The organism is Rhodococcus sp. BH5 (assembly GCF_027583855.1).
Lineage (GTDB): Bacteria > Actinomycetota > Actinomycetes > Mycobacteriales > Mycobacteriaceae > Rhodococcus_F > Rhodococcus_F qingshengii.
Genome location: NZ_JAJHVW010000001.1, coordinates 514,971 through 745,656, shown reverse-complemented (window position 1 = coordinate 745,656; position 230,686 = coordinate 514,971). Strand labels below are relative to the sequence as shown.

Sequence of the window (230,686 nt, the reverse complement as noted above, 5' to 3'; positions counted from 1 at the left end):
TCCGTACGCCGACATCCCGACCATGTCCAGGGCTTCGGCCACGCGAGGGCCGATCTCCGACCGCGGCACGCGATGGGCTCGGAGTCCGAAGGCTACGTTTTCGGATACACGCATGTGCGGGAAGAGAGCGTACGACTGGACGACGACGCCGATACCGCGTTGTGCGGGAGGCAGATTGGTGATGTCTCGGGTGCCGAGCTTGACGGAACCGGACGTGGGGCGGACAAATCCCGCGAGGGCCTTCAGGGCGGTCGACTTGCCGGATCCACTGGACCCCAGCAGTGCCACAGTTTCACCGGGTGCCACTCGCAGATTGAAATCGACGAGTGCATGGGTTGCGGTCTTCCCGCGGCCGTAGGCGACGTTGACGCGATCGAAGGTGATGGCCGGAGCAGAATGTTCGATCGCTCCGTGAACACCGACGGTCTCGGGGAGCGTCCGCCCTAGTCTGGTTCTTGCCATGATCAGCTCCCGGTGGCTTTCTGGTATGCGGCGATGTCGGCGTCGAGCGAGCTAAGGACGTCGTTCCAGTTCGGGGTCCACACGTTGACGCCCTGCAGAACTCCGGAAGGCGTGTTCTTGTCGGTGGATTCACCGGCAGCGCTTCGGACGTCCTCGCGGACCGATACGCCGAGTGCATCGGTGGCGACGGTCTTCTGGGATTCTTCGGAGAGCAGGAACTCCATCAACTTCTTGGCTTGTTCGCTGCTCGGTGCGCTCTTGGCGAGGCCCATCACGTAGGGCAGTGCAATGGTGGTGCGAGTGCCGTCGGCTCCAGCGGGGAAGAAGATGTCGAACTTCGATCCGTCGTCGGCGATGGAGGCGAGGTTCATCTGGACGTCACCGTTGGCGACCAGCAGCTCTCCGTTACTGACCTTGGGCTGGAGCTTTCCGGTGGAAGACGAGGGTCCGACGTTGTTGGCCTGGAGCTTTCCGAGGTAGTCGAGTGCTCCTTCCTTACCCATCAGGTGCTGGAGCAGCAAGAGCACCGCGGTGCCGTCGCCGGCCTGGCCGGGCGTGGAGTACTGCAACTTGCCCTTGAACTGGTCAGTGAGCAGATCGTCCCAAGATTGTGGGGCGGGTGATGCAGTCGGATTGGCGATGAACGAGAGGTAATTCTCGACGACGGGCACGTACTTGCCGGCGTCGTCCTTCTCGTCGGCAGGAACGGCGGAGGTGTCGATTCCGCTGGGCTCGAGCAGACCTTGGGCGTCGGCCTTCTGGATGAACGGGGGCAGCGTGATGATCACGTCTGCCTGTGGGTTGGACTGCTCCTTTTCGACGCGGGAGACGACCTCGCCGGATCCGGCTTCCACGAGGTTGACGGCGATACCGGTCTGCGCGGTGAAGGCGTCGAATCTTCCCTTGTACCAACCGGACAGACCGTCGGCGCTGTAGACGGTGACGGTCTCGGTGTCTGATCCGGCAGCAGTGCCGGTGCCACCGCAGGCAGTGGTGAACGAAAGGACGGACACGGCGAGAGCGGCCGCAGCGATGCTCGGGCGTAGACGCATGACGATTCCTTTTTCGGAGGTGAGATCAGGAGTGGGTGAGGAGTTCGGCGAACTCCGTCACGGACGGGACGATGTGGGTGGCTCCGGCGTCGCGAAGCTGTTGCTCGTCGTGTGCGCCGGTCAGAGTTCCGGCGACGACGGATGCGCCGGAACGAATGCCGCTGAGCACGTCGTTGGACGTGTCGCCGAGTACGGCGATCTGGTGGACGTCGTCGATCGAAAGTTTGAGCAGGGCAGTCAGAATCAGGTCGGGGTACGGTCGACCGCGACCGGCCTCGGCGGGGGAGAGGGTGAGATCGGCGAGGGTTTTCCAGCCGAGCGCGACGAGGAGTTTGTCCTGGGTCGATCGGCTGAACCCGGTGGTCAAGGCAACTTTGATGCCGGCCTCGCGCAAAGTGGTGATGGCTTTCTCGGCGCCGGGGATCGGTTCGGCCAGGCCCTGGTCGATGAGGGAGTCGTACGTGGTTTCGAAGGCGGCGTTCGCGGCCTGGGCGCGGTCTTCGTCACCGAAGATCGCCCGGAACACGACGATCTTCGACTGGCCCATCGTGTCGAGGACGTACTGGCGAGCGGCGTCGGCTTCCGGGCCTTCGGCGGGCAGTCCGCCGGCTTCAGCGGCGGCAGCGAAGGCGCGAAGAACCAGTCCGTCGTCGGCGACGGTGGTGCCGGCCATGTCGAGAACGGCAAGGGTGATCGGAGACATGAGAAGTCTTTCTTGTCGGAGAGATTCAGAGACCGAGCTGGTCGGCGGTTTGTTCCGCCAGTGCCGGGCCGAGCGTCATACCGCGGCCACCGGGGCCGGCAACCACCCAGACGTTGTCGGCGGCTTGTGCGCGGTGAACAAGTTGTGAGGGGTCGATGCACTGGCTGTAGACGCCCGCCCAACGCTTGACGATTGGCGGAAGATCGCGTCCCAGAAGTGTTTCCACGACTCCGGACAGATGGCGATAGGGCGCCTCGTCGACATCGAAGTCGAAGGGTTCCTCGTATTCGTGGGTGTCGCCGATGGTCAGCCCGCCGTGCAAGCGCTGCACGCACAGGAGTTGCATGCGGTGCTCCTCGGCAGTCGGTTCCTGCGGCTGTACTGTACGGAGGTGATCGAGGGCAGATCCGGCGAAACCCGGGTAGTAGCGGAAGCTGTCACCGTCAGCGATTGCGGTGGTGAGCTTTTCGCCGAGGGGGGCGCTCTGCATCATCTGCAGGCGCACACGGCGCAATGGGAGATCGCCGGCGAGATCGCGAGCAAATCCGCCGAGTGTTGCTCCGGGGCAGACGATCACGAGATCGGCGTCGAAGCTGCGACCGTGGTCGTCGCGGATGTGTGCGCCGGAGGTGGTCGTCGTGATCTCGCGGGCTTCCGTTCCGGCGTGGAAGGTGTAACGGCCGGTGGATTCGAGGTAAGAACGGATGGCGGGGAGCGCTTGCCGTGACTCGACAGCGGCGTCCAGCGTGCAGTGCAGTCCGCCGAGAAACTTGCCCCGGAGCGCGGGGTTGACGACGCGAACGGCGTCGGGATCCAGAAGCGCGAACCCTCGGTTGTCGGCGTCCGGCCGAGAGAACGCTTCCTGCGCGACCGCGACCTCCTCCTCGGTGCGCATGAGGGTGATGGAGCCGGCTGGGCGGTATCCGACGCCGGGGACACGGGCGGCAAGGTCTGCCCACAGTTCGCGCGAGCGCAGCGCAGCTTCGAGTTCGTGCGGGGCTCGCCCGGATACCCAGACGAGGCCGAAGTTCCGTACCGTGGCACCGCGGGCTTCGGGCTCACGTTCGAGATGGATGACGTCGTGTCCCCGACGGATTGCCTCGTCGGCGTGCGCCGTTCCGAGGATCCCTCCGCCCACAATCAAAATTCGCATGTAGAAATAGTGACGTTTGGTCTAGACCAATAGGGGGAATCGAGACGAACTCCAGGTTAACAATTGGTATAGACCGAATTCTTGTACGCTTGCGCCATGAATCAGCAGACGTCCACCGGGCCGGGGACCTCGAGCGTCGTGATCGAACCGGAGTTGAAGTACTACCGGGTGCGCACCGAGATCGAGACCATTCTCAGTGGGCTCGAGGAGGGCGACGCAGTCCCGTCCGAGCGGGAATTGGCGGCGCGGTTCACAGTCGCTCGCGAGACGGTCCGTCAAGCGCTTCGTGATCTTCTTGTCGAAGGGCGAATCGAGCGGCGGGGGCGGGGCACTGTCGTCGCGAGTCCGAAGTTGGTTCAGCCGCTATCGATTCGTTCCTATACCGAAGGTGCTCTGAGCGCTGGGCGAGTACCCAGTCGTAAGGTTGTGACCTTCGAACGAATGTCGGCCGACGACGGTCTCGCCACGGAATTGGGTATCGAACCAGGTGACAGCGTCGTTCATCTCGAGCGTGTTCTCTTCGCCGACGGAGAGAAGATCGGACTCGAATCAACGTTCCTGCCGGACAGCAGGTTCGGTGAGATGCTCGACGCTTTCGATGCGACGACGTCGCTGTACGCGGCTATCCGTTCCATCGGCGTGGTCTTTGCCTCCGCAACCGAACGGATCGAGACGGTGCTCGCTTCACCGCGGGAGGCAACCCTCGTCGAGTCCACCACCTCGATGCCGATGCTTCTATTGCACCGGACGTCTGTCGACCCGGACGGTGTGCCGATCGAGCGCGTTCGTTCGCTCTACCGCGGCGACCGTATTGCCTTCTTGACGACTCTTCGCGAGTAGGAGGGGCGTCGAGGGGGTCTGCTGTTACCGGGAACGATAGGCACTCCCAGGCCCGTGGAATCTGTTCTGTACTGGACTCCATCAAACGGGAGGACAGTGAACATGGGTGACAAGAAGGTCTGGTTCGTAACCGGCGCAGGCCGGGGGATGGGAGTCGATATTGCTCAGGCGGCTCTTGCCGCCGGGCACGCGGTGGTGGCAACGGGGCGTGATGCGGACCGTGTTTCTGCAGCGATCGGTGCGCATGACGACCTGTTGGTGGTTGCCTTGGACATCACCGACGATCAAGCCGCATATGCTGCGGTGGACACGGCAGTTGCACGATTTGGTGGAATCGATGTACTGGTGAACAACGCCGGAAACTTCTACGCCGGGTTCTTCGAGGTTGTCAGTCCGGCGCAACTTCGCGCTCAGATGGAGACCAACTTTTTCGGGCCGATCAATGTGACACGGGCGGTGTTGCCGGTAATGCGTAGGCAACGGAGTGGACGTGTCGTGACTGTCAGCTCGCTTGCGGGCCTGGTTGGTCAGGAGTTTTGCGCAGCCTACGCGGCGTCGAAGTTTGCGCTGGAGGGTTGGATGGAATCATTGCAATTCGATGTCGAACCGTACGGAATCGGGACGATGATCGTGGAGCCGGGATTCTTCCGGACCGAACTGCTTGTCGAGGGTGCGTCGTCGGTCTGGCCGGAATTGTCGATAGACGATTACGACGCTCGGACCGGCGAGACCGTCGAAGCGTGGAAGAGTATGAACGGTGCCCAGGGCGGGGATCCGGTGAAACTTGCCGCGGCACTTGTGGCACTTGTCGATTCGCCGCTACCCCCACGTCGTTGGGTCGCCGGTGCCGATGCAGTGTCCGTGGTTGAGCAGAAAGCCCACCAACTACTCGATCAAGTTGAAGCCCATCGCGGTTTGTCCTCGTCGCTTGCCCACGTGGACGTGACGACCTGATCCGAGTTTGTCAGGTCACGGGAGTGAGGTGAACATGTCCACGAGCCCCTGGGGTGCGTTCTCGCCGAAGCACATGTCCAGTCCATCAGCGGACTGTTGTGCCGCCGCGGCGCTGCGTGGGAATAGGCGCTCTTCGTAGACAGCTAGCCCTTCCTCCGTGCTGCTGTGCGACGCGATCGCCTGGCCGAGTTCCGCGCCGTCGAGCATTGCCAGGTTCGCACCCTCTCCGGCAAACGGCGACATGACGTGTGCCGCGTCCCCGAGCAGAGTGACCCCGGGAGTACGGCTCCAACTGTGGCCGATGGGAAGGGCATGGATGGGGCGAGGGGTCAGCGAGCTGTCGGCTTCGACGATCAGTGAACGCAGTGACTCGTCCCAGTCCGAGAAGTGTTCCAGCAGAACCTTCTTCGCGATGTGATCGTCGGAGAAGTCGACACTCGCTGCCCAGCTCTCGGGAACTCGCAGGGCGGCATAGATGTGCAGACTGTTGTCGGTCTCACGGTGGGCAAGGAAGCCCTTGTCGGCACTGAGTGCGAACATCATTCCGCCGCCGACGGTTTCAGCGGCATCCACGTGCTGGTTGTCGGCGGCGTCGAGGTCGAACTCCACGAAAGATATTCCGGTGTACGCAGGAGTGTCGTTTGAAACCAATGGACGGATTTTCGACCACGCACCGTCGGCGCCGACCAGGAGATCGGTGGTGAAGTGGGTTCCATCCGCGAGGTGAACTTCGTGTCGACCATCCGGCAACGGATGAGCACTGCGGACCTTGGCTCCCCAGTGGATTGTTTCCTTCGGAATTGAGCTGAGCAGTAGGTCACGCAGCTGGCCGCGGTCGATTTCCGGGCGGTCGCCGTCTCCGGTGTCCTGCTCGCTCAGGTGCACGACGGCATTTCGATCGAGGACGCGTGTCTCTTCCCCGCCTTGATGAACGAGGGCGCGGAACTCCTCATAGAGGCCGGCGGCACGAAGCGCGATCTGACCCGAGTCTTCGTGGATGTCGAGCATCCCGCCTTGAGTTCTGGCTGTCGGTCCGGATTCGAGATCGAATACCGCCGAATCGATTCCGCGGAGATGGAGGACTCGGGCGAGGGTGAGGCCACCGAGGCCGGCGCCGATGATTGCGATGGGGTACTGGTTCATGGTGGGTTCCTAAGAAGTGAGTGGGGTGTTCTCGATGCCCGTGATGAGCGTGCGGAATCCCCAGGAGAGGCGCGCCGAGGGTTCACCGGCAAGTAGAGCTGTTGCATGTCTTGCGACGAGTGGGTGCGTCTGCGGGTTTGCGTTCTGGATTGCGTCGGTCAACGCGCTCCATCGGGCATCCGCGTCGGCGGAATTGTTCGGCGCCGAGTGTTCGGCAGCAGTGGACGTCGCGTACTGCAGTAGCAAGTCCACGCCCCACGCGGCTTGACCTGGAGGGACTTCGCCTTCGTCGAGCAATGCCAGCAGGCGCTCGAGCAGGCGTACGTAGTGAACTCCGCTGGGTCGGGAAACGAGTGCCGACTGGGCGAGACCGGGATGATCGAACAGCACGGCCGTGTACGAGGTCAACACCCGTTCAAGGCGAGCTTGCCAAGTGCCGGAGGAATTTTCGGCGAGGTCGACCACTCCGAGAAGTGTGTCCAGAACGGCGGCGTGCAATTCGGCGGTATTGCGCACGTACACGTACATCGATGCCGGACCGGTGTCGAGTTCGAGGGCGAGTCGACGCATCGTCAATTTCTGCAAGCCCTCCGACCGCAAGATTTCCACCGCGGTACTGACGATGCTCTCGCGTGTCAGAGCGGGTTTGGCCGGACGATTGCGACGGCTCGACGGACTTGTTGGCTGAGTGGGCATGATTTCACCGTACACGAACATGTTCGTAACGAACATGTTCGTTGGATCACGCACTGAACGTCCACCGCTGTGCGGAGCCATATCGGGAGCGGTGGGTTACATGCCTGTACCGCCGGAGAGCATTGCGATCGTCAGTAGGATGCCACCCACAATCCCCACGAGCGGGCTGTCGCTGTCGAGAAGCCAGTCGTTCAACGATCCCATGAGTGCCTCTTTCGGGTTTCGATCTGTCGACGGTCGAGCCTATCGACAGATCGAAACCCGAGATGTCACTTTCGTCCGAATTGTGGATCGGACCCGAGGTGATCAGCCGTAGACGTTGCCCGGGCTGATCAACTTGGTGATCGGCACCATCAAAGCACTGGTCAGGTCGGTCTCTCCGTCGATGTCGGTGTTGATGAAGACGACCAGGGTTGTGTCCTTCTCGGGCAAGTAGACCGAGACTGTCTTGTAGCCGGGCAGGCTTCCGTTGTGACCGATCCAGCCGCCGCTGTTGAACAAACCGAGTCCGTAGCCGGAGCTGTCGTCCCCTTCGCTCAAGCTCACGGTTTGCAGGCGCTGCTTCTGAGTGGCGTCGGTCAGGAGATCGCCTTTGGCCAGCGCCGGAACCCAGATGCGCATGTCGTCCAACGACGAGATCATTGCACCCGCGGCGCCGCCCCACGACGGATTCCAGTCCGTCGCCGCGGTCACGGATTCGTCGAGCGTTTGGTTGGTGTACCCCTGAGCGTGTGGTGTCGGGAACGCGTTGGTGGTGGGAAAGCTGGTGTGCTCCATTCCGAGTGGTGTCGTGATCTTGGTGTCGATGACTTCCGACAGTTTTGAGCCGGAGACCTTTTCGATCACCATGCCCAGCAGAACAGTGTTGGTGTTCGAATAGTCGACGGTGGTCCCTGGTCGAAGTTGGAGTGGGAGGTCCTTGACGTACCCGACGAGTTCCTCCGGTGTGAAAGTTCGGCGGGGATCCGAAAGATATTCCATCACAAACTGTTCGGACGTCGTGTAGTCCACGAGGCCGCTGCGCATTCCTGCCAGGTGACGCAAGCTGATCGCATCACCTTCCATGACGCCGTCGACGTACTTGGAGATCGGATCATCGAGACCGATCTTTCCCTCGTCGACCAATTGCAGCAGGGCGGTCACGGTAAATGTTTTGGTGACGCTGCCGATCCGGTGGTAGAAGTCGGTTTCCATCGGCGCTTTGGTTGCCGTATCCGAGACTCCTGCAACCTTGACGTAGTTGCCGTCGGGCCCCCAAATGCCCACCATCGCACCGGGAATCCCGGTCGAATTCACCGCTGCGTCGACGATCGAATCGAGCTGGTCGGTGATGGTCGAGTCCATGATCTTGTCGGATGTGTCTGTGGATTTGTCCGTGCTGCAGCTGATTACAGCTCCAACCATGGCGCTGCACAGGCAGACAAGCAGGATGCGTCTTGCTCCGGTTTTCATGAGTCGAACTCTGCCCGTCCGAGGGCACTCACACATCGACCCCGGGTACGGCAGACGCAGTCCCCAGGTACCTCCTCAACCGGTACCGGGGGACTACGGAACCCTGGCCTGAACCCTTGACTTGGGTCAGAGCCCGCCGTCGAAGAACGCCGCCAGGGCCAGCGCGGGGTCTGCCGCGGTGCCCATATTTGCTACGCCGACAACGATCAATCCCAGCGTGAACAGTGCAGTGAGAAGACCTATCGACCCCGACATGAATCTCGTCCGTCGCTCGGATCGTGCCGTTCTCGCGAAGCGTGCCCACACGACCACAGTCACGGCCAGTGATATTGCTGCCGCGATCAGCGCGATCACCGCCATGGCCAAGTGATACCGCGCGAAGTCGCTGATCATCAGTTCGAGGGCGGGACTTTGCTGATTTCCGGTGCCCGTCGACTGAGCGAGCTGTTGTCGGACCTGCCCGACAGTGTCGCCAAGTGCCCCATCCGCCTGGGCCACGGGCAACATCGAGATCAGCGAAGAGAAGGGTGCAACGACACCTTGGATATTTGCCATCACGAGTACCGAAGAAAACATCGCGAGGAGCGTGACCAGCGCTCCCGCCGAGACGAATGCGAGTTTCTTTCCAGCCGTCAGAGGGCCGGCGTTCACGAACGACGCCTTGAGCATCCGGCCGAGTGCGAGTAGAACCGTCAGCAGGATTACCGCGATCACGGCCTTGGCCACGTGGTACCGCAGCCAGTAGTCGACAGCGGGCTCCAAGCTCGGCGAGAAGGCTTGGACACCGGAACTCCAGTATTCGACGAACGCGGCGCGGACCGTGTCGACGAGTTCTCCCTGGTCTGCGTACCCATCACCCGGCCTACTCGTCAGCATGCCCGGGGCGAGAACGAAGGCAGCGGAGAAACCGGCGACCAACGCGATCAACGCGGCGATCTTGCGACCGGAGGACTGCGTCGAGCGCGACGGCCCCGCAGTGTTGTGCCGTGAAGAATTGTGCAGTGGGATTCCTCCAGCGTGATGAGCGATCATCTGGTCACCGTCCACAAAGTCATGTCACCGAGTGTAGAAATCGGTACACCGGACTTCATCGTTCGAGAGGATGATATTTCCTGCGACGGCGTCCGCCCGCCCTCGCCGCTGCCGTCGACATCCTCCTCAGCACTCGACGACATTGACGGCGAGCCCGCCTTCACTTGTTTCCTTGTAACGCACGGACATGTCGTTTCCGGTTTGGCGCATGGTTTCGATGACGGTATCGAGGCTCACCACATGCGTCCCGTCACCGAGGTATGCGAGCTGAGCTGCGGTGACTGCAGTCGAGGCGGCTACGGCATTTCGTTCGATGCATGGGATTTGGACCAGGCCACCAACCGGATCGCAGGTCAGCCCCAGATGGTGTTCCATGGCAATCTCAGCGGCATTCTCGATTTGTCGTGGCGATCCGCCCATGACAGCGCACAAGCCGGCTGCCGCCATCGCGCAGGCAGCTCCGACCTCGCCTTGGCACCCCGCCTCCGCGCCCGAGATCGAGGCATTCGCCTTGATGATCGATCCGATTGCGGCAGCGGTGAGGAGAAAGGTTCGAACGTCGTGAACACCGGCGCCCGCCGCACGTATGTGGTGGTATAGCACTGCCGGCACGATTCCTGCGGCACCGTTCGTCGGAGCCGTTACCACGCGGCCACCTGCTGCATTTTCTTCGTTGACCGCCATGGCGTAGACGGTCAGCCACTCGCGTGAGGAGGGTGCGCAGTTACGTTGTTCCAGTTGAATGTTCGCAGACCGTGCTCTTCGGCGAACTCCGAGACGCCCGGGCAATACACCTTCGGTCTGGGTGCCGCGTTCGATGCATGCGCGCATCGCGGACCAGATCGCGTCGATGCCGGTGAATGCTCGATCCTGGCCGTGCATCGCGATTTCGTCCGACAGTGCCAGTTCGGCGATAGTTCCGGAGCCGCATTCCGCCAGTAGCTCTTTCGCGGTTCGATAGCGTGAGTTGATCGAATGCGCGCTTGCTTGCGTCTCCGTTCCGGCGCGCAGTACGAATCCGCCACCGATCGACAGATATATACTCGTACAGACGATTTCGCGACCGCTGAAGGCGGTCAGTGTCATCGAGTTGGGGTGCCCGTGACGGCGAACGAGCGGCTCGAACACCATGTCCTCGTGAGTGAACACAACGTGCCCGAGTGAGCCGCCGACGAGCTTCACCGATCCGCCGTCCGAGAGCTCGGCCCAATGCCCGTGAACGTCGTTCGGCTCGCACGTTTCAGGATCCAACCCACGAAGTCCCGCGATCACCGCGTCGGGAGTGCAGTGCCCTATTCCGGTGGCGGCGAGAGAGCCGTGCAGATTGCAGCGAATTCGGTCGACCGACGCGGTCAAGCCGGCGTCGGAGAGCTCGCCGACAAAAGTGCGGGCGGCTCGCATCGGACCGACCGTGTGTGAACTGGAGGGCCCGATCCCGATGGAGAAGAATTCGAGCGCGGAAACATAGACGCCGGTGGTGCTCATTCGGCGCTCGTGACGGTAGTCGCTCCTGACTCGCGCTGGGCCGCAATCGTCAGGAGGTTGGAGCGCGAGTCCCCGGTGGCGGCTCGGATCACAGTGCGTGCCATTGCAATTGCTCCGTGCAGAACAGCTTCGTCGCCCGCTGCGGAGCGGGCATCAGCGGCAAACTCGATCGTGTGAGGAACTCCGGTAACGCCGCGTAACGCGATCATCGGGTGGATCGAGGGAACCACCTTCGACACGTTGCCCATGTCTGTCGAGCCGCCGGTCAGGGGAGTTCGGGCGGCCGCGGTGCGGCCCAGGCTCGCGATCTCCTCGTCCCAGATCGTCGCCAGCACGCGATGTTGAACAAGCTCCTCGTACCGAGGTTCGGCGCGTTCGGTCGACCAAGAGCAGTCGCTGGCCACAGCTGCGCCCTCGAAGCAGGCGAGCATACGACGCTTGGCGTCCAACAGCACCTCGAGTTCTGCGGCCCGAACTTCCGCTCGCACCAATGTCGAGGCCGGAATGATGTTTGTTGCTTCGCCGCCGTGCTCGACGTAGGCGTTCAGCCTGACGTCGGAAGGAAGTTGTTGACGGAGGAGTCCGATGGCGACCAAGGCGATCGTGGCGGCGTCGCCTGCGTTGATGCCCTTGTGTGGCGCAGCGGCCGCGTGTGCGGCTCTTCCGGTGTAGGTCACGTCGAACCGGTCGACTGCCTGCGTTCCGGTGACGGTGCAACTGACGTCTTCACCTGCAGCGCCGTGGACCATGATCGACATCGCCGCGCCCTCCCATGCGCCACGTTCGAGCAGCAAGACTTTCCCGCCGCCATGTTCTTCGGCCGGCGTACCGAGAAGGACGACGGTCAGGCCGTGTTCCTCCGCGACCTCTCCGAGCGCGATCGCTGCTCCCAGTCCGGCAGCGGCGATGACATTGTGTCCACACGCATGACCGATGTCGGGAAGGGCGTCGTACTCGGCGCAGACGACGACGCGGAAAGGGCCGGAGCCCCGCACCGCTTCGAATGCCGTCTCGAGGCCGTAGGCGGCGCGAGTAACCGTGAAGCCGGCTTCCTGCGCGGCGTCCGCCAAGAGGGCCGACGCATGATGCTCTTCGAATGCCAATTCTGGGTGAGCATGGATGGTGTGGCTGACGTCGATGAGGCGTGATGCCCACTTCTCGATCGTGCTCGAAACCGAGTCTGTGCGGGTGCGGGTGTCAGCGATGGACATGGGTATTGGTTCCTTTCAACATCTTTGGTTCTCAGCGTTTTCGGGTGCAGTTCTAGTGCCAGAGGCCCAGCGCGAACTCCGCGACGACCACGGAAAGTAGGTAAGAGGCGAGGATCGCGACGATTCCGACGGGCACGATCTTCCAGCCGATCGTCTTGAGCAAGGGAAGGTCCTTGCCGAGGCTGAGACCTGCGACAGTCAAGGTGAGGGTGCAGATCGAGAGAAAGTCGACAGTCCCGACGGTGCTCGAGACGAAATCACCGATGGGGGACCACGGTGTTGTCGCCAAGGCACCGATGGTGATGATTGCGATCATCGCCGCGATCTTGCCGCGGGTCAGGCGGGCCACGCCGACGCCCAGGAGCAACAATCCGGTGAGGATCAAGTAACCGACGATGATCGATCGAGATACGCCACCCGCTGCGATCGAAGAGACGATGACCCCACCGACGAACAGAATCGGAACGATGGTGGTCAGCGGCACGGTGACGCTCGGCGCAACCGCTCGTGGGGCAGTGTCGGCTTTCCGTTCGCTGGTCGTCTTCGAGCGCTTGGTGAGTGCGCCGTAGATTCGATCAGCAAGGGGGAGTGCGACATACATGCCGACATACACGCCGAGGAGGCCGGTGATGATGTTGGATGTGGCCGCCACGGCGAGTACCTGGTCGGCCATCTCGGGGTGCGCCGAAACGACGCTGGCGGCAGCGGCAGCCATCATCGAGCCGGATCCGACGCCGGCACCCATCGCCAACGCGAGGGGGTCGAAGATGTTGAAGGATGTAGCCAGTGACGCAATCAGGCTGATCAGCACGGCACCGAACAGAGTGCCGAAGACGTACATCGACAGGACTCCACGGTACTGGTCGGAATCGGGGCCGTAGCGTTCGCTGACCATCGCGAAGGAACCCTCGCGGTCGATGGAGAAGGTTGCTCCGACGGTGGCCGGCCCCATCCGAAGGAGTACCGCCAGCGGGAGTGCGAGAGCGATAGTGCCGAACAAGTGCCCCAATTCCTGCAGTAGCAGTGCGGGGCCCGCCTCGAACAACAATTGGATGTTCGGGCCGATGGTGAAAGACAACCTTGCACAAAGCAAGAGAACAGCCAGGCCCATGATTGCCGAGGCTGCAGCCTGTAGGTCGAGGCCGAGTGGTTTCCACTTCTGGCTCGAGACGACACCGCCGGCAATCAGTCCCCACACCATGGGCAGGATCGTGATGGCGGCAGCGCCGACGGGAATCACTGCGGGGCCGATCAGTTGCGCGCCTGCCGCAAGCCCGAGGAGCAGAGTCACCACGATCCACAGGCGTGGCGACCGCATGGCGAAAACGACTTTTTGCGTCGCGGTTTGATCGCTGACCGGAGAATCGTCATGCGAGACAGGGAATGCTTCGGTCATGTCGGTGTCTTTCTCGAGGGGGCGAACGAACGCAAGATGTAAGCGTTCTCGAGGCTCAGGATTTGGTGGACTATTGATGTGATGAAGTTAGGATCGACGCGTTTCGATCCTGTTTCGGTGCAGCATTCTTTTGAAAGTGAGGTCCTCGGTGCAGGATCAGATGCTCAAGGACGACGATCTTCGGCTGTTGAACGCACTGCAGATCAGGCCGCGAGCGTCGTGGTCCGAGCTTTCACGCGCGATCGGTTCCGACCCGGTCACCCTGACCAGGCGTTGGGAGCGTCTGCACTCGCAAGGAATAGCGTGGATCGCTGCGTACCGTGGTGGACCCATCGTGTCGGCGACCGCACTTCTCGAGATCGAATGCGCACCGGCACAGACCATGAGCGTTGCCGAACAGATCGCGCACGATCCCGAAGTTCTCACAGTCGATCTCACAACCGGCAATCGGGATCTGCTCGTCACGCTCACCTGCACTGACCTCGATCAATTGTCCAGGTACGTGTTGGAGCGAACACAATCCCTGCCGATGATCACCGCGATGCGAACTCAGATCGTGTCCTCGGCGAACTCCGACGCGAGGAACTGGCGTCTACGTGCTCTCGATGCGGAAGAAATCGCCGCGCTCGAGTCGGCCCCGGCGGGAAAGATTCGTGGTGTACGCGCCGGCGAAGAGGAACAGTCGCAGCTGTTCGACATTCTTTCTCGCGAACCACGTGTCACCGTCTCGGCACTCGCTGCGGCCCTCGGAGTCACGCCGGCTCGCGCTGGGGCGCTCCTTTCTCACGAGCTGTCGACGGGGCGACTGGTCGTCCGCACGGAGATTGCTCGGCCCTACTCCGGCTGGCCGGTCTACGCCTGGTACTTCTTACGTCTCGACGGGCGAAAGGAGGCAATTGCTCAGCGTCTTTCGCACCTGCGTGAGGCGAGGCTTGTTGCTTCTACGATCGGCAGCTACGACATCGCATTGGCGGTGTGGCTGCGCTCGATCGACGACGTGCAGCGTCTGGAAGGTTATCTCGCCGACCAGTTTCCGGGCGTATCCGTGGTGGACCGGTCGATCGTCCTGCGTACGCCGCATCACCTGCATCGGACGATCGATGTGTCGGGTCGAAGCATGCCGAAGCACGGGTGATCCGCAACGCGTTCGCTCGGGTCGGGTGCTCTCCGACTAGTTGGGGATCGCCACGTCGACGATCAAGCCGAAGTGATCGGAACCTTCGATCTCGATCCGCTCGAGTGACTTCGCCTGACCGCCCCGCAGAAGTACATGGTCGATGCCGACGATCGCGGGAAATTTCTTGTCCGCCGGATAGGTGCGCACGATGCCTACCCCCAATTGGTCTGCGGCATCGGAGTAGCCGACATCGAGGAGGTCACGGAATTGCTTGTGCGTGAATGTGGTGTTGAAGTCACCACTGACGATGACGGTTTCCTCGGCGGCAGCAGCGTCGAGCGCGTTTCGCAAAGTGCTCAGCTCGGCAGTCCACACGTCGGGCGGGGTCACGTACGCCGGTCCGGGGTGAACCGCCAGAAGGGTGAACGGAGTCGAGAAGCCCACTTCGGCAACAAGATTGGTCGGTCCGAATCCGTTCAATTCCTGAGTGTCCGTCAGCGGATAACGGCTGTAAATACCGGCGCCACCCCCGCCGGCCTCGTCCGGTACCAAGTAGTGATGCGGCAGCAGTTGCTCGAGTCCTTTATCTCTGAGAGAGCCTTCGAGTGATGTGGTCAGTTCCTGAACCGTCAGGACGTCGACTGCCTTCTCGCGCACCGTCGCAGTCAAACTGGCGGGATCTGCCTGCCCGAAGAGAAGGTTTGCTTGCATTACGCGCAGAGTCGGCCCGTCGATTTCGGAACTGTTTGCCACATACAGTGGACTGATCACCGACGCGCCCACCGCAATCAGTACCACCGAGATCGCCAGCAGGATCCAGCGGCGAAAGACCAGGCATATCAGGGACGCTGCGAGTGTGACCGCAAGCAGTATCGGGACGAAGGAGGCCACGGCGATCAACGGGTTGATCGGCTTGGTGGAGTACAACGCGATCAGCGCGACAACGCCGACGGCGATACCGCCCACGCCGGCGACCTGAGCGATACGGCGTGCCGGAACATTGTCCGTCGTGAATCCCATACCAAACGGTACCCAATGCAGCCACGGCTCCCGACTGCCTGGCGTTTGTCAGTCGTCGGTTCGGGTGCGGAATGCGTTCACGGCGGCTTCGACGGTCGGGTAGAAGTGCGTCGAATCGAATCGATCCCCGACTCCGAATCGGATGAGTCGATCCTTGATCGGACCTTTCATCTCTGCGAATGCCAACCGAATTCCTTTGCCTTCGAGGAATGTATCCAGATCGACGAGTTCGTCGACTGCCGTTGTATCGAGTCCGGTGATCGGTTCGGCGGCTATAACCACCCAGTCGACCGGATCTGGCGCCTTGGCGACGACGGAGCGAACGTACTCGTCGAAGATCTCGCCGTTCGCGAAAAACAGTGGCGCGTCAAACCTCACCAACACCAGGCCGGGGATGCGATGCCCATCTGGATGGCGTTCGATGTCGTGGAATCCGGCGGGTTCGCCCGTCTCGACGAGTTCGGTTCGATGTGGCTGCCATACCTGCGCGATGACCGCTGCGAAGGACAGTCCGATCGCTACAAGGATGCCTTGTAGCACACCGACCAGGGCGACGCCCAGAAACGCCGCGACGGCGAGGCCGAATTCCACGGTGCTCATGCGCCACATGCGGACCATGCCGCCCACGTCGATCAGTGCACACGCGGCGACGATGACGACGGCGGCCAGTGTTGCATCGGGCAGATATGCCGTGAGTCCGGGAGCGACGAGGACGAACACCAGGACCGCGAGCGCCCCGACGACGCCGGCCAATTGTGTGTGCGCCCCACTCTGTTCGGCTACCGGAGTTCGTGACCCGCTCGCCGAGATCGGAAACCCGCCGAACAGCCCGCCGGCCACGTTCGCGACACCGATCGCCTTCATTTCGGTACTGCCGTTCACGTCCTCGCCGTGGCGGGCGGCGAAGGTGCGCGAGAGAACGCCGGTGTCGGCGAAGGCAATCAATGCGATACCGGCGGCGGGCCCGATCAGATGGCCGACGTCCTGCCAGGTGACTCCACCGACGGAAGGGAGGGGGAGTCCTTCCGGCAGTGCGCCGACCATGCCGATGTCATCGGTGAGACCGGCGGCAGCGGACAAGACTATGGCCGCGACAACGGCCACCAGAACGCCGGGAACAACAGGTACCCAGAGCCGGAAGGCGACTATGACGACTAGCGAACCGACACCGATGGCGGCAGCGAGGGGGTCGACGTCGCCACCCACCAGGGCCTTTGAGATCCCGCCGATTTCACCGAGTAGACCGGACGCGTCGACGGAGAATCCGAGCAGCTTGGGAATCTGACCAACTACGACGACGAGTGCAATGGCGTTGAGGTAGCCGAGGCGGATCGGTTTCGAGAGGAGTTCGGTCACGAAGCCGAGACGAAGGATTCCGCCGATCACGAGGATGAGTCCGACAAGAATGGCGAGAACACCGGCTAGTGCAAGCGCATTCTCCGAATCGCCGACCACTGCCAGCGGTATGACCGCGGCGGCAATCAGCGGCGCCAGTGACGAATCAGGTCCGAGTACAAGGATTTTCGAGGGCCCGACTACCGCGTAGGCGAGCAAAGGCACGATGGTGGCGTACAGCCCGGCGTACGCAGGCAACCCGGCGGCCTCGGCGTAGCCCATGCCTGCCGGGATGAGCAGGGCAGTCAAGACGAGTCCGGCAGTGACGTCTGTTCGCAACCACTCGCGGCGATACCCACGGGCAGTCGCGACGCCCGGTAGCCGACCTAGACTCTCCGCCCACATCATCGTTTGATTGTCCTCCCTCAGTGGAGCGAACGGGCGCGCTCGGGGGCAACCGCGGTGGTCGCAGGGAGGGGCGCAGGTGCCTGTGCGAGGCGGCGGCGTCGAATAGCCTTGTCCAACTCGACGACAACCGGGATGATCAGCGACCAACCCAGGCAGGCGAGCCACTGGGCGCCGGTCAGTGAGGTTGTCATGAGGAGGTCCTGGAGGACGCCCGCCTCGACGGCGAATACGGTCACGACCGTGGGGATCGTCAAGATCTTGATGGCACCGAGAACCGGTGGAACCACGCCGGACTCGGGATCACGCCGCATGGTAAGCCCCGCGAGAATCGAACCGAGAGAGAGCACTACGAATGCTGTGGTCATGGGAACATTCGCCTCGGAAGTACTCATTTCACCGGGTGCGAGAAGCATCGCCGCGAGTGTCACGGCAAATTGCAGGACACCGTACGCGAGCCACTGAGCGACTGCGCTTCGATGTGCGATCGGCATCTTGGGATCGCGCGGAGGCTTGTTCATCAGATCCGGTGGCGGCGGGTCGAGCATGATCACGGCGACGGGGAACAGTGTGATGAAGAAGTGCTGGAACAGCACCATCAGTGGCGTCAGTGCCACACCCTCGTTGATGGTGAAGATGCTCGCAGCGAGGAAGAGGAGAACCAAGGAGAAGAGTTTCGACATCTGGTAGCGGATGTACGAGACGATTTTTCCGTAGATGTTGCGGCCCAAAGTGATCGCGGTGATGAGGGTGCCGAAGTTGTCGTCGGTGAGCACCATCTTGCCCGCCTGTTTGGTCACCTCACTGCCCGAGCCCATGGCGACGCCGATGTCTGCCTTCTTCAACGCGGCGGCGTCGTTGACCGCGTCTCCGGTCATCGCGACGACGGCGCCACCGCTCTGCATGACATCGACCAAGCGAAGTTTGTCCTGCGGAGTGACGCGGCCGAACACGTGCAGGTTCGGCAACGCGGTCGACAGTTCTTCATCGGTCATCGCTTGCAACTCGCCTCCGCCCACCGAGCCCGGGCCGAGTCCGAGTTCGGCACCGATCGCTGCGGCGGTGATGGCATGGTCGCCGGTGATCATGCGGACCTCGATGCCGGCCCGGTGTGCGGTGCGCACCGAATCGACCGCCTCCGGGCGTAGCGGGTCGATGATGCCTGCGATACCGACAAACGTCAGGTCCTCGACGCAGGACATGGGGTCGGCCACGACAGCGTCTTCCCGTCCGTCGAGTCGCCTCACAGCGAATGCAAGCACCCGAAGACCCTTTTCGGACATCGACTGATTGGCGGCCGTGAGTTCCTCTCGGACTTCCTCGATCGGTACCGGTCGGCGGCCGGGGAGGAAGGCCGAAGAACACCGAGCGAGGACGACATCGGGTCCGCCTTTGACCAATCCGACGAACTGGCTTTCGCCGTCGACTTCGAGGTGGTGGTACGTGGCCATGAACTTGTACGCGGAATCGAACGGAACCGTTGCCACCCGCGGGTAGGTCCGTCTGGTCAGTGGGGCGTCGGCACCGATCTTTGCCGCGAGCACCACGAGCGCGGCCTCGGTCGGGTCGCCGACAACTTCCCCGGAATCGGAAACCGTGGCATCGCTGTCGAGACACAGTCCGTATGCGAGAAGGGTGAAGTCGGGCGGCGCCTCGCCGGCAACCTGCGTTATCCTTCCCGCTTTGGCATAGCCTTCGCCCTCGACCGTGTACCAACGGCCGTGGACGTACAGCGATCGGACGGTCATCTGGTTCATGGTCAGCGTGCCGGTCTTGTCCGAGTTGATTGCACTGGTCGCGCCGAGTGTTTCGACGTCGGTCAGGTTCTTCACGACGGCCTTGGCGTCGGCCAGTTGACGGGCACCGTAGGCCAGCATCGCCTGGACGAATGTTGGCAGGCCGGTCGGAATCGCGGACACTCCCATTGCGATACCAAGGAGCAGAAGCGTAGTCAGGTCCTGCCCACGAAGGAGCTCGATGACGACGATGACGATCACTGCCGTCCACGCGATGATTCCGAGAAGTTTGGTGAGAGAGTCCAATTCACGTTGAAGTGGCGACTTGCCAGGGGCGACCGCCGACAACATCGACGCGATCTGGCCTATCTGCGTCTGCATCCCGGTCTCGGTGACCACCATGGTCGCCGTGCCGCGGGTGACCGAGGTGTTCTGGAAGACCAGATTGCTGCGGTCTCCGAGCGGAATATCCTCGTTGTTCAGCGTATTCGGGTCCTTCGGTATCGGCGCGCTTTCCCCGGTCAATGCGGCTTCCTGCGTCTCCAGGGTGGTGGTGGCGAGCAACCGTCCGTCGGCAGCGATGATGTCTCCTGCCTCGACTTGGACGATGTCACCCGGCACCAGTTCGGTAGCGTCGAGTTGTATCAGGTTCCCGTCACGAATGACCCGTGCTTGGGGCGTCTGCATCTTGGCGAGGGCGTCGACGCTCGCCCGTGCCTTCAACTCCTGTCGAGTTCCGAGGACGATGTTGAGCACGACGAGCACCGCCACCACGATTGCTGTCGGCACTTCACCGATGGCGATGCTGACCGCGGCCACGGCGACGAGCATCAAGTTCATCGGATCTTTCAGCTGCAACAGCGCGATCGACCACGTCGACGGCGGTGGCGTCGAGGTGATTTCGTTCGACCCGTAGCGTCGTCGCCGTTGGTCGGCCTCATCCGACTGCAGTCCGCGCTCCGGGTCCGACTGCAGTATGGACACGACTGATTCGCCACTCTGCGCATGCCACGGCGTGGGGCTCATGACCGCACATCCTTTCCTTGGCGATCGTCAATACCGGGTCGGAATCCAGTGCAGCGGTTGTTTGGGCGTCTGGTAGCCGTGAGCCTTCTGCCGTTTCGGCAGGGTGATGTCCGTGGATTGCACGGGCTCGTAGGGGATCTGACTCAGAATGTGGCTGATGATGTTGAGTCGTCCGCGTTTCTTGTCATTGTTGTTTGCGACATACCATGGCGCCCAGCCGGTGTCGGTGAAGCGAAACATCTCGTCGCGGGCACGCGAGTAGTCGTACCAATGACTGAACGACTTCAGATCGAGATTCGACAGCTTCCAGATCTTTCGAGGGTCGTCGATCCGGCTCTGCAGACGTAAGAGCTGCTGTTCTTCGCTGACCTCGAGCCAGTACTTGAGCAGAATGACTCCCGATTCGACGATCGCGCGTTCGACGGTCGGAATGAGCTGGAGAAATTGATGTGCTTGTTCTTCGGTGCAAAAGCCCATTACTCGTTCTACACCGGCACGGTTGTACCAACTTCGGTCGAAGATGACGATCTCACCGGCAGCCGGAAGATGCGGGACGTAGCGCTGGACATACATCTGCGAATGCTCTCGCTCGGTCGGGGCGGGTAACGCAACGACCCGGAACACTCGCGGACTCACTCGCTCGGTGATGGCTTTGATGACACCGCCCTTCCCCGCGGTATCTCGACCTTCGAATACGATGCAGACCTTGGCTCCAGACGATTTGACCCACTCCTGCAAAGCCACGAGTTCGCCGTGCAACGGCTTGAGTTTGCGGCGGTACACCTTGTTCTTCATCGGCTTTTCTGCCACGGGCGGCGCGTCGTCGGTAAGGGTCGACGGGGTGTCGTCGTGAAGAATCCGAGCGTTCTTTCCCACTTCCACTCCCTGGCATCATGAGCGCAACGCGAGCGCGCGGGGAACCGTCCGCCCTTATGTGTATGCCCCATATTCGGTGAACCTATTCTCTTCGCAATCGAGACCCGAATCGTGTTGTTTTCGAACCCTTTCCGAGTATTGACGTGCTCGGCTGGACGGACGACCATTAATGGATGACTGGCGACGAAGAGTTGCTCCACGTCGAGCGGGTGATCACTCGCCTGATTTCCCGCTATCCCGCCGTTCCTCCACCGGAGATCGAAAACAGAGTGCGAACAATTCACCAGCGTTTTGCGGGATGTCGGATCCGCGACTTCGTGCCTCTTCTGGTCGAAAAAGCGGCCAGACAAGAGATCTCGGATCGGAGAATCGTGATTCCGATAATGGATGAGCGGTCGGCGAGTCTGAACTCTCTCGAACTGTAGCCGGAACGGGGATCGTCGGCGCATACTGAAATGACCTTGGACCAGGGAGTTCTGGCCGAATGCAGGAGCTCAGGCGCGGAACGTCAGCCTCCCGAACTCCTGATGTGTAAAACCGAGTACAGGGAGCGTTGACATGGAAGGCTTCTGGGAATTCTTCTGGTTCATCTTCGTCTGCTTTGCCTTTGTGGCGTACTTGAGCGTGTTGTTCTCGATCATCACCGACTTGTTCCGTGATCACGAGACTTCGGGCTGGGCCAAGGCGTTGTGGATGATATTCCTCTTCGTCATTCCATTCCTGTCCGCGATGATCTACGTGGTCGTCAAGAATGACGGAATGACGAGGCGGTCGATGGAAGCCGCTCAACAGCACATACACGCGCAGAGTGATTACATTCGAAAGGTCGCCGGGAAATCGCCGACTCAGCAGATCGCCGACGCCAGAGAGCTTCTCGACTCAGGCGCGATCAACGAAGAGGAATTCCAGGCCATCAAGGCAAAGGCGCTGGCGTAGTTTTCGTATCTTCTGCCCCGGGCCTGGCGTCGTCGGTTCCGCCGTCGTCAGGCCCGGCGTCCTGCGCGGCGGCGCGTGCGGGACGAACCAATACTTCCAGTGCGACGAGAGCAACGAGCGCAATGACGACGATCCAACCAACGACCAATCCGGTGGGGTAGCGCCAGAAGAGCAGCAACAGGGCGGCGATGCCGATGATGGCACAGCGCAGTGGGACACGAAGCTGATTGGCCCACCGCTCCACCTGATTCGGCGTTCGGCCGCTTGCAGAATGCCGGACGAAGTCCAACGCCTGCCCGTAGCCTCGACGAACGGCGATCGCCGACGACGACCCACCGATCAGGTAGGCGCCGAGCCCCACCACCACACCGAGGAGCGCAACCGCGCGAAGGCTCGTCCGAAGCGGAACCAGAACTGTGTCGATGACAGCGGTGGCGGCGTCTGGCGAGAGGATATCGGTAGGGACACTGTCGAGGTAGATTGCACGTCCGATCAGAATTCCGATCGCAAGAACAAGCATTCCCAACGCAATCGACAGACCGACCAGGGACAGCGTACGAAGCCTGCGACCGGTTGGCGCAACGGCGACAGCGGCTGCTGCGCAAGCGATTCCCAACCACGGCAGCACCGCCGAGACCTTGTCGAGTGCCGAGACGGCTCGCTGCGCCTTCACCAGCTCGGGGGACTGGAAGAGAACAAACTCCTTGTCCACGGACGGGATTTTGTCTGCGAAAGCGAAGCCGCGGTCGGTCAGCGCCGTTTTCACCCGGTCGATGATCGTGCTCAGTGAAATGCTGACCGTTCCGCTCTGGTCGACCTCGACCGAGTCGGGTCCGTAGTTTCCGGTCATGACGGCGACGAGGGAGTTGTGCGCCGCTCGGTTCGCCTGAATCCAAAGGTCTTCGAACTGCTGCGTCCGAACGAGCGAGGCCACTGTGTCGTGGACGAAACTCTTCGCCTGGCCGGCGATCACCGGTGCCAAACCCACCAACGCCTGGTCCACGCGAGGGGCGTTGGCTTCGAGATTCGACACGTCCGTCAATGCTGTGAGTGCCTCGGTGGTGAGCCCTTCGACGTCGACGCGATCGAAGATCTCGTCCGTGACTTGATTCGTGATCTCCGCTTGCACGGCTGGATTCTCACCCAGTGGCGCTACCGTGCTGACGTAGCGGTCCGTGTCGAGGATCTGACTTCGTACGAAGCGGGTGGTTACCGACAAGACTGCGAGCAGTGCGACCAGCACCAGCAGGATTGTCACCGCGGTCCACCGCAGCCCATGTCGAGGTGGTCGGGAGACTTTCTCGACGGTCGTTTCGCGGGCGCTGGGAGTCTGCTCGCGAAGTGTTGCTACCTCTTCGCGCAACCGGGCTAGTTCGGCACGTTCGTCCTCCTGGAGTGGTCCGTCGCTCGTGCCGTTTGCCATGATGGTCCTCCCGGGACGGAAACTACTGGCGCACAGTTGAAATGCTGAACTGCGAAGATGATTCGGCGGGTGACCTCAGATGACCTCGGGATTCCAGGTCGCGACGGCCCAGATGACGAATACGTCGAGCGCGATGATGATGATCGACCACCACGGCGAGTGGGGTAGCCACAGGAAATTCGCGAGGATCGACAGAGAACAGATGACTATCGCGCCTACCCGTGCCCACGTCGCGCCGGTGAAGAGCATGATTCCGACAGCGGTGACGAGCACACCGAGTACGAGGTGGATCCATCCCCACGAAGTGAGGTCGAATTGGTACGTGTATTCCGGGCCGACGACTGTCACGTCGTCCTCCGATATCGCCGAGATGCCTTGGAGGATTTCGAGCACGCCGACTGTGATGAGGAGAACGGCTCCGCCCAGCGCGCTTCCTTTTGCCACACCCTGCTTTACCAGTGAATCCTCGGACATGACCGCCCCTAGATTTCAAGCGCGAAATAGCCTGGCATATTTCCCTGTCCCGACCTTTTACGGTGGTGAAGTAGCCCGTCGGAGGGCAAATCAAACATTGAGCGCTGCACAGCATTGCGATATTCATTCGCCTACGAATTCGAAAGAACCTACCGTGACGGCATGGATATGGCGGACGTAGGTGTGGCGATGAGGCCTGCACCGGGTGTGATCCGGACGGACCGGCTGGTGCTCCGTACCTACCGCCCAGGCGATCACCGGGATCTTCTCACCTTCTACGGGCGCAGCGACGTATGCCGATATTTGCTCAACGAACCCTGGAGTCTCGCGGAGGCTCGGGAGGCCGTGCAGACCAGAATGTCTCGCCGCGACCTGGCATCGGGCGCGGTGGCACTTGTTGTCGAGTACGGGGGCCGGGTTGTCGGAAGCGTGAGTGCTTGGCGAGTCGAAGAATCTGATTGCACAGCCGAAGTCGAGCACACCGCCGAACTCGGGTGGGCATTTTCGCCCGAGTTCGGCGGCCGAGGATTCGCGACGGAAGCAGTGACCGCTCTGATCGACCTCGCGTTCGCGACACCCCGATTGCGCCGCGTTATCGCGCGAATGGATTCGAGAAACGAATCCTCGGCGCGACTCGCGCAGCGGATCGGTATGAGGCGAGAGGGACATTTTCGGCAGAACGCGTGGATCAAGAACGAGTGGACCGACACCGTGGTTTTCGCGACACTTCGCGGTGAGTGGCCTTCAGTTGCTTGATCAGACCGAGCGGGCTGCTATTTTGCGACCAGTTCGGTCAACTGTGGCACGAGTTCGTCGGTCGCCCACGGAACACTCAGAAGGCTGACGTACATTGTCGCTGCAGTCAGGCGATTGTCGGTGATCCACAGGTCCTTGCCGTTGGCGATGACCGGCCACCGCGAGAACAGAGTGTTGGCCAATGTGCTGTCGACTTCCGACTGATCGCTTGCCCAACCGAGATACACGTCGGTGTCGATCGTGTCGAGCTTTTCCATACTGATGCCGAAAAGGAACGAGTCGCCGGCAAAGTTCTTGGCGCCGTTCACCACGTCGGGAGCGACTGTGAGCCCGAGGTTTTCGACAAACTTGACGCGCGGATCGTCCGGACCGTAGATGGCGGTTTCGGTTTCTCCTTCACGGATGTAGGAACCGAAGGCGAAAGTGACTCCGTTGAATTCGGGATGACTCGCCTTCGATTCCTGGACCGATTCCTCAACCGACTTGATCAGCGCCGCGGTTTGAGCGGGACGCCCGAGTGCCTTGCCGACATCGGTGGCGAGGTTTTGCCACGAGCTGGGCTGATACGGCTTGGTGTCGTACGGGAGGGTCGGGGCGATCGAGCTCAGGCGCTGGTAATCCTGCTCGGAGAAGCCCGAGTACGGGGCAAGAATCAGATCAGGCGCGGCATTGAGAATCTGCTCGAACAGTAGCTCGCCGCTGTCGGAGTAGTACGGCGCAGGCGTGGGCAGCGTCTGGCCCGACTTTTCGAGTTCGGCGCGGGTCCACGGCAGGAACCCGTCGGCGTCGCCGGCCCAAGAGTCCTTCTGCATCGCGATCGGAGTGACACCCAGGGCGATGACCGTGTCTGCCGCTGCGGAATCGAGGGTGAGGATCCGTGTCGGCTCCTTGTCGATGGTGGTCCCGCCGAAAGCGTGCTTGATCGTCACGGGATAGGCGCCGTCCTCGACGGCGGATGCCGATGAATTGTTTTCCTGGGCGTCCGATGACGACTGTGTGCAGGCGGTCAGAGGCAGTGCCGCCGCCAGCATGAGCGCAACAACGATTCGTCGCCTCCGCTGGGGACGAATTCTCTGACGGGCAGATCTGAACACGCGAAACTCCTCGGGATTGATCAGGGAAGTGCTTGCACGACTCAGCGCAGTACGCGCATGAGAGCAGGCTTACCTAAGTGAATGTAGGGCGCGTGCGTGTAGCGAAGGGGCCAGCCGATGTCGACAACAGGTCAGGCTCGAGTCAGTTGACAGCGGCGAGCGCATTGCCGGGGGTGTAGCCGACCGTCTTGCGAAAAGCGGCGATGAAGGAACTCGACGTCCCGTAACCGACACGGCGGCTGACGGCGTTCACACTCATTCCGGTCCCGAGCATGCCGAGGGCCGTGCTCATACGAACCAGAGTGCGCCACTGCGCAAAGCTCAAGGCGAGTTCCGCGGCAAAAATCCGGGTGACCGTACGTCGGCTGAGATTGAGAACGTGAGCCCACTGATCGAGTGATCGATCGTCGGCGGGATCCGACAGCACTTTGTCGACGAGCATCCGTAGCCGCGGATCTCGGGGGATCGGTACGTCGAAGTGAGGTGCTGATGCCGGGGTGAGGAGATCGACACAAACCTGCTGTGCCCGAAGGCGTTGTTCTGCAGGCATTCCGGTGTGGGCGAGGTGTATCAGCAGTGCCCGGGCTGCCTCACTCAGTGTCACGATGCACGGTTCGTTCCAGGCGGGGGGTCCACAGCTCGGGGGTGAAGAGCGTGGCGCGGAATGCGACGTGGGGATTTGCCTGACCTTCGTGGAGGACCCCGCGGGGGATCCACAGGCCGACGCCGGGCGTGACGGTCCAGAGTTGATTGTCGATGATCATGTTGACGACACCGCGGTCGGACCAGATCAGTTCGTGCTCGATGTGAGCGTGCTCTGGCCACCGGGTGATGTGGTCGGTCTCGACGATGTACGTCGTGAGTTGGAACGGCGCCGGGACGGCGCGCGCCATCGGAGTGTGGCGGTCGGATTCCCGTAAGTGGGAATCGTCGTCCAGCTGTGGACCGTCGTCGATTTCACGAAGGGCAGGGATCAGCACCGTGGACTACCTCCAGAGCAAAGTTAGGTAAACCTTACACTGATGTGGGCAGCGATCAGTGACTCGCACCGAGTTCGATGAGAAGCACGCCTGCCGCGATGAGGCCGATCCCGACCATCATGAGCCTGGTCAGCGGTTCGCGAAAGAGAATACGGGATGCGATTGCCGTCAACGCCACTCCGCATGCGGTCCAGATTCCGTAGGCGACGCCGATGGTGAGGCCCGCGTCGAGCGCAAGGGTCAGGAAGGCGAAAGCGGCGAGATACCCCACGGTGACAACCGCGAGCCATCGTTTGTCGCTGCCGTCCTGCGACGCCATCCGTAGTGACAACGTCGCGGTGACCTCGGAAATAATTGCAGCGATCAGAAATACGAAGGTCATGCTGGGTCCGCCGGCCCGCTGTCGGCGGCAGCCTGAGAGCCGAGTTCGACGCACAGCACTCCGCCGATGACCAGTGCAATCCCGATGCCCATGGTGGCCGTCAGAGGATCTCCGAAAAGGAAAGTTGCGAATACTGCGGTCAGGACAACTCCGGTTGCGCCCCAGATTCCGTATGCAACACCGAGTCCCATGCCCTCCCGCAGGACGAACGACAAGGCGGTGAATGCTGCGAGATATCCGCCGACGACCACGATGTACCAAGCCGGGTGATCGAGGGCGGCGCGCAACGACAGCGTCGCAGACACCTCGGTGAGGATCGCGGTGATCAACAACAGCCATTTCTTCACGGTTGGGATTCTGTCAGGCTCCACCGATTCCGGTCGCGCACTACGGTTGAGACATGACGTGCGTACTGCTCGGTGGAATCCGCAAAGGTGACATCCGCCACGACGCGTCGGGTGGCGATGTGGCCGCAACTCCGATCCTCGACTGGGGCCACGACGACGTGGCCCGCCTCTACGAGGACATTGCAGAAGGTGCGATCCGGTCGGCGCAGGAGTTCCTGGTGTCGGCGCATCGCAGCGTCGCTGCAAATATTCGGCCGGTGTACGGCCTCGACGACCGGCAACCCGTCTCGGTGACATTGAGTCGAGAGCGCGGATCCTGCAGTCAGAGACTGGCTATCGTCGAAGCGTTGGCTCGCCGCCGAGGTATCGCCACCCGAGTTCGCGGTCTCGTACTTCGTGGGGAGTTCTGGTACCCAAGATTTCGGCGTCTACATGCGGTGATTCCGAAGTCAGTGCTGCTGGCGTGGCCGGAATTTCTGGTCGACGGACGCTGGCAGGACGTCTCCGAGATCGTTTCACCTGCGGTGGTCTCAGCGCTCGAACCGTTCACGAATACCGGCGAGGAGACACTGTTCGACGCGATCGGACGCGCTCCGATCAGTTGGGGCAAGTCTGTTTCGTGTGATTGCTTGGACTTCTCCGAATTCGTCGACCGCGATCTGGGCACCTTCGAATCTCGCGACGTGCTCTTCGAGGAATTCGGACAGACGATGTCGACCCTCGTCAGAATTCTCGTCGACCCGGTTTTCCGGAACTGGAGTGCATCCGGCTGACGCGCGACGCGAGGTCTAGGCTGTTCTGCATGTCTGTGCGTACCCCATTGGTCCCTGGAACCGTCTCTCCCGTCCTCGCTGTGCCCTCGAAGATCGAACGGCCCGAGTACGCGTGGAAGCCGACCGCCAAAGAGGGCAACGAGCCCTGGGTTCAGACGCCGGAAACGATCGAGGCGATGCGCATCGCCAGCAAGATCGCTGCAGGCGCGCTGCAGGAAGCCGGCAAGGCTGTCGCTCCCGGTGTCACGACCGACGAACTCGACCGCATCGCACACGAGTTCATGCTCGACCACGGTGCATACCCGTCGACGTTGGGCTACAAGAGCTTTCCCAAGTCGTGCTGCACGTCTCTCAACGAGGTGATCTGCCACGGAATCCCCGACTCGACTGTGATCCAGGACGGCGACATCGTCAATATCGACGTCACCGCGTACATCAACGGGGTACACGGCGACACCAATGCGACATTCCTCGCCGGTGACGTGTCCGAAGAGAACCGCTTGCTCGTCGAGCGCACACACGAGGCAACGATGCGGGCCATCAAAGCCGTCAAGCCCGGCCGCGCGCTCAACGTGATCGGACGTGTCATCGAGTCCTACGCCCATCGGTTCGGGTACGGCGTCGTCCGGGACTTCACCGGACACGGAATCGGCGAGACCTTCCACAACGGCCTCGTGATCCTGCACTACGACGAGCCCGCGGTCGAGACGATCATCGAACCGGGCATGGTCTTCACGATCGAACCGATGATCAACCTCGGTGGTATCGACTACGAGATCTGGGAGGACGGTTGGACCGTCGTCACCAAGGACCGTAAGTGGACGGCGCAGTTCGAGCACACCTTGGTGGTCACCGAGACCGGTGCAGAGATTCTCACCCTGCCTTGAGTTCGGAGATGCGCGGCGCTCTGCTGGTAGCCGGCACTACTTCCGACGCAGGCAAGAGCGTTCTGGTGGCCGGATTGTGTCGCATGTTGGCGCGTCGAGGCGTCCGAGTGGCGCCGTTCAAGGCGCAGAACATGTCGAACAACTCCGTGGTCACGCTGGACGGCGGAGAGATCGGCCGTGCGCAGGCACTTCAGGCGCGTGCATGCGGTCTGGAGCCGAGTGTTCGATTCAATCCGGTGCTGCTCAAGCCTGGAAGTGACCGCACTTCGCAATTGGTCGTTCGGGGCAAGGCGATGACCACAGTGGGTGCTCGCGACTACATGCAGCATCGGCAGTGGCTTCGCGCCGTCGTGGCCGAAGATCTCGAATCGCTTCGATCCGAGTTCGACGTAGTGATCTGTGAAGGCGCCGGTTCACCGGCCGAAATCAACTTGCGCGCAACGGATCTTGCCAACATGGGATTGGCTGAGGCTGCGCGGATTCCGGTCGTCGTCGTCGGTGACATCGATCGCGGCGGCGTCCTGGCCCATCTGTTCGGGACCGTTGCTGTGCTCTCGCCGAGCGACCAGGCATTGATCGCGGGATTTGTGATCAACAAATTCCGCGGTGACGTTGCACTGTTGGAACCCGGACTGGAACAACTGCGCAGCCTCACCGGTCGACCCACTCTCGGAGTGATCCCGTTTGCCGACGATCTTTGGCTCGACGCCGAGGATTCGCTTGGCGTCACCGGCAATGCCCCGGTATGGCGCCCGGGCCCACCCGTCGGTTCGGCCTGGCTCACCGTTGCTGCGGTTCGGCTCCCGCGCATCTCCAACTCCACGGACGTCGAGGCACTGGCATGTGAACCGGGCGTGGCAGTTTCGTGGGTGACCGATCCGTCGCGGATTCGCGACGCGGACCTCGTGGTGATCCCCGGTAGTAAGTCCACCGTGAGTGACCTCGAGTGGTTGCGAAGTACCGGCCTGGCCGACGAGATCGTCGCGCGAGCAGGTCGCGGGCAAGCAGTCCTGGGAATCTGCGGCGGTTACCAGATGCTGGGTAATTCCATCGTCGACGACGTCGAATCAGGATCAGGGACCACCGCGGGACTGGGTCTGCTGGACCTCGATGTCGAGTTCGCTCCGGACAAGGTGCTGGCGCAGATGACCGGTACGGCAGACGGTATCTCGGTGTCCGGGTACGAGATTCATCACGGACGCGTCGTGCGCAACGGGGACCACCCATTGCTGGCGGACTCGAGCGGTATGCCGGAAGGCAGTGTGCGAGGGCCTGTTCGAGGGACACACTGGCACGGTCTCCTGGAAAGTGACGACTTTCGGCGCAGCCTGCTGCGTGAGCTCGCGGTTCCCGGTTTTGTTGCTGCACCCGACACCGCGGTTGCCGCGGTGCGAGAACAACAACTCGACCTTCTCGCTGATCTCGTCGAGCAGCACCTCGATCAGGATCTACTCGAGAAACTGATCAACGGTGGGGCGCCTATCGGGCTCCCCGTCATTGCTTCCGCACTCGAAGCCTGAGAGCGCTCCTGCGGGTGTCGACGTGGACGCGGTAGAATAGCCAGGCCTCACTCCCGCGACGGCTCCCTAGTAGGAGTGTGCGCGGTGACAGATCAATTCGACGGCTTGCTGACCGACTTCAGTGACGAGGTGCTGGTCGACTCGGCAATGCTCGGCGATCACGCGGCCTTCGACGTCATCGTCCGCCGATACGGCCCGCACTTGTATCGATTTGCCCGTCGACTGCTCGCGAGCGAGAGTGACGTCGACGACATCGTCCAGGAAACCTGCGTCGCTGCGTGGCGCCAACTTCCGGGGTTTCAGCGGCGCTCGAGCACCAAGACCTGGTTGTTCGCGATCTGTTCTCGCAAGATCTCGGATTTCTATCGAAAAGTCGGCTCCTGCGCCGCCGATATGGACGAACTCCGGGAAGAAGCTGATCCCCGTTTGCGTGATCCGAGCGAAGAAGTCTGCGGCACAGCATTTCTCGACGCCCTGGAATCCGAACTCGATCGCCTGCCACTGCGTCAGCGTGCTGCCTGGGTCTTGCGAGAAGTGGAGGGCATGACGTATCCACAGATCGCTGTTGTCCTGGAACTGAGTCCGGACGCGGTTCGTGGCCAGCACACTCGGGCGAGGCGGAATCTCGGTGTCGCACTCGATCGATGGCGATGACGACTCGGCGGTTTGCCGGGTTCTGTCACCGAACTCACTCTCCTTGGTGCTCGTGAAGCTGGAAGAATGCTTCGTCGTGGATACCGCTTTCGACCCCAGAGGCTTCGACCCGAGAACCGAGGATTCGGTGCCGTCGGTACTGCCGGACGATGCGACGGCAACGGGTGCTGACGTCGCCGTCGAGGCTGCGGAAACTCGGCTGACGGCACGTGCAGTCAGAGAGTTGCTGGCAGCGCTCGGGGGAAGTATCGGCGACGAGGACGAACTCGTGGTTCTGCTCCAGCGCGCCGTCGAAATCGCGAACGACCCCATCGACGGCGCCGACAGCATCGGCGTCACCATCGATCTTGCCGGGCAGACCTACACCGCCGTTCATACCGATTCGCGGACCCTGCGCGTCGACATCGAGCAATACGACGCCGGCGACGGACCATGTCTGCACGCGGCTCGAACCGGTGAAACCGTAGTCGTCGATGCCGAGACCAGCGCAGAACGCTGGCCGCGGTTCGCGGCTGCCGCGAAGGACGAAGGGATCAAGTCCTTTCTCGCGGCGCCGCTCTTCACGCCGGATCAGCGACTCGGTTCGTTCAACCTGTACGGACGTGCCCCAGCGGCCTTCGACAGCGTCGATGCGGAAGTCATGGAGATTCTCACGACAACAGTCTCACGCGCGATCGGAGACTTCTCCCGTTTCAAATCTGCCAAGGCGGTAGCTGACGCCTTGCAACGCGCGCTCGAGACTCGGGCGCCGATCGAACAGGTCAAAGGCATGCTGATGGCCATCCATCGGATCGATGCCGACACCGCATTTCACATGCTGCGCAGGCAGTCTCAGACCACGAACACCAAGTTGCGTGACGTGGCAGCCGAGATCGTCGAGACGTATTCCGCGCCGCCCACCGCGGTCTAGTTCGACGGAGACCGACGTACGGCCTCGAGCGCGACGACCACGCTCGCGGCGACAACCACGTGCATCAGCGCGAGCGTGACCGTGCTGGCGGCGTCGAAGTCCGCGGCAATGGTCAAAGCGATGGTGCCGAGCGCCACGACTGCACCCACGATCTGGGCGATGCGGATGATCGGCTCCCACTTCAGTGAGATCAACATTGCGAGCGACAAACCGACCAGCAGTGGCACCACCGTCAATGTGATGACCCCACCAGGCGCGACGCTCGCCGGCTTTCCCTGATCTGTCATCTCGAAGGATCCGCCCAATGCGAGGCCGATCAACCACAGGATCAGATTGACGACGAGAGCAATTACCGTGGCGCCGAGTACGGCACGTGGCTTGGTGAGGTGGAGGTTGTGTGCGGTTGACGTGATTGCAGACATGGTGTTCTCCCGGCTCGATGCGATGGTCTTGTGACGTCGCTCTGGTGAATAGACCCGCCGGCGGGGAGAAACTCATCGCTGAGGTTGACTATTGCCCGTCGACGACGGGCACTGCGGTGCCGGTGACCGAGATACCGCCGTCGACTGGGATGTCGACTTCGAGCGCACTGGGACGCCCGACGTGTCGGCCCTGGTGGATGGTGATCCGCCGCGGAGTGGCCGCGGGTTCGAGTTTGCGCAGGTAACCGCCGGTCGATGCCGCTGCGGACCCGGTTGCGGGATCCTCGACGATGTTTCCCACCGGAAACAGATTTCGGGCTTCGAAGGTGTTGTCGTCGAGGGGATGCAGGATCGTCACCGTGCCGGCCCACCCCTGCGCGTCCATCAGAATTCGCATTGCGGATGGATCGAAGGTGAACTCGTCGAATGTCGACTGATCACGAAGTACGACGATCGGGTGAGTGTTGCCGGCGTACGAAAGCATTGCGGGATACCGCGCGTCGAGCGCAGACGAATCGACGCCGATGAGCCCGAGCAGCGCTGTCAGCACGGCGTGATCGATCGGCGAGACCGACGGTTCGACGCTGGTGAAGGTCGCGGTGGACCTTCCGTCCTCGTCGGTCGCCGTGTCGATGGATACCGGTCCGATCGGTGTTTCGAATGTGAAGGTTCCCTCACCGTCTCGCTCGGTGAGAGCGATGGCCGTCGCAATAGTGGCATGACCGCAGAACGGTACTTCGGCGATAGGGGAGAAGTACCGGATCCGGCTGTGGCGCGGGTTGCCTCCGAGTTCCGGTTCGATGAGGAACGCCGTCTCGGCATACCCGACTTCGGCTGCAACGGATTGTAATTCGGAGTCGTCGAGTCCACGCGCGTCGAGCAGCACGCCGGCGGGATTACCGCCGGCCGGATCCGAACTGAACGCAGTCAGTCGGAGGATGTCGTGAGAAGTTGCCATGTCGACCATCTTTGTCCGCTGTCGTCCATCGGGGGAAGAGACATCGCGCGATTGCGGTCCGCGATCTTCGAACTGGACTGCCTCCGGAACAAACCGGCCGCACGGCGTCGTTGGTGCAGACATGAGCAATGACACAGACACCGACGACGCGTTGTTCGCACTCGTGGCCGAGGGAAAACAAGGTGTGCTGGCAACCGTCAAGCGTGACGGCCGCCCACAGTTGTCCAACATCATTTACCGCTGGGATGACGAGTCGACGACGGCTTCCGTGTCCATCACAGCCGATCGCGCCAAGAGTAAAAATGCGATCCGTGATCCGCGGGTTTCCCTCCACGTCAGCGCGCCCGACTTCTGGAGCTACGGCGTGATCGAAGGGCTTGCTGTGGTGACACCCGCAGCGGCCGATCCTCACGACGAAGTGTCGGACGCCCTGGTCGAGCTGTACCGGGACATCAGCGGCCAGGAGCATCCCGATTGGGAGGAGTACCGCGAAGCGATGGTGGCAGAGCGTCGACAGATCCTCACGGTGCGCGCTGATCACGTCTACGGAATGACGAGGCTCCCCAAGCCGTCCGGTACCTAGAGCCGCGCCCCACTGGAGTTCGGCCCACCCCCACTTTCGAGCGAACGGTACGTCCGTCGCCTCAGATGCGCCGAAAGCCACTTTCGCTCCGAGTGGAGGCGGTACAGAGCGAACAATTCGGGCTCGTAGCGGCGCGTGAATGTATGAGTGGTCATACTTCTGTCGACTCCAGGGTCCTCCACTGTGTGGATCGCGTACCGTTTCCAGACATGGAATTGACTCGAGTAGCGGTGGGCAGTGGTTCGTGCACCGTTCGGATCGACGGGCCGGTCAGCAAGCATGCGGTACTCCTGCTTCCCGGCAAGGGCGACCCCGTCGACTTGTACGACGATGTGTGTGAGCGACTGCACCATTCGGATCTGCGGACCGTCGCGGTGGAATCGATCGAGAATCTCGACGAGACCTCGGCAGTGGTACTTCTGGACGAGTTGAACATCGCCTGGGTGAACCTGGTCGGTCACCGGGAGGGCGCCGATCTCGCGTGGCTGTTGGCTGCACGTCAGTTCGGCCGCTTCGCGAGTTTGATCGCCGTGGACCGTGGACATCCGTCGGCCAGCGATATTGCCGGCGTACCGCCGGTCGAGGTTCCGACCACCGTAGTCGTGGGCAGTGGAGGTCGGGCCATCGCCGACGCCAGCGGTCGTTTCGTGTACTCCGACTTTCGCGTGACGGAACTTCCGGGTGTCGACGACGTCGTCAAGTCGGCACCGGCCGAACTCGCAACCGAGATCGTGCTGCGTACCAGCCCCTGGTGAAACTCTGACCGACGAAAAGGCGGGCACTCCCATTGCGAGGAGTGCCCGCTTTTTCGGCGTCATAAGGGCTGCGGGGCTCAGATGTCGAGGCCGAGCAGCGCGTTCTCGACCACTTCGGCCAGGGCCGGGTGGATCCAGTACTGGCCGCGCGCCATGTCCTGAGCTGACAAACCGAAGCTCATCGCCTGAATGAGCGGCTGGATGACGGTCGGAGCCTGCGTACCCATGACGTGGGCGCCGAGGATGCGTCCGGTGCCGCGCTCGGCGATCACCTTGCAGATGCCCTCCTGATCCTCCATCGCCCAGCCGTACGCGACGTCGCCGTAAGCCTGCACCTTGACGGTGATGTCGAGCCCGGCGTCGCGAGCCTGCTTCTCCGTCATTCCGACGTCGGCGATCTGCGGGTCGGTGAACACGGCTGCCGGTACGAAGCGGTGATCGGTGCTGCGAAGCCCGGACGTGTCCTTCCACGCGTCCTGGAGCAGGTTGTGCTGAACAACGCGCGCTTCATGGTTGGCGACGTGCTTGAGCTGGTACGGCGAGGAGACGTCACCGAGTGCGAAGACGCCCTCGGCGGTGGTGCGTTGGTATTCGTCGACCACGATCGAGCCCTTGTCGTCGAGTTCGACGCCGGCCTTGTCGAGACCGAGTAGGTCACCGTTCGGCTGACGACCCACCGCGACGAGGAGAACGTCACCGGAAACGACTGTGCCGTTTGCCAGTTCGACGGCGATGTTGTCGCCGTCGCCGCGTACCGACGTGAGGGGGGCGCCCAGATGGACGTCCCACTTCTGTTCGGCCAACTCGGTGAAGCGCTCGGAGATCTCGTCGTCGAGGTGCCGCAGCAGTCGCTGGCTGCGACCGATGATCGACACGCGAGAACCCAACGCGGAGAACACGTGTGCGAACTCGGTGGCGATGAATCCGGAGCCGACGATCACGAGGTGCTCGGGAAGTTCGGGCAGTCGCATGATGTCTTCGTTGGTGTAGTACTTCACACCACTCGACGCGATCTCGTCCGGGATGATCGGACGCGAACCGGCTGCGATGACCACCTGGTCAGCGGTGATCGTCTCGCCGGTTCCGGTGTCGATCGTCTTGTCGCCGGTGAACGTGGCGTGGCCGCGGTAGACGGTGGTGTTGGGACTGTCTTCGCTGCGGTACCGCTCACCACCTGCAGAAATGGGATCGATGCGGCCGAAGACACGCTTGACGATGTCGGACCAACGAACGCCGTCGAGCGTGGCGTCGACGCCGTACTTCTCGGCAGTGGTGACGGTGCGTGCCACCTCGGCGGCGTAGACGAACATCTTGGTCGGGATACACCCGACATTGAGGCACGTTCCGCCGAAGGTGCCCTCTTCGAGGATTGCGATCTTCTTGCCGTCGAACCGCTCGTCTGGCAGCGAGTTTCCGGATCCGCTGCCGATGATTGCAAGGTCGTAGTGCGTCACTGCGCGATCTCCTGTGTGTTGCTTGCTGTGCTTGCCGGACTTTCTGCGGCCGGCGTGAGGTGGCCGTCGAGCCACTCCAACCACAGGTCGAGTTCGGAAAAGGCTGTGGCCAAGGGCTTCTCGGTCGAAAGGAACACGTCGTGACGGGCGCCGTCGATCGGGACGATGGTGGTGCGATCGCCGAGGCAACCGGCCCAACGTGCGATCTGCTTGACGTCGAGCACGGAATCGGCGAGGTCGACGCTCGGGTTGTACGCCTTCGCGAACTGCGACTTCTTCGAGCGCAGAATCAGCGCGGGCACTCCGATGTCTAGGCCGCGGTGAAGTTTTGCGTGACCCGCTCGGACGGCCCGCATCCAGCCGAAGGTAACGGGGCAGCCTGCCAGTGGCTTCCAGTCGAGGTTGTAATCCCAGACGCCGTTGGCCGAAACATGAAGACTGGAACCGTAAGTCGGTAGCCCAGTTCCCGGGATCACCGTCTTCGCCGATACCCGTCCGAGCGCATCGATCGCCGTAGTACCGACGTTGCGCACCACTGAGGGACCCTGAAGGTCGAACCAGGGGCTGTTGAGTACCAGCCCGCAGATTCCGGCGCCGTCGCTGCCACCGGGCTTGCGCTGCAAACGGTTCAGCCAGAGCGGAACGATCAGACCGCCGGTGGAGTGCGCCATGAGCAGCACCTCGCTGCCCTCGGTCTCGCTGCGGACGATGCGCAGCGCTTCGTTCAGTTCGGCGTCGTAGAGCGCAAGGTCGGAGACGTAATGAGCTGTGTGCCCCGGTTTGAGGGAGCGGCCGCACTTACGCAGGTCGAGTGCGAAGAAGGCGTAACCCTGCTCGGCAAAGTGCTCGGCGAGGTGCTTCTGGAAGAAGTAATCGGTGAAGCCGTGCACGTACAAAACGGCACGGTGTGTCTTCACCGCCTCCTTCTGTGGTTGGTAGCGGACCAGTGTTGCGTCCACCTCGCCTTCGCCGTCCGGATCCGTTCCGAGCGGGATCGTCAGCTGCTGATATCCGTCACCGAGGACGTCTGGAACCCAAGTAGTCACAAATCACAATCTAATCGTCGTTTCGAGTGCGCGTTGTAGAGCACAATTGGGGGTGGTGAACCGCGCGTGTACGCACGGGTAACCTATTCGGCGTAACACAGCAGGCGGATGCGCGCACGGCTAATGACAAGGAAGTCGATTCTCCAGTGTCGAATCAGAACGCGGTAGAGACGAAGACGGATGTAGTGCTCGTGGGCGCAGGCATCATGAGCGCCACGCTGGGTGCATTGCTGCGCCAGCTGCAGCCCGATTGGTCGATCTCGACCTTCGAGCGGCTCGATGCCGTCGCAGCCGAGAGCAGCGACCCCTGGAACAACGCGGGAACCGGTCACTCAGCCCTGTGTGAGCTCAATTACACACCTGAGAACTCGGACGGCACGGTCGACATCAAGAAGGCCGTCAACGTCAACGAGCAGTTCCAGGTGTCACGCCAGTTCTGGGCACACGCGGTAGAGCAGGGCATCCTGACACAGCCCAAGGAATTCATCAACCCCATCGCGCACGTGAGCTTCGTTCACGGTGAGGCCAACGCCAAGTACCTCCGTGCTCGTTACGACGCACTTGCCGGCCACACGCTCTTCCGCGGTATGGAGTACATCGACGATCCGGCCGAGTTCAGCAAGCGTTTGCCGCTCATGGCCAAGGGACGCGACTTCTCCGATCCCATCGCCCTGAACTGGAGCCAGGACGGCACCGACGTCGATTTCGGAGCGCTCACCAAGCAGCTCATCGGCTACATCGGCAAGACCGGCGGCAAGATGTACTTCGGCCACGAGGTCACCAACCTGACCCAGAACTCGGACAAGTCCTGGACCGTCAAGGTCACCAACCGTCGCACCGGTGAAAAGCGCACCGTTCGCTCGCGCTTCGTGTTCGTCGGTGCCGGTGGCGGCGCCCTGCACCTGCTGCAGAAGTCGGGCATCAAGGAAGCCAAGGGCTTCGGTGGCTTCCCGGTCAGCGGTGCCTTCCTGCGATGCACCAACCCCGAACTCATCGACCAGCACAGCGCCAAGGTCTACGGCAAGGCTGCCGTTGGCGCCCCGCCCATGTCGGTGCCTCACCTGGACACCCGTGTCATCGGCAACAAGCCGGGTCTGCTGTTCGGTCCCTACGCTGGTTGGTCGCCGAAGTTCCTCAAGCAGGGTCGCGTCACGGACCTGCCCGGCTCGGTCAAGCCGAACAACATCCTCTCGATGCTCGGTGTCGGTGTCAGCGAGCTCGGCCTGGTCAAGTACCTGGTCAGCGAGCTTGCCAAGAACGAAGCCGGTCGCATCTGGGATCTGCGTGAGTTCGCGCCCAAGGCGCAGGCCCAGGACTGGGAACTCATCACCGCGGGCCAGCGCGTCCAGGTGATCCGCCGTGCCAAGGGCAAGGGTGGTGTCCTCGAATTCGGTACCGCTGTGGTCGCCGCTGAGGACGGTTCCATCGCCGGCCTGCTCGGTGCTTCGCCCGGTGCGTCCACGGCCGTCCCGGCGATGCTGGACGTACTCGAGCGCTGCTTCCCGACCGAGTTCCAGGGTTGGAAGGGCAAGCTCCGCGAGATGGTTCCGTCCATCGGCGTCAAGCTCACCGACAACGAAGGCCTGTTCAACCAGGTCTGGGATTGGTCCTCGAAGGTTCTCGAGCTCGATTCCGCCGGTGCTTCCGAATCGGCTCCGGTCGCGGATACCGCCGCGACTGTGTGATAGTCCAACCCATGACGGCAACAGCAGCTTTGAAGCGTTCATGGGCACTCGATCTCGACAACAAGACGTTCTACGAGTTGTTGAAGCTTCGAGTGGAGGTCTTTGTCGTCGAGCAGGCTTGCCCGTATCCCGAGTTGGACGGGCGGGACCTGCTGACGGAAACACGCCACTTCTGGCTCGAGCAGGACGGCCAGGTGGTGTGCACGCTCCGGCTGCTCGAAGAGCACGACGACGGAAACAAGAGCTTCCGAATCGGACGCCTGTGCACGTCGCGTCAGGCTCGCGGCCAGGGCCACACGACCCGCCTCCTGCAGGCCGCACTGGCCGAGGTCGGCGAAGCGCCGTGTCGGATCAACGCCCAGACCTACTTGGTCGAGATGTACGCCAAGCACGGATTCAAGGCTGACGGCGAAGAGTTCATCGAAGACGGCATCCCGCACACCCCGATGCGTCGTGGTGGGGGAGAGCCTTTCGTGGCCGTCAGCTAGTTTGTCGGAGAATTGACCCTGGTCGGCTCGTGGGAAAGCGAGCCGACTAGGGTTTTTTCGATACCGAATGTTCGCGGGGAAGTCCTGTTCGATCCAGGCGCGGTCCCGCCACTGTGAAAGATCTCTCCTCTACCGATAAACCGGGAGATCTCAGCCAGGTTGCCGCGACATTCGAGTGCAGCCAAATTCTCGGCGAGGAAACCGAGAGGTGGAGGGATATCGACGTGCGAAGTGAAGAAGATCGACCAGTGGCGGGCTTCCCGTTCAGTGCTGTGGTCGGCCAGGATCAATTGCGATTGGCGCTGATCCTGTGTGCGGTGCATCCAGGGATCGGCGGGGTCTTGGTCCGCGGTGAGAAGGGAACTGCCAAGTCGACGGTCGTGCGCGCGCTGACTGCGCTGCTGCCCGCGGTCGACGACGCCGGAACGACACGACCGGCCCGCTTGGTCGAACTGCCCGTAGGCGCCACCGAAGACCGGGTGATCGGTTCGATCGACCTGGAGAAGGTTCTGCGTGACGGTGAGCGCGCATTCCAACCTGGACTGCTCGCCGCCGCTCACCAGGGTGTTCTGTACGTCGACGAGGTGAATCTGCTTCACGACCACCTGGTCGACGTGCTTCTCGACGCCGCGGCGATGGGCCGGGTTCACATCGAGCGTGACGGCATCTCCCATTCGCATCCGGCCAAGTTCGTACTCGTCGGCACGATGAATCCCGAAGAGGGAGAACTGCGTCCGCAACTTCTGGACCGTTTCGGTCTGGCTGTCGACGTCGCCGCGTCCCGCGACGTCGACATTCGCATGGAAGTGGTGCGTCGCCGACTCGACTACGAGCGTGACCCCGATGCATTTGTCGCTCGGTACGTATCCGCCGATGAGGAGTTGGCGTCCGAAATCCTCACGGCGCGTGAGAAATTGGACTCGGTCGAGCTGAGCAACCGCGAACTGCGTCGTATCGCCTCGCTGTGTGCGTCGTTCGACGTCGACGGTATGCGCGCGGACTTGGTGCTGGCGCGCACCGCGACGGCCCACGCTGCCTGGCGCGGCGACAGTGAAGTCACTGCGGAGGACGTACGAGTAGCGGCGGAACTGACGCTGCCGCATCGCCGCCGCCGCGATCCGTTCGACGAGCCCGGCTTGGATCAGCAGCAGTTGGACGATGCGCTCGAGCAGGCCGACCAGGATGCTCAGTCGCAGGTAGAGGACGACGCGCGCGACGGAGAGCCCGAACCTCCCGAGAATCACGAAGACCGTGGCCCGGAAGATGGCGGCTCCGATGACGGCGGTCCCGGACACGAAGGGCCGGACGACGACGGGCCTGACGACGACGGCCCGGACGACCCTGACGGACCTGGTGGGGGAGTACGCGCCACCGATCGCCCCTCGGCTCCACCGGCCGGCGAATTCAAGGCCAAGCTCCTCGAAGTTCCGGGAGTCGGTGAAGGTGCACCGGGACGACGCTCGCGGTCCATGTCGTCCCGTGGACGAGTTGTGCGGTCCACGCGGGAGCGTGGGCACGGATTGCATCTGACGAGCACGGTGTTTGCCGCAGCCGAGTCTCAAGTTGCCCGTGGTCGCACTGCTGGACGGTTGCGGCTGGCACCCGCTGATCTCCGCGGCGCGATACGTGAAGGGCGAGAAGGCAATCTGATCGTCTTCGTTGTCGACGCGTCGGGGTCGATGGCAGCACGCGACCGCCTCTCCGCGGTCACCGGTGCGGTTGTCTCGTTGCTTCGCGACGCCTATCAGCGCCGCGACAAGGTCGCCGTCATCACCGTCCGTGGTCGTGAAGCGGAGCTCGTACTGCCGCCGACATCTTCGGTGGACATCGCTGTCCGTCGCTTGCAGTCGATGCGTACCGGCGGCAAATCCCCACTCGCAGAGGGATTCCTGCGTGCTCGCGAAGTGGTTCTGCGTGAACGACTTCGTGACCCGCAGCGTCGCGCCCTCGTCGTCACACTCACCGACGGCCGGGCAACCGGCGGCAAGGACGCGCTGCACCGCGCCCGCGTCGCCGCGCATCTTCTCGCCGACGCGTCCGTCGCGTCCATCGTCGTCGACTGCGAGACCGGCCTCGTGCGTCTGGGGCTGGCGGCCGAGTTGGCGCGAGAACTACGTGGCGGATACGTCCGCCTCGCCGAATTGTCAGCGCAGCAGGTCGCGGGTGTCGTCCGCGCCGCAGCCTAGATCCCAGCTCAGGAGTTCACGATGCCCAAGGGTGTTCCCGAGACAGTTCCCGACGACGGTCTGACCACGCGTCAGCGTCGTAACGCGCCGGTACTTGCCGTGCACACCGGCCCGGGAAAGGGTAAGTCCACCGCCGCTTTCGGCATGGCGCTGCGTGCCTGGAATCAGGGGTTCGACATCGGCGTGTTCCAGTTCGTGAAGAGTGCCAAGTGGAAGGTCGGAGAGGAAGCCGCGTTCCGCGCGCTCGGAAACCTGCACGACGAAACCGGCGTCGGTGGGCCGGTGCAGTGGCACAAGATGGGCGAAGGTTGGTCATGGACACGCAAGGCCGGTAGCGAGGAAGATCATGCTGCTGCCGCTGCGGAGGGTTGGCAGGAGATCGCGAGAAGGCTTGCGAGCGAGGAACATCGATTCTATGTCCTCGACGAGTTCACCTATCCGCTCAAGTGGGGCTGGGTCGACGTCGACGAGGTCGTGCAGACACTGCGCGATCGTCCGGGCAACCAGCACGTTGTCATCACGGGACGCGACGCCCCGCAGGCGTTGATCGACGCCGCCGACCTCGTGACCGAGATGACCAAGATCAAGCACCCGATGGATGCCGGCCGAAAGGGCCAACGGGGCATCGAATGGTAAGTCCTTCCACTCCGGCCGTGGTGATCGCCGCTCCTGCCTCGGGTAGCGGAAAGACCACGGTGGCAACGGGATTGATCGGCGCGCTGCGACGGTCCGGTAGCAGCGTTGCACCCTTCAAGGTGGGGCCGGACTACATCGACCCGGGTTATCACGGACTCGCGGCAGGGCGGCCCGGACGCAACCTCGACACTGTTCTGGTGGGCCCGGATCGCATCGGACCGCTCTACCGGCATGGAACCGCTGGTTGCGACATCGCCGTGGTCGAAGGCGTCATGGGTCTGTTCGACGGGAAGATCGACGAGGCAAACTCGCAGCCGTCGGCGGAGGGATCGACGGCGCAGGTCGCGTCGATCCTCGGTTCGCCGGTAGTCCTCGTGATCGACGCCCGTGGGCACAGTCAGAGTCTGGCCGCCGTACTCCACGGCTTCGCGACCTACGACGCAGGTGTGCGCATCGGCGGCGTCATTCTCAATCGCGTCGGGAGCGCTCGTCACGAGCAGGTGTTGCGTCATGCGTGCGACAAGGTCGGCGTCGCAGTGCTCGGGGTTGTGCCACGGTTGACGGAACTCGAAGTTCCCTCCCGGCATCTCGGCCTGATTCCGGCGGCCGAGCACGGCGCCGCCGCTGTGGCCGCAGTGGACGCGATGTCCGATTTGATTGCCTCGCACGTCGATCTGGGTGCTGTTCGCGCACTCGCCGCCTCGAACGTGAGTGCAGCTGCATGGGATCCGGTTGCCGAGGTCGGCGCACACGCAGAGTCTCGGCCTGTGGTTGCCATGGCGGGTGGCCCGGCCTTCACCTTCGGCTACGCCGAGCACCGGGAGCTGTTGACTGCTGCCGGCGCGGACGTGCAGGTGTTCGACCCGTTGCGGGACGAGCTTCCTGCGGGAACTGCCGCTCTGGTCCTTCCCGGTGGCTTCCCGGAAGAACACGCGGTAGACCTTGCGGCCAATACCGTACTGCTGCAGCAGGTTCGCGATCTGGCGGACGGCGGTGCACCGATCCATGCAGAGTGTGCCGGTCTGCTCTACCTCGCTCGCAGCTTGGACGGTCACAGCATGGCCGGTGTGGTCGGAGTGGATGCGACGTTCGGGAAACGCCTGACCCTCGGGTATCGCGAAGCAGTCGCGATCAGCGACTCCAGCCTCTTCGGCGCAGGCTCCCGCGTCACCGGTCACGAGTTCCACCGAACGTCTCTCGTCTCGGCAGACGCGGACGGTTGCGGAAGTGCGTGGGGGTGGCGGCCCTGGGACGGCGGCAGTGTCCGCGAAGGGTTTGTTCGCGGTGGCGTCCACGCGTCGTATCTCCACACTCATCCGGTGGGGCAGCCCGAATCGATCGCGAAGTTCGTCGATGCCGCACGGCGATGACCTCTGTATAGGCGTGGGATTCACGACGAGTGTCACCGCGAAGGACATCGTCGCTGCGGTGAAGGCTGTGCCCGCGGCGCAAGGGAAGATCGTGGTACTCGCCACTGTGGCGGCAAAAGCTGAGTCTTCGGCTCTTCTGACAGCGGCCCATGAACTGAACGTCCCGATTGTGAGTTTCGCCCCGGACGTACTTGCGCGAGTTCAAGTTCCGTCACCATCGCCTCGCGTCGAGAACGCCGTCGGAACGGCAAGCGTCGCGGAAGCGGCTGCGATCCTCGCGTCCGGGGGCGGCCGACTTGTGCTGGCCAAGACTGCCAGGGATGGAGTGACCGTGGCCGCGGCCCGTAAAGTTCCCTCCAGCTTGACCAATTCTGACAACGAAACGGAGTGCGAGTGAGCGAGTCCACCGCAGACGAGACCAACTACCTGGTCGGCCTCAACCTGACCGATCGACGCGTGGTCGTGTTCGGTGGCGGCACTGTGGCTCAGCGCCGACTCGGACTGCTGGTCGCCTCTGGTGCCCGCGTTCACGTCATCAGTCGCGCGTTCACTCCAGCCGTCGAAGGTATGGCCACTGCCGGTCAGATCACGGTCGAAGAGCGTCCGTACGCCGACGGCGACCTCGAAGGTGCGTGGTACGCCATCGCCTCGACCGACGAGCCGGAAACCAATGCGGCGATCGTCGCCGAAGCGGAGCGTCGCCACATCTTCTGCGTGCGCGCCGACAACGCGAAGCACGGCACCGCCGTCACTCCCGCCAGCGCCGAGTACGACGGTATGAGCATCGGAATTCTGGCGGGCGGCGATCACCGTCGTTCGGCAGCGGTCCGCACCGCCGTCGTCGAAGGTCTTCAGTCGGGCGTGCTCGCCGATACGGCCGAGCCTGCCGCTGCGAGTGTTGCTCTCGTCGGTGGTGGCCCCGGTGATCCCGATCTGATCACCGTGCGCGGACGCCGTTTGCTCGCCCGCGCCGACGTCGTCGTGGCCGACCGATTGGCTCCGCCGGAGTTGCTCGCCGAACTGGGTCCGGACGTAGAGGTGATCGACGCCGCGAAGATCCCGTACGGCCGTGCCATGGCTCAGGAGGCCATCAACGCCGCGCTGATCGACAACGCGAAGGCAGGCAAGTTCGTGGTCCGCCTCAAGGGCGGGGACCCGTACGTCTTCGGACGGGGATACGAAGAACTCGAAGCGTGTGCCGCTGCCGGCGTTCCGGTGACCGTAGTGCCCGGAATCACGAGCGCGATCTCGGTCCCGTCGGCCGCAGGCATCCCGGTCACCCACCGCGGCGTCACCCACGAGTTCGTCGTCGTCAGTGGGCACGTGCCTCCGGATCATCCGGATTCGCTGGTCGACTGGTCGGCGCTGGCCAAGTTGCGCGGCACGATCGTGCTGCTCATGGCGGTCGAGCGCATCGATCAGTTCGCGAAGGCACTCGTCGACGGTGGACGCCCGGCAACCACGCCGGTCACCGTCATCCAAGAGGGCACGCTGCGCACTCAGCGTGAACTTCGGGCCGATCTGGCGACCGTTGCTCAGCGCGTCAAGGACGAGGAGATCAAGCCTCCGGCGATCATCGTGATCGGGCCGGTCGCGGGCTTTTCCGTCGACGCTGGGTAACGTGAAGTCTTGTGTCTGATTCCCCAACATCTGAAACCGCTTCGGCGAATGCCCCGGTAGCGACTCGAGTCATCGGGCTCGCCATCATCGTCCTGAGTGGTTTGCAGATGATGGTGGTGCTCGACGGCACCGTCGCGAACCTCGCGCTGGCGCCATTGCAGGCAGACCTCGGGCTGAGCGACAGTGGTCGCAACTGGGTGTTGACCTCGTACGCGCTTGCGTTTGGTGGGCTCATGCTCCTCGGTGGTCGGCTCGGCGACGCGTTCGGACGCAAGAAGATGTTCATCGCGGGAGTCTCGCTGTTCACGGTGGCGTCGTTGCTCTGTGGACTCGCCCTGAACGAGGGCATGTTGATCGCAGCGCGGGCGCTTCAAGGTGTCGGCGCAGCCGTGGCGTCGCCCACTGCCTTCGCCCTTGTTGCCACGACTTTCGCCGCGGGTCCGGCTCGTAATCAGGCCATCGCGATTTTTGCCGCCATGACGGGCGTCGGATCGATCGCCGGTCTGATCATCGGCGGCGCATTGACCGAGGTGTCGTGGCGTCTGATCTTCCTCATCAACGTCCCGATCGGCATCGCGCTCGTCGGCATGGCGTTCCGCGCCCTTCGCGAGACGAATCAGACGCGTCTGGCTTTGGATGTCCCCGGCGCGATCCTCGCGACCCTCGGTTGTACCGGTGTTGTTTTTGCTCTCACCGAAGGCCCGGAAATGGGATGGGGGAGCATCGCCGTCATCGGTGCATTGGCGGCCGGATTGGTCGCCCTCGCCGCCTTCCTCTTTGTCGAGCGAACTGCAGACAACCCGCTCTTGCCCTTCTCGTTGTTCGCCGATCGCAACCGTGTCGCGACGTTCCTCGCCATCTTCTTCGTCGGTGGCGCGATGTTCAGCATGACGGCCTTCGTCGCACTGTTCGTGCAGGACATCATGCAGTATTCGCCGTTGCGTGCCGGTATCGCGTTCATTCCGTTCGCGTTCGGATTGGGCGCCGCCGCGTCGGTTGCTTCCAAGCTCGCCGTGAAGGTTCAACCCCGCTGGCTGGTCCTCACCGGCGTCGTGATCATGATCGTCGGACTCCTCTACGGCTCTACTCTCGATTCCGACTCCACCTACCTGGCCAACTTGTTCGCGCCCGTGATCGGGATCGGATTCGGTATCGGCCTCGCGATGGTGCCCTTGCCACTGTGCGCGATCGCCGGTGTCCCGGAGACCGAGATCGGCCCGCTGACCGCAATCTCCCAAGTTGCCCAGACGCTCGGTGGACCATTGGCGCTGTCGGTGATCGGTGCAATGGCGACGTCCAAGACGCTCTCGCTCGGCGGCACTTCGGGCAAGGCAGCGGACATGAATCCGGCGCAATTGATTGCACTCGGAGAGGGGTACACCTTCGCACTTGTGGGCTGCGCGGTCTGCGCCGTGTTCGCCGGTATCGCGGCGCTGTGCATCAGGTTCACACCTTCTCAGGTAGCCCAGGCACAGGCTGCGGAGAAGGCAGCTCAGGGAATCGCCTGATCAGTCCTGTTTTTCCGCTTCGCTAGCCGATACGATCGTTGCAGGACGTGCCGAGAGTCTCGACGGATCGGGGTGCCGTGATGCGGATCGCGGACATATTGCGAAACAAGGGCAACAGCATCGTCACGATCGACGCCCACACGACGGTCAACGGGCTGCTGTGCGATCTTGCCCGCCACAACATCGGAGCCATGGTGGTGGTCGACGACGACGCGGTGGTCGGCATCATCTCCGAACGCGATGTCGTTCGACGCCTGCACGAGCGTGGCCCGGACCTTCTCGGGATCCAGGTTTCCGAGGTCATGACCGCTCTGATGTACACGTGCGTTCCGGCAGACGCGGTGGACAGCATTGCCGCGATCATGACCGAGCGTCGAATCCGGCATCTGCCGGTGATCGAGGACGGCAACCTCCTCGGCATCGTCAGTATCGGTGACGTGGTGAAGAGCCGCATCGACGAGCTCAAGAGCGAACGCGATCAGCTCGAGTCGTACATCGATCAGGGCTGATCGATAGGTTGTCGCACGGTGACTACTCTCGTGTGATGGCCGCATTCCAGGAATCGACAGCAGACACGGTCACCATCGTGGCCGGCCTCGAGAGCACGTTCGCCGACGAACTCGGCGCTCTGACGGTGCCGTGGCAAGGTGCTGCCGCCCCTGACCCGCAGTTGCTCGTGGTGAACGAGCAGCTGGCTGCGTCGTTGAGATTGGACGTAGCAGCGCTGCGAAGTGTGGACGGGATCGGCGTCCTGTCCGGGTCGACGGTGCCGGTCGGGGCCACACCGGTGGCGATGGCGTATGCGGGTCATCAGTTCGGTGGGTACGCACCGATTCTCGGGGACGGTCGGGCGTTGTTACTCGGCGAACTCGTCAGCAGTGCCGGGCAGCGAGTGGACTTGCATCTGAAAGGCTCCGGGCGCACACCGTTCTCTCGGGGCGGCGACGGGTACGCGGTTGTCGGGCCGATGCTGCGCGAATATCTGGTCAGTGAGGCGATGTATGCCCTCGGTGTCCCCACTACGCGCGCGCTGTCTGTCGTGGCGACGGGACGGGACGTTCGCCGCAACGGCGCAGAACCCGGTGCCGTGCTTGCACGGATCGCGTCGAGTCACCTACGCGTTGGGACCTTCGAGTTCGCGGCCCGGCAGGGCGAGGTCTTGCAGCCGCTCACCGACTACGCGATCGCCCGGCACTACCCGGAGCTGACCGAACTTCCGTCAACGGGTACACACAATCGCTATCTGAGGTTCCTCGAGGCGGTCGTCGAGGCGCAGGCGTCACTGGTGGCGAGGTGGATGCTCATCGGTTTCGTGCACGGGGTCATGAACACCGACAACACGACAATTTCGGGAGAGACCATCGATTACGGTCCGTGCGCCTTCCTCGACGCATTCGATCCGGCGGCAGTGTTCAGCTCGATCGACCACGGGGGCCGCTATGCGTTCGGCAATCAGCCCGCTGTACTGAAGTGGAATCTTGCGCGCTTGGCAGAAACACTGTTGCCGCTGATCGATTCCGCACCCGACAATGCGATTTCCGCGGCGTCGGCAGTTCTCGAGACCTTCGACGAGCGCTACGAGGGACACTATGCTGCCGGTTTCGCGGAAAAGCTCGGTCTGGCCCAGCCGTTTGTCGATCGGGCGCTCGTCGACGATCTGCTGACGTTGTTGGCGGAACACGGTGCTGATTGGACGGGCAGTTTCCGCGCACTCGCCGACGAATTGCGTGGAAATTCGGCGCCCCTCGACGACCTCGTGCCACGGGACCACATCGCGTCCTGGTTGCAGCGGTGGCACAGGGCCCTGACGGACCAGGGGCGTGGGGCCGCGGAGACCGCGAGCGCGATGGATCGCGTCAACCCGCTGTACATTCCGCGTAATCATCGGCTCGACGCTGCCCTGCGCGCCGCGACCGACGGCGACCTCGCTCCATTCGAGAAGCTGCTGGAGGTTGTCACGCATCCATTCGACCGACGCGACGAGTGGGCTGACTACACCGAGGCGGCTCCGCGGTCTTTCAGCGAGACGTTCCAAACCTTCTGCGGCACTTGACAGACGAAGCCATCAATCCGTCAGGATGATCAGTTCACGCTCCGACGCGATTTCCACCCGCAGGCCGGCCTTCGACGCCACCCGCGCGACACCCTTGATGTCGGTCGGTTCGGCGCGCGAGACCACCAGCGCACGGGCGAGCAGACCCTTGTGGTGCTTGTTGAAATGACTGACCACCGTGCGACTGCCGTCCGGCTTCTCGGTGAGGACCGTTGCGATCAAGGCGTCCGGAACAGGTCCGAGGTCTTGGTAGGTACCCGATCGTAGATCGATGACAAGGCCGTCGGCTTCGGCGGCCAGGGCCTTCGGCAGCTCCGGCTTCCACAGCGAGCGCAGCGTCCCCATCCCCGGCAGCTTGGACCCGCCAGAGAGGCGGTAGGCGGGGATCAGATCTCCTGCGCGGACAGCACCGAACAGAGCGGAACCAATGGCGATCCGATCGAGCGCCTTCGCCTTCTGGGCGCGGGTGAACGACTTTGCGTCGAGGGCGTCGAAGAGCACGCCGGTGTAGCGCTGTAGTGCGGGCCGCGTCGCGGACACCCACAGCTTGGCATTGCGCTCCACTTCGTCTGCTTGCGTCGGGCCGAGCCCGAGCGCTGAGCACGACGCCTCGACGTCAGCGGCCAGATCGACCAGCGTCTGAACCAGCAATTCGCGCGTTTCGGTCAACTGTGGCATCGACAGTTCGGCCAGATCGAGGGGCGCATCCTTGCCGCCGTCGGACTTGGTTTCTGAGGGAGGCAGCAGTACAAGCACGCTGTAACCGTACCGAGGCCCGCTCGGCCGACTGCGGCGACTATCCTTACACCTCGTGATTACCCGTCTGTCCCACCTGTTCCTGCGTACCCTGCGTGACGATCCCTCGGACGCCGAAGTTGCCAGCCACAAACTGCTGGTTCGTGCCGGCTACGTGCGTCGTATCGCTCCAGGCGTCTACTCGTGGTTGCCGCTGGGATTGCGGGTGCTGCGCGAGGTAGAGCGTGTCGTCCGTGAAGAAATGAATGCAATTGGCGGACAGGAAATCCTGCTGCCTGCGCTGCTCCCGCGCGACCCCTACGAAGCGTCGAACCGCTGGACCGAGTACGGCCCCAACCTGTTCCGCCTCAAGGACCGCAAGGGCAACGACTACATGCTCGGCCCGACCCACGAGGAGCTCTTTGCTCTGACGGTCAAGGGCGAGTACAACTCCTACAAGGACTTCCCGGTCACCCTGTACCAGGTGCAGACCAAGTACCGCGACGAAGAGCGTCCGCGTGCCGGCATTCTGCGTGGCCGCGAGTTCCTCATGAAGGATTCCTACTCCTTCGACCTGACCGACGAAGGCCTGACGGAGTCGTACCAGGCGCATCGCGGCGCCTACGAGAAGATCTTCACGCGTCTGGGCGTCAAGTACGTCATCGTCTCGGCCACCTCCGGTGCGATGGGCGGCAGCGCGTCCGAGGAGTTCCTTGCCGAGAGCGAGATCGGCGAAGACACCTACGTCCGCTGCCTCGAATCCGGCTACGCCGCCAACGTCGAGGCCGTCAAGACTGTTGTTCCCGATTCGATTCCGTTCGACGGGCTGCCCGAAGCCAAGGTGTACGACACCGCGAACACACCCACCATCGACACCCTGGTGGACTGGGCGAACGGCGCTGATCTCGGCCGTACCGTCACCGCCGCCGACACTCTCAAGAACATCATGGTCAAGACCCGCCTGCCCGGCGGCGAGTGGGAACTGCTCGGTATCGGCATCCCCGGCGACCGTGAGGTCGACGAAAAGCGCCTCGAGGCTTCGCTGGAGCCGGCCGAGTTCGTGATGATCACCGAGACCGACTTCAAGAACAACCCGTTCCTGGCCAAGGGTTATATCGGCCCGAAGGCGCTGCAGGCCAACGGCGTTCGCTACCTTGTCGACCCGCGTGTCGTCGACGGCACCAGCTGGATCACCGGCGCCGACGAAGACGGCAAGCACGTGGTCGGCCTCGTTGCCGGTCGGGACTTCACCCCCGACGGAACCATCGAAGCCGCCGAGGTTCGTGACGGTGACGCCTCTCCGGATGGAGCCGGCACGCTGGTCTCGGCTCGCGGTATCGAGATCGGGCACGTCTTCCAGCTCGGCCGTAAGTACACCGACGTCTTCACCGTCGATGTCCTCGCCGAGAACGGCAAGCCCGTCCGCCCGACCATGGGTTCGTACGGCGTCGGCGTCTCGCGTCTGGTGGCCGTCATTGCCGAGCAGCACCATGACGAGAAGGGTCTGCGTTGGCCCGCTGAGGTCTCACCGGCCGACGTTTACCTCGTCATTGCGAACAAGGACGAGACCGCTCGCGAAGGCGCCGAAGGCCTCGCCGCGCAGCTCGACCGCGCGGGACTCGAAGTGATCCTCGACGACCGCAAGGCATCGCCGGGCGTGAAGTTCAAGGACTCCGAGCTGATCGGTGTTCCGCTGATCGTTGTCGTCGGCCGTGGTTGGGCAGACGGCAAGGTCGAGATTCGCGACCGCTTCACCGGCGAGAGCCGTGAGATCGACGCCAATTCAGCGATCGAGGAGATCATCGCCGCAGTTCGCGGCTGATTCGAATAGCTGTCCGGGCCGCCGCAGTCACCTTCCGAGGTGTCTGCGGCGGCCCTTCTTTTCTGCCACAATCGTGGCTATGGAACGCGAACCGGATTGGGCAGAAGTCGACGGCTATCTCGTTTCCACGTTGGTAGGTGAAGATCCGGTTCTCGACGCGGCACTCGCCGCCAATTCCGAGGCAGGTCTCCCGCCCATCGACGTGGCGCCGAACCAGGGCAAGCTCCTCAACCTTCTGGCGCGAATGTGCTTGGCGCGCAATGTTCTCGAGATCGGAACGCTCGGCGGATACAGCACGATCTGGCTCGCTCGCGCGGTCGGTCCCTCGGGCCAGGTCATCACGCTGGAATTCGATCCCACCCATGCGGATGTCGCTCGGGCGAATATCGAGCGTGCCGAACTGGCTGACCGTGTCGACATCCGCGTCGGCGCTGCGCTCGACAGTCTCCCGTTGATCGCGAAAGAAGAGTTGGGACCTTTCGACTTGGTCTTCATCGACGCCGACAAGGAGAACAACACCGAGTACGTGCGGTGGGCGTTGGCCCTTTCGCATCCCGGAACCGTCATCATCGTGGACAACGTGGTGCGTGGGGGACATGTGTCCAACCCGGATATCGACGACGAGCGCGTCAAAGCGAGTCGAGCGGTGTTGGAGATGATCGCGGCCGAGCCGAAACTCGACGGCACCGCCATTCAAACCGTGGGTTCGAAGGGATGGGACGGGTTTGCCGTTGCAGTAGTGAACGAGTGAGCGCAGACTCGAAGCGGTGAGGATGCTGGGGGTAGCAAAGGCGGCATGGCGATGGGTGCGCAGTGCTCCCGGTACCTACGTCTGGTTGCTGGCCCTGCTGTTCACCACGCTCTTCCTTCGGCATCTGCCCGACAATGTCGAGGAGCGTTTTCTCGGCAAGCGCTCGACCAATCTGCATCACCTGGCCGAAGACCCGCTGCGAGTCCTGTTCTCGAGTGCCTTCTGGCTCGAAGGTGGCGGTTGGTTGGGATACCTGGTTCTCTTCACCATCTTTCATGCAACGGCTGAGCGTTGGCTCGGGACGTGGCGGTGGCTGTGTGTTGTCGTCATCGCCCACGTCGGAGCCACGTACATCAGCGAAGGTGTTCTGTACGAAGGTATTCGGCACGGATACGTGGCGGAGTCGGCGGTCAACACTCTCGACGTGGGTGTGAGCTACGGTCTGGCGGGCATCATGGGGATTCTGGTGTACCGCATCGTCGATCCGTGGCGATACGTCTATCTCGCGGGGCTGTTGCTCTTCTACGGTGTACCTCTGATTTTCGCCACCAATTTCACCGCCATCGGCCACATGTCTGCGTTGTTGCTCGGGTTGGCGTGCTACCCGATCACGCGTGCTCGGGCGGGCACGTGGAATCCGATGGACCTGTGGCATTCGCGAAGAATCGCAGGTCTTCCATGAATCGCACCGCGGAAAGTTACCCGCTGGTAGTTTAGCGTCATCGACGAAAGGTAATGACGTGTCTGGCACCGATGGATTGCTCTTCAACCCCCATACTTACGACCCCGCTCAGTTCGATCCGGAGACCCGCCGTTTGCTGCGAGCCACCATCGAATGGTTCGAGAGCCGCGGTAAGAAGCAACTGCTTCAGGACGACCTCGACGCCGTGTGGGTCTCCGACTTTCTCGAATTCGTCGGCAAGGAGAAGTTGTTCGCGACGTTCCAGACTCCGGCGGCATTCGCCGACGGTGACGAGAACCGTCGTTGGGACGGTGCCCGCAACGCGGCCTTGAGTGAGATCTTCGGTTTTTACGGACTCGCTTACTGGTACGCCTGGCAGGTCACGATCCTCGGACTCGGACCGATCTGGATGAGTGACAACGACGCTGCGAAGAAGCGTGCAGCGCAGGAACTTGCCGACGGTGGTGTCATGGCGTTCGGGCTGTCCGAGCGCGACCACGGCGCCGACGTGTACTCCACCGACATGCTCCTCACTCCCACCGACGGCGACGTCGCCTTCCGCGCGAGCGGCGAGAAGTACTACATCGGAAACGGCAACGTAGCCGGAATGGTGTCTGTGTTCGGGCGTCGTACCGACGTCGAGGGCCCCGAAGGCTACGTGTTCTTTGTCGCCGACAGTGCACATCCGAACTATCAGCTCGTGGACAACGTCCTGCGCGGGCAGATGTATGTCAGCAATTTCCGCCTCGACGATTACCCGGTGCGCGAGGAAGACATTCTGCACACCGGCGTCGCCGCATTCGAGGCCGCGCTCAACACGGTCAACGTCGGAAAGTTCAACCTCTGCACCGGCTCCATCGGCATCACCGAGCATGCGTTCTTCGAGGCAATCACTCACGCGCAGAATCGAATTCTGTACGGCAATCCCGTCACGGATTTCGCCCACGTTCGCGCCGCCTTCGTCGACGCGTACTCACGTCTGATCGCGATGAAGCAGTTCAGTGCGCGGGCGGTCGACTACTTCCGCAGCGCCAGCCTCGAGGACCGTCGCTACCTGCTGTTCAATCCCATGACCAAGGCCAAGGTCACCTCCGAAGGTGAGAAGGTGGTCGGGTTGCTGCACGATGTGATCGCAGCCAAGGGATACGAGAAGTCCACGTACTTCCGCGAGGCAGCGCAGATGATCGGCACGCTGCCCAAGCTCGAGGGCACCGTCCACGTCAACGTCGGCCTGATTCTCAAGTTCTTGCCGAACTATCTGTTCAACTCGGCGCAGTTCCCGGAGATCGTCACGCGCGACGACGCCGCCGACGACGAGTTCTTCTGGAACCAGGGGCCTACCCGCGGCGCTGCGAAGATTCAGTTCCACGAGTGGAAGCCCGTCTACGAGAAGCACTCTTCGATTCCGAACGTCGCCCGTTTTTACGAGCAGGCGATCGCGCTCACCGAATTGCTCACTGCTGCAGCGCCGGACGCGCAGCAGCAGAAGGACCTCGATTTCATGCTCAACGTCGGGCACCTGTTCTCTCTCGTCGTCTACGGTCATCTGATTCTCGAACAGGCCGAGATCAGCGGGCTCGACGCCGACGTTGTCGATCAGATCTTCGACTTCCAGATTCGTGACTTCTCGGGATACGCGATCGCGCTGCACGGAAAGCCGTCGTCGACACCCGAGCAGCAGAAATGGGCCCTGGCCGCGGTGCGGAAGCCTGTTGTCGACAGTGAACGCTTCGACCGGGTGTGGCAGCAGGTCAAGGCGTACGACGGTGCATACGAGATGCGCGCATGACCGCGCCGGTTACGCGCGAGCAGTTGATGGCCGTCGTGGAGGGATCCCCGAAAGCCGTCGGCGCGCATGACCGCTCGACCTGGGTGGCCCTGTTTGCCGGCGACGGACAGGTCAACGACCCTGTAGGTTCACGTCCGCACAACGGTCAGGCGGCGATCGAGAGTTTCTACGACACGTTCATCGCCCCCAATTCGATCACCTTCCATGTCGAGCGCGACATCGTGTGCGGCCGGACGGTGTGGCGCGATCTGAGCCTCGCTACCGAGATGTCGACCGGAGTCGTTCTCGACGTTCCGATGCACTTGCGCTACGACTTGGTGGGGGAGCCCGATTCCTTGCGGATCGGAACCCTCTATGCGCATTGGGAATTGGCGACGATGTTGAGCCAGCTCGCGACTGCTGGTGTGGCGGGGGTGAAGGCGGCCGCGAAGTTGACGCCGCAGTTGCTCTCGAACCAGGGGATCGGCGGGGCGCTCGGGTTCTCGCGCGGCATCTTCGGCGTCGGAGACAAAGGCAAGAAGGCAGCGTCGCGGTTCCTCGATGCGGCCGCTGTCGGCCGAACGCCGCCGGTACCCGTCGAGCTTCCGGCGGGGACGCAGTTGTCCAACGCTGATGTCAACGCTCTGCTCACCGGCGTGACGAAGAGCAAGATGCTGGTTGCCGGTCGCACCGTGACGGCGAGCGTCATCGTGTGCGGGGAACCGGCCATCGCATTATTCGGCTTCGAGGCGAGCGGTCATCGACTCAATCGGGTGCGTTTCTTCACCGAGAGCTGACATAGAGCCCTCCACATGCAGGTCAGGCTCGGCGCGCCACTCCGGCGCGCCGAGCCTTCGCTTTTCTGAGAATTGTCAGATCGCCCCGAGATCCGCAGACAGCCAGTGCTGCGGATTCATGTAGATCGCTACCTGTTCGCCCAACTGCGATCGCGCGAATTCGAGATACCCGTCGACCTTGTCCGGAGCCAGGTAACGCCGCGAGACTTCGACCAGCATCTCGTCGGTGCCCGGAACGATCTTGTCGACGGATCCGCTGACGCTGACGTAACGGATTGTCGGATCGAGCCTTTCGGCCATCAACGAGAAATGCCCGGCCGACTCGATGAGTCGTGCCTTTCGCGAATCCTTGCCCGTGAGGATCCATGGTTTGCCACCGGGTGAGTACAGGTACCAGATCGGGACGGTCAACGGACCGCGCTCGGTGCCGTCCGCCACGGACAGCGCCCCGATGTGGGGTTCGGCCAGGAACTGTTCACGCTCATTTTCGGAGAGTGCCATTCCTCGAGATTACCGCGACGTTTGACATGGCGTTGTGACTCCGTACACAATCGATGTGCTCATTATGAACAGGCGTTCGCAATGCGAACACGTTTCGATCCGAACTACTGGATCCCAACCGGTCGCGAACGCCCACAAGCAGTGAATGTCGAGGATTGATGACCGCACCGCATACGCAGTCGAGTTCAACCACCGGTTCGCCTGGGGCGCGTGCCGCAATGTGGGTAGCACCGTTGTGTTGGATCGCAGTGCTTCTGGACGGATTCGACCTGGTCGTACTCGGCGCGGTCATTCCTTCGCTTCTCGACTACGACGCGTGGGGTTTGAGTACCGGCACGATCACGATGATCTCGACCTTCGGGCTCATCGGCATGACCATCGGCGCCCTCGTCATCGGCACTCTCACCGACGTCATCGGTCGACGCCGCGCGCTGCTGTACGCCGTTGCCGCATTCTCGATTCTGACTCTGTTGTGCGCAATTGCGCCCAATCCGTTCATCTTCGGGCTGCTGCGCTTCCTTGCCGGTGTGGGGCTGGGTGGCGCCCTACCGACGGCATTGGCTCTGGTCAACGAATTCTCGAAGAAACAAGGCGGTGGATCTGCGTCGACCATGCTGATGACCGGCTACCACGTCGGCGCCGTTGCCACCGCAGCGCTGGCGCTCGTCGTGATCGAACCTTTCGGTTGGCGAGCGATGTTCGTTGTCGGCGCACTTCCTGCCGTCGCCCTGATTCCACTCATGTTGCGGTATCTGCCGGAATCCCCGTCGTACCTTCTCGCTCACGGAAAGCGTGCCGAAGCCGAGGAAATCGCTGCCCGTTACGGAGTCGAACTCGAGATTGCGCCCACGTCCGAAGTTGAGCGCGCCGAAGCCGCCAATCCCGTTCGCGCACTGTTCTCTTCGAAGTTCCTGCGCAACAGCATCGCCATCTGGATCACCAGTTTCATGGGCTTGCTGCTCGTCTACGGATTGAACACATGGCTTCCGACGATCATGCGTGAGGCCGGTTACAACCTCGGGGCGTCGTTGACGTTCCTTCTGATCCTCAATGCCGGCGCCGTCGTCGGGCTGTTGATCGCCGGGGGCGTCGCGAACAAGATCGGCCCGCGGACTGCAGCCATCGTGTGGTTCGCCGGAGCTGCACTGTTCCTGGCGCTTCTGAGTGTGAAGGTGTCGTTCGGAATCTACGTGATGGTCTTCCTCGCCGGATGCTTCGTGTTCAGTGCGCAGGTACTGGTCTACGCCTTCACGAGCGCCAATCACCCACCTCAGATTCGCGCGACCGCGCTCGGATGGTCGGCAGGTGTCGGCCGGGTCGGTGCGATCTGTGGCCCGATCCTGGGCGGAGTCCTCCTGGGTGCGGGTTACGCCGTGCCGTGGGGCTTCTACGCTTTCGCGCTCGTCGGACTGCTCGGAGCAATTTCGATCTCCTGCACACGGGTGCGCATCTGAAATACCAGTTTCGCTGGTTGGCGTGCTACTGCTATCGTAAAACATGAGTATGAAGAGTAGCGCTATCGTCGCGCCGCAGGAACCGCTACCGATGCCATCGTCTCGATCCGGTTTGTGGTGGGGCTTGCTCGGTGTGCTGGCGTTCTCGTTCACCGTTCCGCTCGCGCGGGTCGCCGTCGCGGATCTCGACCCCCTGTTCGTCGGTGCGGGCCGCGCCGTCGTTGCCGGGGCCCTTGCGATTGTGATGCTGTCGGTTACTCGCGCGACGCTTCCGACGCTTCGGCAGTGGTTGCGCATCGCACTCGTGACTGTTGGTGCGGTACTGGGGTTTTCACTGTTCACCACGTTTGCGTTGCAGACATCGCCGGCGAGTCACGCGGCAGTCGTGATCGGGCTACTTCCCGCTGCGACCGCGGTATTTGCGGTCGTCCGAGGAAAAGAGCGTCCCAGTAAGGGATTCTGGTGGGCAAGCGCCGCCGGCGCGGTATCGGTCGTAGGGTTCGTGGCGATTGCAAACGGCGGACTCGGCTCGTTTCATCTCGCTGATCTTCTTCTGTTCGCCGCGGTGGTGTGTGCAGCGCTGGCATATTCGGAAGGTGCGTTGCTGGCCCGCGAGATCGGGTCGTGGCAGACGATTGCCTGGGCGTTGATTCTCGGACTGCCGGTCACGATTGCGTTGACGGTGGCGTCCATGGCCCAGGCTCCGGTCTCTGCCGATGTGAATTCGTGGCTTTCGTTTGCCTACCTGGGATGCGTGAGTATGTTTCTCGGGTTCTTTCCTTGGTACCGGGGTCTGGCGATCGGTCCCATTTCCACTGTGAGCCAAACACAGTTGGTTCAACCGGTGCTCAGCATTGCCTGGTCGGCGCTGATACTCGGTGAGACGTTGTCACCCTCGATCGTGGCCGGCGGTGTCGTCGTCATCGGGTGTGCCTGGCTTGCCCTGAAGGCGCGAGTGGCAGCGCCGCGTGCTGTGCCGGCACGCGACGCGACCACTGCTACTGATGAATCAGAAAAGCGGGCCGCCACCGAAGGCACTGCGGTGTGACGCCGGTTGTTTCCCGTTGGCGTCGGTGATTCCGTACTCGACGGCCGTCTCGGCGGTGATCAGTGTGTGACCGCTGCGCGCGTTCACTTCTGGATCGTTGGCCAATGCAGTGATGACTTGGCCGACGAATTCCGGGGTTTCGGCCTCGGCCAGTGAGAAGCCTTCGAAGCTCTCGATCCCACTCGCCTCCATCCGCTCGTTGCGGATCAACCCGAGCCAGAAGGAAAGTGCGGTGACGCCGGTCCCCTTCAATTCGACAGCCATGTCCGCGGCCATCTTGTCCAAACCTGCCTTCGACATCCCGTACAGCACAGAGTGCAGGTACCCGCGGGTGCCGAACGACGAGATGTTGCCGATCACTCCACTGCCCCGGGGAACCATCAACTTCGCCGCTTCCACCGAAGCAACGTAGTGGGCGCGCAGTCCGATTCCGATCAGCGAATCCCAATCGTCGATCGGCCTCTTCCAGAACGGATCGGCGAAGCCTGCATAACCCGCCGGGTTTGCCCAGACGTTGTTGACCAGAAGATCGAGGCGGCCTGACTGTTCCTCGGCGATGCGTGCAAACAGGTCGACGATCTGTTGATCGTCGGCGTGATCGCACTGCACGGCAATGCCGTGACCACCGCGCTCGGTGATCTCGGCTGCGGTGCGATCGAGTGGGCCGTCGTCGCCGACGGTTCCTCGGGCCGTCACGTACACCGTCCATCCGTCGCTTCCCAGCGCGAGGGCAATGCCCTTGCCGACGCTCCGGCTGGCACCGGTTACGAGCGCAACTTTTCCGTTCGTCGTCATCGCGGCCCACCCAACGAACCCTCGGCGATGTCAGCGTCCGGGGAAAGGGGAGTGGTGATCGACCACGTCTCCGTGAAATGGCATTGACTCATTTTCCACATACCGTCCTCGATCACGTACTTGTCGTCGTATTCGCCGGTCATCAACTTCTCGGTGCGCCCGACGGTGTCGATCTGGCGGAACTGCAGAGCCCATCGCCCCACCGCCGACGTCTCCGAGGTCAGTGTGATGTCGGGATGCAATCCGTGATGCATGTCGAGGACCGCGTACCGGCCGTCGACCTTGCGAAGAGCGATCTTCTCGAAGATGTCCGCCATCGGCCCCGCGTCGTCGAAGGCGCCGAGGCGGCCGTAGTCGATCGACGCTCCGGAACGGATGAAGCTGTTGCGGAACCCAACTGGATCCTTGGCATCACATGCTCGCCAGTAGCCGTGCTTGAGCTTCTTGATTTCCTCGATCTGTTCGAGCGCGTCGAGGCGTTGTGCGAGATCCAACGTCGGTCCTTTTCGTCTGGGTTTCCCGGAGACATGTCGGATCGACTGTAGGGTGTCCTCAGTCACATGTGTGTAGTTTTTCCCAGTGACCGGTCAGGAATCGGTGTCGGTTTCGCTCGAGGATTCGTCGCCGGTGAGCGTGATCGCAGTCGAGTCGCTGAAGACGCTGCCCCAGAGCTCGCCGAGGGCTGGATCTTCTTCGGCGTGTTCGGGCGCCATCATTGCGAGCAGACTGTTGATCAGCATCCCGTTCGCGATGAACAAACGCGCTTGCTCGGGTGTGCAACCGGTGCGCTCGCGCAGCAAGGTGTAGATGCCGGACATGGCGTTCCGGGAGACGGCGGCGACATCATCGGTGCTGGTGGCGAAGCCGTGCAACATGACAAGCAGTAGATCTCGGTCGAGAACCAGCTCGCCGTAGGCGGATCCGAGTTCGGCCCAGAACTGCGGATTGCTCGGATCGATCGTGACCGTATCCAATTTGTCGTTGAAGGTGCGGACGATTTCGTCGAGCGCGCGCGTGAACACTGCGTGGAACAAATCTGCCTTGGTTCCGAACATGCGCACGACGTAGGGCTGCGAGACACCGGCTTCCTTGGCGACGGCGTCCGTACTGGTCCCCGAGTATCCACCCTTTGCGAATGCTCGCGTTGCCGCGGCAAGGACCAACGCGCGACGTTCCGGTGCGCTCATCCTGCGGGTACGTGGTTCAGCTGCACCGATCGACATGTTGACACGTTATCACCGGATAGCTTAGTTTCGACCTAAGTAATCATTCGATGCCTTAAGGCACCTTCACTCGAGGAATCACGATGACCGTTTTGACGAAGTCCGGATCGGACGCCGCATCCGGGTCGGAAAGCAGTGGAGGACGTAAGGTTCCGATCGCGATAGCGATGGTTGCTGCCTCTCTGCCCATGTTCATGGCCACCCTCGACAACCTCGTGATGACGAGCGCGCTGCCGGTGATCGAGAAGGAGCTGAATGCGTCCGTCGGGCAACTTCAGTGGTTCATGAATGCGTACACGCTCTGCTTTGCGACGCTGATGCTTTCGGCGACGACGCTCGGCGATCGGTGGGGGCGCCGCAAGATGTTCGTATTCGGGATCGGGCTGTTCACGGCGGCGTCGATTGCTTCGGCGTTGTCGACGACACCAAGCCTGCTGATCGCGGCCCGAGCTTTTCAGGGCGCCGGCGCTGCCGCGATCATGCCGCTCTCACTCACTCTCCTCGTGGCAGCGGTACCGGAAGCCAAGCGTGCCATGGCAATCGGCGTGTGGGGTGGCGTCTCCGGCCTGGGGATCGCGATGGGTCCCGTGGTCGGTGGAGCGGTAGTCGACGGGTTCTCGTGGCAGGGGATCTTCTGGATCAACGTGCCGGTTGCGATCGTCGCTGTTCCTCTCGCGATGTATGCGTTGCGTGAATCGACCGGTCGCACACAACCTCTCGACCTTCCCGGTGTCGCACTCGCCGGACTCGGTGTGTTCCTGGCGGTGTGGGGGATCGTTCACGGCAACGACGACGGCTGGGGATCGCTTGGAGTAGTTGCGTCGTTGGTCGGTTCCGCAGTCGCGTTGGCACTGTTCGTTTTTCGCGAGATGAAGACCTCGCATCCGGTCATGCCCCTACGTCTGTTCCGCTCACGCAGCTTCTCGATGGCGAACGTCATCGGCTTGACCTTCTCGATCGGAATTTTCGGGGCGGTGTTCCTGCTCTCGCAGTACCTCCAGATCGTGATGGGCTACAGCCCGTTCCAAGCAGGCTTGCGGACGCTTCCGTGGACGGCAGCGCCGATGATCTTCGCGCCTCTCGCCGGTTTTCTGGCGCCGAAGGTCGGGCTCCGTTCGCTTCTGCTGACCGGTCTGTTGCTCCAGGCCGGAGCATTGTTCTGGTTGGCAGCGTTGATCGGTCCCGACGTGACGTACGGGTCGCTGGTTCCGGCTCTACTGATGGCGGGAATCGGCATGGGCTTGACCTTCGCGCCGAGCTCGACGGCGGTACTCGTCGACATGGACGAGCCTGATCACGGAACGGCCAGTTCGACCAACTCGACGCTTCGTGAGATCGGTGTTGCACTGGGAATCGCGGTTCTCACTGCGGTCTTCCTTGCCGCCGGCGGTGCCCTCACGCCACTCGGGTACGGAGATGCGCTGACACCTGCACTGCGCGTCGGCGGTTGCTTCGTGTTGGTGGCCGTGGTCGCGGCGTGGTTCGTGCCCTCGCATCGCAAGGCCTGAGCACTGCTGTGCGCCTTTATTAACCGCCGGGGGTTAATAAAGGCGCACAGCAGTTACGAAGTCGGGTCCCCCGGGAACGCTGAGGTGGCCGGAGCGGTTCCCAGCGCGGACCGCCATCCGGCGCCGCGGATTGCCGCATCGGTCAGGCCGTCGATTCCGAACGTGCGGAGTTGGTCGGTGTCGACCTGTTCGACGAATGCCCTGTAGGTCACGGCGGTGTCGGATTCGATCTGTGCTGCCAGTTGTGCCGCGGTAACGGCGTCCGTCACCGGAAACGGGATCTCGTAAGCTGCCGCGGCTGTCGGCGGGGTCACGCCCGCGTCGGTCGACAGGGCAACCAGCGCATCACGTCGTGCGCGGTGCGCTGCTGTGTGCGTGGCAACCTCGTTGACACGGGCAGGATTCGAAAACGCGGCAACCACTCCGTAAGCGAAGATCGCGGCATTCTCTGATTCGATTGCGGTCAGCAAGGCAGAACTCTCGGATCGACGGGTGTGCGAAGTGATCACGGAAGCAACACCGCAACCTGAGTCGAGCACGACGCGCTGATCGAACCGAGCAGGCCCGCGCGATAGCCGGACATCGTCCGAGCGAGATCCGCGGCACTGCGCGCCGAATCGGCCAGCGAGGTACTCAAGGTTTCGACGCCCGTAGGAGCGTTTGCGACCGAGGTCGACGGGGGCGCTGTGGTCGTAGCGGCGCCGCTGCCCGCTGCTCGCGCAATCTCGGCGTCGAGTTCGAGTGCATGCGCTGTGCGTTCGGCGCTGATCGTGGTCAGTGATGCCGACTTGTCCGGTGCGAGTGCGATGGCGGCGGTTGCGGCTGCCGCGTCGGAGCGGGCTCGATCGGCCTGGGCCGTCAGCTGGTCGACTTCTGCAGCCGCCTCCGCTGTGCCGTTGTCGGTGCAGGCGGACAACGAGAAGGCAGCAGCGCCCAACGCTGCTGTTCCCGTCATCTTGAGCGCACTCCGCCGGGAGAGTGGGGTAGTAGTCATGGGCGTCAGCACCAGTCCATCGTGCCAGGTGGTCGGCCGATCGTTCGAATCCGCGGCACGTGTTCAAGTGTGACGTGCGTCGGGAACTCTGGTCACGGAGACGCGCAATGAGCGGTACTCTTGGATGCTTGCAGCATGTGGCACCTGGTGTCTTTTCATGCTCGCAGCCGCCCACGTCGACAGTCGACACAAGTCGGACAATCGACGACAACTGAAATGAGGAGTTCGCGAGATGCCGGTGCCATCCAGGGAGAGGGTGATCGAGCTGATCTCCGAACTCGTGCACGCCCAGGGTTACGACGTCGAAGACGTTGTCGTGACCAGTGCGGGCAAGCACAGCGCGGTGCGCATCATGGTCGACAGCGATGCCGGGATCGAGCTCGATGCCGCCGCGGAGATCAGCAGACTCGTTTCGGAACTTTTCGACACCCTCGAGGAAATCGGTGAAACGCCGTACACCCTCGAGGTGACCTCTCCGGGAATCGATCGCCCACTGACGCTCGATCGTCACTGGCGTCGGGCTCGCGGACGTAAAGCGCGAATCGATCTGGCCGGCGAGACCGTGGTGGGCCGTATCGGAACGTTGAACGACGATTCCGTGGCAGTTGTCATCGGTGGCCGTGGCGGACTGACCGTGCGAGAGATTGCACTGGGCGCCGTTCAGAAGGCTGTAGTTCAGGTGGAGTTCTCGAAGCCCAGTGAGGCGGAGTTGGAACTCGCGGGCGGCATCCCGGAGGGGCGCGCAGTTCCTTCGGATGCGGTTGACCTCACCGAGGACTCGGGCGTGGACAGTGTCGAAGACGACGAAGCAGAATTAGAAGACGTAGAAAACGAAGAAGGGTTCGACAAGTGAATATCGACATTGCAGCGTTGCGAGCGATCGAAGCCGAAAAAGGTGTCTCGATCGAAACTGTGATCGCCACGATCCAGACCGCGCTGCTGACGGCGTACCGCCACACCGAGGGGCACAAGCAGAACGCTCGGATCGATGTCAACATCAAGACCGGTTCGGTGCGAGTGATGGCGCACGACACCGATGCCGACGGCAACATGATCGGTGAGGAGTGGGATGACACTCCCGAGGGATTCGGACGCATCGCGGCGACCACCGCACGCCAGGTCATCCTGCAGCGTCTGCGCGACGCCGAGCACGAGCGCAGTTTCGGTGAGTTCTCCACCCATGAGGGTGAAATCGTCGGCGGTGTCATTCAGCGTGACACGCGTGCGAATTCCCGCGGAATGGTCGTCGTCCGAATCGGTAGCGAATCCAATGGCGCCGAAGGATTGTTGCCGCCTGCAGAACAGGTTCCCGGCGAGAACTACGAGCACGGTGAGCGCATCAAGTGCTACGTCGTCGGGGTTGCTCGCGGAGCCCGCGGCCCACAGATCACCCTCTCGCGGACCCACCCGAACCTGGTTCGCAAGTTGTTCGCACTCGAGGTTCCAGAGATCGCGGACGGGAGCGTCGAGATCATCAACGTCGCGCGCGAAGCGGGACATCGTTCCAAGATCGCCGTTGCCTCACGTGTGCAGGGGCTCAACGCAAAGGGTGCATGCATCGGCCCGATGGGTCAGCGCGTCCGCAACGTCATGAGCGAACTCGCGGGGGAGAAGATCGACATCATCGACTTCGACGAAGATCCCGCGACGTTTGTGGGCAACGCACTTTCCCCGTCGAAAGTGGTCTCCGTCACTGTCGTCGATCCCGAGGCTCGTGCGGCCCGTGTCATCGTGCCCGATTTCCAGCTTTCGTTGGCCATCGGAAAAGAGGGTCAAAATGCCCGCCTGGCTGCGCGGTTGACGGGTTGGCGTATCGACATTCGGAGCGATGCGGCACCCGTTGGCGACGCGTCCGACCGGCCCGCCACGTCCAACGGATAACGGTGGAATGCAGTGATCGAGACGGTTCGGCGGTAGAGTGGACAATGGTTCGACGTGAGTCCTCGGATTCGGCGCGCGTGAAACCCGGTTCGCCGGTCAGAACGTGTGTGGGATGCAGGGAACAAGGGTCGGCTGTCGATCTGTTGAGGGTCGTGGTTGGTGAGCAGGGGCCGGAGGGTTCCCCGCTCGTCCCCGACGTATCGCGAAGACTCCCCGGTCGAGGTGCATGGCTGCACCTGGATCCGAGTTGTCTGAGCCTGGCAGAGCGGCGCCGAGCATTCAGCAGAGCACTGCGAGTGTCCGGAAATCTGGACACGTCCGCTGTCGACCAGCTGGTCGACGCAGTTCACACAAAAGCAGTACCTCTCGAGAAGAACAGGCACAAGCACTCATGAGCACACCGTGAAGCACCAACGATGAACGTCCATCGGCGATAACCCGAGGTCGTGCGGGACCCACATCTGTGGGATGCCTCCTGCTCGACCTCATCAGTGAGGAGAGCAGTGGCAGGCAAGGCCCGCGTGCACGAGTTGGCTAAAGAACTCGGTGTCACCAGCAAGGAACTACTCGCAACGCTCAAGGAGCAAGGCGAGTTCGTGAAGTCTGCGTCATCCACAGTGGAGGCGCCCGTCGCCCGTCGTCTGCGGGAGTCATTCCCGTCGGCAGGCGGAGCAGAAACCAAGTCCGAGACCGGCGCAGCCGCTCCGGTGGCTCGCCCCGCGGCAAAGCCCGGCGCACCGTCGCCGTCGGCTGCAAAGCCTGGCGCACCGCGTCCCGGCCCCAAGCCGGCCGCACCCGCACCGGCTGCTCCCGCAGCTCCGGCACCGGCAGCCCCCGCGGCTCCCGCAGCCGCTGCTCCGGCAGCACCGTCAGCGCCGGTCCCCACCCCGACGTTCAACGCTCCGAAACCAGCACAGCCGGCACGTCCGGCTCCGGCTGCTCCCGCAGCGTCGGCACCGGCAGCCCCCGCGGCTCCGGCCGCACCGTCCACCGGCGCGAAGCCCGGCGGACCGCGTCCGGGACCGAAGGCACCTCGCGTCGGTAACAACCCGTACTCCTCGGCACCCGCCGAGCGTCCGGCACCTCGTCCGGCTCCCGGCGCACCGCGTCCGGGCGCAGGTCAGGGCGGTTCTCGTCCGGCTCCGGGTCAGGGCGGTCCCCGTCCGGCTCCCGGTCAGGGTGGACCTCGTCCGGCTCCGGGTCAGGGCGGTCCCCGTCCGGCTCCCGGTCAGGGTGGACCCCGTCCGCCTGCAGGTCAGGGCGGACCCCGTCCCAGCCCCGGCTCCATGCCTCCTCGCCCGAACCCGGGTGCAATGCCTGCTCGTTCCGCTCGTCCCGCGCCCGGTGGCGGCGGACGTCCGGGTCGTCCCGGTGGCGCTCCCGGTGGTCGTCCGGGTGGCGGCGGCGGTGGATACCGCGGTGGCGGCGCTCCCGGCGCCGGTGCTGGTGCAGGTGCTCCCGGTGGAGCAGCTCCGGCCGGTGGATTCCGCGGTCGTCCCGGCGGCGGTGGCCGTCCCGGTCAGCGCGGCGCAGCGGCAGGTGCATTCGGTCGTCCCGGGGGAGCAGTTCGCCGTGGACGTAAGTCGAAGCGGGCGAAGCGCGCCGAGTACGAAAGCATGCAGGCTCCCGCAGTCGGCGGCGTCAGGCTGCCACGCGGCAACGGCGAGACCATCCGTCTCGCTCGCGGCGCATCTCTGTCGGACTTCGCGGACAAGATCGACGCGAACCCCGCAGCACTCGTGCAGGCGTTGTTCAACCTCGGTGAGATGGTCACGGCAACTCAGTCGGTCAACGACGAGACGCTGGAGCTGCTCGGCGGCGAAATGAACTACGTCGTGCAGGTCGTCAGCCCGGAGGACGAGGATCGCGAGCTGCTCGACAGCTTCGACCTCACCTACGGCGAGGACGCCGGCGGAGAAGAGGACCTCGAGTCCCGTCCGCCTGTGGTCACCGTCATGGGCCACGTCGACCACGGTAAGACCCGTCTGCTCGACGTGATCCGTAAGGCGAATGTCCGTGAGGGCGAAGCCGGCGGCATCACGCAGCACATCGGTGCCTACCAGGTGCTGACCGAGCTCGAGGGCAACGAGCGTCTCGTGACGTTCATCGACACCCCCGGTCACGAGGCCTTCACGGCCATGCGTGCTCGTGGTGCCAAGGCCACCGACCTCGCGATCCTTGTTGTCGCAGCCGACGACGGCGTCATGCCGCAGACGGTGGAAGCGATCAACCACGCCCAGGCGGCCGACGTGCCGATCGTGGTCGCGGTGAACAAGATCGACAAGGAAGGCGCGAACCCGGACAAGATCCGGCAGCAGCTCACCGAGTACGGACTGGTGGCCGAGGAATACGGCGGAGACACCATGTTCGTCGACATCTCGGCGAAGCAGGGTCTCAACATCGACGCACTGCTCGAAGCAGTGCTGTTGACGGCCGACGCTTCCCTGGATCTGCGCGCCAACCCGGACATGGACGCGCAGGGTGTTGCCATCGAGGCGCACCTCGACCGTGGCCGCGGCCCCGTCGCTACCGTGCTCATTCAGCGCGGAACGCTGCGGGTCGGCGACTCGATCGTTGCCGGCGATGCTTACGGCCGCGTCCGCCGCATGGTGGACGAGCACGGTCAGGACGTCCACGAGGCACTGCCTTCACGTCCGGTCCAGGTCATCGGCTTCACGTCGGTCCCCGGTGCAGGCGACAACCTGCTCGTGGTCGACGAGGACCGTATCGCTCGTCAGATCGCGGACCGTCGCAACGCACGTAAGCGCAACGCGCTTGCAGCGAAGAGTCGTAAGCGCATCAGCCTCGACGATCTCGATGCAGCTCTGAAGGAACATTCACAGCTGAACTTGATCCTCAAGGGTGACAACTCGGGAACCGTGGAGGCCCTCGAAGAGGCTCTCCTCGGAATTCCGATCGACGACGAGGTGCAGTTGCGCGTCATCGACCGCGGTGTCGGTGGCATCACGGAGACCAACGTCAACCTGGCTGCTGCGTCCAACGCGATCATCATCGGCTTCAACGTCCGCGCCGAAGGCAAGGCAACGGAGCTGGCGAACCGCGAGGGCGTCGACATTCGCTACTACTCGGTGATCTACCAGGCCATCGACGAGGTCGAGAAGGCACTCAAGGGTCTGCTCAAGCCGGTGTACGAAGAGGTCGAGCTGGGCAAGGCAGAGATCCGCGCCATGTTCCGTTCGTCCAAGATCGGCAACATTGCCGGTTGCTTGGTCACGTCGGGCAGCATCCGTCGCAACGCCAAGGCACGTCTCATCCGCGACAGCAAGGTCATCGCCGAGACGGTCACCATCTCCTCGCTCAAGCGGGAGAAGGAAGACGCTACCGAGGTTCGCGAAGGCTACGAATGTGGTTTGACCGTCACCTATTCCGATATCAAGATCGGTGACGTTCTCGAGTGCTACGAGCTTCGCGAGAAGCCGCGCGACTGATTATGTCGACACGGGCGTTGGGGCGGACGCACGTGAGTACTAGCTGACATGGACTCTCTCGGACTTGAACATACAAGTCCGAGAGAGTCCATTCGGCTCTGTCTAGGGGGAAAATGTTTGTAGGGGCACTGGAGTTCGACATCCTTTTCGGCGATGTCCACTCACTCAAGGAAAAGCGTTCGATGCTGTCGCCGATCCTGACGGAACTCCGTCGATTCGGTGTGAGTGCAGCGGAGGCGGGGGAGCAGGGACGCCTGCGTCGTGCGCTCGTGGGCGTCGGTGTGGTCAGTTCGTCCGTCGATCACCTGCACGACGTTCTCGATCATTGTGAGCGGGCGGTCGCCGACCGTCCGGAGATTCAGTTGCTGGCTGTGCGAAGGCGAATTTTCGGCCCGGAAGACTGAGCGTCACCGATCTGTGTCGCTTAGCCACTCTTCCAGACGCCGTAACGAATCGAGTTCGTCGGCAAGGGATTCGGTGGCTTCGGGACCAACTGTGGCGGTGTTTGTGCTCACGCTCGACACATGCGACAACTGACCTCTACCGATGGTGATTTGGTTGCCGGGTAGCCGATGGACGAGACTGTTGTCGGTAATAATTCTTGTTAACCAGAACTTTGATCGATCGAGTCACCTCGATTCGAGTGGCCAGGTAGAGGAGACTGACAGTCATGGTAGATCCAGCCCGGGCACGCAAGTTGGCAAAGCGTATCGGAACCATCGTCGCGACCGCGATCGATCACGAGATCAAGGATCCGCGACTCGCATTCGTGACCATCACGGACACCAAGGTCACCAACGATCTGCACGACGCGACGGTGTACTACACAGTCATGGGCGAGAAGGTCGATTCCGCACCCGATGTGGAAGCCGCCGCCGCAGGTCTCGAGAAGGCCAAGGGTGTTCTCCGCTCGAAGGTCGGTGCCGGAACCGGAGTTCGCTTCACACCGACTCTGACGTTTGTCGCCGATACCGTTCCAGACACCGCGCGTCATATGGAAGAACTGCTGGCCCGTGCCAAGGCCGCCGACGACGAGGTCGCCAAGGCGCGTGAGAATGCACAACCGGCCGGAGATGCAGATCCGTACAAGGAGCCGCGAGTGGCTTCGGACGAAGACGAGGCGTCGCCAGATGTTCGTGAAGCCGACTGACGCGCACCGAGAATGACGATCACCGCACTTTCGGACGTCGACCCCTGCGAGGCGAAGTTCGCTCAGGTGGCCGAGGTTCTCGAATCGGCACACACGGTGACAATTCTCTGCCATGTGCAGCCGGATGCGGACACGATCGGCAGCGGACTTGCGCTCGGTCTCGTTCTCGAGCGTCGGGGCATTTCGGTGCAGGTCGCGTTCAGTCGGCCGTCGGCGCTGCCCGAGTCGATGCGCGATTTCCCCGGTCTCCACTTGCTCGTGGCGCCCACTGATGTTCGGGAAAGTGTCGATGTACTGGTGACGGTGGATGTCGGCAGCGAGGGCCGTCTCGGTGAGTTGTCGAGTCGACTCGCCGGCGCGAATCGCACGATCGTCCTTGATCACCATCGCTCCAATTCCGAATTCGGAAGTATCAACGTCGTCGACGAAACCGCTGCTTCGACGACGGCGCTCATCGCACGATTCTTCGATGCGTGGGGAGTCGCGATCGATCGCGATATCGCGCACTGTCTCTATGCCGGACTGGTCACCGACACCGGCTCCTTCCGGTGGGGAGGTCCGCTTCCGCACGTGCTCGCGGCGCGTTTGCTGGCGACCGGCATCGACGGCGACGCGATTGCGCGAAAGCTGCTCGACACCCATCCGTTCGGGTGGTTGCCGATGCTGGCTTCGGTACTCGGGTCCGCGGTGCTGGTCCCGGAAGCCGCGGACGGCCGTGGGCTGGTGTACGCGGTCATCCGACGCAGTGACATCGGCGATCTTCGCTCCGAGGAGATCGAGAGCGTCGTCGATATCGTGCGAACCACATCGGAAGCCGAAGTTGCCGCCGTACTCAAAGAGTCGGTTTCCGGAAGCTGGTCGATCTCGTTGCGTGCAAAGTCGGCGATCGACGTGTCGGCGGTCGCTGAAAGCCTTGGTGGCGGCGGACATCGGCTGTCGGCCGGATACACGTCGACCAGTTCCAGCGACGAGATTGTTGCCGCGCTCGTCGCGGCACTCGGCTGAATCCGCGGCATTGAGCGAATCTGACGCCACCTCGGCGGGATCTTCGGCAGCTGAATTCGACGTCACTGGGCGACGAATCTTTTCCCTGGCGTTTCCGGCACTCGGGGTGCTGGCAGCCGAACCCCTCTATCTGTTGTTCGACATCGCCGTGGTCGGCCGACTCGGGGCGCTTCCGCTGGCCGGATTGGCAGTCGGTGGTCTGATCCTGTCGTTGGTGAGTACGCAGCTGACCTTCTTGTCGTACGGCACCACGGCGCGGGCCGCACGGCTTCACGGGGCGGGCCGCGAGCGCGACGCGGTGGGTGAGGGTGTTCAGGCGACCTGGCTGGCGGCCGCGATCGGCTTGGCCTTGGTCGTGATCGTGCAGGTGATCGCCGGCCCGCTGACTTCGGCGGTGGCCGGGACTCCCGACATCGCCGCGGCTGCGGAAAGTTGGCTCCGGATAGCGGTGTTGGGTGTTCCACTCATCCTGGTGGCCCTGGCCGGCAACGGCTGGATGCGCGGGGTTCAGAACACGGTGCGACCGCTGCGGTTCGTCCTTGTCGGCCTGGGTATTTCGGCGGTGTTGTGTCCGATTCTGGTGCATGGCTTGCTCGGTGCTCCGCGTCTGGAACTCGAAGGATCAGCTGTTGCGAATCTGGTGGGCCAGAGTATTTCGGGTGTGCTGTTCGCCTGGGCGCTCTTTCGTGAACCGGTTTCGGCTCGACCACATTTTGCGATCATGCGGGCGCAGATGCTGATGGGCCGTGACCTGATTCTGCGCAGCCTCGCATTCCAAGCGTGTTTCGTTTCCGCGGCTGCAGTGGCGTCGAGGTTCGGTGCGGCTGTAGTCGGTGCACACCAAGTCGTCCTCCAACTGTGGAACCTGGTTTCGCTCCTTCTCGATTCCTTGGCGATCGCAGCTCAGACGCTGATCGGAGCGGCGCTCGGCGGTGGATTCGCAGCCGCGGCGAAAAGGATGACCTGGCGGATCACCGCATGGTCGACGGTATTTGCCGTGGTGCTCGCGATCTTCTTCGCCGCCGGCCACTCCGTGATCCCCGGACTCTTCACGTCCGACGCCGAGGTGCTCGGTCAGATGTCGATTGCATGGTGGTTCTTCGTCGCGATCATGCCGGTGGCGGGAATCGTCTTCGCACTCGACGGTGTTCTACTCGGCGCCGGGGACGTGGTGTTTCTGCGCAACGCGACCATGCTGTGCGCCGTTCTCGGGTTTCTGCCCGCGATCTGGCTCTCTCTCGCCTACGACTGGGGGCTGGCCGGAATTTGGGCAGGGCTTACCGTGTTCGTAGTACTTCGGATGGTCGCGGTGTCGTGGCGAGCGTTTTCCGGCAAGTGGGCCGTGACAGGTCCGGCGACGGCGAAGCGCGGAAGTTCAACTGAGGAAGCAGAGGGATCGTGGCAGCAAAGCTGATGGCGGTGAGCGACATTCATGTCGGTCACAACGGCAACAAGCCGATGACGGAGGAACTGTTTCCGGATTCGCCTGACGACTGGCTCATTCTCGCCGGAGATGTTTCCGAGAAAACTGACGACATTCGGTGGGCGTTGAAGCTCCTTCGCAGCCGATTCGCAAAGGTCATCTGGATTCCGGGCAACCACGAACTGTGGACGACCGCCAAGGATCCGGTTCAGATTCACGGAGCGCCGCGCTACGAGTACCTGGTCAACATGTGCCGCGAACTCGACGTCATCACACCCGAGGACCCGTTCCCGGTGTGGGAGGGAGACGAGGGACCGGTCACGGTCGTCCCGATGTTTCTTCTCTACGACTACTCCTTCCTGCCGGAAGGTGCGCGAGACAAGGAACACGGGCTCGAGATCGCGCGTGACAAGAACGTCGTCGCCACCGACGAGTTCCTGCTCTCACCGCAGCCGTATGCGACGCGCGACGCATGGTGCCGGGCGAGGATCGAGTACACCCAGGCGCGGTTGGATGCGCTTCCCGAAGGCACAAGAACCGTTCTCGTGAACCATTTCCCGATGGTCCGGCAGCCGACGGACGTACTCATGTATCCGGAGTTCGCACTGTGGTGCGGAACCACCGCTACCGCCGACTGGCACGTGAAGTACAACGCGGTGTGCTCGGTGTACGGGCACCTGCACATCCCTCGAACCACGTACTACGACGGCGTCCGCTTCGAGGAAGTCTCACTCGGATACCCGCGCGAGTGGCGTCGGCGTGGACTGCCGGAGAAGTTGTTGCGTCAGATTCTTCCCGTTCCGGAGTACCCGCCGGGAACGCTCAACAAGTGGGGTGGCCACTTCAAGGTCACGCCGGAGCAGGAAGCCGAAGTCGAGCGCATGCGCGCCGGACGCTGAGAGGTATCGCTACGTGATCGAACAGATTCTTCCCGGTGGAGTTGCGACGGCCGAGGCCTTCGTGGATCCGCCCGGTCTGGTTCCGCACCCCAGTGAGGAGGCGTTGATCGGCCGCGCGGTCGAGAAGCGTCGTCGCGAGTTCGTGACTACCCGGCACCTTGCGCGTCAGGCGATGGGCAAGCTCGGTGTTCCGTCTGCCGCTGTCATGCGCGGCGAGCGTGGTGCCCCACTCTGGCCGCAGGGAGTGGTCGGGAGCCTCGCCCATTGCGACGGCTACCGCGGCGCTGTCCTGGCGTACTCCATGCAGGTCCGCTCACTCGGTATCGACGCCGAACCGCACGGCCCGCTGCCGGACGGGGTATTGCCCGCGGTCAGCATCGAGGCGGAACGAACGTGGTTGGACACTCAGGAAACCGGCGGTCCGGTGCACTGGGATCGAGTGCTCTTCTGCGCGAAGGAAGCCACGTACAAGGCGTGGTTTCCGCTCACCGGGCGCTGGTTGGGTTTCGAGGACGCCCACATCACGTTCGAGGCGGAGTCGGAAACGTCCGGCACTTTCAACTCGCGTCTGCTGGTCCCCGGCGAGGCGACGTCCGGTCCGCCGCTCACCTCTTTCGACGGCAGGTGGTTGGTGTCGGACGGGCTCATCCTGACGGCAATTTCGGTGCAGTGAGCGCGACTGGCAGAATCGGCACACGTGTCAGCTCGTGAAAAGCCTTCCTCCGGTCTTGTCGGCGCCGGAATTCTGATTGTCGACAAAGAGGCGGGTATCACCAGCCACGACGTGGTCGCTCGGTGCCGCAAGTTGTTGAACACCCGGAAGGTGGGACACGCCGGGACGCTGGATCCCATGGCGACCGGTGTTCTCGTTCTCGGCGTCGAGCGTGCGACCAAGTTGCTCGGACTCCTGGCGCTGACAACCAAGGCGTACTCGGCGACCATTCGCCTCGGGGCAGCGACGGACACGGACGATGCCGAGGGGGAGGTCCTGACTTCCGCAGACGCTTCGCAGGTGACGGACGCGGAGATCGCGGCGATCGTGGCGACGCTGACCGGGGACATCAAGCAGATCCCGGCAAGCGTGAGCGCTATCAAGGTCGACGGTCAGCGCGCACATGCTCTGGTGCGTGCGGGAGAAACCGTCGAGCTGGCGCCGCGCCCGGTAACGGTGTCGACTTTCGAAGTTCTGGCTCGGCGAGATGTCCCGGGTGGCTTCGTCGATCTGGACGTCGACGTGGAGTGCTCGTCCGGTACGTACATCCGCTCGCTTGCCCGCGACCTCGGTCGTGAGTTGGGCGTCGGCGGTCATTTGACGGCATTGCGCCGCACCCGCGTCGGGCCGTTCACTCTCGAACATGCGCGCACGCTCGAAGATCTGGCGCAGCAGCCGGGTGTGAGCCTCGACATCGATCAGGCCGCGCAGACAGCCTTTCCGCATCGGCAGATCACGGCGGAGGAAGCCGAGGCGATCAGCCAAGGGCGCTGGCTCGAGCCGATCGGGATGAAAGGGATCTGTGCGGCGATCGATCCCACCGGTCACACGATTGCGCTCCTGCAGGAAAAGGGTCGACGCGCCAGTTCGGTGATGGTCGTGCGACCGGCGACGCTTCGCGGGTGATCGTCCGTGAGCGTGTCGACGGCGACCTCGACGGGTGCGTCGATGCGCTGGTACAGGTCCACGCGTGCGACGGATATCCGAACACGTGGCCGGAACACCCGCGCCGCTGGCTCAGTTCGCCCACGGTGGTGAAGGCGTGGGTCGGTGAGAGTGACGGTCGTGTTGTCGGTCATGTGGCCGTCGACAGCGAGGTCGCAGGTGCGCCCAGAACCGCGGGATCGATAGCCGTGTCGCGATTGTTCGTTCATCCTGGCTCACGTGGAAACGGCCTCAGCGATGCGCTACTCGATGCCGTGACGGATTTCGCAGCCGAGAGTCGGTTGGAACTGGTGCTCGCCGTCGTCGACGACGCTCTGCCGGCGATCGCACTGTACGAGCGTCGAGGGTGGGTGTACGTCGACGAGAGGCTCGCCGACTGGACCCGGATCGACGGCGTCCGGCCCGTGGAACGCCGATACCGACTGCCGCTTTGACTACCTCGGCTAGACGAGCCAAATTGCTTGAGCGACTGGACTTCCCAAGTCGATGGTGTTGGGGCTGTCGCCGAGTCGAACGGACACTGTCCCGGCGAAATCGCGGCGCTCCTCGACGGTGATCTCGACATCGAGACTGACGCCGACGGAATCGAAGTACCGGAGCATTTCGGGATCGGAATCGGAGATCCGGGCAACGCGGCCCCGCTCACCGTTGGCGAAGTCGCTGAGCTGGCGGGCCGGGGGAGTCGGCACCGAACCGTCGGTGGCGGGAATGGGATCACCGTGCGGGTCACGTTCGGGGAAGCCCAGTTTGGCGTCCATCCGCGAGATCATCAGATCGGAAACGGCGTGTTCGAGGACTTCGGCCTCGTCGTGGACTTCGTCCCAGCCGTATCCGAGTTCCTGAACCAGATAGGTCTCGATCAACCGGTGGCGCCGGACCATGGAGACGGCGGCGGCGCGGCCGCTGTCGGTCAGGGCGATGGATCCGTAGCGGGCGTGATCGACCAGGCCCTGGTCCGAGAGTTTGCGGATCGCCTCGGACACCGTCGAGGCCGAGACGCTCATTTTCTCGGACAGGAGCTTGGTGGAAACCCGCTCGTGGGACCACTCCTGGATCGTCCAGATGACCTTGAGGTAGTCCTGGGCCACCGACGAGAGTGCGAGCGTGTCGATTGCCGCGTCCTGCGCCGAAGTGCTGTCGCCATCCGACGTCGATGATGCTTCCGAGGTTCCGGTCTTGTGAGCTGCCACAACGCTTAGCTTAGGCTACGAAATCCGGAACTTCCGTACGTGAGCGGCAGCACAGCGGTGATTCGCTGGGCGGGTCCGAACGTGACCCGCCGCCGGTGGACCCGTAGGCTGCCAATCGTGCTGAGATGGCGTGGTCTCGACGAAGTTCCGGCCGATTGGGGTCGTTGTGTGCTCACTATCGGTGTGTTCGACGGTGTGCATCGTGGGCATGCCCAATTGATAGCGAGAGCGGTTACCGCTGCCCGCAAACGTGGTGTTCCGAGCGTGTTGATGACGTTCGACCCGCATCCCATGGAGGTTGTGCGGCCGGGTAGTCATCCAGCCCAGTTGACGACGCTGCAACGGCGTGCGGAATTGGCTCAGGATCTGGGCATCGACGTGTTCTGCGTGATGCCGTTCACCGCTGATTTCATGAAGCTGACGCCGGAGCGCTACGTCCACGAGATTCTCGTCGAACGTCTACATGTCGCCGAGGTCGTGGTGGGGGACAACTTCACCTTCGGCAAGAAGGCGCTCGGCAATGTCGATCTTCTTCGTGAAATGGGCGCTCGCTTCGGCTTTGCCGTCGACGGCGTCCAGCTGCTCGCCGAGCATGCGGTGACGTTCTCGTCGACCTACATCCGCTCGTGCGTCGACGCAGGCGACATGGAAGCGGCTACCGAAGCTCTGGGCCGTCCACATCGTGTCGAAGGTGTGGTCGTCCACGGTGACAAGCGTGGACGCGAGTTGGGGTTCCCGACGGCCAACGTTGCACCGCCGATGTTTTCGGCGATTCCGGCCGACGGCGTGTACGCGGCGTGGTTCACGGTGCTCGGTGCCGGCGAGGAACTCGGAACCGTCGTTCCCGGTCGCCGATACCAAGCCGCGGTGTCTGTGGGTACCAATCCGACCTTCTCCGGCCGGACCCGAACCGTCGAGGCATACGTTCTCGACACCGAAGCAGACCTGTACGGACAACACGTCGCGGTCGACCTGGTTTCGCGGATTCGCGGTATGGAGAAGTTCGACTCGATCGAGTCGCTCATCACGGCAATGAACCGAGATGTCGAACGCGCACGCCGGATTCTGAGTGAGGATGCAGAGCGCAGCGTCGGTTGAGTTCCTCCTGTGTCAGTGGCGGCCGCCACATTCGCTCCAGGTGGGCGAGAGCGCCTCATTGCTGCTGGTAGGATCTTCTCTCGGTGCGTGCTGCGGTTTGCGGTGGCCGCGCCCGATCTAGTTCCTTTCACGCAAACGTCATCACAGGAGTGAATCAAGTGGCATTGACCACGGAAGAAAAGAAGGCCGTTCTCGGCGAGTACGGCTTGCACGAGACCGACACGGGATCGCCTGAAGCTCAGGTGGCAATGCTCACCAAGCGCATCACCGATCTCACCGAGCACCTCAAGACCCACAAGCATGACCACCACTCGCGTCGTGGACTGCTCTTGATGGTCGGTCGCCGTCGTCGTCTGCTGAAGTACGTGGCAAAGACCGACGTCGCTCGCTACCGCACGCTCATCGAGCGTCTCGGCCTGCGTCGCTAGATTTTTCTCACGACGCTGATCGAAAGCAACACGGCATGCTTCGGTTTGCCGAACACTCCGTCAGCCGGCGAAGCCACGCATATACTGGGCTTCGCTGGCTTTCGGCGTTAGCTGCCGCAAGGCAGTTTCCGCTGTCGGCGCTATGCACAGTTGTCCAGGCGCAGTTGTTTATGCGCAGTTGTGCAGTGCGCAGCCAGCACACCGTATGCACCAGAGAACGTGGTGTCGGTTGTCGGTAGTGGTTCTCCGGACCGGGCAAGTGCCCGAAAGCTCCGGCGGACTTCGATCGACGGCCGCCCGAACGTCGTGACGTCCCGAAGCAGAAATCGCTCGCATCGCAAGGAGCGTCTGCAATTCAAGAGGGGGACGTCCCTCGGTGCGCAGTTTCCACCAGGAGGGTGGAAACGCCCGCGCGGGTACGGCGAAGACGAGAGGGAAGTGAAGAGAAAAGAATGACAGAGAATTCCGTAGTAGAGGTCGACGAAGGCGTGTTCGAATCCACCGCCGTGATCGACAACGGGTCCTTCGGTACCCGCACCATCCGTTTCGAGACCGGACGCCTTGCTCAGCAGGCCGCCGGCGCCGTCGTTGCTTACCTGGACGACGAGACCATGCTGCTGTCCGCCACGAGCGCCAGCAAGCACCCCAAGGAGCACTTCGACTTCTTCCCCCTGACGGTGGACGTCGAAGAGCGCATGTACGCAGCGGGCCGCATCCCCGGTTCGTTCTTCCGTCGTGAGGGACGCCCCTCCACCGACGCGATCCTGACCTGCCGCCTCATCGACCGGCCGCTGCGCCCGTCCTTCGTCGACGGTCTCCGTAACGAGATCCAGGTCGTCGTCACGGTCATGAGCCTCAACCCCCAGGATCTGTACGACGTCGTGGCCATCAACGCCGCTTCCGCGTCGACGCAGATCGCCGGCCTGCCGTTCTCCGGACCCGTCGGTGGCGTGCGCGTTGCACTCATCGTCTCGGACGAGAACAAGACCGGCCAGTGGGTTGCATTCCCGACGGTCGATCAGCTCGAGAACGCCGTCTTCGACATGGTCGTCGCCGGCCGCGTCGTTTCCGGTAGCGGTGACAACGCCGACGTCGCGATCATGATGGTCGAGGCCGAGGCCACCGACAACGTCATCGCGAAGATCGCCGACGGCGCTCAGGCACCGACCGAGGCCATTGTCGCCGAGGGCCTCGAGGCCGCCAAGCCGTTCATCGCACGCCTGTGCGCTGCACAGGCAGCACTTGCATCCAAGGCTGCAAAGCCCACGGGTGACTACCCGGTCTTCCCGGCGTACCAGGACGACGTTTTTGCTGCCGTCGAGGCTGCTGCGTCCGAAAAGCTCAATGCCGCACTGACAATCGCCGGCAAGCAGGAACGCGACGACAAGACCGACGAGGTCAAGGTCGAGGTTCTCGAGCAGGTTGCACCCAACTTCGAAGGCCGCGAGAAGGAACTGGGAGCAGCGTTCCGCTCGCTCACCAAGAAGCTGGTTCGCCAGCGCATCCTGCGCGATCAGTTCCGCATCGACGGCCGCGGCGTCACGGACATCCGTTCGCTGTCCGCCGAGGTCGCGATCATCCCGCGCGCACACGGCTCCGCACTGTTCGAGCGCGGCGAGACCCAGATCCTGGGTGTCACCACTCTCGACATGGTGAAGATGGCTCAGCAGGTCGACTCGCTCGGTCCCGAGACCACCAAGCGCTACATGCATCATTACAACTTCCCGCCGTACTCCACCGGTGAGACGGGCCGCGTCGGTTCGCCGAAGCGTCGCGAAATCGGTCACGGTGCACTCGCCGAGCGCGCTCTCATGCCGGTTCTGCCCAGCGTCGAAGAGTTCCCTTACGCGATTCGCCAGGTCTCCGAGGCCCTGAGCTCCAACGGTTCCACCTCGATGGGCTCGGTGTGCGCGTCCACGCTCGCACTGCTCAACGCCGGTGTGCCGCTTCGCGCTCCGGTTGCCGGTATCGCCATGGGTCTGGTTTCCGACCAGGTCGACGGCGAAACCCGCTACGTCGCGCTGACCGACATCCTCGGCGCCGAAGACGCCTTCGGCGACATGGACTTCAAGGTCGCAGGTACCAAGGACTTCGTCACGGCCCTGCAGCTGGACACGAAGCTCGACGGCATCCCGTCGCAGGTCCTCGCCGGTGCACTCTCGCAGGCCAAGGACGCACGGACCACGATCCTCGAGGTCATGGCGGAAGCCATCGACACCCCGGACGAGATGAGCCCGTTCGCTCCCCGCGTGACGGCCATCAAGGTCCCCGTCGACAAGATCGGTGAGGTCATCGGCCCCAAGGGCAAGATGATCAACTCCATCACCGAGCAGACCGGTGCCAACATCTCCATCGAAGACGACGGCACCGTGTTCGTCGGCGCCACCGATGGACCGTCTGCACAGGCCGCGATCGACATGATCAACGCCATTGCCAACCCGCAGCTCCCCAAGGTCGGCGAGCGGTTCCTGGGCACGGTCGTCAAGACCACCGCCTTCGGTGCCTTCGTTTCGCTCCTGCCGGGACGCGACGGACTGGTGCACATCTCGAAGCTGGGCAGCGGTAAGCGCATTGCCAAGGTCGAAGACGTGGTCAACGTCGGATCCAAGATCCGCGTCGAGATCACCGACATCGATGCACGTGGCAAGATCTCGCTGATCCCGGTCGAAGAGGGCAACGACGAGGCTGCCGCTCCGGCCGCCGACGAGGCTGCTTCCGAGTAGATCTCACTTCGTACTCTGATGCGGCCCCGCGCGGATTTCCGTGCGGGGCCGCATCTGTACTGTCTGTAGACACAGAGCCTGTAGATACCTGATTGACCACTTGCACCGAGGACTGCTGAACCTTTTCATGGCAAAGACCACTCCCAACACCACGCGCAGCCGCAGCGCTGTGCTGAAATCGCCGATCGATGCGACTCCCGAATCCGGAGTACAGCGCACGGTCCTTCCCGGCGGCCTGCGCGTCGTCACCGAGTTCATTCCCGGTGTGCGTTCCGCCTCCGTCGGTGTGTGGGTCGGAGTCGGCTCGCGCGACGAGCAGCCGAGTGTGGCCGGTGCCGCGCATTTTCTCGAGCACCTGCTGTTCAAGTCGACGCCGTCACGGACGGCGTTGGACATCGCGCAGGTCATGGATGGTGTGGGCGGCGAACTCAATGCATTCACGTCGAAGGAATACACCTGTTTCTACGCGCACGTGATCGACGACGACCTTCCGATGGCGGTTGACCTTGTCGCCGACGTCGTGCTGCGAGGGCGTTGCAGAACCGCGGACGTCGATGTCGAGCGGCAAGTAGTGCTCGAAGAGATCGCGATGCGTGACGACGATCCGGAAGACTTGCTCGGCGACGCGTTCCTGACCGCGTTGTTCGGCGATCATCCTGTCGGCCGTCCGATCATCGGTAGCGTCGAATCGATCGAGTCGATGTCGCGCAATCAGTTGCATTCCTTCCATGTTCGGCGTTACACACCGCAGCGGATGGTGCTGGCCGTAGCGGGAAACGTCGACCACAAGCAGGTTGTGACGCTCGCTCGCCGTGCATTTGCCGGACATCTCGAGCGCGGGGTCAAGCCGGCGCCGCGGCGCGAAGGCACTCTGCGGTTGCGAACGATGCCTGAACTGAGCTTGACCCACCGCGACAGCGAGCAGGTCCACCTTGCGCTCGGGGTACGCGCGTTCGGCCGGCACGAGGGCCATCGCTGGGCGCTGTCGGTGCTCAACGCCGCAGTGGGCGGTGGGCTGAGTTCTCGTCTGTTCCAAGAGATTCGGGAGAAGCGCGGGCTTGCGTACTCCGTCTATTCCGGCGTCGACACCTTCGCGGACACCGGAGCGTTCTCCGTGTATGCAGGTTGCCAGCCGGAGAACCTCGGGGAGGTTGCCACGGTTATCCGCGAGGTACTCGCGAACGTGGCGACGGACGGAATCACCGATGCCGAGATCGCCCGCGCCAAGGGATCGCTGCGCGGCGGATTGGTTCTGGCACTGGAAGATTCAGGCTCACGCATGAACCGTATCGGTCGCAGCGAACTGAACTACGGCAACCAACGCAGTGTTGCGCAGACGCTCGCGACCATCGACGCAGTCACCTCCGAAGAGGTGCTCGAGGTGGCGCAGGTGCTCTTGACGAGGCCGTTTGCAGCCGCCGTCGTGGGTCCGTACAAGCGGGTTCGTGACCTCCCCGCGTCGGTACGCGGGATCGTGGGCAAGTAGTTCGAACTATCGAAATCGGGGTGTGCAGTTGAAGATCCGTGGTGCAGTGCTCGAAGAGATCGGCCGGAAGCGTCCCTTCGCAGAGTCGACTCCGATTTCGATTTCGGAACTCGACCTCGAATCCCCGGGCCCGGGTGAGATCCTGGTCAAGATCGAAGCTGCCGGGCTTTGTCACTCCGACCTCTCCGTGGTCGACGGCAATCGGGTACGACCCGTGCCGATGTTGTTGGGCCATGAGGCGGCAGGTCGAATCATCGAACTCGGCGACGGAGTTGATTCGTTGTCGGTGGGCACCCGCGTCGTGATGACTTTTCTTCCACGGTGCGGTGAATGTGCGGGATGCGCCACTGACGGCCGGATGCCTTGCACGGTGGGTAGCGCTGCCAACAACGACGGCAGTTTGCTCGGTGGCGCGCATCGACTGCGGCGCTCCGGCGAGAACGTCAAACATCATCTCGGTGTTTCGGGTTTCGCGACGCATGCTGTGGTCAACGCCAAGTCGGTTGTTCCCGTCGACGACGACATCCCGGCCGAAATTGCAGCCGTACTCGGTTGTGCGGTGTTGACCGGTGGGGGAGCGCTCCTCAACGCGGCGAAGCCTCGCCCGGCAGACACCGTGATGGTGGTCGGCTTGGGTGGCGTCGGGATGGCCGCAATCCTGACGGCGAGGGCACTCGGGGTCGAGAACGTCGTCGGTGTCGACGCACTGGAATCCAAGCTGGCTCAGGCGCTGGAACTGGGCGCGACCGAGGTCTTCACACCGTCCGGCCTGTCCGAGAGTGGCGTTCGCGCAGACATCGTCGTCGAGGCCGCGGGAAATGCTCGGGCCTTCGAGACAGCGGTGGCTGCGACGGCAGCGGGTGGCACGACCGTCACGGTCGGGTTGCCGGCGCCTGACGCGCGCTCGTCGATCTCACCTCTCGGACTGGTCGCCGAAGCGCGGACCATTATCGGCAGCTACCTGGGATCTGCGGTCCCGTCCCGCGACATCCCGATCTACGCGCAGTTGTGGCGCGACGGGAAGCTGCCGGTCGAGAAGCTCATTTCCTCGCGAATCGAATTGGCCGACATCAATTCGGGTATGGACGAACTCGCCGACGGAAAAGCAATCCGACAGGTCATTATCTTCGACGCGGAGTAGGTGCACGTCGGTGTTATGCAGCGGAAATGAGGCGTTTGCGCTCCCGATTCCCTCCCGAGTCGCCACGGAAAATCGTTACCCGTTGTAACGCTCCTCTCGTACTGGACGACTACTCGAATGACGTTGCGTGACGCCCCGGGGGTCGGTCGTACGTTTTCCAAAAGTTGATTGGGGAGAAGATATGCCGGTTCGTGGGTTCTTTTCGCGACATCGAATACTGGCGGGTGCAGTAGCGCCCGCAGCGCTCGGCGTGGCCGCACTGGTCGCGGTTGCGGTCGCTGTGGACTCTCCGGAGTCACGCACGATCGAGACACAATTGACGTCGTCGGTCACCGAGTGTCACGACATGGTCAGCATCGCGGTTGCCGGTCGACACGACACACCGGACGCTTCGACGGTGAAGATGTTGCTGGGAGCCGACGGGAAGCCGCTGCCGGCCGCCCTGTCCGGTGACTACAAGAGTGAACGCGTCGACCAGGTGATCAACCCGGCAGGCTCCGTCAACGCGAACAAGCCCGGCTCGTACGCGGCTGTGTACATCGCGTACCCGGCCAACATGGCGTCCTACGAGGATGCCGTCGCTGCCGGCGCTGCAAATACGCAGTCCGTGATGAGTGCCATCGCCAAGGAATGCCCGAAGACTCAGTTCTCGATCGTCGGGTACAGCGAAGGCGCCGATGTGGTGCGTCGCGTCGCGATGGACATCGGTACGCAGGAGAACAACGAGTTCGGGGTCGACCCGGACAAGGTTGTCGGTGTGGTCATGCTGGCGGATGCAGGCCGTGAAGCGGGCGACGGCACGTTCCTCGGTGCCACGAATCCGTTCACGAACCCGGATAACTTCAATACGAAGTACCAGAACGGCACCTCCGCGACACCTGGCGAAGGTGTACTCCCCGGCACTGCCGGAGGTTTCGGCAAGCTGAACGGCAAGGTCGCGTCCTTCTGCTCGGACGGTGACTTCACCTGCTCGGCTCCCAGCAACATCTCTCTGTTGATCTTGGCGGCAAATGTCGGTCGGCAGTTGAACATCGACCAACTCGAAGCGCAGGGTCTGAACCCGGCCACCGGTCAGGACGTCGCGGTGGTGTTCGGCCAGATCGTCTTCGAGGCGTTCGCAGACATTTCGTCCAATCCCAACTGGATGCAGAGTGACGAGACATTCCTTCAGGTGATGCTCAAGGTCTCGGATCCGGAGTACAAGCCCGGAAAAACACCCGCGCCGGCGCCGGTAGCCGAGGGCGAGACGGTGTCCACCGACAAGGTGTCTCCGCTGGCATATCTGCCGCAGAAGCTTTTCAAGGAGATTGTCGGTCTGATTGCTACCAACCAGAACACGATTCCCGTGATCTTGAGCGACCCCTACCAGCAGACACTCGCTCCAGACGTCGGACACCACTTCGATTACTGGCGAGATGCGGATGCGGCCAACGGCAAGCCGTTGACTTCAGCTGAGTACGCAGCGGCCTGGCTCACCTACCTCGCCCAGCAGGCGAAGGAAGGAAAGCCCGTCGACACAACTGCGAAGCCGACCCCGGAACAGATCAGTGCTGCTGTCGATGCCTACATGGCTGACGGCAATGCTGAGGGCGACGCCGCGGTGGCTGAAGGCACCGGAACCGGTCAGGCACCGGCCGGGACCACTGGCTCCACGGGATCTGCTGGAGCGCCCGCAACCACGTCACAGGTGCCTGCGGCAGGATCGGCGTCGGTCACATCGGGAGCGGTTGCCACTCCGACGGGTTCGGCGGCAGTGACGCCGACGTCGACAGTTCCGACCACACCGGTAGCGGGAACGGATGCAACGACGGCGTCCCCGACTACGACAGTGACGTCGACGACCACGGCGACGAAGGTGCCGGTTCCGAACCCGTAATCCTTCTCGCCGGCGTTCGTCACACGAATAACGCTGTCACAGGCTGCGATCCGCAATTAGTTGCGGATCGCAGCCTGTTTTCGTGTACGGGTTACGCACAGCGACCGTTGGTGCTTATCGTGGAAGGGAGGTTTCCGGATCACGAATCGTGGGTTTCACCGTGCACGAGCTGTCCATTGCGCAGAGTGTGGTCGAAGCCGTGTGTGAGCGTGCCGGCGAGCGACGAGTATCGAGCGTGCGGCTTGAAGTAGGGCAACTCTGCGCGGTGGTTCCACACTCTCTGCTGTTCTGCTTCGACGTCGTCACCGCGGGTACTCACGCCGAAGGTGCCAGCTTGCACATCGATGAGATTGCAACCAGCGCGCGATGCAAAAGCTGCGGCGTGATGTTCTCGCCGCCCGACATGTTCTTGCTGTGTGAATGCGGCAGTGCTGATGTCGAGGTGCTTGCCGGCCGAGAGTTACGGATCCTGTCGATGGAAGTGAGCTGAGCATGTGCGAGACGTGTGGGTGCGGGGACACCACAGGACCTCGGGTGTCGGTAGTCGCAGACGGAGAACACGAGCAGGAACACGACGATCATGGGCACGGTCATGGGCACGGTCACGAGCATGACCATGAGCACGGCCACCCCGACCACACCGTGATTCTCGAGCAACAGGTGCTCGCCAAGAACGACGGCATTGCGGTTCACAATCGTGAGTGGATGCGGAGCCGCCGAATCACGGCGCTCAACATCATGAGTTCCCCCGGCGCGGGGAAGACAACGTTGCTGGCGCGAACTATCCGGGAGCTCGGATGTCAGCGACCGATAGCCGTGATCGAAGGTGACCAGGAAACCCGGCTCGACGCCGAGCGGATCCGAGAGACCGGCGCGTCGGTGGTGCAGGTGAATACCGGGGCCGGATGTCACCTCGATGCCGCGATGATCGACCGCGCACTGCGCGCCTTGGATCCCGCTGAAGAATCGCTGCTTCTGATCGAAAACGTCGGAAACCTGGTGTGCCCCGCGCTCTTCGACCTCGGCGAGGAAGGCAAGGTTGTCCTAATTTCGACGCCGGAGGGGGCAGACAAGCCGAAAAAGTACCCACACATCTTCGCTGTCGCGGACCTCGTGGTGATCAACAAGATCGACTTGCTCCCGTACGTCGAGTTCGACGTCGATGCCTGCGTCGAGCAGGCGAGAATACTCAATCCTGCTGTGCGCGTTGCTGTTTTGTCTACCACGACAGGTGAGGGCATGGACGAGTGGTACGAGTGGATCGGTAGTCGTTCGGCGATTTCTCCGGTGGCCGTTGACAACTGATCTGCTCGGGTAGTTAATGAAATGAGTGGGTGCCACGCAAGTGGGCCGAGGTTCGACTCCGGTGGCGTCAGCGTTTCGGTGCCGCGGCAATTCGAGGCCACATCGTGTCAGGCCGGTGGCGGCGCCGAGAATCAGGCGCAAGTGCACCCGTGAAAGCGGCTGACATGGACACACAAAAATCGACTGCTGGCACCACGGCGGAACCTGCCTCCGAAAGCGCAGCTACCCCCGCAAGCGCAGCGGCCAAAGCGGAAGAAACTCTGATCCACGTGCTGTGGATCAATGCCGGTCTCAGTTGCGACGGAGATTCGGTGGCGCTCACTGCAGCCACGCAACCCAGTATCGAGGAGATCGCGCTCGGCGCCTTGCCCGGCCTGCCGCAGGTAGCGGTTCATTGGCCGCTCATCGACTTCGAATGCGGACCGCAGGGTGGCGCTGACGATTTCCTGGAGTGGTTTTGGAAAGCCGACCGCGGAGAACTGGAACCCTTTGTTCTTGTCGTCGAAGGATCGATACCGAACGAGAAACTTCACGACGAGGGGTATTGGTGCGGCTTCGGGAACAATCGCGAAACCGGCCAACCGGTCACCACGAGCGAATGGCTCGACAAGCTGGCACCGAAAGCCACTGCGGTAGTTGCGGTCGGTACGTGCGCGACCTACGGCGGCATACATGCGATGGCCGGCAATCCGACCGGTGCGATGGGCGTGCCGGACTATCTCGGGTGGACCTGGAAATCGAAGGCGGGCATCCCGATCGTCTGCGTTCCCGGGTGTCCCATTCAGCCGGACAACCTCTCCGAGACCCTGACCTACCTTCTGTACATGGCCACTGATCAGGCGCCGATGATTCCCTTGGACGAATCCCTGCGCCCGCAGTGGCTTTTCGGTGCCACCGTACACGAGGGCTGTGACCGTGGTGGGTACTACGAGCAGGGTGAGTTCGCGACGGAGTACGGGTCACCGAAGTGCATCGTCAAACTCGGATGTTGGGGACCGGTCGTGAAATGCAATGTCCCCAAACGTGGTTGGATCAACGGAGTCGGCGGGTGTCCTAATGTCGGCGGGATCTGCATCGGGTGCACGATGCCGGGATTCCCCGACAAGTTCATGCCGTTCATGGATGAACCACCTGGCGGCAAACTCTCCACCAATGCGGTGGGAATGTACGGGTCCGTGATCCACAGTCTCCGCCGGATCACCGGAAACACGTTGGACAAGGAACCGCACTGGCGCGAGCGCGGGTCGAAATTACTCACCGGTGCGACGCGTACGTGGTGACCGACCGGATACATTCAAATCAGTTCGTGAGCAACGTCTCTGGGAGGCACTGCAATGACGGCCATCGTTCCCGAACCCACCTCGACTGCGGACCGCGACGGTCTTGTCGAGATGGCGTGGGACCCCATCACCCGAATCGTCGGCAGTCTGGGCATCTACACCAAGATCGACTTCGCCAATCGCGAAGTGGTGGAGTGCCACAGCACGTCGTCGATCTTTCGCGGGTATTCCCTGTTCATGAAGGGGAAGGACCCGCGCGACGCGCATTTCATCACCAGTCGTATCTGCGGCATCTGCGGTGACAATCACGCCACATGCTCGTGCTACGCACAGAACATGGCGTACGGCGTCAAGCCGCCGCATCTGGGCGAGTGGATCGTCAATCTCGGCGAGGCCGCCGAGTACATGTTCGACCACAACATCTTTCAAGAGAATCTTGTCGCCGTCGACTACTGCGAGAAGATGGTCTCCGAGACGAATCCCGGTGTGCTGGCGCAGGCAGAGAACACGCGCTGCCCGCACGAGGAGCAGCACGGGTATCGCACGATCGCGGACATCATGCGGACTCTCAATCCGTTCACGGGTGAGTTCTATCGCGAAGCGTTGCAAGTCTCGCGTTCGACTCGCGAAATGTTCTGCTTGATGGAGGGCAGGCACGTTCACCCGTCGACGCTCTATCCCGGCGGCGTCGGCACCGTCGCGACGATCGAACTGATGACGGACTACATGTCGCGGCTGATGCGGTACGTCGAATTCATGAAGAAGGTCGTGCCGATGCACGACGACCTGTTCGACTTCTTCTACCAGGCGATGCCTGGTTACGAAAAGGTTGGCCTGCGGCGGACCCTGCTGGGTTGTTGGGGATCGTTCCAAGACCCCGAGTACTGCAATTTCTCCTACAAGGACATGACCGACTGGGGCCGGAAGATGTTTGTCACTCCCGGTGTGGTTGTCGACGGAAAGTTGGTCACCACGGATCTGGTGGACATCAACCTCGGTATCCGAATCATGCTGGGCTCCTCGTATTACGAGGACTGGAGTGATCAGGAGATGTTCGTCAAAACCGATCCGCTGGGTAACCCGGTCGATCGCAGGCACCCGTGGAATCAGCACACCAACCCCCACCCGCAGAAGCGGAACCTCGAGGACAAGTACAGCTGGGTCATGTCACCGCGATGGTTCGACGGAAAAGACAACCTTGCTCTGGACACGGGCGGGGGAGCATTGGCTCGTCTGTGGAGCACCGCTCTGGCCGGCCTGGTCGACATCGGATACCTGGAGTCGACCGGACACAGTGTGAAGATCAATCTTCCGAAAACAGCACTGAAGGGTCCTGTCTCGCTCGAGTGGAAGATTCCCGAACATGGCAGCAATACCCTCGAAAGAAACCGCGCGCGAACGTATTTCCAGGCATACGCAGCCGCGGCTGCCCTTCATTTCGCCGAGAAGGCGCTTGTCGAGATCCGGGCCGGCCGGACCAAGACGTGGGAGTCGTTCGAGGTCCCGGACGAGGGTATCGGTTGCGGATTCACCGAAGCCGTCCGCGGAGTTCTCTCACACCACATGGTGATTCGTGACGGAAAAATCGCGAACTATCACCCGTACCCACCGACACCGTGGAATGCGAGCCCGCGCGACAGCTACGGAACCCCGGGTCCGTACGAGGATGCCGTGCAGGGTCAGCCGATCTTCGAGGAGAACGATCGAGACCACTTCAAGGGCATCGACATCATGCGGACCGTGCGTAGTTTCGATCCCTGCCTGCCGTGTGGTGTTCACATGTATCTCGGCGGTGGCAAGACCCTGGAGAAGTTGCACTCTCCGACGCAGTCCGTGACCGGGGAGTGATCGATGGAGCAATCGGCCGACTACTGGCGCGGAGCAGGTGAGCGCATCGAGACGTTGTTGCAGGCCAACGCCGGCGCAGGCCCGGTGGCGAGAGATCGCGCCGAGCAACTGGTGCGTGAGGTCGTGCAGTTGTACGGCGCAGCACTCGAACGCACCGTCGCTCTGGCAGATCCGGCCACGATGGATGCGATGGTTCGCGACGATCTGGTGTCCAGCCTGCTACTGGTGCACGGACTTCACCCGCACGACGTGGAGACCCGCGTCCGCACTGCGCTCGACAGCGTGCGTCCGTACCTCGGTTCGCACGGAGGCGACGTCGAACTGATCGAGGTGGCGGACGGCGTGGTGCGACTACGGCTTCTCGGAAGCTGTAACAGTTGCCCTTCGTCCTCGGTGACCCTCGAAACCGCGGTCCAGGACGCGGTGCAGGCGGCGGCACCCGAGACCACCGGAATCGACGTCGAAACACCGGATTCGCACGAGCTGAAGTCGGGTGTGATTTCGGTCGAGTCCCTGTTCTCGCACGTTCACGCCGACGGGGGAGGTACGCACTGGGTGGAGGTCCCCGAATTCGCCGAAGTCGAGGTGGGAGAGGTCGCGGGCTTCCGCGTGTCGGGCACCGATCTGTTGGTCTGCCGCTCCGGTGACGATCTGTACGCGTATCGCGACCATTGCCCGGTGTGTGAGCACTCGATGGCGGGGGCCGTGCTCGAACGCATGATGGGCCGTCCTGCCCGAGACGCCGCTGTCCTCACCTGTCCGACGTGCTCTGCCCACTTCAGTGTGTACGGGGCGGGAGCGCGGGTGGGCACCGGCTCCGAGCACCTGGCGCCTGTGCCGGTGCTGATTCGCGACGGAGTGCTCTCGGTCGCGCTTGCTGACGAGTCTGTGATACCGGTGACCTAGCCGTGAACGCAGCCCCGTCATGAAAGTCACTGTGGGAGAGGTGCTCACACGAATCGCCTCGTCGCGTGTCGTTCCGACCGGACCGAGGTGTGAGATGTGTGCGGCGGGCATAGGCGACGAACACCAGCACGTCGTGGACGTACAGGTCCGGAGCCTGATGTGCGTGTGCCGACCGTGCTATCTACTCTTTGCACCGGTCGACGCGGACCTTCGATACAAAGCGGTTCCCGATCGGTACCTCGAGTTTCCGGACTTCGACCTCGGCCCTGGCCGGTGGGAGTCTCTGGAAATCCCCGTCGGCCTGGCATTCTTCTTCCGCAACTCACTCCTCGACAAGTACATAGTCTTCTATCCGGGACCGGCCGGAGCTACCGAATCCGAGTTGCCCATCGACTCGTTCGAGACTGTGCTCGAGGAGAATCCGGGGCTCGCGCAGATGCGGGCCGACGTCGAGGCGTTGATCGTGTCGGTGCCCACGTCAGGACAATCGCCGAGATGCTTCGTTGTTCCCATCGACGCCTGTTACGAACTGGTGGGACGATTGCGCACCGTGTGGCGCGGATTCGACGGTGGCCAGGATGCCGCACGCGCAGTGGACGAGTTCTTCGGGCGCGTCGAGGCGCGAAGCAGGTCGGCATGACTGTTCTCGACTTCTCGGTCGACAACATGGAGGTGGAACCGTACGCGGTTACGCCGAATCTGACGGTGAGATTGAGAATGTCGGAATCCACCGGCACGACCGTCCGTGCGGTGGCTCTGCGCGCGCAGGTACGAATCGAACCACACCGCCGACCGTACTCCGACGCCGAAGGCGAAGGTCTGCGCGATCTCTTCGGTCCGCGGGAGCGTTGGTCGAGTACGCTGCGCACCTTCCTGTGGATGGAATGTTCCACGGTCGTTCAAGGATTCACCGGAACAACGGTCGCGGCCTTGCCCATGGCGTGTACGTACGACTTCTCGGTGACGGCGTCGAAGTACATGCACGCACTCGGAGACGGAACGATTCCGATCGTGGTTCTACTGAGCGGCACGGTATTCACCGACGGACCGCGTGGGTTCTCCGTGCAGCAGATCCCGTGGGACAGATCTGCTGCCTACGAATTGCCGGTCGACGTGTGGAAACAGCTGATGGCTGCGCATTATCCGGCGTCTGGTTGGGTACGCCTCGACCATGAGACGATTGCCGATCTCGTGCGGTTCAAGGCAGCGCACGGCCTCACGGACCTCGATTCAGCCGTGCGGCAGTTGCTGACGGCGAGCCAGGTGCCGCGATGACTCGAACGGAGATGGATCACGACGTTCGGGCCGTGGCCGACGCCGTCCTGTACGAGGGATATCTTCTCTATCCCTACCGGGCCGGTTCGGCGAAGAATCAATCCCGTTGGCAGTTCGGGGTTCTCGGACCGCCCGGCGCCGCCGAGGTCGGAGTCGGCGAGGAACCGTCGATGTCCGCGCAATGTCTGCTCGGCGAATTCGAGCGGAACGGCGTCGAAGTTTCTGCGACTGTGAGATTTCTGCACCACCAGTCGCGGACGGTTGAACGACTCGGCGCCGGCGGGGCGTGGATCCCGGTCGATCGGTTGGTAGTCGGCGAGCGGGAGTCGATCTCGTGGGACGAAGCCACCGAGTCCGAGATCGTGTTGGGTCCGTGGGGTCTGGACGAACTCGAGGCCGGCGTCGAAGAAACCTTCTGTGCGGCCGGAGTTGTCGAAGGAGAGACTTTGTCGGACTCTCGGGGCAGGGTGGTCGGACGGATCGTTCGGACACGGCTTCCGGTGAATGGCCTCTTGGCAGTGAGCGCCTCCGCCGGGGACGGACGCACGGTGATTTCCGTGGAGATCATGAACGCCACGAGCGTCGACGCACGGGACAAGGGCACGGCCACCGCGCAATCGATGCTGGGGACTCACGTCATTGTGAACTGCACAGGCTCGAGGTTCCTGTCGTTGTTCGAAGAAGCAGATCACTCGGAGCAGTTGCGGCAAAATCGCTGTTATCCGGTGCTTGCGGGGACCGAGGACCCCACTCACCCTGGCACATCTCCCACCGTTCTGGTGTCACCGATCATCCTGTACGACTTTCCCGAGATTGCGCCGCAGAGCGAGGGATCTCTCTTCGACTCGACCGAGATCGACGAAATTCTCACCCTGAGAATCCTTGCCATGACCGACGAGGAAAAGGCGCGGGCGCGAGCTACCGACTCCAGAGCTGCCGACATCATCGACCGATGTGAGCGATTGACGGACGACGATCTAGCCGGCCTGCACGGTGTGCTGCGAAATCCGCACGCCGGTTCTGATCTGATACCCGAGGTGCCTGACGGTGTGGACTGGTGGACCCCGGAAGCCGACACCAGTGTCCAACCACGCACCGACGCAGTTCTGATCAACGGCGTCCGTGTCTCTGGTGGAAGTACAGTTCGGCTCCACCCCTCACGCCGCGCTGATGCTCAGGACCTGTTCTTCGACGGCCGGATCGCCCACGTCGCCACCATTCATGAAGACGTGGACGGCGACATTCATGTTGGGGTGACACTGTTGGACGATCCGGCCGCCGATCTGCACAACTGGTACGGCCGCTACCTGTACTTCGCGCCGGACGAGATAGAGCCGATGCCGCGCGACAGCGCGTGACGTACTCACAGCTATCGAACTTCACAGCTATCGAGAGGAGAACTCGCCATGAGGAGCATGGGATTGCTGTCGACGGCACTTCTCGGCGCCACCGCGATCGCAGCCGCGATCGTCCTGGTGGTGTCGATGCCGGACATCCAGCGCTATCTGCGAATGCGAAAGATGTAAAGCGCTGTGCGCGTGCTGATTGCAGGTGTCGGAAACATTTTTCTCGAAGACGACGGATTCGGCCCCGAAGTTGTTCGGGCGCTGCAGCATGAGAATCTCCCATCGGGAGCTCGCCTGGTCGACTACGGGATTCGGGGCGTGCATCTGGCGTACGACTTGTTGGAGTCGTGGGACGCCCTGGTCCTGATCGATGCCTTACCGGCGACCGGAGTTCCGGGCAAGCTCGCGATCATCGAAGTGGACCCCGAAAGTGAAGGCCCGCAAGGAGGTTTCGACGCGCACTCGATGCATCCGAGTTCGGTGTTTGCCAGCCTGCAGGCCCTCGGCGGAACACTCCCGCGGACGTTCGTGGTGGGGGCACATGCGAAATCGATCGGCGACGGAATCGGATTGAGTGCGGAGATGCGTGATTCGGTAGGGCAAGCCGCTTCGGCGGTGCTGGCACTCGTCCGGTCCATCGACGTGGACTGTGATGCCACCACACTGGGGCCGGAGGTGTGAGTCATGTGTCTGGGGATTCCGGGACGGGTACGCGAACTACTGGACGGATACGGCGGTCAACTCGCTCTCGTCGACGTGGAGGGGGCACCACGCAAGGTCAACATCGGAATGCTCGACGAAGGCACCGTCACTGCAGGTGACTGGGTGGTGATCCACATGGGCTTTGCAGTCGAGAAGGTCGACGAGCAGGAAGCTCGCCACGCTCGGGCCGGCCTCGAACTGATGGGCCGTGGTGGCCACGACGGTGAGATAGTCGACTCCGATACTGGTAACGGCGAGGTCGGGACATGAAGATCGCCTGCCGTGTCATCGTTCGTGGCGTAGTCCAGGGGGTGGGCTTCCGGCCGTTCGTCCATGCGACCGCCACCGAACTGGGACTGTCGGGTTCGGTGGGAAATTCTGCTCTCGGTGTCGTGATCGACGTCGAAGGCGACGGAGAGACAATCGATGCATTTGTCGCTCGGGTGCGAAACCGCCCCCCACCGCTGGCACGGGTGGAGTCGGTAGAGCGCGAGGACTCGCGGCCGGTTGGTCGTGAGGGGTTTCGCATAGTCGAGACGGATGCGGGGTCGGTCGGGCGAACCTTGGCGCCGGCGGATGTCGGGATCTGCGACGACTGCCTCCGGGAACTGACTGATCCGAGCGATCGGCGATATCGTCATCCATTCATCACCTGCACCAACTGCGGTCCGCGATTCACGATCATCGAATCGCTGCCCTACGACCGCGCCGCTACGACGATGAAGCGATTCCCGTTGTGCGCGAACTGTGCGGCGGAGTACGTGGATCCCGCCGACCGCCGGTTTCATGCGCAACCGATTGCCTGCCCGCAGTGCGGTCCAACGCTATCGTTCGTGGAAGGGGACGCGCCCGCCGTGACCGGTGAGGGTGCACTGCTACGAGCCCGATCCCTACTGCGAGACGGGAAGATTCTTGCTGTCAAGGGAATCGGAGGATTTCACCTGGCTTGTGATGCCCGCGACGACCGCGCGGTTCACGAGTTGCGTGAACGCAAGCATCGAGCAAGCAAGCCGTTGGCGGTGATGGTGCGCGATGTGCCAGAAGCCAGAGAGTTGGGTGTGGTCGGTGATGCCGAGGCTGATGCCATGTCCTCGCGCGAGCGCCCGATTGTGCTGGTTGCCAAAGCGTCTGGATACGCGCTTTCCCCCTTGATTGCCCCCGGCATTCCGGATATCGGAATCATGCTGGCCTACAACCCGATTCAGCATCTTCTTCTGGGTTTGGCCGGAGAAGAGGCGGGCCCAGCGGTGTTGGTCATGACATCGGCGAACATCGGCGGTGAGCCGATTCTGTACTCCGACAACGATCTCGAACGATTGGGTGACCTGGCCGACGGGGTATTGACCCACAACCGTCCGATCTTGATGCCGTGTGACGACTCGGTGATGCGAATAGTCGGCAGTGGAAGACAGTTGCTTCGTCGCTCGCGCGGATATGCTCCGCTGCCCGTCACCGCGCCGTTCGACGTACCGCCTACCTTGGCGGTCGGGGCCGACCTGAAGAACACCTTCTGTCTTGCCGAGGACGGATATGTGTGGCCGAGTCAGCACATCGGAGACATGGGCGACCTCGCTGTCATCGACAGTTTTGCTGCGTCGGAGAGTCACTTCGAATCGATCACGGGGGTGGTGCCGCACCAGATCGCCTGTGACGAGCATCCTCGGTATCGCTCGTCCTCGTGGGCTCGCAGTCGTAGTGGTGACCGACCGGTGCGCATCGTCGGGCATCACCACGCACATGTGGCTTCCGTGATGGGGGAGAACGGCCGGGACGGGAGCGAACCAGTTCTCGGAATAGCGTTCGACGGCACCGGCTACGGGGCGGACGGCGCAGTGTGGGGAGGGGAACTACTGCTGGCGACGTACAAGGGTTATCGCCGTCTCGCGCATCTGGGATACGTACTGCTGCCCGGTGGCGATGCCGGAGTGGAACGGCCGTACCGAATGGCGCTCGCCCACCTGTGGCATGCCGGGTTGGACTGGGAATCCGACCTCGCGCCCGTGGCAGCCTGTCCGCCCCGAGAGCAGTCGGTCCTACTTCACCAGATGGAAACCGGTTTCGGGTGCGTGGACACCTCGAGCATGGGGCGGTTGTTCGACGCAGTCTCCTCGCTGACCGGGGTCCGTCAGAGGGTCGACTACGAAGCGCAGGCTGCCATCGAGTTGGAGGGGGTGTCGAGGGGAGTCGACAGCGCCGGTTCGCGGTACACCTTCGATTGGACGCAGTCGGACGACGATTCGTGGACAGCAGATCCGCGGTCGGTCATTCGGGCTGTTGTCCGCGATCTCCGGGAGAAGTTGCCCGCTGAAGTGATCGGCGCCCGTTTCCACGAATCCGTAGCGCACCTGGTGCTCGAGTGGGCAATTCGTGGCCGGGAACTGGCGGGAGTGGACGAGGTAGTACTCACCGGAGGTGTCTTTCAGAACCCTCTACTGCTCGTTCGGGCGTGTGCTCTGCTCTCAGACGCTGGATTCACGCCGTTGACAGGACTGGAGTTGCCGCCGAACGACGGCGGTCTCGCCTACGGCCAAGTGCTGGTGGGGAGTTCGTCATGAGGTCAGGAGTTGTGTCATGTGCCTAGCCGTACCGGGACGTATCGAGTCCCTGGAGGAACGCGACGGAACGACGATGTCGGTGGTGAACTTCGGTGGCGTCCGAAAAGAAGTGTGCCTCGAGTACATTCCGGGCGCCCAAGTCGGCGAGTACGTCGTGGTGCACGTCGGATTTGCCATCCAGCGACTCGACGAGGAATCCGCTCGCAGCACGCTGGCGGAATTCGAGCACCTCGGCGTACTCGAAGAGGAATTCGGTGACGGGTTCGAAAGGGCTGCCCGGGCCGCGGGGATCGAACCGAAGGAGACGGAATCATGAAATATCTGGACGAGTTCTCCGATCCGGAACTGGCCGGCAAACTGCTGGATCAGATCCGTGCGCTGGCCACACGGCGATGGGCGATCATGGAAGTGTGTGGTGGTCAGACACATTCGATCATCAGACACGGCATCGATCAATTACTTCCCCAACAGATCGAGATGATCCACGGACCCGGATGCCCGGTCTGTGTCACCCCGCTCGAGATCATCGACAAAGCTCTCGAAATCGCGGCACGACCCGATGTCATTTTCTGCTCCTTCGGGGACATGTTGCGAGTTCCGGGGAGTTCGTCGGATCTGTTCCGCATCAAGAGCGCCGGCGGTGACGTGCGGGTGGTGTACTCACCGTTGGATGCACTGACTATCGCCAAGGAGAATCCGGGCCGGCAAGTGGTGTTCTTCGGGATCGGATTCGAGACCACCGCGCCGGCCAACGCCATGACCGTCTATCAGGCCAATCGCCTGGGTATCGAGAACTTCTCGCTACTCGTCTCGCACGTTCTGGTCCCGCCGGCGATGGCCGCGATCATGGATTCGCCAGAGTGCCGCGTGCAGGCATTTCTGGCGGCCGGGCATGTGTGCAGTGTGATGGGAACGTCGGAGTACCCGGCGCTGGGCCGAGAAGTACAAGGTCCCGATCGTCGTCACCGGATTCGAGCCGCTGGATCTGCTGGAGGGCATCCGAAAGACGGTGCTGCAGTTGGAATCGGGTCGATACGAGGTCGAAAATGCCTACGCCCGTGCCGTCACCGCGCAGGGCAACACCGCAGCGAAAGCGATGCTCGAGGATGTGTTCGCCGTGTCGGACCGGACGTGGCGCGGCATCGGATCGATCCCGGACAGCGGTTGGCAGCTGGCACCGAAGTATGCGTATTTTGATGCCGAAGAGCGTTTTTCGGTGACCGATATCCATACTGACGAGTCGAGCGTCTGCCGTTCCGGAGAAGTGTTGCAAGGTTTGATCAAGCCACACGAGTGCAGTGCCTTCGGGAAGGAATGCACTCCGCGGAATCCACTCGGTGCCACGATGGTGTCGTCCGAGGGGGCGTGCGCCGCGTACTACCTGTACCGGCGCCTGGAACTTCAGGAGGCGGGTCATGCCGGCTGAGGAGATCGCTGTCGTGGACTTGTCGGCGTGGGTCTGCCCACTGCCGCTGCGTGATTCGCCGAACATCGTCATGGGGCACGGTGGTGGAGGAGCGATGTCCGCCGAGCTCATCGAGCACCTGTTCCTGCCCTCGTTCGGAAGCGCTGCCGATGCAGAACTCGGTGACTCGGCCGTATTCGACGTCGGCGGGGTGCGGCTCGCGTTCTCGACCGACTCGTATGTCGTCAAACCCATGGTGTTTCCCGGCGGAACTATCGGCGATCTCGCTGTCAACGGAACGGTGAACGACCTGGCGATGACTGGAGCGCAGCCATTGGTGATGTCGACGGCATTCATCCTGGAAGAAGGGACGGCACTGACCGACATCGCGGGAATTGCGAAGGCGCTCGGTGAGGCCGCGCACGTTGCCGGCGTTCGGCTGGTGACAGGTGATACCAAGGTCGTCGATGCCGGTCACGGCGACGGAGTCTTCATCAACACCGCAGGAATCGGGATTGTCGCAGACGGGGTGGACATCAGCCCCACTCGCGCACAAGTGGGTGACGTCGTGATCGTCAGCGGCGACATCGGCGTTCACGGCGTGGCCGTGATGAGTTGTCGCGAAGGTCTCGAATTCGGGACCGAAGTGCGCAGTGATTGTGCGGCCCTGAACGGCGTGGTGGCCGACATGATTGCCACCGGTGTCGACATCCACGTCCTGCGCGACCCTACGCGGGGCGGAGTCGCCGCGACCCTCAACGAGATCGCTCAGGCGTCGAACATCGGGGTTGCGCTGGTGGAGCGAGATCTGCCGATTCCCGCTGACGTGCGCGACGCCTGTGGGCTACTCGGCTTGGATCCGTTGTACGTCGCAAACGAGGGCAAGTTGATCGCTTTCGTTCCACGCGAAGATGCCGCCCTGGTTCTGGAAGCGATGCACGGCAATCCACTGAGTGTGGGAGCCGCCGTGATCGGGGAGTGCGTGGCCGAACATCGCACAATGGTGGTGGCGCGTACGGCATTGGGAGGCAATCGGGTAGTGGATTTGCCGGCAGGTGAACAACTTCCTCGGATCTGCTGATGACTGCCGTCGGTATGAACGGGCCGGCGTTGTTTGCCCGCTACGCGTATCCGCCGAACGAGTTGGGTTACTGCGGACCCGACGATCCTTCAGTGCTGCTTCGTCTGGCCAGCGGCAACTCGGGCAGCGGCGACCGTGATCACGCTCGTCAATTCGACGGTGCGTGGCCGTACCTCGAGGCATTGGCTGTAGGAGCGGGCATCGACGACCCCCTGGATTCGCGAGTGATCGAAGCCTATTGGGTGGGAGGTGATCTCCTCGACTCTCTCGATTCGGGGAAGTTGTTACAGCACTTGAGGGGGGCATTCGGTGAACGCGAGAACACCGGGTTCCTCCCCGTCCTCGGGGGTCGGGACCGCGCGCTCGCGCACCACAGTTTTCACGTATTTCTGGTGTATCCGTGGGTCAAGCTTCTTCGGAAGCGCGGTGCGGTCCCACTGTCCGTCCTCCAGAACTGCCGGATCAGATGGGGAGTGGTCGAGGACGTCGGCGAGGAGCATGCATTGGTGGTTTCGTCCCCGCTCGAGTTCGACGGTGAGCAACTCGCACGCGGCCGACCGGCAACGCAGAGAGTGCGGTGGAGGGTCGAGGGCAACGCGCTTGCGGCGATGCCCGTCCCCGGCGCTGTGGTGACGATGCACTGGGATTGGGTGTGCGACAGGATAACGGCAGAGCAATCACGTGCATTGGATGCCGCGGAAGACTCGGGATTGCGGATCGCGAACCGAATGCTGTCGACCGATATGTGATCGTCAGTTCCCCTCCAGGACGGAGGCTACGGTGAATTGGGGTAGCGCGGTAACGGACAGCGCACTGTGGTTGGCAGAGGCATATGCGATCACGGTAGTGGTTCTCGTCGTCACCGCGCTGCTGCTTGCTCGGTATACCGTCTGGGGCAACCAGTTTCGGCGAATGGCTTGGCCCTACTTCGATCCCCGGCGCACCGTCATTCCGCTGTCGATTCTCGCGTTACTGCTGCTGCTCACGATATTCGGTGTCCGCGTGACGGTGTTGTTCTCGTACTGGTACAAGGATTTCTACGACGCCATTCAGAACCTCGACGAAACCGCTTTCTGGCACTACCTGCGAGTGTTCGCGATATTGGCCGCAGTCCACGTCGCTAGCTCACTCGTCGTCTACCTGGTAGGCCAAACACTCGATATCAATTGGCGCAGTTGGCTCAATGACACATTGACCGACGATTGGCTCGACGGCCGCGCCTACTATCGCGGAAACTTCCTGGAGAACCCGGTCGACAATCCGGACCAACGTATTCAGGCAGACATCACCGCATTCGCGACGTCGTCCCGCACGTTGTCCATGGGCGCCGTCGCCGCAATGGTCTCGATCGTCAGCTTCACCAAGATCCTGTGGGATCTGTCCGGTCCCTTGACTGTTTTCGGTGCCGAGATTCCGCGAGCGATGATCTTTCTCGTCTACACCTACGTGTTGGTGACCACGGCACTCGCATTCTGGATCGGCCGGCCTTTGATCATGCTGAACTTCTTGAACGAGAAACTCGGCGCCAGCTTCCGGTACGCGTTGGTTCGACTACGGGAGTACGGCGAAAGCATCGCCTTCTATCGCGGAGAGAACGTCGAACGACGCACGCTCGGACTACGTTTTGCTGCAGTGATCCGCAATATGTGGGCGATCGTCTTCCGGACGCTCAAGTTCAGTGGCTTCAATCTGGCAGTGGATCAGACAGCGGTGGTGTTTCCGTTTCTGGTCCAGGGATCTCGATTGTTCAGCGGGCAGATCACTTTCGGCGACGTGATGCAAACTGCTCAAGCATTCGGCCAGGTGCACAATTCGTTGTCGTTCTTTCGAGAGTCTTATGCCGATTTTGCAAGTTTCCGGGCCACACTGATCCGTTTGACCGGGCTCGCCGATGCCAATCGACGTGCCCGCGCACTTCCCGTGCTCGACGCGTTCTCCGCTGGCAGTCATTTGGTTGTTCGGGGACTCGACGTGCGCACGCCGGTTGGTGAGGCGTTGATCTCCGAACTCGACATGTCACTGGGGCCCGGCGATGCACTGCTGGTGAAGGGTCCGTCGGGTAGCGGCAAAACCACGCTGCTCCGCAGCATCGCGCAGTTGTGGCCGTACACAAACGGTTCCGTGACCACCCCGGTCGGAGACGTCCTGTTCCTCTCACAACGGCCATACCTACCATTGGGTTCTCTGCGCGCGGGTTTGGCATATCCGGACCAGTTGCCCTCAGGTCAGCCGAACACCGGGCGCTCGAACTTCGACGACCGCAGGCTCCACGACGCGCTCGCCGAGGTGCATCTCGCACATTTGATCGGTCGGCTCGACGAGCCGGCTGATTGGACTCGAATTCTGTCGCCGGGCGAACAACAACGGTTGGCGTTCGCCCGAGTCCTCCTGATCCGACCGCGAACCGCATTTCTCGACGAGGCGACATCCGGAATCGACGAAGGCCTCGAGTACACGCTCTACGACATCCTTCGCCGTGAACTGCCCGACAGCATCATTGTCAGCGTCGGGCATCGCAGCACCCTCGACGTTTTTCACAATCGACAACTCGAACTGCGCGGTGCGGGACACTGGACTCTCGCTGATCACGAAGGCTGAGAAAACTTTCGACGGTCGGATTCTTGCGACAGGATTCGGCCGGGTTACCCGCCGCGCCGCGATCGATCGAAGACACCGACCGTCACGAGGTCGAAGGGTTGCGGAAGTCGTTTGTGTGCTGGAGCACCCAGGCCGCAATCCTGGTGCGCGAGTCGTACCCCAGTTTGTTCAGTATGTGATCGACGTGACCGTCGACAGTGCGCTGAGAAATGACCAGCTTGTCCGCGATTGCTCGGTTGGTGAGGCCCTGTGCGACGAGTTCGGCCACCTGCTGCTCCCGCGGAGTCAGCACTTCGTCAGCCGCCGATTTCGGTGATCCACCGGGCGGTTGCTCTCTCAGCGCGCGGGCCGCTGCGTCGTCGAGAGTCAGAGCTCGTCCATGATCGAATGCTGTTTGAAACACCCTGTCTCCGATCCGGTTACGAGCCTCGGTCACGCTGTTTTCGTGGTACGGGACCATGCTCCTGAAGGTGTCCATCGGGCTGCCCGTGGCGGTGAACAGCGTGTCGGCAGCTCCCATCAGTGTGGCTGCCAGCTTTGCGTCCCGGTCGACAAGCGTCCACGCGATTTCCTCGAGGCACCATGCACATCCGAACTGGTTACCCAGCCCTCGAAGCAATCGGAGAGAATCTTCGAGTAGCTCGATACCGCGAGCGTGGTTGCCATGACGCCACAGGGCGGATCCGTAGTCCGACATCGTCATCGACCGCCACAAGATTTCGCCGCGCGATTCGGTGAGGGCCAACTCCTCCTCGTAAATGCTTGCAGCCCGGTCGGTTTCGCCGAGTGCGTCGACGACGAAGGCGAACCAGTAGAGCGCGGGTACCAGACGGGCGATGTCGTCGTTTGCCCGGAATGCTGCGACAGCCTGCTCCAGGTACTCGGCGCCGCGCACGAGATCGCCGTCGGCGACCGCGACGAATCCGAGCGTGTACCGCGCCAGTATGCGTCCGTCGTCGTTCCGCTGCATCTCGGCCTGTCGCCGAGCCTCTTCGGCAATGCTTGTCGCCGAAGCGATATCTCGTTGGAGGGCTGCCAGCAGTGCGCCTGTCGCGGCGGCCTCGACTATCGCCTCACCGAGAGTGCCCTCGGTCAGTTCGGGCACCTCGGCCAGGGCGCGACCCAACCAGTAGCGACCTTCGTTGAATCGACCACGTGCAAGCCAGTAATCATGCAAGGCACTTGCGGTACGCAATGTGGCTTCGACCGAGTCGGGTTCGGTCAGACCGAATTCCAACGCGGTGCGCACGTTGGGTAAGTCGCGGTCGATCCGCGTCATCCAATCGATTTGGTGCGGCCCCGTCCAGTCGACTCCGGCGCGGAAGACGAGTTGCCTGAACCACTCACTGTGCCTGCGCTGCAGCGAGACCCACTCGTCGACTGACACCAGTTCACGCCCGTAGTCGCGAAGAGTCTCGAGTAGGCGGTAGCGGACGTACGAGCCGTTTTGTTCACGGATGAGGATCGACTTGTCGACAAGGGACATCACGAGATCGCCCAAGTCGTCGTTCTGTGCTTCGTCGGCGAGAATTCCTTCGACGGACCCGAGATCGAAGCTACCCGCAAATACGCTCGAGTTCGCCCACAACGACTTCTCCGGCGGCGTACACAGATCGAAGCTCCAGTCGATACTCTGTGCAAGCGTTTGTTGACGCGCTGGAGCGTTCCGGCTGCCCCGCGTCAGCAGTTGGAAGCGGTCGTCGAGTTTTTGCAGGATCTGATCGACCGACATCGCCCTCAGTCGGGCAGCCGCCAACTCGATCGGCAGCGGTAGTCCTTCCAACCGGCGGACGATCTTCTCCACAGCCGCGCTGTTCTCGCTGGTGATGCGGAAGTCCGTCACGGAGGAACGTGCCCGCTGCTCGAACAGCATCATCGCATCACCATCGCGGGTGTCGGTTGGCGACGGCGCCTCGTTGGGAAATCGCAGAGGCGGTACCCGTAATACCATCTCGCCGGGAATGTCGAGCGGTTCTCGGCTGGTCGCCAGAAGTGCCAATCGGGCACAGCACCGGAGAAGTTCGGCGGCGGTGTCGGCAACCCAGCCGATGAGGTGTTCGCAATTGTCCAGAACAAGCAGGACACGTTCGTCGACGAGACGGCCGATCAGTACCGATCGCGGTGACCGCGTAGATCGGTCTTGTACTCCGAGTGCGGCAAGAATCGTCTGATCGAGAAGTGCCGGCTCCCGCAGTTCGCTGAAGTCGACGAACCAGACGCCCCCGGGGAACGCACGGGAGGAATCATCGGCGGCACGGAGCGCCAAGCGGGTTTTGCCGACCCCACCCAGGCCCGTAAGGGTCACAAGCCGGTAGTCCGACAGCAGGCGTCGGACTTCTTTGGCCTCGGACCGACGACCGACGAAACTGCTCAGTTCGATCGGTAGGTTTCCTCGTTTTGCCGCCATGAGAATCGCGCCGAATTTGTACGTGCAGAGTGGATTGACCCCACACAGTGTACGCGGAATCGCGTGTGTGAAATCTGTCAAGGCACCACCGGTGTTCGCCCGTGATTGCCGTTGGGCCGAAGCTTTTCGGTGCATGACGCGGAATAGCGAACACTTTCCACCGACGTAGTTCGCGCCTCATTCGAAAGGGATGAGAGGCGCATTTCATCTTTCTGGCGCACTTACGATTCGGGCATGAAACGTGTGTGGGAAGGTGTGCGGCGCTACGGCAAGACGCTGCACTCGGTCGGGTTGTCGTTCGGTCTGGTGTTTTTCGTCCTCTCGATGAGCCCGTCCCTCTTACCGCGCGCGTGGTACCTGCAGGGCGTGGCAACCGGTATTTCCGTCGCCACCGGGTACGGCATCGGTGTGAGCGTGGCGTGGATGATCCGCAAATGCGGAGTCGAACCGACATGGTCGGACCGGACCAAGCGGATCGGTTGGGCCGTACTCGCCGTACTGGCAGTGATATTGGTGCCTCTTTTTCTGATCTTGGGTTCGTGGTGGCAGCAGATCGTCCGTGATCTGGTCGAGGCGCCTCGCGTGAACCGGGCGAACTATCTTCTGGTGCTGCTGGTTTCGCTAGTGGTGTGGTTGATCTTGCTGGAGGCGGGTCGCGGTCTGCGGCATCTCACCAGAGGACTCGCTGCCGTTGCTCTGCGGTTTGTTCCCAAGGAAGCAGCGAAAGTCGCGAGCTTGGTCGTCGTCTTCGCGTTGGCGATCTTCGTCGTCAACGGTGCCCTCTACAACGGGCTCATCGCTTTTGCGAACTGGAGTTTCTCCGGCGCGGACAACGACACGCCCGATGGTATCGACCAGCCTCTGATCGCCGAACGCAGTGGTTCACCCATGTCTGCGGAGGCATGGGATTCGCTGGGCAAGGAGGGTCGCACCTTCATGGGTAGCGGGCCGTCTGCGGTGCAGATTTCCGCGCTGACCGGCCGGGACGCGAAGCAACCCATCCGCGTGTACGCCGGCCGTGAGTCGTCGGATTCCGTCGACGGTGTCGCGCAGCGGGTCGTCAACGAACTCGAGCGCACCGGCGGCTTCGACCGTGCCGTCCTGGCAGTAGTGACCACCACCGGCCGCGGCTGGGTGAACGACGACGTGGCGTCCGCTTTCGAATACGTCCAGGGCGGCGATACCGCCATCGCGGCGATGCAGTACTCGTTCCTTCCCAGCCCTTTGGCATTCATCGCCGATCGCGAAACCCCGATGGCCGCAGGCCGGGCGCTGTTCAACTCTGTCTATGCGAAGTGGATCGATCTGCCGCTCGACAAGCGCCCCAAGCTTGTCGTTTTCGGCGAGAGCCTCGGATCGTACGGGGGACAGGCCGCGTTCGCGGGAGCACAGGACATGGCGACGCGGGTGGATGGGGCGTTGTGGTCGGGGACTCCGAACTTCACCGCTCAATGGCAGGAGATCACCAGCAGTCGTGACTCCGGCTCACGGGAAGCCGTGCCGGTGATCGACGACGGGCAGTCGATTCGTTTCGCTGCCTATCCGGAGGATCTCGAACTGGATGCGCCGTGGAACGACTCACGCGTCGTGTACTGGCAGCACGCCAGCGACCCAATTGTCTGGTGGTCTTTCGACCTGCTTCTGAACAAGCCGGACTGGCTTGCCGAGCCTCTCGGCCGTGATGTCGATCCGGGAATGACGTGGATACCGTTCGTGACATTCTGGCAGGTGACACTCGACATGGTCTTCTCGGCGGACGTTCCGCCAGGTCACGGGCACAACTACGGTGCCGACGCGGCGGACATGTGGGCGCGGATCCTGCACCCCGACAACTGGTCTCAGTCGGACACCGACGCGATTCGCGGCGCTCTGACGAACGACTTTCAACCCACCAAGTAGTAGTGCGGAGTGCGGACCTCGTGACGGTCTCTCGTCGTTGGACCGGGAGTACTCGCTCTAGATCGTTCTATCACTGTTTGTCAGCTATCTAACAAGGAGCGCGATGCATTCATCAAGAACACTCGTAGCTGCGGTGGCGCTGAGCGCGATCACTGTATTTGCCGGGGCTGGGTCCGCGGTTGCCGCGCCGGCGGTCGGATCTGTCGATTTCGGTTCGTCGAGCGGATCCGGATCAGGAACCGGTTCGGCTAGCGGATCCGAATCTGGTTCTGTCGATTTCGGATCCGGCGGACCGGACGTCGAGCATCCGGTGTCGACCTGCTTCTGGTCCGTGCCGATCAATCCCGAGCGCGCGGACCCACAGCTCAACTACGCCTTTCCTGACACTGCGGCGATTTACTGGGCTGCGCAGTTCACAATCCCCGAGAACGCCGAGTTGGTTATCCGAGGGCAGTATGCGCATGCGCGCTATCAGTCGTTGAACTCGTACAACGCAGCAACCGCGATGCCGACCGCCGTCCTCAATGACATTTCGACAGCTCCCGACGCAGGTTCGCGCAACACCTATCTTCCCGGTGCCGATCGATCGAACGAAAGTGCCAGGTCGTACACGGCTTCCGTCCTCAACGAGGCCTCGCCTGCTGAGCCGAAACCCAACACCTTGTATGCCGGTGTGCCAGGTCAGGACCGGATAAGCCTGCTTTATCGCATCTACCTGCCGGACAACGGGCGTGATCTCACCGGCGGCGTTGGACTGCCGGAGCCAGAGCTGCACCTTTCCGGTGGTCAGGTGTTGCGCGGGCAGGATCTGTGTTCAGCGGTCGGTGCGGACAACGGAATCTTGAAGCCGGCTTCGCTGCCGCTGGACACGTACAAGGCATTGCGTGACCAACCGGGCAAGCCTGCGACATTCCCTTCCGAGCAGACACCAGTCTGGCGGGCGTACTACAGCGCCGAGTTCACGCTCGGCTGTACCTATCTCGGCAAATGCGATGGCACACCCCAGCGGGTGGGCGGGCAGTACTCCAACATCGACAACAGCTACGTTACAGCCGAAGTCAACCGTGGGTTCGGCGAAGTTCTAGTACTTCGGGGAGAGTTGCCGAGGACTCCGAAGACGACAGGCGGCGCAAAGAATCTCGACAGCGCAGTCGACATGCGGTTCTGGTCGATGTGCAGCAATGAATCGCTGGCAACGACGAAGGTAGCGACGTGTCTGTTCGACGAGCAGATGGCCACTGATGCGGATGGTCGCTACACGATTGTCGCGTCGCTCCCTGAAGACCGACCCGCAAACGCTACGAAGGAATGTGGGGTGTCATGGCTTTCGCTCTCGCCGGCCGGTGACGGCGCAGGGCATCCCGACGATTCCCTCTTGATCATGCGGAACATGCTGCCGGCCAAGGACTTCAGCCACGCTGCACACGACACCAAGACGCCCGGTGACGAGAAGGCAGTGATGGGAGAGTATTTGCCGGACGGGCAATATACGTCCAAGCTCGCGTTCGAGGGCAGTGGCTGCGCGAAGTAACCCGTCCCTACGCGTGAGGTCACTACTCGAGATTGTGTCTGGTGATCCTCCTCGATGATGTCGGCTGCGCTCTGCTGCGAGCGCAGCCGACATCATCGTTGGCCAAGTCTTTTCGCGATCTTCGGTGGGGAATCGAGGCCTGCGGTTCAGGCACTCATCCCTTTCGAATGAGGCATGAACTACGCAGGCGCTCGCAGTGTCAGCATTGTCGCGCAGCGGTATCGGCTGTGCTCTGTTGTCCGTCGTGGCGGACAGGGGCGGCTTTTCTCGCCTACTGCCTATCCTGCTTGCCGCAATCAGAAATGAGTTTTGACATGGGTTCCGTTGTCGGAGAACTTCTCCCATTGGCCGTCGGTGTCGCCGTGTCGCCGGTGGCCGTCATCGCCACTATCTTGATGTTGCTCTCCAAGCGAGCGGGTAGCACCAGCGCCGGGTTCGCGGTGGGCTGGTTACTCGGAATCTTCATCGCTACAGTTCTTTTCGTCATCTTGTCCAGTGCCGTCAGCACGTCAGACGACGGACCGTCCGCCACGGTTTCGTGGATCAAACTAGCTCTCGGTGTCCTCCTGTTGGCCGTCGGGGTCAAGCAGTGGCGGGGGCGCAGCGGCGAGCACGAAACACCGAAGTGGATGCAAGCCGTCGACGAGATGACCGCGGTCAAGGGATTGGGCCTTGGATTCGCGCTCGCCGCGATCAACCCGAAGAACCTGCTCATGTGCATCGCGGCCGGAGTGTCGATCGGCTCGGCGTCGTTGGCGACCAGCGGAGCGATCACCTCGATTCTCGTCTTCACGGTCATCGCCAGTTCAACTGTCGCGATCCCGGTCATCGGATACGTGGTGGCTGCTGATCGCCTGCGAAAGCCGTTGGCCAATCTCAAAGTCTGGCTCCAGGACAACAACACCACGGTGATGAGTGTGTTGATCTTGGTCGTCGGAGTTGTTCTGATCGGCAAGGGAATTGGCGGAATCTTCTGATACCCGCTCTTTCGCGTGGTGTGAACGCGCGATTCCCGGATGATCGTTCGATCAGGCGCGCTTGACCGCGTAGTCGCCGTCGGCGTGGCCGATCAGTTGCCATCCGCCCTCGATCGGGGACAGTCGGACGTCGGAGAGATTCGTGGTCTCGAGCTGTGGCCGGTCGGTGCCGGGGTACCAGGCCTCGACCCGTCCGGTGCCGCTCCCGTCAAACCCGTCACGCGATACCTCCGTCAGCGTGCCGGGCGCTGCCCGCGGATACGCTCGCGAGAGTGGCGCGGCGAATCCCTCTACGAGCCCGAGTGATTCACCGGACGGGCAGTCGATGCGATTCAGATTTCCCTGTGGCTGGTGGGTATTGCCGTCGCGAACCGGGTGGGGGTCACCGCACGCTTGTGTCCACGACCACCACGCGCCGCCCATCCGGTACTTGTCGGTGGCATCGACGAAGCGGTCGACGTCTGCTCTCTGCTCGTCGGCGTCGCCGAACCAACCCCATTCACCTGTCCACAACGGTGCGTCGTACCAGGCGGCAGCGAGGTCGGCGATCTTGAATCCGTCTTCGATTCCGGGAAATTCGCTACTGACCGTTATCGATTCGCTGTAGAGATGGGGCGAGAAGACCACCAGGGGATCGGTCAGGTAATGGCGTGGAGGCAGCGCGTCGAGGCCGAAAGCCGACCAGATCGCGCTGGGCTCGAAGAACACGAGGTGTGGAAATCCTCCTGCTTCGGCCTGTCTGATGGCGTCGGTGGCCCGCTTGTAGAACTGCCCGATCTGATCAGCTGCCGTGAATGGATCGCGCAGGCCGGGGTTCGGTTCGTTCAACAGGTCGTATCCGGCTACAGCTGGTTCGTCTTTGAACTCGGCAGCCAACCGCGCCCACGTCGCGACGAGGCGACTCTGGATTCCTTGCTCGTCGTCGTAGAACGCCTGGAAGGCATGGGCGATCGCGGGTGCGGCTTCCCTGAGTCCACCGATGTTGCAGGTTGTCCATCCGCCGGTCAGGGTTGCCCACTCGGGTGCGCCGTCCCAGCCGACTCCCTGCTCCATGAAAGACGGGCACGACTGGTCGCTCGGGGTGCCGACGTACGGGCCCCATGCATCCTGATGCATGTCGAGAACGGTGTAGATGCCGTGGTCTTTTGCATCCTCGACCGCTACTCGAACGCGGTCGACGTACGCAGTGTCGAATGCACCGCGGGTCGGTTCCAGGAGGGACCACGCGACGTTGAGCCGGACGACGTTGAAGCCCAGCGCTGCCATCTGCGCGAAGTCCGTTCTTCCCAGCGGCGTAACGGTGGGTAGACCGGTGCCGTTGGTTGCGTAGTCATTGAGACCGTTGGCGTTCGCGCCGCGGAGCAACACCGTTCGTCCGTCGACGTCCTTGATCGTTCGATCTGCGACGGTCAGTTGGGGGAGAGTCCAGCCCGGATCCGGTGGTGCAGCGTTCGCCGCCGGAGTTGCAATCTGGAGGACCAGGATTGCGAGGGTGGCAAGCAACAGCGCACGCATCCATCGACCTTTCTAGACAAACGTCCAATTCCGAGTCGAGGCTAGCGTGAGAAAGCCTCCTCCGGGCCGCTTTGCAGCGTGCTGAATCGGCAAGTTTGCCGCGTACGCCAGTCGCTCCACCTGGAATTTGGCCCACGAGGCGTCGCCTGGGCGGGACTGGCGGTGATTTACACTGAGCGCGTGGCACTCTCCCGGACGCAGATCTACACTTTTCGCCTTCCGGCCGTGTCGGCTTTCGCGTTGGGGTACAACACTTTGAGGGCCATCTTCGGCAACGTGAGGCAGATCGGTCCAACAGCACTGCAGTCAAGCTCGAAGATTAGCTTGTCGAGTTGGGGTGAGCACGTCGTGCTCGAGGTGCGTCCGGCGCCAGGTGGGTCCGCGGTTGCGGTCACGAGTAGTTCGGCGCTCAGTACGCAGTTCCTCGATTGGGGGAAGCACCGAAAGAACATTAATCGAGTCTTTGCTGCCTTTGCGCAATCCGTCGACGAGGCCCAACGGTCAGTGTGAGACAGCAGGCGTCGGCATCCATGAGTCGGTTGTCCGACGGGCTTCGTGCTGACTCTCGAGATAGGCGAGAAGAATGCCGAGCACCGGATGCGCATTGTCCTCGCGCCAGATCAGCGAGTGTGGGTAGACGGGCGTTGGGCTGCGGAGCGGAATGCGTCGCAAGTCGTAACCGGCGGGCCAGAGGTATCGATCTCCTTGGCCGACAAGTGTTGCCAACTCGGCAGATTCGGCGATTGCGTCGAGGAGTGCCTCGGTTCCGAAGTTTGGGCCGATCGCATCAATCGTGAGACCGAATGTGGACGAGAGTTGGTCGTAGTACTCGGACCACTCGGTGCCTGGGACGATGCCGGGAATCCAGATCCGGTGATCGGCGAGTTGAGTCGGGGTCACGGACGGTGAGCCGGCGAAGGGGTGTGAAGGTCCGACTAAGACTTGGAGCGGATCCTCGAGTAGGCCGGTAATTCTGATGCTGTCAGGTATTTCACGGCTCGTCTTCGTCACCGCGCGGATGGTCGCGTCGATCTCGCCGGATCTGACGGCAGCGATCGCGGCGGCAGCGTTCGAGGTAGACAAAGTGACGACGTCGAGGTCGATTCCAGGGTTGGCGCGGTAGAAGTCCTGGATCAGAACGGCGGGCGCGATCCGACGGTTGAGGACATCGACCCGGAGTGCGCGCCGGCCCGGATGCACGGAGGCAACGGCTCGCTCGTGAACTCGAAGGAGTTCGCGTGCATGGGGCAAAAGCGCCTGCCCATCGATCGTGATCTGTGCGCCCCTCGGCGTGCGATTGAACAGTCGGACATCCAATTCTCGCTCCAGCGCGATGATCCGCTTGGATGCTGCCTGCTGGCTGATCGACAGCTCGTCTGCTGCTGCTTGAAACTGCCCGAGATCGGCTGCCACGACAAAAGTTCGCACGGTGTCGAAGTCCATCTCCCGATCATATGTACACCACCGATGGTTGTGGCACGGACGCCTCGCAGTTGATTGCTACAGGTCACACAGCTGTGATTCGATCCTCGTTGTCGAATATCGGTGGTCACAGGGGGTGGACGTGGAAGCTCAAAACGCGCGACTTGGTCGAGAATTCGGGTGGTTGTGGTTCGCGTACGTCTCCAGCACTGTCGGCACCTGGGTGGGATTCGGTGCTCTACCCCTCATCGCGATCCAGGTTCTCGATGTCAGCACCTTCCAGGTGTCCATGCTCGCGGCCGCCGGGCTGGCAGTCGGTGCCGTGATTGCAGTGCCTCTCGGCGGGAAAGTCGAATTCCTCCGCAAGCGGCCAGTGATGATCACGACGGACCTTGTGCGGTTTTGTGCACTGATTTGCGTCCCGGTGGCATTTGCCATGGGTTGGTTGACATTCACGCTGCTGCTGTTGGTCTCGATCGTTGTTGTGGCGGCCGATATCGCATTCGTGGCAGCGAGCGGCGCCTATCTCAAGCACCTGCTGAAACCATCGCAACTTCTGGTCGCCAACGGGCGGTTCGAATCCACGACTTGGGCCGCCACCGCAGTTGGTCCGCCGTTGGGTGGTGGAGCAATCGGAATGTTGGGTCCGGTTGTCACGGTGATCGCCAACGCCGGTTCATTCCTGGTCTCGGCAGTCGGGTTGTATGCCATCCGAGGACAGGAGTTTCGCCCCGATCGGCGCGACGAGCCGACACCGAATCTGAAGGCGATGTTCGACGGTTGGAAATTCATCCTCGCTGACTCCGAACTGCGGCCACTCTTTTTCAACACGGTGTTGGTCAACGCCCTCATAATGGCGACCGAACCACTACTGGTTGTTCTGCTCGTGGGCGAACTCGGGTTTTCGCCTTGGCAGTACGGCCTTGCATTCGGCCTTCCCTGCCTCGGTGGCTTGATCGGCGCTCGGTTGGCTCCGCGGCTAGTCGCGCGTTACGGGCGACGCAGAGTTATGACCGTGTCCGGTGTCCTGCGAGCCTGCTGGCCAGTTGGACTTGTGTTCGTCGCCCCAGGTGTCGGCGGACTCGTGGTTGTCATCGCAGTTGAATTCCTCTTGATCGCTTGCATGGGAGTTTTCAATCCGATCTTCGCGACCTACCGACTCGAAAGGGTTGCGACTGATCGTGTTGCCCGCGTTCTGACGGCTTGGTCAGTGACCAACAAAGCCGTCATTGCGTTGCTGACCGCAGGGTGGGGTGTAATGGCGGTGTTCACCGGCACACACGCTGCAATCGTCATTTCCGGTGTACTGCTACTTATTACGCCGATCTTGCTCGTCCGCAGTGCTTCCGAACCTCGCCGATTGCCTGGGGAGAAGGAAACGCAGGACGCTACGTCTCGCTGACGGAGGTGTTTGCTTCGACCGAAACTCGATTCTGCGGAACGGGCCAATTGGTCAGCATCGAATTCGAGAGCCTCGAGGATCCTGGACCAGCTTTCGGCGCTGTCCGGTGCACTGTGGCTGAACGATCCACCTAACTCCAGACTGGCATATCCATGGAAAACGCTGCCCAGCAATCGAGGGCCGATCCGTTTCGGTGCGCGTAGTCACTCCGAAAGACGGCGATGTCAACGGGGTCTATCTGTATCTTCCGGGTGGGGGTTTCTACATGAGTTCAGCGGCCAGCGCTGACGCCCGAAGCATGAGACTTGCCGACGAGGTCGGGGTGGTAGTGGTTACCGTCGATTACCGGCTTGCACCGGAATTCCCTTGGCCGGCAGCGCCGGACGATTGTGAGGCAGTCGCCTTGTGGCTGCTTGATGTCGCTGCCGAACGGTTCGGGACGACCAGGCTCGCCATCGGTGGCATGTCGGCGGGAGCAACCTTGGTGACGACGACGTTGCTGCGCCTTCGTGATCGAGGTCTGGCCAAGGCATTTTCGGGTGCGGTGCTGGAAGCGGGCACGTACGACGTCAGTGCCCAGACTCCCGCGGGCCGCACCATCAGCGACGAATACTTCATCGAAGCCTACGTCGGCCATGTCGATGATCGCACTCTCCCGGATATTTCTCCGACATTCGGCGACCTCAGCGGCCTGCCGCCGACCCTCGTTGTCGTTGGATCAGAAGACGTGGTCCTGGCAGAGAACCTTGCCATGGTGGCGCGACTGTCGGCGGCCGGAAACGACGTCGACTTGCGTCTCTATCCTGATGTCCCGCATGGATTTACAAACCATCCAACGCCTGTTGCCCGCCGCGCTGCGTCGGATATGGGTGCCTGGCTTGGGCAATGTCTCGACGGCGAGTCGGAGTGACAAGCACGGGCGCGGCCGCGGTCTGTCGTTCGATCGGGCCCGGCGTGGTCGATGGCGACGCAGTGACGGGCAAGAGTTTCTTCCTGCAGGATGGCGGCTGGCCGGGCACCTGAACACATGTCCGGTTTCTGGAGCAAAGTCGGGACGAGGAGCGTGCCACCCTTGTAATCTCGCACGGGAGTTTGCGGGGCGCGGGGTATCCCGCACAGCGAATGAGAGGATGAAGGTGACAACTGTCTACACGCGCCGCCGAGGGGCGCGCCCTTTCGGAATCGCCCTCGCTGCGCTGGTCGCCATGGGTGCGGCCCTGACAGGCCCCACACTCGCCTCCGCTTCGAGCGGCGACCTGCAATTGGGTTCGAGTCAGTTCGGATCGTCCGGGGAGCAACCGCCGCTGCCGGAGATCCCACCGCCGTCCGCGGCCGAGATCAGGCTCGACGAGGCGCGGAACTTCCGCGATATCGGCGGGTATCGGACTACCGACGGCAGGACCGTCCGGACAGGCCTGGTGTTCCGTTCCAACAAGCTCAGCTCGCTCAATGAGACTGATCTGGCAAAACTCACCGCCGCGAACCTGACCCTCGACGTCGACCTGCGCAACGCCTCCGAACGTGCGGAGGATCCCGATCGGATCCCCGCCGGGGTCACCTACCAGGTCGCCGACGTCGTCAGTATCGAACACGGCATCGCGTTCCACGAGTTCGTTCCCCTGACCCTCGGTCGCGCGTTGATCGACGGCGCAGTCAAGGGAACCTCGAACATCGGCCAGAGCATCGGCTACCCGTTCATGGTCAACTACCGTGGTTCCGATGTCGCCTTCCGTGACCTGCTGACTGCGATCGCGAACAACTCCGACGGCGCAACCGTCTACCACTGCAGTGCAGGGAAGGACCGCACCGGTTGGGGTACCGCGATCCTGCTGACCATTCTGGGTGTCCCGCGTGAGTTCATCAGTGCCGATTTCATGGCGTCGAACACGTACCTGGGCCGGGACGACGCGGTGGACCTGTCGTGGCTCGATGCGGCGTATGCACAGGTGGACCGGCTCTACGGCGGTATGGATACTTACGTACGGGAGGGCCTCGGCGTCGACCAGGGCACTGTCGACTCTCTGCGCGCCAAGCTTCTCCTCTAAGCGGAGCTCCACGCCCGGCTTCTTGCCTACTCGGACCTTCTTCTGTCCCAGTGCGACCTGTGGTTGCGGGAGCGCGCGATTGTGTAGCGCCGCTCCTGGGGTGGGCCCGAGGTTTCTTGGCCGTGTGCGATCACCAAGTGGCGCAAGAACTTGGCGCGCAAGAATCACGACTGGTCATGGACTCGACGCTGGCCAATTGGTCAGCATCGAATCGAGAGCCTCGAGGATTCTTGCCCAGCTTTCGGCGCTGTCCGGTGCACTGTGGCTGAACGATCCACCCAGCTCGAGGCTGGCGTACCCATGAAAAACGCTGCCGAGCAACCGAACTGCGTGGGTCTGATCGAGATCGGTGAGGTTGTACCCGCGCAGAATCGATCGCATCATCTGCGAGTGTCTGAAACCCGCGCTCGCGGCCGCGGCCTCCGGGGTGAGGCGCATCTGTGACGCGGCGTACCGACCAGGGTGTGACCTCGCGTAGTTGCGGTACACGTTCGCGAAGGCGGTCAAGGCGTCGCGGCCGGACCGACCGGCCACGGCGTCGGCAGCCTGGTCGGCCATCTCTTCCAAGGCAAGCAGCGCGATTCTGGTTTTGAGGTCGTTCGAACTTTTCACGTGCGAGTACAGGCTTGCGACCTTGACGTCGAACGCTCTGGCGACCGCCGATACGGTCACCTGCTCGAAGCCCACCTCGTCGGCCAATTCGGCGCCCGCCACGGCGAGGCGTTCGGGTGTCAGTCCTGCGCGAGGCATGTCCGTTGGTCCTGTTCGTCGAGAAGTGAAACCGCTTGCCTAAATAGTATAGGCAAATTACTGTGTGCTGTAGTTAAAACCTTCGCAACTTATCTACAGGTGAATGAGATGAACAGCCAGAGCAGCTGGATTACTACCGTAATTTCCGAGGACATCGTGCGCGGAGCCCTCGAGCTCGAGCGGACCGAACGCGGTGTGCTGACACACCGTCTGCCTGCCAGAGCTCGCACGCAATTCGCTGACGGGCAGATGGCAATGGCGCAATCACAACCGTCCGGAGTGCGGCTGGTGTTCCGAACCAGCGCTACGGCCATCGAACTCGACACTCTGCCCACGAAAATGATCTACATCGGTGCTCCGCCGAGGCCGCAAGGGGTGTACGACCTGATCGTCGACGGCGAACCAACCGGGCACGCAATCGCTGAGGGTGGCAACACGGTGACGATCGACATGGCGACCGGTACCGCTCAGAGACAATCCGGACCCGTCAGCACCATCCGCTTCGCGGACTTGCCCGCGCGATCCAAGACCGTCGAGATCTGGTTGCCGCACAACGAAACCACCGAACTTGTCGCATTGCGAACCGACGCCCCGCTCGAACTCGCAGTCGGCACGAAGCGTGATGTGTGGCTCCATCACGGAAGCTCGATCAGTCAAGGCTCCGGCGCTGAAAGTCCCTCCCGCACTTGGCCTGCTCTCGCAGCCTCCCTCGGCGGCGTGGATCTGATCAACCTCGGGTTCAGCGGCAGCGCTCTGCTGGACCAGTACGTCGCCCGCGCTATGCGAGACACTCCTGCCGACCTCATCAGCATCAAGATGGGCATCAATCTGGTCAACTCCGACGTGATGCGCCTGCGGGCCTTCACGTCGGCAATGCACGGCTTCCTCGACACGGTCCGCGACGGTCATCCAGTGGCTCCACTGCTGGTCGTCTCGCCTGTCTATTGCCCGATTCACGAAGACACGCCTGGACCTGGTGCATTCGATTTCGACGCGCTTGCCAGAGGCGAAATGCGATTCGTTGCTACCGGCGATCCCGCCGAGCGCGCAGCCGGAAAGCTGACGCTGCGCTCTATTCGGGAAGAGTTGGCGCGCATCGTAACCCAGCGATCGGCGGATGATCCCAATCTGCATTACGTCGACGGGTGCGATCTCTATGGTGCGGCCGAGAACGAAGAGTTGCCGCTTCCCGATCAGCTCCATCCGGACGCTGCGACGCACCGTCTCATCGGCGAACGCTTTGCCCAACGGGTATTCGCAGACGACGGCGCATTCGCACGCACGGTGTGATCGCGCAATCTGGTTCGATCGGATTTCACACGATTTGACCCTGACGTAGCGTGAGGGCTCACGATGGCTTCATGACCGATACTTACCCGGCATTCGACATCAGCCCCGTCCCTGTCCCCGCTACAGACGCCGTGCCTCCGGAACAGTTCCGAGGTCTCTACGGAATGCCCATGTTCGTGTCGGTTCCGACATCGGATCTGGCCGAATCTGCCGACTTCTGGATCCGTGGGCTCGGTTTCTTCGACCTCTTTTCGGTACCGGATCGACTGACGCACCTGCGACGCTGGGCATTTCAAGACGTTCTGCTCGTGCCCGGCGAATGTGCAGATTCACCACCGTCCGTCAGTGTGAGCTTTGCGTGTGTGCTGAGTCAGATGGACCAGATAGCACAGGCGTGTGAGGAATTGCGGCCCGGATGCACCAGCGGTCCACATCTGAAGCCGTGGAATTCACTGGAGTTGGAGATTGTGACACCGGAGAACGCGCGCGTGATCATGACGGCCGCTCGTCCGTACGACCCGAACAGTGCCGAGGCCGAGCATCTGCGAGGCATGGGAATTGACGGACCCGACGACTGAACCGAGGTCTGACGCTGTGGCCTCCCGAACCGCGTCTGTCAGACTGGATCACGTGACGGACCAACTCTTCGGAGACGAGGCAGACAGTGCTCTCACTGTCGGTGCTGCCGCATCACGACTAGGCATAACCGTACGTACCCTCCATCATTGGGACGCAATCGGTTTGGTGCGTCCGTCCGGGCGCAGTGACGGGGGCTACCGGCTGTACACCGACGCGGACCTCGGTCGCATCGGCCGGGTGCTTGTCTACCGTGACGTGGGTTTGTCGCTCGACGAGATCGGGATATTGCTCGATGCGCCCGCAGCCCACGTGGACGAGACGCTGCGTGGGCAGCGCGCCGAGTTGCGGCAACGGATAGCCGACTTGGAGGAACTGGGCGAGTCCTTGGATCGCATCATCGATGCCAGGAAGTCGGGTGTGCTGTTGCCGGCACACGAGCAGGTCTCGATCTTCGGCCGACACTGGCAGCCGTCATGGGGACCTGAGGCGCACGAGCGTTGGGGTGACAGTGCGCAGTGGGCGCAGCACGCGGAACGGTCGGCGGGTAGGACCGCTGAGGATTGGCAGAAGATCGCCGACTGCGTCGAGACGCTCAACGAAGATCTGGCGCTGGCCTGCCGATCCGGTGTCGAACCGGGAAGCGGCGAGGCGAATTTGCTGGCAGAACGGCACCGAGCGTCGATCGGGGTTTACTTCGACTGCACACATTCGATGCAGGTGTGTCTGGGACGGATGTACGTGGCCGATCCGGGATTCACCGCGTTCTACGAGCAGGTCGAGACCGGTCTGACAGTGTGGCTCCGCGCTGTCATCGATGCGAATGCTCGGGCCAACGGGGTTGCCCCCGAATCGGCGACGTGGGTGTGAGTGAGCTGGTGGTCGCTCGTCAGTCCAAAGACGCACACGCAGTGCACCACGGTCGGCCGTCGACTCCGTGGGCACGATGGGACACTGCGATGCGCGCGGCCAAAATGCAGCTTTCGTTGTCGTGATAGACGTCGAGATCCGAAGGAACCGTCGAGTGGAACGCCGGGACCTTCATGTCTACCTCCGTTGTGGCTCGCCAGGGAGTTGGCTCGTTGCGGCAATCCTCCCACCACAGAGATCATCTCGCCTGTCGGCAGAAGCAGGGCCGTTGCTCGGCCAAATTGCCAGGGGTCGACACGTGCGGTCCCGTCCGCGCGATTGTGCAGCCCCGCAGCGACTTACAGGTGTGGTTACTTGATCGCCCTGCCTTCCGAACAGATGCGCACTGCGCGCGGGGTGTGATCTTCGACGGCGCTCACCGCAGAGGATCCCGCAGGGATAGGCTGGACGGATGCGTGGAGAGTACAAGGTTCCTGGTGGAAAACTGGTCGCGGTCGACGTCGAGGTGGCGGACGGTCGGCTGTCCGAAGTCGCAGTCTCGGGGGACTTCTTCCTCGAGCCCGACAGCGCGCTCGACGACATCAACGCGGCGTTGCGCGGAATGCCCGCCGACTCGGATGCAGAACAGTTGGCGCATGCCATCTCCACTGCGCTCGACGAGTCCGTCTCGATGATCGGCTTCACGCCGCAGTCGGTCGGCATCGCGATCCGGCGCGCACTCGGCCACGCCACGAGCTGGGCGGATCACACCTTCGACCTCATCCCGCCGGTGGTTCTCGATCCCGCGATGCACGTCGCGCTGGACGAGGTCATCGCGCGTGAGGTCGCATCGGGTGAGCGTCCGCCGACATTGCGTTTCTGGGACTGGGACTCGCCCTTGGTCGTGATCGGATCGTTCCAGTCCGTGCGTAACGAGGTCGACTCCGAGGCGGCCGCGCGGTACGGCATCGGGGTGGTGCGCCGAATCTCCGGTGGCGGCGCGATGTTCATGGAACCGGGCAACTGCATCACGTACTCGTTGGCAGTACCGGCGTCATTGGTCGAGGGTTTGAGTTTCGAGCAGTCCTACGCGTTTCTCGATCAGTGGGTCATGGGAGCGCTTGCCGAGGTCGGTATCAACGCTCGGTATGTGCCGCTCAACGATATCGCCTCGGACAAGGGCAAGATCGCCGGCGCCGCTCAGAAGCGATTCGCGTCCGGCACTGTGCTCCATCACGTGACCATGGCCTACGACATCGACGCTGAGAAGATGACGCAGGTGTTGCGAATCGGACGAGAGAAGATGTCGGACAAGGGAACCAAGAGTGCGGCCAAGCGCGTCGATCCGCTGCGTTCGCAGACCGGAATGACGCGTGCAGCAATCCTGGAGTCGTTTGCGCAGCACTTTCGAGGTCAATACGACACCCACGACAGCGATTACACGGACTCGGAGTTGGAGCAGGCGCGCAAGCTGGTGGACACGAAGTTCAGAACCGAAGAGTGGACTCACCGCGTCCCGTGAAACCGAGAAACCGGGACGAGACCCGAGCGGTCTCGTCCCGGTCGCCTAGGTAGCCGGAGTCGCTGAGTTTGCCCCGAGGAGCTCGGCGTCGGCCGTCCCGGAGTTCCGCTTCGGAATGGTGAAAGTTGCGCTCACGCACAGGATTGCGATGACGAAGCACGCCACTGTGTACCAGAGGTTCCCGATGGGATCTCCAGCGCTGGTGGAACCGTCGACCGCGTCGAAGAAGTCGGGAAGCGCACTCGCCCACAGGACGGCCATGACAACCAGGTACACCACGCTGTAGATCTGCACGAACCTGTTGGTGTGTGCAGGAGTGTTCGATTCTGCCGAGCGCAGGTGCGTCCATTGGCGGACGAGAACCACGATCGCGACCACTGTGAGGACTGCAAGTTCAGCGGCGTAGAGGAACCCGCGGACAGTGTCGCTTCCTATACCGAAGACCGTCGCCGGGAGCGGGAGAATGAACGTACCCAGCGAGGCCAGCAGGCCGATCACGATGGTGCGCCATACCAATTGAAGTCCGGAGAAGTGCTTGCCGGCATCGACGTGCCGTCCGACGAAGTACTGGACGCAGAATGCCAACGACATCGGCCACAGCGCGGCGAAGACGACCACGCTGGGAAGTGGAACCGCGTCGAACATGGGTTGGTTGATCGGGTTCGACGTCGACCACTCCCACCACCGCAACTGGGGCCCCAGGTGGTCGAAGATTTCGTAGAACGCATGGTGGACGAAGCCGACGCAGACAGCGCCCAGTAGTGGACCGTATCTGCGGAAAACGCCGAGCATTCTGACTATTTCGAAGGCCAACGTCGCCATCAGTGGATAGATGGCAACGATGTACAGCGGCAGTCGACCCCACATGAAGTCGACGGTGAACACGTTGTGCGCGAACATCGTGTCCACTTGTTCTTCGATGCCGAACGCCGCCGGGAAGTACAGCGGAGGCTCGATGATGAACAGGTAGGCGGTGGCGCCGAACCAGAGAACCAGATTGGTGGGGTCGCCGTTGCGGCGCAACCGCACGATCGCCAGGACCAGTGCGAGCACCGAGCCGACGATGATGGTCCATTCGAGGACGGGCAGGGTCCAGTTCTCCAGCGCCGCCGGGTTACGGAACTCGACGAGTCCACCTGCTTCCTGACAGGAGAAACCGAGTTCTGTTGCGAGCTGGGAAAACGTGGGGGAGCAGTGTTCTGCCATCAGTTGGCCCCTGACGTGATCGACTCGGCTTGTGCCTGAGATTCGGCGGTGTACCAGCGTGTGCAGTCGTAGCCGTCGTCGTAACGCTTGAACCACTGGTCGGCGAGTGCGGGGAGTTTCTCGTGGTCCGGGTTGTGATTGGGCATCTGGCTGCGGAAGACACCGCCGAGTGCAACGAGTTGTTCTCCGAGTTGAAGGTGATCGAAGGCGCGAGGCATCGTGCCCTTGGTCAGATACGGAGCGAACGACGTCAGAATCTTCTGCTTGGTGCGGTGGGTGGCGAACATCGACAGTGAGTCGACTTGCCGCTCGGAGAGCGGAACGTGCTGGTTGAAGCCTGCGCAGGCGATACGAATCACCTTCATCACGTGCGCGAAGATCGACGGTGCCATCCGCATCCGGTAAAGCTCGCTTCCGACAACGGAATTGAAGATGATCAGAGCCGAGCTGCGATGCTCGACCTCCTCGACGAAGTGCCAGATGAACAGCGACGCGACGCGGTCGTCTCCCGGGCGGAACAAGGTCGCCTCGTTGTCGAGCATCAGCTTGAACACCGGAGTGAAGGTCGCCTCCAGGTCCGCGGTGTATGCAAGCCGGTAGTTCAGCGAGGTCGCCTCGGTCAGTAGATCGAATTCACCGATCACAGCGTCGAGCGTGTTCTGTAGTCCGGGGTAGCGCCTGATCAGAGCCTTCACATGCTGGCGGTGCGCGGTCGAGTGATGGCCTTCCTGACGCATGAACGCCACGGCTTCCTCGGCCACTTCAGGATCGCTGATCCGCGACTTGGTCTGCATGATCATCTTCACGATCATCTTCTCGAAACCGATGGCCAGGAACGAGACCGCGTTGGACATGCTCGACCAGGCCGGATTCTCCGGGTTCCACAGGAAGGGAACGTCCTGATCCTCGAATCCGAAGTCCATTTTTCGGGGTTGAAGGTTGGTCACTTGTCGAACCTCGTCTTTCGGAGGGGCTGGTCAGGTGGCCGCTCTGGCACTCGAAGCCACGTGTGGCGGTAATCATACATATTGGTGTGCAGTTGTATGTTCACTTTCGGCGAGGGGAGTGAATTCGAGGGGCGCAGATGCAAAACCTGCCTGTGTTAGCCTGTGGCTCTTGGACTTCGAGCGCAAAGACATGGTTCGAGCCTCGTTCGAGCGAGGAAGTGGGCAGTGGCACGAAGGCGTGGGTGGGGCGGCAATCCACCGGACAGTGACGAAGATGCGTCTCGTCGCATTGTCGAGGCCGCGGTCGAGTTGATCGGACGGACGAGTTCGGAAATCAGCATCGGCGACGTCGCCGAGTCACTGGGCGTGATCCGGCAGACCGTGTATCGATACTTCCCCAGCGCTGACGCTCTGATGCGGGCAGCTGCAATCGCGTCGGTCGACGGCTACCTCGATCGGCTCACCACACACGTGAGCGGCATCGAAGATCCCGTCGAGGCGATGACCGAGGGTGTCGTCTACACCCTGACCCAGGTCCACCGAACGCCGCATCTCGGCATTCTGCTCACCAGCACGAATTCGAGTCTTCATCCCGAAGGTCTGACCTCTCAGGAGGCGCAGGCCTTCGGAATGGCGATGATCACCCGCTTCGACGTGGACTGGGTGCGTTTCGGATACGACGACGCATCACTTCAGGAACTGGTCGAATACGTCCTGCGGACGATGCAGTCGTTTTTCCTCGCGCCCGGCGACCCGAAGCGGAGCGACGAGGAACTGCGGCGATACCTACGGCGCTGGATGGGTTCTGCGATCATCGCCCAGGGAAATTCTGTCAGCGGAGATCCGATCAGCGCAGAACCAGAGTCAAAACAACCGCGCTGACGCACGCGGCGATGACGACGATCAGCGCGAACAGGTCGGCGAGCTGAGGGCGCTTGGGGTACGCCGCGATCAAACCGGTGCCCCCGCGAGCGGAGATCGCTTCACCCATCTCGGCAGAGCGCCGAATTGCCACCGACATGGTCGTGGTGATCAGATCGACTATCGAATTGTCGGCAGCGCTGTTCACCACAGCTTTCGGGCGTAGTCGTCGCGCCGCCACCAGGGTGAGCATCTCGTCGATCAAGAGCGGAAGTGAACGAATGCAGAGGGCCGTCGCGATCGCCCACTCGTCGACCGGGATCTTGAGGAATCGCAGCGGTCTACCGAGCGTTGCCAGTGCCGGCGCCACATCGCTCATCGACGTGGTCCATGCCAACATCAGTGAGACGCAGAGCAATACAAGACCGAACGTCACAGCTTGCAGGTAGATGAAGACTGCGTCGAGGCCGATCGGAAGATTGATCAACGCGCCGAGCAGGATCAGCGCCCACAACCACCACGGAGGTCGCGGAACTGCAGTCGGGGGGATGCGTCCGATCACCGCGGTCAGCAACAACAATCCGAGTACGACGCCGATCGCCGGCCAGGACGGAGCGGTCACGACCACGATGCTGACGAGAACGACGGCAACGATCTTCGTTCCGGCCCACAATCGGTGGATCGGCGATGAAGTCGGGACTTCGCGCAGAAGTGTTGTCACGTCGTCGATCCTTCCAAGGCGCTGCTGGCGGCAGGGTCGAGGATGCGACCCTCCGACAGTCGAATTGTTCTGCTGCACACGGCGTCCATGCCGTCGACATCGTGGGAGATGACGACTACTGCGGTTCCGTTCCGACGAATCCACCTGAGTACGTTCAGGATTTCGTGTCGACCGGGTGGATCGAGACCGGCCAACGGTTCGTCGAGGATGAGTACCCGCGGTTGGCGCACGAGGAGACCGGCCAGGACGACGCGTCGCATCTGTCCGCCGCTCAACTCGTCGATGCTGCGGCCGGCGATGTGACGGTCGAGTCCGACGGCGTCGAGCGCCCACGAGACTTGCACCGATCCGATCTCCGGACCTCCGGCGGCCTCGATGTCTTCGGCGACGGTTCGGCGTTGCAGCTGCAGTCGCGAATGCTGGAACGTGAGACCGACGGTGCCGAGTTGGCGTGAGACGGGTTTGCCGTCGAAGACTGCGGTTCCCTTGCTCGGTGCGATCAAGCCCGCCATGATCCAGGCCAGAGTCGATTTACCGGAACCGTTGCCGCCCAGAACCAGCAGCCCGTCGCCGTCGCAGATTGTGAGGTTGACGTCCGACAGTGCGCGCCGCGACCACGGAGTCCGGTCGTTGTACGTGTGGGTGACATCGGTGAGTTGGAGGACAGCTCGAGTGCTGACCGGCCACGGCGCAGACGGCGGACCCCCGAACGTCGACGTCATCCAACCGGGTTGGTGATCGATCTGCCGTCCGCGTTGTAGTTGAATCACCCGATCTGCGTTGCGGGTGTCGGCGTGGTGATGGGTGACCAGTACCACGGCCATCGGGTGGCGTCGCGGAAGTTCGGCAAGGAGCGAGACCAATTCCTCCCGGCCGGCCTGATCGACCATCGCGGTGGCTTCGTCCGCGATCAGCAGAGCGGGGCGCCGCGCCAGCGCGGCTGCAACAGCCAGACGTTGCATCTCGCCACCGGACAGCCCGGAGGTCTCACGCATACCCATGCCCGCGAGTCCCACCTCGGCCAGCAGTGCATCGACGTCGGGATGCGACTCGGGGGGGAGCCCCCAGACGACGTCGTCCGCGACGCGGGTTCCGAGGATCTGGCTTTCGGGTCGTTGGAGGACGACGGCGGTTCCGCCGTGTCGGCCGAGACCGGCGGACCCGGGTCTCGTCAGCGTCCCGACAGTCAGCGCGCGACCGGCGAGCAACCGGGTGAGTGTGGACTTGCCCGAGCCGTTGTGGCCGACGACCGTGACGAACTCTCCTCGTCGCACGGTGAAGTTGACGTCGACGAGGGCCGGTGTCGTTGCACCCGGATAGGTGAAGCCCACGTGATCGAAAGTGACCGGCAGAGGATCGATCGGACGGTCGTCGGGTGCTGTCTGGAGCGGGTCGGCCGAAGGGAGTGCAGCCAATCGGTCGAGGACGGCGCCGAGGACGAAATAGGAGACGACGGTACTGAGGACGATTCCGGAGATGATGGACACGCCGATCCACAACCACCAGTAGTCGATGATCGAGCCGATGCTGTTCTCGATCCATTCGGCTGCGCCGACCAGTGTGGGGGCACGCTTCAAGATCTCGGCCACGCCCAACGCGGTGTTCTCGAGCGAGGTCAACAACAAGGTGCGCAGCGGAGCGAGAACAAGCAACAGGACTATGGAGAACAACGCCAGCGCGGGCCCGATGACCAATGACGACAGCAATGCGGAGACGAAGCCGAGACCGCGCCGCTTGACCGTACCGATGATTCCGCCGAGGAGAGCGCTCAATGCGACCGCCGCCGCAGATCCCGAACCCGCCGCGACAAAGGCGACTGCCGTGGCCGAGATACCGGCCGTCGTCACGGCGCGGACTCGGAAGCGCTGGGCAACAATTCCCATCGGAACGGCGGCCACGAGGTTGAGGGCGCTGGCCATGGGGATGACCGTGGCAATGACGGACAACGCGACCGTGAATCCGGCCATGACGGCACCCGTTGCCAACTCGAGTGGTCGAAGGTTGCCGGTTTCGCGGACTTGCGGACGGTTGCTCACTACGTCCAGTGTGCCAGTGGTGACATAACTCCCGCCCGACTGATGGTGAGCGCATCGGGGTGATTGCGTAGGCTTCACCTCAAACAATGCATCGGACGGAGCGTGGAAGACGTGAGTGCAGCACCCATCAGGGTCGGGGTTCTGGGAGCCAAGGGCAAGGTCGGTCGAGCGATCTGCGAGGCAGTGGAAGCTGCTCCCGATCTGGAACTCGTCGCTCAGGTCGACACCGGTGATCGCATCGAGACGTTTGTCGACACCCGCACTCAGGTAGTGGTCGATTTCACGCACCCCGACGTCGTCATGGGAAATCTGGAATTCCTCGTGGCCAACGGAATTCATGCAGTGATCGGCACCACCGGTTTCGACGAGTCCAGGCTTGCGACTGTTCAGTCCTGGCTCGACGCCCAGCCGGCAACGGGTGTTCTGATCGCCCCGAACTTCGCCATCGGTGCTGTGCTGTTGATGCGCTTCTCGGCTGCCGCGGCGCGCTTCTTCGATTCCGTCGAGGTCATCGAACTCCATCACCCCAACAAGGCAGATGCTCCCTCGGGCACCGCATACCGAACGGCCGCCATGATCGCCGAGGCTCGCGCGGAAGCAGGCGTCGGACGCAGCCCTGACGCCACCACGACCGAGCTCGAGGGTGCGCGCGGAGCCGACGTCGACGGCGTCCGGGTTCACTCCGTGCGGATGGCCGGACTGGTCGCGCATCAGGAAGTGATTCTCGGAACTCAGGGCGAGACACTGACCATTCGCCACGACTCGATCGACCGGAATTCGTTCGCGCCGGGCGTTCTGCTCGGTGTCCGCCAGATCGGCTCGCGTCCGGGTCTGACGGTCGGTATCGATTCCTTTCTCGATCTATGAACAAGACCACCCGCACCGTCGCACTGATCGTCGCGATTTGCATCGCGCTCGCGGTGTACTTCGTGCTGCTCGGCCAGCGCGGAATCCAGCTCATCCAGGACGGTGGCGGCGCCGCGATCGGTCTCGGGATCGGCGTGCTGATCCTGCCGTTCCTGGGGCTGTGGCTCGTCATCGCCACGCTCCGTGCCGGCTTCACGCACCAGCGCCTCGCGCAGCAGATTCACGACGAGGGCCTCGCTGTCGATGCGTCTGCGCTTCCGAAATTGCCTTCGGGCCGGATCGAGCGAGCGGCCGCCGACGAGTTGTTCGCCCAGATCAAGGTCGACTGGGAAGCAGACCCGGACAACTGGAAGCAGAACTTCCGACTCGCTCGCGCCTACGACTATGCCGGTGACCGAAGCCGGGCTCGGGAAACCATGCGACGGGCAGTCGAACTGGAACGCCGTTCACGAGGCAAGTAGGTGTCTACGCCGCGAAGCGGGGCCTGCTGAGACGCTACCGCTCCGGAACGGTTGTGGGAGATGACGGATCCGGAGTGGTGGGGTCGAATGGCGGCGGGTTGTTCGGGTCGAAGCTCGTCACCGGCACCGAACAGGTCGCGCCCACTTCGGGATACGTGTTCGGGTTGACGCGCAGAGCCGAGACGAACTGATCGATGCGCGCGTCCGCGGCGTTGTCGAGCTTGAGCTGACGGCCCCACGACTGCAGCGAGATCGGCGAATCCAGGGTCGGATACGGCGACATCAACGTGTAGCTCATGCCCTCGACTCGCTGTGCCAAGCGAGCCTGATCCTCGCTCGAGACGAGGTCGGGGTTGTACGTGATCCACACGGCCCCGTGCTCGAGAGAATGGACCGCATTCTCGGTCCGAATCGCTTGTGGATAAACAACTCCGGTGCAGTTTGCCCAGACCGAGTCATGACGGCCTCCGAAGGGCGGTGAATATGTGTACGCCACGCGTTCGTTCGGGCGTACGTGTTGGGCTGCTGGGTAGTCGACCGTGACAACTCCGTCGATGGCTTCGGACGGATCCGGGTTGTCGATGCTCGGAACAAACGCATCCGGGCGCGGTGATCCTTCGAGGGAATTCGCACACGAAGCCAGTGCGAGAACTGCCGAGACCACCACTGTCGCTCGAAGTTGTTTGTTCACTCGGCCATGATAGCGGCGCCTGTCCGCTTTCCCGGGGACGCGAATCGACTACGACCCGAGAGAGCCGCTCGCTCCGCCCGACAGTGCGATGTCGCTGGCGCCGCGAAGAATTCGGATTGGTGGTAATGGCCCTCGGTATGCCTCGGAGCCACTGATCAGATCACCGGCAGCGTCGAACGCGATCGCCTCACCTTGTGGCTCGTCGGGAAGGGGGACGCGAATCGGGTTGGTGTTCAACGCTTTCACGATATCGCCGTCGGGAGCTGCGTACAGGTAAGCGTCGGTATACGTGCGGAGCGCTACCACCGTGCCGTCCTTGCTCACGGCGCCGCCGGTGACAGCCATCGTTCCGGCGTGGGGAACGGGCCCACCGGGTGTGAGGGTGGGAGTAAATCTGAGCTGACCTACTTTGGCCAACATGGTCGGCGAGCCCGTACTCAGATCCTGAACCTGCTGTCGCTCAGCGGTTGTGTAGACCACGCTTGCACCTAGGTAGTCCTTGGTGACGATGACGGGAACCCCGTCGCTCTGGATCAGTAGTGTCTCGGCGTCGTGCGCGCCGTCGGGATAGACCAGGGGGTAGGAGGTCGCCGCACCTGAAGCCGGATCGAGTTCGATCAGCCCGACCGACGTTCGTACCGCGTTGTTGTCGCCGATGTCTGCCAGCCACAGATGGCCGTCGGGAGTCGACGACAGATCCTCGACGTCGACACGAGGGGTGCCCACGCTGATCCAGCGCTGCACGTGGCAGTTCGAATCGAGTTCGGCGACCCGATCGTCGGAGCCGCTGTCGCCGATTGCGTACATCCCGGCCGCGGTGACGGTGAGTCCGGACAGCTCGGAAAGGCCTGCATCGGTGGGTGTGCACAGTACGTCGAAGACGCGGGCCTGTTGCGCCGCCGCAGGAACGGTGTGAACGCCGACAATCGCGGCGGCGAGAACAACCGATCCGGCAGCCCAAGCGACTGAGTGGGTGAGCGGTCGATTCCAGATCACGATGCAGTCCTCCAGGCCGAAGAATCGGGACTTAGTACCCAGAGAATACTGGACGTCCGTCTCACTTTGACCGAAACTGCAAGAAATCGCATCTGCCGAGACGCCGTGATGCGTCAGTGATTCACCGAGTGAATCCGCGTGCAGGAGGGGATACTCGACTCACCGGAGATCGGCGGCGACGAGCAGGAAGTGACGAAGCGATGGCGAAGAGTGAGTCCGACAAGCAAGGCGCAGATTCCCCGTCTCGGTTGATCGACAAGCGAATCGAGGAACTCGGAGACTGGCGGGGCGAGATGCTCGCCCGGATACGAACTCTGATCAAAGAAGTGGATCCGGATGTGGTGGAGGAATGGAAGTGGCGAGGTGTTCCCGTGTGGTACCACGCCGGAATGATCTGTACCGGTGAGACTTACAAGAGCGCAGTGAAGGTGACCTTTGCCAAAGGCGCATCACTCGACGACGCTTCAGGACTCTTCAACTCCAGCCTCGAGGGCAATACGCGACGGGCGATCGATTTCCACGAGGGCCAAGCCGTCGACGAAAAGGCGTTCAAGGCACTCGTTCACGCCGCGATTGCCCTGAACACCTCGAAGAAGTGACGCCCTGTCAGAGATGATGTTCAGCGAGGTCGAACGCACTGAGTAGCGTGCGGAATTTTGTACTGGTCTCTCTCAATTCGATTTCCGGGTCGGAAGTAGCGACGATGCCGCCGCCGGCGTAGGCCCGCGCCGAGAGGCCGTCTGCTGCGATCTCGGCGCAACGAATAGCTACCATCCACTCGCCGTCTCCAGTCCGGTCGCACCAGCCCACGGCACCGGCATAGAACCCACGATCGGCTTCGGTTGCGGTGATGTGCTCGCGTGCGGCGACCGTCGGTGTGCCGCAGACAGCGGGAGTCGGATGCAGCGCCATTGCGAGTTCGAGCGAGGTCAGGCTCGGGTCGATCAGGACACCTTCGATCTTGGTCCCGAGATGCCACAGTTGCGGTGTCCGAAGGATTTCCGGTGCGCTGGGTGCATTGAAGGACGTGCACAGTGGTCCGAGTATCGCGCTGATGGAGTCGACGACAAACGCGTGTTCGGCCAGATCTTTGGTCGACGCGCGGAGTTGCTCGGCATTCGCCTCGTCCTGATCCGAATTCGGATGGCGTGCAATCGAGCCCGCCAGCGGGTGGCAGGTGACGACGCCGCCTCGCCTTTCGATCAGAACCTCGGGCGTCGAACCGACCAGCGATCGCCCGCGGTACTTTCCTCCGGCGGGGGACAGGTCGACGCAGAAACCGTTGTGCGCGTGATCGAGTGCAATCAGTTTCTCGGCCAGAGCGGCGGGGAAGATCGTGGACTCGGCCTCGATGGTCAGGGAGCGTGCGAGGACAACTTTGTCGAGTTCGCCTGCTCGAAGTCGCTCGATGGCTCCGCGGACCCTGTCGGTGTGGATCTGCGGGCTGGGTTCGAATCCGGCTACCCGCGAAGTGGGTAGTGACGGGATGTTCGAGTGATATAGATCACCGCGGACTCGTGTGAAACTCAGTGGCGCGGTGAGGGCGGACGGCGTCTCCGGGGAGAACGGCAGGGCGCCGACGACCGAGTCGATGCGCCCGGTCTTGAGGGCTTCGGCAGCGTCGAAGGCCGAGTCGAATTCTTCGACTACTCCCGAAGTGCGGATCGACGTTTGCCTACGTGAGAGCAGGAAAACGGAGTCCGTTTCATCGTCAGTCCGGTTGTTGCGCAACGGGAATTCGGAGACTTCGGCGAGTGCTGACATGGACACCCTTCCAGTTCGACAGATTGCTTGTTATGTTGAGGCTAGCCTTAGTTTGGGTGAATTTGTGTTGCGAGCGCCCGGGTTGTGTACTTCCGTACCGTTATGGTTAGGCTGGCCTAAAGTCAAGGCGTGCGGACGGGGTCGACACGAGGGTTGGGTTGGCTCGATCTGAGCGCGTCGACCACTACTCGAGGAGACCGATGAGCAACACCGTGGACCGTGACCAGATCGTGCGCGACGTCGCCGAGGTTCTGTCGATGAGGGCAGAACAACTCGGCGACGACGCGGACCTGGGTGACGAAGGCCTTGACTCGGTTCGCTTGATGACGCTCGTCGAACGGTGGCGGGGAGCGGGCGCGGATGCCGACTTCGCGGAGTTGGCAGAAGAGCCCACGATCAATGCCTGGGTTCAGGTCCTGTGCCCGCAGTGAGCGAGCGCCGAATCGCCGTGGTCACCGGTGCTGCGGCGGGGATCGGCGCCGCAGTGGCCCGTACGCTTGCGCGCGACGGGTATTCGCTGGCGTTGCTCGATCGCGACGACGTCGAATTGAAGCGGGTAACTGCGGAATTGGCAGAAACAATCGTCGAAGGCGCCGATATCGAGAGTCACGTCGTGGACGTGACCGATCGGCAGGCAGTCGACGCTGCAGTGGCCTCGACGATGGACACGTTCGGCCGGATCGACGCGCTCGCGCACGTCGCCGGAATTCTCGACACCGGATCGGTGCTGGACTCCGATCCAGACCAGTGGCGGAAGATATTCGGCGTCAACGTCTTCGGTTTGCTCAACGTGCTGCAAAGTGTGGGACTGGAAATGCGTCGTCAGCGGACCGGATCGATCGTGGTGGTCTCGTCCAACGCAGCCGGTGTGCCACGTATCGGGATGGGTGCTTACGGTTCGTCCAAAGCTGCTGCGACGATGTTGGTTCGAACCGCTGGGCTGGAGTTGGCCGCCGACGGGATTCGTGTCAACGTGGTCGCTCCGGGATCCACCGACACCGCAATGCAGCGTTCGTTGTGGTCGGACCCCTCCGACGATTCGGGTGCCGACGCGGTCATCGAAGGCAATCTGGCGAGCTATCGCCTGGGCATTCCGCTCGGAAAACTGGCCACCGCAGACGATATCGCCGAGTCGGTGCACTTCCTGCTGTCCGACCGGGCGGCCCACATCACCATGCAGGCGCTGTACGTCGACGGTGGAGCGACGCTCAAAGCGTGAGACGTATTTGCTGACAGTACTTTCGAACAGGAGTCACTTGCATGACCTCGAGGATCGCTCGCGAGCCCTTGGCACCCGTCGCACAGTATCCACCCGATTTGGTGACGCATTATCGGGAACGAGGCTATTGGACTGACGAGACGCTGGCCGGATTCGTCACGGCCGCGGCCGCACGGCATCCCGACAACGAAGCGGTGGTCGGCAGCGATGCCTCTGGCACACAGACACGGCTGACATATTCCGACCTCGATCGTCGCAGCTCGGCCGTGGCCGGAGGCCTGTTCGGCTTGGGTGTTCGCGCCGGTGACCGGGTGCTTCTGCAGCTGCCGAACATCGTGGAATACGTCGAAGCATTGTTCGGTGTGTTGAAGCTCGGCGCCCTGCCGGTATTCGGGTTGCCGGCGCATCGCCGAACCGAAATCGGATACTTCTGCCAGTTCGCTGATGTCGCTGCCTATATCGTCGCCGACCGTCATGGCGGGTTCGACTACCGCGCGCTGGCGCGTGAGGTGAACGAAGGCCTCGAGACTCCGCCTGTTGTGATCGTGGCCGGTGACCCCGAAGAGTTTGTCGGTTTCGATTCGCTGCGCGGATACGAGGTTCCCGTTCTTGCCGACGTCGATCCGTTGTCGGTCGCCTTTCTTCAGCTTTCCGGTGGCACGACCGGTGTTCCGAAGCTGATTCCGCGAACGCACGCCGACTACCTCTACTCGGTGCGAGCGTCCAACCCGATCTGCGGCGTCGACGACTCGACGCGCATGTTGGTGGTTCTCCCTGCAGCGCATAATTTTCCGATGAGTTCGCCGGGCATCCTGGGTGTTCTCCACGCGGGCGGCTCCGTGGTTCTGGCGCCGGACACCATGCCCTCCACAGCTTTCGGTCTGATCGAATCAGAGCGAGTCACGCACGCTTCCTTGGTCCCACCGATCGCGTTGGCCTGGATGGCCGCCCCCAGTAAGGCAGATCACGATCTGTCGAGCTTGCGGGTTCTCGGCGTCGGCGGAGCGAAGTTCAGCGCCGAAGCCGCTGCACGCGTACCCACGGAGCTGGGCTGCACCCTCCAGCAGGTGTTCGGGATGGCCGAGGGGCTGGTCAACTACACCCGCCTCGACGACACGCAAGAATTGATCGTCAGCACTCAGGGCCGGCCCATTTCACCCGACGACGAGGTTCGTGTGGTCGACGACGAAGGCGCGCCCGTCGCGCCCGGAACCACGGGGCACTTACTGACTCGGGGTCCGTATACGATCCGTGGCTATTACCGGGCGGATGCGCACAATGCCGAGGTCTTCGACGCCGAAGGTTTCTATCGCACCGGCGATCTGGTCAGCGTCACCGATTCAGGACATCTGATAGTCGAGGGGCGCGCAAAAGACCAGATCAACCGCGGCGGTGAGAAGGTTGCGGCCGAGGAGATCGAGAACCACCTGCTCTCGCATCCGGCTGTCCACGATGCGGCCGTCGTCGCCGTTCCCGACGAGTACCTGGGCGAACGAACCTGTGCTGTTCTGGTGATTTCCGGAGATGCACCGACCGTCGGCGAGATCAAGCGATACATACGAGGCCGAGGCGTTGCGGCGTACAAGGTTCCGGATCGAGTGGAGTTCGTGACCGAGTTCCCCGTCACCGGCGTCGGAAAGACCAGCAAGGCGGCCTTGCGCCGTGTTCTCAGCGAATCGATTGCCGCACAGACTCTGTCGAGTTGATCGGTTCCCACCCCCCACATTTTCGAGGAGATTCATCATGGCGCTACCCACAGCAGTGCGATACGAGATGCCCACCGAGTTTCCGCAGAATCGGGTCGACTGGACTCTCGATCCTTCCCGAGCGTTGTTGCTTCTGCACGACATGCAGGAATATTTCGTGAACGCGTACGACCGAAGCGTCGACCCGCTCCAAACCGTGGTTCCGAACATCGACCGGCTTCGTTCGTCGGCGCGAGCTGCCGGAATCCCGATCGTCTACACCGCGCAACCCGGTGATCAGGATCCCGAGGAGCGCGCGTTGCTGTCGGATTTCTGGGGACCGGGTCTGAAGGCAGATCCCGCTCACACCGACGTGATCGCCGAGTTGGCTCCGCATCCGGACGACGTGATGCTCACAAAATGGCGCTACAGCGCTTTCATCAAGACAGATCTGCGTGAGCGGCTGCGCGAGAGTGGGCGTGACCAGCTGATCATCACCGGAATCTATGCCCACATCGGTTGCCTGACTACCGCTTTGGACGGGTTCATGCAAGACGTGCAGATCTTCTTCGTGGGCGACGCGGTAGCCGACTTCTCCCTGGACGAGCATGTCGGCGCGCTCGAGTACGCGGCCGGGCGCTGCGCCTCGGTCACCCGAACCGACGACCTGGTCAAGGCGATGAGCGCGGAAACGGTTTCGGCGTAGGCGTGAACGGCGACGGGTGCGCCACCCGTCGCCGTATTGTCAGGTGTGTGAAGACTTTGTTGGTGGTTCACCACTCGCCCTCGCCGACAACCCACGAATTGTTGGATGCGGTCCTTGCCGGGGCCCGCGATCCCGAGATCGAGGGCGTCGAGGTGAAGGTGATGCCGGCGTTGGCTGCGACAGTGCCCGTCGTACTCGCTGCTGACGGATATCTTTTCGGTACCACCGCCAATTTCGGTTACATGTCTGGGGCGCTGAAACACGTAAGTCACGTATACCCTGCTATTGCGTTCCGGCGCAGGTCAGCCTTGCTTCGGAGTGCGACATGACAAGTGTGGTCGCCTGGGAGCGGGATGTTGGCGTGCTGTCCGAACTGGTTATGGCCAGCGACAGCCGTCTGGGGGGTGGCGAAGAGTGGGACGCCTGTGCCAAAATCTTTGACATCGGGAGGTCCGACGCACTGTTAGGTTTCGCGGGCAACACGTGGCGTGCACTTCCGCTCATTTTCCAGGTTTTGGCAACTACTCGGGCATACGAGGGTTCTCTGCTCCGTACCCTGGATTTGCCGAAGTACGCAGGGCATCTAGTGCGAGTGTTGAACGTTGTGCTTGAGCAGGCGAAGGGGCCCGCTGCTGCAGCGCCGCCTGAGTGTGAGTTCCTTCTGGGTGGTTGGTCTTGGTCGGAAGGGCGCTTTTTGTTGTACCGATACCGGTTCGACAGGCTTGCATCAGAGTTCAAGGCCGACAAGATGCGTACGCCGCCCCCGTCGATCCGTAAGCCCGGGGGTGTCCGTCTGTACGGCGCAATCGGAGACGGTGGGCGGAATCTCACTGGTCAAGTGGCCAAACAGTATGGCGTTGGCGACATTTCTGGGCCCGTTGACTATCACCCCCTCGAAGCGCTATACCAGCAAACTCTCGATCCTGAATTGCACAGCGTCGGGGGCCCTGTCCAGGTTGCGAAGGTTTATCGGTCGATTCGAGTTGAACATTTCGCTACTCGGAATGGTGATGGTCTGTCTATTTCGGGGCGACCCGTCCTGCCATATGCTGAGAATGTTGATCTCCGTGTTATCGGTCGTCGTGACGACGGAACTTGGTCCGTTGAGCCGCCCGGAATGCTCCGTCCTTAGAATAAAGGAGCGTAATGTCAACACGTCTGCTGATCGTGCACCACACGCCATCGCCGTACTGCCAGGCGATGTTCGAGGCGGTACTCAGCGGTGCGACCGACCCCGAGATCGAGGGCGTGGAGGTCGTCCGCCGGGCGGCGTTGTCGGTGTCGGCGAGCGACTTCTTGGAGGCCGACGGGTACCTATTAGGCAGCCCGGCGAACCTCGGGTCGATTTCAGGTGCCCTCAAGCACGCGTTCGATCAGAGTTACTACCAGATTCTCGACTCGACGCGGGGCCGCCCGTTCGGGCTCTACCTGCACGGCAACGAGGGCACTGAGGGAGCCGAACGCGCCGTGGATTCAATCACCACGGGTCTCGGTTGGGCGAAGGCGGCCGACTACGTCACCGTCTCGGGCAAGCCCGAGAAGGCGGACCTGGAGCGGTGTTGGGAGCTGGGTGCGACGGTCGCCGCACAGTTGGTGGAGTAGGCGGGGTCTCCGCTCAGTCCCAGCCCCACTTTTCGGCGAGTGACGGGTCAATATCCGTTTCCAGCAAGGTCGCGTGCTCTTCCCGATCGTGGGCCGTGCAACAGTCGTGCGCATCGTCGTCGAAGGGCACCTCAAGGTGCGTGTGGCAGTCGTCGACGAGGGTGCACAGTTGGCGAAGGATCATATCGCAGGCTGTAAGAACGTCATGGTCGGTACTCAGCAGAGGTTCGTGGTACTCACGCCGAACTCCAAGCTGTTCTCCAATGAACGGCCGGTCGGGATGGACGAACATTGATGCGGAATTGCTGTTTGCGATTCGATCAATCAAAAGGTGGCTGGGCTCGTCGGTTTTGAGTTCGGTCGCGAGAGCGAGCTTTAGACGTCGATGACTGAACATTCCAAATTCGACCTGGCTGGAGCGAATCAGACTTCCCCGGTGGATTACGAAGTTGCGGGCAGTGTTGAACTGAGTGAACAGATCGTCGGCTAACACCTGGCCGACCCGCTCGCGCCGCCACGCGTTCTCTCCTTCCTTTTCCATGTCCAGCCGAACCATCTCAAGCACAGATTTTGAGCTGGCGAGAAAGGCGTTGGCTGAGTACCTAAACGGGGCAGGGTGATGGTAGGCCGCGATCATCTGGTGGAGCTGAAAATGACACTCGAACACGCGATCATGGGTCAAGACAAGTGGGCATGATCGAAGTTCTATCGCTGGGTCGTCGACTGATGGCACAGAGATACAGTAGCTCCGCGTAAGGCGACGAATCCATCTTTTCAGGCGAGGGCGGCGGGCGTCACCTTGAAGCTTCCCGGCACGCGGCCCGAGCGAATCGACGAGAGGGCGAACGCTCGCAGGTCGGGCTCGTCTTCGGGTTGGAACAAACGCCTTGTCGATGTCGCCCTGCATGGCGGTGCCATGCATGAATAGGTGTCGAGCGAGTCCGGAGATCGAGCCCTAGCAGCTCGAGATCAGGCGAGGGAAGTCCTCGGGTCGGGTGTCACCGAACCCGCGGACGACCTTCTCATCCTCACGGCCGGACGCGGTGAGCACCCGGCGCAACATGCTCGACGTCGGCGGGCCGCCATGCCGCCAATACGCTTCGGCGTACGGCCTGGCGTAGGCGATACGGGCGCTGTTAATAGCTTTGGATTGCGCGGCGTCGAGGGTGCAGCGACCGACGATCTTGGGGTCGTCAGGCGTGAGGGGCACCGTGCCGCACGGTGTCGCCGAACACCGTGCGGTGATGGCGTGCCCAGCTTCATGTGCGCAGATCGCGAAGCGCTGCTTCTCTTCTGGGGTGATGTCGCGGAGCCGGAGCTTGCCCATCGCGGATGTCCTATCTGTTGGAGGTGGTGATGCCGGCACCGACGAGGCGACACTCAGCCAGACCCTCGTCGGTGCCGGCGGGGTGGTGGTGAAGGGACGAAAGGTCACAGCCCGCGCCTTGCCGAGACAATCGACGCAGCCGCAGTCGAACACCCACGTGTGCCCGAGGGGTGTCCTGAGGGTCGAGCCCGAGGGCACGATCAGGCTTGCGGCCGAGGCAGCCGCCGTGACACCGGCGGACGTATGGATGAAGCCCGTGGTCTTGGCGAGTTCGGCCTCCAGGTGGCCGGCGGCGGCAACGAGATCGGCCGGTGCAGGACCGGCTGGGGTGTCGACGATCAGCCGTGGCGCGACATGGGCAATATCGCTATTCGGGACGCTTCGGGTGGTCATGAGGAATGCTCCTTGTTGATGTTGTTGGGGCCGCCGGTAGCTTCGAGAGCGAGATCGGGCCTGCCGGAACCGGCGTGGCGGAATACCTCGCCGATCCAGTCGGGGTCGATCGCTTCTGCCGATGGGGCTGTGGCCCAAATCTGCCGGCCGAATTTCGTCGGGCTCAACGGTGGAGGAGGTCATCAGACGACCCTCATCAGTCGGGGTCCGACACTCGGGGTATCGAGCGGGTCGGGTAGCCGGAGGTAGGTCTTGCCGCCGATCTTTGAGGGCGACGACTTCTCCAGCGCCGGCGAGAGCGACCGATGCGCTCACGGCCGCCCAGTAGCCGGCGGCCTCGGGTAGCTCGCGCCGGATTCGGCTCCAGGCGATGACGTCGGGGTCGTCGGCGTCGGGAGTGAGCCGGGTCAAGATTTCGAGTAGCTGGTCTTCGATCGTGGTGGTCGTGCGGGTCTCCTCGTGGTGTCCGTGCTGCGGGGTGTTCTCCTCGGTTGTGGCACGCACGGTGGTGAGGGTCAGGTGGACATGGCTGCCCCCGTTCCGACGAGGGCACGGTGCAGCGCGGTCACGTCAGCAGGCGCTAGGGCGTCGCGGTCAGGATCGACGGCGCGCTTCACCCGGTGATAGGCGACGGCCTGCCGTGCCTCGACGACGCGGGGACCGTCGTCTGGTGCGCCACGGCTCACGAAGGCGGCGAACCTGGCGCTCCGGCTCAACGCCGACATGTCGCCGGACGCGGTACCGATCACTGCTGCTGTCATGCAATCAGTCGATCAAACGGGGTGCAGCGCTTCGGCGCTCGACCGTAGGGGCGACGACGATGGTTGCGAAAAGTGCTGCACCGCTCCGTAATTAGCCGTTCGAGTGGGGGCAGCGATGTAGCGCGTGTGCTAACCGGAGATAGCACGATTCCGTGCGGGATGGTCACACCGGAAGGTATTACGAGATTTCGTTCTGTCCGTGGTCATCACGCGATGAAGTTCGGCACAGCTCACTCGTCGATCGGACCGTACTTCCAGCCGTGGTCAACGGCGCGGGCAAGCAGTGCCTTCGCGGTGTTGAGATGCGCGCCCTTCTCGGAGAACGGAACATCGCTGTAGTCGATGTGCCCGTGGGCGTCGGGTACGCCCTCGTTCATCGAGTCATCCCACGCGGTCAGCGGCCGCCGCGCCTCGGAACCTTCGGGGGACTTGATCTCGACGGCCTCGACTTCTTCGACCGTCACACCCAGCACGCCCACGGGCGGCCGGTAGGTTGAACTTCGCTTCTCACAACCTGCTTTGAGGGTGGCGGCGCGCTCGTTATAGGCGTCTTCGGCTGTCGCAACCGACCCGCGCGTGATCGAGAGCCGGTTGTGATCCTTGACGTCGGCAGAGTTCAGCAAGAATGCATCGGGTGCGACCACGCCGTCGGCAACGAACGCTTGCGCAATCGGCCTGTAGAGCACCTGATCGGGTTGGGTGATGCGCTCACGGGACTTCTCGGCACCTTCACTCACGAGGACGCCTCCGAGAGCCAGGAGTCGAGGGCGGCAACGAGATCGACGACGTCGGGAGCGACGTTGTCTTCGGCGAAGGTCCCGGCGCGCAGGTCGGTCGCATGGACGTAGAGCGCGCCGGACGGCTCAACCTCAATGGAAAGTTGGTTCTCGACCTCAGGCCAGAAGAATCGGATGCCGCCGGGCTCGGTGGGGAACACTACCCGGGTGATGTTGCTCAGTGAGATCATCGCGTCGATCACCGCTCGGCCCCGCTCGATCACCGCCGCCGTGATCGGTTCTCCACACTCCCCATCGAGCCAGCCTTCGTCGAGGTCGGCGAGCGAGTCGACCGCAGCCCGGGCGGCGCGGGCATCCTCGGTGACATCGACGACGTTGAGCGTGGTGACAGTGGCGAGCTTGGTCAGTCGGCCGTCAGCGTTGAACTCGCCGATGCCCTCGGCTTCGCACTCGAATAGCTGCTGAGCGGAGGCGATCTCGACGGTGACGCCCGACTCGCGATAGGGGACGGTGATGTCGCGCTTGTGGTCTCGATCGCGGACTGTCAGCTTCCCGGATAGAACATGGAAGTCGATGACCTGCCCCTTGACGGTGGCGGGCTTGCGGGTCTCGACGTCGAGGCTGTCGATGGCGTTGCTGCGGGCGGTCGTCGTGTACTCGGGGCGGCCCTTCCATTCGACGACGTCGGTGGGTGCCACCTGGATCGTGTCGCCGGTGTGCAACGTGTGGCCGAGCCTCTTGACCTTGTTCGGCGGGAGGCGGCGCATATCGACGGGGAGCTGCCCCTCATCGCTCAACGCGAACGCGATGAACTCATCGACGGTGTTGAGGGCGCGGTCATAGTACTGCTCGATCTCGTCCTCTTCGTCGATTGCAATCTTGCCTGGGCCGAGATCGTATTCCAGCGTGGCGCGGCACGATCCTTCGCCGATCTTCTGGACCAAGCGTAAGGCGATCCGGTCGTCGTAGCCTTTCGGCATTCGCTTCTTGTTCGGGTAACTGTCGTGCCAGTAGAGCTTGACGAGGGATCGCATGATGTCTTCGAGGGCGGAAATCTCGACGAGTGATTCGGCTGGTATTCCGGGTGCATTGAACCGTGCTCCACTCAGGCGCATCGCCGCGACGACGCGGGTGTCCTGGCTGGAGGTGGGCTCGGTCATGGTCAGCAGGTTATCCGAGGCCACCGACCTCGCCGACTCGAACCCCCGGGGATCACGCCGCCCGCCGGAGCAGCCGAGCCACCGACGCCGACGACCAGCGGCCGCCCTTGCGGGTCGTCAGCCCCTCGTCGTTGACGGCATCGGCGATAGCTCGGGTTGCGAGGCCGTCCGCGCGGAGCGAGCGCATACGGGTGAGCACAGAATGTTCGGTCTCGTCGGGCACCAGCTCTCCCGAGGTGTCGCCGCCCGGTACCCGAACGGCGGTTGTCCGCCCGCGTAGCCGCCGCTGGCCTTCTTGATCCGACGCCCTGCCTGCATTCGCTGCACGATCATCGACCTGTCGTACTCGTTGATCGCGGCGATGATCGTGCGGATGAGCTTGCGTTGGGGGTCGTCGGGGTCGTCGAGCATCGACTGGTCCTCGCCCGAGGTCGAGAACAGCCGGGCACCGCAGGCACTCATCTCGTCGATGGTCAGCTCTAGGTGGACCTGGTCGCGAGTGAGCCGGGAGAGATCGGAGACGGCCACACCGTCGGCCTCACCGCCGCACACACGGGTGACCACGTCGACCCATGCCTCGCGACCCGACGGGGCAACGGTGCCGGACACATCTTCGACGACCTCGGCGACAATGCGGTGCCGGTTCCGCTTGGCCCAGTCGGTGATTGCCTCGCATTGTCGGGCGGGACCGTACGCGGCGAGCTGGTCACGGGTCGAGGTGCGAATGTATGCGACGACCTTCAGGTGATCTACTCTATTTGGCTTTGAGCAGCAATGCGATACTTGCTATTAAGTATCTATCGCGGTGTTGTGTCCGTTGGGGTCTCGGCCCGTCACCAATCCGCCGCCGCGCCACCGATCTCGATGATGGATTGGCGGCGACCCGAGATCGAGCGGGCCAGCGCGGGTTTCTAAACCCGCTCGTGCCGTAGTTGTGCCTCGGTGCGGTTTCGGATCGGCCGTACGGACTGTGGGTTCACGGAAACAACGACACCGCTGGTGCTGTGTCGTCGGTGCGCAAGCTCGCCACCGGGCTCGGATTGGTCGCGGTGGCGGATCCGCTCGAAGTGACTGTGAGCGTGGACAAATCGGTGCGCGATCGTTGTTACGAACTGGGCGGAACCGTCGCGGCAACGCTGATGGACTAGCCCTCGCGTTCGTCGTTCCGATTCACGAAAGAACCTGCCCCACAATTTGTTGTGGCTGTGCGTGTCGACCCGCGAATTCGTCGGGTGCTGTCGGTTCGGCAGATTTTCAGGTCGAGGGCGGGGCGGATTCCCCGATTCGTCGACATTTAGTTTAGGCTACCCAAAATGACGTTAGGTCACCCTTGGGTGACGTGTGTCCACAGACGAGGGGATCAGTGTGAGCGTTCTTCCAGGTTCGAACTCCGGAGCGGCGAGCGAAGCTACGTTTGCTCTCACAGGAGCTCAACTCGGGATTTGGAACGCACAGAGACTCGATCCCGAATCTCGGAGCTACCTCGTCGGCGAGGTGCTCGAAATTTCGGGCGACGAACCGATCGACACCGAACTTCTGACCGCCGCCATCACGGCGACGATCGGTGAAGCCGAAACCATGCGGCTGCGGATGATCGAGACAGTGGACGGACCGCGTCAGCACATCTCCGGCGAGCCGGTTGGCGTCATCCCCATCACCGACGTCCGTGACGAGCGTGATCCGGTGGCCGTGGCGCACGCCCTGGTCGACGCCGAGCGCAGCCGGGCGTCCGAGTACTGCCGATTGATGGTGGGGCGTCCGCTGTACACGTACTCGCTGATCAGACTCTCCGATCGCGAGATCTGGTGCATCCAGCTCTATCACCACCTGATCGTCGACGGATACAGCGCGGCCATGATTTCGCGCCGCGTCGCCGCGCACTACACGGCTGCGAAGAAGGGAACCGACGTAGCGCCAACGCGATTCGGTTCGATGACCGACCTGGTGACCGAGGACGAGGCATACCGGTCCGGCGAGCAGTTCGTGGAAGATCGTGACTACTGGCGTGATGTCCTGACGCCGTTGCCCGCGTTGGACGGACGCGGCCAGCAGGTCACCGGCCCGGCGGAACGAACGATCCAGGTTCGCGAAGTCATTACCGCCGACGCTCTCCACCGCCTCAAAGAGGTGGCAGACGCGACGGGAACAACGTGGGCCGAGGCCCTGATCGCCTGCTACGGCGCGTTTCTCCACCGGCTGCTCGGCGAGACGGATGTTGTCATCGCGATGCCACTGATGGCGCGCGTGGGGCGCACGGCACTCAAGACGCCGGCCATGGCAGTCAACGTCCTGCCGCTCCGGTTGACAATTCGCAGCCACGATCGACTCGGTGATCTGAGTAAGCAGGTGGCCGCCACGATGAAAAGCCTGCGCGCACACCAGCGATACCGTGGTGAGAATCTTGCTCGGGACCTGGGCGTCGCCGGCACCGGTGCACTGCTTCACGGGATCGGAATCAATCTCAAGGCTTTCGACTTCGCCCTCGATTTCGCCGGCGCTGTTGGTGTACTGCGTAACGTCGCCGGGGGACCGCCGGAGGACCTGGGTTTGACGGTGACCCCCATTGCGGACGGCGAAGTTCTACTCGGATTCGAAGTGGACGCACGTACCAATACTCGGGATTCGGTTCAGCGTCGCCTCGCCGGTTTTGTCAGCATCGTCAACGCGATGGTCGGGGAGGGAGATCCTGCCGTCGGTCAGGTGGAGATGATGACGGCGCCCGAAGCTGCCCGGATTCTTGCCGGCCGCGAGACCGAACCCGTGCCTGGCTCTGTCGACCTCGTCCCCGACGTCTTCGATCGCATCGTCGTCGAGCACGCGGATGACACAGTCCTCGTGTGCGGTGAGGAGCGTTTGACAGGCGCAGAACTCGGTGCCCGCGTCCGCAAGCTCGCCCGGTTGCTTCGGGCCCGCGATGTCGGCCCGGACGACATTGTCGGACTTGCGCTTCCGCGTACGTCCGAGATGGTGGTGGCGCTGCTCGCGACATTGGACGCGGGCGCAGCGTACGTGTCCCTGGATCCGCAGCACCCGGCCGAGCGGTTGCGGGATCTGATCGACGACGCACAGCCGAAGGTCGTGCTCACCACTTCCGCTCTGGCTGAGCAACTCGCCGGGGATTCTCGGCCCGAGCCGCTCGTCCTCGATTCCGACGCGGTGCGCGAAGAACTCCGTGCCAATTCCGGGCTTCCACTCGAACTCGGTGAACTGGCGGCGGTGCGGCATGGTGACCACCTGGCGTACGTCATCTACACCTCAGGATCGACCGGCAAGCCCAAGGGCGTGTTGGTCAGAAGCGGTGGATTGGCGCACCTGCTTCACCACCATCGCGCCACCATCTACCGGGACACCGCCGAGCGCGTCGGAAACCGTCAACTGCACACCGCGCACACGGCGTCGTTCGCCTTCGACGCGTCTCTCGATCAGCTGTTGTGGATGCTGTCTGGTCATCGGGTACACGTATACGACGAGGAACTGCAGAAGGACGCGGTTGCTCTGGTCGCGGCGTTCGAGCGAGATTGCGTCGACGTGGTCGACACGACGCCGTCGATGGCGGCAGCGATGGTGGACAACGGGTTGCTGCGTACGCAGCGGTTGCAGCTCCTCGTCGTGGGTGGCGAGGCGGCACCGCCCGCACTGTGGGACGCGATCATCGAATCCGGTGTTCCGGCTCGAAACCTGTACGGCCCCACAGAAACGACGGTCGACGCGATCGCGACCACGGTCGAAGGTGCCGGACCGCGTATCGGGTACCCCCTCGCGGGTACCCGTGCGTACCTGCTCGACAGCGCGCTCGAGCCGGTCGCCGACGGTGAACGAGGTGAGCTCTACCTGGCGGGACCGCAATTGGCCAGGGGCTACCTCGGCCGCGCCGGCGCGACCTCCGAGCGTTTTGTCGCAGATCCTTTCGGGGCTCCGGGAGATCTGATGTACCGCGCCGGGGACGTGGCGCGGTGGGTGCCGGGGCGGGGCTACGACTTCATCGGTCGCAGCGACAAGCAGGTGAAGATTCGCGGACATCGAGTCGAGTTGAGCGAGGTCGAGGCTGTTCTCGGATCGGTACCCCGAATCGGCGCGGCTGCTGCGTTGATCCGCACGGATGGGGGACGGCCCAGCCTCGTCGGCTACGTTGTAGCCGCCGCCGGCGCGACGCTTCCGCCGCAGGAAGAATTGCGCCGTGACCTCGCCGGTCGCGTACCGGATCATCTCGTTCCCGCCGCAATCGTCGTTCTGGACGAATTGCCCGTCACGGTGAACGGAAAGCTCGATCGTGCGGCACTACCTGCCCCGGCTGCCGAATCGGCAGGGCGCGCCGCATCCACACCGCGCGAGGAAATCCTCTGTGACGTGGTGGCCGAGGTGCTCGGCCGCGAACGCGTCGGCGTGGACGAGGATTTCTTCGGCCTCGGTGGTGACAGCATCACGGCAATCAGTGTCAGCAGTCGACTGCGGGTGCGTGGTCTGATCGTTGCTCCCAAAGAACTACTGGCACAGCGAGATCTGGGAACCATCGCCGCTGCGGCGCGTGAGATTGCCGATGACGCCGACGCCGTAGCCTCGGTTGCGGACGTGGCGACCGGCACCGTGATCGCCCCGCCGATCGTTCGAGCACTGATCGACAAGAATCCGACAGACGAGGCAATCGCGGGCTACGCGCAATGGACCGCAGTGCGCATCGACGACAGCCTTTCACTGGGTGACCTGCAGTCCGGCGTGCAGACGATCCTCGATCACCATGACGCTCTACGCCTGCTCCTGCGCCGTGACAACGACAGCGGCACTACCGAATTGATCGTCCGGGACCCCGGCGCGGTGCGCAGCGAGGGACTCGTTCGCGCGGTGTCCGACACCTCCGAGCCGTCCCGGATCAGAGACCTCGCGGAGGCGTCGGCGGCGAGTCTCGACCCACGTGCCGGTGAACTCCTGCGAGTCGTACTGGTCAATACCGAGGCCGGTCGACCCGACCAATTGATCGTCGTAGCTCACCATTTGATCGTCGACGGTGTGTCCTGGCGAATTCTGCTTCCAGACCTCCACGAAGCCACCGATGCTGCACGCGAGCGTAGGTCGGCCCGGTTGGCTGCAGGCGGAAGTTCGTGGCGTCGATACGCAGGGTTGCTCGCGGAATTCGGGGCCTCTGGCAGCAGGGCGTCAGAGCTCGAGTACTGGAAGTCCGCGTCGGTGCAGGCGGACGACGAGCCGATCGGCAGTCGTCGTCTCGACCCGAAGATCGACGTGACCGCAACCGCCTCTCGCACGACAACCATTGCGCCCCCGGCCGTCACCGACGCGCTGTTGACCACGCTTCCGGCGGCGTATCGAGCCAAGGCCGACGAAGTGCTTCTCTCGGGTTTGATGCTTGCCTTGCGCTCATGGCAGCACGGCCGCGGCCTCATCGGGCTGCCCGCGCAGACAGTTACCGTCGAAGGTCATGGCCGCGACGCGCTCACCAGCGACACCGACTTCGCCGGAACCATCGGGTGGTTCACCAGTGAGTTCCCCGTCCGGGTTCCCACCGATGCACTGCTCACCGCAGACGATCTTGCCGACGCACTGAGCGGCGGAGCAGCTGCGGGACATCTCCTTCGTGCGGTGAAGGAGGCAAAACGCGCCGTACCCGGAGGCGGAGTCGGCTATGGAGTTCTGCGGCATCTGGATCCCGACACCGCACCTGACCTTTCCGCGTGCGCTACACCCGAACTGCTGCTCAACTATCTGGGCCGCTTCCCGTCCTTGCCCGGAACCGGATGGCGATTGCCGGAGCAGGATCCATTCGCGGTCATCGAGCCGGCGACGAAGGTTATGTCGGAAGTGCTGGCGCTCAACGCATTTGTCCGAGAGGACGACTCGACGACGCTGGCAGTCGAATGGACTGCGGCGGGTTCAGTGCTCGACGGCGCGACGATCGTCGAGCTGCAAGAGCATTGGGAACGTGCGCTCGCTGCCCTGACCGCGCATGCCGCGCTCTTCGAGGGTGGTTTGACGCCTTCCGATTGCTCGGCGACGATCTTCGGCCAGGGCGCGGTGGTCGATCAGGCAGGGATCAACGAACTCGAAGCCGTCCACGGACCGCTTGCCGACGTCCTTCCGCTCTCGCCGCTACAAGAAGGTCTCCTGTTCCATGCGGTCCGTGACGGAGCCGCAGACGTCTACACGCTCACTGCACGCTTCGACCTCTCCGGGCCACTGGACGAGGCGAAGTTGGCCGACGCGTTCGAGACCGTGATCGACAGGCACCCGAACCTTCGCGCAGCTTTTCACTACGAGCAGTTCGAACGGCCCGTTCAGATCATTCCGCGCGGCGCAAAAGTCGAGTGGCGTTCGGTCGATCTGACCTCCGTTCCAGCTGACACTGCATTCCGCTCTGCAGATCAGCTCGAGGACGAGGCCGCCAAGCATGTCTTCGACGTCAGTACACCGCCTCTGCTGCGTGCACTACTGGTTCGGCTGCCCGGCGGGGTGCACCGTTTGGTCCTCAACGCGCACCACCTGCTCACCGACGGTTGGTCGACTCCGATCGTCCTGCGCGAGCTGATGAACGTCTACCACGACGGCGACAGCCGCCTCCCTGCGCCGACGCCGTATCGCGACTACTTGGCATGGATCGCCGGCCGTGATCAGGACTCTGCCCGCGCAGCGTGGAGCGAGCGTTTGCGTGGGCTCACCGCGCCGACTCTCGTTGCCGATGCCGGAGCGCCGCGAAGTGTGCCCGTCGCGCTCGAGGTTCCTCTCGCGACATCGGACGCCGAGGCGCTGATCGAACTCGGCCGTGCGCGAGCGCTGACGGTCAACACCCTGGTTCAGGGTGCGTGGGCAGCAGCGCTCGCCGAAGCGACAGGACAGTGGGACGTCGTGTTCGGGGCCACGGTGTCCGGCCGACCTGCCGAACTCTCGGGGGTGGAGGGAATGGTCGGGTTGTTCAGCAACACGATTCCGGCCCGCCTCGACATCGTCGCGGACCGGCCTTTGCTCGATCAGTTCGTCGATCTCCAGAACGCCCAATTCGACATCGTGGACGTCGAACACACCAGTTTGGCCGAGATCGAACGCATCGCCGGAATCGGGCAACTGTTCGACACGCTCCTGGTGTTCGAGAACTTCCCGAACTCCGGTGCGGGACAGCCTGCATCGCACACACTGCGGGTCGAGGGGCTCACCAACCGCGGAGTCACACACTATCCGATGACGTTGATGGCGCCGCCGAGCACCGGTCTGGATCTGGTTCTGTACCACGATCCGGCAGTTGTCTCCGACGCCACGGCGCAGCGAATGGTCACACGGCTCGCGGAGATCCTGCGTGGGTTGCTGACCGAACCGACAGCTCCCGCATCCGCGGTGCTCACGGTAGTCCGACAGGCAGCGTCCGTTGCCGATGCGGTGTCTGCCGCGAAAAATGTCGCTGTCACGAAAAAGGTGGCCGCGCCCGATCCTGCGATCGATGTCGATCCCGCGGTCGTGGATGCAGTGTGCGCCTGTGTCGCAACGGTGTTGGAGATTCCCGACGTCGATCCGGGTGACAATTTCTTCACTCTCGGCGGTCACTCGCTCACTGCGATGCGGTTGGTGGGAAGCCTGCGCAAGCTGGGAATTCGCGTCGTCGTCTCGGATGTCTTCGACACCCCGACCCCCCTCGGTCTTGCCGTGGCCGCACGCGTCGATCGGACGAAGTTCTCGCCGGATTCGGTCGTTGGCGTCGATCGACCCGTTGTGACCGTGGCGACGTTCCGCGCCCCGGCGGTGGCGGGAAATCCTGATCACGAGCGTTACTGGGTTCGCACGCTCGCGGACCTGCCCCTCGAAACGGACCTTCCGTATGACCGCCCGCGCGGCGAAGAGTACCGCCCGCACACCTACCTCCGTCAGCTACGCGATGCCCGGTTCGGTGACGAACCAGGATTCGACGCGGTGCTGTTGGCCGCCGTGGCGGCGACGCTGAACAGCTTCGGCGGTGGTCGGGACCTTGCGGTCGGACTGGTCTCGGAAGGGACTGACACCCTGATTCGGGTCGACCTGTCCGGTCGGCCGAGAATTGCCGATGTCGTTCGGCGAGTCGAAAACGCTGTCACCGAGGCACTTGCGCATTCCGATGTCAGCCTCGACCGAATCGCCGATCTACTCGGGCGTCCGACGAGCAGCCTGTTCGCTGCCCGTGTCGGTCACTCGCCCGGAAAGAGCGTCGACCTCGAATTCGTCCGAACCGCAACAGAACTTCGATTGACGTTTGATGCCGGGCTGTTCGACGCCGCGACTGCGGACGCATTGCTCGACGGTGTGATCGCGGTCCTCGGTCACGAAATCAGCACTGTCGTCGCGGATCTGCGACTGGCGGAAAACAAGCCGGATCGCGACCCGGGCCGACGCGCGACGCCGCCGTCGGGGATCTCGCAGTTGTTCGCTCGACACGTCAGCCGCCACCCCGACGACATCGCGGTGATCTCCGGCGAGGTCGGAATTACCTACGGGGAACTGTCGGCGCGCGTCGACGAGCTGGCCCGCGAACTTCTCGCGGTCGGCGCCGGACCCGAGAAGGTAGTCGCCGTCGCGCTGGATCGAAATGCGGATCTGGTGGCCGGACTGCTCGCGGTACTGCGCATCGGCGCTGCGTACCTGCCACTCGACGTCCATTACCCGACTGAGCGGCTCGAGTTCATGATCGAGGACGCGGCTCCGGTGTGTGTCCTGACCAGTATCGACAGCGCCGGGCAACTTCCGTTGACGGTCGCCACGAGTGTCTTCGTGGACGGTGAGTTCACCAACTCGGGTGTCGTGCTTCCTCCGCCGCCCGCGGCGGGTGATCACCTCGCCTACATGATCCACACCTCCGGTTCGACGGGTCGCCCCAAGGGCGTGATGGTCTCGACGGGCAACCTCGCAGCCTTCGCGGACACGGTACTCGAGGATTGCTGGATCAGGCCGGGCGATCGCATCGTCGCGGTGACAACGGTGTCGTTCGACATCGCGGCACTCGAGTTGCTGTGCCCGCTCGCGGCGGGCGCGACTGTCGTGATCGCAGACCGCAGGACGGTTCGCGACCCGGATGCGTTGTCGGCGTTGATCATCGCAAGCGATGCGACAGTGATGCAGGCAACGCCGGCGCTGTGGCGAGTGGTCACCGAACACGAGAACGCAGTCGGACTCGCCATGGTGCGAGCCCTGGTGGGAGGGGAAGCCCTCCCGCAGGATCTGGCCGACGATCTGGTGGCCAACGCTGCTTCGGTCCGGAATGTCTATGGACCCACCGAGGCCACGGTGTGGGCGACATCTTCGGTCATCACGACCGGCGACCGAGTCACGATCGGTCAGCCCTGGACCGATGTGCACGTGCGAATCCTCGACGACGACCTGCGTGAGGTTCCGGAAGGCGTTGCGGGCGAGCTGTATCTGGGCGGTGCGCAGGTGGTCCGCGGATACCTGAACCGCCCCGATCTGACCGTCGCTCGGTTCGTCGCCGATCCTTCTCTGCCGGGGGCACGCCTCTACCGCACCGGCGATCTGGTCCGACGCCGGCGAGGGGTTTTGCACTTCCTTCGTCGTGCTGACGATCAGGTGAAGGTTCGTGGTTTCCGCATCGAGCTCGGCGAGGTCGAAGGCGCGCTCGGATCGGTGGCAGGTGTGTTCCGCGCGGCAGCCACCGTTCGCGTCGATGCGGCGGGTACCGGAAGTCTGCACGGATATGTGGTTCCCGAAGGTGCAACCACGCTCGATTCGGTACTGGTGCGCAAGGAGATTGCGCGGCTCCTACCCGAACACATGGTGCCGCAGACCATCACGGTGCTCGAAGCACTACCACTCACCCTCAACGGCAAGGTGGACCGGAAGGCATTGCCCGACACCGCGCCGGATCGTGTGCCGAGCCCACTCGTAGCCGTCGATGCGGATCGTCGGGCACGGCTCGAGTCGCTGAGCCCGGGCTGGCAGGACGTGCTGCCACTCGGTCCCTTGCAGGAAGGCATGTACTTCCAGTCGGTTCTCGACGGCGCCGGCGGCACGGATGTCTATCACATGCAGCCGCGATTCGAGTTCTCCGCCGATGCCGCCGTCGACGTTCGCTCAATCCGAGCAGCGGGGGATGCGCTCTTGCGGCGCTATCCGAACCTGCGGGCCGGCTTCACACACGCCGGTTTCGACGCTCCGGTGCAGTTCGTGCCCAGGGCAGCCGAAATGCCTTTCCGCGAAATCGATCTGAGCGCAGTCGCACCCGAGGACTTGGATATCGAGGTCCGCGCCGTCGACGAGGCTGAATTCGGCAGGCTGTTCGACTTGAGTGCGCCGCCACTCATTCGAATGGTGCTGGTCTGGTTGCCAGGTGGGGGAGCGCACCTCGTCTTCACTCAGCACCACCTGCTGACCGACGGTTGGTCGCAGACCTTGATGTACGCGGAGTTGTTTGCGCTCTACGAGTTTGCCCGCACACACGGCACGGACCCGGTTGGACTCGACGGCGCGCTCGACAAGCCTGCGGACTTCCGTGATCACCTGCGATGGATCGCCGAAGCGGATCGCACGGACGCCATCTCGTCCTGGAAGGACTACCTCGCGGATCTCGAGCAACCCACACTCGTGGGTGGTACGGGATCAGGCGGGTGCGCTCCGTTGCCGGTGTTCACCCGGGTTCAGCTCGAACAGAGCATCACCGAGCACGTACGCGAGCTGGCCAGACGTAGCGGAGTGACGCTGTCCACCGTCGTCTCTGCGGCGTGGGGTCTGGCATTGCGCGCCGTGACGGGCCGTGACGACGTGGTCTTCGGATCGACGGTTTCGGGACGTTCACCCGAGGTCGAGGGCGCCGACCTCATGGTGGGATTGGCGCTCAACACCATTCCGGTGCGTGTCCGGGTCCGGCCAGGCGAGGAGATCTCGGCGTTGCTCGGACGCCTGTTCCGTGAACAAGGTTCGCTGCTGGGGCATCACCATCTCGGGCTCGGCGACGTGCAGCGAAGTGCAGGGTTCGCCACGCTCTTCGACACGCTCTACGTTTTCCGCAACACCCCTCGCGACGAACAGGCACGTCGAGACACGTTCGGTCGCAGTGGAATCGTCGGGTTCGATGCGGTGGACGGCACGCACTATGCGCTCACGCTCGACGTGGATCCGGGTGTCGGGGACGCGGCGATGGCGCTCACACTCGAAAACCGTCCTGACCTGATTCCGCACGACGTGGCTCACGACATCCTGTCCCGCACCATCACGATTCTCGAAGTGATGGCGAATTCCGATACCGCCACGGTGGCGGACACGGCGGTTCCGCTTTCGCGCACCCCCGCGGAATTCGCTTCGGAGCACGTCGTGATGCCACGGCCGGACCAGGCCGGCGGTAGCGTGGACGCACTACTGCGCGAAAGGGCAGCGGCAACTCCGGACGAGACGGCGCTGGTCTTCGGAGACGTCGCACTGAGCGCAGCCGAGATGAACTCTCGGGTGGACAGACTGGCACGGATACTCGCGTCGGCGCTGGGGCAGTCGGTACCAGGCGGGGGACCGACCCGTGTTGTCGCGCTCGCGCTTCCGCGTACTGCCGATCACGTCGTCGCAATCTTCGCCGTCATGAGAACCGGAGCGGCCTACCTTCCCTTGGATCTGGCTCACCCGCCGGCACGCCTGCGCGAACTCATCCTCGACAGCGATGCGGCGCTGATAGTCACCACGACTCAGACGCGTGACCTCGTTGTTCCCGATGGACAGCCATGTCTGGTCCTCGACGACCCGGACGTGGCCGGGGTACTCGACGGGCAGTCTTCGGCACCAGTTGTCGACGAGGCTGCGGTCTGCGGGCCGACCTCACCGGACCAGCCTGCCTACGTCATCTACACCTCGGGCAGTACCGGAAAACCCAAGGGCGTCGTGGTGGGTCACCGCGGGTTGACGACGATGTATCACAATCACAAGGCCGAGATATTCACTCCGACCGAAAACAGTGTGGGTGGCCGACGTCTGCGCATCGCGCATACAGTCTCGTTCTCGTTCGACATGTCGTGGGAGGAACTGTTCTGGTTGCTCGCGGGGCACGAAGTTCACGTGATCGACGAGCAGGCGCGACTGGACCCCGCGTCTCTGGTGAAGCATTACCGCGAGGTCGGTATCGACGTCGTGAATGTAACCCCCTCGTATGCACGGGAACTGATGGCCGCCGGTCTCCTCGACGGTGAGCGGACGCCGGTGTTGGTGATGCTCGGCGGAGAAGCTGTACCTGCCGAGTTGTGGTCGCGATTGCGCGATCAGGACGGTGTCGACGGGTACGACCTTTACGGGCCGACGGAGTTCACGATCAATGCGATGGGATCCCCGGTTCAGGGGAGCGAGACACCCTGCTTGGGTCGTCCGATTCTGAATGCGTCTGCGCGGGTACTCGATTCGGGTCTGCGGGAGGTACCGATCGGAGCGGCGGGCGAGCTGTACATGTCCGGAGACGGAACGGCGATGGGTTACCTTCACGGGACCGCGTTGACCTCCGCTGTGTTCGTTGCTGATCCCTACTCCGTCGGCAAGCGCATGTACCGCACGGGTGACGTTGTACTGCGTCGCCGCGACGGCGAACTCGAATATCTGGGTCGCGCAGACCATCAGGTCAAGATCCGAGGCATTCGGATCGAATTGGGTGAAGTCGAATCCGCGCTGGCGTCGTTGCCGGGAGTGTTGAGAGCGGCAGCGTCAGTCCGTAGCGAAGGCGGTGCGCCGCCGCGACTGGTCGGCTACGTCATCGAAGAACCCGGCGCTGATCCAGTCGATCTGCGAGCTGCGTTGCGGGAAAGCGTACCGGCACACCTGGTTCCGTCGGACATCGTCGTCGTGGATTCGATCCCGTTGACGCCCAACGGAAAACTGGACCGCGGTGCGTTGCCGGCACCCCCCGCCCGAGCAGCGGCCCGAGCACCGCGAACCGAGATGGAAAGGCAACTGTGCCAGGTCTTTGCGCGGGTACTCGGCGTCGAGGCAGTCGATCCCGAAGAGAGTTTCTTCGATCTCGGCGGCGACTCGCTTCGAGCTATGCGACTGGTGGGGGAGATGGAGCACGACCTGTCGGTGAGCGTCGGTGTGGGAACGCTGATGGCCCGTCCGACAGTTGCAGAACTTGCAGTACACCTTGACGAGTCGGCGTCCGAAATCGATCTGAGTCGTGATCGCCTCCTGACACTGCGAGCCGAAGGCAGCGGAGAACCACTGTTCTGCGTGCATCCGGCCGGTGGATTCGCTTGGCCCTTTGCGCCTTTGACCGGTGTTCTCGAGGCCGACCGTCCACTGTTCGGCCTGCAACTGCCCACAGTTGCCGGGGAGCCACTCGAACCGACGAACGTGGACCAACTGGCAGCGATGTACGTCGACACGATTCGCGGCGTGCAACCGAGCGGGCCGTACCACCTGCTCGGCTACTCGTTCGGTGGCAACGTCGTTGCCGCGATGGCTGCTCAGCTGGTCGATATCGGCGAGACAGTGGAGTTCGCCGGTCTGATCGATACTCATCCACTGGGAGATCGTGACGATCGCGGTCGCGACGATGCCGACGACCGAGATCTGGCCGCCGCCCTGCCACCCGAGATCCTCACTCAGGCGCCGGGACTGGTCGACGCTGTTCGGGCGGGTTTTGATGCCACTCGTTTGCTCGTGGCCAGCTCGACCGACACAACCTACGACGGACCGGTTACTCTGATCACCGCCGACGCCGAGGCGTCCGGACAGCTGCTGGCTGATCGCTGGCGCGGAGTCCGCGGGGACCAGGACATGGCAGTACACCATCTGCCGTACGACCACGCCGGTTTGGTGACCCCAGCCGGGTGGGCGGCGATTGCCCCGCTGCTCGACAGCTATTTGTCGAAACGCACGGCTACATAGTTCGAAAACCACACAGTTGAAACACAATGGGAGCTCAATGATGAAGTCCACACCGCCCCTCGCGATACGGAGTTGGCGACGATTCGTCGCCATCGCAGGGTTGCTGATCGTCGCACTCGTGGCGATGATCGGTTGCAGTAGCGATTCGAACGACGAACCGACCAAGGCTGCAGAGCCGACGACCCGCGTGATCGAAACCGAGAAGGGCTCGGTCACCGTGCCCGCGTCGGCGGAGCGCATCGTGGTTCTGAGCGGCGGTCTCGCCGGATACCTGTACGCCCTGGACGCACCGGTGGTTGCCACCGATACCCGCGTCCTCGGTGTCACGAACCTCGACGGTGGATTCCCGCCGGCTTGGGCGGACGCCGCAAAGGCGCAGGGCACCAAGGAATTGCCGGCCGGCGAGCAGCTCAACATCGAAGCCGTCGCGGCGGCTGAGCCTGACCTGATCATCGGCGGTGGCCAGGGAATCACCTCGGTTCAGTCCGAGGAACTCTACGATCAGCTCACTGCTATCGCACCCACCGTCTTGGTCCCCAAGACGGTCGCCGCGTGGGACAAGCAGCTCGAAATCGTCGCCGACGCGGCGGGCCGTTCCGACCAGGTTCCGGCACTGATGAGCGCATACGAGGACAAGGTCAAAGAGGTCAAGGGCAAGATCAAGGTTCCCGAGGGCAACGTCGTCTACTTCCTCTCGGTCTCGAGCAACAAGCCGTACCTCGTTCCGCCGACGGCCGCGCTGCCCGCGATGCTCGCCGAGCTCGGTTTCAAGGCCGACGACGTCATGGCCAAGGCCGGCAACCCGCAGCTCTTCGGCTCGGGTGACTCGTTCGAGGTCAGCCCGGAACTGCTCTCGCAGGTCGCCGATGCTCCTGTCGCCTTTGTGATTCCGGTGTCCGGTCGCCCGATGGCCGAACTTGCCACCGATCCGCTTTACTCGCAGTTGCCGTCCTTCAAGGCAGGCACGACGTTCGAGCTCCCCGCCAGCAGCTACCGTCCTGACTACGACGGCGCAATGGCTACCCTCGACCTGATCGGCCAGACCTTCGCATGACTCGATTCGGTGGGCTGGTGATCGATGTTTCACCCTTGCGGACCAGCCGTCCCTTCAGGTACGCCTTTTCCGCGCGATTGATCTCGCTGCTCGGGATCGGACTGCTCGTCGTAGCCGTCCCCGCGCAGACGTACCAGCTCACCGGCTCGACCTTGCAGGTTGCCGGAGTGTCCACGGCGATGGCCATCGCCATGTTCTTCGGCAGCCTGTTCGGCGGCGTGCTCGCTGACCGTTACGATCGGCGACGCACCATCCAGTTGGCCCGCAGTGCTGCGGGTCTCGGCTTTGTCATTCTCGGGTGCAATGCGCTCTTGCCACACCCGTCGATGTGGGTCATCTACGTCGCGGCAGCTGTCGACGGCTTGGCCGGCGGTGTCAGCAGCTCGGCCTTGATGGCTTTGATGCCGACGTTGTTGCCGCGCAACAAGATGGCTGCGGCCGGCGCTTTGGTAGCGCTGACCACCGACATCGGGACGATGATCTCGCCGGCAATCGCCGGCGTGATCATCGCCTCCGGCGGCATTCCCGCGACATACTTTGTTGCTGCGGTGGCCACCGCAGCAACTGTCACGTTGTTCCAAGCCATCGGCCCTTCCCCTGCACCGGGCACGAATCACGAAAGCCCGATGCGCGCGCTGGTGACCGGCGTGAAATTCGCCGGCACGCACACAGTCATTCGCGGCATCCTGATCAGCGGTCTGTTGGTCATGTTCGTCAGCGGGCCGATGGTGTTGCTGCCTGCCTTCGTCGACCAGGTCCTCGGCGGCGGACCCACCATGCTCGGTCTGCTCTACGGCGCCCCCGCTGTCGGCGCTGTGGTCGGTTCCCTCACCAGCGGTTGGACCGGACGAGTCCACCGCAACGGCGCCGCGATGTTGATCTCTGTTGCGCTGATGCCTCTCGGCCTGGTGGTACTGGGTGCGTCGGGAGCAGCGATTGTCGCGTTCCTGGGCCTGGCCGGATTCGGCCTCGGCCGCGCACTCAACGACATTCTGAGATTTGCAGTCCTTCAACAGAACACTCCGGACGAATTGCGCGGACGCGTGTCCAGTCTGTGGATGGTGCAAGCCGTCACGGGTACGGCGATCGGTTCGATGGCAGCCGGGTTCCTCGGGCAGTGGCTCGAGCCTGGCGCCGCGCTACTGGTCTTGGGGCTCGCCGGTGTGACACTGGGCCTGGTGCTCCTGGCAGCATTGGGTTCGGTGCGCCGGGTAACTTCGGAGATCAACGAAGTCGATCTCTCCGAAAACACTGTGCCGGTGGGGAATGCTCCGCCGGAAAAGGAAGGTAGTTCATGAACCGAGGAGACCACCTCGCGACCATCGCCGAAGTTCTGGCGGGAACCACCGGCGCAAAAGTGCCGTACCCCATCGGCATTCGCGAACTCGAAGTTGTTCGCAGCGAAATGGTCGGGACCGGACTGTTGCGTCTGACCTTGGGTGGACCGGAGTTGGCGGGCTTCGAATCGCACGCTCCCGACGAGCATGTTCGCCTGGTCTACCCGGATGCAGACGGAACTTTACGTCTACCCGAACGCGACGGATTCAGCCTGAAGTGGCCTCGTCCATTGCCGATCTCGCGTGAGTACACCGTCCGTCGATACGACGCCGAGGCGGGGGAGCTGGACCTCGACTTCGCGCTCCACGAAGGTGGGTACGCCTCTGATTGGGCTCAGGCGGCCACCGTCGGCACTCGGGTGCACGTGGCAGGTCCGCCCGGTGGCGTCGTGGTTCCGTGGACGTACGACCGCTATCTGCTGGCCGGTGACATCACCGCCCTTCCTGCCATTGCTCGTTGGCTCGAGATGATGCCCGCTGCTGCCGCCGGGTGGGTGTTCGTCGAGATCACCGACCCTTCACAGGAAATCGAACTCACTGTTCCGGAAGGCGTCGAGGTGCGATGGCTGCACCGCGGTGACGTCCCAGCCGGTCACTCGGATCTGCTCGAGCAGGCAGTACGGACGGTCACCGTGCCCGAAGGTGAGCGTGTCTACGCCTGGATCTCCGGTGAGGCCACCAGTCTCAAGCCCATTCGCAGATTCGTGCGCGACGAACTCGGCCTGAGTTCGGGCGACCACCTGATCACGGGCTACTGGAAGCGCGGAGTCGCAGACTTCGACGAGGACGACGACGACCACTGAACATCGGTTGATGCCGGTTTCGGCATCGTCACCGCGACAACGAGTCCGACAATCGCAACGATTGCCGCCACTCCGAAAGCTGTGGCGAATGCCGAGTGCTGGGGAAGGCCGCCGGATGAAGTCGCGCTCGCGATGATCCCGGCGGCAATTTGGGTTCCCACAGCAGAACCCAGCGATCTGGCGATCGTGACTATTGCCGTCGTGACACCTACGCGGTCTGCCGGTGCGCTGTCGGCGGAGATGACGAACACTGCCGTCGACGCGGCGGCAACGCCGGTACCCGCAAGGATCAGCACCACAACGATCTGCCACATCGTTGTTGCAAAGACGCCGACGGCGCCGCTCAGGCCGAGGAAGGCAACTCCCGCTACCGCAATGGCTTTCGTGCCGACCCGTTGTGCGAGCTTTCCGGAGATCACCGACGCGATGACCGTTGCGCCGTAGCCGACGCACAGCAGGAAGCCGATGGCGCTGGTCGACGCACCGCGGCCGAATCCGCTCTCTGCCGGCACGGCGAGTTGTTGCGGAAGTAGATAGACAACAGCGCCGTAGGTGAACCCGAAAACCACGCCGACGACCACGGCGCTCCACATCGAACGATGCCGCATCATCGTCAGGTCGACCATCGGCTCGGTTGTCCGGCTCTGATACCTGGCCCAGATCGCGAACACGGCAGCGGAAGCGAGAAGCAGCAGCATCGACGTCGGTGCGCCCCACCCGTTGCTCGATGCGCTCGCCAGCCACGCCGTCAGCGTCAACAATCCCAGAGCCAATCCGCCCGCTCCCGGCCAATCAAGTCGGCCGCCGACGTTCGACATGTGATCTCGTGGTGTGCTCACGGCAAAAGCAATTGCGCCGAGCAAAACGAACGCGGTCGGAACTGCATACATCGCGGTGCGTGAGACGTTTTCCGCCACCGGTCCCGCCAGCACGACTCCCAGAGCGCCGCCGGCCACTACGACAGCCCCGAGCAAACCCGTGGCCGTCTTCAGTCGGTCCGAGGACAAAGTGCGTCGTAGGACCACGAAGCTCACGGGAAGCAACCCGAGTCCGAATCCCTGGAGAAATTGGCCGAGGACGAACAGCGGGAAGATCGTTGCGAGAGCGGACACGCTGCCGCCCAGGACAACGATTGTCGTGATCGCGAGCAAGGTGGGGCGGGCGCCGTACACGTCGGCTATTCGCCCGGCCATCGGCGTGACGAGGACAGTGCTCAACGTCAGAGCGACGGATGCGAGCGCTCCGACGTCGGCCGTCACTCCGAAGTCTCTCTGTATCAGGGGGAGTGCGGGGACGATGATGCTTTCGAGCGCGGCCACGGCAGCGATCAGCAGGGTCAGGCTTGCGATAGTTGCTACCGGTCGCGGCTGATTGCCGGAGACGCTCTCTGTGGTCATCGTGCTCTCTTTCGATCGGGGAGTGAGGAGCTTATGGACGCGACGAAACGCCGCCCCTCCAAGAGCCCGGAAGGGTTGTGGCACTGGATATATCGGGCTGTGAAGTAGACCGTCTCTTTATTTCGTTACGCGTACCGTTATTGTGGAGAAATGTAATCGGATTCAGCGCACAAAGCAAGAGTCGGATGGGGTGGAAATGGTGTCATGTATCGCCAGATCGCAACGGGCAGACTTTTGCTGCCACCGTCAGTCGGTGTCAGGTGATGTGACGATGGGGCTCATTTCTCGATGAGCATGACGCTGGTCACCAAAATGCTTCTCCGAGCAGGGAGTTCATCTGCCGGACACATCCAAGGTCCCCGTTTGAATGCCGGGTTTGTTAGCTTTCTGCCTGTGACGCGACGTCACGGAAAGTTCACGAATCACGGAGGATCATCATGGGTTCTATTTCAACGATCATCGGAATCTTCGAGCTCTACAAGCTTCTCGAGCCGCTGCTGAGCTCGCTGAGCTGATTCAGGTGTGATTTCGCTGTCGAGCCGGGGCGCCGAGGGACTCGGCTCGACAGCGGATCTCGAGGATCCGGCGCGATCAGGACCCGTGGAACGGATGTCGGCACCGGCAGAATTCCATCGCTCCGGTGTAGTGGTCCATCACCAGGATTTCTGCACACCGAGCGGGCTGCGGTGCGAACCTGAGGCAGCGCTCGATCCACCCACGCTCCAGCGAAGGGGCGGGGTGCGCGCAGTTCCCGCATCGGCCGGGACGTTCGGCGACACGTACGGAACCGTGGTGCTCCGGGGGCATGCCAAACATCTTGGTGGTGCGATGTTTCCAGGGCAATGGTTCGGCTCGAGCGGAAGCTATGTCACGAAAGCCCGGCGGCGATATGCGAGGACCGAACCCGTTGAGCTGCGCTACCTGGATCCCTGATAATCCGATTGCCCAGACTGAGTTTTTTGGTGCAAGTTGCGGCTACTGCGCTGACGCCCAGAAATTCTCGGACTATCTGGGCAACGATCATGCGGTGGTAACCGCGAACAGAATCCGATCCGGCTCGCGTTGCATACGGGTGATCGCGACGCGGCCCCCGATCCAAGCACCAAGTGCACCGATCGCAACAGCGACAGGGATGGCGGAATAGTTCACCGGGTTCGGTAGCAGCGCCCCTAGTAGCACGCCGGGCGCCGTTGTCGCGGCGAAGATGACGATGGCGAGGATGATCAGTCCGAAGGACGAGCCGTTGAAGGATCCGCGGGTGTTGAGGGAGAACGTCTTCTTCATCTCCGGGACCGGGTAGGGGGCTTTGGCGGAGATCGCTACTGCCAGTCCTGCACCGACTCCCATCATCGAAATGCCGACGGCGAGCGGCACGGCCAGTCGGTCGGTCCCGAGGTCCCCGAAGATCCGTACAGCAGCTGTTGCGACGACCACGAAGGGTGTCATCACGATCGCCCACGCGATTTGTCGGCCCCGGACGTCAGCGGCAGCGGCTTCGGGGATCATCACCAGATGCCAGATCGATGCGCCGTCGAATCCGTACAGATTCGATCCGGCTGCCATTGCCAGGTAGATCAGGAACCAGGCACCCCATGCGGCGGAGAAGGGGATCGATGACGAGATCAGCGGTCCGAAGCCGGAGACCAAGGTCATGATGGCAACGGAGAGCAGTTGTGTTCGTCGGCGCATGTCTCCGTGCCAGAGCGAAAGCTCGCGAGAGATGACGGTGCCCAGTCGGGATGCGCGCCAACCGGTTCGAATGTCGCGGCCCTGGTTCTTCAATTGCACGGAAGTGGCGCCCGCTGATTCTGCGACCTTCCCGTTGAAGTAGCGAACGACCAGGCGTTGCCATGACCACAGCAGTGCGAGATCGACCAGCACCAGGGCGAGGACTGCTCCGGCGGCGAGGAGCCAGGCGCCTCCTGCTGCTGCGTCGACACTGGTGATTCCCCACGCGAACGGGATCGAATGCGCGACCGTGAGCGGCCACGTGACGTCGCCGTCCACGACCGTGCCGAGGCGACTCTGCAGCGGAAATTGCAGCAGATACAGTCCGCCGAAGAACGTGCCGAATGCCAACAGTCCCAGTTCGCGGCTGCGACGACTCCGCAGGAGCTGCGACATCGCCAGCATCGCGACCCGTGAGGTGCCGACAATGAGCAGGACCGTTGCGGGCCAAGCGATAATGGCCAATGGCAGTGCGGCAGGGTGGTGTGTAGCGGCATAAATTGGAATCGCTGCTGCAGCCAACGCGGTAATCGGCACGGTCATACCGACCAGCGACGTCGAGAACAGTGCTCTGGCGAGTCGGACGGGTTCCAGGGGGAGTAGTTGGAAATGTCTGGGGTGAAGATTGTCATCTGACAGACCAGACATGATCGGCATCAAGATCCACATCACGCCGATAGCCGAAAGTGCGAGACTGGTTGTGCCGCTGACGAGATCGGGGGAAACACCGTTCTTTCCCGAAGCTCGTAGGCACAGTAGCGCTGCCCCCAGAACCCCGAACAACGCTGCAATGACCTTGATTACAGCTCTTCCACCGGTGAACTGACGTTTGTAGAGGGTCATGCGCATGCGGAGAACAGTGCGCCACACAGAGACCGACGGGTTCCAGTGTGTCGGTGAAAAGCTGGTGGTGGTCATGCGCGCATCCATGACAGTCCGTCGGGACTGGGACTGCGGCTACCGACAAGGCGAACGAATGCCTCGTCGAGAGTGTTGCCTGCGCGCACCTCGTCGACCGTTCCTGAAGCCACGACGCGACCGTCTGCGATGACTCCGATGTGAGTACACAGTTGTTCGACAAGGGCCATCACGTGACTGGAAAGAATGACCGAGCCACCTGAGTGGACGAACGAGAGCAGAATGCTCCGAATTCCGGCCGAAGAAATGGGGTCGACAGCTTCGAACGGCTCATCCAGTACCAGTAAGCGAGGGCCGTGCAACAAGGCCGAGGCCAACCCGATTTTCTTCGTCATGCCCGCTGAATAATCGGCGATGACCGTTCCACCTGCATCGGCGAGATCGAGCGCGGCCAACAGTTCGTCGCGTCGTGACGCGATGACGTCCTCTGGCATACCGCGCAGTCGCCCGAAATAGGTGAGTAGTTCATGACCGGTGAACTGGGCGGGTAGCGCCAAACCGTCGGGTAGGACGCCGAGCAGACTCTTCGCTGCCACAGGGTCGTTCCACACGTCGTAGCCGTACACCAGGCTGCGACCGTAGTGCGGGCGAAGCAATCCGACAGCCATCGACAATGTGGTCGTTTTTCCCGCACCATTCGGGCCAACCAGTCCGAACAACGAACCTGAGGGCACCGCAAGAGAAAGGTCGTTCACAGCAACTTTCGCGCCGAACGCCATGCAGAGGTGTTCCACTTGCAAAGCCATCGGTCCGGGAGGTAACTGTCCTGTCTCGGGGAGAGGGTGCATCGATCGAGGGTAACTGTCCGGAGCCATGTGCGCGGAGACGGAGCGGAGCGATGCAGGCTGCGTGCACCGAATGTCATTCCTAGGTGGGGGTTGCGACATGAGTCGCTGGTTCGCAAGGGGAGCGGATGGCAGGAGTCGAACCTGCGTGGACGGTTTTGCAGACCGCTGCCTTGCCGCTCGGCCACACCCGCATTGATCCAATTATGTTCGTAGTGAACAACAGTCGCCACCATTGTGATCAGGGTGAGTTGATCGCCGTGTGACGGATCGCAGGGAGTGCGGGGGAAGTGCCGGGTCAGGCGCGGGAGAACACCGCGACCAGGAATTCGGAATCCTCCTTGAACGGGCGAAGATCCCACGTGGAGAGCAGCAGATCAGCCTCGAGGCCACTCGCGGTCGCGTCGGCGAGAAACTCGGGGAACTCGTAGCCACGGCCGGCACCGAATCCGATGACCACTCGGCCGCTCGGAGCGAGATGACGAGCAAATCCTGAAAATACTGCTTGCCTGGTGGACGGAGCGAGAAACGCCACCACGTTGCCTGCCGACACGATGACGTCGAAATCTGCCTCGACACCGCGGGCCGGCAGATCGAGTTCGGCGAGATCGCCGACAAGCCACGTCGGTCCGGGGTGGTCTTCTTCTGCGGCAGCGATGAGAACCGGGTCGACATCGACTCCGACAACCACATGCCCGACGTCGTGCAGATAACCGCCGAGTCGGCCAGGCCCGCACCCTGCATCGAGAACCCGGCCACCGCGTCCGAGCATCGCGTCGATCAAACGTGCTTCCCCGACAATGTCCTTGCCGTCCGCTCTCATGGAACGGAAACGCTCGACATATCGTGTGGAATGCGTCGAGTCGGCTGTAGTGATCTCTTCCCACTGGCTGGGGATGCGCTCGTTCGGGGCGTGTGCAGTCATCTTTCGAGGGTACCGACAGCTCACCGGGTGCCGACGACCGTCCCGTCTGCGGCATATCCGACGAGGGTTGGACGAGGGGACGTGAGCGACAGGGGAATCCATCCGTAGAAGCGGTCTTCGGCAAGAATTGTCGGATAGATATGGCCGTCTGCGGTGTGAAGTTCGGCTCGGACAGCACCTCCCGCCCCTGCGTCGTAGGTCGCCTCGTGCGGACCGGCCTCGTACCCGGCGCCGCCCCCGAATGAATCCGCGCCGTACAAGTCAATTGATCTGCAGCCGTGTCCGAGGCCGATGAATTTCGACGGACCAACCTTGTCGATGTCGGCTGACGCCTCGAAAACCGGGGCGACGCACCTCCAGCCATTGGCGCCGTGGGCGACAAAGACGCTGAACAAGGTTCCGTCAGGTCCGGGAATGGACCCGACCCGCTCGGCGGTGGACGGATCTATTCCGCCGTTGGTTCCCGGCATCGTCTGCCAACCCGAGTACATGTCGGTGAACGCTTTCGGCATCATCCCCGTGGCAGCGGCGCAGCCCACCACCACTGCTGCGCAGATCGCCGCGACGAGAACGATGGCACCGACGCGACGGCGTGGAGCCTTGGTTGCCCCAATGTTGTTTTCGGTAGCCATGATTCGGGTGCGTACGGCATCTTGGACGTTCTCGGGCCAGAGTTCGGCGGAAACCGTATCGCTCGGCCGCAGCTTCTCGAGCGTGGTCAGCAGATCTTTGGTCATGGGGTACTCCCGTGTTCGGCGGCAGCGCAAGGTCGGGCGGTGTTCATCGGGATTACGGTGACGGAATTTGAAGTCAACCCGGCGCGCAATCGACGCCGAGCGCGAAAGAGACGAACATGCATGGCCGGAACCGAACACCCAGCGACCCGCGCGGCTTCGGTGGCGGTCAACCCGTCCCAGGCAGTCAGGAGCAGGGCTTCACGTTCGGTGACGGTGAGTGTTGCCAGTGCTTCGAGCAGTTCCGTGCGTTCGGTGACAGTGACGTCGGCGCCCGGCGTCGATGCCGCAATCTGCTCGATGCGTCCCGTCTTCTCGGTGAGCGCGTCAAGGCGCCGAACGCTGCGACGGTTATTGTTCACGGTGTTTCGAGCCACCACCAACAGCCATGGAAGTGCCTGCTCGGGCACTTCGTCCAAGCGTCGCCAGGCAACGAGGAACGTCTCGGAGACAACCTCCTGCGCGCTGTGATGATCAACGTGGCGACAGGTATACGCGAACACCCGACCGGCGTAGGCGTCCCACAGGGCGGTGAACCGCTCTTCGCCGCTCGGCGGCGGTTGTTCCTCGGATTTCGGGGTCATATGAAGAGATGTCCGGCTGGTTGCTGATCCTTACAGCCTCTGAGCTAATGGACGGTTTGGCGTCTTACTCCGGCCGAGAACCCCCACTGTCAGAAGCAACAGAGCGAGGATGTACAGCGTCATGATCCAGATGCCCGCAGCGGCGGGCTGCCACTTGTTCGCCTGGCCGAGCAGGATGAGGGCGTCAGAGGTGAGGAACAGCGCGCCGCCGATACCGGTGATCGAGTTGTACGTCAGTGCGGTTGATGCGGTTCCCACCAGGATTGCGGCGTACACGGGGACGGCAATTCGAAGTTCAGGTTCGAGACCGGTCCAGGTGTACGACACAAGAGCGATCCCAGCGACGGTGTAAGCGTACAGAAACCATGGCCGCCTACGTATCTCCCGAAGAGCGCCGTGTGAGAGAAAGAATCGGATGAAGCAGAGGTGACCGATCGCGAAGGCTGCCATGCCGATGACAAACGTGGAGTCCCAGATCAGGAACAGGTCTCCGAAAGCACAGGCAATCAGTGCCGCAGCCACAACTCGAGGTCCGCGTCGGGCGACAACCCAGGCAGCCAGAATCGGAGCGAGCATGACCTTGGTGATCCCGTCCCAGGGCGCAGCATCAGCGGCATTGAGGATCAGATGGACAATCGCTACCGCTGAAAACCCGACAAACCATGGCGACCGGATGGTGCTCGGCAGTCCGGCGTCGCAATCAGATTCACGCATCGGCTCAGTGTAGGAAGTCCGCTGCACGCTCGGCGAGGTCGAGCGCCGGCTGGGGGAGTATGCCGAGGATGAGCGTGACACCGGCGCCGAGGCCGATCACACTGCTGGTCAGTGCACTCGGCACCACGACGGTCGGAGCGTCTGCGGCCGATTCGGTGAAGAACATCAACACGATCACTCGCACGTAGAAGTACGCGGCGATCGCGCTGCACAGGACGCCGACTATCACGAGAGGTGCGGCGCCACCCTCGGCGGCCGCGCTGAACACGGCGAACTTTCCGATGAACCCACTGGTCAAAGGGATCCCGGCGAAAGCCAACAGGAACAGTGCAAACACAACTCCGACCAGCGGTGAGCGCCGGCCCAATCCGGCCCAGCGCGAGAGCGTCGCGACCTCACCGTCTGCGTCTCGAACCAGACTCACGACTGCGAACGCGCCCACTGTGCTGAATCCGTAAGCCAGAAGGTAGAACATCGCCGAGGCCAGGCCGGCGTCCGAATCCGCAACCACAGCGGTCAGAATGAATCCGGTGTGCGCGATGGCCGAATACGCGAGCATCCGCTTCATGTCGGTTTGCGTCACAGCGACGATCGATCCGACAACCATCGTGAGAACCGCGACCGCCCACATCAGTGGACGCCAGTTCACGTACTCGTTGGGCAGAGCCACATAGAAGACACGAAGGATGGCACCGAATGCGGCGATCTTGGTCGCAGTAGCCATGAAACTGGTGATCGGCGTCGGCGCCCCTTGATAGACGTCGGGAATCCACGAATGGAACGGCACGGCACCGACTTTGAACAGTAATCCCACGGCCACGAGTGCTGTCCCGAGCCACAGGAAGGCGTCGGTACCCGACCCGCTGCGAGCTGCGTCGGCGATACCGGAGAGCGTGACCGTCCCGGCATAGCCGTACAGCAACGCAATTCCGAAAACGAAGAACGCCGACGAAAATGCCCCGAGCAGAAAGTACTTGAGCGCAGCTTCCTGGGAGAGCAGGCGACGTCGGCGTGCCAGACCACACAGCAGATACAGAGGCAGTGAGAACACTTCGAGCGCAACGAACATCGTCAGCAGATCGTTGGACGCGGGAAAGAGGAGCATGCCGCCGACAGCGAAGAGGGTGAGCGGAAAGACCTCGGTCTGGGCGATACCGACCTTGACCGCTTCTTGTTCCGCAACACTTCCGGGGACGCTCGACGCTTGAGGGGTGAAACCGCCGAGCGCGTCGTGTTGCGCGATCACCTCGGCGGTGTTGCCCGAGCCTCGCTCGGCGATCAGCAGTACTGCGGGGATCGACACGAGAAGGATCGTGGCCTGCAGGAAAAGGGTCGAACCGTCGACCGCTACAGAACCCATCATCGCCGTCGACCGCGTGCCGGCGAGCAGAAGCACTGCCACGAATGCGGCCGCCAAGCCTGCGACACCGAGGACGAGTTGCACGGGGTATCGAAAACGCCGGGGTGCAAATGCCTCGATGAGTACGCCCACAACCGCAACACCGAACACGATCAACATTGGCGAGAGCAAGCTGTATTCGACACTGGGTGACGCCGTGCCGGCTGAGCCGAGGATGGTCACGTCGTTGAAGGAACTCATTTGTGGGCACCTCCTTCGTGGTCGGCGACGAGCGGGGTCGGAGCCTCGTCGACGACCGTATGGCTCACTGCAGGAGTGATGACGTCCAAGGCAGGCTTGGGGTAGATGCCGAGAAGCAACAGGAGTGCGATCAGAGGGGCGACCACCACGAGTTCGCGTCGAGCGAGGTCGCGGATCGTTCCCTGCTCTTCCTTCACAGGTCCGCCCATCATGCGCTGGTAGAGCCAGAGTATGTAGATCGCGGACAGGACAAGCGCGGCAGTCGCCGCGACAGCGGCCACGTGGTATCGCGAGTACGTCCCGATCAGCACCAGGAACTCACTGACGAACGGCGCGAGACCCGGCAGCGACAGCGTTGCCAACCCCGCAACGAGGAATGTGCCGGCAAGTACGGGTGCAACTTTCTGGACGCCGCCGTACGCCGCGATCGATCGAGTACCTCGCTGCGAGACGAGGAATCCCGCAATCAAGAACAGAGCCGCAGTGGAGACTCCGTGATTGACCATGTACAGCGCGGAACCCGCCTGGCTCTGGCTGGTCATCGCGAAGATTCCGAGAATGATGAAGCCGAAGTGCGAAATCGACGTGTAGGCGATCAGTCTCATGACGTCTGTTTGCGCGATCGCCAGTATTGCGCCGTAGACGATCCCGATAACGGCGAGCGTGATGATCCACGGTGCAAAAGTCGACGACGACTCCGGGAACAGCTGCAGGCAGTAGCGAATCATCGCGAACGTGCCCACCTTGTCCACGACCGCCATCATCAACACTGCTGTCGACGGAGTCGATTCCACCGCGGAGTCCGGCAACCAACTGTGCAGCGGCCAGAGCGGTGCTTTCACCGCGAACGCGAACATGAATCCGAGGAACAAGGCGTTGAGCACCCCGGGTCCAACACCGAGTTCACCGCTGTTTGCCGCTGAGGCGATCGCCCGGAAGTCGAAAGTGCCACTGGCGAAGGGACTCTCGTCGCGCGTGGTGACCACGTACAGGCCGATGACTGCAGCGAGCATGACCAGGCCGCCGAGGAGGTTGTAGAGCAGAAACTTCACGGCTGCGCGAGATCTGCCCACTCCGCCGAACCCGCCGATGAGGAAATACATCGGTATCAGCATTGCCTCGAAGAAAATGTAGAACAAGAGAATGTCCAAGGCGCTGAACGAAATCATCACCATGGACTCGACAACAAGGATCAGCGCGAAATAGGTGTGCGGCATTCTCTTGGGTGATTCCGCGTCTGCCGGGACGTCGTTCCAGCCCGCGATCAGTAGTAATGGCACCAGCACTGCGGTGAGAAGAACCAGAACGAGTGCAATCCCGTCGAGTCCGAGTGTGTAGCTGGTGCCGAAAGCCGGTATCCAGCTGTGGCTTTCGACAAATTGAAATTGTTCGCCGCCGCGGTCGAACGCAACTCCGAGAACGGCGGCGACCACCAGGACTGCCACGGACACAGCCAATGCGAGAGACTTCGCAAATTGGTACGACCGTGCCGGCAGAGCGAGGACTACACCCGCTCCGATGAGCGGAAGCAACCAGAGCACCGTCAGCGCGGGGAAGCCGGTATTGGTCACAGAGTCGCTCACCGCCGCTTCGATCACCACAGTGTCACCGCCATCATTGTCGCGACCACGAGTGTTGCTCCGACAAACATCACCAGCGCGTACGAGCGAACAAACCCGGTCTGTAGCTTCCGCGTGAGCGCGGACAGCCCGGTGACGACCACCGCAAAGCTGCCCACGACGCCGCCTATTCCCTTGGTGTCGAACACTTCCAACGACTTCATGAGTTGTTGTCCAGGCTTCATGAACACCGTCTCGTTGAAGGCGTCACCGTACAGATCGCGGCGAGCCGCACCGGTCAACGGTGAAACCGGAGTCGGTGCCACAAGTGGAATCTCCCGGGTGGCGTACTCGCGATACGCAATCGCGACGCCGGCGGCAACTGCGAGCAGCGCCAGCGCGGTGATCGACCATGCGGGTATCTGCGGTTCGACGTGATGTGAGCCGACAACCGGTTCGAGCCAGTTCTGCAAGCTGGACCCGATGGTCAGGAGCATCCCGGCGCCGACGGACCCCACCGCCAGGATGATCATCGGAGACGTCATCACCGCCGGAGATTCGTGAGGTTTCTGGTTCTCCCAGCGGGCCTTCCCGAAGAAGGTCATCAGCATCACGCGGCTCATGTAGAAGGCAGTGAGGGCGGCACCCAACAGGGTGACGATGCCCAGCACAACACCCTTGACGCCACCCTCGCCGATCGCAACCTCGATGATCTTGTCCTTGGAGAAGAACCCGGCAAACGGCGGAACACCGATGATGGCAAGGTATCCGAGCCCGAACGTGACAAAAGTCAGTGGCATGAACGCTCGGAGCCCGCCGTAGCGCCGCATGTCGGTTTCGTCGTTCATCGCGTGCATCACCGAACCCGCACCGAGGAACAGGCCTGCCTTGAAGAATCCGTGGGTGATCAGATGAAGGATTGCGAAGGCGTATCCAGCTGGTCCGAGACCCGCTGCCAGGACCATGTATCCGATCTGACTCATGGTCGATGCGGCGAGCGCTTTCTTGATGTCGTCCTTCGCGCAGCCGATGATCGCACCGAACAGCAGCGTCACGGCACCGACGATGACAACCACGAGCTGAGCGTCGGGTGCGAGATCGAAGATCGGATTGGAGCGCACGATCAGGTAGACGCCGGCCGTGACCATCGTGGCCGCGTGAATCAGAGCCGAGACGGGGGTGGGGCCCTCCATCGCGTCGCCGAGCCACGACTGCAGTGGCACCTGCGCGGACTTCGCGCATGCAGCGAGGAGGAGCATCAGGCCGATCGCCGTCAGGACACCTTCGCTTGCACCAGACGCGTCGGCGAAGACGCTGCTGAACGAGAGCGAGCCGAACGTGCTGAACATCAACATCATCGCGATCATCAATCCGATGTCGCCCACCCGATTGACGACAAAAGCCTTCTTGGCAGCGGTCGCCGCCGACGGCTTGTGCTGCCAGAAACCGATCAGCAGGTACGACGCCAAACCGACGCCTTCCCAGCCGACGTAGAGCCCGAGGAAGTTGTCGGCGAGCACGAGGAGCAGCATCGCAGCGAGGAAGAGATTGAGGTAGGCGAAGAACTTACGACGCTCGGGGTCGTGCGCCATGTAGCCGACCGAGTAGATGTGGATCAGCGAACCTACACCGGTGATGAGCAGGACGAAACAGATCGACAGTTGATCAAGCTGCAGTCCGAACTCGACCTGAAGACTGTCGACCGGGACCCAACTGAACAGGTGCTCGGTGACGGTGCGGTCGGCGGTGTCGCGGCCGAGCATGGCGATGAAAAACACCACTGCGACGACAAACGACGCGAGTGTCATGACGCAGGCGAATAGGTGGCCCCACGCGTTCGTGCGACGACCCGCCAGCAACAGGACAGCGGCGCCGCACAGGGGCAGGGCGGGGAGCAACCAGATGGCGGACGTGATTCCTCCTGACATGTCAGTACTTCAGCAGGTCTGCGTCGTCGACGGATACAGAACGCCGAGATCGGAAGATGATCATGATGATTGCCAGGCCGACGACTACTTCGGCAGCAGCTACCACCATCGTGAAGAAGGCGAAGATCTGGCCGTCCAGATTGCCGTGCATGCGCGCGAAGGTCACGAATGCCAGGTTGGCGGCGTTGAGCATCAATTCGATACACATGAACACCACGATGGCGTTGCGTCGCAGGAGGACTCCCGCAGCCCCGATGGTGAACAACAGGACCGACAGATACAGGTAATTCTCGGGATTCATCGCGCAGACTCCTCACCGGTACTCGGATCCGGGGAACGCGGAGTGAGTGCGCTGCTGACGGAGAGGGTCGAGAACGTTCCGTCGGGCAACAGTGCCGGCATGTCCACTGCGTTGTGACGTGCGTACACGCCGGGACTGGGGAGGGGAGTGGCCGAGCCCTTGTCGGGATTGCTCTCATCGCTGCCCAGGTACGCGAATCGTTGCTGCGAGAGTTCGCGTTGGCTGAGCGTGGATCCGATCTTCTCCCGATGCGCGAGCATCATTGCGCCAAGTGTCGCCGTGATCAGCAGTGCGCCGGTCAGTTCGAAGGCCCAGACGTAGCGGATGAAGATGAGATCGGCGAGAGCGTCGATGTTGCCCTGGTCGAGTCCGGTGAATCCGGTGAACCCCGAGATCGACGCATTTCCGAGGCCGCCGATAAGGAGTAGCCCGAATCCGACGCCGATCACGATCGCGCTGACGCGTTGTCCCCGTAGCGTTTCGACCAAGGAGTCCGAAGAATCCACGCCGACCAGCATCAGGACGAACAGGAACAACATCATCACTGCGCCGGTATAGACGACGACCTGGACGACACCCAGGAACAGTGCGCCCTGCACGATGTAGAAGACGGCCAGGATGATCATCGTCATTGCAAGGAAGAGCGCAGAGTAGACGGCCTTGGGGGCGGCGACCACGCCCAAAGCGCTGATCACCGCAAGGGTTCCGAGGATCCAGAACTGCACCGCCTCGCCGGTGGAGGTCGATGTCATCGTTCCCTCCGCCAGGATCGTGGTCGTGACCGACGCGATCATTTCTCGGTCTCCGGGTTCGGCTCTTGCTCGGGTGCTGGCTGTTCGGGAGCTGCTGTGATGTCGCCGCGGTAGTAGTCGTCCTGAGTTGTGCCGGGACGCAGCGCGTGTGGTGGCGCTGCCATGTCGGGTTTCAGGGGCGCAAGAAGGCGGTCCTTCTCGTAGATCAATCCGGCTCGGTTGTCGTCGGTCATCTCGTACTCGTTGGTCATGGTGAGAGCCCGAGTGGGGCAAGCCTCGACGCAGAGGCCACAGCCGATGCACCGCAGGTAGTTGATCTGATACACCCGCCCGTAACGCTCGCCGGGGGAGAACCGTTCTTCTTCGGTGTTGTCAGCACCCTCGACATAGATCGCGTCGGCGGGGCAGGCCCAGGCACACAGTTCGCAACCGATGCACTTCTCGAGTCCGTCCGCATACCGGTTGAGTTGATGGCGACCGTGGTATCCGGGCGCGGTGGGGCGCTTCTCCTCCGGATAGAACTCGGTCTCGGGCTTCTTGAACATTGTCGAGAGCGTCACTCCGAAACCCGCGATAGGTCCGAGGAAATCAGGCATGGGAGTCCTCCGATGTGTCGGAAACATCTGTCCGCCGCGGCGGTGGCACCTTCTGACCCGGTAGTTTTCGGGTCGGCAGCGTTTGACCAGGTAGGGGTGGAACCGGGAAGCCGCCCGACATCGCATCGAAAGGCCGGGTCCCCGAATCGGGCACCAACGCGGCGGTTCGGCGTCGGCTGCGGTAAGTCCCGGCCAACGCGATCAGGAGCGCAGCTCCGAGAACCAGTGCGACGCAAAGAAGTACGACCCAGGTGTTGTAACCCTCGTTGCGGAACGCACGAACGGTCGCGATCACCATCACCCACACCAAGGCAGCGGGGATGAGAATCTTCCATCCGAGATTCATGAACTGGTCGTAGCGCAATCGAGGAAGCGTGCTGCGCAACCAGATGAAGACGAAGAGGAAGCCCCACACCTTGGCGACAAACCACAGCACCGGCCACCAACCGGAATTGGCGCCGTCCCACAGGTTGAACGGGAACGGTGCGTGCCACCCGCCCAGGAACAGTGTCGTGGCCAGAGCGGACACCGTCACCATGTTCACGTACTCGGCCAGCATGAACATCGCGAACTTGAGTGAGGAGTACTCGGTGTGGAACCCACCCACCAGTTCACCCTCGGCCTCGGGAAGGTCGAAGGGAGCCCTGTTGGTTTCGCCGACCATGGCTGTCACGTAGATCAGGAAGGACGGCAGGAGGAGAAAGACGTACCAGGCACCTTGTTGGGCGCTGACGATGCCGGACGTGGACATCGTGCCGGCGTAGAGGAAGACTGCGGCGAAGGACAGCCCCATTGCTACCTCGTAGGAGATGACCTGCGCGGTCGATCGAAGTGCGCCCAGTAGTGGATACGTCGATCCGGACGACCAGCCGGCAAGCACGATCCCGTACACACCGATTGAAGTCACGGCGAGGATGTAGAGAACTCCGACCGGAAGATCGGTCAGTTGCAGGGGTGAAAGGGTTCCGAAGATCGACACCTGCGGACCGAACGGGATGACGGCAAAGGCCATGAACGCGGGCACGACTGCGATGACGGGCGCGAGGAGATAAATCGGTTTGTCGGCGCCGGTCGGTGTGATGCCCTCCTTGAGGGCGAGCTTGATTCCGTCAGCGAGACTCTGGAGCATCCCACGGGGGCCGACGCGGTTCGGTCCGACACGCATCTGCATGCGTGCCATGACCTTTCGTTCCGCGTAAATTGCCACCAGCGGTGTGAGTACGAGGAACACGAAAATGGCGAGAGCCTTGCCGATCACCAACCACCACGGGTCGTGCCCGAACGCCGACAGGTCGACCGGAGCTGACACGGTCCCGTACTCGTGGGTGGTCATTGCGCTCCCGCCTTCGCAATCTTCACCACGGAACCCGCGGTAACGCAGAGCGTTTCGTAGATCGTGCTACCCGGTGAATTGAGCGGGAGCCAGACTGTTCGAGGCGGGAGTTCGGTGATCTCCAACGGTAATGTGATGGAACCGGATTCAGTCGACACCGCAACGTGATCGCCGTTGTCGGCGCCGATCTCGGCAGCGGTCTCGGCAGACAAACGTACGAGTGGGAGCCGTGCCGTACCCGCCAGGTTGGGCTCGCCGTCTTGCAATCGGCCGTTGTCGAGCAGCATTCGCCAACTCGACAACACTGCCTCGCCCAGTGCCGGTGTGGGCATGGTGCCTGACGGGACCTGAGGCGAGGTGGGGCGCGATCCGTACCAATCGCCGAGGCGGTGTATCTCCGAGCGTGCGGAATCTGCGTCGGGTAGGCCCAGATCGATGCCCATCTCGGCTGCGATCGCGTGGAGAACGCGCTGATCCGGCATCACTCCTGTCGTTCTCAACGCAGTGTCGAACACGCGCTCGCGGCCTTCCCAATCGAGGAAGGTTCCGGGCTTCTCGGCGACCGGTGCCACCGGGAAGACGACGTCGGCGAGTTCGGTGACTCCGCTGTGACGGATCTCCAAACTCACCACGAAACCTGCTGCTTCGATCGCGGCCCTTGCCTTCGCCGGGTTCGGGAGATCACTCAATTCGACGCCGCCGACAAGAAGGGCAGCAGTCGTCTGCCCCGGATCCAGCAGACTCGCGGCGTCGCGCCCGTCGGATGCCGGGATGGAGGCCCCCCACACTGATTCCACCTCCCGACGTGCTGCCGGGTCCGCAACGGGGCGTCCGCCGGGAAGCAATCCCGGTAGTGCGCCGGCCTCGACGGCGCCGCGATCACCAGCGCGGCGTGGGACCCAAGCCAAACAAGCTCCTGTCGCTTCGGCGAGACGTACCGCCGCGGCGAAGCCGCCCGCCACCTCACTGAGTCGTTCGCCCAACAGGATCACTGCACCGGGCTGCCGGAGGAGCTGGCCCTCCTTGCTGCTGGGGTGAGACAACGAATCCATCAGAGCTGCTTCACTTCCGGGTACGGTCCGAAGCAAAGAGCCGCCCATCTTCTGCAGGCCGCGCGTAGCGAATGGCGCGCTGGAGAGCACCGTCGTCTTGCCGAAACGTGCGGCCTTGCGTAGCCGCAGGAAGATGATCGGTGACTCCTCCTCGGGCTCGAGAGCTACCAGCAATGCGGCCGGGGCCGACTCGAGGTCCTGGTACGTCACCGACTCTTCGAGTGTGCGGCCGGCGACGTGTGCTGAGAGGAAACCTGCCTCTTCGGCAGAATGAGCACGGATTCGGAAGTCGATGTTGTTGGTAGCGAGAGCAACTCGCGCGAACTTGCCGTAGGCGTAGGCGTCCTCCAAGGTAGAGCGTCCGCCGACGAGTACGCCTGCGTCACCGCGGGCCTGCGCGAAGGATCGCGCAACGAGGTCGAGTGCCATGGGCCACGACGCCGGAATCAATTCGCCGTCAGCGTTGCGGATCAGGGGAGTGGTGATCCGATCACCTTGGGTCGTGTACGTGAATGCGAAACGGCCCTTGTCGCAGTTCCATTCCTCGTTGACTTCGGGGTCGTCCCCGGCGAGACGGCGGAGAACCTTTCCGCGACGGTGGTCCGTGCGCTGAGCACATCCGTCGGCGCAGTGTTCACACACGCTGGGGCTGGACACCAGATCGAACGGTCGCGCCCGGAATCGGTATGCCGTACTGGTAAGCGCGCCGACCGGGCACACCTGGATGGTGTTGCCCGAGAAGTAGGACTCGAAGGGCTCGTTGGCGTAGATCCCGACCTGTTGAAGCGCGCCGCGCTCGAGGAGATCGATGAACGGGTCGCCGGCGATCTGGCCCGAAAACCGTGTGCATCTGGCGCAGAGGACGCAACGCTCGCGGTCGAGCAGGATTTCGGACGAGAGTGGGATGGGCTTGGGGTAGGTCCTTTTCTCCTCACCGAACCGGGATTCGGTGCGACCGGTCGACATCGCCTGGTTTTGAAGCGGACACTCGCCGCCCTTGTCACACACGGGGCAGTCCAGAGGGTGGTTGATGAGCAGGAGTTCCATCACCCCGCGCTGCGCCTTCTCCGCCACCGGTGACGTGAGCTGTGTGGTGACGACCATTCCGTCCGCAACCGGTGTCGTGCAGGACGCCACCGGCTTGCGTTGACCTTCGACCTCCACGATGCACTGTCGGCACGCCCCGACCGGGTCCAGAAGAGGATGATCGCAGAACCGCGGAATCTGTGTGCCGATCATCTCTGCAGCGCGAATGATCAACGTGCCCTTGGGTACCTGGAGTTCCCGGCCGTCGATGGTGAGGGTGACGAGATCAATCGGCGGTGCCGCATCGGTTCCAGTGGTGGCGTCGGCTGCAGTCATGAGACGAACGCTCCTGTCGCGAGAACGGACCGGCGAGGATCGAACGGGCATCCGTTGCCGTCGAAATGCGCTACGTATTCCTCGCGGAAGTACTTCAGGGAGGACATGATCGGGCTGGTCGCTCCGTCGCCCAACGCGCAGAAGGATTTTCCGAGGATGGTGTCCGAGATGTCGAGAAGTTTGGTGAGATCAGCTTCAGTACCTGTTCCGCCTTCGAGTCGCCGCAGGATCTGCACCAGCCAGTACGTGCCTTCGCGGCACGGCGTGCATTTACCGCAAGATTCGTGGGCGTAGAACTCGGTCCACCGCAGCACCGCGCGCACGATGCAGGTTGTGTCGTCGAATATCTGCAGTGCCTTGGTGCCGAGCATCGATCCCGCCGCGCCGACACCCTCGTAGTCGAGTGGGACATCGAGATGTTCGTCGGTGAAGATTGGAGTCGAGGATCCGCCGGGAGTCCAGAACTTGAGGGTGTGCCCGGTGCGAACGCCGCCCGCGTAGTCGAGAAGTTCTCGCAACGTGATGCCGAGCGGCGCCTCGTACTGGCCGGGAGTGGTGACATGACCAGAGAGCGAGTACAACGTGAACCCCGGCGACTTCTCGCTTCCCATCGACCGGAACCACTCCGGGCCGCCCAGGACGATCGACGGCACACTCGCGATGGACTCGACGTTGTTGACGACGGTCGGGCAGGCGTAGAGGCCGGCGACGGCGGGGAATGGCGGCCGCAGTCGAGGCTGACCGCGTCGTCCCTCCAACGAATCGAGGAGGGCTGTCTCCTCACCACAGATGTACGCGCCTGCTCCGGCGTGCACGACGAGATCCAAGTCGAATCCCGAACCGAGGATGTTGCGGCCCAGGTATCCGGCCGCGTAGGCCTCGGCCACGGCGGTCTGCAGACGTCGCAGGACCGGGACCACCTCGCCCCGGACGTAGATGAACGCCTTGGCCGCTCGAATTGCATACGCCGCGATGATGACTCCCTCGACCAACGTGTGTGGGGTCGCCATCATCAACGGCATGTCCTTGCATGTGCCCGGTTCGGACTCGTCGGCATTGACGACGAGATAGTGAGGCTTGCCGTCTCCTGGCTTGTCTTCGGTGCTCTGTGGAATGAAACTCCACTTGAGGCCCGTCGGGAAACCGGCGCCACCGCGCCCACGAAGGCCCGCGTCCTTGACCGTTTCGATCACGGCGTCGGGGGACATGGCTAGCGCTTTGCGTAGGGCTTGGTAGCCGTCGTGACGAAGGTAGCTGTCGAGGGTCCACGAGTTCGGTTGATCCCAGTAGCGACTCAGGACGGGGGCGAGTGTCATGTCACTTCCCTTCGCCGGGAGCGTCGGCTGCTGAGGCCGAGCCGGGTGGGTTGTCGTCGTGAGATCGGCTGATACGCAGTCCGGCAAGAGTTGCCCCGCCGATGGTTTGTGCTTCGGCTGCTTCGATTCGTGTATCCGGGAACCCGGCCAAGGTGCGTGCGGTCTGTCGGAACGAACACAGTGTGGCACCGCGACTGGGTGTCACGCGCTCGCCGGCGCGGAGCGCATCGACGAGTGAGCGCGCCGATTCCGGAGTCTGGTTGTCGAAGAACTCCCAGTTGATCATCATGACGGGGGCGTAGTCGCACGCCGCATTGCACTCGATGTGTTCGAGGGTGATCTTGCCGTCGGACGTCGAGATGGAGTGTCCGCCTTCGTCTCTGGAGCCTGCTGACCCGAGATGCTCTTCGAGTGCTGCGAGGATGTCGTCTCCGCCCATGATCGCGCACAGCGTGTTGGTGCAGACTCCGACCAGATACTCACCCGTCGGACCACGGCGATACATCGAGTAGAAGGTGGAAACGGCGGCAACCTCGGCGCCGGTCAAACCCAGCTTGGCACTGCAGAAATCGATCCCGGCCGGGGTGATGTACCCGTCCTCGGACTGCACGAGATGAAGGAGCGGCAGGAGGGCTGATCGACTGGTGGTCGCCGCGGCGTCAGGCTCACGGTAACGAGCGATGACGGTTTCGGCATCGGCGTCGAGTCGGGCGAGTACGTCAGGCGGATAACTCGATCGTGCGCCAGGGCGTACCAGTTGCGTGGGCTCGTCCGGGCGCGGCCCGAGTTCGATGAACACCCGTGACGAGCCGTTCGGGCCGGTCATCGGTCCACTCCGCCCATGACGGGATCGATACTGGCAACCGAGGCGATCACGTCGGACACCATGCCTCCCTCGCACATCGCCGCTACCGCTTGAAGGTTGGTGAATGACGGATCCCGGAAATGGACGCGGTACGGCCGGGTTCCCCCGTCGCTGACCATGTGCACACCCAACTCGCCACGCGGGGACTCGACGGCGACGTACACCTGGCCGGGCGGCACGCGGATTCCTTCGGTGACCAGTTTGAAATGGTGAATCAGACCCTCCATGGACGACTCCATGATCTTGGCGATGTGCTTCTGCGAATTGCCGAGGCCATCCGGTCCGACAGCGAGATCGGCAGGCCAGGCGATCTTCTTGTCGTCCACCATGACCGGCCCCGGTTGCAGTTTGTCGAGGCACTGCTCGACGATCTTGAGGGACTCCTTCATCTCCTCGACACGGATGACGTACCTTCCGTAGCAATCGGATCCGTCGTGCGTCACGACGTCGAACTCGTAGTTCTCGTAGCCGCAGTAGGGCTGCGCTCGACGCTGATCGTGGGGGAGACCCGTGGCGCGTAGGACCGGCCCCGTCACGCCGAGCGCCATGCAGCCGGTGAGATCGAGATATCCGATTCCCTGGGTGCGGGCTTTCCAGATGGAGTTGTCGCTGAGCATCAGTTCGACGTCACGCAACCGTTTCGGTAGGACCTTCAACAGTTCTCGTACCTTCGCGACCGACCCGTCGGGTAGATCCTGAGCGAGACCACCAGGCCTGATGTAGGCGTGATTCATCCGCAGTCCGGTGATCGTCTCGAACACGTCCAGAATCAATTCGCGTTCGCGGAATCCGAACAGCATCGCCGTCACGGCGCCCAGTTCCATTCCACCGGTTGCCAGGGCGACAAGGTGCGACGAGATACGATTGAGCTCCATCATCATCACGCGAATGACGGTGGCTCGCTCGGGAATGTCGTCGGTGATGTCGAGAAGTTTTTCGACTCCGAGGCAGTAGGCGGTTTCGTTGAAGAACGGTGACAGGTAGTCCATTCGAGTAACGAAAGTGACGCCCTGCGTCCAGTTCCGGTATTCGAGGTTCTTTTCGATTCCGGTGTGCAGGTAGCCGATTCCACACCGAGCTTCCACGACTGTCTCACCCTCGATTTCGAGAATGAGGCGCAAGACGCCGTGAGTGGACGGATGCTGCGGGCCCATGTTGACCACGATCCGTTCGGCCTCGCCGGTTCGCTGGCGGGCGGCCGCGGTGACGATGTCGTCCCAGTCCTGACCCGATGCTGTGACGACGGTTTCCGTCGTGGCACCGGAGTTGCTTCCTGTCGTCTCGTTCATCAGTTGTACGACCTACGCTCGTCGGGTGGAGGAGTCTGGGCGCCCTTGTACTCGACCGGGATACCGCCGAGCGGATAGTCCTTGCGCTGTGGGTGGCCCTTCCAGTCGTCGGGCATCTCGATACGGGTCAGGGCCGGGTGACCGTCGAAGACGATCCCGAAGAAGTCGTAGGTCTCACGCTCGTGCCAATCGTTGGTGGGGCATATCCCGACGATGGACGGAATATGTGGATCGGAGTCCGGCACGGACACTTCCAGTCTGATCCGGCGGTTGTGCGTGATCGAAGCAAATGGATATACGGCGTGGAGCTCGCGACCGGTGTCCTGCGGATAGTGGACTCCATCGACACCCAGGCAAAGTTCGAAGCGCAGTTCCGATTCGTCGCGCAGTCTGCGCGCGACCTGCGGGAGGTGAGACCGTTCGACATGCAGCGTCATCTCGTCTCGAAAAATCACTACCCGCTCGATTGCATCGGTGAAAGTGCTGCCCGCGCTGCGCAATGCGGCATCCAAGGAGTCCGCAACTTCGTCGAAGTATCCACCGAACGGTCGAGAGGCCTTGTCCTCTACTGAGATCGGCGGGGCGAGCCGGCTGTAGCCCGAGGTGTCACCACTGCCGCGGACCCCGAACATCCCCCTCGATCCGTTTTTGCCCGCGGTCATCGCAGAAGCCCCTTCATGTCGATGGTGGGGGTGGATGCCAGTGCGGCGCGCTCGGCTGCCGCGCGTGCCTCTTCGCGGTTCACGCCGAGGGGCATCTCCTGGATCTTTCGGTGCAGTTCGATGATCGCGTTCAGGAGCATCTCCGGCCGCGGCGGACAGCCGGGCAAGTAGATGTCGACCGGCACGATGTGGTCGACGCCCTGTACCACTGCGTAGTTGTTGAACATACCGCCGGACGACGCACACACACCCATGGCCAGAACCCATTTCGGCTCGGCCATCTGGTCGTAGACCTGACGAAGTACCGGCCCCATCTTTTGACTGACCCGCCCGGCCACGATCAGAAGGTCTGCCTGTCGCGGCGACGCGCGGAATGCCTCCATGCCGAACCGCGCCAGGTCGAAGCGACCTGATGTGGTTGCCATCATCTCGATCGCGCAGCACGCGAGCCCGAAGGTGGCAGGCCACAGTGATCCTTTGCGGGCATACCCTGCCAGGCCCTCGACAGTGGTCAGTAGAAATCCGCTGGGGAGCTTTTCTTCGAGACCCATATCCGACTCTTTTCAGTCGTAACAGCTGCGGTGTGACCGGTTTTGTCTGACGTATGTGTGCTGTACCTGTGTCCGCTGGCCTAGTCCCAACCGAGACCGCCTCGTCGCCATTCGTATGCGTATGCCACCGAGACGTTGACTATGAAAAGGCCCATCGCCGCGAGGCCGAACAAGCCGAGCGAATCGAAATGCACCGCCCACGGGTAGAGGAAAACGATCTCGATGTCGAAGATGATGAACAGCATTGCCGTCAGATAGAACTTGACGGGAAACCGCCCGCCACCGGCGGTACGGGGTGCCGGTTCGATTCCGCATTCGTAGGCTTCGAGTTTCGCCCTGTTGTACCGCTTCGGGCCGACCACGGACGCGAGAACAACCGACACCACAGCGAAGGCCATCGCGATGACCCCGAGGACGAGAATGGGGATGTAAGCGTTCATGTCACCCGAACTCCTCTCCGCTGTGCGGATGTCCGCCCAGCCCGAAGGTGCCGTTCGATTTCGATACTGCCAGCAATTCGATACTTATGTGACCTGCGACACTCACACTAGGGGAGGCCTCCGACATTGGGTTCGTTTTCGGGGTGCCGAGTTTCGCTCTCGAAAGTCCGAAGTAGTCGGCGCCGCAACGAATCACCGCTGCAACGGGTGCTCACCGGCTCAGTTGTCGACGCAGAAGCGCGATGACGGTGGAAGCAAGTTCGATCGGATCTATCGGCTGCGGCACTGAGGCTTCCGCTCTCGACCACGACGCCAGCCACGCATCGTCGGGTCGACCGGTCAGTACGAGGATCGGTGGACAGTCGGCGATCTCGTCCTTGAGTTGTTTCGCGACGCCCATGCCGCCCGCCGGACTCGCCTCGCCGTCGAGAATGGCGAGGTCGATTCCGCCGGCATCGAGCTTGGCTACGACGATCGGTGCCGTCGCGACCTCGATGTAGTCGATGGTGGGCATCGACGGATGTGGGCGCTCTCCGAGAGCGAGCCGAACTTGCTCGCGCGTGTGTGCGTCGTCGCTGTAGACGAGGATGCGCACGGGTGCCATGGAGTTGGGCTCTGCGGTCTCGGCGGACACGCGGCCGACGTTACTCCGGGCGGTCCCCGGCTACCGGCGAATCTTCAACATCGGCAGGGACTTCCGCGAAAACACAGCTCGGCTTCACGGCAAACGGCCCCTACCCGGCGATGAACGCCGGAAGTAAGGGCCGCCTGAATTGCGTGTGCGCTCAGAAGTTTTCGACGAACTTCGTCAGGCCCTTGCTCGCTGTTTCCAGCGCCGTCTTCTGTGCCTTCTTCACCAGGAAGCCCGGCAGCGGGATCTTGGGATCGATGGTCAGTTCGAAGGTGACTTTGGTTCCACCGTCGGTGGGAGTCAAGACGTACGAGCCGTCCTGCTGGTTCTGCTGACCGCTCTCCACGAGGGTCCAGGTCACCTTCTCGTCGCCCTCGAAGGTGTAGTCGACTACCTGCTCGTCGTTGATTCCCAGAATGGACACGGCCATGCGAACGCGATGGGGGCGACCGTCGTCGTGGGTGCTCTCGATGGTGATCTTCTTGTGTGCAGACGACCACTCCGGCAGCCGATCGACGGCTGCTACGGCCTTCATCACCGTTTCCGGATCAGCCTTGATCTCGAATTCCTTGACGCCCGAAACGGCCATGAACGTGCTCCTTCTCGCCTTGCGGCAACGGTTCGTGATTACTGCAGTTGCGCAATTAGATCATTCGGTGATCGGGTTGGCGTCGAGCTAGTCCATGCCGTTCTTGCGCATCTGGTCCCGCAATGCGCCCTGGACGGCTTGTGAAACCCACGAGTTGAGGGAGACTCCGTTCTGATTGGCGGCCTCCTCGGCGCGGGCTTTGATCTGTTCCATCATCCTCAACGTCACCCGGCTGATATCTCCGCTGACGTCGTCGAACGAGTAGGTTGAGTCCTTCTTCTCGTCGTCTGCCTTCTCGTTTGCACCTTCGCCGCCGGTCGAGTTCGGCGGGCGAACGACGTCGACCAGTAATTCGCTTCCGTCGAGATTCACCTTGACCTCTCGGTCGCCCAGCTTCGCCCCGATCTCCTTGGCCAGTTCCGTCGCCGCGGCCAACAAGACCAGGCGGACCGAGGGTTCGATGGCGGCGGACAACGACGCCGCAATCCGGCGCGTGTGATCGTCGCCGAGTTCGGCTGCAGTGGCGAGGTCGTTCTGCAGCTTTGCGGTGTACTCCGAAATGTCCATGACACCACAGTGGCGTCAAAAGTGACGTCAGTCAAGGATGTGATGACGTCACTCGGTATCGAGGGCGGTCGACCGCTATAGAGTTGCCCAGCACCTGAGGCGAACGGCGCCCGGGTTTCGTGCTGGTCGTTTCGTGCTTGTCGAGGAGTGGGTTGTGCCGAACACGGTGTCACTGAAAGTGCAGTTGGTGGCGAAGTCCGAGTTCTTCCCGCCCGAGGACATTCCGTGGGAGACGGACGCGGATGGTGGCGAAGCGCTGGTCGAGTTCTCCGGTCGAGCCTGCTACCAGAGTTGGTCCAAGCCGAATCCGCGAACCGCAACCAACGCCGGCTATCTGAGGCATCTGCTCGAGGTCGGACACGTTTCGGTGCTCGAGCATGCGACAGTGAGCTTCTACATCACCGGTATCTCGCGCTCGTGCACTCACGAATTGATTCGTCACCGGCACTTCTCGTACTCGCAACTCTCGCAGCGATTCGTCCGTGAGAACGATGCAAACGTCGTCGTGCCTCCTGCTGTCGAAGGTGATCCCGAGCTCGAAGCACTGTTTCTGAATGCCACCGACGAAAGCCGTCGCGCTTACGGGGAACTGCTGACTGCCCTCGAAGGGAAACTGCAATCGGTGCCCGGTGCCCCGATGCGGGGCAAGCAAGCCAGGCAGGCTGCGCGCTCGGTGCTGCCCAACGCCACCGAGACGCGCTTGGTCGTGACCGGGAACTATCGGGCCTGGCGGCACTTCGTCGAGATGCGTGCCACCGAACATGCGGATGTCGAGATCCGGCGAGTCGCGGTCGAGTGCCTGCGTCAGCTTCGTGATGTCGCGCCAAATGTGTTCGGGGACTACGAGATTCTTCGCGGAAGCGACGGATCGGAAATTGCCGTCAGCGCATTTGCGGCCGAGTCGTGACTCGTGTGCAGAAGTAAGAGCTGAACCGGGTAACCTTCTGACCATGACCTACGGTGATTCCGCTTCTCTTGTCGAGCGTCCGTTCGGCACCATTTCCGTTGCGATGGTGACCCCGTTCACTGCCGACGGGAAGTTGGACGTCGACGCGGGAGTGCGCCTCGCAGCCCATCTCGTCGACAACGGCTGTGACGGCCTCGTTCTTGCCGGTACCACCGGTGAATCTCCCACCACCACCGAGTCCGAGAAGCTCGACCTGCTCCGCGCAGTGATCGACGCCGTCGGTAACCGCGCGAAGATCGTTGCAGGCGCCGGCAGCAACGACACCGCTCACAGCGTCGAACTCGCACGTGACGCGGCTCGCGCCGGAGCGCACGGTCTGCTCGTCGTCACCCCGTATTACTCACGTCCGCCCCAGGCCGGACTGTTTGCACACTTCACCGCCGTCGCCAACGCGACCGACCTGCCCGTCATGTTGTACGACATTCCGCCCCGCTCCGTCGTTCCCATCGAGACCGAGACGATCCGCCGACTCGCCGAGCACCCGCGAATCAAGGCCGTCAAGGACGCCAAGGGCGACCTCAACGCCGGCGCAGAGTTGATCGGCACCACCGAGCTTCAGTTCTTCTCCGGCGACGACCCGCTGAATCTGCCGTGGCTCGCTGTGGGCGCCACCGGCTTCGTCAGCGTCATCGGCCACCTTGTTCCGGGTCGTCTCCGCGACCTTCACACCGCGTTCGTGTCCGGCGACATCGCCCGCGCGCGCGAGATAAACCTCAGTTTGATCCCTGTGATTCGTTCCGTTGCCCGCCTCGGCGGTGTCAGCGCTTCGAAGGCGGGTCTGCGACTCATCGGAATCGATGTCGGAGAACCACGCCTTCCGCAGGTTGCACCCACTAAAGAGCAGATCGACGGTCTTGCCGCCGATCTGCATGCGGCAGGAGTTTTGTAAATGACCCGTCCCCCCCGACGTCGTAGTGCCAGTCGTCAAGCCGGTCCGCCTTCGCCTCCGGCTCCCGAAACGGCCGCAAAGGCCGCACCGGTAGAGGCACCAGCTGCGCCGGCGGCAGAAGCGGCCCCCGCCGCAGCCGCCCCGCCCAAGAAGGCCGCAGCAACCAAATCTGCAGCAACCAAGTCCGCTGCCACCAAATCTGCTGCACCCAAGAAGTCGACCGAAGACAGGTCGCCGCGCAAATCTTCCGGCGGTAACCGACCGGCAGCATCGAAGTCGGGCAACGGGCGCGGAAACAAGCGCCCCGAGAACCGTCCGGCCGTCGATCCCACGGGTCGCCTCGGAACACCCCCGAAGGCGCCGGCATCGGGTCTGCGCATCGTCGCGCTGGGCGGCATCGGCGAAATCGGTCGCAACATGACGGTGTTCGAGCACCGTGGCAAGTTGCTGATCGTCGACTGCGGTGTGCTGTTCCCCGAGGACCAGCAGCCTGGCGTCGACCTGATCCTCCCGGACTTCCGCTACATCGAAGACCGTATGGACGACGTCGAAGCCGTCATCTTGACTCACGGACACGAGGACCACATCGGTGCTCTGCCGTTCTTGCTGCGTCTGCGCGCGGACATTCCGGTCATCGGCGCGAAGTTCACTCTCGCTCTCGTTGCCGCCAAGTGCCGCGAGCATCGCCTGCGTCCGAACCTGGTCGAGGTCGTCGAGGGAAACACCACCACTCATGGCCCGTTCGACTGCGAGTACTTCGCGGTCAACCACTCGATTCCCGACGCTCTCGCGATCGCGATTCGCACCGACGCCGGCGTCGTACTGCACACCGGTGACATCAAGCTCGATCAGCTGCCTCTCGACGGCCGCCTGACCGACCTCGCCGGATTCTCCCGCCTGGGCGACGAGGGCGTCGACCTGTTCCTCGTCGACTCGACGAACGCCGAAGTTCCGGGATTCGTCACGCCCGAGCGCGAAATCGGGGGAGTGCTCGACAACGTCATCGGCAAGGCGAAGCAGCGTGTCATCGTGGCATCGTTCGCCAGCCATGTGCATCGCATCCAGCAGGTCGTCGACGTAGCCGCTCGGTACAACCGCCGCATCGTCTTCGTCGGCCGCTCGATGGTCCGCAACATGCAGATCGCCCAGGATCTGGGCTACCTGACGGTGCCCGACGGCCTCGTCGTAGACATCGACACCGCCGCCACCCTTCCCGACGATCGCCTGGTACTCATTTCGACGGGTTCGCAGGGTGAGCCGTTGGCAGCGCTCTCGCGGATGGCGCGCGGCGAACACCGTCAGATCAACATCCGCGCCAACGACCTGGTCGTTCTCGCGTCTTCGCTGATCCCGGGCAACGAGAACTCCGTTTTCGCCGTGGTCAACGGTTTGGCCAAGCGCGGTGCCACCGTCGTGACTCAGCAGAGCGCCAAGGTTCACGTCTCGGGCCACGCGTCCGCCGGTGAGTTGCTCTACCTGTACAACGCGGTTCGGCCCACCAATGCCATGCCCGTCCACGGTGAATGGCGGCACCTGCGTGCCAACGCCGCGCTGGCAAAGGCAACCGGCGTGCCGGAAGAGCGCATCGTATTGGCCGAGGACGGCGTCGTGGTCGACATGGTGGACGGTCTCGCCGAGATCGTCGGACGCGTACCGGTCGGACACGTCTACGTCGACGGTCTGTCCGTCGGCGACGTCGGTGAGCCGACGCTGTCCGATCGCCTCGTGCTCGGTGAGGGCGGCTTCATCGCGATCACCATCGTCATCAACGAGTCGACGGGCCGTGCGGTCAGCACCCCCGAGGTGTCCGGTCGCGGCTTCTCCGACGATCCGACAGCGCTCAAGGCTGCCGCGGATCTCGTGGAATCGGACCTGGCCCGGTTGGCGAGCGAAGGCGTCATCGACGCTCATCGCATCGCGCAGTCGGTGCGCCGCGTCGTCGGACGCTGGGTCGCGGACAAGTACCGCCGCCGTCCGATGATCATTCCGACGGTCATCGCGGTTCCGTAGATTCGGCACAGCAGGTCGCTTCCGCTCGAACCCGGTCCGGTTCGAGTACTTTGGCGAAGGTGACCTTCGCTCATGACGAACGACTCGCCCTGGTGGACAGCATGGTCGAATTCGGCCCCGATGCTCCGACACTGTGTGGGGAGTGGACCAATCGTGACCTGGCAGCACATCTGATAGTCCGGGAGCGGCGTCTCGACGCCGCTCCCGGAATCATGTTGAGCCCTCTTGCCGGTCACACCGAGAGCGTGCGTAAGGCCGCAGCGGCGCGTCCGTGGGAGGAGATCCTCGACGACGTTCGGAGTGGGCCGCCTCGGTGGTCGCCGATGTACTGGCTCGACGCGCAGGTGAATACCACGGAAATGTTCGTCCACCACGAAGATGTACGACGCGCACATCTGAACTGGGCGCCGCGTCCGTTGTCGGAGGGTCGGCAGGCTCAGCTGTGGAAGTACGCCCGGCAGATCGGCAAGATGGGTTACCGCAAAGCCGCTGTCGAGGTCATTTTCGAACTTCCGTCCGGCGAGAGTGCGGTCGTCCACAAATCCGGCTCTCGCAGTGTTGTCCTGCAGGGTGAACCCGCCGAGTTGCTGCTGCACGCTTTCGGTCGCAACGAGGTGAAGATCGAAGCCAAAGGTGAACTGGCCGACGTTCAATCCGTGATGGCGCTCGATCGCAGTTTCTGATGGCCCCCTTCTGCCGGAGCCGAGCTCGACAGACGGGTTGTGAAGATCACGTTTCGCACTCGCCACCAGTGTTGCTGGTGTTGCGGATGGTCCAGATGGGGTCGCACAGACTAGCCTGAACTCCATGGCAGGTAAGTCGAGCGCCCGGGGATCCAGTACAAGCACGTCTACGTCCAGGGCATCGACCAGGTCGTCAGCCTCTACTCCGAGCGCGCGCGCAACCGCAAAACCTCGTGCCTCGCGCACCACGCGAACCGTATCGACTCCTCGAAATGTCACGACTTCGGCCAGGGCTGGTGGGCGCCCCGCGTCGGGCAAAGGCTCCAAGCCGGCGCCCAAGAAGGCGTCCGGTACGTCGTCGGCCGCGCGCCGCCCGGTATCGAAAACCTCTCAGCGGGCCAGCCCGTTGGCCGCTGTGGGCAAGGGAATCGGAGCCGGGTGGTCCCTGGCTGCCCGCGGCGTCGGCGCCACCACACGCACCGTCAGTAAGGTCGGCGAGATCGAAGCCGGCCACCGCCGCGACGGAATAGCGCTCGGCCTGATCGCATTCAGCGTCGTCATCGCCGGTGGCGTCTGGTTCAAGGCCGGTGGTCCGATCGGCGGTGGCATCGACACCCTCGTGCGGGCGATCTTCGGCGCGGCCTCGGCCGTGCTCCCCATCGTCGGCGTCGGCCTCGCGATCCTGTTGATGCGCACCGAACCGAAACCTGAGATCCGGCCCCGACTGATCATGGGATCGTTGCTGGTCGGTCTGCCGGCGCTCGGCCTCTGGCACATCATCTCGGGTTCACCGACAGACGCCACCGGTCGCTCCAACGGCGCAGGGTTTGTCGGATACGTCGTGGGCGGCCCGCTCACCAACGGGCTCACCGTCTGGCTGTCTGCGCCGCTGCTGGTCATCGCCGCCGGATTCGGAATCCTCCTTCTGACCGGAACGACTCTGCGTGAGGTGCCGAGCAAGTTCCAGTCCTTCTTCGGCGCCTCGTATCGCTCGGATGAATACGGCGACTACGGATCCGAATTCGACGAGGACGGTGAGCACCACTACGGCGAATCTGCTTACGATCCTTCACTGTTCGACGCCGACGGCTACCCGGTCGACACCTACGCCGAGCCGCCGCTCAAGCCCGCCAAGCGGCCCAGCCGACGCGCACCGATCGACAACTACCCGACGGACGAGTTCGAGTCGGGCGACAAGAAGACCGAAGTCCTCGGCCTGTGGAACGCCGACGACACCGCAGTACCCGACGAGCCCGTCGCGGCTGCGGCAGCGCCCGTGGTGGAGACTCCGGCGCCGCGCCCCAAGGTGCCTGCGCGTTCGGTCCCCATCGCCAAGCCCGTGCCGAAACCCGAACCGGAGCCGGAGGAGAAGGAACACTTCGTCACCGATCGGGTCACCGACGGCGACTACAACCTCCCGCCGACGACGTTGCTGATCGAGGGAGACCCGCCCAAGCTCCGCAGTTCTGCGAACGACGCGATGATCGAGGCGATCAGCGAAGTCCTCGAACAGTTCAAGATCGATGCCGCTGTTACCGGTTTCACCCGCGGACCGACGGTGACGCGCTACGAGGTCGAACTCGGCCCAGGCGTGAAGGTCGAGAAGATCACCGCGCTCGCCCGCAACATCGCGTACGCCGTGGCAACCGACAACGTCCGCCTCCTGGCCCCCATTCCGGGTAAGTCCGCGGTGGGTATCGAGGTACCGAACTCCGACCGCGAAATGGTCCGCCTCGCCGACGTTTTGAACGCGCCGAGCACCCGACGCGATCACCATCCGCTGGTGATCGGTCTGGGTAAGGACATCGAAGGTGACTTCGTCAGTGCGAACCTCGCGAAGATGCCCCACCTTCTGGTGGCAGGCTCGACCGGCTCGGGTAAGTCGAGCTTCGTGAACTCGATGCTCGTCTCGTTGCTCACCCGAGCAACGCCGGAAGAAGTACGGATGATCCTCATCGACCCCAAGATGGTCGAGCTCACGCCGTACGAAGGTATCCCGCACCTGATCACGCCTATCATCACTCAGCCGAAGAAGGCAGCGGCAGCGCTGGCCTGGTTGGTCGAGGAGATGGAACAGCGCTACCAGGACATGCAGGCCAACCGGGTGCGTCATATCGACGACTTCAACTCCAAGGTCAAGTCCGGCGAAATCACCGCCCCGCTGGGCAGCGAGCGCGTCTACCGTCCGTACCCCTACATCCTCGCGATCGTGGACGAGCTGGCAGACCTCATGATGACCGCGCCGCGCGACGTCGAAGAAGCAATCGTCCGCATCACGCAGAAAGCCCGTGCTGCCGGTATCCACCTGGTGCTGGCAACGCAGCGCCCGTCCGTCGACGTCGTCACCGGCCTGATCAAGACCAACGTGCCTTCGCGTCTGGCGTTCGCGACGTCTTCACTGACGGACTCGCGAGTCATCCTTGATCAGCCCGGCGCCGAGAAGCTCATCGGTATGGGTGACGGCCTGTTCCTGCCCATGGGCGCGGGTAAGCCGACCCGTATGCAGGGCGCGTTCATCACCGACGAGGAAATCTCGGCGGTTGTCGACTTCGCGAAAAACCAGGCCGAGCCCGAGTACACCGAAGGTGTCACCGCACAGAAGGCAGGGGAGAAGAAAGACGTCGACCCCGACATCGGCGACGACATGGATGTCCTCCTGCAGGCCGTGGAATTGGTCATCACGAGTCAATTCGGTTCGACGTCGATGTTGCAGCGCAAGCTACGAGTCGGGTTCGCCAAGGCCGGCAGACTGATGGACCTCATGGAAAGCCGCGGCGTCGTCGGACCCAGCGAGGGCTCGAAGGCACGCGAGGTGCTCATGAAGCCCGAGGAGCTCGACGGTCTGCTGTGGTCGATACGCGGCGGCGACCCGGATGAGGCACCTGCAGACGAGTAGGGACACCTCGGCGGAGAAGCCGTCGACAGACGACCGGAGGAACCCGTGCATGTGACGCCGTTGGCTTGGGGAATCACGATCGTGGTGATCCTCGGCCTGTTCGTCTTCGACTTCTTCGCCCACGTCCGCACTCCGCATGCGCCGACCTTCCGGGAGTCCGCATTCTGGTCGACGGTCTACATTTCGATCGCCATCGTCTTCGGCCTCGTCGTGATGTGGATCTGGGGCACCACGTACGGCGGTGAGTACTTCGCCGGCTACGTCACGGAGAAGGCGCTCTCGGTCGACAATCTGTTCGTCTTCGTGATCATCATGTCGACGTTCGCCGTCCCGCGAGAGTTCCAGCAGAAAGTCCTGCTGATCGGCATCGTCCTCGCATTGGTGATGCGCGGAATCTTCATCGGAGTCGGTGCGGCCGCCATCAATGCGTACAGCTGGGTGTTCTACCTCTTCGGTGCGTTCCTGATCTACACCGCGTACACCCTGATCCGCGATCACGGGCATGAGAAGGAAGCCGAGGAGAAGCGCGACAGTCGCATCATCTCACTCGTGAAGCGGGTGCTGCCGACAACCGAGGAATACGACGGGGACAAACTGATCACCCGGATCGACGGCAAGCGCGTCGTGACACCGTTGTTGTTGGCGCTCATCGCAATCGGGTTTGCCGACGTGCTCTTCGCGCTCGATTCGATTCCGGCGATCTACGGTCTGACCCAGGAACCGTATCTGGTGTTCACCGCCAACGCCTTCGCGCTGATGGGTCTACGGCAGCTGTACTTCCTGATCGGTGGGTTGCTCGAACGGCTGGTCTATCTCTCGTACGGGCTCTCGATAATCCTGGCGTTCATCGGTGTGAAATTGGTACTTCACGCGTTGCACGAGAACACCCTCTCGTTCGTCAACGGAGGTGAACACGTCTCCGTCCCGGAAATCTCCACGGCACTCTCACTCGGAGTGATCATCGGAGTATTGGCGGTGACGACGGTCGCGAGCCTGTTGAAGACTCGCGACCGGGCGGGGGAGTAAGCCGGGGCCGGGGCTCTCAGGCGCTGAACTGACCCAACACCGGAACCCACTCGGTGATCCGGACCTTCTCGATCAAATCGGCGATCGCGAACGGATCGTGGGTGAAGAGGAGGGAAACGGTGTCGGCGTCTGCGGCGTCGACGATGATCAGCGCGCCGTTTCCATCTGCAAACGGGCCGGATGACAAGACGATCGAGCGGGAAACCAGATCCGCGAGCCACGCGCGGTGATCGCTACGGACTTCGTCGCGCTGAGCGTTCTTCTCGGGCGCGTAGGTGTATTCGACGAGGAACAACGACATCGTGAACCGCTTTCGGGGCTGGTGATCGAGATGGTGGTGTGTGAAGAGTCTGAACGGTTCAGAGAGTCAGGAGCATGCGAGTATTGCCGAGTGTGTTGGGTTTCACATAGCTCAGATCGAGGAACTCGGCGACGCCGGCGTCGTAGGACCGACACATTTCCGCATAGACCTCGGCGGTGACGGGGGTGCCGTCGATCTCCGCGAATCCGTGACGGTGGAAGAACTCGGTCTCGAACGTCAAAACGAACAACCGTTCCAACTCCAATTCCTTGGCGACCTCGATGAGTTTGTCGACGACGTGGAAACCTGCGCCCTGGCCTTTGGCAGTCGGATCGACTGCGACGGTGCGGATCTCACCCAGGTCCGCCCACAGCACATGCAGTGCGCCGCAAGCGATTACCTGGCCGCCTCGCTCGGCGACCCAGAACTCCTGGACTGCCTCGTACAGCGTCACGAGATTCTTCTCGAGGAGGATCTTGCCGGCGTAGATGTCGATCAGACGCTTGATTTCGGGGATGTCCGACGTTCGCGCGCGACGCACGATCAACTGGCTCTCGGTATAGGTCGGCGCGGTCGAAGTCATGTGGTGCACATTAGTCAATGGCCCTACCGATATTCTAAGTCGCGTGCCTGTCCGCCCCACGCAATTCCCGCGCCGCTCGGCTTTGTCCCGGGTTCGGCTCACCGCCTGTGCGGTGATCCGATGAGTACCCCGCGCGATCAGACCGACGCCCATCGCGCCGCCGTCGGCCCGTCCGACGGCACACCTGTCGCGGACAACCGGGTTCCGTTGCTGAACATCGCGAACATTCTCACGATGGTCCGAATGGTTCTCGTTCCGGTTTTTCTCGTTGTTCTGTTCGTCGACGGCGGACACTCGACGTGGTGGCGTCTCGGGGCAATGGGCGTGTTCATCGTCGCCGCGATCACGGATCGGATCGACGGCCAATTGGCTCGGAAGTACGGTCTGGTCACCGATTTCGGCAAACTCATGGACCCGATCGCGGACAAGGCACTGATCGGCGCCGCGCTGATCGGTCTTTCGGTTCTCGGTGACCTGTCGTGGTGGGTGACCGGAGTGATCATCGCCAGAGAACTCGGAATCACGCTGTTGCGGTTCGCGGTACTGCGGCACGCGGTCATCCCGGCGGGCAAGGGCGGCAAGCTCAAGACCCTCGTGCAGGCCGTCGCGATCGGGTTCTACCTCTGCCCGCTGCCGAGCAGTTGGGACATCGTCAGCGGATTGCTGATGGCTGCTGCCGTCGTGCTGACGGTGGCGACGGGAATCGAATACATCGTGCAGGCGATCAGGCTTCGCGCCGGAGTTCGCGCAGTCGAGTCATGACGGACCCGCTGCTCGCACTCGGAGTGGTCGAACTCGTCGACGCCCTTGGCGCCGCGAGGCAGACTGTCGCCGCCGCCGAATCTCTGACGGCTGGCTTGTTCACGGCTGCGGTCGCGTCCGTGCCAGGGTCGAGCGCGGTGCTGCGTGGGGGCCTGGTCGTGTACGCGACCGACCTGAAAGCAACACTGGCCGGTGTGGATCCAAGCCGCCTGGCAACGGACGGCCCCGTGTCCGAGAGCACGGCGGTGGCATTGGCGCTCGGTGCCCGGACGAAGTGCGGTGCGGACTGGGGTATCGGTCTGACCGGAGTCGCCGGTCCGAGTGAGCAGGACGGACACCCGGTCGGAACAGTGTTTCTCGGTATCGCCGGCCCTGACGGAACCAAATGCGAACCGCTCGCGCTCGGCGGCGAACGGTGGGAGATTCGGACAACCGCGGTCGCGACTGCCGTGTCGCGGTTACGTGATCGTGTCGCAGAGCGTGCGGCACGATAGGCTCGGGAACCAATCGGATGTGTTCGGACGTTGACGATTGTGAAGACGTACGACCATGCACGATGAGGTCACGGATGAAGGAGGAGCGAGATGGCGCTGCTATTGCGTGAGGCAATCGGTGACAGTCTCCGGCGTACGCGCGTTTCGCAGAGCCGCACGCTACGTGAGGTGTCGAACAGCGCGCGTGTGAGCTTGGGCTATCTGTCCGAAGTGGAACGTGGGCGTAAGGAAGCATCGAGCGAATTGTTGGCGGCGATCTGTGATGCGCTCGCAGTCCCACTGTCCGACGTGCTGGTCGACGTGAGCGAGACCCTGGCCACGAAGAAGAGCGCTCCGGTAGCTGGTCGGCAGGTTGCCGAACCTGCCGTGTCTGCTTCCGGCTCTGTCTCGGCTTCTGGTTCGCCGACTATCGCACGCGACACCCGCGTCGTGATTCCGGCACCGAACGCTCGAAGGTTGGCGGCGGCGTAGCCACTACCGGCCGTAACCGATAGATTTTGTACGTAACCGCCGGTTTCCAGCAGGTGGGGTCAGAGCAGATAGGGCGCAGCCCTTGTTTCGGTGCGCGACGGTCGCGCTCCGGGTCGCGTTCGGCGCGGCGCATCAGATGGAGGCAGGATCAAACCAATGGCTAATCCTTTCGTCAAGGGCTGGAAGTACCTGATGGCGCTCTTCAATTCGAAGATCGATGAGAAGGCAGATCCAAAGGTTCAGATTCAGCAGGCGATCGAGGACGCACAGCGCCAGCATCAGGCGTTGTCCCAGCAGGCTGCGTCGGTGATCGGTAATCAGCGTCAACTCGAGATGAAGCTCAGCCGTCAACTCGACGAGGTCGAAAAGCTCAACGCCAACGCGCGCCAGGCCGTCAACCTCGCCGATCAGGCCGCTGCTGCCGGCGACAACGACAAGGCGATCCAGTACACCAACGCTGCCGAAGCTTTTGCGGCCCAGTTGGTGACGGCCGAGCAGGGCGTCGAAGATCTGAAGGCACTGCACGACCAGTCCTTGCAGGCCGCCGCTCAGGCCAAGAAGGCTGTCGAGCAGAACGCGATGACTCTGCAGGCAAAGGTTGCCGAGCGCACCAAGCTGCTCAGCCAGCTGGAGCAGGCCAAGATGCAGGAGCGCGTGAGCGAGTCCCTTCGGTCCATGGACAGCACGCTGTCGGCTCCCGGCAACACACCCAGCCTCGATGCTGTGCGCGACAAGATCGAGCGGCGTTACGCCGACGCACTCGGCTCTGCCGAGCTCGCCCAGAACTCCGTTCAAGGCCGCATGATGGAGGTCCAGCAGGCCTCGGTCCAGATGGCAGGGCACAGTCGCCTCGAGCAGATTCGTGCTTCCATGAAGGGCGAGGCACTGCCTTCCGGCGGCGCAGCAGCCACTCCTGCGACTCCGTCCGTCGAGAAGCAGCCCCCGGCTGCCGGTCAGACCGGGCAGTAGCCGAATCCTCGATGTCGGCAGTGATGCTCTGATGTTTTCTTCACGAGACGGTCGATCTGGGCGCGAGCCCCGGTCGGCCGTTCCCGTTTCCGTATCCGGCGCCTTCGGAGCGTTGGGACGCACCGCGGACACATTGCGCGAGGTCGGACTGTCTGCGGCGGATGCCGCTCGGCGGTGGCAGGACCCGCGCGCCAAATTCGAGCGCAAACGTGCCCGTGCACGTCGACGCGCTCAGCGTTGGGGTTTCATGTCCGGCGGATCAGTGGTCGGCACGGCCGGCCTTGCTGTTGCGTCGGCCCCCGAGTGGTCGGTGGTCGTGGCAGGCGGGGGAGCGGCACTGTTCGCGGTTCCCGCCGTCATCGCGGTCGGCCGTTACCGTTCGATGAGTTCCGGCCCACCGCCGTCGGCGCCGATTCGCCGGCGCTTGCCACCGTCGTCGTCTCGCGCGTTCATCCCGATGTCTCGCCTCATCGGCGCCGAGACTTCGCTGTTCGAGATCTTGAGTGTGCTCAGACGCGCCGACACCATCGACCCCGGTGAGTTGGACGAAATCACTGTTACCGCCGATTCGGCACTGAGAGCGATGTTCGCGGTGTCTTCGGATGTCGTCGCGATGGAACGCGCTGTGGCCGCGACGCCGAAGGTAACCGAACCTCTTGATCCCACCATCGACGGCGCAGTTCGTGAGTTGCAGTCGGGGTTGGATCAGTACGAGGATCTGGTGACTTCGGCAGCTGCTCTGACAGCGCCTCACAGCCCGTCGGCGCTCGTGGGATTCAACCGAGAGCTTTCGGCGCTGCACGCGGCCGCCGAGCGGCTCTCGGCGCTTGCCGACGCCATCGGCGAGGTGGACGACATCACCCGCAAGTACAACTGATCGGCTCTCGCGCCTGATCGATGCACACTGTTCGACATCTCAGTCGTCGGCGCCGCGGGCCGCCAATGCTTCGCCCATTGCGTCCGCGGTCATCAGGGTGCCGACGATGACCGGCACTGCGAAGGATCGCAGCGAGAATCCGAGCCCTCGCGCCTTGCGTGCCTCGGACACCTGTGTGATGACCTCGAACATCAGCGGGATACACCGGATCGTCATTGCGAGGAGCAAGGCGATCCGTTCGGGATTGACGCCGAAGCGTCGCAAGGGTGTCAGAAATCTGGTGATCGCGTCGAGCATCTCGGAGATCCGTGTGGTCAGACCCATGATCGCCGCGAAGGCGATCGAAATGATCAGAACCCCGCAAACGACGGCCGCTCGCTGCCATCCCGCGACTACCAGCTGGAACGCCCCGATGAAGAGCAACATCCACAGCGCCGGACGCAGCTGCCGGATTGCAGTCATCGGAGGAATGCGCGCAATCGCGTACAGGGCCACAACGACGATCGTGGGAGCTGCCAGTTGCCACGGCTCACGCACGAAGATCGAGACGGCGAGGATGGCCACGACCAAGGCGAAGAGCTTGATTCCCGTCGGCATCCGGTGCAGGAGTGAGCGGCCCGGACGGTAGACGCCGAGAGTGGTCACGAGACCAACGACCGGTAGTGATCGATGGAGTCGGCGGGGGAGCCGTCAGCGACGACGCGGCCTTGGTCGACGACCAACACCCGTTCGAAGGACTCGAGGAGATCGAGTTGGTGGGTCACGACGATCAGTTGCTGATCGAGTGACTCGAATACCGAGCTGATCAGCCGAGAGTTGCGAAGATCGAGGAGCGTGGTGGGTTCGTCGGCGACGAGTACGTTCGGTTCCGTCACCATGATGGCCGCGAGCGCGAGGAGCTGTTTCTGCCCGCCCGAAAGCTGGTGGGTGGGATGGTCGGCGTGCCCGGCGAGGCCGTAGCGTTCGAGCACCGAGGCCACCTTTGCGGCGCGCTCGGCTTTGCCCAATCCGCTACGGCGGAGCGAGAATTCGATGTCCTCGGCAACCGTCGGCATCACGATCTGGTGGTTGGGATCGGTGAAGACGAATCCGACCTGCTTGCGTACGTCGCGGCCCTTCTTCGCCGTGTCCAAGCCGTTGACGTGGACGTGTCCTTCCGTCGGAACGACCAGTCCGTTGATCATGCGAGCGAGCGTCGACTTGCCGCTTCCGTTCGCACCCACGATTCCGATTCGCTGCTCGCTCAGTCGCAGATCTATCTGCTGCAGGACCGTTCGTTCACCGAAGCTGTGTCCGACGTTCTCGAAGACGATCTCACTCATCGGAGATTAATTCGCCACCACGGTCTTGTTCGACGAGATCACCGAGTCGCGCAGTAGTGCCGGGTATGCCCGGTGAACCTGGGACGCGACCAACGCGGTGACGACTGCTTTTGCGGCGTCGAGCGGGATGAAGGCGGCGTTGGCCGACCATGCGGCAACGAAGCTCATGTGTCCGCGGACCATCATTCCAACGATGCCGAACGCGTAGAGAACGACGACGCCGCCGAGAAGGTTGATGCCGATGCCCGCGATGATCCGGTACTTGGGCAGCATCTTGGCGGTCAGCCATCCGATGACAAACGCCGTCGGGATCCAACCGATGAGGAATCCGGCTGTCGGGCTCGATAGAGACACGAGTGCGGTGCGACCGCCGGCAAGGACCGGTAGACCGACCAATCCCAGAGCAATGACCGTCAGGACGGCGAGAACACCCTTGCGCGGTCCGAGTAGAGCGCCGGCCATCATGACGCCCATGGACTGAAGGGTGATCGGCACGCCGGAAATGCCGATGTTGATCGACCCGGGTAGGCCCAGCGCGATGATGAGTGCGGCGAAGACGGCTACATGCGCGAGATCGCGAGCGGGGAAACGGGTCGTAGACACTGCGGACGTGCTCCTTCGGCATACGGGATCGAACTTCGCGAGTTTACGCCAGGAGCAAGCTCCCATGGGTTGGACCCTGACCTGCGTGAGGGCCGGTCTCGGGGTGAACCCTGATCTTTACCTGAACTTGCCGCTGAGCTGCTGCTTTGTCACGCCAGACCTGTCAGGCTGGTTCTACGGACGACGCAGCACCTGTCCGATTCGACTGATTATTCAACGGCACGTTGGAGGTAAGCATGTTTTGGAAGATCGTTTTGGCCGTCGTACTGGTGTGGGTCGCACTCGCGGTGGTCGGTGCGCTGATCAAGGGGCTTTTCTGGGTTCTGGTGGTCGGCGCTGTCGGCTTCGGAATCTACTTCCTGGTGAAGGCGATGTCGGGAAGTGACGACAATTCGCCCGCTTCGCGGTTCTGACGGGCAAGATCTGCCCTATGGAAAACTTCCCCGAGGACTGGCAGCGCGCGATTGTCATCGTGGCGCATCCCGATGACATCGAATACGGCGCAGCCGCAGCAGTGGCGCAGTGGACCGATCGCGGCAAAGACGTGCGATATGTCCTGGCCACGCGCGGCGAGGCCGGAATCGCCGGTCTGTCGCCCGAGGAGTCCGGCCCGATCCGCGAGGAAGAAGAGCGTCGCTCGGCCGCGATCGTCGGTGTCGGTGAGGTGGAGTTCCTCGGCCTGCCCGACGGTCGTCTCGTGGAAGGCTTGGAGTTGCGCTCGACTCTCGCCGCAGCAATTCGCCGCCACCGTCCGGAATTGGTGGTGACGATGAACTTCTCCCACACCTGGGGCCCCGGCTATCTGAACAGCGCAGATCACCGTGCACTCGGGATCAGCGTTCTCGACGCAACTGCCGACGCAGCGAACGAATGGATCTTTCCCTCATTGACAGCGCAGGGACTGGCGCCGTGGTCCGGTGTTCGGTGGGTTGCGGTTAATACGATGACTCCCACACACTGCGTCGACGTGACGTCGACGGTCGATCGCGCCGTGGATTCGCTCGCGGAGCATGCGCGATATCTGGCGGCGCTGAGTTCCACGCCGATCCGGGAACAGGCGCGCGCACAGATCGACATGGTCAGCGGACCGAAGCCTGGTTTCGACGCCGAGCGAGCAGTTGGTTTCGAGTTGTACTATTTCTGATGATCTCTGAGCGAGAGAAATCGCAAGTCCCGACGGGATTACCGGTGACTTGTCCGGTATTGTGTTACACACGATGGTAATCCGTAACGCAGATGACTCAATTGCCCCTCGCAAGGCAGATGGTCAGCGCATCCCCAGCCGCGAGATCGACGACGTGATTCTCGACGCAGCAAGGTCGTGTGTCCTCGATTTCGGAATGCAGCGAACCACACTTGCCGAGATCTCGCGTCGGGCCGGCGTGAGCCGACCGACGGTCTACCGGCGATGGCCGGACACGCGAGCTGTCGTCGCGGACCTGCTCACCCGGGAGATCCGATCGGTGCTGCCCGAGGTGACCTTCAACGGGTCTGCCGGCACGTTGCTCGTGGAGGCGATCGGTGACGTCGTCGGCCAGATTCGCGACCATCCGCTCTTCGTGAAAATTCGGCAAGCCGATCAAGAATTGCTGACGACCTACATCGTGGACCGGCTCGGCGCGAGCCAGAAGTCGATTCTCGAGCTGATCACATCCGTTGTCGCGGCCGGCCAACAGGATGGTTCGATTCGCGAGGGAAGCGTCAACGAGATCGCGGCGATGGTTCTACTGATGGCTCAGTCCGTCGTCATTTCTGCGCCGACTCTCGAGCCGGAGCTTTCCTCCGATGCGTCGGTCGAGCAACTTCGATATGCGGTCGCTGCTTATCTGGCACCCGTCAAGAATTCGGGAGAATAGCTGTGAGCCCCCTAGATTCAGCAGGCAGCGATTCAGCGCTCAACGCACAACGGCGTACTCGTGAACTCGAGCAGTTGGCGAACGGCGATTCGGTCGACGTCCTGGTGATCGGCGGCGGAATCACCGGTGTCGGTGTCGCTCTCGACGCCGTGACTCGTGGGCTCAGTGTTGCGCTGGTCGAAAAGCACGACCTCGCGTTCGGCACCAGCCGCTGGAGTTCGAAACTCGCACACGGCGGCCTTCGGTACCTGGCTTCCGGCAATGTCGGTATAGCGCGTGAAAGTGCGGTCGAGCGCGGCATCCTCATGACGCGCACCGCGCCGCACCTCGTTCGCGCCATGCCTCAACTCGTACCGCTGTTGCCCGAAACGTCGTTCTTCGGGAAGGCCCTGGTGCGTACCGGTTTCCTGGCCGGTGACGCTCTGCGCATGTCGGCGCGAACCCCGGCTTCGGTGCTGCCCAGATCACGGACGGTCAGCGCTGCGCGGGCGCGCGAATTGGCTCCCGCGGTCAAGCAGGAGAACCTACGAGGCGCCTTGACCGCGTTCGACGGGCAGCTCATCGACGACGCCCGCCTCGTCGTCGGTATCGCCAGAACCGCAGCGTCGCACGGCGCGCGAATCCTGACCCGCGTCGGTGCATACGACGTATCCGGAACGTCGGCCACCTTGCGCGACGAGTTGACCGGATCCGAGTTCTTGATGCGTGCCCGCGTCGTGGTCAATGCGACCGGTGTCTGGGCTGATCAGGTCGACTCCAGCATCACCCTGCGCCCCAGCCGCGGGACGCACCTGGTGCTCGATGCAGCGCGATTGGGGAACCCCACGGCAGCGCTGACCGTGCCGATTCCCGGCGAGACCAACCGTTTCGTCTTCGCCCTGCCCGCCCAGCTCGGCCGGATCTACCTCGGGTTGACCGACGAAGCAGCGCCGGGACCGGTGCCAGACGTGCCGTCGGCGTCAGAGGACGAGATCGACTTCCTGCTCGACACCGTGAACACGGCGTTGGAAGTTCCGCTGACCCGTGGGGACGTCTTGGGGACCTTCGCGGGTCTGCGTCCGCTGCTGGACACCGGTGAAGGCTCGACGGCCGACCTCTCGCGCAATCACGCTGTAGTCCGTTCGGACTCGGGCTTGGTCACGGTGGTAGGCGGAAAACTCACGACGTACCGCAAGATGGCCGAAGACGCCGTCGACGCTGCGGTCGAGGTCGGGTCGCTGAGCGCCGGGGCATGTCGGACACGCGCGTTGCCGCTGGTAGGCGCTGCATCACCGGCGGAATTGAAGAAGATCAAGGCACCCGCGTCATTGGTGGCGCGATACGGCACCGAGGCCGAGGTCGTTGCCGCGGCGAGCGGCGATCGTCTCCGGTCGGTTGCGGACTTGGAGATCTGCGGTGCCGAGTTCGATTTCGCGGTGTCGCATGAAGGCGCTCTCGACGTCGACGACGTCCTCGATCGCAGAACGAGAATCGGGTTGGTGGCTTCGGATCGCGAACGCGCACTGGGTGCGGCGGAACAGGCCTTTCACTCGGTGTGACACTCTGATCCGGTGCGTGTAGCCGTTGTTGCCGGGCCGGACCCGGGTCATGCTTTTCCCGCAATAGCGTTGTCGCTGGCGTTGATCCAGGCCGGCGACGAACCGATCCTGTACACGGGGACCCGGTGGGTCGAGGCAGCACGAGCAGCCGGCGTGGAAGCCGAGCCGCTCAAGGGCTTGGCCCCGCGGCCGGGAGACGACGATCTTGATGCAGGCGCTCGGATTCATTCGCGCGCCGCCTATATTTCCACCGAACTGCTTCCCGACCTGAAGTCCGTCTCCCCGGATCTCGTCGTTTCCGACATCCTCACTGCCGGAGGCGGATTGGCCGCCGAAAGACTTGGCATCCCCTGGGTGGAACTCTCGCCTCACCCGCTGTACTCACCTTCACGGGGGTTGCCGCCGATCGGCAGTGGGCTCGCGCCCGGCGTCGGAATTCGTGGTCGACTCCGCGATACCCTGATGCGCGCAGCGACGGGACGTTCGATCAAGCAAGGGTTGGCCCAGCGATCCCAGGCCCGTGTCGGTGTCGGACTGCCCGCTCTGGATCCCGGTCCGCAAGCGCGGCTGATCGCAACACTTCCGGCACTCGAAGTGCCTCGCCCCGACTGGCCGGAGCGCGCTCACGTCGTCGGACCGCTTCTGTGGGAGCCGACCGAGGTGATTCTGGATCCACCGCCAGGTGACGAACCGCTGGTTATGGTGGCGCCCTCCACGGCGCACACCGGCGCAGTGGGAATGTTCGAGGGCACGGTCGAAGGACTCGGCGGAGCCGGTGTGCGGCTGATTGCGTCGATGCTCGACGGGGCTGAAGGTGAGCATCCTGATTGGGTTCGTGCAGGTCTCGGACGCCAGGACGCGATGCTGCGTGACGCGTCGGTGTTGGTATGTGGCGGCGGGCACGGCATGTTGGCGAAGGCCCTGCTGGCCGGCGTGCCGACGGTCGTCGTTCCCGGGGGCGGGGACCAGTGGGAGTTGGCCAATCGCGCTGCGCGGGCAGGGACGTCGGTGATCGTGCGGCCCGCAGATGCTCAGTCGATTCGCGATGCCGTACTGCAGGTGCTCTCCGACAAACGATTCGCGGAAGCTGCGAGAGCGGCTGCCGCGACTGCGTCGCAGGTCACCGATCCGGTGGCGGTGTGCCGACAGGTGGTCAACGGAGGTGTGACGGCGTGAGCACGTTGCGCCTGAATGCAGGTGCACCGCTCTGTGGACTACGGTGGCGGCTGTGCGGTTGACCGAATTTCATGAAATGGTGCGCGAAGAGTTCGGGCAGGTACGAGGCGACTCGATGCTGATCGACCATGTACTCCAGAGTCTCGACGGAATGACTGCCGCGGAGGCCGTCGAAGCAGGCTGGGAGCCTCGCGAAGTGTGGCGTGCGCTCTGTGTGGAGTTCGACGTACCACCCGCCCGCCGCTGATTCTTCGGCGTGTCGAACGTCTCCCATCTTCTGTTCGAACACGTGTTCGTCTATGCTGAACCTGTTCGGTGGTGACGCTTCTTTGGTAACTGCGAACTTTCGATGTTCTACAAACGCGGTGACCTACAAACGCGGTGATCGACAAGCGCTAAAGCAAGATCGAAAAGTCTGTCGGTGGCCGGATCTACTCTGATCGCAACACACCAACAGGGTCGGCTCAGGCAGGCGCTGAAGAGACGGAGTCTGCTCAGGCAGGCACTGAAGACTGAAACAAGGATGGGGATCACGATGGCACCACAGGCACCTGATCGGGACAAGGCACTCGACCTCGCGTTGGCGCAGATCGACAAGAACTTCGGCAAGGGTTCGGTGATGCGCCTGGGTGAGGGTGTCCGCCAGCCCATCGCCGTCATTCCCACCGGTTCCATCGCGCTCGACGTCGCGCTGGGTATCGGCGGACTGCCGCGTGGCCGCGTCATCGAGATCTACGGCCCGGAGTCCTCGGGTAAGACCACCGTGGCACTGCACGCAGTTGCCAATGCTCAGGCCAACGGCGGCATCGCGGCGTTCATCGACGCGGAGCACGCACTCGATCCCGACTATGCAGCCAAGCTGGGCGTCGATACCGATGCACTCCTGGTCTCGCAGCCCGATACGGGTGAGCAGGCCCTCGAAATCACCGACATGCTGATCCGTTCAGGCGCCCTCGACATCGTCGTGATCGACTCCGTGGCCGCTCTTGTTCCTCGCGCCGAGATCGAAGGCGAGATGGGTGACAGCCACGTCGGTTTGCAGGCTCGACTGATGAGCCAGGCGCTGCGCAAGATCACCGGTGCCATGAACAACTCGGGCACCACCGTCATCTTCATCAACCAGCTTCGCGAGAAGATCGGTGTGATGTTCGGTTCTCCCGAAACCACCACCGGTGGTAAGGCACTGAAGTTCTACGCTTCGGTCCGCCTCGACATCCGTCGTATCGAAACTCTCAAGGACGGTACCGACGCAGTGGGTAACCGCACTCGCGTCAAGGTCGTCAAGAACAAGGTCGCGCCGCCGTTCAAGCAGGCCGAGTTCGACATTCTCTACGGCCAGGGCATCAGCAAGGAAGGCTCGCTCATCGACATGGGTGTCGAGCACGGGTTCATCCGCAAGTCCGGCTCCTGGTACACCTACGAAGGTGACCAGTTGGGTCAGGGCAAGGAAAATGCTCGTAAGTTCTTGCTGGAGAACACCGATATCCGTGACGAGATCGAGAAGAAGATCAAGGAAAAGCTCGGTATCGGTGCTGACGTCACTGCAACCGACGAAGCTCCCGCCGACTTCTGAGTTCAGTCATGAGCTTCGACGACGGTGACAACGGCGAGAATGCTCGTGAAGAGTACGGCGCTCCTCGGCGTCGATCCCGTCAACGATCCGAGAAGCCGTCGCAACGCGCAGAAGGTGGGACGGAGGCGCAGGCCAAAGATGCTTGCCTGCGCCTCCTGACCGACCGGGCGCGCAGCCGCTCCGAACTGGAAACCAAGCTGAGCGGACGCGGCTTCGAACCCGAGATCATTACCAAGGTCCTCGATCGACTCCAGGAAATCGGGTTGATCGACGACGCAGACTTCGCGAACCAGTGGGTTCATTCGCGGCATACGTACTCGGGCAAGGGAAAGCGTGCGCTTGCAGTCGAGTTGCGGCTCAAAGGAATCGACCAGGACACCGCTTCCGAAGCGTTGTCACAGATCGATCCGGAAGATGAACGCGAGCGAGCAGCGGAGCTGGTTCGGCGGAAGCTGAAGAACAAGCCCGTCGATGATCGCGACAAGGTCACGCGTCGACTGGTCTCGATGCTGGCACGCAAGGGATATTCAGCGGGGATGTCCTACGAGGTGGTCAAAGCCGAGATGGCGGCGGTCACCGACTCGTAGCGAAGTGCAGCATTCAGAACAATAGGGCGGGGGTACCACCGAAATTCGGTGGTACCCCCGCCCTGTTGTGTATTCACGCTAACGCGGCTGGATTCGACTCACGGCTCCATCTGATTCACGGCTTGGTCAGGTCCATACCCGGAACCGAAACAGCTGGGTCGGCGGACGGAGCCGCGATGGGGCCCTTGCCCTTTCGCTTCCCGGACCGCAGGCGCTTCTCCACCTTGGTTGCCAGGAAGGTCAGAGCCGAGTTGAGAGCGATCATGATCGCGGCGACCACGATGAGCGCCGGCAGGAAGTTTCCGTAGAAGGTGCCGAGCTGTTGGGCCTGACGCACCAGCTCGACATATCCGATCAGGTAACCGAGGGCGGAGTCCTTCAACGCCACGACCATCTGTGAAATCAGGGCCGGGAGCATGGCGGTAACCGCCTGGGGGAGCAGGATCGTCACCATGATCTGCGTCTTGCGCATACCAAGTGCCTTGGCGGCCTCACTTTGCCCTCGTGGGAGTGAGTTGATTCCGGCACGGACGATCTCGGCGATCACAGAACCGTTGTACAGAGTCAGACCCACGACGACTGCCGCGAGTGCGAGGTACTTGGACTTGAAAACCTCGTATTCGGCGAACACCTGATACGAGAAGATCATCAGAATCAGAACCGGTACTGCTCGGAACAATTCGACGATGACGCCGCAAAGCTTCCGAATGATGTTGTGCTCGGAGAGTCGGCCGATACCCAGTGCAGAACCGAGGATGAGCGCGAAGACGATGGACATCGCAGCCGCGATCAGCGTTCCCCGGATGCCGGGTATCAGATACGTTGTCCACGACGTGGATTCGAGGAACGGATCCCACTTCGCTGCTGTCAGCTGGCCCTTTTCGTCGAGTGCGCGGTAGATGACGTAACCGATTGCGACCATGAGTGCAGCGACGACAAGGGACGCGAATCGGTAGAGATTTCGCGCTCTCGGACCTGGCGCGTCGTAGAGGACTGTTGCGCGGTTGCTCATCGTGAAACCTCGAATCGCTTGCTCAGCTTGCCGAAGATCAAGCCCATGGGAAGTGTCAGGATCACGAAACCGACAGCGAAGATTCCACCGACGACGAAGATCGCCGCTTCGTTTTCGATCATCTTCTTCATCAGCGCTGACGCTTCGGATACGCCGATCACCGCGGCGATGGTCGAGTTCTTGGTCAGTGCGATCAGCACGCTACCCAGCGGTGCTGTGACCGCGCGAAATGCCTGAGGCAGGACGATCAGCCGAAGATTTTGTGCAAACGACAGACCGAGTGATCGGCCCGCTTCGGCCTGGCCGACCGGAACGGTATTGATTCCCGATCGAAGTGACTCACACACGAACGCGGCGGTGTAGACACTGAGGCCGAGGACGGCGAGTCGGAAGTTGTTGTCCACCAGAAAAGTCGGCGAATCCGACTTGGCGAGGTTGACTCCGAGCGTCTGCGAAAGACCGAACAGACAGAACAACAGAATCAGTGTGAGGGGGGTATTGCGGAACACGGTCACGTACGCGGCGCCCAGGAATCGGGCGACCGGGACCGGTGACACGCGCATCGCCGCGATCAGCACACCGATGATGACAGCGCCGATCGCGGAGAAAAATGTCAGCTGGATCGTGGTCCAGAAGGCTTCCAGAAGCTGGTCGCCGTACTTGCTCAGAAGGTTCACTTGCCGTCTCCCCAGATCACGGGATCTCCGTTGGTGGCGTCACGCGCTGCGGCTCCCGAAGTGGGAGCCGCAGCGAGATTGACGGTGAAAAAAGCAGGTCAGTAACGATCAACGGTGGGCGGCGCCGGGATGGGGTAGCCCGAAGCGCCAACGGTGTTGTTGAAGGCTTCTTCCCATGCGCCGGTGGAGATCATCTTCTCGATGGCGTCGTTGATCTTGCCGCGGGTCTCGGAATCGTCCTTGGCCAGGCCGACGCCGTAGTTTTCCGTTGTGAACGGTTCTCCGACGACCTTCAACTGGCCGGGGTACTGTGCGGCAAAACCAGCGAGGATGATGTCATCGGTGGTGACTGCGTCGACAGCGCCGTTGCGCAGTGCTTCGACACAAGCAGAGTAGGTGTCGAACTCCTGAAGTTGGACGTCAGGTACGGAGTCCTTGACCTTCTGAGCCGGAGTGGAGCCAGTCACCGAGCAGAGCTTCTTGCCGCCGCTGAGAGAATCGCGACCGGTGATGTCGGTGTTGTCGGAGCGAACGAGCAGCGATTGGCCGGCGATGAAGTACGGACCGGCAAAGCCGACCTTTTCCTTGCGTGCGTCGGTGATCGAGTAGGTGGCCACAATGTAGTCGACCTCGCCGTTCTGGATCAGGGTCTCGCGTTGGGCTGACGGTGATTCCTTGAAGGTGATTCCTTCGGGCTTCACGCCGAGTTCGTTCGCGATGTACCGGGCTACCTCGACGTCGAAGCCGGAGAACGTCCCGTCCGGATTGCGCTGACCGAGGCCGGGCTGATCGAACTTGATACCGACGGTGAGCGTTCCGTCGGCAGCACTCTGCGATGCGCTCTTTTCTTCTCCTCCACCACAAGCCGTGGCAGCGAACGCGATAGCCATGATTCCGATTCCGAAACGGACGGAGCGATTGATCTTCATGAAGATCCTCTCAGTTGTCGACATGCAAACGGTGCAGTCGAGATGAACGGTGCAGCCGAGGTGAACGGTGCAGTCGAGCAAGTTGTCTTGTGGACGAGGACAGGACTGTCGGAGGGGAGACTGTAATCAGTGCGTGAGGATCTTGCCGAGGAAGTCCTTGGCCCGATCCGACTTGGGATGGGTGAAGAACTCTTCGGGCGTGGTGTCTTCGACGACCTGGCCGTCAGCCATGAACAGCACACGATCGCCGGCTTTGCGGGCGAATCCCATCTCGTGCGTGACCACGAGCATGGTCATGCCTTCCTTGGCGAGGGAAGTCATGACGTCGAGGACCTCGTTGACCATCTCGGGATCGAGAGCGGAGGTGGGCTCGTCGAACAACATCACCTTCGGCTGCATCGCAAGAGCGCGAGCAATCGCGACACGCTGTTGCTGACCGCCGGAAAGCTGCGCCGGGTACTTGTCGGCCTGATTGGCGATACCTACGCGCTCGAGCAATGCCTGCGCCGTCTTCTTGGCTTCGTCCTTCTTCGCCTTGCGGACCTTCATCGGTGCGAGCATGACGTTCTCGAGGATCGTCTTGTGTGCGAACAGGTTGAAGGACTGAAAGACCATCCCGACGTCGGCACGAAGTGCGGCAAGTGCTTTGCCCTCCTCGGGGAGCGTCTTGCCGTCGACGGCAATGGTGCCCGAGTCGATGGGTTCGAGGCGATTGATGGTGCGGCACAGAGTCGACTTACCGGAGCCCGACGGACCGAGGACGATCACCACTTGGCCCTTGGGTACCTCGAGATTGACCTCTTGCAGGACGTGAAGTTCCCCGAAGTGTTTGTTCACCGAGGTCATCGAAATCATGGATGTGGAATCGCCGGAGGTGGTCGGCGTCGTCGCATCGTCGGCTTGGGTCATAAACGAGAACCTTAGGCGTAGTTTGCGTCGACGCCCGTGATTTCGCCATGGTTCTTGCCATATGTAATGGAAATTTTACTGTGACGACGTTTATGTCGCGTTTCGGCTGTTTATCAGGGCGTTATTACACGTCGTAGTGGACGTGAGCTAGGCTGAAGCGTGTCACTGATCGACGAAATGTCCCCTGCACTTCCGGAGCCGACTGCAGTTCCGGAGCCGACTGCGAAGTCTGTTCGCACCTACGAGGTGCGGACGTACGGCTGTCAGATGAACGTCCACGATTCCGAGCGACTGTCCGGTCTGCTCGAGGACGCCGGGTATTCGAAGGCGGAGACCGGAACCGATCCTGATCTTGTCGTCTTCAACACGTGTGCGGTCCGCGAGAACGCGGACAACAAGTTGTACGGCAACCTCAGCCAGCTCGCCCCGAACAAGGAGGCGAACCCCGACATGCAGATCGCGGTCGGCGGGTGCCTGGCGCAGAAGGATCGTGACACCGTCGTCAAGAAGGCGCCGTTCGTCGATGTCGTCTTCGGCACTCACAACATCGGCTCGCTTCCCGCGCTGCTCGACCGTGCGCGTCACAATCAGCGCGCCGAGGTCGAAATCCTCGACGCACTCGAGGCGTTTCCGTCGACACTGCCAGCCAAGCGCGAATCTGCTTATGCAGGTTGGGTTTCCATATCGGTGGGCTGCAACAACACGTGCACGTTCTGCATCGTTCCGGCCCTGCGTGGCAAGGAAGTGGATCGACGTCCCGGCGACATCCTGGCCGAGGTGCAGGCACTCGTCGACGAGGGTGTCTCGGAAGTAACCCTGCTCGGACAGAACGTCAATGCCTACGGCGTGTCGTTCGCCGATCCGGAACAACCGCGCGATCGCGGAGCCTTCGCCTCCCTCTTGAAGGCATGTGGACACATCGACGGCCTCGAACGGGTGAGGTTCACATCGCCGCACCCGGCAGAATTCACCGACGACGTCATCGAAGCGATGGCAACCACTCCCAACGTCTGCCCGCAGCTGCACATGCCGTTGCAGTCCGGTTCGGACAAGGTTCTCAAAGCGATGAAGCGCTCGTACCGCAAGTCGAAGTACCTCGGGATCATCGAGAAGGTGCGCGCCGCAATGCCGCACGCCGCCATCACCACGGACATCATCGTCGGGTTCCCGGGGGAGACGGAGGAGGATTTCGAGGAGACGCTGGACGTCGTGCGTAAGGCGCGATTCTCCAACGCCTACACCTTCCAGTACTCCAAGCGCCCGGGCACGCCGGCGGCGGAGATGGCCGATCAGCTTCCCAAAGAGGTTGTCCAGGAACGCTACATGCGATTGCTCGCCGTTCAGGAAGAAGTGAACATCGAGGAAAATCGCAAGCTCGTCGGCACCGAGGTCGAACTCTTGGTGGCAGCGGGGGAGGGTCGGAAGAACGCGGCGACTCAACGTCTCAGTGGTCGCGCGCGAGACGGCCGCCTGGTGCATTTCCGCCCCGAGGGAAACCTCGACGGCACAATCCGACCCGGTGACGTGGTGACGGTCGTCGTCACCCACGGAGCCCCTCATCACCTCGTGGCAGATGACGGAGTGCTCACGCACCGTCGGACCCGCGCCGGTGATTCGTTCGAAAAGGGCATCACACCCAAGACCCCGCCCATCGGCGTAGGTCTCGGACTACCGAAGATCGGTGCCCCGGCCCCACAACCCGTCCAGATGGGATGCAACGCATGACCTCGCAACACGAGAACACGACACCACAGCCGGGCGACGACGCCTTCGAGGGCTACCGCAAGGATCTCGACGACGCGGAACGCAAGGTCGCGGGAGAAATCGATCCGGGTGTGCGCGCCATGGTTGTCGCGGTTGCGGTGCTCGTGCTTGTCGGCACCCTTGCACTGCCCCATGCGGGAGTTGCGAACGGCTGGGATGTGCTCGCGTACAACCAGGACGCGGAAACCGAACGGATTGCACTGTTCTCACGCTTGTTCGTGTGGTTCGTCGTCATCTTCGGCATCGGATTCTCGATGCTCGCGCTGGTCACGCGGCGTTGGAGTCTGGCCTGGGTCGCACTCGCCGGCAGTGCCGTGGCGAGCGCTCTCGGCATGATGGCCGTCTGGTCGCGTCAGACCATTCCCGCCGGTTTCAATGTGGCAGGACCGTCGATCGGGCTGATCATCGGATGGTTTGCCGTCGTGTTCTTGACGTTCCATTGGCTCAAAGTGGTCTGGACACGAACCAACATTCAGCTCGCCGCCGAGGAGCAACGCCGGATCGCTGCGGCCGAAGCCGAGAAGCATCAGGAATGGAACGTCGGCTGACACAGCAGGCCGTCCATCCAAAGCACAAGACAACGCCGGCTGACTCCTTTCGGAGTCAGCCGGCGTTTTTGTTGTCTTTACAGCTCGTCGTCCATTACTCGTTGACGGCGCTTTCGGCAGCTTCGGCCCACTCACGCCACTGCTTGGCCTGAGCGAGAGCCTTCTCGGCGTCCTTCGTCTTGCCGGCAGCCTGAGCCTTGGCGGCCTGCTCCTCGAACTGGCTCACCCGCTCCTTGAACTGCGCGACCCGGGCAAGTGCTTCCGGATCGGTGCGACGCCACTCGGCGTCGACCGCGTCGCGCACCTTGGTTTCGATGGCCCGGAGCTTCGCTTCGAGTTCCTGCATTCGGTCGCGCGGCACCTTGCCGATCGCGTCCCACTTCTCCTGCAGGTCGCGAAGCGCTGCGCGGGCGTTCTCGAGTCCGTGCGCCGGATCGATGTTCGCATTGGCAGCGAGCAGCTCCTCTTTTGCAACCGCGTTCTGCTCGAATTCGGCATCGCGCTCGGATGCAGCAGCGTTGCGCGCGGCGAAGAACACATCCTGAGCGCCCTTGAAGCGCTTCCACAGGTTGTCGTCGGCCTCGCGCGGTGCGCGGCCGGCAGCCTTCCACTCGCTGAGCAGATCGCGGAATTCCCCGGCGGTCTGTCCCCATTCAGTGGAGGTCGACAGCTTCTCGGCGCGCTCGACCAGTTCTTCCTTCGTCGAACGGGCGCTCGCACGATCCCGGTCGAGTTCGGCGAAGTGGGCTCCACGTCGTCGGTTGAAGGACTCACGAGCCTTCGAGTAACGCTTCCACAGTGCGTCGTCGACCTTGCGGTCGATTCCGCGAATCGTCTTCCACTCGTCGAGAATCTCGCGCAGTCGATCACCCGCGGTCTTCCACTGGGTCGACTCCGAGCCGATCTGCTCGGCCTCGACTGCGAGGGCCTCCTTGCGGGCGGTGCTTGCCGCGCGCGACTGTTCCTTCTCTTCCTTCGCGTGCGCTGCGGCCTCGTCGGAACCGGCAACGATCACGTCGAGTCGGCGAGCCAAAGCGTCGAGGTCACCGATCACTGCAGCGGTCGAGAGGGATTCGGACAGAGCGATGGCGGCAGCCTTGGTCTTCTTGGCGTCTCCGGCGCCCGACGTCAGTCGCGCCTCGAGTAGCGAGACCTCGGTCGCGAGGTCGTCGTAGCGACGACCGAAATGGGCGAGGCCCTCGGTGGCGTCGCCGGCCTGCCACGAACCGATCTGACGTTCACCGTCAGCGGTCTTCACCCAGGCGGTTCCGTCTTCCTCGACGCGTCCGAACTTGCTCGGGTCGCTGGCCGGTGCGGCGGTGACGGCATGCGAGGCTGCTGGTCCGGGGCGAGGTGCTCCGGGGCGGGGCGCACCGGGGCGTGGTCCACCAGGTTTGGGAGCGCCGGGTTTGGGTGCTGCCGGGCTCGGGCTGGCCGAACTGCTGTCGGCGCCGGTGGTGGGTTCACTGTTCTCGGTCATCGGTCCTCGTCTCTGCCGCGCGTCACGGCTGCCTGATCGCATTCCTGGTTCCATTGAACCCGGTACTCACGTTCTCCGACTATTGAATCAGGTAAGAGGGTGTGAGGTCGCCACCTCGGGGTCGACTAGCGTGGCAACTGTGTTGACTTCCGCTGTTCTCGTCCCCTCGGCGCCGTTACTCGTGCCGGAATTGTCCGGTGATTCGGCCGAGTCCGCTCAGGTGCGTGCTGCAGCGACAACCGCTGTGCGCCGGCTCGCTCACGAGGCGGTGCACTGGGTGGGCGTCGGCGTCGACTCCGAGAAAGCAGCAGGCGAACACTGGCGATCGGGCGTCGGACGTGGGCAGATCGGTACGTTCGCTGGATTCGGCGCCGATGTCCGGACGTCACTGGACGCGGATGCGGCAGGCGAACCGGTGCCATCTCTCGAACTGTGCGCCCTTGTTGCCGGCTGGCTGCGTGGCCGAACAGACGTGGAGATAACCGTCGACATGCACGTCGTCAGTGCAAAGGCGTCGGCGAATGAATGTCGTGAATTCGGGCAGCAGCTGCGCAAGCAACTCGACAGCGACAACCGACCGCAAGGGCTTCTGATCGTTGCTGACGGTGCGTCCACGCTGACGGCAAAGGCGCCAGGAAGCTTCGACGAGCGCGCCGCGGGTGTGCAGTCGGCCATCGACGACGCCCTGACGGCCGGTGACCCGGAGGCGCTTCTTGCTCTCGATCCCCAGCTCTGCCGGAGTGTCGGAGCCCAGGGGCGCGCGGCGTGGCAGGTCCTGGCCGGTGCCTTTACGGGCTCGTCTCGGTCAGCCCATCCTCGCGCGACGGTCGACTACAGCGATGCGCCGTTCGGCGTCGGTTACCACGTCGGGACGTGGCGGCCGTGAACGTCCCTGAAGAACTTCGCCCGATCGCAGTTGTCGGTCCGACAGCGTCGGGAAAGTCCGATCTCGCGCTGGCACTGGCCGAGGAATTCGGCGGTGAAATCATCAACATCGACGCGATGCAGCTCTATCGCGGCATGGATATCGGGACCGCCAAACTGACGCCGGCCGAGCGTCGCGGGATTCCGCATCACCTGCTCGACGTTCTCGACGTGAAGGAGACCGCCACCGTCGCGCGTTATCAAAGCGACGCGATCGCGATCGCCGAGAATCTGATCGTGGCGGGCAAGGTTCCGGTGATCGTCGGCGGATCCATGATGTACGTCCAGTCTTTGCTCGACGAATGGTCCTTTCCGGCAACCGATCCCGAGGTTCGTGCGAAGTGGGAGGCGGTGCTCGCCGAAGGAGGGGTCGGTGCGGTGCATACGGCGCTTGTTGCTGCTGATCCGGTAGCAGCGGCGTCGATACTTCCGACGGACGGTCGGCGGATGGTTCGGGCGCTCGAGGTCGTCGAGCTGACAGGTCTGCCGTTCGCGGCCTCGGCGCCGCAGATCGGTGACCCTCGATGGGGAACCCGCATTCTCGGCGTGGATCGGGATACGGAAGAACTCGACGCCCGGATTCGGTTGCGAACAGAGCTGATGTTTTCAGACGGACTTGTCGACGAAGTTGCCGTGCTCGTTGAGCAAGGATTGCGTGATGGCGTCACCGCGCCGCGAGCCATCGGCTACGCACAGGTGCTCGCACATTTCGACGGTGAATACGATCTGGCCGAAGCACTCGAACGGACGTTCATCGGGACACGGCGCTATGTTCGCCGACAACGATCATGGTTCCGTCGTGACGCACGCGTGCACTGGCTCGACGGTGCCGATCCGGAGCTGCCCAACTCCGCCTTCGCGGCGCTCGCAGATCGCGGTCTGTAACACGATCGAGCGGATCAGCTATCTTACAGTTAGCTCTTTCGCGATCCATTCGTTTCGCGATCGACGGACTGGAGGACAACGAACATGGCGCAGACCGGGACACACGCGCGACCGAGAGGCCGACGCGCGGGTCGGCTGCCGCTTCTCCTACTGCTCGTCACATTTCTCGCGGTCGGCGGGGTGCTCGTCTATTTTGCGGTGAGTGCGGCCGGGAAGCCCATCAGCGCACCTGTTCCCGAAGCACCCTTCGACGTGGGAGCTCCAACCGATCCAGGGGCGCGTTGGGCGCCTGCGCCAACGGATCTGCCGCCGAACACGCTCGCGATTCCCGATCTCGATGTGCGAGCCGACATCGTGACCAGTGGGTTCGGCGCCAACCGCGGAATGATCCTTCCGCATCCTGACAAGGTTTCGCATTTCACCAACGGTGTGCAGTTCGGATCTTCGGAGGGCACCAATCTTGTTGCCGGCCACGTCGACGACGGTGACCGCACGCACGGCGCCTTGTGGGCGCTGCACCAGATGAAGCCTGGAACACCGATCTATGTCAGTGACGACACCGGAACGATGTTCACCTATCACGCAGCGAGCCTGAAGTTGTACGAAAAGGTGGCTTTGCCTGCGGAGTTCTTCTCCGAATCCGGTGCGCCCAGGCTTGTCCTGGTGACCTGCGGGGGCGCGACGGTGCCGGATCCCTCGTTGCCGTCCGGCTTCACCTACGAACAGAACGTGGTGGTCACCGCGTCACCTGCGTAAATCGCTCGGTAGGTCCGGATAGGATGGCGACCATGGATTTCAGTAAGGGCCACGGCACGCAGAACGACTTCGTTGTTCTCCCTGACCTCGACGTTCGGATCGATCTCGAGCCGACGCGAGTTTCAGCGTTGTGTGATCGTCAGCGTGGCCTCGGCGCCGACGGCATCCTTCGTGTCGCCCGGGCAGGCGCACTTGCGGACGCGGGCGTGCTCGGTGCGCTGCCCGACGGCGTCGCTGCCGAAGACTGGTTCATGGACTACCGCAACAGCGACGGCTCCATCGCCGAGATGTGCGGAAACGGCGTTCGCGTATTCGCCCACTATCTCAAGGCCTCGGGCTTGGAGAGCAAGGACGAGTTCGTGGTCGGCAGCCGCGCCGGAGCGCGTCCGGTCGTGGTGCACGGCTACGACGCCACGCATGGTGACGTGACCGTGGCGATGGGCCCGATCAAGGACCTCGGCACCAGCTCGGCAACAATCGACGGCCGCGTCTTCGCCGGCGTCGGGATCGACGTCGGTAATCCGCATTTGGCGTGTGTCGACGAGCACGTGACGGCAGAAGTTTTGAGTGCGCTCGATTTGAGTGTTTCTCCGGGCTTCGATCCCGGGTTCTTCCCGCACGGGGTCAACATCGAGATCGTGACGCCGATCCACGACGGTGGGGTCCACATGCGCGTACACGAGCGTGGTGTGGGCGAGACTCGTTCCTGCGGAACCGGAACGGTCGCAGCGGCGGCCGCGGCGCTGAGGTACGACGGCCGCGATGAAGGCTCGGTACTGGTGCGCGTGCTCGGTGGCGAGGTGCAGGTCACCGTCGAAGGCGGCAAAGGGTCGTTGCGGGGGCCCTCGGTTCTGGTGGCGAACGGGACGATCAGCGATGCCTGGTGGCAATCGCTTGTGTGATATCGCCCGCGGGAAATACGCCTGCAGGAAATACGGATGCACCGTGGCCAGGTTTCGTGGGACCATGGATCTTGTATGACGAACACACATGAAAACGAAGAGTCCACCGCTCACGAGCAGTCCGAGTACGCGCAAGCCGAATACACGGCAGCGTCCGCATCGGGCAACCCGTCGACCGGTGAGATGCAACTCGCAGATCGCGGCGCCCTGCGCCGCGTGGCCGGTCTGTCGACCGAGCTCGAGGACGTCACCGAAGTCGAGTACCGCCAGCTTCGACTCGAAAGAGTTGTCCTGGTCGGCGTCTGGACGCAGGGAACTGCCGAGCAGGCCGAGGCGAGCATGACCGAGTTGGCCGCACTTGCCGAGACGGCCGGCTCCGAGGTCCTCGAAGGACTGGTTCAGCGTCGCGACAAACCTGACGCTGCCACCTACATCGGTTCCGGCAAGGCGCAGGAACTGCGCGAAGTTGTGCTGGCGACCGGTGCCGACACCGTCGTCTGCGACGGTGAGCTGACGCCGGCGCAGCTCACGGCGCTGGAGAAGATCGTCAAGGTCAAGGTCATCGACCGGACAGCTCTGATTCTCGACATCTTTGCTCAGCACGCCACTTCGCGTGAGGGTAAGGCGCAGGTCGCTTTTGCTCAGATGGAGTACATGCTCCCGCGTCTGCGTGGTTGGGGCGAGTCGATGTCGCGCCAGGCCGGTGGCCGTGCCGGCAGTAACGGCGGTGTGGGTCTGCGTGGTCCCGGTGAAACGAAAATCGAGACGGACCGCCGTCGTATTCGTGAGCGCATGGCAAAACTACGCCGCGAGATCAAGGGCATGAAGGCCGCTCGCGACACCAAGCGCACACGTCGACTGCAGAGCGACATCCCGTCGATCGCCATCGTCGGATACACCAACGCGGGCAAATCGAGTCTGCTCAATTCGCTCACCGGATCGGGTGTGCTCGTGGAGAACGCGTTGTTCGCCACCTTGGACCCGACCACTCGCCGCGCAGCACTCGACGACGGCCGCGAGTACGTACTCACCGACACGGTCGGCTTCGTGCGACACCTGCCGACTCAGTTGGTCGAGGCATTCCGCTCGACTCTCGAGGAAGTAACCGACGCGGATCTGCTGCTGCACGTCGTCGACGGTTCGGATCCGTTGCCGACAGAACAGATCAAGGCTGTGCGGGAAGTCGTCACCGATGTTCTGCGCGAGACGGATTCGAAGGCTCCGCCGGAGTTGATCGTGGTCAACAAGATCGACGCGGCAGATCCGGTTACGTTGACGCAACTGCGTGGTCTGTTGCCTGGTGCCGTGTTCGTCTCGGCGCGTACGGGTGAGGGAATCGCCGAACTACGAGCACATCTCAGCGAGGTGCTGGTTCGGCCGGAGGTCGAGGTCGACGTGCTGGTGCCGTACACGCGCGGTGACTTGATGGCTCGAATCCACTCGGACGGAACAATTTTGGAATCGACTCACGAAGAGGCCGGCACGCGGGTGCACGCACGCGTGCCACAGATGTTGGCCTCGGCATTGGTCGAGTACGCACCTAGTGCGTAGTTTCGGGGCCGTGGTCGCGGTGATTGCTGCGACTACGGCAACCGCACTGCTTCCCGGAGCGCTCGCACAGGCGTCGTCGTTCGAACCGAGCGAGTTCGCCCCACTCTGTACGCCTACCGATCCTGCGCTCCAGGAGTTGTCGGGGATGGTCGTCGTCGACGATCGGATCTACGCGATGGGCGACGGCGGCAGTGACGACTTCGTATTCGAAATGGACCTGAACTGTGTTGTCCAGAAACAGATTCCGGTCCCGATAGATCCTTACGACGTCGAAGATCTTGCGGTGAGTGGGCGAACGCTCGTTCTGTCGGACACCGGTGACAACCTCCGGACCCGCGAAACAGTGGCGTTCATCACGATGGACCTCGATTCCGGTGACGGTACGTTGCACCGCCTCACGTACCCGGACGGTGCGCACGACACCGAGTCGATACTGCTAGACCCCGACGGCCACGTTTTTGTCGTGACCAAGGAATTGTTCGGCGAAAGCAGTGTCTACACACCGATCGGGGATCAGAAACTGAGTGACTTGGCGCAGCCCGGCCCGACGCCGCTCGAGCGCGTCGGAGCCGTGTCCCTCGGACCGGAGAAGCCCGTGTCGGTGATGTTCACCGGGGGAGCGGTGTCGTCGGACGGTTCGGCGATCGCACTTCGGAGTTACTCCGACCTGTACCTGTACGAAGTCGTGGACGGCGGAATCGGCGCGACGCTCACCGGTACCGAACCGCTGCGGATCCCGCTCCCGAAGGAGCCTCAGGGTGAGGCGGTGGCATTCAACGATGCGGGCGATGTTCTGATCGGTTCTGAATCTGCCGGCGGAGCGTTGCCGCCGGTGTACGTGATGCGAGCGCTCGTGGACGCGACAGAAGCGACGGCTGACTCGTCTGACGGTTCGGTCGGTGTCGGGGTCGATCCGTGGACATTCGTGTGGGCCGGGTTGGTCGCGGCAGGATGTGCGATCGGGGGCGCGGCGTTCGTGAGATTTCGACGACGCCGCTGATTCCCAAATAATTCCACGAATTCGCAGACCGCCGGTAGATGTGGATACTGGAACGAATGCACGGGCATCAACTCCTGACGCGGCTCTCGCGTATGTCACTCGAGCACGGACACATCACCGCAGTGCTGCTCGTGGGTTCCGTCATCGTCGGCGTCGGCACGTTGCTTCTGCTTCGGTGGTTGCCGCGTCGGGCCGCGTTGGTTGCGCTAGTTCTGTCAGTGCTCGGATCAGCCACCGGTGCGACGTTCGTGTGGCTCAGCTTTCGGCCGCTGCCCGCGCAGCTACCGGCGTCGAATTTTGTCTGGATAGCGCTGGCGATGTTCGGAGTCATCGGCGCCGCACTCGTTCTCCTTCGGCGCCCAGGGCTTGCGCGTGGCCTTTCGGTGACGGCATTCGCCGGGCTGGCCGCGATCGTCGCAGTAGGTCAGGTCAACGCGCAGACCGGCACCTATCCCACACTCGGCTCACTGGTCGGGCACTGGCCGGTGGGCTCGGTCGAGAACGTTGCCTTCGATTCGCTCCCCGGGGCCGAACCTTGGGTACAACGGGGACTGCCCACCGAAACTCATTGGCAGGTTCCGGTGCGGATGCCGAGCAACGGTGTCGTGACGGAAGCGGCGATTCCAGGAAACGTTTCGGGATTCGACGCGAGGCCTGCGACGCTGTATCTCCCGCCGGCCTATCTTGCCGATCCGCGTGCCGAGTTGCCCGTACTGGTGTTGGTGGCGGGTGAGCCCGGCAGCCCCAGCGACTGGCTGGACAGTGGCCGGCTCGCGACCACCGTCGACGCCTATGCGTCGAGGCATTCCGGGCTTGCTCCCGTGGTGGTGGTGCCCGACGCGTTGGGGGACTACGACGCCAACCCCGGCTGCATGGATTCGGCGCTCGGCAACGTCGCGACGTATCTGGACCAGGACGTCCCGAACTGGATCGAATCGAACCTTCAAGTGAATCCGGACGCTGCGCAATGGGCTATCGGTGGGTTTTCGTACGGCGGGACATGCGCGATCGAAATGGCCGTGAACTTCCCGGACCGATACCCGTCGTTCCTGGACTTCTCCGGCCAGGACGAACCGTCGACCGGTGACCACGAGGACACTGTGGCTGCGATGTTCGACGGCGACGAAGACGCTTTCGACGCGGTCAACGCCCGAGACCTGATGGCGCAGAATCGGTATCCGCAGTTGTCTGGTGTATTTGTCGCGGGTGAGGACGACGACATCTACCGCCCTCAGCAGGAGATCATGTTCGAGGCTGCACGCGCCGCCGACATGAACGTGGACTACTACACCCTTCCCGGCGGGCACTCGGGTGATGTGTGGGGCACTGCTCTGGAACTCGAAATGGACTGGCTGGGCCGGACACTCGCACTGACTCCGTGAGAGTGTCCGGCCCGCTACACAGCACCGACTGACATCAGGTCAGGCGTCGAGATCAGCGGCTACCAGCTCGGCGACCTTGGCGAGTGCGTCGGCGTCGTCGGACTCGATGGTTACTTCGGTGTCCTTGGCGGCTCCGAGCGTCATGATCATCAGTGCCGAACCTGCATCCACGGGTTCGCCGTCGGCGACTGCGAGGGTGACCGTGGCGCCGGAGGCTCCGACTGCTTCGGCGATGAGAGCGGCGGGGCGGGCGTGGAGGCCGACTGCGGAACCGACGGCAACTGTCTTGCTGGGCATGGGATCTCCTCGTTGTAGAACTGTCGTTGCGGACGTTATGGGGTGTTCGGGCAGATCTGGTGACTCGGGTGGTGACTGCAGTGTTGCCTGCTGTCGATCATGCCGCAGCGGGCACGATTTCGGGGTCGAGTTCGGCATCGGACGGCCCCTTGCGGAAGAACTCCTTGGCTCCGACGACGGCGAGCGCAGCTACCACGGTTCCCGCGGCGAGCGAGACCAGGAACCAGCCGATTCCGCCGACTGCGAAGAAGACGAAGATGCCGCCGTGCGGGGCGCTGAGAGTGACGTCGAAAGCCATGATCAGCGCGCCGGTGACCGCGCCGCCCGCCATCATCGAGGGGATCACGCGAAGCGGGTCGGCAGCGGCGAACGGAATCGCGCCCTCGGAGATGAATGCCGAACCCAGCAACCAGGCAGCCTTTCCGTTCTCCCGTTCGGCTTCGCTGAAGAGCTTGGGACGCAGCACCGTCGAGGCAAGTGCCATGGCAAGCGGCGGAACCATACCGGCAGCCATGACAGCCGCCATGATGCGCAAAGTGGCCGGGTCGTTGACGTTGAGTCCGGCGACGGCGAAGGCGTAAGCCGCCTTGTTGACCGGTCCACCGAGGTCGAAGCACATCATCAGGCCGAGAATGATGCCGAGGAAGATGGCCGAGCTGCCGGACAGTCCGTTGAGCCAGTCGGTGAGACCGGAGGTGATCGCGGCGAGCGGACGCCCGAGGACGATGAACATCAGTGCTCCGACGACCAGCGTCGCGAACAGCGGGATGATTACCACCGGCATCAGGCCTCGCAGCCACTGCGGGACGGCGATCCGGCCGATGTAGAGCGCGACGACACCGGCGATGAGACCACCGACCAAGCCGCCGATGAAACCGGCACCGACGAACACGGCGACCGCGCCGGCTGTGAAGCCGGGAGCGATGCCAGGCCGGTCGGCGATGGCGAAGGCGATGTAGCCGGCCAACGCGGGCACCAGGAAGCTGAATGCCAACGAACCGATCTGGAACAGCACTGCGCCGAGATAGGTGGCCAGACCACCGTCGGGAAGGTTGGTGATCGAGTTGTTGAGAACGATGTCCTTGGCCGGACCGGAGATCTCGTATCCGCCGAGCAGGAAGCCGAGTGCGATCAGCAGACCGCCGGCCGCGACGAACGGGATCATGTAGCTGACACCGGTCAGGAGGACCTGACGGAGGTGGGTGCCGAACCCTACGGAACCGGCATCGGAATCCGCGGCCGCTGCGGCGGTGCCGTCAACGGTGGCGGCGGCGGGATTCTCGGAGGCGCGCAACGCTTCTGCGAGCATCTTGTCCGGCTCGTTGATTGCCCGCTTGACACCGGAAGCGACGACGGGCTTACCGGCGAATCGTTCGCGGCCCTTCACTCCGACGTCGGTGGCGAAGATGACCGCGGCGGCTCCGGCGATCACCGAAGGGTCAAGGGGGGTGCTTCCGCTCGAACCTTGCGTTTCGACGTGAACCTTGATGCCGGCGCGTTCACCCGCGGCGACGAGTGAGTCCGCCGCCATGTAGGTGTGAGCGATTCCGGTCGGGCAGGCGGTGACCGCGACGATGTGACGCTCCGCGGGCGCTGGTGCCGGGGTCTCCCCGGTAGCGTGTTTCCCGGTGGAAACAGGTGCCGGGGGTGTCGCTGCCGCAGCCTTTGCTGCAGGATCCTTCGGTGCGGGATTGAGTACCTCGTCGACCAGTCTCACGATCTCGTCCGGCGTCGACGCTTCACGAAGTGACGTGACGAACGCGGGCCTGACGAGTGCTCGGGCCAAGGAGGAGAGCAGCTTCATGTGCTCGGCCCCGGCGCCTTCGGGTGCCGCGATCAGGAAGACCAGATCGGCGGGGCCGTCGGGTGCACCGAAGTCGACCTTCGGATCGAGTCGAGCAAACCCCAGGGACGCGGACGAGACAGCCTCGGCGCGGCAGTGGGGAATTGCGATTCCGCCGGGCAGTCCGGTCGCGGACTGCGCTTCGCGAGCGAGTGCGGCATCGACCAGTCCCGCGGCGTCGCTCGCCCGTCCTGCTGCAGTCAATCGCGCTGCGAGAGAACGAATGACATCTTCCTTGGTCGAACCCAGGTCGGTGTCGAGTGAGATCAGTTCGGGACTGATGATCTCCGGGCCGGAACTGCCGGCTGCGGTGGTATCGGACATGTCAGGTTCCTTAGGGCGTCAGGCGAGTTCGGTGGGGACGGGGATGGGAGAGGCGGCATCTGCTGCAGATACCGAAACCGCTGCCAGATCGATCTGTTCGGGTGTGGGAAGGGTTGTGCCGGGAAGGGAGGCAGCGGCGCTTCCGTAGGCGACCGCGTGACGTAGCCGCTCGGATTCCGAGCCGCCGCCCGCTTCGGCGAGGATGTAGCCGGCCAGCGACGAATCGCCTGCGCCGACGGTACTGACTGCGACAATCGGGGGAGCGGTGGCGATCCACGCGCCGTCGGCCGTGACGAGGACGGCACCGGCTGCGCCGAGCGTGGCGAGCACGCTGCCGACGCCGCGATCGACCAATCGCTGCGCCGCCGTGATCGCAGGCCCGGGATCACCGTTCTCGGCAGCACGTTCGAGGACGTGGCCGTCGACGCCGGTCAGTTGCGCGAGTTCCTCGCCGTTGGGTTTGAGCAGGTCGGGTGCCGAGCCGGGGAAGCCTTCGGCGAGTGCTGTCAGTGGGGCGTCCGAGGTGTCGACCGCCACCTTGCACGGGTGATCGCGCAGCGCCGCGACAAGTTCGCCGTACCACCCCAGCGGAACGCCGGGAGGCAGTGAGCCGGACAGCGCGAACCACAGTGCGGTATCGGCGCGGGCGATCAACTCCTGTGCCAGGGCGTCGAGCGTCGAACCGGACAGCGTTGCGCCGGGTTCGTTGATCTTCGTCGTGGTCCCGTCCGGTTCCGCGATGGTGATGTTGGTGCGAGCCGGACCCGTTGTGGCGACGCCGATGTGGGGAATCCCACCGGCTGCGAGCGCCGAGAGCAAGGGATCGCCACCATTTCCCGGTAGCACCGCGAGCACGTCGAGGTCGGCTGCGGCGAGAACACGCGCCACGTTGACCCCCTTGCCGCCGGGGTCGCTGCGAGTGGAGTGGGCGCGTAGGACGGAGCCTCGTTCGAGCCGTTGCTCGAGTTGTACGGTCCGATCGATACTCGGGTTGGCTGTCAGTGTGACGATCATGCGATCACCACCTCGATTCCGTGGTCGTGGAACTCGGATGTGTCTGTGGGACTGATCTCTTCGTCGGTGATGAGGACGTCGATGCTGTCGAGTGGTGCGAAGCTGATCAAGTGCTCGCGGCCGACTTTGCTGGAATCGGCCACCACGACAACGTGATTGGCGGCCTTGACCATCGCTCGTTTGACGGCGGCCTCTTCGCTGTCCGGGGTGGAGAGTCCGTGCCCGACGCTGATCGCGTTGGTTCCGACGAAGGCGACGTCGACCCGCAACGTGCTCAGCAGGCGCAGAGCGTCCTCGCCGACCGCGGCTTGCGTCACCCCGCGTACTCGTCCGCCGAGCAGGATCAGGGAAATCGAGTTCATCGATGCCAGTCGTGCGCCGATCGGCACGGAATTGGTCACGGCCGTGAAGTCGTTCTCGGTCGGTAGTTCGGGGATCATGCGGCCCGTAGTCGTGCCCGCGTCGAAGATGACGCTGCCGCCGGTAGGAGGGAGATAGGTGACCGCGCAGCGGGCGATCCGGTCCTTCTGTTGCGCGCGGGTCTGATCGCGTTCCGCCATGCCCGGTTCGGTCACATGGAGGGATCCGGTCGGAACGGCGCCGCCGTGTACACGCCTGATCTGTCCGATCCGCTCGAGGAAGGCCAGATCGCGACGCACGGTCTCGGTGGTCACACCGAAGGTCTCCGACAGCGCCGCCACGGACATGCGTCCGCGCTGCGACACCATGGTGCCGATCGCTTGTTGGCGTTCTTCCGCGTACACGTGCTCTCCGATTCCGAAATGTGATCCGACGGTGCGTTGTGGATCACAGTGAATGTTGCTTTATGTTGTTTTACGCCCGAGTGTGTTGACATGTCAAGACTTGGGAGTAATCTTCGTCACAACGAAGGTGAGGGCTTTACACGCTCGAGGTGATCCGGTGTGACACCGGGCCCATCGCTCAAGGAGGACAGATGACCGAACAGCTCAACCGAATCACCGTGCACGGCACCCCCGTCGTGCCCGGAATTGCCTACGGCCCGGCTATCTGGCCGTCCAGCCGACCAGAACTCGTCACCGATGCGCCCGCACTCGACGAGGCCGATCGAGAGGCCGCTGCAGACGCCTTCGTCGCAGCAGCGAAGGCTGTCGAGAACCGCCTTCTCGGACGGGCTGCCGAAGCCACAGGCGCGGCCGCCGAGGTCTTGCAGGCCAACGCGGCGATGGCAGCCGATCGCGGCTGGATCGGGGCGGCAAAGAAGTCGATCGCCGGCGGAGTGCCCCCAGTGCAGGCTGCGATCGCGGCGACGGAGCAGTTCGTGGTGCTGTTCACCAAGGTCGGCGGTGTGATGGCCGAGCGCGTCACCGATCTCGAGGACATCCGCGACCGCGTGATCGCCGAACTCTCCGGATTGCCCGAACCCGGAGTTCCGATGCCCGAGACGCCGTCGGTGCTGTGCGCGGACGATCTGGCTCCTGCGGACACCGCGGGCCTCGATGCAACCAAGATCATCGGACTCGTGACCATCTTCGGCGGCCCGACCAGCCACACGGCAATCATCGCGAGGCAGTTGGGCATCCCGTGCATCGTGGCTGCGAAGGAATTGGAATCCATCGCGGCCGGAACACCGATTCTGATCGACGGAACCACCGGCGACGTGATCGCGGAGCCGGATCCCGAACAGGCGCGCGAACTGGTCGAACAATCCCGGATCGATCGCGAACGCGTCAGCACGTGGACCGGACCAGGCCGGACGTCGGACGGTCGGCCGGTAGACGTTCTCGCCAATGTTCAAGACGGCGCGGGCGCTCGCGCCGCGGCGTTGACCGCAGCGGGAGGCATCGGGCTCTTCCGGACCGAACTCTGCTTCCTCGGCCGTGAGACCGAACCGACCGTAGACGAGCAGGCGGCGATCTACGCCGAAGTTCTCGAGGCCTTCGCAGGCAAGAAGGTCATCATTCGCACGTTGGACGCGGGTTCGGACAAGCCGCTCAAATTCGCCAACCACCAAGAGGAAGCTAATCCGGCCCTCGGCGTTCGTGGGGTCCGAATCGCCTGGCAGGACATGGGGATTCTCGACCGCCAGCTCGACGCGATCGCCGCAGCAGCGGCGTCGACGAACTCGTCGCCGTGGGTCATGGCGCCGATGATCGCCACCCCGGCCGAGGCGAAACGCTTTGCCGATGCGGTGCGGGCACGCGATCTCGTTCCCGGAGTCATGGTGGAGATCCCGGCGGCGGCGCTGCTGGCCGACCAGATTCTCGAACACGTCGAATTCCTCTCGATCGGTACCAACGACCTCGCTCAGTACACGATGGCCGCTGATCGGATGTCCTCCGAACTCGCCGACCTGACCGATCCATGGCAGCCCGCGGTGCTCGCCCTTGTCGCACGTACGGCCCAGGCCGGTCAGGCGGCAGGCAAGCGTGTCGGCGTCTGCGGTGAGGCGGCCGCCGATCCACTGTTGGCCTGCGTACTTGCCGGTCTCGGCGTTTCCTCGCTGTCGTGCGCTGCGGCATCGGTAGCGGGTGTGGGAGCGAAGGTCGGGTCCGTCACCATGGCGCAATGTGAGGCGGCTGCGGCGGCCGTGCTGGCAACCGGTGATCCCGTGGCAGCGCGCAAAGCGGCGGCTGACGCAATCAGCTGAAGTGGTTTCGTCGGTCTCGGTCGGAGACCGAGCGCCTGACCTCTAGTATTTCGACCTGTGATCGAACGAGAAACAATGACCGGGACCGGCGGAATCGGCTGGACTGTCCACGGAGACGGCAAGCGGATCGCCGACGGCGCCGTCGTGGCGCCGGACGAACGACTGAGTTGGCCGCGCACCATCGGGATCGGGATGCAGCACGTCATCGCGATGTTCGGAGCGACACTGCTCGTTCCGACCATTACCGGCTTTCCCGTCACGACGACGCTGTTGTTCTCGGGTATCGGCACCGCGCTGTTCCTGCTCATCACCCGGGGCCGGATCCCCAGCTATCTCGGTTCGTCCTTCGCGATCATCGCGCCGCTGACAGCGTCAGCAGGGTCAGGCCCGGCCGCGCAGCTCGGTGCCGTCATGGCCGTCGGCATCGTGTTGATGTTGATCGGCGTCGCCGTACGTCTGATCGGCAGCCGGGTCATCGACGCCGTCATGCCGCCGGTAGTGACAGGCGCCGTCGTCGCGCTGATCGGTCTCAACCTCGCTCCGACGGCGGTCGGCTCCTTCGAATCGCAGCCGCTGATCGCCACGGTGACGCTCGTTTCGATCCTGCTGGTCACGGTCGTCGGTCCCGGGCTGCTCGGCCGGTTGGGCATTCTGGTCGGCGTAGTGATCGGCTGGGTCTTCGCCGCGGTCATCGGTGGTCTCGACAGTGAACGAGTGTCCGCTCTGCGCGAAGCCGACTGGTTCGGGCTGCCGAGTCTGCACGGACCGTCGTTCGACTGGTCGGTGATCGTGCTCGCGCTGCCCGTGGTGATCGTTCTGGTCGCCGAGAACGTCGGACATGTCAAGGCGGTGTCCGCCATGACGGGTAAGTCCCTCGATGATCTGGCCGGCAATGCGCTGTTTGCAGACGGTCTCGCCACGACCTTGGCGGGCGCCGGCGGCGGATCCGGAACCACCACGTATGCCGAGAACATCGGGGTCATGGCAGCGACGCGTGTGTACTCGACCGCGGCGTACTGGGTAGCGGCCGCCACCGCCGTGATCCTGGCATTTTCGCCCAAATTCGGTGCACTGGTCTTCACGGTTCCGAACGGCGTCATCGGCGGTGCGACGATGGTTCTCTACGGACTCATCGGCATTCTCGGTGTGCGCATCTGGATGGAAGCGAAGGTGGACTTCACCGATCCGGTCAACCTGACCGTCGCCGCTGCCGCACTGGTTGCCGGCATCGGGAACCTGACGCTGACCATTGGTTCGGTCGAGCTGGGCGGCATCGCTTGGGGGTCGATCGGCATCCTGGTCGCCTACCCGATCATGCGATACCTCGCCAAATTCCGTACTTCGAGTAACAGATAACCGCTACAGTCACGAATCGTGATCGTTCGGGTCATCGACGGGTATCGCAACAGGTTCTACCGTCGGAGGCAGTGACGTGGGCCCGCGAACTTCGGCGTGCCCAGTCTCAGCGAAAACATCCCGACCGGGTACATCGTCCCCACCGGGTACATCACTGAAGTGCCGTATATCGAATTGCAAGGAGTCGGCGTGGAGCGCACCCTGTCCGAACCGGAACATGAACTCTTCCGGGAGTCGTACCAGAAGTTCTTGGCACAGCACGTGGCACCGAACCACGAGAAGTGGGAAGAGCAGAACATCGTCGATCGTGACGTCTGGGTCGAGGCCGGAAAGCAGGGATTCCTGGGAACCGCGGTACCTGAGGAATTCGGCGGCGGCGGTGTCAAGGATTTCCGCTACAACGCGATCATCACCGAGGAAACCACCAAGGGTGGCTTCAGTGGTATCGGCTTCACGCTGCACAACGACGTGGTGGCGCCGTACCTCCTGGAGTTGACCAACGAGGAGCAGAAGCAGCGTTGGCTACCCGGATTCGCGTCGGGTGAGCTGATCTCGGCGATCGCGATGACCGAACCGGGTACCGGTAGCGACCTGCAGGGCATCAAGACGAAAGCAGTTCGCGACGGGGACCACTGGGTACTCAACGGTTCGAAGACCTTCATCACCAACGGAATCAACGCCGACATCATCATCGTTGTCGCGTGCACCGACCCGGACAAGGGTGCTCAGGGCTTCAGCCTCCTCGTGGTCGAGCGGGACATGCCCGGCTTCGAGCGAGGACGCAATCTCGACAAGATCGGCATGAAGGCTCAGGACACCGCCGAACTCAGCTTCACCGACGTACGCGTTCCCGCTGCCAACCTGCTGGGCGAAGAGGGAATGGGCTTCTTCTACTTGATGAAGAACCTTCCCCAGGAACGACTCTCGATCGCCGTCGTTGCTGCCGCCGCAATGGAATCGGTTCTCGAGAGCACGATCCAGTACTGCCGTGACCGCAAGGCATTCGGCAAGTCGATCGGCAGCTTCCAGAACACCCGATTCGTACTGGCCGAATTGGCAACGGAGACCACGGCAGTGCGCATCCTGGTGGACAAGTTCATCGAGCAGCTCAATGCCGAGAAGCTGACCGTGCAGGAAGCTGCGATGGCGAAGTGGTGGACCACCGAAGCTCAGGTCAAGCTCATCGACCGCTGCCTCCAGCTGCACGGAGGCTACGGCTACATGAAGGAATACCCGGTTGCCAAGGCGTACATGGACTCTCGTGTGCAGACCATCTACGGGGGCACAACCGAGATCATGAAGGAGATCATCGGACGTTCGCTGAATCTCTGATTCGGGTGATGGACCGCTGATCGTCACGAAAAGACTCTGGGCCCCGGCTGATGCCGGGGCCCAGAGTTTTGTGATCGAGGGTGCGAGCGAACTCAGATCTTCCGCATGACCGTGACAACCTTGCCCAAGATGACGGCGTTGTTGCCGGGAATCGGCTCGAAGAGGTCGTTGTGCGGCATCAGCCACACCTCCTTCTTCGTACGCTTGAACGTCTTCACGGTGGCTTCGCCGTCGATCATTGCGGCCACGATGTCACCGTTCTCGGCGACGTTCTGCTGACGGACGACAACCCAGTCGCCATCGCAGATCGCTGCATCGATCATCGACTCACCGACAACCTTGAGCATGAAGAGCGAACCTTGGCCGACGAGCTCGCGGGGGAGTGGAAACACATCCTCCACAGCTTCCTCGGCGAGGATCGGTCCGCCGGCAGCGATGCGGCCCAGGATGGGGACGAACGCCGGCTCTGGCAGCGGGTCGGCACTGTTGTACTCGCCGGAATGCTTCGACACCGACGCGATGGCGGTATCGGCCGCAACCTCGTCGAGACCCCGAACATCGACTGCACGAGGGCGATTGGGATCGCGTCGAAGGAAGCCCTTGCGCTCCAACGTTCGCAGTTGATGCGCGACCGACGACGTGGAGGTAAGCCCCACCGCATCCCCGATTTCGCGAATGCTCGGCGGATACCCGCGCTCCGTCACCGAATCGCGGATCACTTCGAGAACGCGCCGCTGACGCTCGGTGAGCGTCTCGCTCGACGGAGACGGAACTGCAGAAGCTCCTGCCTCCGCGGCTGTGCTGGAGCGATCGTCCTTCATGGCCTGTTGCCTCCGTGTCTGAAGAAGTCGTGTCTGAAGAAGTCGTGTCTGAAAACTGCCTGCAAAAGTGCCTGGTGCAAGTCGCGCAGAAACCTGTCGGTGCCTCCTGCCAACATTCGAGCTGTCGACAAACACGGAGGCTTTCGCAATTCCCGCTGTGTGGTCTGACACGAATCTAGCCGGATTTGCTCGCGGTTTCAAACATCTGTTCGATTCGTGTCGCTCCAAGTAGAGACATTGTCGGCCAGGCGTGGTAGAAATTCGAACATGCGTTCCATCGAACGCATGATCGAACACATCGATCGGTGTCGACCAGCGGAGGTCACGATGCGTAACGCAGCACTGAAAAGCAACAGGGTTTTCGACGACGCGATTGGTTTCGACGCGTTTGGTTTCGACGGTACGTCGGCACTGAAGTACCACCCCTCGTTCTATGGGCCCGATGCAGACGCTGTGTCCTTCGAACGGCGCGGAGCGGCCGAAATGCATGGCGTGGCCAGGGATGTCGACAACGAACCGCAGGCGGCCGTCGTTCGCCGGGTTCCGGCGGTGGGCGCGGTTTCAGGTTCGCGTTCATTGCGCGAATCTCCTCGCCGGTGGGACAGCGAGCACGATTCGTCACGCCCGTACGGAGGAAGTTTCGCGCACCGAAACAGGGTCGGTGTGTCACGGGTCGAACATGAAGTGGCCGCCGAGGATGTCAGTTGGAAGACGGTTTTCCTGGGCGCCGTATTCACCGCATTCGCAGTGTTGGCGTTGGTGGGGATCGGCGCTTTGTCGAGTGGTGACGTAGCTGCGACAAACGGCGCGACCGAAGTGGTTCGCGTTGCCGCGGGTGAATCCCTCAGTGATATTGCTGCCAAGGTTGCACCTGGCCAGGCTGTCGGTTCGGTGATCGAGCAGATCATGGATCTCAATGCGATGTCGAGTTCCGGACTGTCAGTGGGACAAACGCTGATCGTGCCGGCCTCGGGGCGCTGACCTACCCCGTACCAGGCGGGGGCGTACCGAGCGTGAGAGCAGTCCGTTCACAGCGAGTAAGCTGTCCACTTGACAGTCCCACCACCTCGGGTGGTCGCGTTGAGTACGTGGATCTGCTCTGTAAATCGTCGGAGGATTTGCAGTCGGTAGCGAATCTGAGTTGCGGCCATTTCGGCGACAACGAAGGAACCCCGATGCATTGCCCGTTCTGCCGGCACCCTGATTCCCGAGTGGTCGATTCGCGCGAGGCCGACGAGGGCCAGGCGATCAGGCGGCGCCGTTCGTGCCCCGAGTGTGGCCGCCGATTCACCACGGTCGAGACGGCAGTTCTCTCGGTCGTGAAGCGCAGCGGCGTCACGGAGCCTTTCAGCCGAGAAAAGGTTGTCAAAGGTGTGCGTCGCGCATGCCAGGGCCGCCAAGTGGACAACGATTCGCTGAATTTGCTCGCCCAACAGGTCGAAGATGCCGTTCGAGCTTCGGGTTCTGCCGAAATTCCCAGTAACGAGGTAGGGCTCGCGATCCTCGATCCGCTTCGAAATCTCGACGAAGTCGCCTACCTGCGATTCGCATCGGTGTACAAGTCCTTCAGCTCGGCTGCGGATTTCGAACGTGAGATCACCGACATGCGCGAGCATGCAGAGACCCGTGCCGCCGAGAAGGCTCCCGGCGCCGAGACCGTTTCCGTCGACTGAGGCCTTCGCCTCAGATAACGCTGAGAGCACAGAGCGGTCTTAGGTAACGCTGAGAACACAAAGCGAACAATCGAACAAATCGGGCACGTTATTCGCTTAGTGTCTACCAGGTACGTTCGTCCGCATCTCGGATCTTCACGGAGGCGTTATGAACTTAGTTGCAGTTCTCGGAGTCGTGAACAGCCTGGTAACCCTCGGGTTCGCCAACACTGTTGCCACCTTTGGCGGTTTCCTCACCAACGTCAACATTCAGACAATCTACTGATCGCGCAATTCTCGCCGAACATCAACGCTTGATCGCTTCGATAGCTTTCAGGACTCGCTTTTCGGAAATCGGTGTGGGTGTACCGAGGGACTGCGCAAACAGGCTCACGCGCAGTTCCTCGATCATCCAACTGATCGCGTCGACATCTCGAGCAGTGCGACGCTCTTCGGGAAGCGAACTCAACAACCGGTCGTACGCTGCGTACACCCGGTCGAGGACATCCATAGCCTGCTGATCTCGTTGTGCACTTGCGGGCAGAGCTTCGAGACGGAATTTTGCTGCGGCAAGATACCGCGGTAAATCGCGTAGGCGGGCCGATCCCAGTTCGGCGACAAATCCCGGAAACAGCAGTGAGGTCAACTGTTCTCGGACGTCGTCGGCTGCCTCGCCGCGCGAGCGGTCCAGCACGACGCTCAGTTGGTGTGCTTGTTCGAGGATCGGAACAATCATGCGCAGGATCGCGGAAACGCGTCCGGCCAGTTCGGAGCGTGCGATCTTCACCAGGGCATCGAACGCTTCAGGCGTGCGTACCGGTCCACCGTGGGCCGCAATCACTTCGTTGGCAGCTGCCACCCGGCAATCTTCGACGAGGGCCTCCAAGCCGCCGTCCGGATTCTGGCCGAGAGCCAGACGCTGCGTGTTCGACAAGCCGGCGGTCACTGCCTTGAGTTGGGTGGGAACGGCCGCGAGGAGAAGCGCCCGCGTACCTTCCCTCATCGCCTGCGCCTGCGCGGCCGGCGTACTCAGGACACGAACGGCAACTCCGCCGTTCTCCGGCACCAGAGCTGGGTAGCCGGTCACCTGCTGTCCGCCGATGGAGCGAGTGATGGTCTGTTCCAATGCGCCCAGGGTTTCGGATGTCCAGACGGTTGCCGCTGCCCGTTCGGTTCCGGTTGCCGCCTTGGCCACTTCCTTCTGCACGCGCGGGGCGAGTGTGCGTCGTAGCTGCGCCAGATCCTTGCCCTTCGCGAGAACCTTGCCCGATTCGTCCTCGACGACAAACGTCATCCGAAGATGGTCGGGCAGCGCGGCGGGATCGAAGTCCTTGGCGTCGATCTGGATCCCGCCCAAGTGCGAGAGTTCGCGGGCCATTGCGGTCATCAACGGCTCGGATCGAGGTTTGACTGCTGCCAACGCTGCGGCGGCGTAGTCGGGTGCGGGCACGACAGCGCGTCGGATGTTCTTGGGCAACGTCTTGATCAGAGCAGTAACCAAATCGACGCGCATACCGGGGACCAACCAGTCGAAGCCGACCGGCTGAAGTTGCGCGAGCAGGCCGACCGGGATGTGCGCGCTGACGCCGTCGTCGTCCTTTCCCGGCTCGAATTGGTAAGTGAGTGGAAACTGCATGTCGCCTTGGCGCCAGGCGTCCGGGTACTCGCCGCCCAGTACTGCAGCTGCGTCGGAGTTGACCACCGTTTCCGGTGTGAAAGTCAGCAGACTCGGATTCTTGCGCCGCTCGGTCTTCCACCACTGGTCGAAATGCTTGGCGGATACGGCTTCCTGGCCGATACGTTCGTCGTAGAA

The 230,686-nt window shown here is 62.7% G+C and carries 214 protein-coding genes, 1 tRNA gene and 5 pseudogenes (2 of these 220 only partly in view); 126 read left to right on the top strand and 94 right to left on the bottom strand.

Features of this window, described 5'->3' with window-relative positions:
- The 4 genes in view from RhoBH5_RS03360 to RhoBH5_RS03345 are tightly spaced (at most 25 nt apart) and all read right to left on the bottom strand, a layout consistent with a single transcriptional unit that may run on beyond the window.
- Positions 1-462: the 5' end (the start) of an ABC transporter ATP-binding protein gene (locus tag RhoBH5_RS03360; protein WP_270007952.1), read on the bottom strand. Its footprint begins 714 nt before the window's first position; only the first 462 of its 1,176 coding nucleotides appear in the window; it begins with the start codon at positions 460-462; the stop codon falls past the left edge of the window.
- Positions 463-464: 2 nt separating this feature from the next.
- Positions 465-1,514, bottom strand: coding sequence for a 2-aminoethylphosphonate ABC transporter substrate-binding protein (locus RhoBH5_RS03355; protein ID WP_003942754.1), 1,050 nt, complete (start codon positions 1,512-1,514; stop codon positions 465-467).
- Between the two features lie 25 nt (positions 1,515-1,539).
- Positions 1,540-2,217: a phosphonatase-like hydrolase gene (locus RhoBH5_RS03350; RefSeq protein WP_042450793.1), complete on the bottom strand. Its 678-nt coding sequence runs from the start codon at positions 2,215-2,217 to the stop codon at positions 1,540-1,542.
- Positions 2,218-2,242: 25 nt separating this feature from the next.
- Positions 2,243-3,370: a TIGR03364 family FAD-dependent oxidoreductase gene (locus RhoBH5_RS03345; RefSeq protein ID WP_047271315.1), complete on the bottom strand. Its 1,128-nt coding sequence runs from the start codon at positions 3,368-3,370 to the stop codon at positions 2,243-2,245.
- Between the two features lie 96 nt (positions 3,371-3,466).
- Here RhoBH5_RS03345 and RhoBH5_RS03340 point away from each other — a divergent pair, with 96 nt between their 5' ends.
- Positions 3,467-4,210 carry a GntR family transcriptional regulator gene (locus RhoBH5_RS03340; RefSeq protein ID WP_007734901.1) on the top strand — a complete coding sequence of 248 codons (744 nt, stop codon included), beginning with the start codon at positions 3,467-3,469 and terminating at the stop codon, positions 4,208-4,210.
- Between the two features lie 102 nt (positions 4,211-4,312).
- Entirely contained in the window at positions 4,313-5,164 is an 852-nt protein-coding gene (locus RhoBH5_RS03335; RefSeq protein ID WP_270007951.1) for an SDR family oxidoreductase, read from the top strand.
- A 15-nt stretch (positions 5,165-5,179) separates the two neighbouring features.
- Here RhoBH5_RS03335 and RhoBH5_RS03330 read toward each other — a convergent pair whose 3' ends face one another.
- From RhoBH5_RS03330 to RhoBH5_RS03300, 7 genes are all read right to left on the bottom strand, one after another.
- Positions 5,180-6,307, bottom strand: a complete 1,128-nt coding sequence (locus tag RhoBH5_RS03330) for an FAD-dependent oxidoreductase (protein ID WP_270007950.1) — start codon at positions 6,305-6,307, stop codon at positions 5,180-5,182.
- Between the two features lie 9 nt (positions 6,308-6,316).
- Positions 6,317-7,003 carry a TetR/AcrR family transcriptional regulator C-terminal domain-containing protein gene (locus RhoBH5_RS03325; protein ID WP_270007949.1) on the bottom strand — a complete coding sequence of 229 codons (687 nt, stop codon included), beginning with the start codon at positions 7,001-7,003 and terminating at the stop codon, positions 6,317-6,319.
- Between the two features lie 306 nt (positions 7,004-7,309).
- Complete coding sequence (locus RhoBH5_RS03320) at positions 7,310-8,455, bottom strand: serine hydrolase domain-containing protein (RefSeq protein WP_039973450.1); 1,146 nt, start codon at positions 8,453-8,455, stop codon at positions 7,310-7,312.
- Between the two features lie 126 nt (positions 8,456-8,581).
- A complete protein-coding gene (locus RhoBH5_RS03315) occupies positions 8,582-9,487 on the bottom strand; it encodes a hypothetical protein (RefSeq protein WP_270007948.1) in 906 nt (301 codons plus the stop codon).
- Positions 9,488-9,613: 126 nt separating this feature from the next.
- Positions 9,614-10,972: an L-serine ammonia-lyase gene (locus RhoBH5_RS03310; RefSeq protein ID WP_270007947.1), complete on the bottom strand. Its 1,359-nt coding sequence runs from the start codon at positions 10,970-10,972 to the stop codon at positions 9,614-9,616.
- Positions 10,969-12,183 (bottom strand): amidohydrolase, encoded by a 1,215-nt coding sequence (locus RhoBH5_RS03305; RefSeq protein WP_030535644.1) that lies wholly within the window; start codon positions 12,181-12,183, stop codon positions 10,969-10,971. Before RhoBH5_RS03305 ends, RhoBH5_RS03310 begins: the two co-directional genes overlap by 4 nt.
- A 52-nt stretch (positions 12,184-12,235) precedes the next feature.
- Positions 12,236-13,579, bottom strand: a complete 1,344-nt coding sequence (locus RhoBH5_RS03300; RefSeq protein WP_003942681.1) for a DUF3100 domain-containing protein — start codon at positions 13,577-13,579, stop codon at positions 12,236-12,238.
- 136 nt (positions 13,580-13,715) lie between these two features.
- Here RhoBH5_RS03300 and RhoBH5_RS03295 point away from each other — a divergent pair, with 136 nt between their 5' ends.
- Positions 13,716-14,714 carry an Lrp/AsnC family transcriptional regulator gene (locus RhoBH5_RS03295; protein ID WP_228232586.1) on the top strand — a complete coding sequence of 333 codons (999 nt, stop codon included), beginning with the start codon at positions 13,716-13,718 and terminating at the stop codon, positions 14,712-14,714.
- 36 nt (positions 14,715-14,750) lie between these two features.
- Here RhoBH5_RS03295 and RhoBH5_RS03290 read toward each other — a convergent pair whose 3' ends face one another.
- The 4 genes from RhoBH5_RS03290 to ppk2 are packed head-to-tail and all read right to left on the bottom strand — an operon-like array spanning position 14,751 to position 21,076.
- The gene (locus RhoBH5_RS03290; RefSeq protein ID WP_270007946.1) at positions 14,751-15,716 is read right to left on the bottom strand and encodes an endonuclease/exonuclease/phosphatase family protein; all 966 of its coding nucleotides are present in this window, start codon (positions 15,714-15,716) and stop codon (positions 14,751-14,753) included.
- Positions 15,717-15,764: 48 nt separating this feature from the next.
- Complete coding sequence (locus RhoBH5_RS03285) at positions 15,765-17,459, bottom strand: SulP family inorganic anion transporter (RefSeq protein ID WP_270007945.1); 1,695 nt, start codon at positions 17,457-17,459, stop codon at positions 15,765-15,767.
- Between the two features lie 17 nt (positions 17,460-17,476).
- Positions 17,477-20,218, bottom strand: coding sequence for a cation-translocating P-type ATPase (locus RhoBH5_RS03280; RefSeq protein WP_270007944.1), 2,742 nt, complete (start codon positions 20,216-20,218; stop codon positions 17,477-17,479).
- A gap of 27 nt (positions 20,219-20,245) precedes the next feature.
- The gene (gene ppk2, locus RhoBH5_RS03275) at positions 20,246-21,076 is read right to left on the bottom strand and encodes a polyphosphate kinase 2 (protein WP_228402274.1); all 831 of its coding nucleotides are present in this window, start codon (positions 21,074-21,076) and stop codon (positions 20,246-20,248) included.
- A gap of 191 nt (positions 21,077-21,267) precedes the next feature.
- Here ppk2 and RhoBH5_RS03270 point away from each other — a divergent pair, with 191 nt between their 5' ends.
- Together RhoBH5_RS03270 and RhoBH5_RS03265 are read left to right on the top strand one after the other, a co-directional pair.
- A complete protein-coding gene (locus RhoBH5_RS03270; RefSeq protein ID WP_007734945.1) occupies positions 21,268-21,519 on the top strand; it encodes a three-helix bundle dimerization domain-containing protein in 252 nt (83 codons plus the stop codon).
- A 133-nt stretch (positions 21,520-21,652) separates the two neighbouring features.
- Positions 21,653-22,030 (top strand): SHOCT domain-containing protein, encoded by a 378-nt coding sequence (locus RhoBH5_RS03265; RefSeq protein ID WP_003942794.1) that lies wholly within the window; start codon positions 21,653-21,655, stop codon positions 22,028-22,030.
- On the opposite strand, the gene RhoBH5_RS03260 is transcribed toward RhoBH5_RS03265, so the two are convergent.
- Together RhoBH5_RS03260 and RhoBH5_RS03255 are read right to left on the bottom strand one after the other, a co-directional pair.
- Complete coding sequence (locus RhoBH5_RS03260; protein WP_050656479.1) at positions 22,008-23,453, bottom strand: hypothetical protein; 1,446 nt, start codon at positions 23,451-23,453, stop codon at positions 22,008-22,010. The genes RhoBH5_RS03265 and RhoBH5_RS03260 overlap by 23 nt on opposite strands.
- A gap of 75 nt (positions 23,454-23,528) precedes the next feature.
- The gene (locus tag RhoBH5_RS03255) at positions 23,529-23,927 is read right to left on the bottom strand and encodes a DUF7144 family membrane protein (RefSeq protein ID WP_007734954.1); all 399 of its coding nucleotides are present in this window, start codon (positions 23,925-23,927) and stop codon (positions 23,529-23,531) included.
- 162 nt (positions 23,928-24,089) lie between these two features.
- Here RhoBH5_RS03255 and RhoBH5_RS03250 point away from each other — a divergent pair, with 162 nt between their 5' ends.
- The gene (locus RhoBH5_RS03250; protein WP_083057398.1) at positions 24,090-24,683 is read left to right on the top strand and encodes a GNAT family N-acetyltransferase; all 594 of its coding nucleotides are present in this window, start codon (positions 24,090-24,092) and stop codon (positions 24,681-24,683) included.
- A gap of 17 nt (positions 24,684-24,700) precedes the next feature.
- On the opposite strand, the gene RhoBH5_RS03245 is transcribed toward RhoBH5_RS03250, so the two are convergent.
- The 5 genes from RhoBH5_RS03245 to RhoBH5_RS03225 form a co-directional block, all read right to left on the bottom strand.
- Positions 24,701-25,777, bottom strand: a complete 1,077-nt coding sequence (locus RhoBH5_RS03245; RefSeq protein WP_223304443.1) for an iron-siderophore ABC transporter substrate-binding protein — start codon at positions 25,775-25,777, stop codon at positions 24,701-24,703.
- Between the two features lie 142 nt (positions 25,778-25,919).
- Positions 25,920-26,381 carry a helix-turn-helix transcriptional regulator gene (locus RhoBH5_RS03240; RefSeq protein WP_270007943.1) on the bottom strand — a complete coding sequence of 154 codons (462 nt, stop codon included), beginning with the start codon at positions 26,379-26,381 and terminating at the stop codon, positions 25,920-25,922.
- Positions 26,368-26,757 carry an AraC family ligand binding domain-containing protein gene (locus tag RhoBH5_RS03235; protein ID WP_270007942.1) on the bottom strand — a complete coding sequence of 130 codons (390 nt, stop codon included), beginning with the start codon at positions 26,755-26,757 and terminating at the stop codon, positions 26,368-26,370. The genes RhoBH5_RS03240 and RhoBH5_RS03235 overlap by 14 nt, the downstream gene beginning before the upstream one ends.
- A 55-nt stretch (positions 26,758-26,812) precedes the next feature.
- Positions 26,813-27,139: a DMT family transporter gene (locus RhoBH5_RS03230; RefSeq protein WP_003942819.1), complete on the bottom strand. Its 327-nt coding sequence runs from the start codon at positions 27,137-27,139 to the stop codon at positions 26,813-26,815.
- Complete coding sequence (locus RhoBH5_RS03225) at positions 27,136-27,486, bottom strand: DMT family transporter (protein ID WP_064073692.1); 351 nt, start codon at positions 27,484-27,486, stop codon at positions 27,136-27,138. The genes RhoBH5_RS03230 and RhoBH5_RS03225 overlap by 4 nt, the downstream gene beginning before the upstream one ends.
- A 53-nt stretch (positions 27,487-27,539) precedes the next feature.
- Between RhoBH5_RS03225 and RhoBH5_RS03220 the strand changes: the two genes are divergently transcribed.
- From RhoBH5_RS03220 to RhoBH5_RS03200, 5 genes are all read left to right on the top strand, one after another.
- Positions 27,540-28,259, top strand: a complete 720-nt coding sequence (locus RhoBH5_RS03220) for a transglutaminase domain-containing protein (protein WP_270007941.1) — start codon at positions 27,540-27,542, stop codon at positions 28,257-28,259.
- Positions 28,260-28,288: 29 nt separating this feature from the next.
- Complete coding sequence (map, locus tag RhoBH5_RS03215; protein ID WP_007734970.1) at positions 28,289-29,146, top strand: type I methionyl aminopeptidase; 858 nt, start codon at positions 28,289-28,291, stop codon at positions 29,144-29,146.
- A gap of 8 nt (positions 29,147-29,154) precedes the next feature.
- Positions 29,155-30,666: a cobyric acid synthase gene (locus tag RhoBH5_RS03210; protein ID WP_270007940.1), complete on the top strand. Its 1,512-nt coding sequence runs from the start codon at positions 29,155-29,157 to the stop codon at positions 30,664-30,666.
- 84 nt (positions 30,667-30,750) lie between these two features.
- Positions 30,751-31,320 (top strand): RNA polymerase sigma factor, encoded by a 570-nt coding sequence (locus tag RhoBH5_RS03205; RefSeq protein WP_007734974.1) that lies wholly within the window; start codon positions 30,751-30,753, stop codon positions 31,318-31,320.
- Positions 31,321-31,396: 76 nt separating this feature from the next.
- Positions 31,397-32,230 (top strand): GAF and ANTAR domain-containing protein, encoded by an 834-nt coding sequence (locus tag RhoBH5_RS03200; protein ID WP_270008063.1) that lies wholly within the window; start codon positions 31,397-31,399, stop codon positions 32,228-32,230.
- Here RhoBH5_RS03200 and RhoBH5_RS03195 read toward each other — a convergent pair.
- Together RhoBH5_RS03195 and RhoBH5_RS03190 are read right to left on the bottom strand one after the other, a co-directional pair.
- Entirely contained in the window at positions 32,227-32,652 is a 426-nt protein-coding gene (locus tag RhoBH5_RS03195) for a DUF6069 family protein (protein ID WP_054188580.1), read from the bottom strand. The two genes, RhoBH5_RS03200 and RhoBH5_RS03195, sit on opposite strands and share 4 nt — an antisense overlap.
- Before the next feature lie 88 nt (positions 32,653-32,740).
- Positions 32,741-33,610 carry a PhzF family phenazine biosynthesis protein gene (locus RhoBH5_RS03190; RefSeq protein ID WP_245361432.1) on the bottom strand — a complete coding sequence of 290 codons (870 nt, stop codon included), beginning with the start codon at positions 33,608-33,610 and terminating at the stop codon, positions 32,741-32,743.
- Positions 33,611-33,731: 121 nt separating this feature from the next.
- Here RhoBH5_RS03190 and RhoBH5_RS03185 point away from each other — a divergent pair, with 121 nt between their 5' ends.
- The gene (locus tag RhoBH5_RS03185) at positions 33,732-34,193 is read left to right on the top strand and encodes a PPOX class F420-dependent oxidoreductase (protein WP_270007939.1); all 462 of its coding nucleotides are present in this window, start codon (positions 33,732-33,734) and stop codon (positions 34,191-34,193) included.
- Between the two features lie 209 nt (positions 34,194-34,402).
- A complete protein-coding gene (locus tag RhoBH5_RS03180) occupies positions 34,403-34,948 on the top strand; it encodes an alpha/beta fold hydrolase (RefSeq protein WP_003942671.1) in 546 nt (181 codons plus the stop codon).
- A gap of 77 nt (positions 34,949-35,025) precedes the next feature.
- Here RhoBH5_RS03180 and mtr read toward each other — a convergent pair whose 3' ends face one another.
- Together mtr and RhoBH5_RS03170 are read right to left on the bottom strand one after the other, a co-directional pair.
- A complete protein-coding gene (gene mtr, locus RhoBH5_RS03175) occupies positions 35,026-36,402 on the bottom strand; it encodes a mycothione reductase (RefSeq protein WP_064112710.1) in 1,377 nt (458 codons plus the stop codon).
- Positions 36,399-37,448 carry an alpha/beta hydrolase gene (locus RhoBH5_RS03170; RefSeq protein ID WP_064112711.1) on the bottom strand — a complete coding sequence of 350 codons (1,050 nt, stop codon included), beginning with the start codon at positions 37,446-37,448 and terminating at the stop codon, positions 36,399-36,401. The genes mtr and RhoBH5_RS03170 overlap by 4 nt, the downstream gene beginning before the upstream one ends.
- A 146-nt stretch (positions 37,449-37,594) precedes the next feature.
- Here RhoBH5_RS03170 and mqo point away from each other — a divergent pair, with 146 nt between their 5' ends.
- The 10 genes from mqo (at position 37,595) to RhoBH5_RS03120 (ending at position 48,994) form a co-directional block, all read left to right on the top strand.
- Positions 37,595-39,133, top strand: a complete 1,539-nt coding sequence (gene mqo / locus RhoBH5_RS03165) for a malate dehydrogenase (quinone) (RefSeq protein WP_270007938.1) — start codon at positions 37,595-37,597, stop codon at positions 39,131-39,133.
- Positions 39,134-39,144: 11 nt separating this feature from the next.
- Positions 39,145-39,621 carry a GNAT family N-acetyltransferase gene (locus tag RhoBH5_RS03160; RefSeq protein ID WP_003942808.1) on the top strand — a complete coding sequence of 159 codons (477 nt, stop codon included), beginning with the start codon at positions 39,145-39,147 and terminating at the stop codon, positions 39,619-39,621.
- A 224-nt stretch (positions 39,622-39,845) separates the two neighbouring features.
- Positions 39,846-41,807 carry a magnesium chelatase subunit D family protein gene (locus RhoBH5_RS03155; RefSeq protein WP_064112716.1) on the top strand — a complete coding sequence of 654 codons (1,962 nt, stop codon included), beginning with the start codon at positions 39,846-39,848 and terminating at the stop codon, positions 41,805-41,807.
- 21 nt (positions 41,808-41,828) lie between these two features.
- On the top strand, positions 41,829-42,443 hold the full coding sequence (gene cobO / locus RhoBH5_RS03150; RefSeq protein ID WP_003942784.1) for a cob(I)yrinic acid a,c-diamide adenosyltransferase: 615 nt from the start codon (positions 41,829-41,831) through the stop codon (positions 42,441-42,443).
- Entirely contained in the window at positions 42,437-43,813 is a 1,377-nt protein-coding gene (locus tag RhoBH5_RS03145) for a cobyrinate a,c-diamide synthase (protein WP_075832994.1), read from the top strand. Before cobO ends, RhoBH5_RS03145 begins: the two co-directional genes overlap by 7 nt.
- A 13-nt stretch (positions 43,814-43,826) precedes the next feature.
- Complete coding sequence (locus RhoBH5_RS03140; protein WP_003942729.1) at positions 43,827-44,210, top strand: cobalamin biosynthesis protein; 384 nt, start codon at positions 43,827-43,829, stop codon at positions 44,208-44,210.
- Entirely contained in the window at positions 44,207-45,433 is a 1,227-nt protein-coding gene (gene cobA, locus RhoBH5_RS03135) for a uroporphyrinogen-III C-methyltransferase (RefSeq protein ID WP_270007937.1), read from the top strand. Before RhoBH5_RS03140 ends, cobA begins: the two co-directional genes overlap by 4 nt.
- A gap of 11 nt (positions 45,434-45,444) precedes the next feature.
- Positions 45,445-46,941 carry an MFS transporter gene (locus RhoBH5_RS03130; protein ID WP_075832996.1) on the top strand — a complete coding sequence of 499 codons (1,497 nt, stop codon included), beginning with the start codon at positions 45,445-45,447 and terminating at the stop codon, positions 46,939-46,941.
- An 80-nt stretch (positions 46,942-47,021) separates the two neighbouring features.
- Positions 47,022-47,450: a CBS domain-containing protein gene (locus RhoBH5_RS03125; protein WP_007735005.1), complete on the top strand. Its 429-nt coding sequence runs from the start codon at positions 47,022-47,024 to the stop codon at positions 47,448-47,450.
- A gap of 35 nt (positions 47,451-47,485) precedes the next feature.
- On the top strand, positions 47,486-48,994 hold the full coding sequence (locus tag RhoBH5_RS03120; RefSeq protein WP_270007936.1) for a protein adenylyltransferase SelO: 1,509 nt from the start codon (positions 47,486-47,488) through the stop codon (positions 48,992-48,994).
- 12 nt (positions 48,995-49,006) lie between these two features.
- On the opposite strand, the gene yaaA is transcribed toward RhoBH5_RS03120, so the two are convergent.
- Positions 49,007-49,750 (bottom strand): peroxide stress protein YaaA, encoded by a 744-nt coding sequence (yaaA, locus tag RhoBH5_RS03115; protein ID WP_081557746.1) that lies wholly within the window; start codon positions 49,748-49,750, stop codon positions 49,007-49,009.
- 55 nt (positions 49,751-49,805) lie between these two features.
- On the opposite strand from yaaA, the gene RhoBH5_RS03110 reads away from it, so the two are divergent.
- From RhoBH5_RS03110 to RhoBH5_RS03090, 5 genes are all read left to right on the top strand, one after another.
- Positions 49,806-51,551 (top strand): proline--tRNA ligase, encoded by a 1,746-nt coding sequence (locus tag RhoBH5_RS03110; RefSeq protein ID WP_042450750.1) that lies wholly within the window; start codon positions 49,806-49,808, stop codon positions 51,549-51,551.
- 79 nt (positions 51,552-51,630) lie between these two features.
- The gene (locus tag RhoBH5_RS03105; protein WP_042450748.1) at positions 51,631-52,302 is read left to right on the top strand and encodes an O-methyltransferase; all 672 of its coding nucleotides are present in this window, start codon (positions 51,631-51,633) and stop codon (positions 52,300-52,302) included.
- Positions 52,303-52,324: 22 nt separating this feature from the next.
- On the top strand, positions 52,325-52,984 hold the full coding sequence (locus tag RhoBH5_RS03100) for a rhomboid-like protein (RefSeq protein ID WP_270008062.1): 660 nt from the start codon (positions 52,325-52,327) through the stop codon (positions 52,982-52,984).
- 58 nt (positions 52,985-53,042) lie between these two features.
- Positions 53,043-54,773: an acyl-CoA dehydrogenase family protein gene (locus RhoBH5_RS03095; RefSeq protein WP_007735018.1), complete on the top strand. Its 1,731-nt coding sequence runs from the start codon at positions 53,043-53,045 to the stop codon at positions 54,771-54,773.
- Positions 54,770-55,549, top strand: coding sequence for a nuclear transport factor 2 family protein (locus tag RhoBH5_RS03090; RefSeq protein ID WP_030535621.1), 780 nt, complete (start codon positions 54,770-54,772; stop codon positions 55,547-55,549). The genes RhoBH5_RS03095 and RhoBH5_RS03090 overlap by 4 nt, the downstream gene beginning before the upstream one ends.
- A gap of 75 nt (positions 55,550-55,624) precedes the next feature.
- On the opposite strand, the gene RhoBH5_RS03085 is transcribed toward RhoBH5_RS03090, so the two are convergent.
- Entirely contained in the window at positions 55,625-56,050 is a 426-nt protein-coding gene (locus RhoBH5_RS03085) for a pyridoxamine 5'-phosphate oxidase family protein (protein ID WP_003942732.1), read from the bottom strand.
- A 158-nt stretch (positions 56,051-56,208) separates the two neighbouring features.
- On the opposite strand from RhoBH5_RS03085, the gene RhoBH5_RS03080 reads away from it, so the two are divergent.
- Together RhoBH5_RS03080 and RhoBH5_RS03075 are read left to right on the top strand one after the other, a co-directional pair.
- Entirely contained in the window at positions 56,209-57,504 is a 1,296-nt protein-coding gene (locus tag RhoBH5_RS03080; RefSeq protein ID WP_065352923.1) for an MFS transporter, read from the top strand.
- A gap of 91 nt (positions 57,505-57,595) precedes the next feature.
- Positions 57,596-58,552 (top strand): DMT family transporter, encoded by a 957-nt coding sequence (locus RhoBH5_RS03075; RefSeq protein ID WP_270008061.1) that lies wholly within the window; start codon positions 57,596-57,598, stop codon positions 58,550-58,552.
- Here the strand turns inward: RhoBH5_RS03075 and RhoBH5_RS03070 are convergent.
- From RhoBH5_RS03070 to RhoBH5_RS03060, 3 genes are all read right to left on the bottom strand, one after another.
- Entirely contained in the window at positions 58,514-59,347 is an 834-nt protein-coding gene (locus tag RhoBH5_RS03070; RefSeq protein ID WP_003942723.1) for an SDR family NAD(P)-dependent oxidoreductase, read from the bottom strand. The genes RhoBH5_RS03075 and RhoBH5_RS03070 overlap by 39 nt on opposite strands.
- On the bottom strand, positions 59,344-59,841 hold the full coding sequence (locus RhoBH5_RS03065) for a nuclear transport factor 2 family protein (protein ID WP_007735030.1): 498 nt from the start codon (positions 59,839-59,841) through the stop codon (positions 59,344-59,346). Before RhoBH5_RS03065 ends, RhoBH5_RS03070 begins: the two co-directional genes overlap by 4 nt.
- Before the next feature lie 93 nt (positions 59,842-59,934).
- Positions 59,935-60,570: a TetR/AcrR family transcriptional regulator gene (locus RhoBH5_RS03060; RefSeq protein ID WP_218748390.1), complete on the bottom strand. Its 636-nt coding sequence runs from the start codon at positions 60,568-60,570 to the stop codon at positions 59,935-59,937.
- 83 nt (positions 60,571-60,653) lie between these two features.
- Between RhoBH5_RS03060 and RhoBH5_RS03055 the strand changes: the two genes are divergently transcribed.
- A complete protein-coding gene (locus tag RhoBH5_RS03055; protein WP_116056834.1) occupies positions 60,654-62,078 on the top strand; it encodes an MFS transporter in 1,425 nt (474 codons plus the stop codon).
- A gap of 53 nt (positions 62,079-62,131) precedes the next feature.
- Here RhoBH5_RS03055 and RhoBH5_RS03050 read toward each other — a convergent pair whose 3' ends face one another.
- Together RhoBH5_RS03050 and RhoBH5_RS03045 are read right to left on the bottom strand one after the other, a co-directional pair.
- Positions 62,132-62,587, bottom strand: coding sequence for a ferritin-like domain-containing protein (locus RhoBH5_RS03050; protein ID WP_003942700.1), 456 nt, complete (start codon positions 62,585-62,587; stop codon positions 62,132-62,134).
- Positions 62,584-63,033 (bottom strand): hypothetical protein, encoded by a 450-nt coding sequence (locus RhoBH5_RS03045; protein ID WP_042450877.1) that lies wholly within the window; start codon positions 63,031-63,033, stop codon positions 62,584-62,586. Before RhoBH5_RS03045 ends, RhoBH5_RS03050 begins: the two co-directional genes overlap by 4 nt.
- A 271-nt stretch (positions 63,034-63,304) precedes the next feature.
- Between RhoBH5_RS03045 and rimP the strand changes: the two genes are divergently transcribed.
- The 12 genes from rimP (at position 63,305) to RhoBH5_RS02985 (ending at position 74,970) form a co-directional block, all read left to right on the top strand.
- Positions 63,305-63,925, top strand: a complete 621-nt coding sequence (gene rimP, locus RhoBH5_RS03040; protein ID WP_270007935.1) for a ribosome maturation factor RimP — start codon at positions 63,305-63,307, stop codon at positions 63,923-63,925.
- On the top strand, positions 63,922-64,953 hold the full coding sequence (nusA, locus tag RhoBH5_RS03035) for a transcription termination factor NusA (protein ID WP_003942738.1): 1,032 nt from the start codon (positions 63,922-63,924) through the stop codon (positions 64,951-64,953). Before rimP ends, nusA begins: the two co-directional genes overlap by 4 nt.
- A gap of 44 nt (positions 64,954-64,997) precedes the next feature.
- Positions 64,998-65,348 carry a YlxR family protein gene (locus RhoBH5_RS03030; protein ID WP_019748063.1) on the top strand — a complete coding sequence of 117 codons (351 nt, stop codon included), beginning with the start codon at positions 64,998-65,000 and terminating at the stop codon, positions 65,346-65,348.
- 108 nt (positions 65,349-65,456) lie between these two features.
- Positions 65,457-68,402 (top strand): translation initiation factor IF-2, encoded by a 2,946-nt coding sequence (infB, locus tag RhoBH5_RS03025; protein WP_270007934.1) that lies wholly within the window; start codon positions 65,457-65,459, stop codon positions 68,400-68,402.
- Positions 68,403-68,515: 113 nt separating this feature from the next.
- Entirely contained in the window at positions 68,516-68,806 is a 291-nt protein-coding gene (locus RhoBH5_RS03020; RefSeq protein ID WP_042450732.1) for a DUF503 domain-containing protein, read from the top strand.
- 266 nt (positions 68,807-69,072) lie between these two features.
- Entirely contained in the window at positions 69,073-69,552 is a 480-nt protein-coding gene (gene rbfA, locus RhoBH5_RS03015) for a 30S ribosome-binding factor RbfA (RefSeq protein WP_003942248.1), read from the top strand.
- A gap of 12 nt (positions 69,553-69,564) precedes the next feature.
- Entirely contained in the window at positions 69,565-70,557 is a 993-nt protein-coding gene (locus RhoBH5_RS03010; RefSeq protein ID WP_058038657.1) for a DHH family phosphoesterase, read from the top strand.
- A 10-nt stretch (positions 70,558-70,567) separates the two neighbouring features.
- Positions 70,568-71,971, top strand: coding sequence for an MATE family efflux transporter (locus RhoBH5_RS03005; protein WP_064112745.1), 1,404 nt, complete (start codon positions 70,568-70,570; stop codon positions 71,969-71,971).
- The gene (locus RhoBH5_RS03000) at positions 71,956-72,879 is read left to right on the top strand and encodes a metallophosphoesterase family protein (RefSeq protein WP_058226293.1); all 924 of its coding nucleotides are present in this window, start codon (positions 71,956-71,958) and stop codon (positions 72,877-72,879) included. Before RhoBH5_RS03005 ends, RhoBH5_RS03000 begins: the two co-directional genes overlap by 16 nt.
- Before the next feature lie 13 nt (positions 72,880-72,892).
- Positions 72,893-73,552, top strand: coding sequence for a 4'-phosphopantetheinyl transferase family protein (locus RhoBH5_RS02995; RefSeq protein WP_003942126.1), 660 nt, complete (start codon positions 72,893-72,895; stop codon positions 73,550-73,552).
- 24 nt (positions 73,553-73,576) lie between these two features.
- Positions 73,577-74,497: a tRNA pseudouridine(55) synthase TruB gene (truB, locus tag RhoBH5_RS02990; protein WP_125050919.1), complete on the top strand. Its 921-nt coding sequence runs from the start codon at positions 73,577-73,579 to the stop codon at positions 74,495-74,497.
- Complete coding sequence (locus tag RhoBH5_RS02985; protein ID WP_270007933.1) at positions 74,494-74,970, top strand: GNAT family N-acetyltransferase; 477 nt, start codon at positions 74,494-74,496, stop codon at positions 74,968-74,970. Before truB ends, RhoBH5_RS02985 begins: the two co-directional genes overlap by 4 nt.
- Positions 74,971-74,979: 9 nt before the next feature.
- Here the strand turns inward: RhoBH5_RS02985 and RhoBH5_RS02980 are convergent, their stop codons facing one another.
- The gene (locus RhoBH5_RS02980) at positions 74,980-75,726 is read right to left on the bottom strand and encodes a metal-dependent transcriptional regulator (protein ID WP_003942116.1); all 747 of its coding nucleotides are present in this window, start codon (positions 75,724-75,726) and stop codon (positions 74,980-74,982) included.
- A 117-nt stretch (positions 75,727-75,843) separates the two neighbouring features.
- Here RhoBH5_RS02980 and RhoBH5_RS02975 point away from each other — a divergent pair, with 117 nt between their 5' ends.
- From RhoBH5_RS02975 to RhoBH5_RS02870, 23 genes and pseudogenes are all read left to right on the top strand, one after another.
- On the top strand, positions 75,844-76,824 hold the full coding sequence (locus tag RhoBH5_RS02975) for a bifunctional riboflavin kinase/FAD synthetase (protein WP_003942148.1): 981 nt from the start codon (positions 75,844-75,846) through the stop codon (positions 76,822-76,824).
- Between the two features lie 158 nt (positions 76,825-76,982).
- Entirely contained in the window at positions 76,983-77,252 is a 270-nt protein-coding gene (rpsO, locus tag RhoBH5_RS02970; RefSeq protein ID WP_007735061.1) for a 30S ribosomal protein S15, read from the top strand.
- Between the two features lie 452 nt (positions 77,253-77,704).
- On the top strand, positions 77,705-79,975 hold the full coding sequence (locus tag RhoBH5_RS02965; protein ID WP_270007932.1) for a polyribonucleotide nucleotidyltransferase: 2,271 nt from the start codon (positions 77,705-77,707) through the stop codon (positions 79,973-79,975).
- A gap of 127 nt (positions 79,976-80,102) precedes the next feature.
- The gene (locus tag RhoBH5_RS02960; protein WP_270007931.1) at positions 80,103-81,461 is read left to right on the top strand and encodes a M16 family metallopeptidase; all 1,359 of its coding nucleotides are present in this window, start codon (positions 80,103-80,105) and stop codon (positions 81,459-81,461) included.
- 28 nt (positions 81,462-81,489) lie between these two features.
- The gene (locus RhoBH5_RS02955; RefSeq protein ID WP_270008060.1) at positions 81,490-82,602 is read left to right on the top strand and encodes an alcohol dehydrogenase catalytic domain-containing protein; all 1,113 of its coding nucleotides are present in this window, start codon (positions 81,490-81,492) and stop codon (positions 82,600-82,602) included.
- Positions 82,603-82,783: 181 nt separating this feature from the next.
- A complete protein-coding gene (locus RhoBH5_RS02950; protein WP_162113613.1) occupies positions 82,784-84,478 on the top strand; it encodes a cutinase family protein in 1,695 nt (564 codons plus the stop codon).
- Between the two features lie 160 nt (positions 84,479-84,638).
- Positions 84,639-84,968, top strand: a complete 330-nt coding sequence (hypA, locus tag RhoBH5_RS02945) for a hydrogenase maturation nickel metallochaperone HypA (RefSeq protein WP_073512368.1) — start codon at positions 84,639-84,641, stop codon at positions 84,966-84,968.
- 2 nt (positions 84,969-84,970) lie between these two features.
- Positions 84,971-85,783, top strand: coding sequence for a hydrogenase nickel incorporation protein HypB (hypB, locus tag RhoBH5_RS02940; RefSeq protein WP_270007930.1), 813 nt, complete (start codon positions 84,971-84,973; stop codon positions 85,781-85,783).
- A gap of 164 nt (positions 85,784-85,947) precedes the next feature.
- Complete coding sequence (locus tag RhoBH5_RS02935) at positions 85,948-87,063, top strand: hydrogenase expression protein HypE (protein ID WP_042922651.1); 1,116 nt, start codon at positions 85,948-85,950, stop codon at positions 87,061-87,063.
- 54 nt (positions 87,064-87,117) lie between these two features.
- Positions 87,118-88,911, top strand: coding sequence for a nickel-dependent hydrogenase large subunit (locus RhoBH5_RS02930; protein WP_007735075.1), 1,794 nt, complete (start codon positions 87,118-87,120; stop codon positions 88,909-88,911).
- Between the two features lie 3 nt (positions 88,912-88,914).
- Positions 88,915-89,817, top strand: coding sequence for a NifU family protein (locus RhoBH5_RS02925; RefSeq protein WP_030535602.1), 903 nt, complete (start codon positions 88,915-88,917; stop codon positions 89,815-89,817).
- A gap of 19 nt (positions 89,818-89,836) precedes the next feature.
- A complete protein-coding gene (locus RhoBH5_RS02920; protein ID WP_042922570.1) occupies positions 89,837-90,457 on the top strand; it encodes a DUF5947 family protein in 621 nt (206 codons plus the stop codon).
- A complete protein-coding gene (locus RhoBH5_RS02915) occupies positions 90,454-91,092 on the top strand; it encodes a DUF6084 family protein (protein WP_003942181.1) in 639 nt (212 codons plus the stop codon). The genes RhoBH5_RS02920 and RhoBH5_RS02915 overlap by 4 nt, the downstream gene beginning before the upstream one ends.
- Positions 91,089-92,450 (top strand): hypothetical protein, encoded by a 1,362-nt coding sequence (locus tag RhoBH5_RS02910; protein WP_007735083.1) that lies wholly within the window; start codon positions 91,089-91,091, stop codon positions 92,448-92,450. The genes RhoBH5_RS02915 and RhoBH5_RS02910 overlap by 4 nt, the downstream gene beginning before the upstream one ends.
- A gap of 48 nt (positions 92,451-92,498) precedes the next feature.
- A complete protein-coding gene (locus RhoBH5_RS32630) occupies positions 92,499-92,618 on the top strand; it encodes a DUF6893 family small protein (protein WP_003942178.1) in 120 nt (39 codons plus the stop codon).
- Positions 92,619-92,624: 6 nt separating this feature from the next.
- The gene (locus tag RhoBH5_RS02905) at positions 92,625-93,119 is read left to right on the top strand and encodes a hydrogenase maturation protease (protein WP_003942183.1); all 495 of its coding nucleotides are present in this window, start codon (positions 92,625-92,627) and stop codon (positions 93,117-93,119) included.
- 3 nt (positions 93,120-93,122) lie between these two features.
- Complete coding sequence (locus RhoBH5_RS02900; RefSeq protein WP_042450715.1) at positions 93,123-93,410, top strand: HypC/HybG/HupF family hydrogenase formation chaperone; 288 nt, start codon at positions 93,123-93,125, stop codon at positions 93,408-93,410.
- A complete protein-coding gene (gene hypF, locus RhoBH5_RS02895) occupies positions 93,407-95,695 on the top strand; it encodes a carbamoyltransferase HypF (protein WP_050655148.1) in 2,289 nt (762 codons plus the stop codon). Before RhoBH5_RS02900 ends, hypF begins: the two co-directional genes overlap by 4 nt.
- A gap of 16 nt (positions 95,696-95,711) precedes the next feature.
- Complete coding sequence (locus tag RhoBH5_RS02890; RefSeq protein ID WP_003942168.1) at positions 95,712-96,011, top strand: HypC/HybG/HupF family hydrogenase formation chaperone; 300 nt, start codon at positions 95,712-95,714, stop codon at positions 96,009-96,011.
- A pseudogene (gene hypD, locus RhoBH5_RS02885) lies at positions 96,008-97,121 on the top strand (hydrogenase formation protein HypD). The gene RhoBH5_RS02890 and the pseudogene hypD overlap by 4 nt, the downstream one beginning before the upstream one ends.
- Entirely contained in the window at positions 97,111-98,181 is a 1,071-nt protein-coding gene (gene hypE, locus RhoBH5_RS02880; RefSeq protein WP_270007929.1) for a hydrogenase expression/formation protein HypE, read from the top strand. Before hypD ends, hypE begins: the two are co-directional and overlap by 11 nt.
- Positions 98,181-98,930, top strand: a complete 750-nt coding sequence (locus RhoBH5_RS02875; protein WP_054825611.1) for a DUF6390 family protein — start codon at positions 98,181-98,183, stop codon at positions 98,928-98,930. Before hypE ends, RhoBH5_RS02875 begins: the two co-directional genes overlap by 1 nt.
- Before the next feature lie 31 nt (positions 98,931-98,961).
- Positions 98,962-100,779, top strand: a complete 1,818-nt coding sequence (locus RhoBH5_RS02870; protein WP_118607136.1) for an ABC transporter ATP-binding protein/permease — start codon at positions 98,962-98,964, stop codon at positions 100,777-100,779.
- Between the two features lie 82 nt (positions 100,780-100,861).
- On the opposite strand, the gene RhoBH5_RS02865 is transcribed toward RhoBH5_RS02870, so the two are convergent.
- Positions 100,862-103,267: a LuxR C-terminal-related transcriptional regulator gene (locus RhoBH5_RS02865; protein ID WP_270007928.1), complete on the bottom strand. Its 2,406-nt coding sequence runs from the start codon at positions 103,265-103,267 to the stop codon at positions 100,862-100,864.
- Between the two features lie 153 nt (positions 103,268-103,420).
- On the opposite strand from RhoBH5_RS02865, the gene RhoBH5_RS02860 reads away from it, so the two are divergent.
- The 3 genes from RhoBH5_RS02860 to RhoBH5_RS02850 all read left to right on the top strand — a co-directional run bounded on the left by RhoBH5_RS02860 (position 103,421) and on the right by RhoBH5_RS02850 (position 107,593).
- A complete protein-coding gene (locus tag RhoBH5_RS02860; protein ID WP_230359794.1) occupies positions 103,421-105,085 on the top strand; it encodes an alpha/beta hydrolase in 1,665 nt (554 codons plus the stop codon).
- 103 nt (positions 105,086-105,188) lie between these two features.
- Positions 105,189-106,616, top strand: coding sequence for a hypothetical protein (locus tag RhoBH5_RS02855; RefSeq protein WP_054827139.1), 1,428 nt, complete (start codon positions 105,189-105,191; stop codon positions 106,614-106,616).
- A gap of 314 nt (positions 106,617-106,930) precedes the next feature.
- Complete coding sequence (locus tag RhoBH5_RS02850) at positions 106,931-107,593, top strand: GAP family protein (protein WP_118607132.1); 663 nt, start codon at positions 106,931-106,933, stop codon at positions 107,591-107,593.
- A gap of 51 nt (positions 107,594-107,644) precedes the next feature.
- Here RhoBH5_RS02850 and RhoBH5_RS02845 read toward each other — a convergent pair whose 3' ends face one another.
- Positions 107,645-109,108, bottom strand: coding sequence for a glycoside hydrolase family 5 protein (locus RhoBH5_RS02845; protein ID WP_230359797.1), 1,464 nt, complete (start codon positions 109,106-109,108; stop codon positions 107,645-107,647).
- 180 nt (positions 109,109-109,288) lie between these two features.
- Between RhoBH5_RS02845 and RhoBH5_RS02840 the strand changes: the two genes are divergently transcribed.
- Positions 109,289-109,618 (top strand): hypothetical protein, encoded by a 330-nt coding sequence (locus tag RhoBH5_RS02840; RefSeq protein ID WP_270007927.1) that lies wholly within the window; start codon positions 109,289-109,291, stop codon positions 109,616-109,618.
- Here RhoBH5_RS02840 and RhoBH5_RS02835 read toward each other — a convergent pair.
- On the bottom strand, positions 109,610-110,551 hold the full coding sequence (locus tag RhoBH5_RS02835) for a LysR family transcriptional regulator (RefSeq protein WP_125050944.1): 942 nt from the start codon (positions 110,549-110,551) through the stop codon (positions 109,610-109,612). The two genes, RhoBH5_RS02840 and RhoBH5_RS02835, sit on opposite strands and share 9 nt — an antisense overlap.
- 121 nt (positions 110,552-110,672) lie before the next feature.
- Here RhoBH5_RS02835 and RhoBH5_RS02830 point away from each other — a divergent pair, with 121 nt between their 5' ends.
- The 3 genes and pseudogenes from RhoBH5_RS02830 to RhoBH5_RS02820 all read left to right on the top strand — a co-directional run bounded on the left by RhoBH5_RS02830 (position 110,673) and on the right by RhoBH5_RS02820 (position 113,977).
- A complete protein-coding gene (locus RhoBH5_RS02830) occupies positions 110,673-111,932 on the top strand; it encodes an MFS transporter (RefSeq protein WP_230359798.1) in 1,260 nt (419 codons plus the stop codon).
- Between the two features lie 172 nt (positions 111,933-112,104).
- Positions 112,105-112,842, top strand: a pseudogene (locus tag RhoBH5_RS02825) (alpha/beta hydrolase); the annotation flags it as partial.
- Between the two features lie 220 nt (positions 112,843-113,062).
- A complete protein-coding gene (locus RhoBH5_RS02820) occupies positions 113,063-113,977 on the top strand; it encodes a tyrosine-protein phosphatase (protein WP_007735104.1) in 915 nt (304 codons plus the stop codon).
- A gap of 174 nt (positions 113,978-114,151) precedes the next feature.
- Here RhoBH5_RS02820 and RhoBH5_RS02815 read toward each other — a convergent pair whose 3' ends face one another.
- A complete protein-coding gene (locus RhoBH5_RS02815; protein ID WP_030535586.1) occupies positions 114,152-114,727 on the bottom strand; it encodes a TetR/AcrR family transcriptional regulator in 576 nt (191 codons plus the stop codon).
- 108 nt (positions 114,728-114,835) lie between these two features.
- On the opposite strand from RhoBH5_RS02815, the gene RhoBH5_RS02810 reads away from it, so the two are divergent.
- The 3 genes from RhoBH5_RS02810 to RhoBH5_RS02800 all read left to right on the top strand — a co-directional run bounded on the left by RhoBH5_RS02810 (position 114,836) and on the right by RhoBH5_RS02800 (position 117,463).
- On the top strand, positions 114,836-116,017 hold the full coding sequence (locus tag RhoBH5_RS02810) for a GDSL-type esterase/lipase family protein (RefSeq protein WP_030535585.1): 1,182 nt from the start codon (positions 114,836-114,838) through the stop codon (positions 116,015-116,017).
- Between the two features lie 71 nt (positions 116,018-116,088).
- A complete protein-coding gene (locus tag RhoBH5_RS02805; RefSeq protein ID WP_030535584.1) occupies positions 116,089-116,595 on the top strand; it encodes a glyoxalase/bleomycin resistance/dioxygenase family protein in 507 nt (168 codons plus the stop codon).
- A 52-nt stretch (positions 116,596-116,647) separates the two neighbouring features.
- Positions 116,648-117,463 (top strand): MerR family transcriptional regulator, encoded by an 816-nt coding sequence (locus RhoBH5_RS02800; RefSeq protein ID WP_047271490.1) that lies wholly within the window; start codon positions 116,648-116,650, stop codon positions 117,461-117,463.
- Positions 117,464-117,482: 19 nt separating this feature from the next.
- On the opposite strand, the gene RhoBH5_RS02795 is transcribed toward RhoBH5_RS02800, so the two are convergent.
- On the bottom strand, positions 117,483-117,638 hold the full coding sequence (locus tag RhoBH5_RS02795) for a hypothetical protein (protein WP_165638325.1): 156 nt from the start codon (positions 117,636-117,638) through the stop codon (positions 117,483-117,485).
- 276 nt (positions 117,639-117,914) lie between these two features.
- Between RhoBH5_RS02795 and RhoBH5_RS02790 the strand changes: the two genes are divergently transcribed.
- Positions 117,915-118,964, top strand: a complete 1,050-nt coding sequence (locus tag RhoBH5_RS02790) for a lipoate--protein ligase family protein (protein ID WP_003942269.1) — start codon at positions 117,915-117,917, stop codon at positions 118,962-118,964.
- Positions 118,965-119,009: 45 nt separating this feature from the next.
- On the opposite strand, the gene RhoBH5_RS02785 is transcribed toward RhoBH5_RS02790, so the two are convergent.
- Positions 119,010-120,170 (bottom strand): DUF7802 domain-containing protein, encoded by a 1,161-nt coding sequence (locus RhoBH5_RS02785; RefSeq protein ID WP_042450699.1) that lies wholly within the window; start codon positions 120,168-120,170, stop codon positions 119,010-119,012.
- A complete protein-coding gene (locus RhoBH5_RS02780; protein ID WP_030535581.1) occupies positions 120,170-121,117 on the bottom strand; it encodes a metal-dependent hydrolase in 948 nt (315 codons plus the stop codon). The genes RhoBH5_RS02785 and RhoBH5_RS02780 overlap by 1 nt, the downstream gene beginning before the upstream one ends.
- A 225-nt stretch (positions 121,118-121,342) precedes the next feature.
- On the opposite strand from RhoBH5_RS02780, the gene RhoBH5_RS02775 reads away from it, so the two are divergent.
- On the top strand, positions 121,343-121,999 hold the full coding sequence (locus tag RhoBH5_RS02775; protein ID WP_007735111.1) for a TetR/AcrR family transcriptional regulator: 657 nt from the start codon (positions 121,343-121,345) through the stop codon (positions 121,997-121,999).
- Here RhoBH5_RS02775 and RhoBH5_RS02770 read toward each other — a convergent pair.
- Together RhoBH5_RS02770 and RhoBH5_RS02765 are read right to left on the bottom strand one after the other, a co-directional pair.
- Positions 121,965-122,699 carry an energy-coupling factor transporter transmembrane component T family protein gene (locus tag RhoBH5_RS02770; protein WP_042450697.1) on the bottom strand — a complete coding sequence of 245 codons (735 nt, stop codon included), beginning with the start codon at positions 122,697-122,699 and terminating at the stop codon, positions 121,965-121,967. The genes RhoBH5_RS02775 and RhoBH5_RS02770 overlap by 35 nt on opposite strands.
- Positions 122,696-124,735, bottom strand: a complete 2,040-nt coding sequence (locus RhoBH5_RS02765; protein WP_270007926.1) for an ABC transporter ATP-binding protein — start codon at positions 124,733-124,735, stop codon at positions 122,696-122,698. Before RhoBH5_RS02765 ends, RhoBH5_RS02770 begins: the two co-directional genes overlap by 4 nt.
- 111 nt (positions 124,736-124,846) lie before the next feature.
- Between RhoBH5_RS02765 and dapB the strand changes: the two genes are divergently transcribed.
- Together dapB and RhoBH5_RS02755 are read left to right on the top strand one after the other, a co-directional pair.
- Complete coding sequence (gene dapB, locus RhoBH5_RS02760; RefSeq protein WP_007735114.1) at positions 124,847-125,602, top strand: 4-hydroxy-tetrahydrodipicolinate reductase; 756 nt, start codon at positions 124,847-124,849, stop codon at positions 125,600-125,602.
- Positions 125,599-126,063, top strand: a complete 465-nt coding sequence (locus RhoBH5_RS02755) for a hypothetical protein (RefSeq protein ID WP_003942246.1) — start codon at positions 125,599-125,601, stop codon at positions 126,061-126,063. The genes dapB and RhoBH5_RS02755 overlap by 4 nt, the downstream gene beginning before the upstream one ends.
- Before the next feature lie 34 nt (positions 126,064-126,097).
- On the opposite strand, the gene RhoBH5_RS02750 is transcribed toward RhoBH5_RS02755, so the two are convergent.
- Together RhoBH5_RS02750 and RhoBH5_RS02745 are read right to left on the bottom strand one after the other, a co-directional pair.
- Complete coding sequence (locus tag RhoBH5_RS02750; protein WP_003942235.1) at positions 126,098-126,754, bottom strand: DUF3105 domain-containing protein; 657 nt, start codon at positions 126,752-126,754, stop codon at positions 126,098-126,100.
- 48 nt (positions 126,755-126,802) lie between these two features.
- Positions 126,803-127,750, bottom strand: coding sequence for a hypothetical protein (locus RhoBH5_RS02745; protein ID WP_058038678.1), 948 nt, complete (start codon positions 127,748-127,750; stop codon positions 126,803-126,805).
- Positions 127,751-127,950: 200 nt separating this feature from the next.
- Between RhoBH5_RS02745 and RhoBH5_RS02740 the strand changes: the two genes are divergently transcribed.
- The gene (locus RhoBH5_RS02740; protein ID WP_007735116.1) at positions 127,951-128,349 is read left to right on the top strand and encodes a DUF1801 domain-containing protein; all 399 of its coding nucleotides are present in this window, start codon (positions 127,951-127,953) and stop codon (positions 128,347-128,349) included.
- Positions 128,350-128,356: 7 nt separating this feature from the next.
- Here RhoBH5_RS02740 and RhoBH5_RS02735 read toward each other — a convergent pair whose 3' ends face one another.
- Positions 128,357-129,514, bottom strand: a complete 1,158-nt coding sequence (locus RhoBH5_RS02735) for an isochorismate synthase (protein ID WP_020969440.1) — start codon at positions 129,512-129,514, stop codon at positions 128,357-128,359.
- 200 nt (positions 129,515-129,714) lie between these two features.
- Here RhoBH5_RS02735 and RhoBH5_RS02730 point away from each other — a divergent pair, with 200 nt between their 5' ends.
- The 6 genes and pseudogenes from RhoBH5_RS02730 (at position 129,715) to RhoBH5_RS02705 (ending at position 134,726) form a co-directional block, all read left to right on the top strand.
- Positions 129,715-129,945, top strand: a complete 231-nt coding sequence (locus RhoBH5_RS02730) for a phosphopantetheine-binding protein (protein WP_003942230.1) — start codon at positions 129,715-129,717, stop codon at positions 129,943-129,945.
- Entirely contained in the window at positions 129,933-130,733 is an 801-nt protein-coding gene (locus RhoBH5_RS02725) for a 2,3-dihydro-2,3-dihydroxybenzoate dehydrogenase (protein ID WP_219467561.1), read from the top strand. The genes RhoBH5_RS02730 and RhoBH5_RS02725 overlap by 13 nt, the downstream gene beginning before the upstream one ends.
- 41 nt (positions 130,734-130,774) lie before the next feature.
- Complete coding sequence (locus RhoBH5_RS02720; protein ID WP_219467558.1) at positions 130,775-132,439, top strand: (2,3-dihydroxybenzoyl)adenylate synthase; 1,665 nt, start codon at positions 130,775-130,777, stop codon at positions 132,437-132,439.
- A 37-nt stretch (positions 132,440-132,476) separates the two neighbouring features.
- Positions 132,477-133,124, top strand: a complete 648-nt coding sequence (locus tag RhoBH5_RS02715) for an isochorismatase family protein (protein ID WP_042922600.1) — start codon at positions 132,477-132,479, stop codon at positions 133,122-133,124.
- A 47-nt stretch (positions 133,125-133,171) separates the two neighbouring features.
- Positions 133,172-133,387 (top strand): annotated as a pseudogene (locus tag RhoBH5_RS02710) (flavodoxin); the annotation flags it as partial.
- A gap of 883 nt (positions 133,388-134,270) precedes the next feature.
- Complete coding sequence (locus tag RhoBH5_RS02705) at positions 134,271-134,726, top strand: flavodoxin family protein (protein ID WP_219467555.1); 456 nt, start codon at positions 134,271-134,273, stop codon at positions 134,724-134,726.
- 13 nt (positions 134,727-134,739) lie between these two features.
- Here RhoBH5_RS02705 and RhoBH5_RS02700 read toward each other — a convergent pair whose 3' ends face one another.
- The 7 genes and pseudogenes from RhoBH5_RS02700 to RhoBH5_RS02675 form a co-directional block, all read right to left on the bottom strand.
- Positions 134,740-135,408 (bottom strand): hypothetical protein, encoded by a 669-nt coding sequence (locus RhoBH5_RS02700; protein ID WP_270007925.1) that lies wholly within the window; start codon positions 135,406-135,408, stop codon positions 134,740-134,742.
- Between the two features lie 273 nt (positions 135,409-135,681).
- On the bottom strand, positions 135,682-136,950 hold the full coding sequence (locus tag RhoBH5_RS02695; protein WP_270007924.1) for a hypothetical protein: 1,269 nt from the start codon (positions 136,948-136,950) through the stop codon (positions 135,682-135,684).
- 11 nt (positions 136,951-136,961) lie between these two features.
- The gene (locus RhoBH5_RS02690) at positions 136,962-137,207 is read right to left on the bottom strand and encodes a hypothetical protein (RefSeq protein ID WP_219467547.1); all 246 of its coding nucleotides are present in this window, start codon (positions 137,205-137,207) and stop codon (positions 136,962-136,964) included.
- A 230-nt stretch (positions 137,208-137,437) separates the two neighbouring features.
- A complete protein-coding gene (locus RhoBH5_RS02685) occupies positions 137,438-137,944 on the bottom strand; it encodes an endo-1,4-beta-xylanase (RefSeq protein ID WP_270007923.1) in 507 nt (168 codons plus the stop codon).
- Positions 137,941-139,104 (bottom strand): hypothetical protein, encoded by a 1,164-nt coding sequence (locus tag RhoBH5_RS02680; RefSeq protein ID WP_219467541.1) that lies wholly within the window; start codon positions 139,102-139,104, stop codon positions 137,941-137,943. The genes RhoBH5_RS02685 and RhoBH5_RS02680 overlap by 4 nt, the downstream gene beginning before the upstream one ends.
- A 52-nt stretch (positions 139,105-139,156) precedes the next feature.
- Complete coding sequence (locus RhoBH5_RS32625) at positions 139,157-139,291, bottom strand: recombinase family protein (protein ID WP_372454394.1); 135 nt, start codon at positions 139,289-139,291, stop codon at positions 139,157-139,159.
- A 104-nt stretch (positions 139,292-139,395) separates the two neighbouring features.
- Positions 139,396-139,830, bottom strand: a pseudogene (locus tag RhoBH5_RS02675) (recombinase family protein); the annotation flags it as partial.
- 209 nt (positions 139,831-140,039) lie between these two features.
- Here RhoBH5_RS02675 and RhoBH5_RS02670 point away from each other — a divergent pair.
- The 5 genes and pseudogenes from RhoBH5_RS02670 to RhoBH5_RS02650 all read left to right on the top strand — a co-directional run.
- Positions 140,040-140,252: pseudogene (locus RhoBH5_RS02670) on the top strand (flavodoxin); the annotation flags it as partial.
- A 217-nt stretch (positions 140,253-140,469) separates the two neighbouring features.
- A complete protein-coding gene (locus RhoBH5_RS02665) occupies positions 140,470-152,931 on the top strand; it encodes a non-ribosomal peptide synthetase (RefSeq protein WP_270007922.1) in 12,462 nt (4,153 codons plus the stop codon).
- 40 nt (positions 152,932-152,971) lie between these two features.
- Positions 152,972-153,985, top strand: coding sequence for a Fe2+-enterobactin ABC transporter substrate-binding protein (locus RhoBH5_RS02660; protein WP_003942170.1), 1,014 nt, complete (start codon positions 152,972-152,974; stop codon positions 153,983-153,985).
- Positions 153,982-155,283, top strand: coding sequence for an enterobactin transporter EntS (gene entS, locus RhoBH5_RS02655; protein WP_007735127.1), 1,302 nt, complete (start codon positions 153,982-153,984; stop codon positions 155,281-155,283). Before RhoBH5_RS02660 ends, entS begins: the two co-directional genes overlap by 4 nt.
- Positions 155,280-156,125, top strand: a complete 846-nt coding sequence (locus tag RhoBH5_RS02650) for a siderophore-interacting protein (protein ID WP_047271424.1) — start codon at positions 155,280-155,282, stop codon at positions 156,123-156,125. The genes entS and RhoBH5_RS02650 overlap by 4 nt, the downstream gene beginning before the upstream one ends.
- Here the strand turns inward: RhoBH5_RS02650 and RhoBH5_RS02645 are convergent.
- Positions 156,074-157,522: an MFS transporter gene (locus tag RhoBH5_RS02645; protein WP_270007921.1), complete on the bottom strand. Its 1,449-nt coding sequence runs from the start codon at positions 157,520-157,522 to the stop codon at positions 156,074-156,076. The genes RhoBH5_RS02650 and RhoBH5_RS02645 overlap by 52 nt on opposite strands.
- Positions 157,523-158,044: 522 nt before the next feature.
- Here RhoBH5_RS02645 and RhoBH5_RS02640 point away from each other — a divergent pair.
- A complete protein-coding gene (locus tag RhoBH5_RS02640; RefSeq protein WP_064112776.1) occupies positions 158,045-158,455 on the top strand; it encodes a hypothetical protein in 411 nt (136 codons plus the stop codon).
- Positions 158,456-158,542: 87 nt separating this feature from the next.
- Here RhoBH5_RS02640 and RhoBH5_RS02635 read toward each other — a convergent pair whose 3' ends face one another.
- The 24 genes from RhoBH5_RS02635 to RhoBH5_RS02520 all read right to left on the bottom strand — a co-directional run bounded on the left by RhoBH5_RS02635 (position 158,543) and on the right by RhoBH5_RS02520 (position 181,303).
- Positions 158,543-160,168: an ABC transporter permease gene (locus tag RhoBH5_RS02635; RefSeq protein ID WP_230359802.1), complete on the bottom strand. Its 1,626-nt coding sequence runs from the start codon at positions 160,166-160,168 to the stop codon at positions 158,543-158,545.
- Positions 160,165-160,956 carry an ABC transporter ATP-binding protein gene (locus RhoBH5_RS02630; RefSeq protein ID WP_051649609.1) on the bottom strand — a complete coding sequence of 264 codons (792 nt, stop codon included), beginning with the start codon at positions 160,954-160,956 and terminating at the stop codon, positions 160,165-160,167. The genes RhoBH5_RS02635 and RhoBH5_RS02630 overlap by 4 nt, the downstream gene beginning before the upstream one ends.
- A 120-nt stretch (positions 160,957-161,076) precedes the next feature.
- Positions 161,077-161,147: transfer RNA gene (locus tag RhoBH5_RS02625), tRNA-Cys, on the bottom strand.
- A 104-nt stretch (positions 161,148-161,251) separates the two neighbouring features.
- Positions 161,252-161,878 carry a class I SAM-dependent methyltransferase gene (locus RhoBH5_RS02620; RefSeq protein ID WP_270007920.1) on the bottom strand — a complete coding sequence of 209 codons (627 nt, stop codon included), beginning with the start codon at positions 161,876-161,878 and terminating at the stop codon, positions 161,252-161,254.
- A 20-nt stretch (positions 161,879-161,898) separates the two neighbouring features.
- Complete coding sequence (locus tag RhoBH5_RS02615) at positions 161,899-162,615, bottom strand: hypothetical protein (protein WP_042922610.1); 717 nt, start codon at positions 162,613-162,615, stop codon at positions 161,899-161,901.
- Positions 162,612-163,196, bottom strand: coding sequence for an RNA polymerase sigma factor (locus RhoBH5_RS02610; protein ID WP_270007919.1), 585 nt, complete (start codon positions 163,194-163,196; stop codon positions 162,612-162,614). Before RhoBH5_RS02610 ends, RhoBH5_RS02615 begins: the two co-directional genes overlap by 4 nt.
- A gap of 30 nt (positions 163,197-163,226) precedes the next feature.
- Entirely contained in the window at positions 163,227-163,910 is a 684-nt protein-coding gene (locus tag RhoBH5_RS02605) for a lysoplasmalogenase (RefSeq protein WP_042922662.1), read from the bottom strand.
- A gap of 4 nt (positions 163,911-163,914) precedes the next feature.
- Complete coding sequence (gene nuoN, locus RhoBH5_RS02600) at positions 163,915-165,510, bottom strand: NADH-quinone oxidoreductase subunit NuoN (RefSeq protein WP_270007918.1); 1,596 nt, start codon at positions 165,508-165,510, stop codon at positions 163,915-163,917.
- Positions 165,507-167,111 (bottom strand): NADH-quinone oxidoreductase subunit M, encoded by a 1,605-nt coding sequence (locus RhoBH5_RS02595; protein ID WP_215515873.1) that lies wholly within the window; start codon positions 167,109-167,111, stop codon positions 165,507-165,509. The genes nuoN and RhoBH5_RS02595 overlap by 4 nt, the downstream gene beginning before the upstream one ends.
- Positions 167,105-168,997: an NADH-quinone oxidoreductase subunit L gene (nuoL, locus tag RhoBH5_RS02590; RefSeq protein ID WP_270007917.1), complete on the bottom strand. Its 1,893-nt coding sequence runs from the start codon at positions 168,995-168,997 to the stop codon at positions 167,105-167,107. Before nuoL ends, RhoBH5_RS02595 begins: the two co-directional genes overlap by 7 nt.
- Before the next feature lies 1 nt (position 168,998).
- A complete protein-coding gene (nuoK, locus tag RhoBH5_RS02585; protein ID WP_003942238.1) occupies positions 168,999-169,298 on the bottom strand; it encodes an NADH-quinone oxidoreductase subunit NuoK in 300 nt (99 codons plus the stop codon).
- Positions 169,295-170,092, bottom strand: a complete 798-nt coding sequence (locus tag RhoBH5_RS02580; RefSeq protein WP_064444521.1) for an NADH-quinone oxidoreductase subunit J — start codon at positions 170,090-170,092, stop codon at positions 169,295-169,297. Before RhoBH5_RS02580 ends, nuoK begins: the two co-directional genes overlap by 4 nt.
- A complete protein-coding gene (gene nuoI / locus RhoBH5_RS02575) occupies positions 170,089-170,646 on the bottom strand; it encodes an NADH-quinone oxidoreductase subunit NuoI (RefSeq protein WP_007735146.1) in 558 nt (185 codons plus the stop codon). Before nuoI ends, RhoBH5_RS02580 begins: the two co-directional genes overlap by 4 nt.
- Positions 170,639-171,979 (bottom strand): NADH-quinone oxidoreductase subunit NuoH, encoded by a 1,341-nt coding sequence (nuoH, locus tag RhoBH5_RS02570; protein ID WP_270007916.1) that lies wholly within the window; start codon positions 171,977-171,979, stop codon positions 170,639-170,641. The genes nuoI and nuoH overlap by 8 nt, the downstream gene beginning before the upstream one ends.
- A complete protein-coding gene (locus RhoBH5_RS02565) occupies positions 171,976-174,393 on the bottom strand; it encodes an NADH-quinone oxidoreductase subunit G (RefSeq protein ID WP_270007915.1) in 2,418 nt (805 codons plus the stop codon). Before RhoBH5_RS02565 ends, nuoH begins: the two co-directional genes overlap by 4 nt.
- Positions 174,390-175,709: an NADH-quinone oxidoreductase subunit NuoF gene (gene nuoF, locus RhoBH5_RS02560; protein WP_007735149.1), complete on the bottom strand. Its 1,320-nt coding sequence runs from the start codon at positions 175,707-175,709 to the stop codon at positions 174,390-174,392. The genes RhoBH5_RS02565 and nuoF overlap by 4 nt, the downstream gene beginning before the upstream one ends.
- A gap of 1 nt (position 175,710) precedes the next feature.
- Positions 175,711-176,535: an NADH-quinone oxidoreductase subunit NuoE gene (gene nuoE / locus RhoBH5_RS02555; protein ID WP_003942123.1), complete on the bottom strand. Its 825-nt coding sequence runs from the start codon at positions 176,533-176,535 to the stop codon at positions 175,711-175,713.
- The gene (gene nuoD, locus RhoBH5_RS02550) at positions 176,532-177,863 is read right to left on the bottom strand and encodes an NADH dehydrogenase (quinone) subunit D (protein ID WP_003942229.1); all 1,332 of its coding nucleotides are present in this window, start codon (positions 177,861-177,863) and stop codon (positions 176,532-176,534) included. The genes nuoE and nuoD overlap by 4 nt, the downstream gene beginning before the upstream one ends.
- Positions 177,863-178,525, bottom strand: a complete 663-nt coding sequence (locus tag RhoBH5_RS02545) for an NADH-quinone oxidoreductase subunit C (protein ID WP_270007914.1) — start codon at positions 178,523-178,525, stop codon at positions 177,863-177,865. Before RhoBH5_RS02545 ends, nuoD begins: the two co-directional genes overlap by 1 nt.
- The gene (locus tag RhoBH5_RS02540; protein ID WP_003942234.1) at positions 178,522-179,076 is read right to left on the bottom strand and encodes a NuoB/complex I 20 kDa subunit family protein; all 555 of its coding nucleotides are present in this window, start codon (positions 179,074-179,076) and stop codon (positions 178,522-178,524) included. Before RhoBH5_RS02540 ends, RhoBH5_RS02545 begins: the two co-directional genes overlap by 4 nt.
- Positions 179,077-179,156: 80 nt before the next feature.
- Positions 179,157-179,516, bottom strand: coding sequence for an NADH-quinone oxidoreductase subunit A (locus RhoBH5_RS02535; RefSeq protein WP_003942165.1), 360 nt, complete (start codon positions 179,514-179,516; stop codon positions 179,157-179,159).
- 211 nt (positions 179,517-179,727) lie between these two features.
- Complete coding sequence (locus tag RhoBH5_RS02530; RefSeq protein WP_042450864.1) at positions 179,728-180,120, bottom strand: Rv3143 family two-component system response regulator; 393 nt, start codon at positions 180,118-180,120, stop codon at positions 179,728-179,730.
- A gap of 181 nt (positions 180,121-180,301) precedes the next feature.
- Positions 180,302-180,736 carry an SRPBCC family protein gene (locus tag RhoBH5_RS02525; RefSeq protein ID WP_003942203.1) on the bottom strand — a complete coding sequence of 145 codons (435 nt, stop codon included), beginning with the start codon at positions 180,734-180,736 and terminating at the stop codon, positions 180,302-180,304.
- Between the two features lie 87 nt (positions 180,737-180,823).
- A complete protein-coding gene (locus RhoBH5_RS02520) occupies positions 180,824-181,303 on the bottom strand; it encodes a toxin-antitoxin system HicB family antitoxin (RefSeq protein WP_003942206.1) in 480 nt (159 codons plus the stop codon).
- Positions 181,304-181,457: 154 nt separating this feature from the next.
- Between RhoBH5_RS02520 and thyX the strand changes: the two genes are divergently transcribed.
- The 6 genes from thyX (at position 181,458) to RhoBH5_RS02490 (ending at position 189,774) form a co-directional block, all read left to right on the top strand.
- Positions 181,458-182,210: an FAD-dependent thymidylate synthase gene (gene thyX, locus RhoBH5_RS02515; protein WP_003942250.1), complete on the top strand. Its 753-nt coding sequence runs from the start codon at positions 181,458-181,460 to the stop codon at positions 182,208-182,210.
- A 43-nt stretch (positions 182,211-182,253) separates the two neighbouring features.
- The gene (gene dapA / locus RhoBH5_RS02510; protein WP_003942142.1) at positions 182,254-183,159 is read left to right on the top strand and encodes a 4-hydroxy-tetrahydrodipicolinate synthase; all 906 of its coding nucleotides are present in this window, start codon (positions 182,254-182,256) and stop codon (positions 183,157-183,159) included.
- Positions 183,160-185,169 (top strand): ribonuclease J, encoded by a 2,010-nt coding sequence (locus RhoBH5_RS02505; protein ID WP_003942231.1) that lies wholly within the window; start codon positions 183,160-183,162, stop codon positions 185,167-185,169.
- A 59-nt stretch (positions 185,170-185,228) separates the two neighbouring features.
- Positions 185,229-185,852 (top strand): TIGR03085 family metal-binding protein, encoded by a 624-nt coding sequence (locus tag RhoBH5_RS02500; RefSeq protein ID WP_003942175.1) that lies wholly within the window; start codon positions 185,229-185,231, stop codon positions 185,850-185,852.
- 124 nt (positions 185,853-185,976) lie between these two features.
- Complete coding sequence (locus RhoBH5_RS02495) at positions 185,977-188,748, top strand: DNA translocase FtsK (RefSeq protein ID WP_221742751.1); 2,772 nt, start codon at positions 185,977-185,979, stop codon at positions 188,746-188,748.
- 45 nt (positions 188,749-188,793) lie between these two features.
- The gene (locus RhoBH5_RS02490) at positions 188,794-189,774 is read left to right on the top strand and encodes a TerC family protein (RefSeq protein ID WP_019748181.1); all 981 of its coding nucleotides are present in this window, start codon (positions 188,794-188,796) and stop codon (positions 189,772-189,774) included.
- Between the two features lie 16 nt (positions 189,775-189,790).
- Here RhoBH5_RS02490 and RhoBH5_RS02485 read toward each other — a convergent pair whose 3' ends face one another.
- Complete coding sequence (locus RhoBH5_RS02485) at positions 189,791-190,075, bottom strand: YciI family protein (RefSeq protein WP_003942124.1); 285 nt, start codon at positions 190,073-190,075, stop codon at positions 189,791-189,793.
- 58 nt (positions 190,076-190,133) lie between these two features.
- Complete coding sequence (locus tag RhoBH5_RS02480) at positions 190,134-190,658, bottom strand: amino-acid N-acetyltransferase (protein WP_007735157.1); 525 nt, start codon at positions 190,656-190,658, stop codon at positions 190,134-190,136.
- 120 nt (positions 190,659-190,778) lie between these two features.
- Here RhoBH5_RS02480 and pgsA point away from each other — a divergent pair, with 120 nt between their 5' ends.
- From pgsA to pspM, 5 genes are all read left to right on the top strand, one after another.
- Positions 190,779-191,420, top strand: coding sequence for a CDP-diacylglycerol--glycerol-3-phosphate 3-phosphatidyltransferase (gene pgsA / locus RhoBH5_RS02475; protein ID WP_270007913.1), 642 nt, complete (start codon positions 190,779-190,781; stop codon positions 191,418-191,420).
- Positions 191,417-191,914, top strand: coding sequence for a CinA family protein (locus RhoBH5_RS02470; RefSeq protein WP_058038694.1), 498 nt, complete (start codon positions 191,417-191,419; stop codon positions 191,912-191,914). Before pgsA ends, RhoBH5_RS02470 begins: the two co-directional genes overlap by 4 nt.
- A gap of 90 nt (positions 191,915-192,004) precedes the next feature.
- Complete coding sequence (locus RhoBH5_RS02465; protein ID WP_003942191.1) at positions 192,005-192,385, top strand: helix-turn-helix domain-containing protein; 381 nt, start codon at positions 192,005-192,007, stop codon at positions 192,383-192,385.
- A gap of 156 nt (positions 192,386-192,541) precedes the next feature.
- A complete protein-coding gene (gene pspA / locus RhoBH5_RS02460; RefSeq protein WP_003942098.1) occupies positions 192,542-193,354 on the top strand; it encodes a phage shock protein PspA in 813 nt (270 codons plus the stop codon).
- A gap of 31 nt (positions 193,355-193,385) precedes the next feature.
- Positions 193,386-194,231, top strand: a complete 846-nt coding sequence (pspM, locus tag RhoBH5_RS02455) for a phage shock envelope stress response protein PspM (RefSeq protein WP_020907518.1) — start codon at positions 193,386-193,388, stop codon at positions 194,229-194,231.
- 39 nt (positions 194,232-194,270) lie between these two features.
- Here pspM and RhoBH5_RS02450 read toward each other — a convergent pair whose 3' ends face one another.
- From RhoBH5_RS02450 to RhoBH5_RS02440, 3 genes are read right to left on the bottom strand one after another with little or no spacing between them, the layout of a single operon-like run.
- Complete coding sequence (locus RhoBH5_RS02450; protein WP_042922628.1) at positions 194,271-194,876, bottom strand: energy-coupling factor transporter transmembrane component T family protein; 606 nt, start codon at positions 194,874-194,876, stop codon at positions 194,271-194,273.
- Positions 194,873-195,553, bottom strand: coding sequence for an energy-coupling factor ABC transporter ATP-binding protein (locus RhoBH5_RS02445; RefSeq protein ID WP_007735161.1), 681 nt, complete (start codon positions 195,551-195,553; stop codon positions 194,873-194,875). The genes RhoBH5_RS02450 and RhoBH5_RS02445 overlap by 4 nt, the downstream gene beginning before the upstream one ends.
- 6 nt (positions 195,554-195,559) lie before the next feature.
- Positions 195,560-196,156 (bottom strand): biotin transporter BioY, encoded by a 597-nt coding sequence (locus tag RhoBH5_RS02440; protein ID WP_007735162.1) that lies wholly within the window; start codon positions 196,154-196,156, stop codon positions 195,560-195,562.
- Between the two features lie 224 nt (positions 196,157-196,380).
- Here RhoBH5_RS02440 and RhoBH5_RS02435 point away from each other — a divergent pair, with 224 nt between their 5' ends.
- From RhoBH5_RS02435 to recX, 8 genes are all read left to right on the top strand, one after another.
- Complete coding sequence (locus tag RhoBH5_RS02435; protein ID WP_020907519.1) at positions 196,381-196,569, top strand: hypothetical protein; 189 nt, start codon at positions 196,381-196,383, stop codon at positions 196,567-196,569.
- A 17-nt stretch (positions 196,570-196,586) separates the two neighbouring features.
- Entirely contained in the window at positions 196,587-197,300 is a 714-nt protein-coding gene (locus tag RhoBH5_RS02430) for a PIG-L deacetylase family protein (RefSeq protein WP_007735164.1), read from the top strand.
- A gap of 73 nt (positions 197,301-197,373) precedes the next feature.
- Positions 197,374-198,012, top strand: a complete 639-nt coding sequence (locus tag RhoBH5_RS02425; RefSeq protein ID WP_003942216.1) for a TetR/AcrR family transcriptional regulator — start codon at positions 197,374-197,376, stop codon at positions 198,010-198,012.
- 2 nt (positions 198,013-198,014) lie between these two features.
- On the top strand, positions 198,015-199,550 hold the full coding sequence (locus tag RhoBH5_RS02420; RefSeq protein ID WP_064444528.1) for a glycerol-3-phosphate dehydrogenase/oxidase: 1,536 nt from the start codon (positions 198,015-198,017) through the stop codon (positions 199,548-199,550).
- A gap of 12 nt (positions 199,551-199,562) precedes the next feature.
- Positions 199,563-200,726 (top strand): glycosyltransferase, encoded by a 1,164-nt coding sequence (locus RhoBH5_RS02415; RefSeq protein WP_042450679.1) that lies wholly within the window; start codon positions 199,563-199,565, stop codon positions 200,724-200,726.
- A gap of 52 nt (positions 200,727-200,778) precedes the next feature.
- Positions 200,779-200,973 carry a DUF3046 domain-containing protein gene (locus RhoBH5_RS02410; RefSeq protein WP_003942185.1) on the top strand — a complete coding sequence of 65 codons (195 nt, stop codon included), beginning with the start codon at positions 200,779-200,781 and terminating at the stop codon, positions 200,971-200,973.
- A gap of 288 nt (positions 200,974-201,261) precedes the next feature.
- Positions 201,262-202,299 carry a recombinase RecA gene (recA, locus tag RhoBH5_RS02405; RefSeq protein WP_007735170.1) on the top strand — a complete coding sequence of 346 codons (1,038 nt, stop codon included), beginning with the start codon at positions 201,262-201,264 and terminating at the stop codon, positions 202,297-202,299.
- Between the two features lie 8 nt (positions 202,300-202,307).
- The gene (gene recX, locus RhoBH5_RS02400; RefSeq protein WP_007735171.1) at positions 202,308-202,886 is read left to right on the top strand and encodes a recombination regulator RecX; all 579 of its coding nucleotides are present in this window, start codon (positions 202,308-202,310) and stop codon (positions 202,884-202,886) included.
- 115 nt (positions 202,887-203,001) lie between these two features.
- On the opposite strand, the gene RhoBH5_RS02395 is transcribed toward recX, so the two are convergent.
- From RhoBH5_RS02395 to gluA, 4 genes are all read right to left on the bottom strand, one after another.
- Positions 203,002-203,898 carry an amino acid ABC transporter permease gene (locus tag RhoBH5_RS02395; protein ID WP_270007912.1) on the bottom strand — a complete coding sequence of 299 codons (897 nt, stop codon included), beginning with the start codon at positions 203,896-203,898 and terminating at the stop codon, positions 203,002-203,004.
- Positions 203,895-204,575 carry an amino acid ABC transporter permease gene (locus RhoBH5_RS02390; protein ID WP_003942105.1) on the bottom strand — a complete coding sequence of 227 codons (681 nt, stop codon included), beginning with the start codon at positions 204,573-204,575 and terminating at the stop codon, positions 203,895-203,897. The genes RhoBH5_RS02395 and RhoBH5_RS02390 overlap by 4 nt, the downstream gene beginning before the upstream one ends.
- Before the next feature lie 98 nt (positions 204,576-204,673).
- Positions 204,674-205,504 carry a glutamate ABC transporter substrate-binding protein gene (locus tag RhoBH5_RS02385; protein ID WP_003942146.1) on the bottom strand — a complete coding sequence of 277 codons (831 nt, stop codon included), beginning with the start codon at positions 205,502-205,504 and terminating at the stop codon, positions 204,674-204,676.
- A gap of 126 nt (positions 205,505-205,630) precedes the next feature.
- A complete protein-coding gene (gluA, locus tag RhoBH5_RS02380; RefSeq protein ID WP_007735175.1) occupies positions 205,631-206,359 on the bottom strand; it encodes a glutamate ABC transporter ATP-binding protein GluA in 729 nt (242 codons plus the stop codon).
- A 231-nt stretch (positions 206,360-206,590) separates the two neighbouring features.
- Here gluA and miaB point away from each other — a divergent pair, with 231 nt between their 5' ends.
- Positions 206,591-208,138, top strand: a complete 1,548-nt coding sequence (gene miaB / locus RhoBH5_RS02375) for a tRNA (N6-isopentenyl adenosine(37)-C2)-methylthiotransferase MiaB (RefSeq protein ID WP_047271495.1) — start codon at positions 206,591-206,593, stop codon at positions 208,136-208,138.
- Positions 208,135-208,725, top strand: coding sequence for an Rv2732c family membrane protein (locus RhoBH5_RS02370; protein WP_003942155.1), 591 nt, complete (start codon positions 208,135-208,137; stop codon positions 208,723-208,725). The genes miaB and RhoBH5_RS02370 overlap by 4 nt, the downstream gene beginning before the upstream one ends.
- 94 nt (positions 208,726-208,819) lie before the next feature.
- Here the strand turns inward: RhoBH5_RS02370 and RhoBH5_RS02365 are convergent, their stop codons facing one another.
- Positions 208,820-210,205 (bottom strand): DUF349 domain-containing protein, encoded by a 1,386-nt coding sequence (locus RhoBH5_RS02365; protein ID WP_003942193.1) that lies wholly within the window; start codon positions 210,203-210,205, stop codon positions 208,820-208,822.
- Positions 210,206-210,344: 139 nt separating this feature from the next.
- Between RhoBH5_RS02365 and RhoBH5_RS02360 the strand changes: the two genes are divergently transcribed.
- From RhoBH5_RS02360 to RhoBH5_RS02330, 7 genes are all read left to right on the top strand, one after another.
- Positions 210,345-211,091 (top strand): class III extradiol dioxygenase subunit B-like domain-containing protein, encoded by a 747-nt coding sequence (locus RhoBH5_RS02360; protein ID WP_270007911.1) that lies wholly within the window; start codon positions 210,345-210,347, stop codon positions 211,089-211,091.
- Positions 211,079-212,014, top strand: a complete 936-nt coding sequence (miaA, locus tag RhoBH5_RS02355) for a tRNA (adenosine(37)-N6)-dimethylallyltransferase MiaA (RefSeq protein ID WP_166502224.1) — start codon at positions 211,079-211,081, stop codon at positions 212,012-212,014. The genes RhoBH5_RS02360 and miaA overlap by 13 nt, the downstream gene beginning before the upstream one ends.
- 84 nt (positions 212,015-212,098) lie before the next feature.
- On the top strand, positions 212,099-212,770 hold the full coding sequence (locus RhoBH5_RS02350) for a class F sortase (RefSeq protein ID WP_161120982.1): 672 nt from the start codon (positions 212,099-212,101) through the stop codon (positions 212,768-212,770).
- Between the two features lie 32 nt (positions 212,771-212,802).
- Complete coding sequence (gene dapF, locus RhoBH5_RS02345; protein WP_270007910.1) at positions 212,803-213,672, top strand: diaminopimelate epimerase; 870 nt, start codon at positions 212,803-212,805, stop codon at positions 213,670-213,672.
- 75 nt (positions 213,673-213,747) lie between these two features.
- The gene (gene hflX / locus RhoBH5_RS02340; RefSeq protein ID WP_003942213.1) at positions 213,748-215,223 is read left to right on the top strand and encodes a GTPase HflX; all 1,476 of its coding nucleotides are present in this window, start codon (positions 213,748-213,750) and stop codon (positions 215,221-215,223) included.
- 10 nt (positions 215,224-215,233) lie between these two features.
- A complete protein-coding gene (locus RhoBH5_RS02335) occupies positions 215,234-216,223 on the top strand; it encodes a hypothetical protein (protein WP_238592719.1) in 990 nt (329 codons plus the stop codon).
- Positions 216,224-216,279: 56 nt separating this feature from the next.
- Positions 216,280-217,605 (top strand): alpha/beta hydrolase, encoded by a 1,326-nt coding sequence (locus RhoBH5_RS02330; RefSeq protein WP_228232994.1) that lies wholly within the window; start codon positions 216,280-216,282, stop codon positions 217,603-217,605.
- Between the two features lie 39 nt (positions 217,606-217,644).
- On the opposite strand, the gene RhoBH5_RS02325 is transcribed toward RhoBH5_RS02330, so the two are convergent.
- The 4 genes from RhoBH5_RS02325 to RhoBH5_RS02310 all read right to left on the bottom strand — a co-directional run bounded on the left by RhoBH5_RS02325 (position 217,645) and on the right by RhoBH5_RS02310 (position 221,847).
- Positions 217,645-217,902, bottom strand: a complete 258-nt coding sequence (locus RhoBH5_RS02325; protein WP_003942144.1) for an HPr family phosphocarrier protein — start codon at positions 217,900-217,902, stop codon at positions 217,645-217,647.
- 97 nt (positions 217,903-217,999) lie between these two features.
- Positions 218,000-220,069 (bottom strand): PTS fructose transporter subunit IIABC, encoded by a 2,070-nt coding sequence (locus RhoBH5_RS02320; protein ID WP_269609455.1) that lies wholly within the window; start codon positions 220,067-220,069, stop codon positions 218,000-218,002.
- An 18-nt stretch (positions 220,070-220,087) separates the two neighbouring features.
- On the bottom strand, positions 220,088-221,083 hold the full coding sequence (locus RhoBH5_RS02315; protein ID WP_007735190.1) for a 1-phosphofructokinase family hexose kinase: 996 nt from the start codon (positions 221,081-221,083) through the stop codon (positions 220,088-220,090).
- Entirely contained in the window at positions 221,080-221,847 is a 768-nt protein-coding gene (locus RhoBH5_RS02310) for a DeoR/GlpR family DNA-binding transcription regulator (RefSeq protein ID WP_003942134.1), read from the bottom strand. Before RhoBH5_RS02310 ends, RhoBH5_RS02315 begins: the two co-directional genes overlap by 4 nt.
- 191 nt (positions 221,848-222,038) lie before the next feature.
- On the opposite strand from RhoBH5_RS02310, the gene RhoBH5_RS02305 reads away from it, so the two are divergent.
- The 3 genes from RhoBH5_RS02305 (at position 222,039) to RhoBH5_RS02295 (ending at position 226,400) form a co-directional block, all read left to right on the top strand.
- On the top strand, positions 222,039-223,712 hold the full coding sequence (locus tag RhoBH5_RS02305; protein ID WP_050655800.1) for a putative PEP-binding protein: 1,674 nt from the start codon (positions 222,039-222,041) through the stop codon (positions 223,710-223,712).
- 75 nt (positions 223,713-223,787) lie between these two features.
- Positions 223,788-225,068 (top strand): uracil-xanthine permease family protein, encoded by a 1,281-nt coding sequence (locus RhoBH5_RS02300; RefSeq protein WP_270007909.1) that lies wholly within the window; start codon positions 223,788-223,790, stop codon positions 225,066-225,068.
- A gap of 189 nt (positions 225,069-225,257) precedes the next feature.
- Entirely contained in the window at positions 225,258-226,400 is a 1,143-nt protein-coding gene (locus RhoBH5_RS02295; protein WP_270008058.1) for an acyl-CoA dehydrogenase family protein, read from the top strand.
- Between the two features lie 92 nt (positions 226,401-226,492).
- Here the strand turns inward: RhoBH5_RS02295 and lexA are convergent, their stop codons facing one another.
- Positions 226,493-227,221 (bottom strand): transcriptional repressor LexA, encoded by a 729-nt coding sequence (gene lexA / locus RhoBH5_RS02290; protein ID WP_007735195.1) that lies wholly within the window; start codon positions 227,219-227,221, stop codon positions 226,493-226,495.
- A 267-nt stretch (positions 227,222-227,488) separates the two neighbouring features.
- On the opposite strand from lexA, the gene RhoBH5_RS02285 reads away from it, so the two are divergent.
- Both RhoBH5_RS02285 and nrdR read left to right on the top strand, forming a co-directional pair.
- Positions 227,489-228,202 carry a LysM peptidoglycan-binding domain-containing protein gene (locus RhoBH5_RS02285; protein ID WP_270007908.1) on the top strand — a complete coding sequence of 238 codons (714 nt, stop codon included), beginning with the start codon at positions 227,489-227,491 and terminating at the stop codon, positions 228,200-228,202.
- A 194-nt stretch (positions 228,203-228,396) separates the two neighbouring features.
- The gene (nrdR, locus tag RhoBH5_RS02280; RefSeq protein WP_030535543.1) at positions 228,397-228,894 is read left to right on the top strand and encodes a transcriptional regulator NrdR; all 498 of its coding nucleotides are present in this window, start codon (positions 228,397-228,399) and stop codon (positions 228,892-228,894) included.
- 286 nt (positions 228,895-229,180) lie between these two features.
- On the opposite strand, the gene hrpA is transcribed toward nrdR, so the two are convergent.
- Positions 229,181-230,686, bottom strand: the 3' portion of a protein-coding gene (gene hrpA, locus RhoBH5_RS02275) for an ATP-dependent RNA helicase HrpA (RefSeq protein ID WP_050655801.1). The gene runs 2,400 nt beyond the window's last position; 1,506 of the gene's 3,906 nt are visible here — the last part of the coding sequence; its start codon lies off the right edge, out of view; its stop codon occupies positions 229,181-229,183.

Excerpts from the sequence above, each read along its gene's own strand:
- RhoBH5_RS03125 (WP_007735005.1), top strand. The coding sequence starts at position 47,022 with ATGCGGATCGCGGACATATTGCGAAACAAGGGCAACAGCATCGTCACG.
- dapA (WP_003942142.1), top strand. The coding sequence starts at position 182,254 with ATGACCTACGGTGATTCCGCTTCTCTTGTCGAGCGTCCGTTCGGCACC.
- RhoBH5_RS03045 (WP_042450877.1), bottom strand. The coding sequence starts at position 63,033 with ATGACGGGAACAGCAGCGTTGGGCGCTGCTGCCTTCTCGTTGTCCGCC.
- nuoF (WP_007735149.1), bottom strand. The coding sequence starts at position 175,709 with ATGACACTCGCCCCCGTCCTGAGTCGCTACTGGGATCAACCGAACTCG.
- RhoBH5_RS03355 (WP_003942754.1), bottom strand. The coding sequence starts at position 1,514 with ATGCGTCTACGCCCGAGCATCGCTGCGGCCGCTCTCGCCGTGTCCGTC.
- cobO (WP_003942784.1), top strand. The coding sequence starts at position 41,829 with ATGCCCAAGGGTGTTCCCGAGACAGTTCCCGACGACGGTCTGACCACG.
- RhoBH5_RS02735 (WP_020969440.1), bottom strand. The coding sequence starts at position 129,514 with ATGTCAGCACTCGCCGAAGTCTCCGAATTCCCGTTGCGCAACAACCGG.
- RhoBH5_RS02645 (WP_270007921.1), bottom strand. The coding sequence starts at position 157,522 with ATGACCACAGAGAGCGTCTCCGGCAATCAGCCGCGACCGGTAGCAACT.
- RhoBH5_RS02785 (WP_042450699.1), bottom strand. The coding sequence starts at position 120,170 with ATGGCAGAACACTGCTCCCCCACGTTTTCCCAGCTCGCAACAGAACTC.
- nuoD (WP_003942229.1), bottom strand. The coding sequence starts at position 177,863 with ATGAACGAGACGACAGGAAGCAACTCCGGTGCCACGACGGAAACCGTC.
- rimP (WP_270007935.1), top strand. The coding sequence starts at position 63,305 with ATGCCGGTGCCATCCAGGGAGAGGGTGATCGAGCTGATCTCCGAACTC.
- RhoBH5_RS03080 (WP_065352923.1), top strand. The coding sequence starts at position 56,209 with ATGACCGCACCGCATACGCAGTCGAGTTCAACCACCGGTTCGCCTGGG.
- RhoBH5_RS02680 (WP_219467541.1), bottom strand. The coding sequence starts at position 139,104 with ATGACCGAGCCCACCTCCAGCCAGGACACCCGCGTCGTCGCGGCGATG.
- RhoBH5_RS03090 (WP_030535621.1), top strand. The coding sequence starts at position 54,770 with ATGACCGCGCCGGTTACGCGCGAGCAGTTGATGGCCGTCGTGGAGGGA.
- RhoBH5_RS02890 (WP_003942168.1), top strand. The coding sequence starts at position 95,712 with ATGTGCCTAGCCGTACCGGGACGTATCGAGTCCCTGGAGGAACGCGAC.
- RhoBH5_RS03315 (WP_270007948.1), bottom strand. The coding sequence starts at position 9,487 with ATGATCGCTCATCACGCTGGAGGAATCCCACTGCACAATTCTTCACGG.
- RhoBH5_RS03300 (WP_003942681.1), bottom strand. The coding sequence starts at position 13,579 with ATGACCGAAGCATTCCCTGTCTCGCATGACGATTCTCCGGTCAGCGAT.
- RhoBH5_RS02950 (WP_162113613.1), top strand. The coding sequence starts at position 82,784 with ATGCCGGTTCGTGGGTTCTTTTCGCGACATCGAATACTGGCGGGTGCA.
- RhoBH5_RS03340 (WP_007734901.1), top strand. The coding sequence starts at position 3,467 with ATGAATCAGCAGACGTCCACCGGGCCGGGGACCTCGAGCGTCGTGATC.
- RhoBH5_RS02325 (WP_003942144.1), bottom strand. The coding sequence starts at position 217,902 with ATGCCCAGCAAGACAGTTGCCGTCGGTTCCGCAGTCGGCCTCCACGCC.
- RhoBH5_RS02620 (WP_270007920.1), bottom strand. The coding sequence starts at position 161,878 with ATGACTGCACACGCCCCGAACGAGCGCATCCCCAGCCAGTGGGAAGAG.
- RhoBH5_RS02330 (WP_228232994.1), top strand. The coding sequence starts at position 216,280 with ATGCACGGGCATCAACTCCTGACGCGGCTCTCGCGTATGTCACTCGAG.
- RhoBH5_RS02845 (WP_230359797.1), bottom strand. The coding sequence starts at position 109,108 with ATGCGTGCGCTGTTGCTTGCCACCCTCGCAATCCTGGTCCTCCAGATT.
- RhoBH5_RS03330 (WP_270007950.1), bottom strand. The coding sequence starts at position 6,307 with ATGAACCAGTACCCCATCGCAATCATCGGCGCCGGCCTCGGTGGCCTC.
- RhoBH5_RS02530 (WP_042450864.1), bottom strand. The coding sequence starts at position 180,120 with ATGGCACCCGTGCGCATCCTCGTCTACAGCGACGACGCACACACGCGC.
- nuoH (WP_270007916.1), bottom strand. The coding sequence starts at position 171,979 with ATGACCACCCACGAGTACGGGACCGTGTCAGCTCCGGTCGACCTGTCG.
- RhoBH5_RS02365 (WP_003942193.1), bottom strand. The coding sequence starts at position 210,205 with ATGACCGAGAACAGTGAACCCACCACCGGCGCCGACAGCAGTTCGGCC.
- RhoBH5_RS02465 (WP_003942191.1), top strand. The coding sequence starts at position 192,005 with ATGGCGCTGCTATTGCGTGAGGCAATCGGTGACAGTCTCCGGCGTACG.
- RhoBH5_RS02740 (WP_007735116.1), top strand. The coding sequence starts at position 127,951 with ATGGCGAAGAGTGAGTCCGACAAGCAAGGCGCAGATTCCCCGTCTCGG.
- RhoBH5_RS02755 (WP_003942246.1), top strand. The coding sequence starts at position 125,599 with ATGAACAAGACCACCCGCACCGTCGCACTGATCGTCGCGATTTGCATC.
- RhoBH5_RS32630 (WP_003942178.1), top strand. The coding sequence starts at position 92,499 with ATGAGGAGCATGGGATTGCTGTCGACGGCACTTCTCGGCGCCACCGCG.
- RhoBH5_RS02720 (WP_219467558.1), top strand. The coding sequence starts at position 130,775 with ATGACCTCGAGGATCGCTCGCGAGCCCTTGGCACCCGTCGCACAGTAT.
- RhoBH5_RS03180 (WP_003942671.1), top strand. The coding sequence starts at position 34,403 with ATGGAATTGACTCGAGTAGCGGTGGGCAGTGGTTCGTGCACCGTTCGG.
- RhoBH5_RS03255 (WP_007734954.1), bottom strand. The coding sequence starts at position 23,927 with ATGTCCGAGGATTCACTGGTAAAGCAGGGTGTGGCAAAAGGAAGCGCG.
- hflX (WP_003942213.1), top strand. The coding sequence starts at position 213,748 with ATGACGAACACACATGAAAACGAAGAGTCCACCGCTCACGAGCAGTCC.
- pspA (WP_003942098.1), top strand. The coding sequence starts at position 192,542 with ATGGCTAATCCTTTCGTCAAGGGCTGGAAGTACCTGATGGCGCTCTTC.
- RhoBH5_RS03100 (WP_270008062.1), top strand. The coding sequence starts at position 52,325 with ATGCTGGGGGTAGCAAAGGCGGCATGGCGATGGGTGCGCAGTGCTCCC.
- nrdR (WP_030535543.1), top strand. The coding sequence starts at position 228,397 with ATGCATTGCCCGTTCTGCCGGCACCCTGATTCCCGAGTGGTCGATTCG.
- RhoBH5_RS02385 (WP_003942146.1), bottom strand. The coding sequence starts at position 205,504 with ATGAAGATCAATCGCTCCGTCCGTTTCGGAATCGGAATCATGGCTATC.
- RhoBH5_RS03055 (WP_116056834.1), top strand. The coding sequence starts at position 60,654 with ATGACCGTTTTGACGAAGTCCGGATCGGACGCCGCATCCGGGTCGGAA.
- RhoBH5_RS02935 (WP_042922651.1), top strand. The coding sequence starts at position 85,948 with ATGGACACACAAAAATCGACTGCTGGCACCACGGCGGAACCTGCCTCC.
- RhoBH5_RS03190 (WP_245361432.1), bottom strand. The coding sequence starts at position 33,610 with ATGGCAACTTCTCACGACATCCTCCGACTGACTGCGTTCAGTTCGGAT.
- RhoBH5_RS02650 (WP_047271424.1), top strand. The coding sequence starts at position 155,280 with ATGAACCGAGGAGACCACCTCGCGACCATCGCCGAAGTTCTGGCGGGA.
- RhoBH5_RS03270 (WP_007734945.1), top strand. The coding sequence starts at position 21,268 with ATGACTGGCGACGAAGAGTTGCTCCACGTCGAGCGGGTGATCACTCGC.
- RhoBH5_RS03325 (WP_270007949.1), bottom strand. The coding sequence starts at position 7,003 with ATGCCCACTCAGCCAACAAGTCCGTCGAGCCGTCGCAATCGTCCGGCC.
- RhoBH5_RS02285 (WP_270007908.1), top strand. The coding sequence starts at position 227,489 with ATGCGTTCCATCGAACGCATGATCGAACACATCGATCGGTGTCGACCA.
- map (WP_007734970.1), top strand. The coding sequence starts at position 28,289 with ATGTCTGTGCGTACCCCATTGGTCCCTGGAACCGTCTCTCCCGTCCTC.
- RhoBH5_RS03185 (WP_270007939.1), top strand. The coding sequence starts at position 33,732 with ATGAGCAATGACACAGACACCGACGACGCGTTGTTCGCACTCGTGGCC.
- RhoBH5_RS03085 (WP_003942732.1), bottom strand. The coding sequence starts at position 56,050 with ATGGCACTCTCCGAAAATGAGCGTGAACAGTTCCTGGCCGAACCCCAC.
- hypB (WP_270007930.1), top strand. The coding sequence starts at position 84,971 with ATGTGCGAGACGTGTGGGTGCGGGGACACCACAGGACCTCGGGTGTCG.
- nuoK (WP_003942238.1), bottom strand. The coding sequence starts at position 169,298 with ATGAATCCCGAGAATTACCTGTATCTGTCGGTCCTGTTGTTCACCATC.
- RhoBH5_RS02930 (WP_007735075.1), top strand. The coding sequence starts at position 87,118 with ATGACGGCCATCGTTCCCGAACCCACCTCGACTGCGGACCGCGACGGT.
- RhoBH5_RS02730 (WP_003942230.1), top strand. The coding sequence starts at position 129,715 with ATGAGCAACACCGTGGACCGTGACCAGATCGTGCGCGACGTCGCCGAG.
- RhoBH5_RS02805 (WP_030535584.1), top strand. The coding sequence starts at position 116,089 with ATGACCGATACTTACCCGGCATTCGACATCAGCCCCGTCCCTGTCCCC.
- RhoBH5_RS03145 (WP_075832994.1), top strand. The coding sequence starts at position 42,437 with ATGGTAAGTCCTTCCACTCCGGCCGTGGTGATCGCCGCTCCTGCCTCG.
- hypF (WP_050655148.1), top strand. The coding sequence starts at position 93,407 with ATGAAGATCGCCTGCCGTGTCATCGTTCGTGGCGTAGTCCAGGGGGTG.
- RhoBH5_RS02615 (WP_042922610.1), bottom strand. The coding sequence starts at position 162,615 with ATGACCAAAGATCTGCTGACCACGCTCGAGAAGCTGCGGCCGAGCGAT.
- nuoE (WP_003942123.1), bottom strand. The coding sequence starts at position 176,535 with ATGACCGGCCCGAACGGCTCGTCACGGGTGTTCATCGAACTCGGGCCG.
- pgsA (WP_270007913.1), top strand. The coding sequence starts at position 190,779 with ATGAGTACCCCGCGCGATCAGACCGACGCCCATCGCGCCGCCGTCGGC.
- RhoBH5_RS03105 (WP_042450748.1), top strand. The coding sequence starts at position 51,631 with ATGGAACGCGAACCGGATTGGGCAGAAGTCGACGGCTATCTCGTTTCC.
- RhoBH5_RS03280 (WP_270007944.1), bottom strand. The coding sequence starts at position 20,218 with ATGAGCCCCACGCCGTGGCATGCGCAGAGTGGCGAATCAGTCGTGTCC.
- miaB (WP_047271495.1), top strand. The coding sequence starts at position 206,591 with ATGTCCCCTGCACTTCCGGAGCCGACTGCAGTTCCGGAGCCGACTGCG.
- RhoBH5_RS02425 (WP_003942216.1), top strand. The coding sequence starts at position 197,374 with ATGGTAATCCGTAACGCAGATGACTCAATTGCCCCTCGCAAGGCAGAT.
- RhoBH5_RS02960 (WP_270007931.1), top strand. The coding sequence starts at position 80,103 with ATGGCAAAGACCACTCCCAACACCACGCGCAGCCGCAGCGCTGTGCTG.
- nuoI (WP_007735146.1), bottom strand. The coding sequence starts at position 170,646 with ATGCCTGATTTCCTCGGACCTATCGCGGGTTTCGGAGTGACGCTCTCG.
- RhoBH5_RS02445 (WP_007735161.1), bottom strand. The coding sequence starts at position 195,553 with ATGAGTGAGATCGTCTTCGAGAACGTCGGACACAGCTTCGGTGAACGA.
- RhoBH5_RS03260 (WP_050656479.1), bottom strand. The coding sequence starts at position 23,453 with ATGGCAAACGGCACGAGCGACGGACCACTCCAGGAGGACGAACGTGCC.
- RhoBH5_RS03075 (WP_270008061.1), top strand. The coding sequence starts at position 57,596 with ATGCCATCGTCTCGATCCGGTTTGTGGTGGGGCTTGCTCGGTGTGCTG.
- RhoBH5_RS03195 (WP_054188580.1), bottom strand. The coding sequence starts at position 32,652 with ATGTCTGCAATCACGTCAACCGCACACAACCTCCACCTCACCAAGCCA.
- RhoBH5_RS03160 (WP_003942808.1), top strand. The coding sequence starts at position 39,145 with ATGACGGCAACAGCAGCTTTGAAGCGTTCATGGGCACTCGATCTCGAC.
- RhoBH5_RS02850 (WP_118607132.1), top strand. The coding sequence starts at position 106,931 with ATGGGTTCCGTTGTCGGAGAACTTCTCCCATTGGCCGTCGGTGTCGCC.
- nuoN (WP_270007918.1), bottom strand. The coding sequence starts at position 165,510 with ATGAGTTCCTTCAACGACGTGACCATCCTCGGCTCAGCCGGCACGGCG.
- lexA (WP_007735195.1), bottom strand. The coding sequence starts at position 227,221 with ATGAAGGACGATCGCTCCAGCACAGCCGCGGAGGCAGGAGCTTCTGCA.
- RhoBH5_RS02610 (WP_270007919.1), bottom strand. The coding sequence starts at position 163,196 with ATGACCCCGAAATCCGAGGAACAACCGCCGCCGAGCGGCGAAGAGCGG.
- RhoBH5_RS02505 (WP_003942231.1), top strand. The coding sequence starts at position 183,160 with ATGACCCGTCCCCCCCGACGTCGTAGTGCCAGTCGTCAAGCCGGTCCG.
- RhoBH5_RS02540 (WP_003942234.1), bottom strand. The coding sequence starts at position 179,076 with ATGGGTCTCGAAGAAAAGCTCCCCAGCGGATTTCTACTGACCACTGTC.
- entS (WP_007735127.1), top strand. The coding sequence starts at position 153,982 with ATGACTCGATTCGGTGGGCTGGTGATCGATGTTTCACCCTTGCGGACC.
- RhoBH5_RS02630 (WP_051649609.1), bottom strand. The coding sequence starts at position 160,956 with ATGCACCCTCTCCCCGAGACAGGACAGTTACCTCCCGGACCGATGGCT.
- RhoBH5_RS02925 (WP_030535602.1), top strand. The coding sequence starts at position 88,915 with ATGGAGCAATCGGCCGACTACTGGCGCGGAGCAGGTGAGCGCATCGAG.
- RhoBH5_RS03060 (WP_218748390.1), bottom strand. The coding sequence starts at position 60,570 with ATGTCGATCGGTGCAGCTGAACCACGTACCCGCAGGATGAGCGCACCG.
- RhoBH5_RS02545 (WP_270007914.1), bottom strand. The coding sequence starts at position 178,525 with ATGACCGCGGGCAAAAACGGATCGAGGGGGATGTTCGGGGTCCGCGGC.
- RhoBH5_RS02860 (WP_230359794.1), top strand. The coding sequence starts at position 103,421 with ATGAAACGTGTGTGGGAAGGTGTGCGGCGCTACGGCAAGACGCTGCAC.
- RhoBH5_RS03220 (WP_270007941.1), top strand. The coding sequence starts at position 27,540 with ATGACGTGCGTACTGCTCGGTGGAATCCGCAAAGGTGACATCCGCCAC.
- RhoBH5_RS03285 (WP_270007945.1), bottom strand. The coding sequence starts at position 17,459 with ATGATGTGGGCGGAGAGTCTAGGTCGGCTACCGGGCGTCGCGACTGCC.
- RhoBH5_RS02320 (WP_269609455.1), bottom strand. The coding sequence starts at position 220,069 with ATGTCCGATACCACCGCAGCCGGCAGTTCCGGCCCGGAGATCATCAGT.
- pspM (WP_020907518.1), top strand. The coding sequence starts at position 193,386 with ATGTTTTCTTCACGAGACGGTCGATCTGGGCGCGAGCCCCGGTCGGCC.
- rbfA (WP_003942248.1), top strand. The coding sequence starts at position 69,073 with ATGGTAGATCCAGCCCGGGCACGCAAGTTGGCAAAGCGTATCGGAACC.
- RhoBH5_RS02855 (WP_054827139.1), top strand. The coding sequence starts at position 105,189 with ATGCATTCATCAAGAACACTCGTAGCTGCGGTGGCGCTGAGCGCGATC.
- recX (WP_007735171.1), top strand. The coding sequence starts at position 202,308 with ATGAGCTTCGACGACGGTGACAACGGCGAGAATGCTCGTGAAGAGTAC.
- hypE (WP_270007929.1), top strand. The coding sequence starts at position 97,111 with ATGCCGGCTGAGGAGATCGCTGTCGTGGACTTGTCGGCGTGGGTCTGC.
- RhoBH5_RS02910 (WP_007735083.1), top strand. The coding sequence starts at position 91,089 with ATGACTCGAACGGAGATGGATCACGACGTTCGGGCCGTGGCCGACGCC.
- RhoBH5_RS02820 (WP_007735104.1), top strand. The coding sequence starts at position 113,063 with ATGAAGGTGACAACTGTCTACACGCGCCGCCGAGGGGCGCGCCCTTTC.
- RhoBH5_RS02535 (WP_003942165.1), bottom strand. The coding sequence starts at position 179,516 with ATGAACGCTTACATCCCCATTCTCGTCCTCGGGGTCATCGCGATGGCC.
- RhoBH5_RS03020 (WP_042450732.1), top strand. The coding sequence starts at position 68,516 with ATGTTTGTAGGGGCACTGGAGTTCGACATCCTTTTCGGCGATGTCCAC.
- RhoBH5_RS02815 (WP_030535586.1), bottom strand. The coding sequence starts at position 114,727 with ATGCCTCGCGCAGGACTGACACCCGAACGCCTCGCCGTGGCGGGCGCC.
- gluA (WP_007735175.1), bottom strand. The coding sequence starts at position 206,359 with ATGATTTCGATGACCTCGGTGAACAAACACTTCGGGGAACTTCACGTC.
- RhoBH5_RS03265 (WP_003942794.1), top strand. The coding sequence starts at position 21,653 with ATGGAAGGCTTCTGGGAATTCTTCTGGTTCATCTTCGTCTGCTTTGCC.
- RhoBH5_RS03320 (WP_039973450.1), bottom strand. The coding sequence starts at position 8,455 with ATGAAAACCGGAGCAAGACGCATCCTGCTTGTCTGCCTGTGCAGCGCC.
- RhoBH5_RS03030 (WP_019748063.1), top strand. The coding sequence starts at position 64,998 with ATGGTTCGACGTGAGTCCTCGGATTCGGCGCGCGTGAAACCCGGTTCG.
- RhoBH5_RS02605 (WP_042922662.1), bottom strand. The coding sequence starts at position 163,910 with ATGCGTGAATCTGATTGCGACGCCGGACTGCCGAGCACCATCCGGTCG.
- RhoBH5_RS02565 (WP_270007915.1), bottom strand. The coding sequence starts at position 174,393 with ATGACTGCAGCCGACGCCACCACTGGAACCGATGCGGCACCGCCGATT.
- RhoBH5_RS02635 (WP_230359802.1), bottom strand. The coding sequence starts at position 160,168 with ATGACCACCACCAGCTTTTCACCGACACACTGGAACCCGTCGGTCTCT.
- RhoBH5_RS03305 (WP_030535644.1), bottom strand. The coding sequence starts at position 12,183 with ATGTCCATCGCTGACACCCGCACCCGCACAGACTCGGTTTCGAGCACG.
- RhoBH5_RS02915 (WP_003942181.1), top strand. The coding sequence starts at position 90,454 with ATGACTGTTCTCGACTTCTCGGTCGACAACATGGAGGTGGAACCGTAC.
- RhoBH5_RS02705 (WP_219467555.1), top strand. The coding sequence starts at position 134,271 with ATGTCAACACGTCTGCTGATCGTGCACCACACGCCATCGCCGTACTGC.
- RhoBH5_RS02485 (WP_003942124.1), bottom strand. The coding sequence starts at position 190,075 with ATGTCGTTGTTCCTCGTCGAATACACCTACGCGCCCGAGAAGAACGCT.
- RhoBH5_RS03350 (WP_042450793.1), bottom strand. The coding sequence starts at position 2,217 with ATGTCTCCGATCACCCTTGCCGTTCTCGACATGGCCGGCACCACCGTC.
- RhoBH5_RS32625 (WP_372454394.1), bottom strand. The coding sequence starts at position 139,291 with ATGCGCTCGCTCCGCGCGGACGGCCTCGCAACCCGAGCTATCGCCGAT.
- RhoBH5_RS02470 (WP_058038694.1), top strand. The coding sequence starts at position 191,417 with ATGACGGACCCGCTGCTCGCACTCGGAGTGGTCGAACTCGTCGACGCC.
- RhoBH5_RS02660 (WP_003942170.1), top strand. The coding sequence starts at position 152,972 with ATGAAGTCCACACCGCCCCTCGCGATACGGAGTTGGCGACGATTCGTC.
- RhoBH5_RS02920 (WP_042922570.1), top strand. The coding sequence starts at position 89,837 with ATGAAAGTCACTGTGGGAGAGGTGCTCACACGAATCGCCTCGTCGCGT.
- RhoBH5_RS03120 (WP_270007936.1), top strand. The coding sequence starts at position 47,486 with ATGGCCGCATTCCAGGAATCGACAGCAGACACGGTCACCATCGTGGCC.
- RhoBH5_RS03010 (WP_058038657.1), top strand. The coding sequence starts at position 69,565 with ATGACGATCACCGCACTTTCGGACGTCGACCCCTGCGAGGCGAAGTTC.
- RhoBH5_RS02900 (WP_042450715.1), top strand. The coding sequence starts at position 93,123 with ATGTGTCTGGGGATTCCGGGACGGGTACGCGAACTACTGGACGGATAC.
- RhoBH5_RS03250 (WP_083057398.1), top strand. The coding sequence starts at position 24,090 with ATGGATATGGCGGACGTAGGTGTGGCGATGAGGCCTGCACCGGGTGTG.
- RhoBH5_RS03345 (WP_047271315.1), bottom strand. The coding sequence starts at position 3,370 with ATGCGAATTTTGATTGTGGGCGGAGGGATCCTCGGAACGGCGCACGCC.
- RhoBH5_RS02495 (WP_221742751.1), top strand. The coding sequence starts at position 185,977 with ATGGCAGGTAAGTCGAGCGCCCGGGGATCCAGTACAAGCACGTCTACG.
- RhoBH5_RS03335 (WP_270007951.1), top strand. The coding sequence starts at position 4,313 with ATGGGTGACAAGAAGGTCTGGTTCGTAACCGGCGCAGGCCGGGGGATG.
- RhoBH5_RS02395 (WP_270007912.1), bottom strand. The coding sequence starts at position 203,898 with ATGAGCAACCGCGCAACAGTCCTCTACGACGCGCCAGGTCCGAGAGCG.
- dapF (WP_270007910.1), top strand. The coding sequence starts at position 212,803 with ATGGATTTCAGTAAGGGCCACGGCACGCAGAACGACTTCGTTGTTCTC.
- RhoBH5_RS02350 (WP_161120982.1), top strand. The coding sequence starts at position 212,099 with ATGGCGCAGACCGGGACACACGCGCGACCGAGAGGCCGACGCGCGGGT.
- recA (WP_007735170.1), top strand. The coding sequence starts at position 201,262 with ATGGCACCACAGGCACCTGATCGGGACAAGGCACTCGACCTCGCGTTG.
- RhoBH5_RS02370 (WP_003942155.1), top strand. The coding sequence starts at position 208,135 with ATGACCTCGCAACACGAGAACACGACACCACAGCCGGGCGACGACGCC.
- RhoBH5_RS02790 (WP_003942269.1), top strand. The coding sequence starts at position 117,915 with ATGCGTGGAGAGTACAAGGTTCCTGGTGGAAAACTGGTCGCGGTCGAC.
- RhoBH5_RS02480 (WP_007735157.1), bottom strand. The coding sequence starts at position 190,658 with ATGACTTCGACCGCGCCGACCTATACCGAGAGCCAGTTGATCGTGCGT.
- RhoBH5_RS02965 (WP_270007932.1), top strand. The coding sequence starts at position 77,705 with ATGACAGAGAATTCCGTAGTAGAGGTCGACGAAGGCGTGTTCGAATCC.
- RhoBH5_RS02300 (WP_270007909.1), top strand. The coding sequence starts at position 223,788 with ATGACCGGGACCGGCGGAATCGGCTGGACTGTCCACGGAGACGGCAAG.
- RhoBH5_RS02810 (WP_030535585.1), top strand. The coding sequence starts at position 114,836 with ATGAACAGCCAGAGCAGCTGGATTACTACCGTAATTTCCGAGGACATC.
- RhoBH5_RS03070 (WP_003942723.1), bottom strand. The coding sequence starts at position 59,347 with ATGACGACGAACGGAAAAGTTGCGCTCGTAACCGGTGCCAGCCGGAGC.
- RhoBH5_RS02580 (WP_064444521.1), bottom strand. The coding sequence starts at position 170,092 with ATGATCGCGTCGGTCACGACCACGATCCTGGCGGAGGGAACGATGACA.
- RhoBH5_RS02305 (WP_050655800.1), top strand. The coding sequence starts at position 222,039 with ATGACCGAACAGCTCAACCGAATCACCGTGCACGGCACCCCCGTCGTG.
- RhoBH5_RS02520 (WP_003942206.1), bottom strand. The coding sequence starts at position 181,303 with ATGGACATTTCGGAGTACACCGCAAAGCTGCAGAACGACCTCGCCACT.
- RhoBH5_RS03310 (WP_270007947.1), bottom strand. The coding sequence starts at position 10,972 with ATGAGCACCACCGGCGTCTATGTTTCCGCGCTCGAATTCTTCTCCATC.
- RhoBH5_RS02430 (WP_007735164.1), top strand. The coding sequence starts at position 196,587 with ATGGAAAACTTCCCCGAGGACTGGCAGCGCGCGATTGTCATCGTGGCG.
- nuoL (WP_270007917.1), bottom strand. The coding sequence starts at position 168,997 with ATGTCAGGAGGAATCACGTCCGCCATCTGGTTGCTCCCCGCCCTGCCC.
- RhoBH5_RS03290 (WP_270007946.1), bottom strand. The coding sequence starts at position 15,716 with ATGGGATTCACGACGGACAATGTTCCGGCACGCCGTATCGCTCAGGTC.
- RhoBH5_RS02795 (WP_165638325.1), bottom strand. The coding sequence starts at position 117,638 with ATGAAGGTCCCGGCGTTCCACTCGACGGTTCCTTCGGATCTCGACGTC.
- RhoBH5_RS02690 (WP_219467547.1), bottom strand. The coding sequence starts at position 137,207 with ATGACAGCAGCAGTGATCGGTACCGCGTCCGGCGACATGTCGGCGTTG.
- RhoBH5_RS02875 (WP_054825611.1), top strand. The coding sequence starts at position 98,181 with ATGACTGCCGTCGGTATGAACGGGCCGGCGTTGTTTGCCCGCTACGCG.
- RhoBH5_RS03230 (WP_003942819.1), bottom strand. The coding sequence starts at position 27,139 with ATGACCTTCGTATTTCTGATCGCTGCAATTATTTCCGAGGTCACCGCG.
- RhoBH5_RS02525 (WP_003942203.1), bottom strand. The coding sequence starts at position 180,736 with ATGGCCGTTTCGGGCGTCAAGGAATTCGAGATCAAGGCTGATCCGGAA.
- RhoBH5_RS02315 (WP_007735190.1), bottom strand. The coding sequence starts at position 221,083 with ATGATCGTCACACTGACAGCCAACCCGAGTATCGATCGGACCGTACAA.
- RhoBH5_RS03210 (WP_270007940.1), top strand. The coding sequence starts at position 29,155 with ATGCGCGGCGCTCTGCTGGTAGCCGGCACTACTTCCGACGCAGGCAAG.
- RhoBH5_RS02715 (WP_042922600.1), top strand. The coding sequence starts at position 132,477 with ATGGCGCTACCCACAGCAGTGCGATACGAGATGCCCACCGAGTTTCCG.
- RhoBH5_RS02835 (WP_125050944.1), bottom strand. The coding sequence starts at position 110,551 with ATGGACTTCGACACCGTGCGAACTTTTGTCGTGGCAGCCGATCTCGGG.